This is a genomic window from Pseudomonas sp. TSRC2-2, assembly GCF_049897785.1.
In the GTDB taxonomy this organism is placed as follows: domain Bacteria; phylum Pseudomonadota; class Gammaproteobacteria; order Pseudomonadales; family Pseudomonadaceae; genus Aquipseudomonas.
Window position 1 is genome coordinate 115,344 of the sequence record NZ_JAFCWZ010000010.1, and the last position, 196,872, is coordinate 312,215.

Sequence of the window (196,872 nt, forward strand, 5' to 3'; positions counted from 1 at the left end):
TGCTCGATGATCGCCAGCGCATCGGTGTGACCTTCATAGAGCTTGCATAACCCCAGATCGTGTCCGCCGACCTCCGAAAGACGCTGAAAACGCTCCAGCGTGTGACCGCTGCCAGGCAACGGCAAGCGGTCGAGTCCCGCCTCGACCATGGCGCGCAGGCAACGGCCGAGGGCGTTGGTGTCAGCGTAATCTGGCGGACGGCGGGCCAGATAATGTTGAAAGTCCATATCACTCTTCTTCGTCGCGTTGCAGTTCGAACAGCAGCAGCGAACGTCCGGTCACTGAATACTCATGGCCGAAGTCGAAGCGTTCCTGGCCGCGAATCGACGGCTGATTGGTGTCGATCATGCAGGTCCAGAAGCCACCATCCGGTACTTCCGGCAACGTGAAGTTGACGATGTCGTGGTGCGCGTTGACTACCAGCAGCAGGGTTGCGTCGGCACCTTTGCGGCGGATGCCGGTTTCCTGTGCGCGGCCATCGAGCAGCATGCCCAGACAGCGATTGTGCGCATCGTGCCAATGCTCGGTGGTCATCTCGGTGGCGTCCGGAGCCAGCCAGGTCACGTCTTTAACGCCAATGTCTTCGTTATATTCGCCGACGAGGAAGCGCCCACGGCGCAGGATCGGATAGGTCAGACGCAGCTTGATCAAGCGTTTGACGAATTTCAGCAGCGCCTTGCCGTCCTCGCTCAGATCCCAATTGACCCAACCGATTTCGCTGTCCTGGCAGTAAGCGTTGTTGTTGCCATCCTGGGTGCGTGCGAACTCATCCCCGGCGACGATCATCGGTGTGCCTTGAGCCAGCAGCAGGGTGGCGAAGAAGTTACGCATTTGCCGGTGACGCAGAGCGTTGATTTCCGGATCGTCGGTCGGGCCTTCAACACCGTGGTTCCACGACAGGTTGTTATTGCTGCCGTCCTGATTGTTCTCATCGTTGGCCTCGTTGTGCTTGTCGTTGTACGAGACCAGATCGTTCAGGGTGAAGCCGTCATGGGCGGTGATGAAGTTCACCGACGAATACGGGCGGCGCCCGCGCTGATTGAACATCTCGCCGGAAGCGGTCATGCGGCTGGCGAAATCGGCAAGCTGAGCGTCGTCACCTTTCCAGAACGCACGCACGGTGTCGCGGAACTTGTCGTTCCATTCGACCCAGCCCGGCGGGAAGTTGCCGACCTGATAGCCGCCGGGGCCACAGTCCCAAGGCTCGGCGATCATCTTCACCTGACGCAGCACCGGGTCCTGGCGGCAGGCGACGAGGAAGCTGTGGCGCTCGTCGAAGCCGTCATGGTAACGGCCAAGAATGGTCGCCAGGTCGAAGCGGAAACCGTCGACGTGCATCTCGCTGGCCCAGTAGCGCAGGGAGTCGGTGACCATTTGCAGGACGCACGGATGGCTCAAGTCCAGCGTGTTGCCGGTGCCGGAGTCGTTGATGTAGTAGCGCTTGTCGTCCGGCATCAAGCGGTAATAGGAGGCGTTGTCGATACCACGCATCGACAGGGTCGGGCCTTGCTCGTTGCCTTCGGCGGTGTGGTTGTACACCACGTCGAGAATCACTTCGAGATTTGCATCGTGCAGGTGCGCGACCATTTCCTTGAATTCGGCAATCTTGCCACTGGCCAGATAACGTGGATCCGGGGCGAAGAAGGCGATGCTGTTGTAGCCCCAATAGTTGGTCATGCCTTTCTGCAGCAGGTGCTGATCGTTGACGAAGGCATGGATCGGCAGCAGTTCAACGGAGGACACGCCGAGCTTGCGGATGTGCTCGAGCACGTCGTCAACCATCAGGCCGCCAAAAGTGCCACGCAGGTTTTCCGGTACCGAAGGGTGGCGCATGCTGATGCCGCGCACGTGGGTTTCGTAAATGATGGTCTTGTCCCACGGCACGCTGACGCGATGGTCGTTGCCCCACGTATGCGCCGGATCGATGACCTTGCACTTGGGCACGAACGGCGCGCTGTCGCGCTCGTCGAAGCTGAGATCGGCGTCGGGGTGGCCGATGGTGTAGCCAAACAATGCTTCCGACCATTTCAGCTCGCCCACCAATTGCTTGGCGTACGGGTCGATCAACAATTTGTTGTGGTTGAAGCGGTGACCGTTGGCCGGATCGTAAGGACCGTAAACACGGTAGCCGTAGATCAGCCCCGGATGCGCATCGGGCAGGTAGCCGTGATAGATCTCATCGGTGTATTCCGGCAGCTCGATACGCTCGAGTTCCACTTCGCCGCTGTCATCGAAAATGCACAGCTCGACTTTGGTAGCGTTGGCGGAAAACAGAGCAAAGTTCACCCCCAGACCATCCCAGGTTGCACCGAGCGGGAAGGGCAGGCCTTCACGGATTCTCGACGGCTCAGCGTGCGCAGCGGGTTCGGCTTTCTTTGGACGGGTCATGATTGCTCCTGCAAAAAACGGGACGGTTCAGGCAATGGGCTTACCTTGTGAGAGCGAGCTTGCTCCCATAAGGAATTGTTTTTTCTCCCATGGTGGGAGTGGCTTTCTTCGGGGCGCAAAAACCCCTTGTGGCGAGCAAGCTCGCCACACAGTCGTTCAGTTCAATAATCGTGGACGGTGTCAGATCGCCGGAGGCTTTCGCGGGGCTCGCGGCTTTTTCTGCGCAACCTTTTCGCCCGGCGGGACTACTTTGGGCGTCGCGGCAGGCTTGGCTTTGCCCGCTGGTTTGGCTTTGGCGGCTGTCGGTGTTTTAGCGTCGAGGGTTTTGGCCTCGGCGCTCTTGGCCGCTGTAGTCTTGCCTGCCACCTTGCTGCCAGCCGCTTTCGGTGGCTTCTTCGGCGCCAGCGCCTCGGCTTCAGCCAGTTTGCGCGCCATCTCCCAATGACGTTCTTCCTGACCTTCCGGCTTACCTTCCGACTCCCAGATCTGATAGGCGAATTCGCGAATGCGTTTATCGTCGGTGCTCATCGCAATGCTCCTGAACTGAACTCATGCTTGTGTCAAGTGTTGGATAAAGAGATTGACCGGGACATCCCCCAGCGCTTCGCTGACATTCAGCTCCCTGTTTTGTGTGACTACGCTGCTGTCAAAAAGTCCCTTCAGGTTTGCGTTCGACGCGGCAGACGGTAAAACCACCCGCGTATCGCCCCAGCGCAGCGCATCGACCTGCGGGATGGCACTGTTTTCCAGCAATGTCGCGCAGCGCACCGGCACCACCACAATGGCCCGCACGCCTTCATGTTCACGTGCGAATGCCAGCACGTTATGGGCCTGACTGCCCAGCACTTGCAGCGGCTGATAATCGCCACGGCGCAACAGCTCGCTGTGGTCCTTGCGCAGATTCAGCACAGCGCTGATCAGCGCCTGCTTGATGCGCCCGTCACGCCAGTTCTTCAGCAGTTCTGCTGGCGGCACGGATGCCTGCAGGGATTGCTCGCGGGCGGCGTAGTCCACAGGCCGGCGGTTATCCGGATCAACCAGGCTGAAGTCCCAGTACTCGTTGCCCTGATACAAATCCGGCACGCCAGGCACGGTCATGCGCAGCAAGGTTTGCGCCAGCCCGTTGAGCGCGCCGGCAGCGGCAATGCTGTTGACGGTCTTGCTCAGCGCTGCACGCAGCAATTGGCCTTCTTCGCCGGTGAGCAGTTTTTCCGTAAAGGCCTGTGCTGCGTTTTCGTAGGCTTCGTTCGGCGCGCTCCAGCTACTTTGCAGCTTGGCTTCACGCAGAGCTTTCTGCTGCCATTGCCAGATGCGCTTGGCGTAATCGGCGAAACCAGCCTCGTCATCGTCACGCAAGTCCAGTGGCCAGCTACCGAGCAAGGCCTGATACAGAATCAGTTCGTCACCCGCGGACGGCGCTTCATCTTCGATGCGTACCGGGCGGGCGAGGGCGCGCCACAGTTCGACCTGGTCGGCGTACCAATGGCTGCGCTCGCTGAGGACGGCCAGCCGGGCGCGGGTGTCTTCGCCGCGTTTGTGATCGTGGGTCGCGGTGGCCAGCAGGTTGTCAGGGAACTCTGCCATGCGTCGTTGATTGACCTCGTGGAACTCGCTGACCGGCGCGCTGAATTGCTCGGTGTTGTAACCGACATCGTTGCGCGACAGCAGCACCGCCGAGCGATACAGCGCGGTGTCTTCCACGGCTTTGGCGGCCGCCGGCGAGGTCAACTGCTGGAAGCGCACACAGGCATGCTTGAGGATCTTGCGCGAGCGCCCGCGCGGCTTGCGGCGCCACGGCGTGCCGCCGAGCCAGCCGGCGACCGAATCGAGCACCGGCCAGTCTGCTTCGCTGAGGGCTTGCCGCGCACCGTCCATGGCGTGCTGGAAGATTGCTTCGTCCTGCTCCGAGCGACCCATGGCGCTGATGTAAGTGCGGTAAACCGGGAAATGCACGATCAGGGCGTGCAGCACGCGGCGGATTGCGCCAAGGGTCAGGTCGCGGGTCATCAAGTCATCACGCGCCACCTGGTGCAGCGCCTGCGCGACGCTTTCGAAGTCGCTGGCCAGTGAACCATTGAGGATTTGTTGCCGGGCCAGTTGCGCCTCTTCGATAAACGCGGCCGGGCGCTCGGTGCGGCGCTGCCAGAGTTCGCCGAGCACCTGTTCGCCGTCCGGATCATGTTGCAGCAGCGACAGCTGATTCATGAACTCGTAACCCGTGGTGCCGTCCACGCTCCAGTCGCGGCGCAGGGTTTCGCCTTCGCCGAGAATCTTTTCGACATAGATAGGCAGATGACGTCCCGGTGCCAGATGGTCAAGACGACGGCGCAATTTACGGCAGTAACCACGCGGGTCGGCGAGGCCGTCGATGTGGTCGATACGCAAGCCATCGACCAGACCTTCTTCGATCAGCTGGAAGATTTTGCCGTGGGTTGCTTCGAACACCGCCGGACGCTCGACGCGCAGGCCGCCCAGCTCATTGATATCGAAGAAGCGCCGCCAGTTGATGTCGTCCGCCGCTGTGCGCCAACTGGCCAGGCGATAGCTTTGCCGTTCGAGCAATTCGTGAAGTTTGTGGAAGCCTTCCTCGCGGGTGGAATCGTACTGAGCGAGATTGTTTTCGATGGCTTGGAGAACGTGCGGATCGCTGGCCAGTTGCCGCAGTTCTTCCTTTAGCGGCATCGCCAGCGAATGGGCATCAGTCTGGTAGCTGAGCGTGCTGAAACGATCGGCCAGGGATTTGAGCGCGTCGTCGGATTTAAGTAGCTCCCCATAATTGTTCGGGCAGATCGGGAAGTGATGGTCGTAATGCTCGACGTAGAAACTGCCGGTCTGCGCATTGAACTTGAGCTTGAGCGTGCCTTCCTGCAGCGCCACGCCGTAGTCGCTGCCGAGGAACGGCAACAGCAACTGGCCTTCCATCAACGGGTCCGGCGAGTGCCACTGAATGTCGAAGAACTCGCCGTACGGACTCAGACGGCCCCATTCCAGCAAGTCGAGCCACCACGGATTGTCGTTGCCGCCCACGGCCATGTGGTTGGATACGATGTCGAGGATCAGCCCCATGTTGTGTTCGCGCAGGGTGCTGACCAGTCGACGCAAAGCCGGCTCGCCGCCCAGCTCAGGGTTGACCTGAGTGGGGTCGACCACGTCGTAGCCGTGCATCGACCCGGCGCGCGCGGCCAGCAGCGGGGAAGCATAGATGTGACTGATGCCGAGTCGGGCGAAATACGGCACCAGTGGCACCGCTTGCTCGAGGGTAAAACCTTTATGAAATTGCAGGCGCAACGTGGCGCGCAATGGCTCGATAAGCTGTTGATTCATTGGTCACGCTCAGTGGCTTGAAGGCGCGCGCAGGCCAGCAGTTCCAGGCGGCGGGCGGCATCGGGGCCGTCCAGCAACGCTTCGCTGGGACCGGGCAAACGTCGCGACCAGTTCGGATGTGAGTCAGTGGTGCCGGGCAGATTCGCCTGTTCATCGATACCCAGGGCATCATCCAGCGGTAGCAGCACCAGCGGCGCGCGGGTGTGGCCGAGGAAACGGATGCTGGCATCGACCACTTGGTCGGCTTCATGGGACTCTTCGCGGAAGTTCTGCGGATCCTGCCGCAGCGCATCGCGCAGGCCCTCGCGCTCACGCTCGCGGTGCCGGCGCCAGTCGATTTCACCGTTGGCGTCGACCAGACCGAGGCGCGCATTCCAGTCGATATCGCGTCCATGCCACCAGCCATTGAGCGTCGGCAGGTCATGGGTGCTGGTGGTGGCCAGCGCGTCATCGGGCCAGTCGAGAATCGGTTTGAAGCGAGTGTTGTCCTGTTCGAACAACAGCACGCGCATGCCCAGGATCGAACGCGCGGCAAGTTTTTCGCGCAGGCCTTCCGGCACGGTGCCGAGGTCTTCACCCAGCACGATGGCTTGATGTCGGTGCGATTCGAGGGTCAGCAGGCGCAGCATGTCGTCAAACGGGTAATACAGATAGGCACCGTCGGCCGGATCAGCGCCGTTGGGGATCACCCACAAACGCTGCAGCCCCATGACATGGTCGATGCGCAAGCCGCCTGCGTGGGCGAAGTTGGCCCGCAGCATGTCGATGAAGGCACGGAAGCCATTCCGAATCAGCCCTTCAGGGGAGAACGCGGAGATGCCCCAGCCCTGGCCGCTGCGATTGAGAATGTCCGGCGGCGCGCCCACGGTCAGCGAGGCGAGCAATTCGTCCTGAAAACTCCAGGCCTGACTGCCAGCGCCGTCCGCACCGACGGCGAGGTCGGCGATCAGGCCGATACCCATGCCGGCACTGCGCGCGGCAGTTTGTGCACGCTCCAGGCAGCGATGAATCAGCCATTGGCAGAAGGCGAAATAGCCGATGCGCTCGGCATATTCTTCGGCAAAAGCACTCAGCGCCGCGCCGCGCGGGTCGTGCCAGTGCTCCGGCCATTCGCGCCAGTCGAGGCTTTCGCCACGGGCGGCACGCATTTGCTGAATCGCTTCGAAGCGGCAATGGTTTTCCAGCGCTTCGCCACCGCAGTGACGAAAACTGGCGAAGTCGGCATGCAGCGGGTGTTCGCCAGCGATAAAGCCGTCATACAAGGCTTGCAGCAGTTTCTGCTTGGCTTCGGCGGCAGCCGGCCAGTCGATCAGTTTGAGATTTTCCAGCTGCTCGAATTGAGCGGCCAGGCCACTGGCATCGATCGCGTCACGCAAGGCGCGTTCGCCGAGAATGCTGCCCGGGGCGGCATACAGTGAATTGAGAAACAAGCGGCTCGATGGCGAATAAGGGCTGTAGCGGCTGGTGTCGGCGCTGAACATTGCGTGCATCGGGCTGATCGCCAGGGCATCGGCGCCGCGCTCGCCAGCCACGCGGACCAGTTCTTCCAGCGCCTGCGTATCGCCGAAACCCCCATCGCCTGGCCGGCGCAACGCATACAGTTGTGCGCTCAGGCCCCAGGCGCGAGGGATTGGGCTATCGACGGCATCGCCCACGCTGAAGCAGCGCTCGGGCGCAACGGCCAGCGTGAAATACTGATCGCCGATGTGCACTTGCTGATAACCGACCGGAATCAGGCCGGGCAACATCGCCTCGTTATCCAGTTTGAGGTTCATCTGCGAGCCATCTTCAAGATGAATTTCGCAGGGCGTGTCCGGTGAAAAATAGCGACTCAGGTCGAGCGCAACGCCTACGTCGCAGGTCAGTAGGGGCGGTAAATGGCGGTCTTGCTGAACTTCTTGCAATTCCAGCAGGCTGGCATCGATTTCTTGCGCGGTGCTGGCCGGGTGGCCGAGTCCGATGAGGACATTGCGCAACACAGCAGGAGCGACTTTTTGCTGACGCCCGTTGGCGTCGATCCAGTCGACGGCCAGGCCGGCTCGACTGGCGAGTATTTCCAGTTGCGCATCGCTCATAGGCGCTCTCCATCCAGGGGGTGCATAACGGGTGCGGCCGTGAGGCTGACGAGCGCGGTGTACGCCGGCAGTTGGTTCGGGTCCGACAGTTCGATGGCGGCTGGCTGTTGAAACAGCCACTCGGTCTCGGTCTGTGCAGGGTTGACCACTGGCGTATCACTGAGGTTCAGGTCAATTCGCAGCTCACTGCCGTTGCGCAGTCGCCAGCGTGCACTGACCGCGCCATAGCCGAGCATTTGCGCGCCCAGCGCCTGGGTGCCGGAGAGATTGGGAATGATGTACTGGTGACGCAACTGCAGCAGTTGCCGGTAGAGCTCTTGCGTCTGCTGTTGGAGCGGCGTGCCACTGCCAGCCAGTCGCGGCTGCGAGGCGCGGAAGGTGTCCTCGGCATTCGGATCGGGAATCTGCTCGCGCTTGTGCGGGTCGGTGAAGGCGCTGAACGCGGCGAACTCATTACGCCGACCTTCACGCACCAGTTCTGCCAGCTCACCGTGGTGGCTGGTGAAAAACAGAAACGGTTGCTCGGCAGCGAATTCGTCGCCCATGAAGATCAGCGGAATCATCGGCGACAGCAGCAACAGCACCGTGGCCGCTTGCACTGCACGCGGGTCGGCGAGCTGATGCAGACGCTCGCCAAAGGCACGGTTGCCGATCTGGTCATGATTCTGCAGAAACAGCACGAAGGCGGTGGAGGGCAGATGCTCGCTAGGTTCGCCGCGAGGCTCGCCATGACGCGTGATATGGCCCTGGAACACGAAGCCTTGGCTCAGGCAGCGCACCAATTGTTCGGTGGGTTGCGCGGCATAGTCGGCGTAATACGCATCGGTTTCGCCGGTCAGCAGCACATGCAGAGCATTGTGGCCGTCGTCGTTCCACTGCGCGTCGTAATCGGTTTCCAACAGGCTCGACTGGTTCAGCTCGTTCTCGACGGTCAGCCAGACGTGCCGGGTCGGGTCGATCTGCTGGCGAATGCGCCGCGCCAGATCGCTGAGAAAATCCGGGTCTTCAATCGCGTGCACCGCATCCAGACGCAAGCCGTCGAAACGGTATTCGAGCAGCCACATCAGCGCGTTTTCAATGAAGAACTCGCGAACTTCGGGGCGACGGAAGTCGATCGCCGCGCCCCAAGGCGTGTGTTTGTCTTCGCGGAAAAAGCCTTTGGCGTAACGATGCAGATAATTGCCGTCTGGACCGAAGTGGTTGTAGACGACGTCGAGAATCACCGCCAGGCCATGGCCGTGGGCGCTGTCGATCAGGTGTTTGAGTTGCTCCGGAGTGCCGTAGGAGGCTTGGGGCGCGTAGGGCAATACGCCGTCGTAACCCCAGTTGCGATCACCGGGGAATTGCGCCAGCGGCATCAATTCGATTGCGGTAACACCCAGCGCAACCAGCCGCGCCAGATGCTGTTCGACTTCAGCGAAACCACCGAGCGCACCGACGTGCAACTCGTAGATCACCGCTTCGCTCCACGGCCGACCATTCCACGCCGTGTGTCGCCATTGATAAGCATGCGGGTCGACCACCACGCTGTGGCGGTCGAGATCCCCATCCTGCGCCCTGGAGGCCGGGTCGGGCACCTCCAGTTCGCCATCAATGCAGTAACGGTAGCGGCTGCCCGCCGGGCAGTTGGCCTTGATCACAAACCAACCGTCGCCCTGGGGCAGCATCGGCAACGATCTTTCAGCTTCCAGTTCCACACTGACGTAGAACGCGTCAGGTGCCCACAGCGCAAACTGCGTGTGTTCGGCATCCAGCATGATCGCGCCGTGGGGCCAGGTTTCTTGGGTCCTTGACGGCATTTTCTGCAACTCCCTGGCTATTTATGGCTGGCTTTACCCAACGCCTTGGCGACCAGTTGTTCGTAAAGTTCGGCGTACGGTTCGACTGCTTTGCTCCAGTTGAACGGTGCGGCCATGGCCCGGCATCGCATGGCATTGAGCAGTTCCGGGAAGGCGAAAACCTTGAACGCGCGGCTCAGGGCTTCCTTGTAGCTCTCGACGGTGGATTCATCGAAGAGAAACCCGGTAACGCCGTTTTCGATGGTGTCGGCAAGGCCGCCGGTATTGCGCGCCACCGGCAGCGAGCCGAAACGCTGGGCGTACATCTGGCTCAAGCCGCAAGGTTCGTAGCGTGAAGGCATCAACAGGAAGTCGCTGCCGGCGAACATGCGCCGCGCGTCGGTTTCGTTGAAGCCGATGCGCACACCGATCTGGCCAGGGAAGCGCAGGGCCAGCTCGCGCATGGCTTGTTCTTCTTCCGGCTCGCCACGACCGATGATCGCGATCTGGCCACCGTTCTGCACGATGAACTCGGACACCGCTTCAGTCAGGTCGAGGCCTTTCTGATAGACCAACCGCGAGACCACGGCGAACAGTGGGCCGGTGGAGTCATGCAAGCCAAACAGTTCACGGACGTGAGCGGCGTTGACCGCTTTGCCTTCCCAGTCGCCGATGGCGAACGGGGCAAACAGGTGTGGATCGGTTGCCGAATCCCAGCTCTCATCAATACCGTTCGGGATACCGCTGAGCAGGCCTTGCTGGGTTTTGGCAGCGAGGAACCCGTCGAGGCCGCAGCCGAAGTCCGGAGTAGTGATTTCCTGCGCGTAAGTGGCGCTGACGGTGGTGATGTGGCTCGAATAGGCCATGCCGGCCTTGAGGAACGACATCTTGCCGTAGAACTCCATGCCTTCCTGTTGCAGCGCATGGGCGGGAATCCCCAGCTCCGGGCAGGAACCGAGGCTGGTCACGCCCTGATAGGCCAGGTTGTGAATGGTGAACAGGGTCGGCGTGCGTTGCCCGCGCCAGTGCATGTAAGCGGGCGCGAGGCCAGCCGGCCAGTCATGCGCGTGCACCAGATCCGGGCGCCAGTGGATTTGCGCAAGGTTGGCGGCGATATCGGCAGCAGCGAGGCCGAGACGGGCGAAGCGGATATGGTTGTCCGGCCAGTCGCGACCGTTGTTGGCGCCGTAAGGGCCACCTTCGCGCTCATACAATTCAGGGCAGATCAACACATAGATCACCAGGCCATCGGGCATGTCCATGCGACCGATTTTGCAAGGTGGCAGCGCGGCGTGGCCACCCAGCTCGCCGATAATGTGGATCGGGTTTTCGCTGTGCACCACTTGCGGGTAACCGGGAATCAACACTCGCACATCGTGCAGATGGGCCATGGCCCGGGGCAGGGCGGCGGAAACGTCGCCGAGGCCACCGGTCTTGACCAGATCGGCGATCTCCGACGTCACAAACAACACTTTTTTCTTGTTGGGATTCTGGCTTGCTACCGGAGCAAGCGTCTTGGTGCCGGGTACGTTGATCTGTCGGCTGCCGGGAACACTGATGGTGCTCGATTCTCCAAGCGACTGGTGAGCACGCTCTCCCTGAATATCCAATGCCGCACTGATCATATGTATCTCCCGTGTGTGATCTGATTCTTGTCTCGAACAAGCTGTTTCGTGGCCAAGTCCTGTGGCCGGGCGCAAAGGCGCCACGCATCGGTGAGCAAATGCTGACCCAACACGCGCAAGCAGAATGGGTGGTGAGGCCGTTGCAAGGATTACACCAGTCGCTTTCGCCCAGTTGTTCTGATGACCTGTGGCGTGAAGCAAAAGTTTCGACTTTTTTTCGTCGGTATGACCGAGTGGTTTGGCCACTGAAAAATCAGTCTAGGCCAGATCCTAGAGCGGGTCAGGGCAAAGGGGTAAATTGTTCGACAATCGGTTGTGTCGGTATGTGAACGAGGGTTTGAGAGGGCGAATGCTCCGACGAAGGGCATGTTTTTCGTCCGGAGTGGGCCAAAACGGTGACTGGTTAGTCACGATTTTGTGCTAGGGGATGGGCGGATAGCACCGTTTTGGTGCGAGAACATTCTGGTGTAGTGTCGATGATGGCCTCTCCGCGAACAGGCCCGCTCCCACATCGGCACGCGTACACCCTGTGGAAGCGAGCCTGTTCACGAATCGGCCGGTTGAGCGCTGAACCTCTCAAATGAAAGACTCAATTCAACAATCGCACCGGCTCTCCAGCCGCCCACGCCTGAATATCCTCGATCATCTGCCCGAAGAACTGCTCGTAATTCTGTCGGCTGACATAGCCCACATGCGGCGTAGCGAGGACGTTTTCCAGCGTGCGAAACGGGTGCAGAGCCGGCAAAGGCTCTTGGTCGAATACGTCCAGCGCCGCGCCGGCAATGCGTTGTTTCTGCAGCGCCTTGATCAGCGCGGCTTCATCGACGATTGGCCCGCGCGCGGTGTTGACCAGCAGCGCGGTCGGTTTCATCCAGCCAAGCGCCTGGGCATCGACCAGGCCCCGACTGCGCTCGCTGAGCACCAGATGCACCGACAGCACGTCGGCCTGCTCGAACAATTGCTGCTTGCTGACGTACGTCACGCCGGCATTTTCGGCACGTTCGGCCGTGAGGTTTTCGCTCCAGGCAATCACCCGCATGCCGAACACCTGACCGAACTGCGCGACTCGCTGGCCGATGCTGCCCAAACCGAGAATTCCCAGCGTCTTGCCATGCAGGTCGCCGCCCAGGCCCTGTTGCCACTGGCCGGCGCGCAGGGCATTGGCTTCCTTGACCAGATCACGGGTCGCCGCCATGATCAGCGCCCACGTCAGTTCGGGTGCGGCGTGTTTGTAGCTGTCGGTGCCGCAGACCTGGATGCCGAGCGCGGCTGCCGCTGACATGTCCAGCGCCGCATTGCGCATGCCGCCGGTGACCAGCAACTTCAATTGTGGCAAGCGCCCAAGCAGATCAGCGTCGAAACGCGTGCGCTCGCGCATCACGCAGATCACCTGATACTTGCCCAGGCGCTCGGCCAGCGTGGCGTTGTCGGACGGGTAATCGTGCACAAAGCTTACTTCACCGATGCTCTCGAGCACGGACCAGTCGACCACGTCACGGGCCACGTCCTGCCAGTCGTCAATCACCGCAATCTGCACCGTCATCGGCTTACCTCATCATGGAGCGGAAGGGGTTTTGCCCAGCCAGCCGAGCAGCGCCTGATGAAATTTCTCCGGCTCTTCCATTTGCGGCGCATGGCCCATGCCCGGGAATTCGATCAGCGTCGACTGGGGAATCAGCTTGGCGACCTGTTTGCCGAGCACTTCGTAATGACCGATCTTCGCTTTCACCTCAGGCGGCGCGAGGTCCTTGCCGATGGCGGTGGTGTCGGAGGTGCCGATCAGCAGCAGGGTCGGCATCTTCAGATTCTTGAATTCGTAGTACACCGGCTGGGTGAAGATCATGTCGTAGATCAGCGCCGAGTTCCACGCGACCTGGGTCTTGCCCGGGCCTTTGCTCAGGCCGGCGAGCATGTCGACCCAACGATCAAATTCGGGCTTCCAGCGGCCGCCGTAATAAGTCGTGCGCTCATAGTCGCGAATACCCTTGGCCGTGACCTTCAACTCGCGCTGGTACCACTGATCGACGGTGCGATATGGAACGCCAAGGGCTTTCCAGTCTTCCAGACCGATCGGGTTGACCATCGCCAGTTGATCGACCTGCTCAGGAAAAAGCAGCGCATAACGGGTGGCGAGCATGCCGCCGGTGGAGTGGCCGAGGAGGGTGGCTTTCTGGATACCCAACGCTTTGAGCAATTGCTGAGTATTGGTGGCCAGTTGCTGGAAGCTGTACTGATAGTGCTCAGGTTTGCTGGATGTACAGAAGCCGATCTGGTCTGGGGCGATGACGCGGTAACCGGCATCGCTGAGGGCCTTGATCGAACTGTCCCAGGTCGCTGCGCAGAAATTCTTGCCGTGCATCAGCACCACGGTGCGGCCGTTGGCCTTGCCATTGGCGGCGACATCCATGTAACCCATTTGCAGTTTCTGCCCCTGGGATTCGAAGGCGAAATGTTTAAGCGTGTAGGGATATTGGAAACCTTGCAGCTGCGGGCCATAGGCAGGCCCTTCGGCGGGAGCGGTTTCAGTGGCTGCGTGCGCCATTAGCGGCAGTGCAGCGCTGAGGACGAGGCCGGGCAGCCAGCGGGAAAGCGTGACGGACATAAGCACAAACTCCTTGGAAATTGGCTGACTCTGCAAGGCCGGGATTACGCCGACGTTAAACAATGGCAATCATGCGGGCGGTTGGTTCAACCGAGCCAGCCCAGCGTCAGCAAGGCCAGCACGCCATAACGCGCGCCTTTGGCGAGCGTGACGATCAGCAGAAACCGCCCGAGTGGCTCACGCATGACACCGGCAATCAAGGTCAGCGGATCGCCGATCACCGGCAGCCAACTGAGCAGCAGCGACCAATGCCCATAGCGCTCGTAATGCTTGCGCGCCGTGGTCATATGCCGCGGACTGACCGGGAACCAGCGGCGATCCTGAAAACGCTCGAGACCACGGCCCAGCCACCAGTTGACCAGTGAACCGAGCACGTTGCCCAGCGTCGCCACCGCGAGCAGCCCCCACAGCCAATATCGCTCACTGATGATCAGACCGACCAGCAGCGCCTCGGATTGCAATGGCAGCAATGTTGCCGCGCCAAACGCGGCAAAGAACAGACCGAAGTAGGCTGCACCCATCAACGGGCCGGGTAATCCGCCACCACCACGTCAGCGCCGTCCTTCTTCAGGCCGATCACTTGGTACGCATCGCTCATGCCGTCCATTTCCATCCCCGGCGAACCCATCGGCATGCCTGGCGCGGCAACGCCCAGCAGATCGTCGCGCTTGCTCAGCGCCAGCACTTGATCGGCCGGCACATGACCTTCGACGAATTTGCCATTGATGATCGCGGTATGGCAGGACGCCAGGCGCGGCGGTACGCCGTGCTGCTGTTTAAAGCTGCTCATGTCGCTTTCGACGTGGTCTTCGACTTTGAAACCGTTGGCTTCGAGATGGCTGATCCATTTTTTGCAGCACCCGCAATTGGCATCGCGATGCACTTCGATCGGGATCAGTTCGGCGGCTTGCGCCAGGGAGGAGATGAACAGGGCGCTCAGGGCGAGCAGACGCAGTTGGCTTCGCATGGGGATGGGCTCTCGACTCGGTGACGGGCAAAAAGAACGCATTTTGACCGGTTTTTCCACCCCGGCATCAACTGAGTGTATCCAGTTGCTACAAGGCAGGCTGACAGGATGATTATGGATCAAGGCTGACAGGGGGATGAGGGAGAGGTGGCTGGATGGTCAGAAAGGTGTGACATGTTGATCGCAATGTCGATGCGAATCAGATCCCCGCTCCCACACTGGATTGTCTGCTATCGGGCAATCCAGTGTGGGTGGCTAAGACTCAACTGACCTTGAACCGCCCCATGATCGCGCTGACGCGGCTATTGGCTTCCAGCAACTGGCGGGTGTTCAACTCACTGGCCTGGCCGCTCTGGACCAACTCATCGACCATGTGGCGGATCTGCACCATGCTGCGGTTGATCTCTTCGGTGACCGCGCTTTGCTGTTCAGCGGCAGTGGCGATCTGAGTGCTGAGGCTGTTGATGTGGCTGACCGAACCGGCCATTTCGTCCAGACCCGAGTTGACCCGTGCCGTGGCGTCGGCGGCGGACTGGCAACTGGCCTGGGTGTTTTCCATGGCGCTGACTGAGGAACTCACGCCCTGGGTCAGGCGGTTCAACATTTCGTTGATTTCGGAAGTGCTGGCCTGAGTGCGTGCGGCGAGGGCGCGGACTTCATCCGCCACCACCGCAAAGCCGCGACCCTGTTCCCCGGCACGCGCGGCTTCAATCGCTGCGTTGAGGGCGAGCAGGTTGGTCTGCCCGGCAATCGCGCCGATCACGCCAAGGATTTCGGTGATGCGCTGGGCGTCCTGCTGCATGTTTTCAACTTTGTGTGTAGCGCTGGCGACCTCGTCAATCAGCGCGACCACGCTGTTGGTCGCTTCACCGACCACGACGCGTGAGCGATCGGCGTTCTCGTTGGCGCGCTGGGTGAACGCTGCGGTTTCGGCGGCGTTTTGCGCAACGCTTTCGGCGGTCGAGCTCATTTCGGTAATGGCAGTGACGGTCTGGTCGGTTTCCGAGGCGTGACGCAGCAGGATCTGGCTGGTGTGTGCCGAGGTGCGCTGCAGGTTATCGAGGCTCGAAGCCATGGCGCCGGTGGCCTGAGTGACTTCGCCGATCATGTTTTGCAGGTAGGCGATGAAGGTGTTGACCGAATGGCCGATCGCACCGAGCTCGTCTTCAGCGCGAATGGTGATGCGGCGAGTCAGGTCGGCGTCGCCGCTCGACAGCGAGTCGATGTTGGCTTTGAGGGCTTTCATGCGCTGCACCAGCTTACGAATCGCGTAAACCTGCAACAGCACCAGCAGGATCACCAGCGGAATCTGGATCAGGCTCAGGCTGTTGAGCACATCGTCGCGCTGGGCGGTGAGCATTTTGGTGGGCAGGGCGGTGGCGAGGAACCACGGTGTGCCCTCGATAGGGCGCATAAAGAATGTCGCGGCTTCACCGTTGTTGTCGAACTCCACCCGTTGCGCTTTATCGCGATTCTGCAGGCCGGTCTTGATCTGATTGACGAAGGTCGAGCTGGCCGCCAGTTCGCTGATGTTCTTCAATACGATCGGGCCGCTGATGCGCGAGCTGTTGCTGATGATCTTGCCGTCAGCCTCAACGATGAGCATCTCGGCATTAAGGTCTTTTTCCTTGCGCGCTACCAGGTCGTTGAAGAAGCCCAGGGTCACGTCGATGGTCGAAACGCCCCAGGCACTGCCGTTCTTGTAGATAGCCATGGCGCAGTTGGTGCGCGGCTCGGCACTGGCATCGTCTTTATAGGCAGCGGCCCATGCGCACTGGCCGCGCGGGGTGGCCATGCCGCCCTTGTGCCAGCTCTGGTCGTAGTAGTTGGGTGCCGCATCGCTGTTCCAGAACGTATTGACCTTGAGCTGGCCCGAGGCGTCGCGATGCCAGAAGGTGCTGAACTTGTTGCGCCCGGCTTCACGCTGGCCGGGCAACGGCCAGATGCCGCCGCCGAAGACTTTCGGTTCGCCGTACTGATCCACCAGCCCTGGCAACACTACATCGATGGCAGCGCTGTCGAGCAGCGGGATGGTCTGAGTGATGCTGCGTTGCTGCGCCTGTACCTTGTTCAGTTCGCCCTGAATCTGCACCGCGACCTCGGCGATGCGGTTGAGCACGACCTTCTCTTCGGTATCGCGCAGGGTCGGCGCGACCAATTGGCTGATGCCGGCCACGGTCAGCACTGACAACAGCAGGATAAACAGAACCAGAAACAGCGTGTAGCGAGCCTGAATAGTGCGCAGTGCGGGCATGGAACTGATCCTTGAGCGGCTTTTTGTTGAACGGCGGGAATTGAAACAGGGCGGGTATCACAGCGTATCGTCGTTCTGCGCCGAAGCTTTAGGTGCTTGCGTACCTAAACAAATGCGTAGCGATGACCGGTTGGTTTCGCAATGGAGCCGCCGTGATCTGCGCTAAACAAGAATCTTCGTGATGCGGCCAGACAGGTTCTAACCGAACTGGCGGCGCGGGCGTGGGTTGCGGCAAATCGACCGGGCAGCCTGAAGGTGGCCGATCCTGCAGCCAAAACACCTCAGCGTCTGTAACATGAGCCTCCGTTTGTGTCGCGTTTACTCAGAATCCTCAGAGCAGGTGGCCTGCAAGCGGACACATTTCTACGTTTCAGGAAACCGCAATGACCCAGAAGCAACGCTTGATTTATTCGATTCTGATCGCTTTGTCCGTACTGGCGATCATGCTCGGCCTGTCCTGGCTGCAAAACGCCGGAATGATCACTGAAAAAACCTTCCAGTACGTCGCGATTGGCGTGGCAGTGATTGTGGTGGTGATCAATGGCGTAATGCGCCGCAAGGTCAAGCCCTGACGTTTATTCCACAGGCCTTATTCGTCGCTGAGAACCGCAGCAGCCTGCGGGTGCAGGCTGTAACTCTTGTCGGCGTTGAAGGTGATCACACCTTCGGCGCACAAGCGTTTAAGCACTTCGCGGACGCTGAGAAAAGACAACGGCACGTCCAGATCGAGCAACTGGCTATGCACACCGCGCACGCCCAAGCGGCGATTGCTCTGTGCTGCCACCAGCAGCGCGTCGATGACTTTCAGCCGAATCAGGCTGGTGCGCAGGCCGAAACTCTTCAATAGAACGCGGATACGCTCGTTGCCCGGACGCTCGCCGCGCTGGGTGAAATTGTCGGTGTGCGTACTTATGGAAACGCTCTGTGGCGTCTGGCTACCGTCCGATGGTAGTTGCGAGTTGTACATGCGATTACTCCTTTTCAGAGCCAGATCGGGAAAGGTTTTGTTGCGTTCTCTAAACAAGACGTTTCAGCACGGCAAATCATGAAAGAAAAGATGTAGAAATTTCGTCGCCAATTCGTCCCAGCCTCGTGATGACGGCGCCGCCTCGGTGGTTTTTCGCGCTAAATATTTTTTTCTCAGCTTCGTTTCTTCGTCAGGCTCATTGCGCGTGGACGCAGGGGCAACCGACCTTTCGATCAGGAGCGAGCGTGATTATTTCCAGGCAACTCACCGGGCTGGCCCTTGCCGGCACCTTATTCGGACTGAGCCTGTCGGCTCATGCACTGAGTCCGGCCACGGACACCCGCGCCGACATTCGGCGTACCAGTTTCGGCGTGCCGCACATTCGTGCCGAGAACGAGCGCGGTCTGGGTTTCGGTATCGGTTATGCCTATGCTCAGGACAATTTGTGTCTGCTGGCCAATGAAATCGTCACGGTCAATGGCGAGCGTTCCCGTTACTTTGGTCCCGAACAGTTCACCGTTGAACAACGGGAAAATCGCGTGAGTGACGTGTTCTTCACCTGGCTCAACACACCTGCAGCGGTCGAAGCGTTCTGGCAGGCGCAACCGGCTCAGGTGCGTGATCTGGTACGAGGCTACGCCGCCGGTTACAACCGCTATCTGGCCGAACGCCGTCAACAGGGACTGCCACAGCAATGCCAGGGTGAATGGGTGCGTGAGATCCACGCCGAGGACCTGGTCAAGCTGACGCGGCGCCTGCTGGCAGAAGGCGGGGTGGGCCAGTTCGCCGAAGCCCTGGCCGGTGCGACCCCACCGCAATCCACTGCGCAGGTTCAGCGCAACGCTCAGGCCTTTCAATTGGCCGACGTACGTCAGCAGCGTTTCGCCCTCGATCGAGGCAGTAACGCCGTGGCGGTCGGCAGCGAGCGCTCGTTCAACGGCCGCGGCATGTTGCTGGCCAACCCGCATTTTCCCTGGGTGGGTGGAATGCGCTTCTATCAGATGCACCTGACCATTCCCGGCAAGCTGGATGTCATGGGCGCGGCGTTGCCGGGCTTGCCGATGATCAACATCGGTTTCAACCAGCATCTGGCCTGGACCCATACCGTCGACTCGTCGAAACACTTCACGTTGTATCGTCTGCAACTCGATCCGAAAGATCCGACCCGTTACCTGGTCGACGGCAAGTCGCTCGCGCTGAGCAGGCAGACAGTCACCGTGCAGGTCAAGCAGGCTGATGGCCAGGTCGTACCGGTGACGCGCGACGTCTACAGTTCGCAATTCGGGCCGATCGTGCAGTGGCCGGGCAAGCTCGACTGGGACAAGCAGTACGCCTACAGCTTGCGCGATGCCAATCTGGACAACGATCGTGTGCTCAAGCAGTGGTATGCGATGAACCAGGCCAACAGCATCTCGAATCTGCAGGACGCCGTGCACAGGATTCAGGGCATTCCCTGGGTCAACACTCTGGTGGTGGATGACAAAGGCCAGACGCTGTACATGAACCTCTCGGTGGTGCCGAATGTCAGCGCCGACAAGCTGGCCAAATGCAGCGACCCACGCGCGGGCCTGCACATGATTGTTCTGGACGGTTCCAACAGCGAGTGTGCCTGGGATATCGATCCGCAAGCGGCACAGCAGGGCATATTCGCCTCCAGTCAGTTGCCGCAGTTGCTGCGCAAGGATTTTGTCCAGCACTCAAACGACTCTGCGTGGCTGGCCAATCCGGCGCAACCGCTTACCGGCTATTCCCCGCTGATCAGCCAGGACGGACAACCGCTGGGCCTGCGCTCGCGATTCGCCCTGGATCGCCTGGGCAACCTGAGCAAAAAAGGCCCGCTGGGGATCAGGGATCTGCAAAGCATGGTGATGGATGATCAGGTGTACCTGGCCACGCAGGTCATGCCTGATCTGCTGAAGTTCTGCGCATCGGATCTGGGCAGCGATGCGGCGACACTAAAGCCTGCCTGCGTCAGCCTCAAAGCCTGGGACGGCCGCGCCAATCTGGATTCCGGGCTTGGCCTGGTGCACTTCCGGAACATCATGCAGGCGCTGCTTGAATCGCCGGACATCTGGCGCGTCACCTTCGATCCGGCTGATGCGCAAAACACTCCGCGTGGTCTGGCGGTTGAACAACCCGCTGTCGCCAAAGCGCTACGCGAGGCGATGCTGGCGTCGGTCGAACTGACTGGCAAAATGCGCCTGAAGCCGGACACGCGCTGGGGTGATATTCAAGTGGTCAGCAGCGGCGGGCAGCAAACGCCGATTCACGGCGGGCCGGGGACCCTTGGCATCTACAACGCGATGCAAAGCGTGCCCCGCGAGGACGGCAAACTGGAGGTGGTCAGCGGCACCAGTTATCTGCAAGTGGTGAGCTTCGACGAAAGCGGCCCACATGCCCAAGGGCTGTTGGCGTTCTCGTTATCAAGTGATCCGGCGTCGAAATACTCGCGCGATCAGACGGCGGCGTTTTCCAGAAAACAGTGGAGCGTTCTGCCATTTACCGAGCAGCAAATCCAGGCAGACCCGCAATATCAGGTGCAGACCATACACCAGGCACAAGAACAGGCAGGGAAGGTGGTAGCGCAGTAAAAGTTCATCACCTGAAACAAACGAAGGCCGCCTCCCGCAAGGGACGCGGCCTTCAGCTTTTCGAGGGACGTTGCGGCATCGAGTTGATCACCGGGTTACCTTCCTTGTTGCGGGTCAGGTAGACCGGCAGCACTTTCGGCAGGCTGTTGGCGAGGTTGTTCAACTCTTTGATGTTATAGACGCCGCCCACGCGGATCGCGCCGGTGCTGGTGTCGGCGAGCATCAACGGCTTGTCGAGGTAACGATTGATCAACGGCAGGGCGTCGTGAAGCGCAAGGTTGTCGAGCACCAATCGGCCGCTGCGCCAAGCCAGCGAGGTGTCGTTCGGGTAGGTCTGGCTGATTTGTGGCGTGTAGTCGCCATGTCGGTAGCGTGCCTGCATCGATGGCGTCAGGCGCAGACCGTCGCCCGGTAGATCGCGATTGCTGCTGACCAGCACCGAGCCTTCGATCAGATTCACCCGAACCTGGTCTTCATACATCCAGACATTGAAGCGCGTACCAGTCACACGGATCTTGCCTTCGCCGGCGCGAACCACGAACGGGTGTGCGGCGTCGTGACTGACGCTGAAAAACGCCTCGCCCTTGTTCAGGGTCACGCGGCGTTCATGTTTGTAATTGCTGAAGGTCAGGTCGGTGTTGAGGTTGAGTTCCAGCTGGCTACCGTCACTCAAAGTGATCTGACGGACATTGTCGCTGGCGGCGTAATGCTGATAACTGTTGGGCAACCAGCCCAGACTCCAGCCGGTGTAGGCCGCGAGCGGCAAGGCGAGGGCGCAGGCGCCGGCAATGACCGCGAACCTGGGCCATGAGCGCGAAGGCTTGCGTTGTGCAGCGAGTGCCTCGGGCTCGGTTCGCGGCAGATCTCCGGCGACTTCCCAGATCTCTTGCATGGCCTGGTATTCGAAAGCGTGCAAGGGATGCGCATCGTGCCATGCCTGGAACGCGCGACGCTCTTCGTCCGTGCAGTCAACGGCGTGCAGACGCATGCACCACTGCGCGGCGGCATCGGTGATCGCATCGTATTCGGCTTCCGAAAGAGTGTCTTGGGTCATTGACTCGTCCTGATTTCGCTCATTCTAACCTCGCTGACCCGCTGCCGAGAACATCCGTCATGGCATTTACCCATCAACGTGGAACTTATTTTCCCCTGTGGCGCCCAAAAACACAGGAAGCAAGTGCCTACTATCCATAAATGGAGTGAAAAAATGATCAAACAGACATTCGCAGCCCTGATTGCCACCGCCGGTCTGCTCAGCGCCGGTGCCGCCTTGGCGGACAAGCCAGGCGCTGGCTGGATCACCATCGAAAAAGCCATCGAGGTCGCCAAGACCAAAGCCGGTTATGTCGAAGTCTATGAGATCGGTGCCGACAATGACGGCTACTGGGAAGGCGAAGGGCGCAAGGCCGACGGTATTGTTTACGAGTTCCGAATTGACGGCGCTTCGGGCAACGTGTTGCGTGATCAGAAGGACTGAGTCCTAACTGCTGGCTGTATAAAAGTGCGCGGGTGTCGAACCTGCGCACTTTTTTGTTTACGGCTCTGGTTGCGGGGATTGCGTCTGACTTGCGACAGAGACAGAGACAGGCACTGGGGCCGGTAAGGGTATGGCTGCCGGCAGCGGGTCCAGTTCTCTGCCGATATCACTCATCAGCAACGCGATCGAATCAGCGTTGGCCAGTACCACAGCAATGCGCGCCTCATCCGAGACGGTGCTACGAAAAGCCTTGCGGGCGTCTGCAAGGTTTTTGCTCTTGGTAAGTCGCAGAATCTTTTTGTAATCATCAGCGTGCGACGGCACCTGGTCCACACCGATCCAGGCGTTGCTGGCGTTTTCCACTGCGAACAGGCGTTCAGACGCTGTAGAGCGCGACAAGGACTTGCGCCTGAGTTCGAGATCATCTTTAAGCGTTTGCCCATCTGCAGTGCTCGTGTCAATCAGATCGGGATAGGGACTGATCGCGTCTACCCCCGCAAAATCTTCGCTGTCGCACACCAGATGCGACAGTTCGTGAATCAGCGTCACTGCCCGAGCGTGAGAATCGACGTTGAACCGTTGCGGCAAGTAGGCGGTATAGGCATCCTGCTGCGGGTTGAAGAAGTTCTCGGTGAGGTGAACTATTTTTCGCTTGTCCTGTTTGAAGACGAATGCAACGGTGTTGTCGGAGTAACGGGAATTCAAACCAGCGAAAAACCGTTCGGTATGGAGTAAGTCATCTTTGGGGTCGGCCAGCTCATGGCAGAGGGGGATCAGCACTTTTTTGATGTTTGCAAGCAGAGCAGGTGTGACTTGCGAGACGTCGAAAATCCCCTTCAATACAGTTTCCAGGCGACTGCCGCCCAGGTTGTCGCGATATAAGGCCAGGTTGTGCAGACAGTTCAGTGCGTAGCGTCTTGCCCGGCCTATGGCTTGCTCGATGACAAAGGCCCTGGCGGGGTAGCGGCGATTGATCTGTGCCATCCCTTTGGCCTGAATATCCATTTCTATCCAACGGCTTGTCTCGACTTCGATTTGTACGAGATCGCGCCGCTTCGATCGGCACAAGTGAACGGGGTTGCCGGTCCGCGCAATCACCAGTCTTTGGTTTTTCTCTTCGAGAGCAGGCCCTCTGCCGCCCTGCTTGACCTGCAAATACCAGGTTTTCTCAGACTCGACCACCGGGTAGACCTTGCCAGCAATGGCCGCATATTTCTGGGTTGTCGACGTGTCTCCATACACCAGCTTATTGCTCTCGAGTTTGAGACTTTGCAGCGCTTTGCTGGTTTCAAGTGACTGTAGCTCCACCCGAGCGGTTGAAACGGGTGACACTTTCGCCCATCGAGCGGCTACTTTGGCTGTTGTGTCTGCGTCGGCAGCAGGCTGAGCTTGTGGCGCAAAGTCGTCGGTGGCCGTTTCTGCTTCTGCTTCCCAGGACAAGCGGCCCAGACTGTAAAGGGATATCGCGCCGGCTATAAAGTTTTTCAGAGCGTCCGCCCAATGGTGATTTTGAAGGGCTTCGGCAGATGTCTTGAAGTCTTGGTAGCTTTGCCAAAGGAAAAACACAGACGCGAGCTTCGCCGGCAACAAGTGGGGTACCAGGCGCACGCCTTTACTGAACAGAATTTTCGCCGCTTCCCAATCCGACTGGGCATTGATCTGTGGCTGGCTACCGAGCAGGTGCGGCACGAGACTGAGCGTGTCCTTGTGAAACAGCTCAAGCGCATTATCGTTGACGGCTGTGCTTTGAAGCGTGATCTCGCTGGGTTTGCCAATCGTGGTTTGCAACAGGTTCCTGAATACGGCCTGCTGATTCTCTGGCAGACGCCTGATGATCAGATCCTGGAAAGGCCCGGGGGTGTTCAATGCTTCGATCAACTGCGCTTCGTTTTCAAATTCACGCAATACGAACCTGGAATAGGGCGCATACAAGACCCGTGGCCCCGTTTGTCCCGCGCCCGGCCCGATGACGTACAGGCCGAGGGCGTCAACGGAAGCGGCGCCGGAGGTTTTGATCAACGAGAGTGGGCTGACGATGGCATGTGCTCCGTCGACGGTGGCACGGGCAATGCCGTCCGGCATATCGAGTATTTGGCAGATGTAGTCGTAACCGCTATCGGACAGTTGCTGTTGCAGCTTCAACGTGTGCGCGTGCTGCATCAACTGCCAGGGTAATTGGCGGAGGAATCGTTGTTTGCTGAGGCGCGCAGCCTCAGTGTCGCCCGACAGCGCTTCGGTCACCTTGCGCGTATAAGTTGTGGCGACTTCCAGCGATAGCAGCAGTTGACGCACGGCGGCCTGATCGAAGTTTTTCGGTAACGCCGTGGCTGTTTTTGCGGATACTGAAAAACCTGTGTCCTGCACGATGTTGTAGTGATGCTGGGCAAATTCCAGCAGGTCGCAGGCTGGGCCGGCAAGCGTCAGGTTAGGGGTGATCTGGATGTCTTGAGGACGGAGCCGGTTATTGGGGAATCTGGCATCGAGCAGTGTCTTCAGTGTCTGCTCTACGTGAGTGGCCAGAGTCGGAACGCCTTCAATGAAGTCCTTGCCATCGATAAAGGCTCGCCGCACCTCATCCAGCAGTGCAAGTTGCGTGCGCTGTTCCTTCACCGGGGCCATGCGCAACCAGTCGGGGTAGTCCAGATGCCGGGAAACGGAACGAGCGATATCGATGGCCCGCAGCAAATTGGTATCGATGACGTTGGCTTTCATTTGCTTGAGAAACTTCGCCAGCGTGTCTTGGTCCTTGATGCAAATCCGTAAAAATTCACACTCGGCCATGTAATGGTCAATGGCCGATTGCATGCGATCGCTTGACACGCTGCCGTCAATCAACTCGAAAGTGCCGAGCGTGTACGGCTGATCCAGGCGACGCAGCTTCGCTGGCAGATTTTCCAGCAAGGTTGAACTCAGGTTTGTGTCGTCTAGCCTTCGTTGCAATTGCTGGCGCGCAACGGCGATGTCGGCGAACGACTCGAGGCCGTTAGCCGGCGTCCACAGAATGGCGCGGCCGGAATGCGCGACGTCCAGGCCGCCGCGTTCGGTCAGCAACACACAGTAGGCAAGCGGCAATGCGTCAGTCTGGCCTTCGCATTTCAAGGACATTGTCCAGGCGTCCGGGCGAAAGCCATTGAGCGACTGGCGTTCGGCGCGGGTGGCGTGGGCAGTGTCGAATACGGTTTCGATGATTTTTCGTTCGGCCTGCGGCCATGAACCATTGAGGTTTCTCAGGTGTGCTTCAGCGCAAATTCCCGCCTGGTAAGCCTGCGCCAGTTTCCACAGCATGCTTTCCACGAAGCCGCGCTGTTCACCGCTGCTTGCAGTCGGTTGATTGTTGAATTCATCAGTGAGGGGTTTGAGCCGTCCTTGAAGCTCTTTCGTCAATTGCGCCGCCTTGTCTGCCTGCACCAGTGATGATGGCGGAGCGCTGGAAAACGACGGCCGGGTGCTCCAACGCTGATTGACGTCGAGTTTGAGCAGGCGCTGATGGAGCATCGAGCGGATATCCAGCGCCTTGTCGAACAGTGCATGAATGTCTCTGGTACGTTCACTCTGGCGAAATTGCTGCAAGGCAAACTCGACGTTTTGCCGTTGTTTGGTGACGATGGCCTCGAACAAGGTAGCCATTATTTCGCCTCCGATGTTTTCGCCTGACACCTGGGCATTGGTAAAACCAAGGTAGTGATCGCGCTCCTCCAGACTCATCAGCCCATACAGTTCGTCTTCGTGCCCTGCAGTATCGAGTTTGGCACTGAGCGTCTCTTTGAGATCGGCATAGTTGGTCAGGACTTGCAGGCCTTCGCTGGGGGTGAAGAGATATGCGTTCTCATGATTGATCATCAGCGAGCCGGCCAGCTCGACCTGAGTGGCGGCCTCGCGCAGACACACGGTTTCGAAGGTGGGCCTGCGTACGGCCACGTTCGGCTCACGGATCAGACTGTGGAGCGCATCGAACTCGCTGGCGCTGAGGATTTGTGTCTCGCGCTTGATCATCAGATCGGCGCGTGCCTGGTCCTGCAAAGCCTGGCTGAACAATGTCCGTCTCGGCCCCCCTTCCAATGAGGCGGCATTCCAGTAGCTCTCGAGCTGACGAAACAACAGCATGATCAGTTTGCCCGACGCGGTCTTGATCGCTGTTTCCCATGCTGATTGATCATCCGTGGCTGGGAGGCGGGCAGGATTGGAGAACTCAATGGTCTGACCTTGCGGCCATTGCTGACGGCGAAAGTGCAGCAGCAGCGCTGCACTGAGCGATAGCGATTCGACCCAATGCCTGGTTTCTCCGGAAGAGGGCGCAATATCCACGTAAAAATTGACCCGGGTGTCACTCTGTCGCAAGTCGCCAAAGTGCCCTTCGAGTCGTTCATCGAGAATCTTTTCCAGCAGGGAGGCGAGCGACGGCAGGCGCTTGAGTTCGTCAAGCAAGTCGCGCGAACAGGCTTGCTGAGCGAGAGTGATCGAGTTTTGTTGCTCCTCGAATACATCGCCTTCGATCGTTTCGCGGGTAACGCTGATAACGCTTTTTTCCACCAGTTCCTTGCGCTGCGAAGCGCTGAGGAACGCCAACAGATCGTCCTGTTCATCGGCATTGTCCAGGCGCGTTTGCAACGCCTGCGTCAGCGCTTCGTCATCACTGTATTTCTTCAGCCCGTCGTAGGGGGTGTAGAGAAACATGCCGTCGTCGTCGTCCGGGCCGCTGCCGAGAATGAAGCTACCGGCCAACGGTACGGGCAGTTGCTTGTCGGCGTTAAGCAGAATGCGCTCGGCGAGCATTGGCGGGGTCTGTTCGCTACGCAGGGCGTGGGTGGCCAGTTGCACGTGCGCGAGCCAACTGAAGTCTTTGCTGTTCAGACCATGGGTTTTGGCCAGATCAGCATGCAGGCCGGGGGATTTCAAAATCTCGGGAAACAGCAGAGGTGCGGTCGAACTGGACATCATAGGGCTCTGAACGGGGCGCCATCGGGCAGGGACTCAACCATAGATCCGCGACCGCGAGCACTGGCGGTATTCAGTTACCGCACCTGCCAACGGTAAATGTGTGTTCGACAGCATCAGCATTGTCGTTCAATCCAAGGGTTGACAGCCGACAGCTCTGGCGCGGTTAATCGGTGGTCAAATCGACCGTACGCTGTTGTTCCCTCCAATAATCATTCTGGAGCTTCAGATGTCTGCGCCACACGATCATGGTTCGTCCTCGTTATCCGTCGAAGCACTCACGCAACTGCTGGAAACGATTTTTCTACGCCACGGCACCTCCAGCGAAGTGGCTGGTGTGCTGGCGGCCAATTGCGCCAACGCCGAACGCGATGGTGCCCATAGCCACGGTGTATTCCGCATTCCCGGTTATGTCTCGACCCTGAAGAGTGGCTGGGTCAATGGCCATGCCGTGCCCCGGGTTGAAGACGTCGCGCCCGGGTTTGTCCGCGTCGATGCCGGCAATGGTTTTGCCCAGCCGGCATTGGCGGCGGCCCGATCGCTGCTGGTGGAAAAGGCTCGTCACGCCGGGATCGCGGTGTTGGCGATCCGCAACTCACATCATTTCGCCGCACTCTGGCCGGACGTTGAACCCTTCGCCGACGAAGGTTTGGTGGCGTTGAGCGTGGTCAACAGCATGACCTGCGTAGTGCCCCATGGTGCTGACAGACCGCTGTTCGGCACCAACCCGATTGCCTTCGCGGCGCCGAGAGCCAATGCCGCGCCGATAGTTTTCGACTTGGCCACCAGCGCCATTGCCCACGGCGATGTTCAGATCGCTGCGCGCAACGGCGAAAGGCTGCCGGCCGGCATGGGCGTTGATAGCCTCGGCCAACCGACTCAGGATCCCAAGGCAATTCTCGAAGGCGGGGCGTTGTTGCCGTTTGGCGGGCACAAGGGGTCGGCGCTGTCGATGATGGTCGAGTTGCTGGCGGCGGCGTTGACCGGTGGCAATTTTTCGTTCGAGTTCGATTGGTCCAACCACCCTGGCGCGAAAACCCCATGGACTGGCCAACTATTGATCGTCATCGATCCGAGCAAAGCGGCGGGGCAAAGCTTTGCCCAGCGCAGCGAGGAACTGGTGCGGCAGATGCACGGGGTCGGACTCAAGCGCCTGCCGGGGGATCGGCGGCATTTGCAGCGCGGTCGATCAATGACCCAAGGGATCGACCTGGATGAGCAGACGTTGCGGCAGTTACGCGAGTTGGCGGGAGAATAGTTCGCGCAGGCATAAAAAAAGCGAACCGCAGGGTTCGCTTTTTTTTTAACGCTGGACTCAGCGACGGCCGAGCAGCAGGCCCACCACAAGGCCGAAACCGGCGGAAACCGCCACGGTCTGCCAAGGATGACCACCGATGTAGTTCTCGGTGGCTGCAACGGCGGGTTTGGTGCGGTCGCGCACGCTGGACACCGAATCCAGCGCCAGCTGCAGTTTCTGAGCAATTTGTGCACGCAGCGTTTCCGCCTCTTCGCCTACCAGTGAAGCGCTGCTCTTGAGCAGTTTGTCCGATTCTTCGATCAGAGCCTGAAGCTCGCTGAAAGCTTGATCCTTGATTTGCTCTTCGGCAGCTTGCGAGGCAGTTTTACGGGCCATTGGATGACTCCTTGCAGGTGAATGGACAGTGACCAATGGAGTGTAGCGGCAGGCGAAAAGTTGCATGTCATTCGCGGACAAGGGAAAAACCTGCACTGGAGATTTCCGCCGAGCGTGTAAGATGTCGCCATTTTACGCAGCAGGATAAATCCCCATGAGTTTCAATCTGGCCGACAAATCCCTCGCAGAGCGCGCCGCGCTGGAAGATGAGAAATCCCGTCTGTTCGAACTCTGGCAGAACAATCTGGGTAAAGCCAAAGGCGAAGCCGCGCGCCTGTTTGGCGAACGCTCCAAACGCAAGGGCAAATGGGCCGAGTGGGTTCGCGCCGAACTCGACGGCATGTCGCCACCGGAGTTCGCCAACATGGTGCGCAGCGAAGTCAATCGCCTGATGGCGGCGAACAAGTAAACCGCTTCACACCTGGCTGAACGTGGCGGCAATCGCCTCGCGAACCTTGCCCAGCACCGGATCGATCTGCGTGCTGGTGCGCCAACCCAGTTCCACCGGATAGCGCGGCAACGGCAAAGGGCAGGGCAGCAATGCCAGCCCGCTCAGCGCTGCGATGCTTGCGGCAGCATGGGTTGGAATGGTTGCTACGGCCTGACTGCCCTTGAGCAGAAACGGCAGCGCGGCAAAATGCGTGGTCGACGCGCAGACCCGGCGGCTCAATCCCACTGCCGCCAAACCCTCATCGGTGATGCCGATAAAGCCTCCCGACGACACCAGAATGTGCTCGCGCATAACGAACTCCTGCAACTCGATGTGCTGCTGGCCGGGCGCGAGACTGGCCGGGTCGACGAGGCACGCGTAGCCACCTTCGCCCAACACCTGACGGCTGAGCAGGCGCTCGGCAAACCCGCCAGCGGTAATCGCCAGGTCGATGCTGCGCTCCATCAGCGCGCGGGCGACGATCTGGCTATGGGTCTGGCGAAAGATCAGCCGCAGCTTCGGCGCGCGCCAGGCGATTTCCTCGATCAAGTGGCGACCGTAGGCAATTTCGAAATCATCCGACAGACCAATCGCAATCGAACGCCCGTCGTATTGATTGGCCGCTGGATCGAGCATGGCCAGACTTTGTCGGCATTTGTTCAGGGCATCGTTGATCACTGGTTTCAGCTGATTGGCTTGCAGGGTCGGCGCCAGTCCGCGCCCGGTGCGGACGAACAACTGATCGCCATAGACCTCGCGCAAACGGCGCAACGCCGCGCTGACTGCCGATTGCGTCACGCCCAGGCGCAGTGCGGCGCGGCTGGCGCTGGACTCCTCGTGCAGTGCCTCGAAAACTTTCAGCAGGTTCAGGTCGATGTCGGCGATATTCATTTGGCTCATATCATTCAGCAGCGGGCAGGGCTTTATTCATGATCGCGTGCCGCTGGAGAATCAGCAACACCTGAACCTGATGGAGTTACACCATGCCCAAATCCATTGTTGCCGCGCTGCAGATCGGCGCTTTGCCCGGCGGTAAAAGCGAAACTCTCGAACAGATCCTGAGCTGGGAAGACGCGATCCGTGACGCCGGCGCTGCGCTGGTGGTGATGCCCGAGGCCTTGCTTGGTGGCTATCCGAAAGGCGAGGGCTTCGGCACTCAATTGGGCTACCGACTGCCCGAGGGGCGTGAGGCTTTCGCGCGTTATTTCGCCAATGCCATCGATGTGCCCGGCGCCGAAACCGAAGCGCTGGCCGGATTGTCAGCGCGCACCGGGGCCAACCTGGTGATCGGTGTCATCGAGCGCGCCGGCAGCACGTTGTATTGCACAGTGCTGTATTTCGACCCGCAGGCCGGGCTGATCGGCAAACACCGCAAGCTCATGCCCACCGGCACTGAACGACTGATCTGGGGCAAGGGTGACGGCTCGACGCTGCCGGTGTTCGACACCCAGGTCGGCAAGCTCGGCGCGGTGGTCTGCTGGGAAAACATGATGCCGCTGCTGCGCACGGCGATGTATGCCAAGGGTGTCGAGGTCTGGTGCGCGCCGACCGTGGATGAGCGCGAGATGTGGCAGGTCAGCATGCGGCACATCGCTCATGAAGGCCGCTGCTTCGTGGTCAGCGCTTGTCAGGTGCAAGCCTCGCCGAATGCGTTGGGCGTTGAGATTGCCAACTGGCCGGGCGATCGCCCGTTGATCGCCGGCGGCAGCGTGATCGTCGGGCCGATGGGCGATGTCCTGGCGGGACCGTTGCGTGGCGAAGCGGGGTTGCTCACGGCACAAATCGACACCGATGAATTGATCCGTGCGCGGTATGACTACGATGTGGTCGGCCACTATGCGCGGCCGGATGTGTTTGAGTTGACCGTAGATGAGCGCGCGAAGCCGGGGGTGCGGTTCAACTCCTGACCTTTGAGCTCTCACAGGGGGCAGTGCCCGGATCTGAAACAGTCACCAGCACGTTTTACCACGTCGCCGCACTCGCCTTGGGCAAACTCAACTTGCCGCTGTCGGTAAAGCGCATCGTGCCAAACACTCCGCCAGCCAGCTTGCCGCGCAGCACGTAGGGCAGGTTGTCGAGGCTCTGCGTCTGGCTCAGGCCCAACGTTTGGCGCAGGAACGAGAACGCCGAGACGCTGACCGGCACTGTGACAATCGCTTCAGAGAAACGCGGTATCGTGCCGCTCTGATCGCTCACGCCCGAGGCCAGTGGATGACCATTGACCTCCAGGTCCAGCGCGACGCCGTTGTAGTCGATCGCGGTCTCATTTGGATTCTGCACCCGCAGCTTGATGGCGAAGCGCACTTCCAGTTCCTGGCTCGGCAACGGTTCGAGGCCGACCACGTTGATGTTCACCGGATCGCGATTGGGGAACAGCGCGCAGGCACTGAGCGACAGCAGCAGGAGCGACAGGATGACGGCGTGAACGCGGCGCATAAAAATCTCTCGACAAAAAAGGGCTGAACCGTCGCCGGTGCAGCCCTTTTTTTCGAGGCGCGACGTCAGCGGTTCAATGGTGCGACACCCGCCGCCTGGCCGGGTTCAGCTTTGGCGGTGACGTCGGGGTTTTCCATGACCTGCAGAATCGACGCTTCCGGGTCGAAATCGTCTTCTTCCAGCTCAATGAATTCTTCGGGCAGGAAGATGTTCAGCACGATAGCGCACAACGCACCGACGGTGATCGGCGATTCGAAGATGTTGCGCAGCGCCTGCGGCAGTTCACGCAACACTTGCGGCACCGCCGCGATACCCAGGCCCATGCCCAGCGAGATCGCCACGATCAGCATGTTGCGCCGATGCAGGCCGGCCTCGGCAAGGATCTTGATCCCGGCCACGGCGACGGTGCCGAACATCACCAGCTCGGCGCCGCCAAGCACCGGTTTCGGCATCAATTGCAGCACCGCGCCGATCATCGGGAACAACCCGAGAATCACCAGCAATCCGGCAATGAAGAAGGCAACGTAGCGGCTGGCCACGCCGGTGAGCTGAATCACGCCGTTGTTCTGCGCAAAGGTGACCATCGGCATGCTGTTGAACACCGCTGCCATGGCCGAGTTGAGCCCGTCGGCAAGCAGGCCGGATTTGATTCGGCGGATGTACAACGGGCCTTTGACCGGTTGCCGCGAAATCATCGAGTTGGCGGTCAGGTCGCCGGCCGCTTCCAGTGGCGAAACGAGGAAAATTACCGCCACCGGCACGAACGCCACCCAGTCGAAATTGAAGCCGTACTTGAACGGCACTGGCACGCTGACCAGCGGCACCTCGGGCATCGCAGCGAAATCCACCGTGCCCATCAACCAAGCCACTACGTAGCCGAGGGTAAGACCGATAACAATCGCGCCCAGACGCAGAAACGGCACGTCGACGCGGTTCAACACGACAATGGTGCCAATTACCAGCGCCGCCAGAAACACATGGCTGGCAGCGCCGAGGTCAGGTGCGCCGAAGCCGCCGGCGATGTCGGTCATCGCCACTTTGATCAGTGATAAACCCATCAGGGTGATGATCGTGCCGGTCACCACCGGCGTGATCAGCATGCGCAGCTTGCCGATGAATTGGCTGAGTACTACTTCGATGAATGCAGCGAAGAAACACACGCCGAAGATGGTCGAAAGGATTTCGTCAGTGCCGCCGCCGCGCGCCTTGACCATGAAACCGGCGCTGAGAATCACGCTGATAAAGGAAAAACTGGTGCCTTGCAGGCAGAGCAGGCCGGAGCCCACCGGGCCAAAGCGCTTGGCCTGGACAAACGTGCCGAGGCCGGAGACGAACAGCGCCATGCTGATCAAGTAAGGGATCTCACTTTGCAGGCCCAGCGCGCCGCCCATGATGAGGGTCGGGGTGATGATGCCAACGAAACTCGCCAGCACGTGCTGCAGCGCGGCGAACACCGTGGCGGTCAGGTGCGGACGGTCGTTGAGGCCGTAGATCAGGTCGTTGTTGCGCGGGGTTTTATCGGAGGCGGTCATGGTCAGGTGCGCGCCGCGAGGCGGAGCCGGGTCAGAAAATGGGTGCGCAGAATGCCGCAAGCGGACGGCGAGGGCAACGAGCAATAACTGCCTGAAAGGTCAGGTTTTACTGCCTCTCCCTTGTTCTGATCGTTCCCATGCTCCGCGTGGGAATGCAGCCCGGGACGCTCCGCGTCCCTTCCAGAGCTGGAACGCGGAGCGTCCCTTGAGGCATTCCCATGCAGAGCGCGGGAACGATCAAACGTGCCTCGACCGGCAATGGAAAATCGCCCGTGGCATACTCCCGCGCATGACTTTCGACTCCCCCCTCAGTGCCTGGCAATACGCGGTTGAACACAAGGGTTTCATCCAGGATGAAGCCCAGGAACACGCGGTCTGGGCCTTGCAGAAATGCCACGAAGCCCTGCATGCCGGCGTCCGTTCGGTCAGCGGCGTGTACCTGTGGGGGCCGGTCGGGCGCGGCAAGACCTGGCTGATGGATCAGTTCTACCAAAGCCTGCGGGTGCCGGCGCGGCGACAGCACTTTCATCACTTCATGGGCTGGGTGCATCAGCGTTCGTTTCAGCTGAGCGGCATCGCCGATCCGCTGCGCGCCCTGGCCAGAGAACTCGCCGCCGACGTGCGCGTGCTGTGTTTCGATGAGCTGTTCGTCAATGACATCGGCGACGCCATCATTCTCGGGCGACTTTTTCAGGTGATGTTCGACGAAGGTGTGGTGGTTGTCTGCACATCCAACCTGCCGCCGGACGAGCTGTACGCCGATGGTTTCAATCGCGACCGTTTCACTCCGGCCATTGCGGCGATCAAGGCGCATATGCAGGTGGTCGCGGTGAATGGCGCCGAGGATCATCGCTTGCATCCGGGCACGATCGAACAACGCTATTTTGTCCGCACAGCCGATTCGCCAAGCGCGCTGAGGGCTGTTTTCGAAGCGCTGATTGCGGGTGAAAGCAGCAGTGAAGATCCCGTCGCCGTCGGCCATCGCATGCTCAACGTGGTAAAGGCCAGTGAATCCATTCTGTGGTGCCGTTACCACGATCTGTGCGAGCAGCCTTTTGCCGCCATGGACTTCATCGCTCTGTGCGATCGCTACCGGGCTATTCTGTTGAGCGAAGTGCCAAACCTCAGCGCGCAGAAGCGCGAGGGGCGCATCGCCCGCGGCACCGAGGACGGCGCCGAGCGCGTGGTCGCCGGCGATCGGGAGCTGCCGCAGTTGTCGGTGCATGACGACGGCGTGCGCCGCTTCATCGCGCTGGTCGACGAGTGTTACGACCGCAAAGTGCCGCTGTACGTCGAGGCAAGCGTGCCAATGGACGCGCTGTACACCGAGGGTTACTTGCAATTCCCGTTTCGCCGCACGCTAAGCCGCTTGCAGGAGATGCAGTTGCAGCGTTTCGCCGAAGCTTGAAAGAGGAGGGCGCACAGATGAGCCAACCGCTGTCCCATCATTTGCTGACCATGGCCTATCAGAATGCGTGGGCCAATCATCGCCTGGCCAAGGCCTGGATCCAGCTTGAGGCCACAGAACTCGCGGCGCCACGGGTAAGCTTCTTCCCGAGTATCCGCCTCACGCTCAATCACATCCTCACCTGCGACTGGTTCTATGTCGACGCGTTGGAGCGCGAATTGCGCGGTGACGAGCCGCACCCTGATTGCTACGTGTTCTTTAATGCGGATGAGCCGTTTACCGACGCCGCCGTGCTGCGTGAGGAACAGGCACGCGTTGATCGCCGGCTGATCGCCTATTGCGAGCAACTGCGCGATGCCGATCTGCCAAGAATCGTCACTATCGCTCGCGACGAACCGCAACATGACAGCCGCCTGCGCATGCTCTCGCACTTGTTCGAACACCAGATTCATCATCGCGGCCAAGTGCATGCCATGCTCAGCAGCACGACGGTGAAGCCACCGCAACTGGATGAATTTTTCTGTGTCGGTGAAAGCACATTGCGCGCCGAAGACTTCGCCGAACTGGGCTGGACTGAAGAACTTATCTGGGGCCACTGACCGCGAAAGATCGCAGCCTCGTTGCACTCGTCAACTCCTACACATATCGGACCGTAGGAGCTGACGAGTGCAACGAGGCTGCGATCTTTTGATCTTCAGCTTTTCAAGTTGCCCTCTCAGGCGCACCCAAGCTAATGTCCCCCCTAGGCCTTCCAGCTAGCACCTTGCGCGCCGGGGCTCTTTGTTTATCGGGGATGGAAATGGATTCCGCAGAAATACTTGTACTTCAGGCCAGTTACACCAACCCGGTGCACGCCGAAGCCATCGGCATCGTGCTCAACCACTACGCCGAAGATCCCATGGGCGGCGGTCACCCGATCGCGCCCGAACTGCTGCAACGCCTGCCCGAAGAACTCGCCCGCCGCCCGCATGCCTTCAGCGTACTGGCCTTCGTTGGCGGCGAACCGGCCGGGCTGGTCAACTGTTTCGAAGGCTTCTCGACCTTTGCTTGCAAACCGCTGGTCAACGTTCACGATGTTGCCGTGGTCGGCAAATTCCGCGGCCTGGGGCTCAGCCAGAAAATGCTGCAGAAGGTTGAAGAGATCGCCCGCCAGCGTGGCTGCTGCAAAATTACCCTGGAGGTGTTGGAGGGCAATACTGTGGCGCAGGGTTCATATCGCAAATTCGGCTTTGCGCCGGGGATGTTCAATCCGGATCACGGACGGATGCTGTTCTGGACAAAGGATTTACCGGCCTGAAAGGCCCGCCAATTACCAGCCCGGACATAAAAAAAAGGCGCCCAGGGCAGGGCGCCTAAATATCATCTCCCTGGCCAGAGCGGAGCCACGGGAGGTCCATCGGTTGCTCGGTAAAGCTCAGTCGCGATAAGACTCGGTTACCTGCGCCGTCTGGTCAGCAGGAACGCGAGTTTCTTTCGCGTTGGCATCGGCCTTCTGCTCGCTTTGTGCGTGCTGGACCGGGAAATTGCTGTAGTGATAACGCATGCGCTCGGCACCGCCTTCAGCGAAGGCGCTGGTAGAGCCGACAGCGAGCAGGGCGGTGAGGATGACTGTGGTGGTTTTCATATTGCCTCCTACTGAACAAGTGGGAGTCGGTTCGTCCTTGAAGCAGACCGCGATAGAGAGTCTGGGTCGCGACCATTAACAATGGGTTAACGCTCGCTCAGCGCTATATTGCGGCGTATTACAGAAACACCATGACCGGCGGGCACAAAAAAGGGCCTTGCGGCCCTCTGTCGTTTTACTTCTGCGCTACTTCCGCAGGAACAGGGTGCGGGGGCTTCATCAGACTGAAGTCAATCAACGCCCGCCTCGGTGCCTGATACGGGTCACCAATCAGCAGCTTGCGCGGTACGAAGCTGTCGCTGACCAGGCTTTTGCTGCGATCCAGCTCATCGGAGCTCAACCCGGCCAAGTCCGCCCAGGTGTGAATGAACTGCGAGCTGCTGTACGGGCGGCTGAGGTCGCCGGCGAAGTTCCAGTCGTGGTTTTCCTTCCACTTCGGCGAGGCCCAGGCCATGAACGGAATGGTGTACATCGGCGCAGTCGGTTTGTTTTCGTTGCGACCCAGGGTGCTGTGGCCGGCTGAGTCGAAGACGTCTTCGCCGTGGTCAGAGAGGTAAAGCAGGAAGCCATTCGGGTCGGTTTTGGCGTAGTCCCTGATCAGGCTCGAAACCACGAAATCGTTGTACAGCACAGCATTGTCGTAGCTGTTGTAGGTCGGTACCTGATCGTCACGTACGCCGGCCGGTACGCCCTGGCGATCCTTGAACTTGTCGAACGTCGGTGGGTATCGGTACTGGTAGCTCATGTGCGTGCCGAGCAAATGCACCACGATCAGCTTGCGCGGCGCTGCATCGGCCAGCGCTTTGCTGAACGGCTCGATGACGTCGCCATCGTACTGGGCCGAGTTCTGGTTGCGGTTGTTGTTGAGATACACCTGCTCGTCGGCCTGTTCGGAAAAGGTCGTGAGCATGGTATTGCGCTTGGTCATGGTCTGCTGGTTGGTGATCCAGAAAGTCTTGAAACCGGCCTGTTTCATCACGCTGACCAGCGACGGTGTCGACAGGTACAGGTCGGGATTCTGCTCGTCGGCAAAGGTCAGCACCTGCTGCAACGCTTCGATGGTGTAGGGGCGCGGTGTGATGACGTTGTCGAAGATCGCCAGTTGATCCTTGAGCTTGTCCAGTTCCGGCGTTGTATTGCGCGGGTAACCGTAAAGGCTCATGCGCTGGCGATTGGTCGATTCACCGATGACCAGCACCAGCGTCGCCGGCTGACCGGCCGAAGCGTCCTTGAGGTTTTTCAGCGGTGGGATCTTGCTCGCACTGTCGAGCATGCCTTGCATGTCCCCGAGCGTTTCCAGATAACGGTGATAGGCCACGGCCATCTGCCACGGCACGGCAGGCTCGATGCGGGTTTCGAATTTCTCGAAGCCTTCGGCAAAGTTGCCCATGCGCATCGTCTGTTTGATGAGCGGGTAGCCGGCCACGGCAATCACGATCGCGGTCGCGGCAACCAGCGCGCGACCACGGGGCATGTACACCGGGCGCAGCCGCGTCCACAGGAAGTACGCGACCGCGGTATGGGCGAGGAACGCCGGGATCATCCACCAGGCAAAGTATTGCGTCATGTACTCGCCGGCTTCCGACACGTTCGACTCGAACATGATGAAGATGACGCTCTGCGAGAACTCCTGCTGGTAAATGAAGAAGTAACCCAGACTGGCCATTGAGCAGCCCCACAACACCACACCGATGATCGCCGCAAGCACACGAGTCTGTTTGGGGAATAGAAGCATCGGCGCCAGCCACAGCGCGCTCATCACGAATGCCTGACGAAATCCGGTGAAGCCGGAAGTGCCGGTCAGTTGGATCAGCAGTTGGGTAATGCCCGAGAAGTACCAGAAGAAGATGAACAGCCAGATGAATCCGGCCCAGTCGAAACCGCTCGCAGTCGTTTTGCTGCGTTTGAACAATGCCATTCAGCGCTCCAGCTCAATCATCAGACCCACGCCGGAAACGCTTCCATGACACCGACGAACGAGGCCGTACACGCAGGCACGGCCAGAATGGGGCGGAGTATCCCCAAGGGTATGTGAAAGATTTGTTAAGCGCCGCTTCGGATTTGTATCAGGCGGTCAGAGGGTGCAACGTGTCGGGAACGACGGGGGCCGTTCCCGAAGCAGGCGGGGATCAGGCGTGGGGTGCGCGCTGCACAACCGGACGTGGTTGCGGCTGCGAGCCCTGGGTCAGTGCGCGCAATTGCGCCAATTCGTGCTTCAACTGGTCACGCTCGTCTTTCAACTGGCGCAATTCATCGCGACGGATCGTAACGTAGAGGGTTTGTGGCGGCATTGCTGTGTGTACTGTGCCCATTGCTCACCTCGCAAATGGCGTGCATCAACTGTAAGTCACTCCTCGTTCCGAGGCGCTTGACTTACTATCGGCGCCAATTTTGATTTCTTTTGCCCTTAAAGGGAACTTTTTTATTTTTCATGGTCGGTGTGTCTTCGGCAGGATTCGGGGCGTTATCACTCTGGATCGGGCACAATGCCCGGAAACTTCATCGCAACGCTCTGGACTAACCTCCATCAGTCGCGTTGGGCTATAACCAATGACACACATTTATTTGTAGTAAGGAGCATCAGCACATGCAACTCGGGATTATTGGACTGGGCCGCATGGGCGGCAATATTGCGCGACGTCTGATGCTCAACGGTCACACCACCGTTGTTTACGACCGCAATACCGCTTTCATCGACAACCTGGTCGCCGAGGGCTCCACCGGCGTCGCCGACTTGCCGGCTCTGGTCGCCGGTCTCGACAAGCCGCGCGCTGTCTGGGTCATGCTGCCGGCCGGCGCACCGACCGAAGACACCATCAACACCCTGAGCGAACTGCTCGAACCCGGCGATACCATCATCGACGGCGGCAACACCAACTATAAGGATGACATTCGTCGGGCCAGAACCTTGAATGAAAAGGGCCTGCACTACATCGACGTCGGTACCTCCGGCGGCGTATGGGGCCTGGAACGCGGTTATTGCATGATGATCGGTGGCGACGCCGAAACGGTCCAGCGTCTTGACCCGCTGTTCGCCGCTCTGGCGCCGGGCATGGGCGACATCCCGCGCACCAGGGACCGCAAGTCTGATGACCACCGTGCCGAACACGGCTACATCCACGCCGGTCCTGCCGGTGCCGGGCACTTCGTGAAGATGATTCACAACGGCATCGAGTACGGCATGATGGCCGCGTTCGCCGAGGGCTTCGACATTCTCAAGACCAAATCCAGCGAACGTCTGCCGGAAGATCAGCGTTTCGACCTGAATGTGGCAGACATCGCCGAAGTCTGGCGTCGTGGCAGCGTCGTATCGTCCTGGCTGCTCGACCTGACCGCCGATGCACTGGCCAGCGATCCAAAGCTCGATGGTTTCTCTGGCTCGGTCGCCGACAGCGGCGAAGGCCAATGGACCATCGAGGCGGCGATGGAGCAAGCGGTGCCGGTGCCGGTGCTGTCCAACTCGCTGTTCTCCCGTTACCGCTCGCGCGGGCAGGGCACCTTTGGTGACAAGATCCTGTCGGCACAACGCTTCGGCTTCGGCGGCCACGTGGAGACCGCGAAAAAATGACCCGTACGATCCGCAGAAAATCCAAGGCAGAACCCGCACCACCGACCACGCTGTTTTTGTTCGGTGCCCACGGCGACCTGGTCAAGCGCTTGCTCATGCCAGCGCTGTACAACCTCAGTCGCGACGGCCTGCTCGACGAGAATCTGCGGATCGTCGGCGTTGATCACAACGCAATCACTGATGACGCCTTCGCGCAGAAGCTCGAAGACTTCATCCGTACCGAAGTGGCGGCGAAAGTCGGCAAGGGCGATCAGATGCTTGATCCGGTCTTGTGGGCCAAGCTCGCCCAAGGTATCAGCTACGTCCAGGGTGACTTCCTGGACGACAGCACCTATTCAGCGTTGGCGGCGAAAATCGCCGACAGCGGCACCGGCAATGCGGTGTTCTATCTGGCCACCGCGCCGCGTTTCTTCAGTGAAGTCGTGCGCCGTCTCGGCGCTGCGAAATTGCTCGAAGAGACCCCCGAAGCATTCAGAAGGGTGGTCATCGAGAAGCCGTTCGGCTCCGATCTGCAGACCGCCGAAGCCTTGAACGCTTGCCTGCTCAAGGTCATGAGCGAGAAGCAGATCTACCGGATCGACCATTACCTGGGCAAGGAAACCGTGCAGAACATTCTGGTCAGCCGGTTCTCCAACAGCCTGTTCGAAGCGTTCTGGAACAACCATTACATCGACCACGTGCAGATCACCGCCGCCGAAACTGTCGGCGTCGAAACCCGTGGCAGTTTTTACGAACACACCGGCGCACTGCGCGACATGGTACCCAATCACCTGTTCCAGTTGCTGGCGATGGTCGCCATGGAACCGCCGGCCGCTTTTGGCGCTGACGCGGTGCGCGGTGAGAAGGCCAAGGTGGTCGGGGCGATACGTCCCTGGTCGACGGAAGAAGCTCGGGCCAACTCGGTGCGCGGCCAGTACAGCGCCGGCGAGCGCGAAGGCCAGCCATTGAAGGGTTATCGCGAAGAAGCCAACGTTTCACCCGACAGCACCACCGAAACTTACGTGGCGCTGAAGGTGATGATCGACAATTGGCGCTGGGTCGGCGTGCCGTTCTACCTGCGCACCGGCAAGCGCATGAGCGTGCGCGACACCGAAATCGTCATCTGCTTCAAACCGGCGCCGTATGCGCAGTTCCGCGACACCGAAGTCGACGAGTTGCAGCCGACCTACCTGCGCATCCAGATCCAGCCGAACGAAGGCATGTGGTTCGACCTGCTGGCCAAACGGCCGGGGCCGGCACTGAACATGGCCAACATCGAACTGGGTTTCGCCTACAAGGACTTCTTTGAGATGCAGCCTTCGACCGGCTATGAAACCTTGATCTACGACTGCCTGACCGGCGACCAGACGCTGTTCCAGCGCGCCGACAATATCGAGAACGGCTGGAGAGCCGTGCAGCCGTTCCTGGATGCGTGGCAGCAGGACGCCAGCGTCGAGGCCTACGCGGCAGGTGAAGATGGCCCGCAAGCAGCCGAAGACCTCCTGACTCGCGATGGCCGCGTCTGGCATGGCCTGGGATGAGTGACTTGGCGAAACAACCCATCCGTTTTCTGCTCAGCGACATGGACGGCACCTTGTTGCTGCCTGATCACACACTGAGCCAACGCACCATTGACGCCGTGCGCTCGTTGCGCGAGTCCGGCGTGCTGTTCAGCCTCGCCAGCGGGCGCCCGCCCAAAGCCATGCTGCAACAGATCGAGGCCTTGGGCGTTGATCTGCCGACAGCTGCATTCAATGGTGGCACCATCGTCAAACCGGACGGCACGCTGTTGGCCGCGCATTATTTACCGGCGACCACGGCATTGATCGCACTGGCACTGTTCGCCGATCAGCCGGACGTGGAAATCTGGGTGTTCAGCGGCGGCGACTGGCTGCTCAAGGATCCGCTCGGGCCAATGGTCCCGCGTGAGCAGAACGGCCTCGGCTATCCGCCGGTAGTCGTGGAGAGTTTTGAACCGTATCTGCAACGTATCGACAAGATCGTAGCGACCAGCAACAACACCGAACTGTTGATTGAGCTGGAGGCGCAACTGTTGCCCAAGGTCAACGGCATGGCGCAGGTGTCGCGCTCACAGCCTGTGTATCTTGATGTCACCGCACTGGAGGCCAACAAAGGCACCGCGCTGACGACGATTGCCGAATACCTCGGCGTGCCGTTGGAACAGACCGCGGTCATCGGCGACGGCGGCAACGATCCGGCAATGTTCAAATGCGCCGGATTATCGATTGCCATGGGCCAGGCGGAAGAGGCCGTCAAGCGCCAGGCCGATGTCGTCACCGCACCAAACACTGAAGACGGCGTGGTCCTGGCGATCGAGAAATACATTCTTCCGCAGTGATGCAACACAAACCAATGCGGGTGCGAGCGCAAGATCCCGGCAACACACAAAACCAATGTGGGAGCGGGCTTGCCCGCGAAAGCGGTGTGTCATTCAACGAATCTGTTGGCTGACACTCCCTCTTCGTGAGCAAGCCCACTCCCACAGTGTTTGGCGGCACGCGCGAGATCCCGGCAACACACAAAACCAATGTGGGAGCGGGCTTGCTCGCGAAAGCGGTGTGTCATTCAACGAATCTGTTGGCTGAGACTCCCTCTTCGTGAGCAAGCCCACTCCCTCAGTGTTTGGCGGCACGCGCGAGATCCCGGCAACACACAAAACCAATGTGGGAGCGGGCTTGCCCGCGAAAGCGGTGTGTCAGTTAACGAATCTCTTTACTGACACTCCCTCTTCGTGAGCAAGCCCACTCCCTCAGTGTTTGGCGGCACGCGCGAGATCCCGGCAACACACAAAACCAATGTGGGAGCGGGCTTGCTCGCGAAAGCGGAGTGTCAGTTAACGAATCTCTTTACTGACACTCCCTCTTCGTGAGCAAGCCCACTCCCACAGGTTTATTCAGTGTTGGTCAGAGCCAATAGCTCACTGCATACCAACCCAGAGACCCCATGACCACGGTGTACGGCACCGCCATCCACACCATCCGCCCGTACGACAAGCGCACCAGCGGCGCGATCGCCGAGGTCAGCAGGAACAAAAACGCGGCTTGACCATTGGGTGTCGCCACACTCGGCAGGTTGGTGCCGGTGTTGATCGCAATCGCCAATGTCTCGAAATGCTCGCGACTCATGTGCCCGGCGAGGAACGCCTGTTTCACTTCGGTGATGTAAATGGTCGCGACAAACACGTTATCGCTGATCGCCGAGAGCAGGCCATTGGCGATAAACAACATGCCCGGCTGTTGCTCCACTGGCAGCGCCAGGACCCACTGGATCAGCGGGGCGAACAGTTGCTGATCATGGATGACCGCCACCACCGCGAAAAACACCACCAGCAGCGCCGTGAACGGCATGGCGTCCTTGAACGCACCGCCCAGGCGATGTTCGTCAGTGATCCCGGTAAACGCAGTGATCAACACAATCACCATCAAACCGATCAGGCCGACTTCAGCCAAGTGAAACGCCAGGCATCCGATCAGAATCAGCGCTGCCGCACCTTGCACGAGCAACGCTGCCGTTTGGCGTGGCGTGCGCTCGGCGTTGTCCTCGGCAGCGTAGTTGGCCAGCACCGTACGCACGTTATCCGGCAGCAGGGTGCCGTAACCGAACCAGCGCAGCTTCTCCAGCAGCACGCACGTCACCAGACCCGCCGCGAGCACGGGCAGCGACACCGGGGCAACTTTCTGGAAGAACTCACCGAAATGCCAGCCCATCTCATGACCGATCAACAGATTCTGCGGCTCACCGACCAACGTGCAGACACCACCGAGCGCCGTACCGACCGCGCCATGCATCAACAGGCTGCGCAGAAAAGCGCGGAATTGATTGAGGTCTTCGTGATGCAGCTTCGGCAGCTGGCGGTCATCTGTGAACTCACTGTCCTGGCGCGGATCATTGCCCGAAGCGACCCGGTGATACACCGAGTAAAACCCCACAGCCGCACTGATGATCACCGCCGTCACCGTCAACGCATCCAGAAACGCAGAGAGAAACGCCGACAAGAAGCAGAACATCAGCGCCAGAATGGCTTTCGAACGCACGCCCAACAGCAGCCGCGAAAACAGAAACAGCAGCAAATCCTTCATGAAGTAAATGCCGGCCACCATGAACATCAGCAGCAGGATGACCGGGAAGTTGTGCACCAACTCGTCATAGAGCGCTTGCGGCGTGGTCATTTTCAGCAGCAGCGCTTCAATCAACAACAACCCGCCCGGCATCAATGGATAACACTTGAGCGCCATGGCCAGCGTGAAAATGAACTCGATCACCAGCAGCCAGCCTGCCGCGACCGGGCCTACGGTGAACAGCACCACGGCATTGAGGATGAGAAACCCGACGATAGTCGCCTTGTACCAACGTGGCGACTGCCCCAGGAAGTTGTGCGCTAACGCCTGGGCGATTGAACCGGACATCGGCTGCTCCTTTTATTAAGAAGCGCGAAAGTTGCCGGATGTTTCAGGGAAGATCAAGTCGCCGATCAACTCGCCCCCCGCGTTGGCCGTCGAATACTCACTGATTCAGATAACGCGCGACCATTGCCCGGTAGTTGCCATCCAGCGAATACCCGCCGACAACAATGGCGCCGTCCGTTTGCACGGCCAGGGAGTTGGCCGTATCGAGACTTCGGCCCAGTCGCGTGCGCAGCCAGCCGCTACCTTGGCCAAACGCTGGATCGAGGCTGCCATTGCGTTGATAGCGGGCGACCATGAAGTCCGCCTCGACCCCGCCGATGGTCGCCCCGACAGCGATAATTCGACCGTCGCTCATCAACTGGGCGGCGTTCCACTGGCAGCCACTGGGACCGATATCCAGCACTTGGGGCAGGCCATGGTGACAATGCGAGTCCGGACGGCCGTTGGCGTGCAGCACAAATGTCAGGCAGCGGATCGGATCGCGGCTGCTGCCGAAACAAAGCAGCCTGTCGTCGGAGTCGATGATCTGACTGACCTGTGCGCTATTGCCGTGCGCCTTGAAGGCCAAGAAGCCGTCCACGGCAAAGTGCTCATCCAGGCTTCCATCGGGGCGATACACCGCCAGCAGGCCTTGTTGCGGGAAGTCGATGGAACCTGCGACGACGATGCGCCCATCCTGCTTCAACAGCAGCGTGCTCAACCAGGTATTGAGCAGCAGGTGGCGGACCATGACAAATCCGCGCCCGTTGAACGATTCATCCAGACGGCCATCGGGCTGCAGACGAATCAGCATCCCGGCGTGATCGGCGAGGCTGAAATGATGGTTGGCGATCAGTACAATGCGGCCGTCTTCCTGCACCGCGAAATCACAGGCTTCGACACCCGGCACGCCCGGCGGCAACCAGTTGTCGCGGGTGCCGATGGACAGTTCGCCGGGAAGCCGCACGACCTGGAAGCCGTCATCGCCAAAGGTTCGGTCTGGTTGGCCGTTGGCATCAAACAGGGCGAGGGCGGGCAGGGTGCGATGGGCGTTTTCATAATGCAGGCCCGCCAGCAGCGTCCTCCCGTCAGGTAACACCTGAACCTTGCCGGCCCTGGCCTCGAAATCTCCGACGAAGCTGCCGATCACGCTACCCTGGCTGCCAAAGGACAAATCCGCCGAACCATCGGCCAGCAGCCGCGCCACGCCAAAACGACTGCCTCTTGGCGTGCCAACCTTGGCGGCGACCAGAATCCGTCCCTGTGCATCAAGCGCGACATGCTGGGTCTGGCTGGACAGACTGCCGGCGAAGTACACCTGCGCGATACCGCCAATAGCGAACGACAGGTCGAGCGAGCCGGAGTTGTTCCATGCAGTGGGCAGCGCATAAGTGTTCAGGGTAGTCATGCACGCGTCTCCTTGCGAGTGAACCGATACCCAGTGATTGGGAGGCTGACTGCACGAGCGAAACATTCAATCCCTGAACCGCAAGAAGTACAACTGGGCAAATCAACAGAACGACGGTCGCACTGTGCCAGAACAGTGTCTTGTTGAACCAGTCGCAAGCGAGCCAAGTATTCAAGCAACCTGACCCGGGAACTAACGGTTTGCGACAATAACAAGGGCGGATGACTTTAGGTCATCCGCCCTTGTTCGATCATCAGTGTGGCATCGACCAGGATTGCAACAGGTGGCCGTCTTCGCTTAGTTCGGCGCGGGCCTGCTGCAGCAGTTGCTCAAGTTGCGCCGGATCAGAGTAGGCGCTGCTCGGAATCTGTTTGCGACCGATGTGGGAATTGGTGCGGTCGACGACGGTCAGGCTCAGTTCGCCATTGCCGTCTTGTGGCGCCCAGGCCACGCACTGGAAAGGCTTGAACGCGTGGTTGGCAATCAAAAGGGCTTCGTTGATACGGAGCGGGGCAGTCATGGGTTCTTCTCTCTATTAGCGCCCAATCAAGTGATGTGCCGTCGGTTGGGCTTACCGTGCGGCGGGTTACTTGTACTGATGCACGCAACCGGGGGGTGGGTCACAAATGACACAAAGATTTTTTAACTTGAGTGCGCGCGAATCAGGATCATTAAATAGTCGATAGCTAACTAACAACTGCAGTTCTTATAACTACTTTCACACCTCGCCTATAAGCAATCGGTACAAGCCTGCGTCAATATCTTGCTAGTGTTACAACCGGGTCTGCCAAACGACTGTTTTTACGATCATTTATCAAATTTGGCGCCAAGGAACAGTCATGAGCGAAGCGCCTGCGTCGAGACGTTTACTGGTGGTCGATCCCTGCGACGACTGCCATCGCCTGTTGCCCGGATTGCGCGCCGTGGGCTGGGATGTCGACAGTTGCAATTTGGAAAACGCCGCCGCTCGCGCCTGTGATGTCGGCCTGCTGCGCCTGCAACCTTTTCATCTGGAGCGTCCCGAGGCGGTCAAAGAGCTGATCAGCCGCAGCGGCACCGAGTGGATCGCCGTGCTCAACCAGGAAGTCCTGCGTTTACAGAATGTCGGCGACTTCGTCTGTGAATGGTTTTTCGATTTCCACACCTTGCCCTTCGATGTTTCACGCGTCCAGGTAACCCTCGGCCGCGCGTTCGGCATGGCGCGCTTGCGCGGGCAGGGGACGATCCATGTCGACCAACCCGAACACGAATTGCTCGGCGACAGCAAACCGATCCGCGAACTGCGCAAACTGCTGAGCAAACTGGCGCCCACCGAGTCACCCGTGCTGATTCGCGGTGAAAGCGGCACTGGCAAGGAACTGGTCGCCCGCACGCTGCATCGTCAATCCCAGCGCCATAACAAACCATTCGTAGCGATCAATTGCGGGGCAATTCCCGAGCACCTGATCCAGTCCGAATTGTTTGGCCATGAGAAAGGCGCTTTTACCGGCGCGCATCAGCGCAAGGTCGGGCGCATCGAAGCCGCCAATGGCGGCACGTTGTTCCTCGATGAAATTGGCGATCTACCGCTGGAACTGCAAGCCAGTCTGCTGCGTTTTCTCCAGGAAAAGCACATCGAGCGGGTAGGCGGCAGTCAGCCGATACCGGTGGATGTACGCGTGCTGGCAGCAACTCACGTTGACCTGGAAGCAGCGATCGAGAAGAAGCGTTTTCGCGAAGACCTGTATTACCGGCTCAACGTCCTGCAAGTGGTGACCGCGCCCCTTCGCGAACGCCATGGCGACCTGTCGATGCTGGCCAACCACTTTTCGCATTTCTACAGCCATGAAACCGGGCGCCGGCCTCGTAGCTTCAGCGAGGATGCGTTGATCGCGATGGGCAAGCATGACTGGCCGGGAAATGTGCGCGAGCTGGCTAACCGGGTAAGGCGCGGGTTGGTTTTGGCGGAGGGGCGGCAGATTGAAGCCCGGGATCTGGGATTGATCAGTCAGCATTCCATTGCTACCCCAATGGGCACGCTGGAGGATTACAAAACCCGGGCGGAACGGCAGGCGTTGTGTGATGTGTTGAATAGGCACAGTGACAATTTGAGTGTGGCCGCGAAAGTCCTCGGAGTTTCGCGGCCTACTTTTTATCGGTTGTTGCACAAGCATCAGATTCGTTGATTAGCTGAAGATCAACGGATCGCAACCTTCTGCAGCTCCTGCACGGAACAATGTAAGAGCTGCCGAAGGATGCGATCTTTTGCTTTGCGTTAGAAGTAATACGGGAATTTCAGGCTGAACGAAAAGTCCGGTGCATCATCCGTCATGCCAATCGACAAGTTAGGCACGATCGTCAGGTTGTCCGTGGCTGCAATGGTCATGCCGACGTTGAAGTAACCGGCGTTGGCGTCACTCGACACTACCGACTCCCAATCACCGCCGTCCTGCTTCAGCTTGCTTTTGCGCTGCACCAGGTCGGAGACCGAGAACGACATACTCATCTTCTCATTGAGTGCGAAGGCGATACCGGCGCCGATCTGGAAGCTGTCGCCGATGCGCACTTTGCCTGGGGTTTTCTGATTGATGGTGGAGCTGATGTCGTCGAACGACTCTTCGAGGTTGTGCGTGTAGGAAAGGCTGCCGAACAGCACCGCCGGGTCGAAGGTCTTGACCAGCGAGATGCCTGGGGTGATCGACCAGACGCCGTTGCCGGTGGGCAGGGTATCGGGGACGAACAGGTTGGAGTTGGCATCGGTCTGGCGCAGTTTGATGCCGAACGGGTCTTTGCCGGTTGGCGCCTTGACGCGCAGGGTGACAACGGCGTCCGGGGTATTGACCGACTCGTCGAGGAACTTGTAGGCGATACCGAAGTTGACGTCGCCAATGGTTGGATCCTTGGTCACGGTTTCTTCAGTAGTGACACCGGCCGCGCCCTGGTTGCCGCCACCGGATTGGTAAGTCGACTCGCGGTACACCACCGGCACGTTCAGATCGAACTGCCAGCGGTTGTCGAAGTTATAGCGGCCGGTGAGGTCCAGGGTCCAGGTGTCGGCCTTGATCCGGTCGAGGTTGATGTTGCCGAGGAAGATTGAATCCAGCGCAAGGAAACCGTTGAGGATCAACTGGCGGGTGTCGTAGCGCGAATAGGTCAGGCCGGTTTCGACGCTGAACTTGCCCCCACCGAAGAAGCCGCTGGCTTCGTCATACAGGTTGGAAACACTCTGCGCCGGTTGCGAATCGTCGGCCAGCGATTGACCGTAGGAAGCACCGCTGCCCCCGGCGGCGCCTCCCGATGCAGCGGCCGCACCGGTGCCTGTGGCGGCTGCGGCGGCGACGCGATTGCCTTTCATGTCGGACGGCGATTTGGCCAGCCGTTTTGGCGGTGGGGCGGCGGGTTGTTCTTCTACCTGGCGGACCCGTTGTTCAAGTACCGCCAGGGCTTGTTGTTGTACTTCGTATCGTTGTTTCAGTTCCAGAAGTTCCCGTTTCAGGGCTTCTACGTCGGCGTCGGGTGCTGCTTGCAGCATTGCCGCCGGTAGAAGGGTACTCAAACACACTGCAGCACGCAGTGATACTGATCGATACATGAATAAGCCGTCCCTTTAAGCCCAATGATCGAGACTCAGCGTAGTTCAATATCCGATATTGCGTAGGGCCCCGAGTTGAGTCAGGTTGCAGTCCAGTGCACCGGCGCTTCTGCCGTTATTGTTAAGTACGACGTTGAGTTGCGTGAGGTTGTTGACCACGTTGGCGCTGCCCAGCAAGCGGGTGTTCTGCAGCAGCCCGCCCTGGGCGACCTGTTGCAGCGCGGTGCCTTGGTTGCCGCTGGCCTGAATCGCCATTTGCACGCCACCGCCATTGGCTGAAACCGCAACACTGCCGGCGCCGTTGCTGCCGGTAATGGTCTGACCGGCGACGAGCGCCTGACCTTGCGACGGCGCCAGTGCCGGCGCCTGACTGGCTTCGCTGACATTGATCGCGACATTGTTGTTGGCGGTGTTGCTATCGCCCGCCGCGCGCACGCTTTGGGTCACGCCTTGCGTGCTGTTGAGGCCGGCGCCGCCGATGACAGTGCCGGTGCCCAAGGTGGGCGTGCTGCCGTTGCCCGACTCCTTGATGGTCGAGACATAGAACTCCGGTTTGACGGTTGCAGCCTGGATCTGCATCGAGGTTGCGGCCCCGATCAAGTCGCCGCTGGCGTTGCGCCAAGTGCTGCTCATGACAATGCCGAAGCTGATGATCCGCCCCGGCATGACGTAACGACCGCGCAGCTCGGCGAGCTCCTGGTCTTTGATTTCGATGGGCTTGAATCCGGCATGGGCAAAACCTGACGCACTCGCGGCCAGGCAGGCGGCGGCCAGCCAGTATGAGGTTTTCATCTGCAGCTCCCGGGACGTCCAGTCCCATTCTCTAACTCGGCGATTAAAAGAAGTCGCTCTGAATGAACCCGAAATCCATCAATTCCGCATCTTTGACCGGGTTGAAACCGTCCAGCGAGTTCTTCGCCGTCAGCGGCACCGGAGGGCTGCGCAAGGCGTTGGCCTTGTCGTAACCGGGGCCGACGATGGCAAAGACAATGCCGTTCCAACCTTTGACAAAGTCATCGTGCTTGTAGCGCTTGTGACCCAGAACCGGATCACCGATGTAGACCCAGTCCTTGTCCGAACGCTGCAGGACGACGAAGTGCTTGTAGCCGCGAATGTCCATCAGAACCACCACCGGAATGGTCACCGCTTCGAGTTTCTCGGGCGGGATCCGGTAGCCACGGGCGCGCATGCCGATACTCTCTACGTAGCGCTTCATGTCGAGCATGGAAAAACCCTGGGTTCGCACCAGGTCCTGGTCAGCGTTGACCAGCATGCCTTTGATGATGTGCTCCTCATCGACGTCGAGCCAATAGGCCTGGCGCAGGACCGTCGCCAGTGCAGCCGCGCCGCAGCTGAAATCGGTTTTCTGTTCGACGATGTCGGCAAACTTGCGCTCACGAATACTTTGCACGTCCTTGTAGACCAGCACGCCACCCGGCAGGGCAGCGACGGGCATTTGCGCCGCCTGAGTCAGACCGCACAGACAAAGCAGAGCGAGGAGGGCAGGAGTCCGCATGATCGAATACGCCTGGTGGAACCTGGGAAAAAGCCCCGTTGCCGGGGCTTTCGTTTCGATCGCGATTACATGCAGGCCTTGCAACCTGCAGCGATGGACAGCGAGTTGCTTTGTTGGTTGCCGACACCGGCCGAGACGTTGGCTCCACCGTTACCGGAGAAGTTGTTCATCGAGTTGGTCATGTTGGCGTTGTTGACGACAGGGGTTTTCCAGCCGTCTTTGGTCAGCACTTGTTGGGTGGTGACGCCAGCGAGGCCAAAAGTACCCACGGCTTCGAACTTGGCTTTTTGATCATCGTTACCGCCGTGGCCGCCGCCACGGTTACCCCAACCGCCATGGTTGTCGTCTTCGATGGTCGCGGTGCCTTTGGCTTTGAACGTGCCAGCGGCTGCATAAGTACCGGTAAGGGTGTCGGTTTTGTATGCCTGCACGCCTTTGTTTTCTACAACCAGGCCAGTCGAGGACTGGTTGGCTGAGGCTGCAGCGGTGGCTACACGACCGCCGGACACAGCGATGGCGAGGTTGTTTTTCTGTTGGTTGAAGTTGCCCGAGCTCACGTTGATGCCGATGTTGCCCGAACCGTTGTTGCCGGCATTGTTGAGCGTGGCGTTGTTGAAGGTGGAGGCGTTTTTCACGTAGTTGTTGTTGTTCACCTGAGTCGCGCTCGAGGCTGCAACAGCATTGCCGAAGATGAAGCTTTCGTCAGCGGTGGCCAGCGCCGCAGCGTTGTCCTGTTGGTTGCCGTCGCCGGCTGCAACGTTGGCGCCCATGTTGCCGTTGGAGCCGTTGAGCGAGTCGCTGGCATTGGCGTTGTTCAGGGTGCCCTGGTTTTTTACCACGTTGCCGTCGCTGTTTTGCGCGTCGAGTACAGCGGCGCCAGCGCCTGCGGTGATCTGCAGCAGTTGTTCAAGGTTAGGTCCCTGAGGCTGGCCGTGACCATTGCCGTGACCATTGCCATGCCCGTTACCACGACCGTCGGCCTGTGCTGCCATTGCCATCACTGCTGCGAGTGCGAAAACCAGTGGTTTGAGAGCCATTGTAGGTTTCATGGTTGTTTCTCCGTCGTGCTTATTAGTTGGTTAAGTGTTGGGGCTTTTCTAATTGCACTGCTTGGTGTTTGGGTCAGTCAGCGACCCGGATGCTCAGGGTGTTAGCCATGCGGTTCCCCACCCCGGCACTCTGGTTCACCTGAATTACCCCGCGGCTGCCGGTGAAGGCCTGATCACTGGTCGTGACCTGGCGACTGCCGATTGAGGTACCAGTTGCTCCTGAGCTCGGTAAAAACGCCACGTTCTGTTGCGAAAGGGCGCTGTCGTCAACGCTCTGCGGGCCGGCACTGATGCTGACCCGGGTAACGTTGGCCATTTGATTGTTGGCGCCGGCGCCCTGGTTCACGCCGAGGATGCCGTTGCCATTGCTGAAAGAGCTGCCGCCGATGTTGGCGCTCGCGTCGATGGCGCGGCTGGCGGGCGCGTCGATGTTCTGCCTGACGCGGGTGCTGGCATGGGATTCGGTGCCGATGGCAATCGCCTTGACGTTGGCTTGTTGCATTTGATCGCCGGCGGCCTGGTTGACGTTGAAGTTGCCGCGATACTGCGCACCGGAATCCTGAATATTTGCCTTGTTGACCGAAGCCGGATCGGCCATGGCGCTGGTGCAGCCGAGCAGGGCGAGAAGCAGCAGGGTGCGATTCATGTCATTGGCCTCCGGCCATGCGAGTCAGAGGCGCCAGCCCGGTGCTCATCGCGCGGTTGACAGTGTTGGAAATCGACGCGCCGGAGCCACCGCCACTGCCAGTGCGCATACCGGGCAGGCCGTTCTGGTTGGTCAGGGTGTTCATGCCGGGCAGGTTGGAACTGGGCGTGGTCATGTTGCCGCGAATCGATGAGCCGCTGGCGACGCTGGCGAAATCGCCATCGCTGAGTTCGGTGCTGCTGAGGGTCTGATTGATCCGCGCCGAAGGGTTGGCGTTGACCGTGGTCGGGTAGGGGTCTTTACCGCCATTGCGGCCGATCGGGATCGGCTGAACATCGCGGTTGAGAACGATCACGCCGTTGCCTTCAGCCTGGGCGTCGACGCTGATCAATGCGCTGGCTGCTGATCCGATCAGCAGGAGGCAGGTCAGGCTTTTATTGAATGTCCCCACGGCTGCGATTCCTTCTTCAGTGGGCTGGGTTGTTCAGCGTTGTGAAGGAGAGAGCGAAAGCTGTGCCGGTTTTGAATTGATCTGTGTTTTCAGTTACTTGGCTGATCTGCAGGATGGCCTGTAGCGGGCACTGTTTCAGCGCTGAGACACCTCAGTGGGCGAGGGAATGGCGACTGGCGTTACAAAGCTCTGGAACAAGGGTTTGCGCCGATGTGTTTCATCGACGTAACAGAGGACGTGACGCAGTCATGAACCACGTTTGGACGGGGACTTTGCGCGCTCAGGAGTGTTTCAAAAACGGACAGATGTGCTCGAACTGGCGGCGTGTTGACCTTAATCGGACAGCAAACGCTCGACCGCCGCGAACGCTTGAGTCTGACGTTCGACCCAGTTGCCTTCGATGACTTGCAGCGGCTGGTGGTGCTGAATCAACCAGGCGCGGGTGGCTTCGTAGAAGGCCATGCGATCTTCAAGATTTGGTTGGCAGCGCTGGCCGTCTTCGGCCCAGTCGATCTGTTGCGGCGACAGCAGCAGGTGCAGGTCGTAATGGCGTGTGAGCAATTCGGGTTCCAGCCAGGCGGGGCAGTCGCCGAACAGGGTCTGACTCCAGAGAATGTTGCTCAGCAGGTGAGTGTCGAGGATCAGCAGGGAGGGCTGTTTCGCACGCGCCAGATCTTCCCATTGCAACTGGCCTCGGGCGATGTCGGGGATATCCGCCAAACAGGTGTCGCGGGGATTTTGCTCGATGAACCGACGCACATATTCATCAACGCGCACGCCGCCGAAGCGCTGTTCCAACCCTGCCGCCAGCCAGCTCTTGCCGGTGGATTCCGGGCCCGTGAGCACGACGACTTTCATGTGCGCAACGCCGGATCGGCGCGCCATTCTCGCCAGCCTTGTACGGCGAGCAGGGTAAACAGCGCATAGAGGCCAGCAGTCAGGTACAAGCCTTTATAGATGAACAGGCCGACAAAAATGACATCGAGGACAAACCACAGCGCCCAGCATTGCAGGCGTTTCTGCGCCATCCACAGTTGCGCGACCAGACTGAAACCGGTAAGCGCGGCATCGAGCCACGGCTGCGCGGCGTCGGTCCAGTGCGCCATCGCCGCGCCCAGCAGTACGCTGCCGATCGCACCAGTGGTGAGGCCCAGCAGCAACGAGCGCGTGTCGAGGCGGCTGACTTCGCGACCGTCATGCATCGTCCCGGCGCGGGTCCATTGCCACCAGCCATAGATCTGCAGCGCGGCGTAGATCACTTGCAGCAACATGTCCGAATACAGCTTCACTTCAAAGAAGATCCAGCTGTAGAGCAACACCATGACCAGCCCGATGGGCCAGCACCACGGGTTCTGTTTGACTGTCAGCCACACGGCGATCACACCGAGGGCAGCGGCGAACAGTTCAAGCCCGGACATGAAGATTCCTTTGGGGGAATGAAGAAGGGGGCGGATTGTACTGCATTCACCCAAACACTGAAGAACCCGCTGGGAAGGAACCAGCTCGCGAAATGGCCTGTCCAGCCGACATCTTCTTCGCCTGACCGGCCGCTTTCGTGAGCAAGCCCAGTCCCACAGGGGTTGCGGTTATGCGCGGATTCCCGCCAACCCCACCCATCTCATGTGGGAGCGGGCTTGCTCGCGAAGACATTGAGTCAGACACAGAAAATTCGCCTGACCGGCCGCTTTCGTGAGCAAGCCCACTCCCACAGGGGTTGCGGTTATGCCCGGATTCCCGCCAACCCCACCCATCTCATGTGGGAGCGGGCTTGCTCGGGAAGACATTGAGTCAGACACAGAAAATTCGCCTGACCCGCCGCTTTCGTGAGCAAGCCCACTCCCACAGGGGTTGCGGTTATGCCCGGATTCCCGCCAACCCCACCCATCTCATGTGGGAGCGGGCTTGTTCGCGAAGACATTGAGTCAGACAAAGAAAATTCGCCTGACCCGCCGCTTTCGTGAGCAAGCCCACTCCCACAGGGGCTGCGGTTATGCGCGGATTCCGGCCAACCCCACCCATCTCATGTGGGAGCGGGCTTGCTCGCGAAGACATTGAGTCAGACACAGAAAATTCGCCTGACCGGCCGCTTTCGTGAGCAAGCCCAGTCCCACAGTGTTTGGTGGCGTGCGCGAGATTCCGGCAACACACAAACCTACTGTGGGAGCGGGCTTGCTCGCGAAGACATTGAGTCAGACACAGAAAATTCGCCTGACCGGCCGCTTTCGTGAGCAAGCCCACTCCCACAGGGGTTGCGGTTATGCGCGGATTCCGGCCAACCCCACAGGTTATGGGTCAGACCCGGAACTGGCGCAGCAGCCCGTTGAGCTGTTCGCTCAGTTGCCCAAGCCGCAGACTGGCCGCACTGGATTGCTCCGCCGCCAACGCCGTGCTGTGCGAAAGGCCGGCCGCCTGGGTGACGTTCTGATTGATGTCTTCAACCACATGCGCCTGCTGCAACGTGGCGCTGGCGATCGAAGCATTCAGGCCATTGAGATTACGCAACGCCTGGCCAATTGCATTGAGGCTCGCACCGGCCAGTCCCGCCTGTTCAATGGTCAATTGCGAGGCCTTGCTGCTGTCGCCGATCACCTTCACCGCAGCTTCGGAGTGATTCTGCAGGCGCTCGATCATCGACTGGATTTCCGCTGTCGACTTCTGCGTGCGCTGGGCCAGCAAGCGCACCTCATCGGCCACCACGGCAAATCCGCGTCCTTGCTCACCCGCACGCGCCGCCTCGATCGCGGCATTGAGCGCCAACAGGTTGGTTTGTTCGGCAATCGAGCGAATCACTTCCAGCACGCTGCCAATTTGCGTGCTCTCGGCCGCTAGCGTGCGAATCACTTCCACCGCCTGATCGATCGTGCCGGACAACTTGTCGATCTGTTGCAGGCTGCCGTCAATGTTGATCTGCCCCTGTTGCGCCTGCGCTTCGGCATCGCGCATTTCTGCGGCGGCGTGTTCGGCGTTTTTTGCCACGTCCTGCACGCCGTAAGTGACTTCGTTGATCGCTGTGGCCACCAGTTCCATCTGCTGCGATTGCTGCTGACTGCGCTCTTGCGCCTGCGAGGCGTCGTTGCCCAGGTCACTGGAAGACTGGCCCAAGGCGCTGGCTGAAACCTGCAAATCACCGATGACTCTGCGCAACTTGGCGGTGAAAGCGTTGAAATGATGAGCAAGCTCAGTGACTTCATCCTTGCCATGGGTATCGAGGCTGCGGGTCAGGTCGCTCTCGCCGCTGGCGATGTTGGCCATCGCATTAACGGTCTCCTGCAGCGGACGAACGATGCTGCGGGCGATGAGAATCACCAGCAGCGCCATGATCAGCGCAATCGCCAGACCGATTGCCGAGGCCTTGATCATCTGCCCCTTGAATTCGGCCTGCACATCGTCGACGTACACGCCGGAACCGATCACCCAACCCCACGGCTCGAACAGTTTCACGTACGAGGTCTTCGCTACGGGATCCGTCGCCCCCGGTTTCGGCCAGCGATAATCAACCATGCCGGCACCTTTGGCCTTGGCGATAGCGACCATTTCGTTGAACACCGCAAAGCCGTCCGGGTCGCGGATCGCCGAGAGATTCTGGCCTTCGAGTTTGGGATTGGTCGGGTGCATGACCATCACAGGCGTGAGGTCGTTGATCCAGAAATAATCGCTCTGGTCGTAGCGCAGGCCACGGATTGCGGTCAGCGCCTGCTTTTGCGCCGCGTCCCGGGTCAGGGTGCCGGCGGTTTCCAGGCCATGGTAATAGGTCAGCAGCCCGCTGGCGGTCTGCACCACGTGTTGGGTTTTCTGCGCCTTGGCGTGATAGAGGTCGTCGTGGATCTGCTTGAGCATCAGCACGCCCAAGGTCAGCAACATGACCACCGCCACAATCAAGATGAGCCACAAGCGTCGGCTGATCGACACACTGCGCAAGCTGTTCATAACGCTGTCACTCCGGATTCTTGTTCTTGTAATAAATGATCGCCAGCATCCAGCCGCAGCTGAGTGCTCGGGGCTGCGCCAGCCAAGCCACGTCGCGCAGGGAGCGCTATTAAGGCTTGTCTGTTAGGATTTCGGCCCCGCGCGCGAAAACCTGAACCCGGTTTTGATATTTCACGGAATTTTTACTGATTCGTGTGGATCCTGTGCGCGCGCAATCGCTACAGCTTTTACCGGCTACGCTGGACGCAGTGAACGAAAAAATACTATCGGGGCATGCCTCGCGCATCGCTCTCTGGGGGATTGATGGATCTTTGGACCGCCTTGCAGGCACTGATTCTAGGAGTTGTAGAAGGGCTGACGGAGTTTTTGCCCATTTCGAGTACCGGACACCAGATCATCGTCGCCGACTTGCTGAATTTCGGCGGCGAACGGGCCATGGCGTTCAATATCATCATTCAGCTCGGGGCGATTCTCGCGGTGGTCTGGGAGTTTCGCCGCAAGATCCTCGACGTGGTCATCGGCCTGCCGACCCAGCCCAGCGCTCGGCGTTTTACGGCTAATCTGCTGATCGCGTTTTTGCCCGCCGTGGTGCTCGGAGTGATCTTTGCCGATCTGATCCACGAATACCTGTTCAATCCGATCACCGTAGCGGCGGCGCTGGTCATTGGCGGGATCATCATGTTGTGGGCCGAACAGCGCCAACACGAAGTGCATGCCGAAACCGTCGACGAGATCCGCTGGACCGATGCGCTGAAAATCGGTTTCGCGCAGTGCCTGGCGATGATTCCCGGCACCTCGCGCTCTGGCTCGACGATCATTGGCGGCCTGCTGTTCGGCCTGTCGCGCAAGACCGCCACCGAGTTTTCGTTTTTCCTTGCCATGCCAACCATGGTCGGTGCGGCGGTGTATTCGGGCTACAAATACCGCGATCTGTTTGTGCCGGCCGATTTTCCGGTGTTCGCGATTGGTTTCGTCACCGCATTTGTCTTCGCCATGATTGCCGTGCGCGGCTTGCTCAAGTTCATTGGCAACCACAGCTACGCAGCGTTTGCCTGGTACCGGATTGCCTTCGGCCTGTTCATTCTGGCGACCTGGCAGTTCGGCTGGGTGGACTGGTCGGCAGCGAAGGCATGAGTGATTCCCGCATGCGCCGCCCGCAAGGACAACCTTCGGGTGGGCGCCTTCAGCAGGTGAAGTTGAAGCTTGTGGTGCTGCTGGTCGTCTGTGCGCTACCGCTGTTCGGCTCGCTGTCGATGTGGCTGAGCGGCCTTTCACGGGTGCCGCTGGCGGCGTACGGCACGGTCAGTGTGCTGGCGTTTCTTCTGTACTGGGCCGACAAGCGCAAGGCCCGCGCCGATGCCTGGCGCACCCCGGAAAACATCTTGCACGCGGTAGAGCTGGCGGGCGGTTGGCCGGGTGCGCTGATCGCGCAGCAAGTATTTCGGCACAAGACCCGCAAGGTGTCGTTTCAGATTCTGTTCTGGGTGATTGTGCTGCTGCACCAGGTGTTCTGGATTGACCAGATTTTTCTCGGTTCGAACCTGTTGTCCCTGTTCTGAAACCCGCCGAAATCCCCTGCAGGAGCTGGGCCGCGTTTACAGCAGCAGGCCGATTTGAGTTTTTTTAGGCAACTTGCTCACCACCAATTGATGCGAACGCTGCAACAGCCCCTGCAGTTCCACGGCACCCAGCGGGTAGGGCGGATGCATGATGATCCACTGCGCCCGCGCCAGATACGGCGCCGGTTGAATCCCCGGACGGTCGCAATGGCCGAGAAACAGATCCTTGTCGACCTTGAACGCCAGCGAGTCGCCGCGTAATCCCTGCAAGGCAAACATCTTGTTGCCGGCAATCGAGAACACCCGCACGCCGCCCCATTTGTAGTCTTCCCGCGCGCCGGGCAGGGCCAGACAAAACTCGGCAACTTCGGCTTCGCTCATTTTTCCCGGTTTCATAGCAACCGCTCCCCGCAAGCATTGAACGACTCGACCAGATGATCGATCCACGCACGTACCGCGGGCATTACCCCTCGCCGGTGCGGATACACCGCTTGCAGCCAGCCGCCGGGCAATGACCACTCCGGCAGCACCTGCACCAGCGTGCCGTTACGCAGTTCGGTCTCGCAGAACATCATTGGCAGCACGGTAAAGCCCTGGCCGGCCAGCACGCAGGCCTTGCGCACCACGAAGTCATCGATGCCCAGCCGCGCCTCCATACTCAGATCGACGCTCTTGCCTTGTTGGTCGAGCAAACGTACATGGACCATGCGATCGGCTTCCAGGGCGCCGAGTACTGGCAGGGTTTTCAGGTCCTGCGGATGATTGATGGTCTTGCCCTGCATGAACGCCGGGCTGGCGATCACGACCGCTTGGGCCTGACGCAAGCGCCGCGTGACCAGCAACGGATCTTCATCACCGTGATCGCGCACACGCAACGCCACATCGATACCTTCTGTGACCAGATCGACTCGGCGGTTGAGCAGCACGACCTCCAACTGCACTTGAGGAAACTTGCCGAGAAAATCGCTGATCACCGTCGGCAGCATTTCATGGGCAAGCCCGGTCGGGCACGACACCCGCAAGCGCCCGCGCGGTTCGCTGGACATGCTCGCCACGGCTTCGTCAGCCATTTCGGCTTCCAGCAACATCGCCTGACAGTGGCGCAAATAGCGCTCGCCGACAGCAGTCAGGTTCAGTTGGCGCGTGGTGCGTTGCAACAGACGTGCGCCGAGGCGTTCTTCCAGTTCGGCAATTCTTCTTGAAAGCCGCGACTTTGGAATGCCAAGCAGGCGTCCAGCGGCAGCGAATCCGCCGGCTTCGACCACTTTGGCGAAGTAGTAGAGATCGTTGAGGTCCTGCATGTGTGCTTCCAACCGTTCTATCAGTGGGACGAACTATCGCATTGTCAGCGACTAATCAGCTATTGGTTTGTTGCGTAGGATTGTCTCCATTCCGTCGCCACCGGCGATTCTTTCAGGAGAACCCACATGAAACTGTTGCACATCGATTCGAGCATTCTGGGCGACAACTCGGCTTCCCGTCAGTTAAGCCGTCAAGTCGTCGACGCTTGGCAAGCCGCCGAGCCGAGCGCCGTGGTCACCTACCGCGACCTGGCCGCTGATGCCATCAGCCATTTTTCCGCCAACACACTGGTTGCCGCTGGCACCACGGCTCAATTGCGCGACGCTGCGCAACAGCACGAAGCCGAGCTGAGCGCTTCGACCCTGGCCGAATTCATCGCGGCCGACGCCGTGGTCATTGGCGCGCCGATGTACAACTTCACCGTTCCAACCCAGCTCAAAGCGTGGATCGATCGCGTTGCCGTAGCTGGTCAGACGTTCCGCTACACCGAAGCCGGCCCTGAAGGCCTGTGCGGTGGCAAGAAGGTGGTGATCGTGTCGACCTCCGGCGGCATCCACGCCGGTCAGGCCAGCGGTATCGCTCACGAAGAATATCTGAAGCTGGTGCTGGGCTTCCTCGGCATCACCGATATCGAGATCGTCCGCGCTGAAGGCCTGGCTTATGGCGAAGAAGTGCGCAACAACGCCATGGGCGCTGCGCAAGCGAAGATCAGCGAGCAACTGTTCGCCGCCGCGTAAGGCTTGCGTGAAGAACAGCTACTGTTCAGGCAATCCCCAAAAAACTCTGTATTCTGGTTCTGCAAGGGCCAGATGCGGAGTTTTTTGTTTCCGGCTGTTACATAATCTGGCCCGGGTTATGCAGTTTCGGCACATCAGACGATGTGGTCCAACAGGGTGGGGCGTTCATGAGGCATCTTTGTGCAATGTTGCTGATTTGCCTGCTGGGCAGCCTGAATTCAGTGCAGGCCGCGCCGGGACGCCACCCTGTCTGGAGCGTTGGGTATCACGAAATGACTTTTCTCGACCCGCTTGATCTGCAACCGATGCGCGCCATTGCTTTCTACCCGTCCAGCGACGGCGAGCACATGAGTTTGCTTGAGGGTTACTCGGTCGAGGCCGGCGAAGACACCAAAGTGGCGATGGGGCGTTTCCCGATGTTGATGCTCTCCCACGGCAACACAGGCACGCCGCTGGCCTTGCATGATCTGGCGACATCGCTGGCACGCAAAGGCTTTGTGGTGGTGGCGGTGATTCATCCCGGTGACAACTGGCGGGACCATAGCCGACTCGGCACGTTGAGCAATCTGTACGGGCGGCCGATCCAGATTTCCCGGGCGATCACCGCGACGCTCGCCGATAACATGCTGGCGCCGTTCGTCAATGCTGATCAGGTCGGTGTGATCGGTTATTCGGCGGGGGGCGAGACCGCATTGATACTTTCCGGAGCGCAACCGGATCTGGATCGCCTGCGCCGCTATTGCCAGGAACGCCCGGACGATCACGACGCCTGCAATACGCAGGGCGAGCTGATTGTCGATCGCGACGACTTGCAACCGGTGGCCGATCCACGGGTTCACGCCTTACTGCTGATGGCGCCGCTGAGCCTCAAATTCGGCCGCCATACCCTCGCCGATGTGCACGTGCCGGTGCTGCTCTACAGCGGCGACGGGGATAAACTGGTGGCCTTCGATAAAAACGCTGCCGCCCTGGCGCGCAAACTGCCTACCGCGCCGGACTTCAAACTGTTGGCAGGGGCGGGCCACTTCGTGTTCCTGGCACCCTGTAATGAAGAGCAGATCCGCGCCATGCCGGCGTTGTGCACCGATGCTGATGGCGTCGATCGCGAGGATATTCACCGCAACCTGATTTCCGAAGCGGGACGGTTTTTTGCCCATGCGCTGGGCAAATCGACGCGGGCAGGAATGCAGACTGCGGATCAGTAAGCCCGCCCCCAACACCCAATCGATGCCGAGAGCGGGCTTGCTGTCGCGCTGATCAGGACAGCGGCGGCGTGCGTGGCGGGATCTGGCGCTTGCTGCCGGTGGATTCGAACGCGGCGGCGAAGCGCAACAGATTCGAATCGTCGTAAGCGCGGCCGGCGAAGGTCAGGCCGACCGGCATACCGATGTCGGCCATCACGCCCATCGGTACGGTCACGGTCGGGACGCCGAGGTGGCGGATCGCGAGGTTGCCGTTGGCCACCCAGACGCCGTTGCTCCAGGCGATGTCGGCCGAGGCAGGATTGATATCGGCATCCGCCGGGCCGACATCGGCGACGGTCGGGAACAGCACCGCGTCGAGGCCGAGCTTGTCCATCCAGTCTTCGAGGTCGACGCGCCGGGTCTGCTCCAGGCCGCGCAGGCCATCGGGCACGGTAGGAATTTCATTCCACGGCGTGATGCCACGTTCGGCCATGCGCACATATTCGTCCATGCCGGCGGCCAGATCGCCTTCGCGGTTGGGTAGGGTGCCCGGGTCGTGCGGGAAGATTTTCGGCCCGTCGACGTCGACCAGACGGTTGAGTGTCGGGTCGCCATTGGCCTGCAGGAAATCGTCGAACGCCCAGGCAGTCAGATCCCACAGTTCATGGTGGAGGAATTCTTTCGACACTAGCCCACGGGTGAACACGGTTGGCGCGCCAGGACGGTCGCCTTCGCAGTTGGAGACCAGCGGGAAGTCGGTTTCGATGACTTCGGCGCCAGCGGCCTCAAGGGCCTGACGCGCCTGCTGCCACAAGTCGATCACGGACGCGCGGGTGTTGATGCGCTGGCCGGTCGGGCCACCGATGCCGGGGGCTTCGCTGGTGCCGGCGTCCGGGTCGGCATTGATGTACATGCGCGGGATGGCGAAGCGTTTGCCGGCCAGCGCTTTTGCGTCGGCGGCCAGTTCGCGGTACGCAGCCGGGCGTACTTCGCTGACACGCGGGATCGGCACCCAGGGTTGCAGGCGCCACAGGTCGCCACGGGTGTCCGGGTCTTCGGCAACGACCACTTCGAGTACTTCGAGCAAGTCCGCCATGGTCCGCGCGAACGGCACGACGACGTCCATGGTCGGCGTCAACGGCCAGTTGCCGCGCACCGAGATTACGCCGCGCGAAGGGGTATAGGCGCACAGGCCGTTGTTCGACGCAGGGCCGCGACCGCTCGACCAGGTTTCCTCGGCCAGACCGAACGCAGCGAAACTGGCAGCGGTGGCAGTGCCGGCACCGTTGGACGAGCCAGAGGCGAAGGGCGCAGTGAGGTAAGCGGCGTTGTACGGACTTTCAGCACGACCATAGACGCCGCGCTGCATGCCGCCATTGGCCATCGGCGGCATGTTGGTCTTGCCCAGGCAGATCGCCCCGGCAGCGCGCAGGCGTTCGATGGTGAAGGCGTCGCGATGGGCGACCAGATCAGCGAACGCCGGGCTGCCGGAAGCGGCGGTCAGGCCCTTGACCAGATAGCTGTCCTTGGCGGTGTAGGGAATGCCATCGAGTGGGCCAAGGGTTTGACCTTTGGCGCGGCGGGCGTCGGAGGCGCGGGCTTCGTTCAGCGCTTCAGGATTGCGCACGACGACGGCGTTGAGTGCCGTCGGGGTGTCGGCGCCATCGTAGGCATCAATACGCGCCAGATAGGCTTGCACCAGCTCCACAGCGGTGGTCTGGCCGGATTCGAGGGCAGCGCGCAATTGGGCGATGCAGACTTCGGTGACTTCAATCATGGGGTCACCTGTTGAGCGTGGATGTTCTGGGCAGGGGTATTCATAGCGGTTCTCGTGGCACGGCTTTAAGCGACAAGGTCAAGACTGGCGCCTATTTAACACCATGCAGCGGGCGGAGTAATCGGTGGTGTGATGGTTTTGTTGGTAGGTGGCCTGAGCATTCGTGTTGCCTGACCTTGCGCTTTCCCGAGCAGGCTCGCTCCCACATTGTCTTGTGTAAACCGATAATCCCGCTCTCCACAGGAAGACCGCGCCAACATGTTCTAGGCTCAGCGCATCCGGAATGCTGCGCCCTCAGGAATGTTGCCATGGAAGAGAAGCCGCTGATTGCCTTCAACAGCTCAAAAGCGTTGCTCGACGTGCTGATCCGCGCCGGGTTGATCGCGACCCTGGTGCTGTTCTGCTACGACATTTTTCATCCGTTTCTCAATGTGATGCTGTGGGCGCTGATACTCGCGATCACCTTGTATCCGCTGAACCAGACACTCGGGGCGAAACTCGGCAACCGTTACGGTTGGGCGGCGATTGTGCTGGTGTTGCTGGGGCTGGTAATCCTGATGGTGCCGCTGAGCCTGCTCGGCGCATCCGTGGCCGATTCGGTGGAGGCGGGCATGCAAACCGTGGAAGCGGGGCACTTCGAGATTCCGCCGCCACCCGCCAATGTTGCCGACTGGCCGCTGATCGGTGCGCCGTTGTATGGCATCTGGATGCACGCTTCGCAGGACCTGAGCTGGGTGTTCAAGGAACTCGCGCCGCACCTGACCAGTTGGGGCCGGGTGCTTTTGCATCAGGCCGCCGGCGTCGGCGCAGGCATCGTGGTGTTTGTCGTGGCGCTGATTGTCGCCGGGCTGATCATGACTCACGGCGAACGTGGCCATCGCACAGCGGTGGCGATCACTACGCGGATTTCCGGCCCGGTGCGTGGCCCGCAGATCGCTCAATTGTGCACCTCGACCATTCGCGCGGTGGCGCAGGGCGTGGTCGGTATCGCCTTCATCCAGATGATTTTGATAGGCGTGGCACTGGTGATCATGGGGGTGCCCGCTGCCGGCATTCTGGCTTTGATGGTGTTGCTGCTGGGCATCATGCAACTGCCGGTTCTGCTGATCACCGTGCCGGTGGTGGTGTTCGTCTTTGCCCATGACGGCGTCGGCGCCGGGACGATCATATTTGCCGTGTGGATGGTGATCGCCGGGCTTTCGGACAACGTGCTCAAACCGATGTTGCTCGGACGTGGCGTGGCTGTGCCGATGCCGGTGGTGCTGATCGGCGCGCTGGGCGGCATGGTCACCAGCGGCATCATCGGCCTGTTCACCGGGCCGGTGATTCTGGCGGTCGGTTATGAATTATTCATCGGCTGGGTTTATCAACCGACCGACGTCAGCGAAGTGCTGGACGAAACCTCCCACGACAATCAGCCATAAGGAAAGGCGCATGCGTAACGGGCTGATGGTGCTGGCGATGATGCTGGCTGCAACACTGTGGTCCGGGCTCGGCCAGGCACTTGAAGACACCACGACAGCAAAGGACGAAGCGGTAGAACTGAAGGTGGCCAACCGCAGCATCATGCTGTTTCGCGCGACCATCCTCGGCGAGGCGCCGGCCTCACGGGTCAAGCGGGCGAAGCGGGTGATCAGTGAAGCGCTGGAGGAAGACCCGGGACTGAAGATCAGCACGGATTCGATCCAGAACAGTTACATGGTGCTCATCGGCAATACCCGGGCGTTTATCGTTGCGCCCAAGGATGTCGACAGCCTGGCCTATTCCTCGGTGCAGGAAGCCGCCGAAGGCGCAGCGGAAAAACTGCGTCAGGTGGTCAACGAAACCCGTGAAGCGCGTAACGTGCAGATGATTGTGCGTTCGCTGGCGCTGGCGGCGGTGGCCACGCTGATCTACCTGGCGCTGCTCTGGTGCCTGTCATGGCTGCGCCACAAGCTGTTGGCGAAACTGCCGGCGCTGATGGATCGCCACACCCAGGCGCTGAAGGTCGGGCGGGTGCAACTGATCGATTCGAACTTCCTCTACCCGTTGGTCAGCCGCTGTCTGCTGTTCCTGCGTTGGTTGGTGATTCTGCTGCTGACCTACGAATGGCTCGGCTTTGTGCTGTCACGCTTCCCGTATACGCGGCCATGGGGCGAAAGCCTTAACAATTATCTGGTGGAACTGGCCGGTTATCTGCTGCAGAGCATCGTCGACGCGATACCGGGCCTGGGCGTGGCGCTGGCGATTTTCTTTATTGCCCGCGGCGTGACCGCATTTACCCGACGCATTTTGCGTCGGATGGCCGCGCCGGGGACGTTCAGCTGGCTCAACCATGAAACCCTGCAGCCGACGCAACGCCTCACAGCCCTGGCAGTCTGGCTGTTTGCTCTGGCGATGGCTTATCCCTATTTGCCCGGCGCCGGTACCGATGCGTTCAAAGGCCTGTCGGTGCTGATCGGCCTGATGATTTCCCTTGGCGCCACCAGCGTCGTCGGGCAAGCGGCGGCCGGGTTGATCCTGACCTATACACGAACCTTGCGCCCCGGCGAGTTTGTCAGAATCGGCGAGTACGAAGGCACTGTTACCGAACTGGGCATGTTCACCACGCGGATTCGCACCGGTCTCGGTGAAGTGCTGACGCTGCCAAATTCAATGATCACCGGCACCGTGACCAAGAACTACTCGCGCACCGTGCAAGGTCCGGGCTACGTGGTCGACACGGTGGTGACCATCGGCTATGACACCCCATGGCGGCAGGTCGAAGCGATGCTGCTGGAGGCGGCCAAACGCACTCCGGGCGTAATCGAAGATCCGCCGGCGCAGGTGTTCCAGACAGCGCTGTCGGACTTCTATCCCGAGTATCGACTGGTGGCCCAGGCCATCCCCAGCCAGCCGCGACCGCGTGCGGTGCTGTTGAGCATGCTCCATGCAAATATTCAGGACGTGTTCAATGAATACGGCGTGCAGATCATGTCGCCGCATTACCTGGGCGATCCGCAGCAGGAAAAACGCGTGCCGCCGGAGCAGTGGTATACCGCGCCGGCGCAGGCACCGAAGGAGCAGTGATCCCTAGAACCGCCAGACCATACCGCCGCCCAGCACGTGCAGGGCGGCGCTTTTATATTCGCCGGAGACCGAGCCGCCAGAGCGCGCTTTGGTCTGTTGCACGTCCATGTCGCCGAGGTAGATCAGCGTGTAGCTCATGTGCACATCGACATCGTCCTGCAATGCATAGCTGACCCCGGTCGCCAGCCGCCACGCTTCGTTCATCGGGTTGTCGACGGTGCGATCCTTGTCATCCACCGCCGAGGAGTCGTAACCCAGGCCGACGTTCCAGCGCAGTTTCGGGTTGATCTGATGCTGCGCGCCGATCGAGGCATGCCAGGTGTCCTTGTATTGGCGCTGCGCAGTTCTTGAGGTCGAGCCCAGGCCAGTGTCGACTTCCACGCCGACCTTGCCGAAATCGCTCCAGTCCTGCCAGCCGAGGCTGCCGAGCAGCGTCCATTGCGGATCGAGCTGGTAGGACACGCTGGTGGTGACGGTCTGCGGCACGTTCATGTCAACGTTCAACTGATCGGCGTCGAGGCGGTTGAGCGCCAGGCGCAGCAGAGGATTGGTGATTTTCTTCAGCTCGGGTTTGTCTTCGAATTTGAGCTTGATCTTGCTGGTCCAGGCCAGCCCGAGTTTTGTGCGTTCGTTGAGGTTGTAGAGCACGCCGACGTTGGCACCCGTGCCCCAGTCGGTGTCCTTGTAGCGCAACTGACCATCTTCGGCGTTGCCCAGACCGAGCACGTTATTGTTGACGGCCACTTCGGTGCGGAAGTAGCCAAGCATGAAGCGCGGGCCGAGGCCGACGGACAGGTCGTCGGTGATCTTGTAGGCATAAGTGGGCTGGAATGACACGCCGATAATGGCCGACTCCTGAGCGAAATAGCGCCCGGCCCAGTCATCGTCGTAGTCCAGCGCCAGTCCGAAATTGCCGTACATGCCGAAGCCGATCGAGGAGCGATCATCGAGCTGGTGGCTGATGAAGAAGCTGGAGCCGGGCAGGTACTTCAAGGCGTTGCCGCCTTCGTTGCCGCCGAAGGTATTGGCATTGTCTCGGGAGAAACTGATATCGCCGAGAATCAACTGCGCATTGAAGTTGATCTGGGTGCCGGCCAGTTGGCTGATGCCCGCCGGGTTGGTCATCAGAATGCTCGGATCACTGGCCATGACCGCGGAACCGGCGTTGGCCAGGCCGCTGCCTTCGTGGCCGGCTTCGTAAATCATGATGCCGCCGGCTTCGGCCTGGAGGCTGGCGAAGAGCAATCCGCCAGCGACCGAACTTTTCATCAGCTTGAACATGTGAACTCCTTGAATGGCATGCGATCCGGTTTCAAGGCTAGCTCAAGCTCGGCGCGGCGTCGGACAGATTGCCGACGCCGTACCGTTCAATCGATGCGCGGATGCTGGAGCGCCAGTTCCTTGCGCTTGGCTTCCAGCGCGGCGATCTCGGCATCAATGTCTTCGATTTTCTGCTCGATGTTGTCGTGGTGTTCCTGCAGCAGTTCCTTGGCCTCTTCGAGGTCGGAAGCCGCTGGGGCGGCGCCGCGCAGGGGTTTGTTGGCGGTTTCCTTCATGGTCACACCGGTGACCAGGCCGACTACCGCGATAACCATCAGGTAATACGCAGGCATGTACAGGTCGTTGGTGCTTTCCACCAGCCAGGCCACGGCAGTCGGGGTCAGGCCGGCGATCAACACCGAAACGTTGAAGGCACTGGCCAGCGCGCTGTAGCGGATGTGCGTGGGGAACATCGCCGGCAGGGTCGAGGCCATCACACCAATGAAGAAATTGAGCAGCACCGCGAGGATCAGCAGGCCGGAGAAGATCAGGCCGATGCTGCCACTGTTGATCAGCATGAACGCCGGAATGGCGAACACGAACAGACCAATGCTGCCGACGACGATAAAGGGCTTGCGGCCGATCTTGTCGCTGATGAAGCCGATCAGCGGCTGCACGAAAAGCATGCCGACCATGATCGCGATGATGATCAGCACGCCATGGTTTTCGCTGTAGTGCAGGTTGTGGGTCAGGTAACTCGGCATGTAGGTGAGCAGCATGTAATAGGTGACGTTGGTCGCCGCCACCACGCCGATGCAGGTCATCAGGCTGCGCCAGTGTTTGGTCGCAACTTCCTTGAACGAGACTTTCGGGCCACCGGCAAGGCCTTCACGGTCGCCTTGTTCGAGTTTTTCCACGTGCTGCTGGAACGCCGGGGTCTCTTCCAGCGCGTGGCGCAGATACAGGCCGATCATGCCCAGTGGCAGGGCGAGGAAGAACGGTATCCGCCAGCCCCATTCTTCGAAGCGCTGTTCACCGAGAATGGTCGAAATCAGCACCACGACCCCGGCGCCGAAGACGAACCCGGCGATCGAGCCGAAGTCCAGCCAACTTCCGAGGAAGCCGCGTTTGCGATCCGGGGCGTATTCAGCGACGAAAATCGAAGCGCCGGTGTACTCGCCACCGACCGAGAAGCCCTGAGCCATTTTCGCCAGCAACAGCAGGATCGGCGCCCAGATGCCGATCGAGGCATAGGACGGAATCAGGCCGATGGCAAAGGTGCTCAGGGACATGATGACGATGGTCGCGGCGAGGACTTTCTGCCGACCGTACTTGTCGCCCAGCGCACCAAAAAACAGCCCACCCAGCGGACGAATCAGGAATGGCACGGAGAAGGTCGCGAGCGCGGCGATCATTTGCACGCCGGGATCGGCGCCGGGAAAGAAGACCTTGCCGAGCACATAGGCGACAAAGCCGTAGACGCCAAAGTCGAACCACTCCATGGCATTGCCCAGTGCGGCGGCGGTGATCGCCTTGCGCATCTTGGCGTCGTCAACAATGGTGATGTCTTTCAAACCGATCGGTTTGACGGTGTTCTTGCGTGATTTCATTGCGATGTTCCCGCTCGCTGATCCAGATACCGCTGCGATGCCATCTCCATGATGGCGCCGGCTGTTCTGGCTCAGATACATGCGGACACGAAATAATTCACCGATCGATGGAATTAATTTCGACACATGTGCTGCATGGCCTCGAACCCTTTGGGAGTGGGCTTGTACACCAAGGCGGGGTTGCATTCAGCATTGCAGTGCCTGATCTGGCGCTTTCGCGAGCAAGCCCGCTCCCACAGGGGATTTGTGAGTTGCCGGGATTTTGCGAACGTCGCCAAACAGTGTGGGAGTGGGCTTGCTCACGAAGGCGGGGTTGCATTCAGCGTTGCAGTGCTTGATCTGGCGCTTTCGCGAGCAAGCCCGCTCCCACGGGGGATTTGTGAGTCGCCTGGGTATTGCGTACGCCGCCAAGCAGTGTGGGAGTGGGCTTGTACACCAAGGCGGGGTTGCATTCAGCATTGCAGTGCCTGATCTGGCGCTTTCGCGAGCAAGCCCGCTCCCACGGGGGATTTGTGAGTTGCCGGGATTTTGCGTACGCCGCCAGACAGTGTGGGAGTGGGCTTGCTCACGAAGGCGGGGTTGCATTCAGCATTGCAGTGCCTGATCTGGCGCTTTCGCGAGCAAGCCCGCTCCCACAGGGGATTTGTGAGTTGCCGGGATTTTGCGTACGCCGCCAAACAGTGTGGGAGTGGGCTTGCTCACGAAGGCGGCGGCGCATCCAACATAAGGTTTACAGCGCAGCTTTCACCTGCAAGCCCACCACCAGCGCATTGTCGATGTCCTGCCCGGAAAACGCCCCGGGTTCAATGATGTATTGCAGGTTCGGGCGCAGGGTCAGCCATGGGCTGGCCTGGTAGCCGTAGCCCAATTCAATCAGTTGCTCGGCGCTGTCGAGATTCGGGAACGCAGCACCTTTGGCCATTGCGTCGTCCTGTTGCACATCACGGCTGCGCGGGTTCGGCACGGCGCGGCCATAGCCTAGGGCTACGGTGTCATGCGGGCGGCCTTCGAACGGTTTGTACAAAACCACGCCGGTGCCGTACCACTTGCTGAACGGCGAGGCGGCTTTACTGGCCGCCGAATACTGGCCGAACGCATGCAGACTGCGGCCTTCGGAGGTCGGCGAGCGCCACACCGCCTGATCGATCAACAAATAATGCCCGCCACGACCGGAAACCTCATCGTCGCTGCCAATACGCTTGACGTCTGAGCTGTCGTAGTAATAGCCGACCTTGTACTCGCCCGGCAGATCGCCGGCGTGTTTGTACACCAACTCGATCGGCACAACGGTGCCGGTGGTGTGTTTCGGCCCCAAATGCCAGGCGCGACTCGAATTGCCATTGCTCTCGGGGTCGACGTTGAACGCCGCCACACGCAGTTGCCAGGAAGAGGACAGGTCATATTTGACCCGCACGCCCAAATGCGCGTTCGGGTAGTTTGACCAGCCGCTGCCACCAGACATGTTCAGCGGATGCCCGCAGAAACCGGCGTTCATGAAGTTGCACAGAATGCCGCTGTCGAGGCCGCCGAGGTCGTTGCCCATCGCCATGTAGCCGAGTTTGATGTTGAGCGCCGGGGTGAACAGGCTGCGCTCGTAACTCAGTTCGGTCAGACGCGTGTACAGGCCGCCGTAGTTTTCCTGAATCGGCAAACGGTTGCCGACCAGATCTTCCGAGGCGCTGTTGCCGCGTCGGTCGTTGATGGTCAACTGGACCTTGCCGGCATTGTCGACACCGTAGAGCTTGCTCAGATCGAACTGCACGCCGAGCTTGATGTTCTGCGAATAACGCGCCGAGCGGTGCAGGCCGCCGTCGGCGTTGTAAGCGGTTTCGCCGCTGTAATCGCCGGTGAACTTGACGCCGTCTTCGTCGAGCTGATGGCGCAGGCCGCCCCAGTCACCGGAGAGGGTGCTGCGGGTCAGTAGATCGGAGTCGCTGGCGGCCAGCGCGGGGAGGGCAGTGGTGCAGCTCAGGCCCAGCAACAGGCCAGTGGAGAGTCGGGTACGAGAAAAGCGAACAGCCGATGACATGTGAATCCTTCCTGGTGAAATCTTCAACGCAATAAAACGGCGACGCGGTGCCTTGGGGCACCGCGCGCTTGGAGGAGGTTGGAGTGCTGCAGCGAATTACGGCAGCGCGTAGGCCATCACGTAATCGCCACGATCGGTCGACTGGCGTGCGCCGCCAGCGGTGACGACGATGTACTGCTTGCCGGTTTTCGGCGAAACGTAGGTCATCGGGCCGCCCTGGCTGCCGACCGGCAGACGGGCTTTCCAGACTTCTTCACCGTTGCCGCTGTTGAAGGCGCGCAGGTAGAAGTCCTGAGTGCCGGCAATGAAGATCAGGCCACCCTGGGTCGACAGGGTGCCGCCGAGGGTTGGCAGGCCGATCTTGATCGGCAGGTGCATGCGGATGCCCAGGGGACCGGTGTCTTCAACGGTGCCGACCGGAACCTGCCACGCGACTTTCTGGGTCTTCATGTCGATCGCGGTCAGGGTGCCGAAAGGCGGCGCCTGGCACGGAATGCCGGCCACCGAGAGGAAGCGGTTCTTGTTCACTGCGTACGGCGTGCCTTTGAGCGGAACTGCGCCCATGCCGGTGTTCAGCGCTTCGCCACCGCCAGCGGCCTGGCCTTTGTTCTGCGACGGGATCATCTGGATCCACAGACCCAGGCGCATGTCGTTGACGAAGATGAAACCGTGCACCGGGTCAGTGGAGATGCTGCCCCAGTTCATACCACCCAGCGAACCGGGAAAGCTCAGCGATTTGTCGGTGCCCGGCGCGGTGTACAGACCGTCGTAGCGCATGCTCTTGAAGTCGATGCGGCAGAGCAACTGGTCATACGGCGTGGCGCCCCACATGTCCGATTCAGTCAGGTGCTGCGCGCCGATCTGCGGCATGCCCACGGATTTCGGCTGAGTCGGCGAGTACGGCTCGTTCGGGATGTTCGCGGCTTTCACCGGTACTTCCTTGACCTCGGTCAGCGGCTTGCCGGTGGCGCGGTCGATCACGTAGATCTGCCCGGCCTTGGTGCCGATGACCAGCGCCGGAATACTCTGGCCGTCCTTGTCGAAATCGATCAGGCTCGGCTGCATCGGCAGGTCGAAGTCCCACAGATCGTTGTGCACGGTCTGGAACACCCAGCGTTCTTCACCGGTGCTGGCGTCCAGCGCAAGAATCGAGGCGCCGTACTTGTGGTCCAGTTCGCTGCGCTCGACACCATAGATGTCAGTGGACGAGCTGCCCATCGGCAGGAACACCGTGTTGGTCGCCGCGTCGTAAGACATCGGCGCCCAGCTGTTCGGCGTGCTGCGCACGTAGGTGCTGCCGTCGGCCGGCGCGTTGCGGTCCTGCGGGTTGCCCGGGTCGAACGCCCAGCGCATGGCGCCGGTGATCACGTCAAAACCACGGATCACGCCGCCCGGCATGTCGCTTTGCACGTTATCGGCAACGCGACCGCCGACCACAACCGTAGTGCCAGCCATCAATGGCGCGGACGACAACTGATAGTAGCTGTCCGGGACGTCACCCAGACCGGCTTTCAGATCGACCTGGCCGTTGTTGCCGAAACCCTGGCAGAACTCGCCGGTGTCGGCATCGACCGCGATCAGGCGGGCATCGATGGTGTTGGTCAGCAGACGACGCTGGCAGTTGGCGGCCGGCTCAGGTTTGGATTCGATGATCGGCGAATTCGCTGGCTGCGCGATGGCAGCGGTGCGATCGAAATACGCCATGCCACGACACCGCTGCCAGACTTTCGACTGGGCGTTGATCTGGTTCTTCCAGATTTCCTTGCCGGTGTCAGCGTCCAGTGCGATCAGGTTGTTGTGCGGGGTGCAGATGAACACCTTGTTGCCGACCTGCAGCGGGGTGAGCTGGTCTTCAGCGCCATTGCCATCGCTTTCGGCGACGTCACCGGTGTGGTAAGTCCACGCGACTTTCAATTTGTCGACGTTGTTGCGGTTGATCTGATCGAGCGCGGCGAAGCGGCTGCCACCTTCGGTGTTGCCGTAGTGCGCCCAGTCTTTTTGCGCTTTGGCCGGTTCGACCGGGGTCAGCCCCGGACCGGTACCAGTGGCGGCAACCGTTGGATGGGCGACGAACATGTTGCCGGCCGCAACGGCCACACCGACCGCCAGCACCGCGGCAACGGCGTACGCGCCACGACCCGCCACGCGGCCATTGGCGCGCGCCAGCAACGGATAGACCAGAGCGACGACCATACCGATTGCGCTGAACATGAACAGCCGCGAAAACACCGGCCAGAACACCAGCCCGGCGTCAGCCACGGCCCAGATCGCGGTGGCCACCAGAAACGCGGCGAACAGCCAGGCGCCAGCAGTTTTCTTCAGTGCGATCAGCACACCGGCAACGGTCATCGCCAGACCGCCAACCAGGAAGTACCAGGAGCCGCCCAGACTGACCAGCTTCACTCCGCCGGCCGCGAGCGCCAGACCGAGCAGGGCGATGATCACGCCAAGGCCGACCAGAATGAACGTTGAAACGCCTGAGACGCGTTGACTGTGGTTCACATTGAAAGTCCCGTTTGAATGAAGCGCGGGATTATAGCGGTAACTAACCATTCAGTTAACCGCAGTTTTGCCATGAAACCCGGCACTTCTGTGAATCAAGCGTGGTGCAGGTTGAGGAAAACGCAAGTCGAGAGGGTTCTCTCCAAGGTTCAACAGGAGGAGCGTGTTGGGCGTGAAATTGCAGCGTGCATGCTCAGATACCGCAGTGAATTCAAACCTCACCTCAGCCTTCTCCCCGAGGAAAGCGAGCTGATTTGCGGCCTATGGTCACCTCGGTATTGCAGAGTCGGATTCACCCGACCAAACAAATCGGTCAGTTTGTTCCTCCTGTGGCAGAAGGCTAGGGTGAGGGGCTTTGGGGATCCATCGTGATGGCGACCTTGCCCTTGGCCCGGCCTTGTTCAACGTAGTGCAGCGCATCAACGATCTGATCGAACGGGAAGGTGCGGTCGATCACCGGTTTGATCACCCCCGCCTCGATCAGCGCGGTGATTTTCTGCAACTGGTTGCCATCGGCACGCATAAAGACAAACGAATAACCCACCCCGTGTTTGCCCGCTTTGCGGCGAATCCCGCTGCTGAGCAGACGCATGGCCAGCCCAAGCAGCCAGGACAGACCCTGCTCGTGAGCGAACTGCGCCGTCGGCGGGCCGGACAGGGAAATCAGCTGGCCACCCGGTTTCAGCACCTTCAGCGATTGTTTCAGCACATCGCCGTCGAGGCTGTTGAGCACCACATCGTAGTCGCGTAGGTCGTTGGCAAAATCCTGCTGCTTGTAATCGATCACTTCGTCAGCGCCCAGCGCCTTGACCCACTCGACATTTGCCGTGCTGGTGGTGGTCGCAACGAAAGCGCCAAGGTGTTTGGCCAGTTGAATGGCGGCCGTGCCAACGCCACCGGAGCCGGCGTGAATCAGTACTTTCTGGCCCTTCTTCAACTGGGCGACGCCGACCAGTGCTTGCCACGCCGTCAACGCCACCAGCGGCATGCCCGCTGCCTCGGTCATATCGAGATTGACGGGTTTCCAAGCGACCGCTGTCTCATCGACGGCGATGCGTTCGGCAAACGTGCCGCTCCTGATTTCAGGTGCACGCGCATAAACCTTATCGCCCGGCTTGAAACGCTTGACCGCCGCACCGGTGCTGAGCACCACACCGGCGACATCGTTGCCCAATATCAACGGCATTTGATAGGGCAGGATCATCTTGAATTCACCGCTGCGAATCTTCAGATCCAGCGGGTTGACGCTGCTGGCATGCACTTGGATCAGCACATCATTGGCGCCGACCAGCGGCTCTGGGACGTCGCCAATGCGGCCGTTCTGCTTGCCGTAGCGCTCGATGAAAAATGCCTTCATTGAAGATGCTCTCGTTGTAAGGAACCCGCCGCAATTGCGGCGGGTTCGGTTGAGGTCAGGATTGCGTCAGATAACGCTGCGCCACTGCCGACTGGCGGATCTGCCCCAACAGGCCCTGCCGCGCGGTTTGCAGGGCATCCCAGCGATCGCCTTCGTGCAGCGGCGGAATGGTCACGACTTCGCGACGATCAAAACCGACCAGCGCGGCGTCGACCATGTCGCCGACTTCCATGATGTCGGTGAGGGTGTTGATGTCGATACCGGCACGGTCCCAGATCTCCGTGCGGGTGGCGGCGGGCAACACGGCTTGCACGTACACGCCCTGTGGCGACAATTCCAGGCTCAGGCCCTGGGAGAGGAACAGCACGAACGCTTTGGTCGCGCCATAAACGGACATGCCGAACTCCGGCGCCAGGCCCACCACTGAGCCGATATTGATGATCGCGCCGTCGCCAGCCTTTGCCAGACGCGGGGCGACGGCACTGGCCAGCCGCACCAGCGCCGTGGTGTTGAGCGCGACCAATTGCGCCACGCTGTCGGTGCTCTGTTCGATGAACGTGCCGGATTGCGCGGCGCCGGCATTGTTGACGAGGATGCCGATGCGCGCGTCGTCACGCAGACGCGCTTCGACGGTCTGCAGATCGCCGAGGCGGGTCAGGTCAGCCTGCAGCACCTCAACGTTGACGTTGTGTTCAGCGCGCAAAGCGGCGGCGAGGGTGTCCAGGCGCGTCTGATCCCGGGCGACCAGCACCAGATCGTGCCCACGTTGGGCAAAACGTGCGGCATACACCGCGCCGATGCCAGTGGAGGCGCCGGTGATCAGAACAGTAGGGCGAGTAGTCATGGTGTTGGCTCTTTTCAGGGGAAGACTGTTTTCGGGCTTTTAGGATGATGACCGAAATCTAAGCTGTCAACGGTTTTGATTATGCCCAACATCTATGTATCATCGGCGCATGATTTTTCAGCGCTGGAGGTATCCAACATGCGCGTATCCAAAGCTCAGGCACAGGCCAATCGCGAGCACATTGTCGAAACGGCTTCCATGATGTTCCGCGAACGCGGTTATGACGGGGTTGGCGTGGCTGACCTGATGGCGGCCGCCGGTTTTACTCACGGTGGTTTCTACAAACACTTCGGCTCCAAGGCCGACTTGATGGCCGAAGCATCGGCCAACAGCCTGGCGCAGTCGCTGGCCGGCGCTGAAGCAATGAGCGTGAAGGATTTCATCGACGTGTACGTCTCGCGTGACCATCGCGACGGCCGGTCGACCGGTTGCACCATGGCGGCGTTGTGTGGCGATGCGGCGCGGCAGTCAGGGGATTTGAGGGCGGCGTTCGCCGAGGGCATCGAGCGCATGTTGCAGACGCTTGGCGAGAAATACCCGAGCGCAGCAGATGCACCAGAAGGTGAGGGCAGAACCCGAATGATCGATTTGCTCGCCCGTGCGGTCGGGGCAATCATGCTCTCGCGGGCCTGCCCGGATGACTCGGCACTGGCCGATGAGATTCTGACGGTGTGTCACGCCTCGATGACGGCGTCGTTGCCAGTCATCAAGGCGCCGGAAGATAAGCCGCAACACAGCTGAAGCAAAAGCCGCTCAGCCTGACCCCCTCTCGGAGGAAGAGGGCTGGGCGGGCGGCGTTGCCAAAGCCGTACGCCAGCGCCTTGCGTGAAGACACTCAGGCATGGAACGGGTAATCGACGTACCCGCGCTGATCGCCGCCGAAGAAACTGCTCGGATCCGGCGTGTTCAGCTCAAGCCCATCATGCAAGCGACGCGGCAGGTCCGGGTTGGCCAGGAATGGCCGGCCAAAGGCAATGATGTCGGCGCGATTGGCCTTTAGCGCCTGTTCGGCAGACTCGGCGTCGTAACCGCCAGCGAGGATCAACACGCCGTTCCAGGCCTGCCGCAGCTGGGCGATGATTGCGTCCCAGCGCGGGTCGAAATTCTCGTCCTTGACCGTGCCGACCATGGCCGGCTCGACCAGGTGCAGGTACGCCAGATTCCACTGGTTGAGCGCTTCGACCAGATAACCGAAGGTCGCCTCGGGCGTGTCATCACCCATGCCCATGAAACGGCCCATCGGCGTCAGGCGTACGCCGACGCGTTCGGCGCCGACTTCCTCGGCAACGGCGGCAACCACTTCGAGCAGAAACCGCGCACGGTTCTCCACGCTGCCACCATAAGCATCATCGCGCTGGTTGCTGTTGCTGTTGAGAAACTGGTCGAGCAGATAACCGTTGCCGGCATGGATTTCCACGCCGTCCATGCCCGCGTTCAACGCGTTGCGCGCGGCGCGGCGATAGTCTTCAACGATGTCGGCAATTTCTGCGGTTCCGAGGGCGCGTGGTACCGGCACATCACCCCACACGCCGTTGCCGTGTTCATCGACGATAAAGGTCTTGCCCGGCACTGGCAGCGCGCTCGGGGCTACCGGCAGACCGGCGTCAGGCTGGAAACTGGGGTGCGAAACCCGGCCAACATGCCACAGCTGCATGAACACAAGACCTTTGGCCTCGTGCACCGCCGTGCTCACTTCACGCCAGGCCTGGACTTGCGCATCGGTGTAGATCCCCGGCGTCCACGCATAGCCCTGGCCTTGCCGAGAAATTTGCGTGGCCTCGGTGACGATCAGCGCGGCACTGGCACGTTGGCGGTAGTACTCGGCGTTCATCGCAGTCGGTACGTCGCCCGGTTGGCCGGCGCGTGAGCGGGTCAGGGGCGCCATCGCCACGCGATGGGCAAGGGTGTAAGGGCCGAGGGCGATGGGTTGGAACAGGCGACGGGTCATGGGTAGCTCCGGATGTCGATAAGTGGGGTTCAAGCGCGGCCGCCAGGTGCCGCGCGCCGTGCAGGTAACTTAACCGGGGGTGGCGGGGCTGATAATCCGTGGCCGGCGCTACGCAGTGTTGCGCGGCACGCAACGGCGCCCGCGCTCATCGGGCATGAGCGCGGGCGGGGTTCAGGCAGGTTGGCTGGAACGGGTCAGCGGCAGGTTCAGCCAGCGCCGGCCCGTGGCATTGCTGACCGCGTTGCCGAGCGCGGCAGCCATTGGCCCCTGAACGATTTCAGCGGCACCGAGGAAGGGTTCGCCCGGTTGGTCGAGCAAGTGCACATCGACTTTTTTCGGCAATTGCGTAAACCGCAAAATCGGATAACCGCTCCAGTCGTAGCTGCGAATACCACCAGCGTCGTAGGCAACTTTTTCATAGAGCGTCCAGCTCGTCGACTGGACGATGCCGCCCTCGACCTGATTTCGCAGACCATCGGGGCTGACGATCTGGCCGACGTCGACCGCTGTCACCACATGATCGACACGGATCTCGCCGGTCTGCGGATGCACTCGCAATTTCACCGCGAGGGCGCAGTAACCCATGATGTTTTTGTAGCGGGCGAAGGCAAAACCGATTCCCGCGCCTGGCTCACTGCTCTTGTGTGGCCAGCCGATTTCGTCACGCACGCGCTCGATCACGGCACGAGCACGCGGATCGCTGAGATGAGCCAGCCGCAACGCCACCGGATCGAGCCCGGCCTTGATCGCCAACTCATCAATACCCGCCTCAATGGCGAAGATATTGATATGCGCACCGAGCGAGCGCATGGCCGAGGTGCGAAAGGGCATGGTGGTGACGAAGTTCATGTTGATTCGCGTCGCGCTCACCTCGTACAGCGGCACCGCGTTGCGATCACCATCACCTTCGGGCTGGGCGATCGGCACCGATGGCGCCGAGGCGAAGGGGTCGGCTAACAGGCGCGCGGGCAGCAGGCGTCCGGCGTTGACGATGCGTTCGTTGTGCGGCGTGGTCCACAGCTCGTAATTCCAGTCCTGCAAACGGCCCTGACTGAGGCCGGCATCGACTTCGGTGACCATCGCCGAACTGTACGGCTCCCAGAGATTTTCCTGCTCGCGCATCCATTGCACGCGCACCGGCGTGCCCGGCAGGCGCATGGCGATCAGCGCGGCATCGGCGGCGGCATCATCGGCGCCGTTGTGGCCGTAACAGCCCGACCCCTCGGTATGAATGCAGCGCACACGCTCCGGCGGCAGACGCAGCATTTCGGCGATGCCGGCGCGCAATGGATAGACGCCCTGGGTGTGGGTCCACACCGTGAGCACACCATCGTTGAACCAAGCCACCGCACAGGACGGGCCGATCGAACCGTGCATCAAATATTGCTTGGTCACTCGCGCCTTGAAGCGCGTCTCGGTCGCGCTGCCGGGATTGCCGTTGTTGCTGATTGGATAGCGCTTGGAGGGCAATTGCTTGAGCAAATCATGAATCCCGGCGGCTTCGGGAATCGCCTCGCCGCCACTCCAATCGGCGCTTTCGATGCCGCTGCGCATGGCCTTGATCGCTTGCCACTCATCACCGGCGACCACGGCCAAATAGTTGCCGTCGCGAATCACTTTGACCACACCGTTCAGTGCCTCAATGGCCGCGGCATCGAACGCCTGAAGCGTGCAGCCGGGACGAGGCGGGCGAATCACCCGCGCATGCAGCATGCCCGGCAAGCGCATATCCTGCACGAATGCCGCGCCGCCGCTGACCTTGGCCGGAATGTCGAGGCGCGGCAGGTTGTGCCCGATCAGTTTGAAGTCGGCCGCCGCCATCGCCGGTGATTGCGCCTTCGCGTATTGGTGCACGTCGACATGTTTGACTGCATCGGCGTAAGCCATGCGCTGCCCGCCCGGGCCTTCGATCACGCCATCGCGGGTGCTCAGTTGCGCAGCATCGACTTGCCAATTGCGCGCGGCGGCCTCGACGAGCATTTCGCGTACCTGCGCGGCCGCGTTGTACAGGGCGGTGCCGCTGTCGAAAATGCTGTGGCTGCCGGCGGTGTAGCCTTCGTTGGGCGTCAATGCTGTGTCGGCGGTGAGCAAGTTGATCGCGCTGGCCGGCACCTGTAAACGCTCGGCGGCGATTTGCAGCAACGCGGTTTTCACTCCGGTGCCCAGCTCGACCTTGCCGGTGTACACGGTGATGCCGTCGGAGCCGATGCGAATCCACGCGTCCAGAAAAGCGTTGGTGCGCAGGCTACCGGGCAGATCCGGCGCCAACACCACAGTACCGAGGGTGTCGACTTCGGTGTCGGCCAACACACGCCGCGCTACCGGCATCAGCGTGAAGGCCATGAGCAACGCACCGCCGCGCAGGAAGGCCCGGCGGCTGGGGTTCAAGCCGTTTGCTTCGCTCATGTCAGGCTCCCGTTGTGCCCGGCCACCTGTTTGATCGCTTCGATGATGCGCAAATGCGTACCGCAACGGCACAGATTGCCGGCCATGTGTTCGCGGATGGTTTGTTCGTCCGGGTGCGGATCACGTTCGAGCAACGACTGTGCGCGCATCAGCATGCCGGCGATGCAGTAACCGCATTGCGCGGCCTGCTTGTCGATGAACGCCGCTTGCAGCGGGCCGGGTTTCTCCGCGCTGCCGAGGCTTTCCACGGTGCGAATCTTTTTGCCTTCAAGGCCGGCGCACGGCGTCAGGCAGGCGAACACCGGCTGGTCTTCGACGATTACCGTGCACGCGCCGCACTGGCCCAGGCCGCAGCCGTATTTAGCGCCGTTGAGGTTCAAGTGATTGCGCAGCGCGTACAGCAGTGGCATGTCCGGTTCCAGCTCCAGCGGCTGGGCGGCTCCATTGACGGTGAGAGTGATCTGGCTCATTTCGTCTCCTGACGTAACGCTTCGATAGTGGAAGAGAGGTCGGCCCACGGCTGCTCGGGTCGGGCTTGCTCACGCAGGTACGCCGCAAGTGCGCCGAGCTGCGCGTTGTCGAGGCTGGCGGCAAACGGCGGCATCACCGGGCCGGGCGCGCCGGGAATGGCGGGCACGCCTTCGAGCACGGTCTTGAGAAAATTGCGCGGGCTGGCCGCTTGCAGCACCGAGCTGCTGTGCAGGCCTGGGCGGCCGTCGATTTCCCGCATCGGCGCGGCGGCTGCGTGACATCCGGCGCAGGCGCTACTGAAGAGCAGCGCGCCGGTTGTGTGATCCGCTGGACTGCTCGGCGGCCTTTGCGCGGTGGTTTCGCTCACCGCGTGCGGGTTTTGCAGGCTCAGCAGGTAGTCGGCAATCGCCTCGGCTTCGCTGGCCGGCAAACGCGCCAGGCTCAGGCTGACCGGGCGCATCGGGCCGGCGGGGGTGCCATGGCCATCGGCCACGTCGGCGCGAAGATAGCCGACCAATTGCCCGCGATTCCATGGGTTGGCGCGTTGCCCGAGGCCAACCAGCGCCGGCGCTTGCCAGCCATCGACGCTGCCGCCCTGCAAATATTCCGAGGATTTTTCCGCGCCGATCAGGTTCAGCGGCGAATGGCAGCCAGCGCAGTGGCCCGGGCCGTCAACCAGATAACGTCCGCGATTCCATGCGGCGCTGTGTTCTGCCAGCGGCGTGAGCGGCTCGCCATGTAGAAACAGCAGGTTCCAGAACGACACCAGCGGGCGGATGTTCATCGGGAAATTCATCTGGTTCTGCCTGGCGGGGGCGTGTACGGCGGGGCCGTTCATCAAGTACGCGTAGGCATCGGCGATGTCTTCTGCGCTCATGCGCCGGTAGTGCACGTAAGGAAACGCCGGGTAAAGAAAGTGGCCATCGCGAGCTACGCCCTCGCGCATCGCCCGTTCGAAGGCCGGTAATGACCATTCGCCGATACCGGTCTGCGCATCCGGGGTGATGTTGGTGCTGTATAGCGTGCCGAACGGCGTCACCAGCGGTAGGCCGCCGGCCAGGTATTCGCCGCCGGGACGGGTATGGCAGACCGCGCAATCACCGGCCTCGACCACCCGTGCGCCGCGTTGCAACTGCGCAGTATCGAATGACGTCGGGCGTTTGATCGGCGCGATCGCCGGGCGCCACATCAGCGCGACGGCGATGATCAGGCCGATCACCGCGAGCACGGCGACGCTGATCCACAAAGTTCTGGATTTGAGCAGATGGCTGTTCATGGTCGGCAGAACATCGCGGCGGGCAGTGGCAGGACGAGTGCAGTGCGGGTCATGGAAACGCTCCTTGTAGCAGCCGGGGAAGGGCGCCGATGCGGACGTCTGCGCCAAGAGCCAAAGCGTAGAGAAGACGCTTGCTGCGGAGAATCATCGGCCCGCGCAACAGCGCGTTGCGTCACAAGCAACGTTGCGCTCGGCGCATCAGTGCGTTGCCAGCAGCACGGATTCTCGTCGCCGCTGGCTGACCGTAGCCTTGGCAGCACATTCCCGAACTCAACGAGGTGTCACCATGCTTACGGGCAATCCTGCCGTTGCGGCCCCGGCCGAACAGCCTGCTTCACTCTCTGGCCTGATGGTCGCGTTTTTGGCGTTCTGCTGCGGCGCGGTCGTGGCCAACCTGTATTACGCGCAGCCCATCGTCGAACTGATCGCGCCGCAGATCGGCCTGTCCAGCGCCAATGCGAGCCTGATCGTGTCGCTGACGCAGTTCGGTTACGCGCTGGGCTTGTTGCTGCTCGTGCCGCTGGCCGACCTCATGGAGAACCGTCGTCTGGTGGTCGGTTTCACCGTCGCTGCGAGCGTGACGCTGCTGTGCGCTGGGCTGACTCATTCGCCGTCGCTGTTTCTGCTCTTGTCACTGCTGATCGGCCTGACGTCGGTGGCGGTGCAGATCCTCGTGCCGCTGGCCGCGCATCTGGCGCCGGAAGCCAGCCGGGGCCGCGTTGTCGGCAACATCATGAGCGGCCTGCTCTTGGGGATTCTGCTGTCGCGGCCGCTGTCGAGTCTGTTGGTCGAAGTGTTCGGCTGGCGCGGGGTGTTTTACAGCGCAGCGGCGCTGATGGCGGTGATCGCGTTGATTACCGCTGTGGCATTGCCGTGCCGCGTGCCGACGCACAAGGCCACTTACGTCGCGTTGATCGGTTCGGTGTTTGCCCTGGCCCGACGCTATGCGGTGTTGCGTCAGCGGTCGCTGTACCAAGGCTTGCTGTTCGCCAGTTTCAGCCTGTTCTGGACGCTCGCGCCGATTGAGCTGATGCGTCATCACGGCTTCAGCCAGGCGCAAGTGGCGATCTTTGCGCTGGTCGGTGCGGTGGGTGCGATTGCCGCGCCGATTGCCGGGCGCCTGGCCGATGCCGGGCACGGTCGTCGCGGTACTTTGGTTGCGTTGCTGCTGGCGCCGTTGTCGCTGCTGATCGCCGCGCTGCCGGGCAGTGGTTACGTGTGGCTGGTGGTGTGTGCGGTGCTGCTGGATTTTGCCGTGCAACTGAACATGGTCCTCGGCCAACGTGAGGTCTACGCCCTCGACCCGCATAGCCGGGCCCGCCTGAATGCGGTGTACATGACCAGCATCTTCGTCGGCGGCGCTCTCGGCTCACTGGTCGCCAGCCCGCTCTACGAACACTTCGGCTGGAACCTCTCGGCCGTTGCCGTGGCGGTGTTGCCGGCACTGGCGCTGGCGTTGTTCCTCGGCCGCAAGGCTGATCGGAGCTGAATTTCAGGCCCACCACAAAATCAATGTGGGAGATGGGCTTGCGCCCGAAAGCGGTGGGTCAGCAGCGCATGTTTCGACTGGCAGAACGCCTTCGCGAGCAAGCCCGCTCCCACAAGGATTACGGGCACACCGCCTGATCGCTGGCCCACCACAAAACCACTGTGGGAGGGGGCTTGCTCCCGAAGGCGTTGGGTCAGCTTGCACATGCATTGACTGACCCCACGCTTTCGCGAGCAAGCCCGCTCCCACAAAGTGAGGCACTTCGAGATGGAATTGTTTTCCGCACCCGGCGCCCTCAAGCACGACGATACAAGACGTGTGGCGGACGCTGATGCACAATCAGCGGCGTTCCCTCACCACCGGACCCCGCTTATGGACAAGTTGCTGGCCTTGAAGATGTTTGTTGAAACCGTGCGCTGCGGGGGCTATTCCTCGGCGGCGCGCAAGCTCGGGATTTCGACGTCTTCGGTGACCCGGCAAGTGGCCGGGCTGGAAAACGAGTTGGGCGCCAGCCTGCTCAATCGCACCACGCGCAACACCAGTGTCACCGTCGCCGGCCAAACCTATTTCGAAAAAGCCGTGGCGATTCTCGATGCCATCGACGAAGCCGATGCGGTGGTCGCTGATCGTGGCAGTGATGCCCAGGGTCGCTTGCGCATCAGCGTGCCGGTGGAGTTTGGCCGGCGGCTGATCGCGCCGCACCTGAGCCGCTTGCTCGAGCGCCATCCGGGGCTGGAGATCAGCCTGTCGTTGAGCGATCAGGTCAGCGATTTGCTCAGCGAGCAGATCGACGTTTCAGTGCGGCTCGGCTCGACGGTAGTCAGCGAGGACATCGTCAGCAAACGCGTCGGCCACTTTCAGCGCTGGATCGTCGCCAGCCCGGATTATCTGGCGCGCAGCGGCGTGCTGGAGCATCCACGAGACCTGCTTGAGCACCAATGCCTGCGTTTCGATTACGGCGGCAGCCATCACCACTGGACCTTCCAGGGTGACGAAGAGCCGATTCAGCTCAACGTTCAGGGTCGCCTGCAAAGCAACAACGCCGACATCCTTCGCGAAGCCGCGATCGGTGGCGGCGGGGTGACGCTGCTGGCCGACTGGCTGGTGCGCGACGATGTCGCCGCCGGGCGCCTGACGCGCTTGCTCGAGCACTACGAGGTCAACCCCGGCAGCGCCAGCAGTTGCATCAACGCGCTGTACTTGCCCAATCACCGCGGCTCGAGCCGGATCAACGTGTTCATCGATTTCCTCGTGGAAATTCTCAAACCCGCCGCACCCGCCGTTTAGCGCTGCACACACTGTTGCTGCGGCCGCTTGAGACTGCTTGTATGCTTGCGCCCCGGAACACATGGCCGCCGTGAGTGCCGACGTTCGAATGATGGCTGGAATGGACACCGGACTTCCCTAAGGTACTGACGTGAAGCGTGATACTCGCCTTGTAATGCTCCTGCTGCTGGTGATCGGCTGTTCCCTGACTTCGCTGACAATCTGGAAAGTCTGGTCTTCGCGTGAACGCGCGCTGGCGGAAGTCGACGTGCATGGTTTGAACCTGACCCAGGCGCTCAACACCTACACCGAAGGCATCGTCCGGCAAAGCTCGCTGCTCTTGCTCGGGCTGGTCGAGCGTCTGGAAGCCGAGGGCGATGGCCCGGCGCAGATTCAGCGCATCAAAGCCCTGATCGACAGCCAGCAGTCATTAATGCCGCAGCTCAGCGGTATCACCATTTATGACCGGCACGGGCATTGGCTGATGTCCTCCAACCGACCCATTCCAGCCGGTGCGAACAGCAGCGACCGCACCTATTTCAGGCACCACCGTGAAGACCCGAGCCGCGAGTCGTTCATTGGGCCGCCGATCCAGAGCCGTTCCAATCACGAGTGGGTGGTGACCATCAGCCGGCGTTTCAACGACGCCGATGGCCAGTTCGCCGGGGTGGTGTCAGTGACGCTGGGAGTTGAAAACTTTCTTCGCGTATTCGGCAAGCTTGACGTTGGCCAGGACGGCGCGATCGGTCTGTCGTACACCGACGGCACGCTGCTGGTGCGTTACCCGTTCCGCGAGCAGGACATGGGCCGCAACTTCTCCAAGTCGCCGATCTACGCCAAATACCTGATCGACCGCTCGGTCGGCACCGCCTCGTACACCTCCAGCCTCGACGGCGTCGAGCGCTTGTACGCCTTCCGCAAAAGCGAAACCTTGCCGCTGATCACCACCGTAGCTTTAGGCAAGGACGAAGCGCTCGCGGCGTGGCGTATCGAAGCGGCGTTGTCGGCGGTGGTGGTGGTCGGGCTGCTGGGGCTGACAGGGCTGATCGGCTGGTTCCTGATCCTTGATATCCGCCGCCGCACCGAGGCAGAGGAAGCGTTGCGCGATGCACAGCAGCAATTGCTCGCGTCCAATCGCCAACTGGAATTGCTGGCGATGAAGGACGCGCTGACCGGTCTGGCCAACCGCCGCTGCTTTGATGAAACCCTGGCGGTGGAAGCCCGGCGGGCGCAGCGTGACGGGAGCTCGCTGGCCCTGCTGATGATTGATATCGACCACTTCAAATTGTTCAACGATGCCTTGGGTCACGTCGCCGGCGATGTCTGTCTGCAAGCGGTCAGCAAGATTCTTGAAAGCTGCGTGCGGCGTCCGTCTGATCTGGTCGCACGCTACGGCGGCGAGGAAATGGCAGTGATCATGCCCGCCACCGACAGCGCCGGTGCGACGGTGGTAGCGCAACTGGTGCTCAAGCGGTTGCAACAGGCGAACATTGTCCATCCGGGCGGCCCGTTCGGTCGGGTCACGGTAAGTATTGGTATGGCAGTGGCAATGGGCGCGCAGCTGGATTCTCTGTCGGCGTTGATCGAGGACGCCGATCAGGCGCTGTATCGCGCAAAAGCGGCGGGGCGCAACGCTATGGCCGGACAGGCCTGAGGCGCACTAGAAAGCTTCGCCATTATCCAGTTTCGCCAAGAGCATCTGCCCGCGGTGCCACAGTGCATCCTGTTTGGCCAGCGGCATGCGATCGAGATTTTTGTACATCATGCCCATGCGCTGATTGCCACGCAGGACGTCGCCGTGACGCATGAGGAAATGCCAGTACAGCGCATTGAACGGGCAGGCGTTCTCGGTGCTGGTTTCCTTGACCTGGTACGCGCAATCGCCGCAGTAATCCGACATCCGATTGATGTACTGGCCACTGGCGCAGTAAGGCTTGGAGCCGAGGTAACCGCCGTCGGCGTGCATGACCATGCCCAGGGTGTTGGGCAGTTCGACCCAGTCAAAGGCGTCCATGTAAATCGCCAGATACCACTCGCAGATTTGCTTGGGCGCAATCCCGGCGAGCAAGGCGAAGTTGCCAGTGACCATCAGCCGCTGGATGTGGTGCGCGTAGGCATGTTGCAGGCTTTGGCCGATGGCCTGGCGCATGCAGTTCATCTGCGTGTCACCGGTCCAGTAGAACTCCGGCAACACGCGCGAATTGCCGAACACATTGCCCTCGGCGTAGTCCGGCATCTTCAGCCAGTACACACCGCGTACGTATTCACGCCAGCCGATCAATTGTCGAATGAAGCCTTCGGCAGCGTTGAGGGCGATGCTGCCCGCCCAGTAAGCGGCCTCGACATCGCTGCATAGCTGGCGCAGATCGAGCAGGCCGATGTTCAGCGCCGCGCTGATCCGCGCGTGAAACAGGAACGGTTCATCACTGGCCATGGCGTCCTGGTAATCACCGAAGCCGGCCAGCGCATAGTCGAGAAAGTATTGCCACAGGGCCTGTGCGTCGGCGTGGGTCACCGGGTAGTTGAAGTCATCCAGCGTGCCGTAATGGCTGGCGAAGCGCTCGCCGACCAACGCCAGCACCTCTTGGGTGATTGCATCATTGGCGAAACGCGCCGGGTAGGGCGGTTTGGCGTGTTTGGGCAGGGCCTTGCGATTCTCCGCATCGAAATTCCACGCACCGCCGACCGGCGTGCCGTCGCCATTGAGCAGCAGCCGACTCTTGCGCCGCATCTCGCGGTAGAAAAACTCCATGCGCAGTTGCTGCTTGCCGCTCGCCCACTCGGCGAACTCCTCGCGCGAGCAGAGGAAACGGCGGTCTGAATGCCAGTGCACAGGCAAACCTGAATCCTTGACCGACTGTTCGAGGCGCCAGTCGCCGCATTCGGTGACGTGGATTTCCTCGGCGCCGGTGAGGGTTTGCCAGCGCTGTAATTCCGCCGGGACTGCGCCGCTGTTGTCCGGGTCGTCAAGGGTGACGTATTGGACGCGGTAGCCCTGGCTGCGCAACGCCTCGGCAAAGTGACGCATGGCGCTGAAGATCAGGGCGATTTTTTGCGGATGATGGGCGACGTGGGTCGCTTCCTCCATGACCTCGACCATCAGCAGCAGGTCCTGCTGGGGATCGAGGTGCTGCAGGGAGGCCAGGTCGAATGACAGCTGGTCGCCGAGGATCAGGAGCAAACGGTGGGCAGCGTTCATTGGGGAGATCCGTTAGGGGCCTCCAATGGTTATACAAATATATAGTCATGTACAGGTTTGGGGCAGTAATGGAGTTCACATCCGGGAGGGGCTTGCCCCCAACGGCGTTGGGTCAGCTTGCACCTGCATTGACTGACCCGACGCATTCGCGAGCAAGCCCGCTCCCAAAGAGATTACGGGCACACCACGCGATCGCTGGCCCGGCACAAAACCCGTGTGGGAGGGGGCTTGCCCCCAACGGCGTTGGGTCAGCTTGCACCTGCATTGACTGACCCGACGGATTCGCGAGCAAGCCCGCTCCCAAAGAGATTACGGGCACACCGCGTGATCGCTGGCCCAGCACAAAACCAGTGTGGGAGGGGGCTTGCTCCCGAAGGCGTTGGCTCAGCCTGCACATTTGTTGGCTGATCCACGCTTTCGCGACCAAGCCCGCTCCCACAGGGATTACGGGCACACCACGTGATCGCTGGCCCAGCACAAAACCCGTGTGGGAGGGGGCTTGCTCCCGAAGGCGTTGGCTCAGCCTGCACATTTGTTGGCTGATCCACGCTTTCGCGACCAGCTCCCTCAGGGAGGGTGTGTTGGTTTGTCAGGCTGGGTACGTCGGGTAATCGATATAACCCTCGGCACCGCCGCCATACACCGTCGCCGGGTTCAACTGATTCAACGGCCAGTCATTGGCAATCCGCGCCGGCAGGTCCGGGTTGGCCATGAATGGCCGGCCAAACGCGACGAGATCCGCCAGCCCCGACTCAAGCAATTGCGCCCCGGTTTTGGCGTTGTAGCGCCCGGCCTAAATGATCGCGCCGCTGAAGGTCTCGCGCACGGCCTGGCGAAAGGCATGCGGCATCGCTGGGGCATTGTCCCAGTCGGCTTCGGCGATGGACAGATAGGCGATGCCCACGTCTTCGAGAATCTTGATCGCGGCAATGTAAGTGCTGTGCGGATCTTCCTCGACCAGACCCAGATACGTGCGCGCTTCATCGGTTGTGCTGAACAGCGGCGCAAAACGCACACCGACCTTGTCCTTGCCGATGCATTCGGCAACACCGGCCACCACTTCGCGCAAGAAGCGCAAGCGATTATCCAGTGAGCCGCCGTACTGATCGGTGCGCAGGTTGCTGTGGGCGGAGATGAACTGGTTGACCAGATAACCGTTGGCGCAATGCAGTTCGATGCCGTCGAAACCCGCCTCCATTGCGTTGCGCGCGGCCTGGATATACAGCTGAATCAACTCCTGCACTTGCTCCGTGCTCAGCGCGCGCGGAGCCGACGGCGGTACCAGTTCACCAACACCGGGCGCGGTTTCTATGAACACACTGACGCGATCCGTGGCGACCGCAGAGGCTGACACCGGCGCGTCACCATTGGGCTGCAATGCGGTGTGCGAAACCCGGCCGACATGCCAGAGCTGGGCGAAGATCACACCATCCACGGCGTGCACCGCCTCGGTGACTTTGCGCCAACCGGCGATCTGCTCAGGCGTGTGAATGCCCGGCGTCCACGCGTAACCCTGGCCGCGCGGTTCGATCTGCGTGCCTTCGGTGACCAGCAAACCGGCACCGGCGCGCTGCTGGTAATACCCGGCCATCAATTCGTTGGCGACATTGCCCGGTTGCGTGCTGCGCTGGCGGGTGAGAGGTGGCAGGACGATACGGTTTTTCAGGGTGTGTGTGCCCAATTTGGCAGGCGTGAAGAAAGCGTTGTTCATGAAGTAAGCCTTGAGTCTGATTAGACCAGTCGACTAGTGACTGGGCAAAAAAACAACGCCGGGCTGTACGCACGCGGCGTTGATCGGGGTGGAGCGACGGGTTCAGCCGAGCATCTTCAACAATTTGTCGGCAACGGCGGCGGAACTGGCCGGGTTCTGCCCAGTGACCAGTTGCCCATCTGCCACTACATGCACCTGCCAGTCGGCGACTTTCGAATAGCGCCCGCCCAGACGCTGGAATTCGTCTTCGATGAGGAACGGCACCACGTCAGTCAGGCCGACCGCGGCTTCTTCGGCGTTGGTAAAACCGGTGACGTCACGACCCTTGACGATTGGCTGGCCGTCAGCGCGCACCACATGGCGCAACACGCCCGGTGCGTGGCAGACAAAACCGTGCGGCTTGTTGGCGCGGTCGAAGGCTTCGATCAGTGCGATCGAGGCCTTGTCTTCGGCCAGATCCCACAGCGGGCCGTGGCCACCTGGGTAGAACACTGCGTCGAAATCTTCAGCCTTCACATCTGCCAAACGACCCGTGCTGGCCAATGCTTTTTGAGCCGCCGGATCAGCGCGGAAGCGATCGGTTTCGGCAGTTTGCGCGCCGGGCTCATCGCTTTTCGGATCAAGCGGTGGCTGGCCTCCGGCAGGCGATACCAGCGTGACATCGGCGCCGGCGTCTCTGAACGCGTAGTAGGGCGCGGCGAACTCTTCCAGCCAGAAACCGGTTTTCTTGCCGGTATTGCCGAGTTGATCGTGGGAAGTCAGAACCATCAAGATTTTCATAGAGCACCCTTGGGTTGGTCAGGCATCGGCACAAGGCGAGGAATTCGCTCAGCGTCGGCGCCGGATGAATTTGTGTGTCGGGGCGCAGCATAGTAACCAATTAGACCAGTCGTCTAGTAATTTTTTCAGAAAATGTTTTTGCTCGTCGGTTATGGCAAACTCTCGATCCTGAAAAGTATACGACTGGTCTATTGTCTGGAATTTTGCGCACCATGAAGCCGACCTTTGACGACACCCGCCAACACTTGCTCGACACCGGCCACCGGATGATGGCCGAGAAAGGCTTCACCAGCGTCGGCCTCAACGAGATCCTGCAGACCGCCGGCGTGCCCAAGGGCTCGTTCTATCATTACTTCAAATCCAAGGAGTTGTACGGCCAGGCGCTGCTCGAGGACTACTTCGTCGACTACCTCGCCGACATGGAGCGGCGCCTGACGCTGCCAGGGCTGAGCGCCTTCGAGCGGCTGATGGATTACTGGCAGGGCTGGCAGAACCGCTGCACCCTGGAAGGCCACGGCGACGAATGCCTGGTGGTGAAACTCAGCGCTGAAGTCGCCGATCTGTCCGAATCGATGCGCCTGACCCTGCGCGACGGCGCCGAACGCATCGTCGCGCGCATCACAGAATGCATCGAACAGGGGCAGATCGACAAAAGCCTGCCCCAAGGCGATGCGCGCAAGTTGGCGGAGACGCTGTATCAGCTCTGGCTCGGCGCCAGTTTGCTGAACAAATTGCAGCGCACCGGTCAGTCGCTGGAAACCTCCATGGCCATGACCCGGCAGTTGTTGCGAGTCTGAGCGTGCCCGGGGGGTGGGTACTTAAGCTTGAAGGCGGAGCCACCGGCCTCTTCGCGAGCAAGCCCGCTCCCACAGGTATTCGCGGCGGGTGCAAAACCCCGGCAACACACAAAACCCATGTGGGAGCGGGCTCGCTCGCGAAGGCGGTGGCCCATTCAACACTTTCATCGCCTGACCCAATGCATCGCGAGCAAGCCCGCTCCCACAGGTATTCGCGGCGGGTGCAAACCCCGGCAACACACAAAACCCCATGTGGGAGCGGGCTTGCTCGCGAAGGCGGTGGCCCATTCAACACTTTCATCGCCTGGCCCAATGTATTCGCGAGCAAGCCCGCTCCCAAAGGGGACCTGTGTTGATTTTGGAATTGGGGACCAGCAGTCCATTCAAACTCAGGCAGGCGCGCTGTCTTCGGGCAGTTGGGCATACCACTGCGCATACGGGGTATTGCTCACCTTGCGTCGGTTGTAATCCGGGCTGTCGTCGTCCCACCACACCGGCCCGCGTTCACCCAGCGCGACTTTGACCTCGTCCACTCGAGCTCTCGCTGACTTCAACGCCTGTGCATCGTCCGCACGTTTCGCCTGTTTCACCGCACGCCGGGCCGCCATTAGATCTGCGACCAGCGACTCGCGTTCGGCGGGTGGCAGCGATGGATTGCTGCAACGCCAGAGCTGCTGCTTGACTACGAAATAGCGGCCATCGGGGGTGGTGGGGTACACGATAATTCCCTTACTCGCCGGTTCTACCAGCGTACCTACCTTCGACGTCCCCTCAGTCACGCACGTTCCGTTCAGTCCCCAACGCTGAACAGCAATCCTGACCAACATGACAAATAAGAATAAGTTTCAATTACCAATGCGCCGGTATACCATGCGCCGCGTTTTCATTGGCGGTTTTGCCCTTCGTTCTGGCCTATTCGTAAAGGTTTACACCTCATGCGTCGAACTCTGCTTTCCATCTGTGTGCTGCAGGCGTTGTCTTCTTCCTCGTGGGCTGAGTCAGCCGAACCGACTTCTTCAACGCTTGAGCTGGACGCCACCGACGTGGTTGGCACAGCAGATTACGAACGGGCAGACGACCCGGTGCAGGGCTACCGTGCCACGCGTTCGGCCAGCGCCACGCGCACCGACACTTCGATTCATGAAACACCGCAATCGATCAGCGTGGTGAGCAGGGATGCTGTCGAAGACCTCGGCGCCACGCGTTTGCAGGATGCCCTGGATTACGCCGGCGGCGTCGGGCGGGCGAACAATTTCGGTGGGCAGGGCCTGACCACCTTCACCGTGCGCGGTTTCACCACCGGTGAGTTCTACCGCAACGGTTTCCCGATCAACCGCGGCTACCCGAACATGCCTGACGCCAACACCATCGAGCGTCTGGAAGTGCTGCGTGGTCCGGCGACCATGCTGTATGGCCGTGGCGATCCCGGGGGAACCTTCAACGTGGTATCGAAACAGCCGTTGCCCGAACGCACCGTCACCTTGGGCAGCCAGTTGAATGACCAAGGCATGAAGCGCGGCACCCTCGACGCTTCCGGGCCGCTGGATGAAGAAGGGCGCCTGGCCTATCGCTTGAATGTGGTGGGCGAGGGCGGTGATACCTTCCGCGATCATGTCGAGACCGAACGCTACGGCATCACGCCGGTGCTGACCTGGCAGGCGACCGACGCGACCAAGCTGATTTTCGAAGGCGATTTCATGCGCAACAACGCGCCACTCGATCGTGGCGTGACGCGCTATCCGGCGCAGATCGGCACCGCCTCGCGCGACACGTTCTTTGGCGAGAAGGACGTCGGCAAACTGCACAACGACAACAACATGGCCCAACTGCGCTTCGAGCACATGCTCAATGACGACTGGACTCTGGGCGGTGGTTTCCAGTGGCTCGACGGTTCGCTCAAGGGCAACGCGATCGAGGCCAACGGCATTGCCGCCGACGGCCGCACGTTGGGGCGCAACTTCAACTACCGCAAGCTGGAATGGACCGACAAGGACACCCAGCTCAACCTCACCGGGCACTTCGACACCGGCGGCCTGCAGCACACCTTGCTCACCGGCATCGAATACGAAGATTACGATTACAAGTCGATCATCCAGCGCTCCAGCGGCGCGGTCAGTGCCTACCCGATCGACATCTTCAATCCGGTTTACGGCCAGCCGCGCCCGGCGCTGACCCGTACACCGACCCACGACAAAGAAAACCTCAAGACCTACGCAGCGTTCGTGCAGGATCAGGTCGCGCTGACGGACAAACTCAAAGTGCTGGCCGGCGCGCGTTTCGAGCGCTTCGAGCATGACTACGAAACCTACGTGCCGGGCGGCAAAAGCTGGCAGGCCAGCGACAATGCCGTCACCCCGCGCATCGGCGTGACTTACGATCTGAGCGAAACCCTGGCGGTTTACGCCAACACCGCGCGCTCGTTCAAGCCCAACACCGGCGCCAGTCGCGAAGGCGGCGGCTTCGCGCCGGAGAAGGGCAAGTCTTACGAGATGGGCGTTAAGTGGGAAGCGCTCGATCAGCAGCTGAGTGTTGACGCGGCGATCTACCAGATCGAAAAACGCAATGTGCTGACCACCGACCCGGTGGATTCAACCTTCAGCGTCGCCGCCGGTGAAGTGCGCAGCCGTGGTTTTGACGTCAATGTCACCGGCAATCTCACCCCCGAGTGGCGAGTGGTCGGCGGTTACGCTTACGTCGACGCCGAGGTGACCAAGGACAACACGCTGCGTTCCGGCACGCGCCTGCTGAACATCCCGAAAAACAGCTTCAGCCTGCTCAACATGTACGAATTCCAGGCCGGCACGCTCAAAGGCCTCGGCCTCGGCACGGGCCTGAAATACGTCGACGAGCGCGCCGGGCAGACCGCCAACACCGCGTTTTCCATGGGCAGCTACACCGTGGTCGACCTGCTGAGCTTCTACAAAGTCAACGACAAGGTGCGGCTCAATCTCGACGTGAAAAACATTTTCGATCGCGACTACGAAGAAGGTGCCTTCGGTAACGTTTACGCCTATCCGGGCGCGCCAAGAACCGTGCAGGTCGGGATTTCGTACACGTTGTAAACCGCCGCAGCGGTTGTCGCCGCCCTCATGGTGGCCTGAGAGTGGCATGTCGAAATCAGACATCGACATGCCACACTCAGGCTAGTTGTACGGCGGTCGGGCCACGTAAGGTGAAGCATCATTTCGTCGGCAAAGCCTCTGCGTCGCTGCTTTCGCCTGGTGTCGACACAAGGAAATGATGATCGCCTGACGCTCAGTCAGTGGCCCAAACGTCGATCATGAGAACAATAAGAACCCATGAATAGCCTGAACCCCAAGGATTCCAACGGCCAGTTGGCGCAAGGTTTCAAACCGCGTCACGTCACCATGCTCTCCATTGCCGGCATCATCGGCGCAGGACTTTTCGTTGGCTCAGGCCACGCCATCGCCGCCGCAGGACCTGCGGTGCTGCTCGCTTATCTGTTCTCCGGTCTGCTGGTCGTACTGGTGATGCGCATGCTCGGCGAAATGGCCGTTGCGCATCCAGACACCGGCTCGTTTTCCACTTACGCCGATCAAGCCATCGGCCGCTGGGCCGGGTTCACTATCGGCTGGCTCTACTGGTGGTTCTGGGTGCTGGTGATTCCCATCGAAGCGCTGGCCGCCGGGCACGTCCTCAATCAGTGGTTTCCCCAGGTCGATGCCTGGCTGTTTGCCTTGCTGTCGATTGTGCTCCTGGTGATCACCAACCTGTTCAGCGTGTCGAAATACGGCGAGTTCGAATTCTGGTTCGCCATGGCCAAAGTCATTGCGATCATCGGTTTCATCGGCTTGGGCTTTGCGGTGCTGATGGGCTGGATCCCTGAGCGTGAGGCCAGTGGCTTGAGCACGCTGATGGCCGAGCACGGCGGCTTTGCGCCGAACGGCATGTCGGCGGTGGTCGGCGCGTTCATCACCATCATGTTCAGTTTCATCGGCACCGAAGCGGTGACCATTGCCGCAGCGGAATCAAACAATCCGGCGCAGAACATCGCCAAGGCCACGCGCTCGGTGATCTGGCGCATCGGGATCTTCTATCTACTGTCGATCTTCGTGGTGATTTCCGTGGTGCCGTGGAATGACCCGCAACTCGCCTCGGTCGGTTCCTACCAGCGCGCACTGGAATTGATGAACATCCCCAACGCCAAATTCCTCGTCGACGTGGTCGTGTTGATCGCGGTGGCCAGTTGCATGAACTCTTCGATCTACATTTCCTCGCGCATGCTCTATTCGCTGGGCCGACGCGGCGATGCGCCGCCGGCCTTGAAAGTGACCTCGGCGGCCGGCGTGCCACGGGCTGCGGTGATCGCCAGCACGGTGATTGGCGCGGGCGTGACCTTGCTCAGCTACTTCATGCCGGCCGGTTTGTTTCAGTTCCTGCTCGCCAGCTCCGGTGCGATTGCCTTGCTGGTGTATCTGGTGATCGCCATTTCGCAGTTGCGCATGCGCCGCCGACTGGAACGGGAAAAGGTCGAAATGACTTTGCGCATGTGGCTGTTTCCCTGGCTGACCTGGCTGGTCATCGCCTTTATCTGCGCCGCTTTGGCGGTGATGATGATCACGCCCGAGCATCGCCTGGAAGTTACCTCGACCATTGGCCTGGCATTGCTGATCTCGTTCATTGGCTTGGTCACCAGCCGCCAGCATGGGCCGGCGACCAGCGTGGCGGCGGTGGGCAAAGCCTAAGCAAACAACGCCTTGAGCCCACGGATAAACCAGCCGTTCGGGCTCGAAGGCAGAGGCTCGCGCTGATTGGATGAGCCAGTCAACGCGCAGGTTTCACCGGCGAGCGAGCCCATCAGTTGCGGCAGTAAATAACTGCGCTCGCATTCACTGGCGGACAGTCCGGTTTTCTCTTGCGGCCAAACGACGTTGGTTTCGGCAAGCGGCTTCATGGCACACCTCCTCAAATTCAAACATCCACCATCAGGGTGTCGCTGCCCTGCGCCGGGGCGGCGCAGCAGATCAGCACTTCGTCGTCCGCCAGACGCATGGCCGGCGGGGTAAGGTAATGCACCTGGCCGCTGGTAAGGCGGGTTTTGCAGGTGCCGCACGAACCGCCGCGACAGCTGAACTCGGGGTTCAAGCCACGCGCCTCGGCCAGTTCCAGCAAGGTGCCGCTGCCCGGTTCCCAGCGTGCTTCCTTACCGGACGTGGCGAACAACACCTTGACCGGTTCTTGCGCGACCGGCACTTGCGGCGGCGCTGGGGTGCTGATTTCGACATCGCGGATCAGCGTCGACGGGCCGAAGGTTTCGGCGTGGATGCGATCGTCGGCAATGCGCATTTTGCGCAGGCCGTCGTACAGCGCCTGGGTAAAACTGCCCGGGCCGCACAGGTAGAAATCGTAGTCATCCAGCGGCAGCAGGCTTTTCAGCAAGGCGATGTCGATGCGCCCGGCGTGATCGTAACCCTGCGCTGTTGCCGCCAGCGGCGGTTGGCTGACCACGCGCAGCACTTTGACCTTGTCGCTGGCACTCGCCGCCAAGGCATCGATTTCTTCGCGAAAGGCCAGATCCTCAACGGTGCGACTGCTTTGCACCACCCAGGTCGGGCGCATGCGGCTGATGCGTTTGCCCTGATACACCACTTCGCGCAGCATCGACAGCAATGGAGTCACCCCGACCCCGGCGGCCAACAGCACCAGTGGCCGGCGTTCGGTGGCGTCGACGGTGAAGTCGCCCTGTGGAGCGCGGGCTTCGATCAAGTCCAATGCCTGAACCCGATCATGCAAGTGTGAAGAAACCTTGCCATCACGTTTGACGCTGATGCGCAGGAACTCATCGGACGGTGCGCTGGACACACTGTAAGTGCGGATCGACGCGGCGTCCTGGCCGTCGAGCAAGACCTTGATCGGCAAGTGCTGGCCCGGTTCGAAGCGCGGCAGGCCGAAGCCGTCGTTGGCTTGCAGGTAAAAGGAGCGGATCTGCGAACTGTCATCGACCACCCGCGTGACGTGCAGCGCGCGCCATTGATTGCGCAGCGCCTCGGCCTGCAAACGCTCGCGGGTCTGTTCCCAGCTGCCGGTCATTTGCGAATTGGGCGAATCGCCTTCCGGCTGCTCGGCCCAGCGCACTGGCAGCGCGGCCTGACGGTAAACGATGCGCTGCGGCTTGAAGCGCCACAGACGCTCGGCGCCCTGGAACGCAGCGATCTGCGGATCGTCGAGCAGCACTTCTGCGCTGCCGGTCATCTGCAACAGATCGCCGCTTTCGAAATCGATAAACGTCAGCCCGGCGCGTGGGTTGAGCAGGATGTTGCCCAAGGTGTTGAAGAACAGATTGCCGGAGAAATCCGGGATGGTCAGGGTGCCGTCCTCGTCCATGTGCACGAAGCCGGATTTGCCGCCGCGATGGGACACGTCGACCTGGCGCTCGCCGTCGCGCACCACGTAAGTGGCCACGTAGAACGAGTCGGCGGCGGTGATCATGTCGCGCACCAAGGGTTCGCTGACCGGCAAGTCGAGCGCGGTGTAGGTGGTCTCGTCGACGAAGGCGTAATGGCGCAGATTGATGTAGCGCGGGCAGTTGCCGTAAGCCTGGGTCACGCCGATCTCAAGGATGTTGTCATCGCGGCGGCTGATGTTGCCGTTCATGCGATTGCGCCGACGGGTGTGCAGCTCGATGCCGAGCATGCCGATCGCGTCGCCGGGCTGCAGGCCTTGATTCGCCGGATCGTTAGGCTGGGCGTCGAGTTTGATCTTCAGCACCTGCGGCGACGGCGAATCCATGAAGCCCGGTTGACCGGTGCGCAGCGTCGCCCACGGGTCGCCCTGGCCATCAACGGCGCCGAGCACGACGAAGGGCAGTTGCGCATAGAACTCGCGGTGCTGGTCGGGCATCCAGTCGCGGGCCAGTTGCCGCTGGCCGACACCGACCATCATCTCCACCGCGCCAACGGCACGTTGCAGGGTCAGCTCACCTTCATGCCAGGGCGAGGGCTGCGGTTTCGACGCTGTGTCCATTTCGATTCTCCTCGGGGTGCAAACGGGCCGGTGAGCCGCCAGGGGCTGAAGCTCAAGTTGGGCTCATGTTCGCCCTCGGCCGGTTGCGAGGGAATGGCCAGAAACTGCAATCCACTGTTTCAGTCAGTGAAATGATCCATGCGCTCGCTCAAGCAAAAGCGTGGATTATTTCACTGGCTGAAATGCCCGATTGTATTGAGTGAGGATTCCGCGATTTGCGGCGCGGGAGCAGGATGAGCTCCATCGACACGATCAGCGGGTCGAACTCGAATAACTCAGGAGCACGTCATGTCTCAGTCAGCCGTCAAACTGTACCGCCATCCGTTGTCCGGCCACTCGCATCGCGTCGAGTTGATGCTGTCCCTGCTGGACGTTCCGACCGAACTGGTGTTCGTCGACCTGATGAAGGGCGCGCACAAAACCCCTGAATTCCTGGCCCTCAACCGTTTCGGTCAGGTGCCGGTGATTGACGACAACGGCACGGTGCTCGCTGATTCCAACGGCATTCTTGCGTATCTCGCCGGCAAATATGGCAACGGCCAATGGCTGCCGAGCGACCCGGTCGAGCAAGCCAAGGTGCAGCGCTGGTTATCGGTGGCTGCCGGGCAGATCAGCTCGGGGCCTGCGACGGCGCGTTTGATCACTGTGTTCGGCGCCGGTTACGACGCAGCTGATGCAATCAAACGCTCGCATGCACTGTTGCAAGTGATGGAAGACGAGTTGGCCAACAGCGCGTTTCTTGCTGGTAACAAGGCAACCGTTGCCGATGTGGCCGCGTACACTTACGTCGCCCACGCGCCGGAAGGCAATGTCTCGCTGGAGGATTACCCGAGTGTGCGGGCATGGCTTGGGCGGGTCGAGGCATTGCCGAAATTCGTCGGGATGCAGCGCACAGCGGTGGGCCTGCAAAGCGCTTGATGTCAGCACACGCCAAACCCCTGTGGGAGCGGGCTTGCTCGCGAAAGCGGTGTGTCATTCAGGATCGATGTTGACTGAGCTGACGCCTTCGCGAGCAAGCCCGCTCCCACAGGTACACCGTGCGCCCTACCAAACGCAGTGTGTGACTTGACCCCGTGCAGTGCACGGCGGTAAGGCTGCAAAGCGCTTGATGTCAGCACACGCCAAACCCCTGTGGGAGCGGGCTTGCTCGCGAAAGCGGTGTGTCATTCAGAAACGATGTTGACTGAGTTGAAAGCCGTGAACAGGGTTTACGGCTGACGCTTCAAGGTTCACCTCAGCGATGGATCACTTCGCGGTCGCAGCGGTTTCGATCAGGCTGGCGACGGCTTTCGGGTTGGACACCATCACCACGTGCGACGCGCCTTTGACCACAACGGTTTGCTTGGAGTGCGCGCGCTCGGCCATGAATGCCAGGGCTTGCGCCGGGATGTTCTTGTCCTGGTCGCCGTAGACGAAGTACGACGGCACGGTTTTCCACGCGGGCTCGGTGGCGGCTTCGTTGAGCGCGGCGACGGTCACCGGACGTTGGGTCGCGGCCATCAACTTCGCATCTGCCGGGGAAACGTCGGCAGCGAACTGTTCGTGGAATTTCTCCTGCTGGATGTACAAATCCTTGCCGCCATCGGCCAGTTCAACCGGGGCCGACAGGGTCGGGCCGAGGGTGCTGCCGGGGAAACGCCCGGACAGCTCTGCTGCGGTTTCACCTTTTTCCGGGGCGAACGCGGCGACGTACACCAGCGCTTTGACATTGGCATTGCCATAAGCGGCTTCGCTGATCACCGGGCCACCGTAGGAGTGGCCGACCAGTACCACCGGTGTTTTCACGCTGGCCAGCACATCCGCCACCGATTGCGCGTCACTCTTGACCGAGCGCAGTGGGTTGGCGGCGGCGATTACCGTGTAGCCATCCTTCTCGAGAATCTTGACTACGCCGTTCCAGCTGCTCGAATCGGCGAAAGCGCCGTGTACCAGCACCACGGTAGGTTTGACCGGCGCGGCGAACACGGCAGTGGTACCAAACATGGCTGCGGTGAGGGCGAGGGTAGCGAATACTTTGTTCATGGTGATGTCCTGTCGATTGATTAAGGTCGGAATGAAAACGACAGGGTTATTTAGCGCGCTAAATGTGTCAGTTCTGTGTGCGCATGACCCAACTTCGCATGCGCGTGTATCTGTGTCGGTGAATGCTACACAGTGATACAAAAGCCGCTGACAGCAACGCCGTTCAGAGGCCGGACAGCGGAGCAGTTGCTGCTCCGCAAATGTTCATGCATCAGGCGTTTGCAATATCTCTATCCATAAGGCGCCTTTGCCTGATGCGGCTTCACCGACCCGCTTCAGTACGCCATCGTTGCCCACCGCGTAAGTAGCGACCTTGGCGCTTTTTTCGCCAGTCACCAGCAACCAGCGGCCATCGGGGGAGAAAGCGATGTTGCGTGGTTGCTGTTCTTGCACCGGGTAGCTTTCGAGAAACTTGAGCCCTCCGGTTGCCGGATCCACGGAAAATGCCGAAACGCTGCTGCTGGTCCGCTCGCTCATCAGCAGCAGTTTTCCATCCGGTGACATGCGCAGGTCAGCCGCCCAGATGCGCGGGGTCGGGTCGTCTTTCAGATCGTTGTTGCGCGCATCACGGACTTTGCCGTGAGCCAGTTTCAAGCGCTCGGGAATGCCATTGGCTTCAGCGATTCTCGTCAACGCGCCGCTGGCTCCGTCGATGGAAAACGCAGTTACGGTGCCGCTCATTTCGCCAACGACGTATAGAAATTTGCCGTTGGGCGAGAACGCCAGGTGCCGAGGGCCGGTGTTGTCCGGGACGCTGACCGAGCCGCTGCCGATCGGGCTGAGCTCGCCAGTCTTGGCGTCCAGGCGATATTGCAGCACCTTGTCGGTGCCCAGGTTGCCGGCGTAGGCAAAGCGATTGCTCGGCTCGGTGCGAATCGAATGCGCATGCAGGCCGGTCTTGTAGCGAACGATATCAGCGGAAGGTTGTTGATCTTCGCCGATCGCTTGAACGCTGAGCGTATCGGCGCCATAGGATGCCGCGAGCAGGTAGCGACCTTTTCGGTCGGTCGAGAGGTAAGCCATGCTCTCTGCCAGAGGCGCCTGGGTAAATGGTGTCAGGTGGCCGCTTCTGGAATCGATCCGATAGCCCAGAACCTGGAAGGGTTTGACCCGCAAGGCTGCAAACAGCACTTTGCCGTCCGGGGACAGGGCCATGGGATTGACCTGATCACCGGCCCGGATCTGCTCGATGAGGGTGAGCGCCCCGTTGGCCTGATCGAGGCGGTACTGCGAGATCAGACCGTCACCGGGACTTGAGATATACGCGTAAGTAGCGGCGTGGGCAGACACGCTCAGCGCCGAGGCGAGGGCAGCGATCAAGAGGGGTTTTTTCATCATTTCCAGCCTTATTGTTTTTGTGATCAGTCATCCTATGAGTGATTTACCGGGACATCAATGGCTTTCCGGTAAGCCTGCAACGTCGCCAAGCTTATTTAATGTGCGCGTAATAGATGGCTTTGATCAGAAGAAATGATCGAAGAGCGTAGTCGTCATCGAGGTTTGACACATTTTTACATACTCTCCCATTAGCGTTGTTGTACGACATCCTACCTAATGTGCGCAGTGCAACAACTCTCACAAAAACAATAACGGAGATACCCCTATGACGAGCATGGCTCCACTCGATCATCAGGCCGCTGCGAAACCGCAAAACCTTTTCCTGCGAACGCTGAAACTGCTCGGCCCCGGCATTATCGCCGTGCTGTCGTGGCTCGGTGCGGGCGATCTCATCACGTCTTCAGTGGCCGGTGCGAATTACGGCTACGCCATGATGTGGGTGCTGGCCGTCTCGTTGTTGCTCAGATACCTGATCGTCAACATCATTGCCCGTTTCCAGTTGTGCAATAACCAAGGCATGACCATTCTGCAGGGCTACGCCCAGCTCAACCCGGTGTTTGCCTGGTTCATGCTGGTTTATGCCCTGTTGATGGGGCACTTGATGAACGCCTACATGATCAAGGGAGCAGGGGAGTCGCTGGCGATGCTGTTCAAGATCGACCAGCCATTGCTGTGTTCGGTGGCGGTGGTGCTGGCGGTCTGGATGTTGGTTGGGCGCAACATCTACACGATGATCGAAGGTGTCATGAAACTGCTGCTGGCGATCATGACGCTCGCGTTCATCTCCTTGGCGGTGATGTCTGGTCCGGATGTCAGCGGCATCATCAAAGGCACCATCGGCTTCAGCATCCCGCCTGACGAAGGCGTGCATGGCGCCTTGCTGGTGGCCGTCTCGGTGATTGGCGCAGTTGCCGGTTCGATCGCCAACTTCGTGCACCCCTATGTCATGCGTCAGAAAGGCTGGACCGGGCCGCAGCACAAGCGCATTCAACGTAACGATCTGCTGTTTGCGGTGTTCGTCGGGATCATCATCAACCTGGCCATCTGGATCGTCGGTGCAGAAATCCTGCGGCCCAATGGCATCGAGGTGAAAACCTTAGGCGATCTGGGCAAGGCGCTGGAAATCTTCTTCGGCCCGATCGGCTGGTACGTGTTCTTCATCGGTGTGTTCGCGACGTTGTTCGCCAGCATTTCAGGCAAGACCACGGCGTTTCCGATGCTGATCACCGATGCCTTCCAGCATGTTCGTCCTGAGCGTCGCGAGAAGTACGGCAAAGAGTTCCATCATGACCCGATGCACAAGTGGTTCATGCTGTTCATTCTGGTCACGCCGCTGATCTGGTCGATGCCGGGCATGCCGGATTTCGTCACGCTGACCATCGGTGTCAGCGCATTGAACATCATTGGCTTGCCGGTGATTTCCCTGGGCTTGCTGATCATGTCCAACCAGAAATCACTGCTGGACAAGCAATACCGCAACAACCTGTTTGAAAACATCGCGCTGCTGTTTGCTACCGGTCTGGCACTTTGGGTGGCTTTTCAACTGGGCGTTGATCTGTTTACTTGATAAGGAAAAACCGAGGGGGCAAAAGCCCCCTCGAATTGCCGCTTACAACGGCAGGTCCATTTCGATCCTGCGCCAGGCTGCTTCGGAAAAGCTGTACACCGAGAATGCGATCAGCCCCAACGCCATCAGCATCAACAGCACACCGCCTGCCGGCAGATTCTGCAAAGCGTCGAGCGCTTCCTTCATGCCAGGTGGGTTCGTGGCCTGGTAAACCGAGCCGCTGACCGCCATCAACACTGCAATCTCGATAAACACCACACCTCGGGCGATCAGGCCAAAGCGCGACACCGGGCGCACATAGCGCATCACTTCCTCATCGGCTTCGAAGTACTTCTCGAACGAAGCCTTCCAGCCTTTGATGATGTGCGCGATACCGACGCCAAGCGGAATCAGCGCGATCAGGTAGATCAACAGGTTCGAGTGCTCGAATGACAGCAGATGCGCAAGCAGATCCTTGGTCTTGCCATCGCCGGAACCGCCCGAACTTCTGAGGCCGCTCACCAACAGGCCCAAGGCAAAGAGAGCCAGCGCCGCGTTAACCATGCCGCCAGCAAGCAAACCTGCGCGAATGACCAAGCCTTTGAACTCGGTGCCGTGGTGGTCGACATCGCGGATTGCTTGCAGCGCACGCCAGGCGGCGAAGGCCAGCAGGCCGGCAACCACAATCCCGATCAACATGTAGCCGAACGGCTGACTGAGCAATGCTTCGAGGCTCTTGTGGCTGTCTTTCGGTTTGGTGGAATCGTGGGCGGCGAGCAGCGCGAAGATGCCAATGATCAGATACAGAACGCCGCGCGCGGCGTATCCGCCTCGGGCAAGCAGGACAAGCGTTTGGTGAGTGGACATGGGGGTTATTTCCAGGGAATCGATGTGAAGCAGACCCGTGGACGGGGCAGGGGTTCGATAAATGCGTCGCCCGTTGGCGACGCGCGCCTTATCAGCCTGCCATTCAGCGCTCGCCAAGCTTCAGCGTCATAAAGGCGTGGTCAGAGAAAACGGAATGCGCAGCTCTTCGACTGGCCCTGAATCCCGACCGCACATTTCGTCGTGCACGCATTGTTGCACCAGCACGCAGGGAAACGCCGGAACGGTCTGCAGCAAATCGCGCAAGTGGGTGATCGAACGCAAATGCATCGGCTTGGCAGCGTCATCGAGCAAGGTGAACTGGCCTTGATCCACGCGAATCCTCGCCAGATAAAAACCACCTTCGAGTGACAGCAGCTCCAGTTCGCGAACTTCACTGTTGGCCGCACGTTCGGTGAGGGTTTGCAGGTTCATGCTTCACTCCTTGCCTGCCGGGGCAGGCGCTTTTCATCGTCGAGGTACGTGCGGTTCATGGATTCGCTTCAGCGCTCTGACGACGGAAGAACACCGTCACCTGGCCTACCTCCACACCCAACTTGGACATGCTGGTGCGGTTGATCAATGTGTTCTCGTCGATCAGGTACATCCAGTCGTCCATGCTCATCTCGTAGGTCGAGTCGTCGACTGGCAGGTTCAGGCGATAACGCCAATGGAAGGTATTTCCAGCAATCTGACCCTGTGCAACACCGACCACATCATGCGCGCGGCCGCTCCACTGACCATTACCCCCGGGAGTGAGGGTCCAGACTCTACGCTCACGACTGCCGTCGCTGTACACAAAGCGCTCGTCGAGGATCAGGTTGTCGCCTTCGCGACGACTGACAATGTCGACCTCGAAACGCTTGGCGACTTCGCCATTGCGCTTCTGGAACATGCCCCAGGCTTTGACGGGCTGGCTGAAAAAGTGCTCAAGACTCAGTGCCGGTTGCTGATCTGCGTAACGAGCAACATCGACACTGCCGCAGCTTGCGATGCTGAGCGCCAGGCCTAACAGCAGGAGGAATCGGGTCATCTTGCTACTCCTTGAGCTTGTACAAACAACAGGATGTGTATAGGCCTAGCGCCGCCCGATGAGCTGGAGAAATTCCTGTCGGGTCGTCGAGCTGTCGCGGAAGGCGCCGAGCATCACCGAGGACGTCATGATCGAATTCTGCTTCGCGACACCACGCATCATCATGCACATGTGCCTGGCTTCAATAACCACCGCAACGCCGGCGGCATCGGTGATCTGCTGGATAGCTTGAGCAATCTGTTGAGTGAGGTTTTCCTGGATCTGCAGGCGCCGCGCGAACATATCGACCACCCGCGCGACCTTCGAGAGCCCTAGCACCCGGCCAGTGGGGATGTACCCCACATGCGCCTTGCCGATAAATGGCAGCATGTGGTGCTCGCACAGGGAATAGAGCTCGATGTCGCTGACGATCACCATTTCATCGCTCAGCGATTCGAACAGGGCACCGTTGGTAACGCCTTCCAAACTCATCGCGTAACCGTTGCACAGATACTGCATCGCCTTGGCGGCTCGCATGGGCGTATCCAGCAGACCCTCACGCTCGGGGTTTTCACCCACGCCAACGAGGATTTCACGGTAATGGCTGGCTAATTGTGGGCTCATTCGGGTTACTCGTGGCGGTGCTGAGTGAGGGCAAACGTGGCGGCGAAATATTGTACGTGAGCGTTACATCTGTATAGGTTTTATTGAAGATAGGCTGAAATAGATCAACTGACAACGAGTCGGTGGTTTTTTTGTGCGGGCTTGAATTTTCAGGCGGGACAAACCGAAGGGCAGGTTTAGTAAATGGCTTGCTTGAGGCGGACATAGAGCAAATTGGACAGGGAACGTACACAGCGACTGAGCCAAGCAGTCACTCGTCCGCGATCTCAATGTCCCTTGAACGCTAGGCGGGGGTTTGTCGCGCTGCCGACACACTGGATCGTCGGTCCGCCCGCTCGCCGAGCCGCCACCCCAGCACAGCCCAAAGCAACGCACACAACGCGCCGACCAGCGCAGCCATGCCTGCCCCCTGGCCGAGCGCGTCCAGTGCGCTTTTCGCCCAGGCACTGATGGCGTCGCCGGCGCGGTAGACCACGGTGTCGATGACGTTCTTTGCCTTGTATTTGCTTTGAGCATCGAGCGGGGCGAACAGCATCTCCCGGCCTGGGCGCACGAAGGCGTACTCACCGATGCGCCGCACGATCATCAGCGCGGCGATCAGACCAAAGCTGGGGGCGAAGAGCAGCCCGATAAACCCTGCGCACATGACCAGCGGCACCATGGCCAATAACACGCCGACGCCTAGCCTTTGGGCGAGGCGCCCAGAGATCAGTAGCTGGCAGAGCAGGGCGCCCACTTGCACGACGAAATCGATGATGCCGAACACGCGCACCTGCGCCTCGCGGTCCGGAAAGTGTTCGGCCACGACGCGTGCCTGCTCGAAGTAAAGGAAGGTGGAGACAGTCGCCAGCAGCACCACAAAGGCGCAAATGCCGAGCAGATAGGATGATTTCAAAATGGCCGTCATACCGCTGAAGGGATTGCCCGGCAACGGCCTGCGAGGGCTTTCGCTCGGCGCGGCATCGGGGCGTCCTGCGCCACCGCGTTCACGCCAGCGCATCAACTGGCGCTTGAACCACATCGCAGCGCCGAGCAGAACAGCGGCCAACAGCATCAGGCCGGACTCGCCCACTGGACCGATCAGCAAGGCACTCAGTGCAGGGCCACTCAAGCCGCCAACGCTTGCGCCCGCTGCGATGAAAGCAAACAGGCGTTTGGCCTGGGCACTGTCGAATACATCGGCCATCAGGCTCCAGGCGACCGATACGACAAACAAGTTGTAGACCGATATCCACACATAGAACACGCGCGCCAGCCACGGGCTTTCCTCGCCCAGGAACAAGGCGGCGAATAACAGCAGGTTGGTGCAGAAAAATCCGTACACCCAGTCCACTAAATGCAGGCGCGGCACGCGTGCGCTGAGCCAGGCGAACAGCGGAACGGCCGCCAGCATAACGAAGAAGGTTGCGGTGAACAGCCATTGCAAGTTCTCGATGCCGGCAGTGATGCCCATCGATTCGCGGATCGGACGGAGCATGAAATAGCCGGCGAACAGGCAAACGAACAGCAGAAAACCATAGATCGCAGGGCGCAGCTCGTGAACCTTGGCATTGATGACGGCGCTGGTGCGGTGGGCGAGAAGGGACATATCCATGTTGCGCTCCTGTAGGCGTGCCAGCGGGCTCAGCGGTAGGTGACGCCGGTCAGTCGCTCGGAAAGTTGCCACAGCACGTCGGAGTTCGAGCGATCGGCAGCGGCTGCGGGCATCTTGGCGAAGCCCAGCGGCCCGCGCTTCTCGTTGTCTCCGGTGGGCCCGTAGTAAGCGCCGCCAACAGCCTCCAGCGCCGTCGCTGCATACAGCGTGGGCAGCGCGCCCTGCGCTGCGCAATGATACCTGTCGCGCTCTACAGCCCATTGTTTGCCGAATTCACTGTCCAGGCCAGGCCCACGGGCGATCAGCTCGGTCACGGCGACGCCGGGGTGAGCGGCGATGCTGCGTATCCCCCAACCGGCGGCATCGCTGCGCTGCTGCAGCGCAATACTCCACTTTAGAACCGCCAGTTTCGATTGGCTGTAGCTAGCGAAAGGGTCGTAATTGCGCTCAGCCTGCAGGTCATCGAAGTTCAGGACTGCGCGCCCTGCAGCGATGCTCGACAGGCTGACCACCCGACCATCGTCGCTTTGGCGCAGCAGAGGCATCAGCAGGCCGGTCAAGGCGAAATGCCCCAGGTAATTGGTCGCCAGCTGCATCTCGTAACCGTCGGCCGAAACGCCTCTAACCGGCGGCGACATGATCGCGGCGTTGTTGATGAGCACGTCGAGCCTTGGCAGGCGCTCTTGTCGCAGAGGGCTCAGGCGCCTTCAGCATCGTTTCGTAAGGCCAATCACCCATTGGCCGGTCGTTGCCTGTTTTGTATTTCTCCGCGTGATTTCATTCAAGCGTAGATCAACTCGAGTATGCCCGTAGTTGACGGTGCCCGCGGTAAGGCGGGCACCGCTTCCAGCATTGGAAAAGGCTCACCCGCCTGTTTACCAGTTGTAACTCAGTTTGGCGGTAATCTCGCGGCCCGGGTTGTAGAAGTTGGCTGTGCCGGAACCGACGACGTGCTGCTCATCCAGCAGGTTGCTGACGTTCACCGCCAGGTCGGTGCCTTTGGCGATCTTGTAGTTGAAGGCGGCGTCGAACAGCGTGGTGCCGTCGCTTTTGCCGGAGTTGGCTGCATCGAAGTAATAAGCGCCGACGTAGCGCGCACCCAAGCCAACGCTGACATCAGTCGCGGGCACGTCGTAGTAGCTCCAGAGCGACGCGGAGTGCTTGGGTGCCGTGGCGAACTCGTTACCCTTGAGCGAGCTGCCGTCGTACAACGAACCGCGCAGTACCTCGGACTCCATATAGGAGTAGCCGCCGATCAGGCTGAGGTTCTGCGTCACCTGTGCCTTGGCTTCCAGGTCGAGGCCCCGCGCCCGTGATTCGCCCACCGTCTGCTGCTCAATGATGCCGCTCGGCAGCACCACGGCGATGGTGACGTTTTCCTGGGTCAGGTCATACACGGCGGCGGAGAACAATGCGTCCATCCCCATCGGCGCATACTTCACGCCGACTTCGTACTGCCTGCCTGTCTGCGGTGTCACGCCAACCTGAGGCGGCGAGACGGATTCGACCATGCTCACATAGGTCGACACTTCATCGTTGACGATGTAGGTCAACGCACCTCGGTAGGAGGTCTCGGAGAAGGTGTCTTTCTCAGTCGATTGCAAGCCTTTGCTGGTCAGGTCCATCGAGTCGTTGCGCACACCCCCGGTGACGATGAAACGCTCGTAGAACGACAGGTTCTGCTGGAGGAATACGGCTTTGGTTGTCGCGTCTCGTTTGTTGACGGCATACGGCGTGATCGAGCGTGGCACACCCGTAAACACAGGGTTGGCAATGTCGATCGGGGTCGTCAGCGCGTAGACCGAGCTTTCCTTGGTGGTCGAATCCAGGTATTCCACGCCCACCAGGCTGCTGCTGTCGATGTTCTCGAAGCGGGCATCGTATTGCAGCATCAGATTGCCGTTGAACTGGTCGGCGTCAGTGTCCGTTCCAAACAGGTATCGATCGACGCTGGTACCGACACGTGCAGCGCTGTCGCTGAGGTACACGTAGCCGAAATCATCGGTCAACTTGCTGTAACGCAGATTGCTGCGCAGTACGAAGCCGTTATCGAAGTCATGGGTGACGTTACCGCTGAGGCTGGTGCGCTCGACGTCATGGAAGTTGTAGCTGGGCTCACCGTAAAACTTGCTGCGGTCGTACTCCCTGTCCAACGGATAACCGCCGCTGTTGGGCGAACTTTCGGTTTTCAGGTAGTCCAGAATCACCGTGGCCGATGTGTAATCCGTCGGGGCCCAGGTCAGGCCACCCATAAACAACTGGTTGTCGTCCTGTGAGTGATCGTACTCGCGGTCGCTGTTCTGGCCTTTGGCAGTAAAACGGCCGGCCAGGGTTTTCTCGTCGTTCAGCGCATCGCCGACATCGATGCCTGTCTCGACATGATCGAACGAGCCGTAGGTGACATAGCCCTGGCCAAACTTCTCGAAGCGCGGCTGCTTGGTCACGAAATTCACCGAACCGCCCGGGTCCGCTGGGCCGAACAGCGTCGAGTTGGCACCGCGCAGAATCTCGATGCGCTCATAGGCGAACGGATCTTCGCGTACGCCGCGCATCGAACTCAGGGTCAAGCCGTCACGGTAGGTGGTGGCCTGAAAGCCACGGATCTGAAAATAGTCGTTGCGGTCATCGGTACCATAGAAATCACTGACCACGCCCGGCGTGTATTGCAGCGCCTCTTCCGTGGTGCTGACGCTGCGTTGCTGCATTTCCTTGTTGGTCACCACCGACACCGACGCCGGTGTATTGAGAATGCTGGTTGCTACCTTGCCGCCGACCCAGAGCTCCTTGGCGACCACCGAGTTGGTGTCGTCGTCGGCACTGACCCTGACCTTGGCATTGATGATGAGCGGGGCGAGGCGGTAGTCCTCGACAGCCGTTGCGTCGAGTTCCAGCGGGCCGGCGGTTTTTGCTTGAGGGGTCAGCAGGTAAGCATTCGGGCCTTGCTGTTCGATCTGCAATTCGCTGCCCTGGAGCAACGATGACAGCGCTGCCGATGTATCGAGCGTGCCATTCACGCCAGCCGTGTTGCGGTTCGCCACACTCGACGCGTCGAAGGAAAGACTGATGCCAGCCTCGCGTGCAAAGCGGTCAAGCGCCGGCGCCAGTGGGCCGGGGGCGATATTCCACTGTTTGACTTGATTGCTGTGATCAGCGCCCGAGGTTTGCGCCAGCGATGGCAATGCATAGCTGCTCACGATCAAACCCAAAATCGCACCGTGCATGGCACGACTTAATGGATGGCGCTGCGAAACAGGGGACGAACTCATTTTCTCGCTCCAAGAAAGGACATCGGCAGACTGGCCTGTATTCCGGCCTTCCTTAGAGGTCGAACGAGAATGAGAAACCACCTCATTATTTTTCAAGTAGCAGAAAAATATTCAGGTGGACTCAGGTGGCAGCGCTCACGGTGACCCAATAACGGGTTCGGTAATCAATGTGCAGGCGCAGTGACTGCGCGACCAAAGCCAAGACCCGATCGTTGTCGGCGAGCTGGAAAGTACCCGAAACGCGACGATCGGCGACCTCTTCGGCGCAGCGCAAGACTCCGGGGCGATAACGCGACAACTCCGCGATGAAGTCACCGAGGCGCATATGGTTCGCACTGATCACACCGTCACCCCAGCTCCATAGATCCAGGCCGTTGTCGCTGAACATTCGGGTGCCGCTTGATGTGAACAGCAGCTGGTTTCCTGCCGAGACGCTTCGGCTCGCAGGCGTTTGGCTGGTTCCGGGGAAAACCGTAACCGATCCTTCCTGAGCTGCGATCAGAGTGCCGTCGTCACGCTCGCGGACCAAAAAGCGGGAGCTATGGGCTCGCATGATCCCGTCGCGTGATTGCACCCACAGCGGTCGCGCTTGCGGTGAGTGTTGATCTGCGCCGACGTTCACGATCATTTCACCACGTCGCAGGATGATCAGCCGCCGCTGGGCGTCAAAATCGCTGTCGACGGCGCTATCGCTATTGAGCTGGATGAGGCTGCCATCATCGAGTTCGAAACGTCGTTGCTCGCCGGTGCTGCTGCGCTGTTGTGCAAGCAGGGCGGGCAGGGGGGTGTAGTCGCGGCCGAGCCAGGCTGCCGTGCCGACGGTCGCCAATACGCCCAGCAGCTTCAGGCTTTCCCGCCGGCGCATTCCATGCTTGGCGCCATCAAGGGCCTTTCGAGCCAGTTGAGCTGGCACGCCTTCGAATTCATCTCCAAGCGTTTCCATACGCTGCCATGCCAACGCATGCTCTGGGCGCTGATGCAGCCAGTGCTCAAAAGAGCGCTGTGTCTGTTCATCGGCTTGATTGAAGCGAAGGCGCACCAGCCATTGGATCGCCTGCTCGACAATGGCCGGATCCAGCGCCTCGGGCTCAGGCCTCGACATAACGCAAGCGATAGCAATGTTGCAGGGCCGTGGCCAGGTCGCGTTCCACCGTCGCGCGGGAGACACCGAGTTTTTCGGCGATTTGTGCGCAGGTCAGACCGTCGAGCCGGGCAAATAAAAAGGCCTGGCGAACTCTTGGTTTAAGCGAGTCGAGCAGACGGTCTATGCGCTCGAGCGCATCGAGAATCATCAGCCGGCTCTCTTCCGAGGGAACCTCGTGATGAGGCAGCAAGGTGATGCTTTCCAGGTAAGCACGTTCGAGTTCGCGACGACGATACTGATCAATCATCAGTCCGCGTGCAATGCTGCTCAGATAGGCGCGTGGTTCGCGCAGGGCGCCGGACTGATGACGGTGTTTGAGCACACGGACGAAGGTGTCTTGCGCCAGGTCTGCGGCGTTATCGCGACAGCCGATGCGGCGGATCAGCCAGCCCTGTAACCACGAGAAATGGGTGCGATAGAGCAGCCCTGGATCTGCAGTACCTAGTGTTTCGTCGCTACGCATCGGCATCCCGGGACATACATGATTGATAATGAATCGCATTCTACTCACGCGATGGGCCCGAGAGCAAATACGTCGCGTTCGGCGTCTGTTTTGGGTGAAAAGACGCCTCAGGTTCCTTTCTGACGGGGACAGTCACGTCTTCGACTCCGTCAGTTGCTGGCGGTACTCAGTGGTGGTAATTCCGGCATAGCCCCAGTTATCGGTGTCGACCTCTTCAATGACGATATGAGTGAGGTGCGGGTCCTTATTGAGCACGGTTTGCATGGTTCTGGTTATCTGAGCGATGACTTGAGATTTCTGTTCTTTGGTGACGCCATCGCGAGTGATGCGAACGCTGATGAAAGGCATGGGAAAGTCTCCTGTTGGCGCCCCATCGACATGATGAGGTGGCAGTGGATGGACTTTAGGGCGTTGCTTTCAATGAATAAATGAGGGGCAGAGAACATCACTTACAACGCTGTGTAACCAATGACGGCCTGGCCTGTGGCATTGGTTTTTTGCTTTGTGTCTGGATATCCGATCGGCTGCGTTCTGCCGCTGACACGCGGGAGGATTTCACGGCGCAGTCTTTCCCATGCGCAGCGACGAAGGCTGTGGAGCATGGGAATGACTGGATGCCGCAGAGGAGGGCTGGGCGAGGGCGCGTAGGTGGAGTTTCGCAATGGGCCACTCGTTGCAGCAACTCAGGGGCTGCCGACAAGTTCCGCTCCATCTCTGGTCTGAAACCGCCTACGGTATCAAGCGCATCTCGCGTAGTTTGTCGAACACGTCAAAAAATGCCTGATCGCTTGCCTGGTAGGCAGTGAAACCCATCATGCGACTTTTCGACATGTCCGTGACTACTTCGATGGGGCGGCCGAGGTCTGCATCGGTATGCCATGGGGAAATCAGGCGATCAATGTCGGGTTCTTTCAAGCCGTGCTCCGCGACTATTTGCGTCCATACGGCTTGATCGTCAGCCATCTGCTTCTTAAGGGGTGAAAGCGAAGCGGGATAATCGGCAGCAGGCAAGTTGAAGTATTCGGCGATCCGGCTCCACATCCATTTCCACCGGAATACGTCGCCATTAGTGACATTGAATGCCTGGTTGGCCGCAGCCGGCGTGGTGGCTGCCCACAATTGTTGTTTCGCCAACTGCCGCGCGTCCGTCATGTCGGTGAGGCTGTCCCACTGCACTCTGGATCCTGGAAACACAAAGGGGCGATGGGTGTGTTTGCAAATCGAGGCGTAGACAGCGAGGGTAGTCGCCATGTTCATCGCATTGCCGACAGCCACCCCAGTGACGGTGTGAGGGCGATGAACGCTCCAGGTGAAGCCGTCCTTTTCGGCAGCGGCGAAGAGCTCGTCCTCTTGGGCGTAATAGAAATTCTCGACATCCAGACGGCCCTGCTCCTCGCGAAACGGTGTCTGCGGCAGGCTGCCTTTACCGTACGCTTCGAACGGGCCCAGGTAGTGTTTCAGGCCAGTGACCAGTGCGACGTGCTTGACACTTTTGGCTGGGCGAATGGCGGCGAGGACGTTGCGCACCATGGCGGCATTGACGCGTATGTTCTGCGCTTCCGTGGCTTGGCGCGACCATGTGGTAATGAATACATGAGTGGGCTTCAAACCCGCCAGCGCGCGGTCCAGCGAAGCCGGATCCTGAAGATCTGCCGCGACAGGGATCACGCCTTGCGCTTGCGACGGGTGCCTCGATAGCGCGGCGACTTGCCATTGGTTGTCGATGAGTAACTGCGTGATGGCGCTGCCGACGATGCCGCTGGCGCCCACGACTAAAGCGGTCTGGGTCATAGGTTTCTCCTGGATTCAGATTTCGGAGTACGTCCGGGTAACAGAGGTTCAACCTGAAATCCGTTAGAGTGTCCGCTCCCCCCCGTTGAAGCCTGTGAAAAATGAATCGTCCGCTGTTTGTCTCTCTGGATGGCCCCAAAGGCGTCGGCAAAACCTCGCTGTTGGAGGCCATCACTGAAGTCTTGAGGGCGGACAACCAGAAAGTCATCCGATTGTGCGAGAGAAAAAGCGACCCGTTCAGGGGCGAGACCATGCGTTTGGTGAACAGGTTCGTCCGGCATCCTGACCGGGATCTGGAGCTGGAAGTCTGCCAACGCCTGGCTGATAGCCGCAGCTGGATTTCCCGGCACGTGCTGAGCAAACAACCCCCCGACAGCATTATCCTGATCGATCGCTGGTATCCCTCCGATGCTGCGTTTCGCCTGATAGTCCCGTTCGCCGAAATCCTGCAATTGAACCTGGATCGCAGCGTTCAGGTGCCAGACCTGCATGTCGGGGTGGTCACAGCGGCGCAGATTTCGTGGGCGAGGGCGGGGGCACGACGGCGCGGCTTGAGCAGTACAGTGCTTCGTGGCCTGGAAGAGCATGCCGCTTGTACTCGGGCGTTTGAGCAAGCCGCTATCGATCAGGGTTGGTTTTTATGTCGGAACGAGGGAACGATCGAGGAGGCGACGAGGCGGGTGGTCGCGCAGATAAATCAGGTGATGAGCTCCCGGTGTGTCCCCTTGGTCTGACGGCAGACCATGCCCTGCCGACGAGCGGCGCAAATATGACAAAGTATTTCACTGTTGAGCGAGGTCAAGTAATCAGGTTTATTCAGAGGTATCAAGATGAGATTTGCACGCTTTTGCCAGGCACTTTCCACTTGGGCAGGTAGCCCCAAGACCTTTTTGACTGCGATCGTTTTGATCATCGCCTGGGCTGGAACAGGGCCGTATTTTCATTACAACGACACTTGGCAACTCATCATCAACACCTCGACCACGATCATCACTTTTCTGATGGTGTTCCTCATTCAAAACACCCAGAACCGCGACAACGATATTTTGCATCTGAAAATCGATGAGCTGATACGAGCCACGAATGAAGCTCAGAATGCCACGTTGGGCCTGGAGAAGATGGAGGCGCGCGAACTCAGAAGGCTCCGTGATCGATATCGCGCGTTAGGCGAGTCGAGTCAGGTCGATGTAGCGCCTGCCCATGACGATCCGGGTCGTTAAAATACTGGCTGCGAGTTTTTTCTTCTCCATCGTGACGATTCACAAGCGGCAATGTTTGCGGTCTTCAATCGTTCAGCACGGCTGGAAAATGCGCGCTCTGTTCCGGGTAGTTCACCGGTAGAACACTCGGCGTCAAAACTCAAGGGATCGGGTATTTTCAGGATGTACTCACGCGCCTGCCAACTCAGCGCGCGAGTGCGATTGGGCAACTGTTGCCACTGTGGGCCAGTCCGGATCAAGTTTTGAAAAGCTCCGCGCCCATGAAATCGATGAATGCGCGCAGCTTCGGCGACCGGTGCTTGCTCGATGGCCAAAGCATGCGGAAGGTGCCCTGATGCTGGTTGAAGTCGTCCAGCACCGTCACCAGTTCGCCGGCCGCAATGGCATCACGCACCATGAAGTCCGGCAGGCAGGCGATTCCAAGGCCATCACGGGCGACGTGAAACAGGGCCTCGGTGGTGTTGCATACCATCGAGGCCAAGAGGACGGGTTCTGCCTCGCCCTCCTGCCTGCGCAAGGGCCACGACTCGAGCTTTCCGGTACTCGGGAACTTATGTTGCAGGCAGGCGTGGCCCGTCAGGTCGGCGGGCTCGCGCGGAGTGCCGCGCGCGGTGAAGTACCGGGGCGAGGCAACTAGCAGCAGCTTGAAAGTGCCCAGTGCGCGGGACATCAGCCGGGAATCAGTCGGGTCTCCGGTGCGAATGACGGCATCGAACCCGTCCTCGATTACGTCGACCATCCGATCCGAGAAATCCACGTCCAGTTCGATGGCGGGGTAGCGGTGCATGAAGGCCGTCAGCGCCGGCATGACCAAGCTGCCTACCAACGGCATGCTCAGGCGCAGCTTGCCTTGGGGCGCTTGCCGGGTTTGCGACAGTTCCAATTGCGCCGCCTCGACCTCGCAGAGGATGCGTCTGCAACGCTCCAGGAACAGCGTGCCCTCGGCGGTCAGCGTGATACTGCGCGTGCTGCGGTGCAGCAGGCGTACGCCCAGTCGCTCCTCCAGCCGGGCCACGCTCTTTCCCACGGCGGAAGACGAGACGCCGAGCACGCGCCCAGCTTCCGAAAAGCTACGGGCTTGCGCCGCCTGCACGAAGAACGCGATGCCATTGAGCGAATCCATTCTTCACCGTTCTAGGAAAATTTGTCCGATATGTTCGGAACCTTAGCCCATTTTTCTTAATCGAGCCCGCACTTACCCTCACGGCTGCACAGGTTGGATGCGGCTGTCCTGGCTTTCGAGATATGTGACGCCTGCCTGACCCTCTAATGACTCTCTGCGGATGTTTCCCATGACACAAGCCCTGACCGCCACAAGCGGTACCACCGGACGCGACTGGCTGCAACTGCTTGCCGCCTGCCTTACCGGCATTCTGATCCCGCTGTGCTTCACCGGGCCGGCCGTCGTGCTGCCGTCAATCAGTCAGGAACTGGGCGGGACGGCGGTGCAACTGAACTGGGTGGTCAACGGCTACATCCTGACCTACGGTAGCGCCATGATGGCGGCCGGCAGCCTGACCGACACCTATGGCCGCAAGCGCGTGTGGCTGGTCGGCCTGGCGCTATTCGTGCTGATAACGTTCTCGATCCCGCTGGCGCCGACGGTCGGCTGGATCGACGGGCTGCGCCTGGCGCAAGGGCTGGGCGGCGCAGCCGCCTTCGCGGGCGCCATGTCCTCGCTGGCACAGACCTTCCACGGCCCGATCCGTACACGTGTGTTCAGCCTGCTCGGCACCACGTTTGGCATCGGCCTGGCCTTCGGCCCGCTGGCGGCTGGCTTGCTGGTGGAGGTGGCGGGCTGGCGCTGGGTGTTCCTGGCGACGGCGCTGATCGGCGTGGCCGGTTTCCTGCTGGTGTGGGTCAGCGCCACAGAGTCCCGCGACCCAGACTCTACCGGCCTGGACTGGCCCGGCGCCCTCAGCTTCACCGCCGCGCTGAGCTTGTTCACCTACGGCATCCTGCTAGCGCCGGAAGAAGGCTGGCGCAGCGCTTCGGTGCTCGGCACGTTATTGGCCTCAGTGGTGCTATTCATCGCATTTGTACGCCTCGAACGCCGTGTCGCGCGCCCGATGCTCGACCTTTCGTTATTCGCCAGTGGGCGCTTCGTGGGCGTGCAGGTGTTGGCCGCATCGCCGGCCTTCTTCTTCGTCACACTGATCGTGATGCTGCCGGGCCGCTTCATCGGAATCGACGGACTGAGCGCATTGGAAGCGGGCCAAATGATGATCGCCCTGGCTGCGCCGCTGCTGGTCGTGCCGTTCCTTGCCGCGTGGTTGTCGCGCTGGTTCACCTCCGGCATGCTGTCTGGCGTCGGGCTGCTGCTGGTGGCGGCCGGACTGGTCTGGATGGGGCAGGTGTTGTCCGGCGGGGCCGGCCCTGCGCTGGTTGCGCCGCTGGCCTTGATCGGCGCAGGCATTGGCCTGCCTTGGGGGCTGATGGATGGCATGGCCGTGAGCGTGGTGGAGACAGAACGTGCAGGTATGGCGACCGGCATCTTCAACTGCGTGCGTGTTTCGGCCGATGGGATTGCCATCGCGGTGGCGGGCGCGATGCTGGCGTTCTTGGTTCAGGGCGGATTGCTCGGCACTTTAGTCGCGGCCGATCCAGCCGTTGTGATCGAGGCCGCCAATCGCGCCGCGCTCGGCGATCTAGCGCATGCCAGTGCCCTTGTCAGCGGCGAGCGCGCCTTGCTGCTTGCGACCTACGACCGGGCATTGCGCTGGGTCTCGTACATCCTGGCTGCATCTTCGGCACTGACTGCGCTGCTAGTGTTCGCTTTGCTGGGTCGATCGCGTGCGCATGAAGAAGTGGTACCCGCGGCATGAATCCGATTGGGACAGGCTCTCGGCCCCCCGACCGCACATAGCATCGGCTATGCGCGGGTATCCAGCGGGGAAGGCTCGGCCCATCTTCGGTTTCATCACCCCAATGGAAGGCTACCCGGAGTTCTCCGTGCCCACGTTGGAGACATGTGTTATTGACTCACCAAGCCGTGTTCGCCGGACGCTTACCCACATATGTCACCGGCCCGGGGTCAGACCTGCAGAGACAACTTGCCCCTCTATGAAGCTCATCAAACGATGTTCGGCCACACGCGATTGGTGACGTGTCTGACTTAACCTGCTATGACAGCGTGGCGCCAAGGGCGTTGTTCAGCGCTTTTTCAGAGGCTGGCTTGTTACTCTGGCGAATGACAGTCAATAGAATACCTCTTCGAGTCGTCGATCCGTTTCAAACGTCAAGGAAGCCAATGCGCAGCGCACTCGTGGTAAACGGTCGTCCACATCCACATGAACAGGGAGATCTCCCCGTGCCTTGGTGGAGTTTTACGAAAACCGTTTTGGCGACGACGGCTCTCTCGTTAGTCCGTGACCGCTTTATAGGGTTGGACGACCTCGTTTTTGATCAGCCCTACACATTGCGCCAGCTACTTCGGCATGAGGCAGGTCTGGCCGACTACGGCGAGCTTGGCGAGTACCACCGGGCCGTTGCGAACGGTGAGTCGGCCTGGTCTGTAGATGAAATGTTAAAACGCCTTGATGGTGCTCGACTGCGATACACCCCCGGAGCCGGGTGGCGTTATTCGAATGTGGGTTATCTGCTCATCGGAAGGCTCATTGAACGGCTGACTGATCTCACGCTTGAGGATGCTGTAAATCAACGGGTACTCGCTCCTCTGGGATTGTCCAACGTCCGCTTCGCTAGAACGCCAGCAGACTTGCAAACAAACCACGGGGTGGACACTCTAAACTATGACCCCGCCTGGGTTTACCACGGCCTGTTAATCGGCCCCGTTTCGCAAGCGGCATTGTTTTTGGATCGACTCTTCTGCGCAGACTTGCTTTCAGCGGGCTTGCTCACTGAGATGCGAGGAGCACGCACATTGGGCGGGCCCATTCCCGGACGTCCGTGGATCGCACCGAGTTATGGCCTGGGTTTGATGCAGGGAACGCTTGAGGGTGGATTTGCCCTAAGCGGACATACAGGCTGCGGGCCAGGTAGCGCGATTGCTGTCTACTGGGTTTGTGATGGAGAAGTGTCGGCCAGTGGCGCTGCTTTTCAGGTAGACGCCAGTGAAGGTGCCGTCGAAGCGATCGTTGTTGAACAACTGATGCAAGCTCTGCGACAGACGTTTAAGGAACTCTAATTGCTTATAGCGCTGGGCCCACCATAGGCAGGGGTGATGGCGTTGAGCCTACTGCCGGCGCCTTGGGGCCGATCGCTGCAAGCCGACGATGACAACTGGGTAGGCTTAGAGCTTATTGGGCAGGGAAGCAATTCATGAACAAATACGGTGCTAGGATCGACAACGCTCCCAAGGGTATAGCACTGATTGTCGGCGCTGTTTTTCTGCTTGCCCTGGCCGATGCAGCAGTCAAATACTTCAGCGCCAAGCTGCCCCTATGGCAGCTGTTCTTGATCGTGTCTTGCCTTTCGGTTCCCGCCCTGGGCACTTGGCTTGGCCGACGCATCCGCACAGGCCGCCTCAGAATTACTTCCGTTGCGTGGATAATGGCCAGGAGTCTTCTGCTGTTATTGATGTGGGTGACTTACTACTCGGCACTGCCGTTAATCCCACTATCGGTCGCTGCCGTTGCAATCTACACGACGCCGATTTTTATAGCCCTTTTCTCCACCTGCTATGGCGGTGAGCCTTTGTCTCCAACCGGCTGGGCTGCTGTGGGGTTAGGTTTTGTGGGCGTAGCCTTGGTGCTGCGCCCAGGTTCCGAAATCTTTACGCTGGCGACGTTGCTGCCTGTCGTTGGCGCTGTTTTTTACGCACTCGCGATGGTGGTGACGCGCCGACATTGTCGCAGTGAGCATCCTCTGGTATTGGCGCTAGGATTGAATGTCGCTTTCCTTTTTGCCGCCTGCATGGGAGGTATCGCCTCGCTGAACGTCAGCGAGGCAACGGTTGCTCGCGCTCCGTTTTTACTCTCTCCATGGCAGACGCTCGGTTGGCAGGAGACAGTCTTCATTTCCTGTTATGCCTGCATGTTGATTCTGATAAATACAGCTACCGCTAGAGCCTACCAGATTGCACCTCCCGCACTTGTCGGCACCTTTGACTATGCCTACCTGGCTTTCGCTTGCTTGTGGGGTTACGTGTTGTTTAACGAAGTGCCGGATTCTTTTACATGGGCTGGCATGCTGTTGATCTTGATCGCAGGTTGGACGATTTTTCGCGTGCAGAAAGACGTTGGATAAGCGCCCGTTATCGCGCAACTGACGCAGGTTGTGCGCGAGGAGGGCGGGGAGCTCTAAGATTCTGACTTCACCGGTCGTCTGGGTGAACGCACTAACTACGCAAGGCAATGTCATAATGATGTCACGTGGAGAGCGCCGATGTTTTTACCCACTCACTCAATATGCGTGACACTATGCCTTCGACTGACGATTTTCGGTTCAACGCCCACCACCTCTTGCTTGATCTGGATGCAGCCACAAATCACCTCATGATGCTCGTCGTGGCGCACGAAGTGACAGGGAGCCGCTGGGATGAAGCTGTGTCTCGTCACAGCCAAGCTTACACAGCATGGGCCGCTATCCTCACCGGAATCCAAACCGATCCGCTGCCTGCCCTCGATGGTCGACCGGTAGCAGGGGAGAGCTCTACCGCTAAGTAGCCTCCAACGGTCGAAGATCTGCAGAAGTCTCCACCGTGCCAATTGCCGCTCTTTATTACGGACCGAAACCCGCCCAAAGCTGCCACTCAGCGCGACTCGATAATTCCCACCCAACCATGCATCATCATGCTCACTACGATCGCGCCGTGGAATCGAAGCGATATGTGCAGAACGTGCCCGCCCGTAGAGAAATTATCCTTTTGAAATGGAAGTCATCTCATGCTCGAACGTAACAAACTGGTGCCGGAGTTGATGGTCACCAACCTGGATAGCAGCTTGGCTTTTTGGGTTTCTTGCTTGGGGTTCCAAGTAGCCTATCAACGCCCGGAAGATGGATTTGCATACCTTGATTTGAACGGTGCTCAAGTAATGCTTGAGCAGATTAGTTCGGACGCGGGTCAATGGCTGGCTGCGCCGTTGACCAAACCGTTTGGAAGAGGCATGAATTTACAGATTGATGTTGAAGCCGTCGCACCCATCATCCAAAACATTGATCAGGCGGGATTTCCCCTCTATCGACAATGCAAGGACACTTGGTATCGGGCTGAGAATGTAGAAGTGGGCCAGCGCGAATTCATCGTCCAGGATCCCGATGGTTATCTCGTAAGATTAGTAGAGCGGTTGGGTGAGAGACCGGCTAGCTAAATCTGACGCCGAGCCAAGTTGACCGTCAGCTTCGGGTCGATTGCTGCCTTTCACAAAGGGCTGAAACCGTTCAAAAAACGGACCTTCTGGATTACCCACTTTAAGCACGCTTGCCCTTAAACTCGGTGAATTTCAATCTCAATTCCCTCACTCACATCCGGGGCACGAAAGTAGCTCGTGATCAAATCGAACTCAGCGTCAGTCGCTGCAAATTCATGCTCGGCGCGGCCATATTCAGCACGTCGATGACAAGCGTGCCGACCAGTTTCCGAATCTGACGCGAAAGCCGCACGTAATCGATCACTGATTTGATCTGATCGGGATAGAGTTCTGAGAGCCAATAATCTTCACTGAGCAGAATAGCCGAACGTTCGGATGCCAAGGACTTGGCCAATGTCGATTTGCCGGACGCAATCTTGCCTGACATCAGGTGCAGTATTGGTTCACGCATGAGAGACGTTTCCTTGTCGAGTTTTCATGATGCTCATTGAAAAAGCGTCGAAGCAACTAGAGCTACCGCTGTGGCGCTGCAGATCACGCCTGGATTCCCTGTTCTGGATCACGGTAACCGCAGCGATTTCAGGCGGGGGGATCCAGCAGGGAAATCAGGAGCGGTTCGATGCTGTCGGGTTGTATCTCGAGAATTGCCAGCGTGACCGGCAATTTGAAACGCCGAGGGCCGGCGCTTCCAGGGTTCACGTATAGACGATCACCGCGCCATTCGATGCGCGGTTTGTGCGAATGGCCGGTGATGATGAGCTTTATGTCTGGATCCAGATCGGCGGGGACGTCGGCGATGTCGTGGATAAGGAGAGTGTGCCAGCCGTTGAGAGTGCAGGTCAGACGGTCAGGGAGGTCTTTAGCCCATGGGCTGCTGAGATCATTGTTGCCGCGCACGGCATGGACGGGAGCAATTTCGGACAATTGGGCGAGGATGTCCGGGTTGCCGATGTCGCCGGCGTGGATGATCAGGTCACAGCCTTGGAGCGCGCCGATGGCTTCGGACCGGAGGAGATTATGAGTGTCGGATATCACGGCGGTTTTCATGGGCCAATTCTCCGTGGACGTTTCATGTAGGAGTGACTGTGTTCGACCCAAAGCTGACCTTCAGGTGGGTAAATTTCTTCACCTCGTGAATGGCATCTTCAAGGACTTTAAGTGCCTCAACGAAATCGGCCCTCAAGTCGTTGTTAAGGTGGCTCATAACAAACATCCCTTCGATTATGGTGACCTGCGTTCCGTTCCCGTCTGGTTGATTGTTGCCCAAGACCTGATCTTTGCGCACGCGCTTGGGAAGCTAAGGTCGACCGTCCGCTCTTGGGTCACGCTTTACCTGTTTTCTCGTACGAAGCATCGACGAACGCGATGTGCTCATCCCAAGCAGCTTGAGCTAGATGCCGGATAATTTCAGCGAGCGTCTCAACATCCCCCCTGAGCTTCGATGCAGGCCAAGCGTCCGGACGACCAGTCGATGACGGAACACTGTGGATACTTCCTTAGCAGTGCGGACAGCGCTTCCTGAGGAGGCTCTTTGTGGAAATACATGAAGTCAAAGTACGGGGCACTGGCATTCTGAAGCGGGTACACCAGAGCCCGGGGCATTTGATTGGCCGGGAAAGCAAATTCGGACATTACGATGCCCATTCCGGCCCACTGTGTTGGATGTCGCGAAGTACTTCGATGATCGAATGACAATCGGCTATTCGAATCATGCGATCAGGGGCAAACGTCAGCCAGGCCCAGGCTGGGTCGCCGCGCTCCAGCGGTGGAGTCCAAAGCGGGTAGCCGCAAGCCTCGCCAGTTGAAAGTCTATAAAAACCCGCACTCCGGCGAAGTCGTAGAGACGAAGGGCGGCAATCACAAACGCTCAAGAAGTGGAAGACAAAGCACGGCGCCGCGACCGTTGAGTCATGGCTGACCAAGTGATTTGTTGATTGAGCGAAAAGGCCCCATAGGGCCTTTTTTTGAAACTCTTATTTGGAGATCGCTGTTACCTGATCACTAATAAGCTGGGCCAAAATTCGCACAGGCTCCGTAAAACTCTGTCGAGACCGATGTACGAGCCCGATATCCCGATGAAAAGTGTGTTGTCCCAAATCGATCGCTCGCACACCCGTGGGCCATTCCTGATGGGGTTTTGTCTGTGGCACCAGCGCTATGCCTACACCCTTTTCAACCAGCTTGATGATGGCGTCCAGTTCATCCAGTTCGCAAACTTCCTGCATGGTGAAATGCATCTGCCGCAGGAAACGGTCAACCTGTCTGCCGCCGAAGGATGATCGGTCATAGCGAATGAATGGCTGGCTGGACAGCAGTTCCGACCAGTCTTCTCCCTCCACGTCACGAGGCACGATCAGTCGGTAGGGCTCTAGCGCCAATGTCGTCCAGCGTAGGTCACTTTGGAGGGAGAAGGGAGGGCGAATGATGACGGCCATGTCGATCTCGCCGGCGTCGACGAGGTTCACCATCTCCATTGAAAGGCCTGGGATGACACGTGTGCGGCACTGCGGACACTGTTTGTGAAACTTCGCGAGCGCATCGGGCAAATAGGAGCGCTGCACGGACGCGATCGCACCGATGTTGACCAGCACGCTGGGATGCTCGCCCAACGTTGTAGAGCCCAGATTGTCATAAAGCCTCAGCAGCTCTTGCGCCTGCAGAAGTATCTGGTGGCCCATTCTGTTGAGATGAGCCGAGCGTCCTTTCCTGTCGAAAATTTCGAACCCGAGCTCGGCTTCCAAGCGCTGGATTTGCGCGCTCACAGCGGCTTGAGTCAGGCCAATCTTGTTGCCGGCAGCGGCGAATGTGCCTTCGCGCGCCACAGCGATAAGTGTCTTCAGTTCTTTGATCATTCACAAATATTAGTTGTGTTTCTAAGAAATATATATTGATTTTTATGTTTTGTTTCCCGTCCTACGATGTCTCCCATCCCCGGCAAGGCTTAATCCAGAGAGCCAATGACGTGGAAATGTTCGCCAACCAACAAAAAATATTTGGAGTTCTGATGAGCCTCTCGCCATTCCATCTTGCTATCCCTGTTTACGACCTGGCTGCAGCTCGCACCTTTTACGGTGAGGTCTTTGGTCTTGAAGAAGGGCGCTCCAGCACGCAGTGGGTAGATTTCGATTTTTATGGTCACCAACTGGTGATTCACGAACATCCTAAAACCGCTTCCCAGGAAAGCGTGCATAGCAACCCGGTTGACGGACACGATGTTCCAGTTCCGCACTTCGGCATAATTTTAGGTTGGGAACAGTGGGAGGCACTGGCCGAACGTCTGAAGTCGTTTGGTACTGAATTCGTGATCGAACCGTACATTCGTTTCAAAGGCCAAGTGGGCGAGCAAGCCACCATGTTTTTGTTTGATCCGTGCGGCAACGCTCTTGAGTTCAAGGCTTTCAAGGATATGAGCCAGCTCTTCGCCAAGTAACAACAGCCATGGCACAACGGCGTTGTGCCATTTGATCTCAAATGAGCTGGAAGCTCATGACTCTAGCAACTGCGAATAAACGCAGACCTTTCACTCCAACAAGAAGGCTAGACATGAAACGTATTCCCTTGGTGTGGCAAATCGTTGCCGGGCTGTTGCTTGGCGTGCTTGTCGGTTGGTACTTCAATACGCATCCGGACTATCAGACATGGGTGAGTGCGGAAATCCTCAAACCGCTCGGAGATATCTTCATCAAGATGATGAAGATGGTGGTTGTACCGATTGTGTTCTGTTGCATGATTCTGGGCATCGCAGGCGGTGGCGATAACAAATCGTTTGGCCGCATGGGGATAAAATCGCTGGGCTACTTTTTTGCAATTACGGCCTTGGCCATCGTCATCGGCTTGTGTTTCGCCAATGTTTTCGAGCCGGGGACGAGCACCGACATTTCCGGTATTTCGCACGGTACCGCATCGATCACTCTGGAGCCGTCCAAAGGCGCATTGGTCATCTTGCAGAACATCGTCCCTGACAATGTGCTGGTTGCTATGTCAGAAGCGAAGTTGTTGTCCGTGTTGTTTTTCGCGGTGCTGTTAGGCATGGCACTGAACGCTCTGCCGAAGGACAAAAGCGCACCCTTCATCGCGGTAATTCAGAGCCTTTCCGATGCCATGTTCAAGGTTGTTTCCATCGTCATGGCTTACGCACCGATCGGTGTGTTTGGAATGATCGGCGCGACTGTGGCGACGTTTGGTTTCGCCTCATTGTTGCCGTTGCTCAAGCTAATCGGGGTGGTTTATCTGGCGCTGATAGTTTTCGCGTTGGTGATACTCGGCGGCATTTGCTACTTGATTGGCGAAAACATTTTCAAGTTGATCAGGTACTTTCGCAATGAGCTCATTCTGGCGTTTTCGAGTGCCGCGTCAGCCGCCGTCATGCCGCAGTTGATGACGCGATTGGAGAATTACGGTGTACCGCGTCGGATCGTCAGTTTTGTGGTGCCGGTGGGTTATGCGTTCAACCTGGATGGCGCATCGATTTTTCTCGGTGTAGCAACGATCTTCGTGGCGCAGCTCTATGGCATCGATCTATCTCTGTCGCAGCAGATCCTTCTGGTGGTGACGATGGTGCTGACCTCAAAGGGAGCAGCAGGGGTGCCTGGGTTTGCCATCATCATCCTGTCAGCGACATTGGCGTCCGCCGGATTACCGTTAGAAGGCGTGGCGTTGATCGCAGGCATCTTCAGGATTATCGACAGTGGTACCACCACGCTGAACGTATTGGGCAATGCCATTGCACCGTTGGTTATCGCCAAGTGGGAGAAGGTTGCACTGAAACCTTCTCAGCCGCACACGGCAGCAAGCGTTTAGTCGCGTTCGTCAGATACTGAAAATGGTTACTAGACGACCGGTCTAGTTTTTACTAGGCTGTGCGCACTATGAAAAAACCTAATCAAGACATGCGACAACACATCATCGATGTAGCGAAGTCATTGATGACCCACAAGGGCTACACCGCAGTCGGTCTTATGGAAGTGCTGAAGGCGGCGGGTGTACCCAAAGGGTCGTTTTATCACTACTTCACCTCCAAAGAGGAATTCGGCCAGGCACTATTGGACGAATACTTTCAGGAGTATATCGGGCGGGTAGATGTTGTCATGGCGGCGCAAGGGACGGGCGCCGAGCGGCTCCTTGGCTATTTGCGCTATTGGGCGAAGACGCAGGCGTTCGATCATCCCGAAGAGAAATGCCTGGTGGTGAAACTCGGCGCCGAAGTGTGCGACCTGTCGGAAGACATGCGCGGCGTATTGGAGGAGGGCACCACGCTGATCGTCGAGAGAATCACGCGATGTGTTCAGCAAGGAATGGCTGATGGCTCCATCACTTCGACTCAGGATGCAGAAACATTGGCTGAATCGCTGTATCAATTATGGTTAGGGGCATCACTTTTGGTGAAGGTTCGCAATACGACGGCTGCCTTTGATACGGCACTGATCACAAGTAAGCGCCTGCTGGCATAGGGGCGGTTTTTTTTAAGCTTTTAACTAGACGACCGGTCTATTCATTTGGAGTTTTTATGACTGATATTGCCGCAGACACCGACCTGTTTTCCCCCATGACGATGGGGGCGATGCAACTGGCTAACCGAATTGTCATGGCGCCAGTGACTCGCAGTCGAATGGCTGACGACGGCGTGCCGAACGAAATGCATGCCACTTATTACGCCCAGCGGGCCAGCGCGGGCCTGATCATCGCCGAGGCCACGAACATTTCTGCTCAAGGGCGTGGCTATGCCATGACGCCCGGTATCTGGTCGGAGGAGCAGGTCGCAGGCTGGAAAAAAGTCACTGACGCAGTGCATGCGGCCGGCGGGAAAATCGTTAGTCAGTTATGGCACGTAGGTCGCTTCTCCAGCGTTGAGTTGCAGCCAAACGGCGAAGCGCCGGTCGCGCCCTCAGCGATCAAGGCTGAAGGTACGACCTATACCAACAATGGCATGGTCGAAGTGTCCATGCCTCGGGCGCTTGAGACTTCAGAGATCCCGGGGATCATCGAGCAGTACAGGCATGCGGCAGAAAATGCAAAACGCGCCGGTTTTGATGGCGTTGAAGTCCATTCAGCCAACAGTTATCTCCTCGACCAATTCCTGCGCGATTCCACTAACCAGCGCACTGACCAGTACGGCGGCTCTATCGAAAATCGGACACGACTGACACTTGAAGTCACCGAAGCCGTGGTCGCAATTTGGGGCAGTGACCGGGTCGGCATCCGCCTTTCGCCCGTAACTCCTGATGCAGGTAACACGCCTCCAGACGGCAACGTCATGGCGACCTACGGTCACCTCATTCAGCAGTTGAACAGATTCAACTTGGCCTATCTGCATTTCGTCGAAGGCGCGACAGCCACCTCTCGTACCGTTCCTGAAGGGGTGGATCTGGACGCGCTGAGTGCGCAGTTCGAAGGGCCGTACATTGGCAACAACAACTATGACCTGGAAATGGCGCGGGAGCGCAGGGCGCAAGGGCGGGTTGATGCCGTGGCGTTTGGTCGATTGTTCATTGCCAATCCCGATTTGGTAGATCGCCTGCGTCGGGGTATCGAGCTGACCATCGCTCCGCGCAAGAGTTATTACGGCGGAGGCGCCAAGGGCTACATCGATTGGCCAACGGCCAACTCCAATTAATTGGAGATTCCCTTTTGCGTCAGTTCGGCGCGGGGAGGCTTCGTCGCGAAAAAATTTCGCCGCACAAGAGGTACTCAAATATGAATTATCTGCAAAACAAGGTTGCCATCGTCACTGGCGCGTCTTCCGGCATTGGTGCTGCCACCACCCGCGCGTTGGCCGCGCATGGCGCTCGCGTCGTGGCAGCAGCACTCGATCAGGCTGGGTTGGAAGCGTTTGTTGCCGAGCTGCGTGAGGCCGGGAGCGACGTGGTCGCTTTCACCACAGACGTTACCCATCTGGATCAAACCAAAGCGCTCGCGAAGTTTGCACAAGATACCTATGGCGCAGTGGACATCCTGGTCAACAACGCCGGTCTGATGCTCTTTTCCAACTGGGTCGATCTGGCCGTGCAGGATTGGGAAAAGATGATCGATGTGAACATCAAGGGCTACCTCAACACTACTGCTGCTGTGTTGCCATTCATGCTCGAACAGAAAACCGGGCAGATTCTCAACATGGACTCCGTTGCAGGTCACCAGGTCGGCCCGGCGGCGGGTGTTTACAGCGCTACCAAGTTTTTCGTCCAGGCCATGACCGAATCCATGCGAAAGGAGTTGGGCGTGCAGCATGGCATCCGCGTCAACACCGTCAGCCCGGGCGTGATCAATACCGGCTGGGCGGACAAGGTCAGTGATCCTGAAGGGCGTAAGGCTGCCCAAGAGCTGAACCGGATTGCCATTGCGCCGGACGATATTGCCCGCGCAGTGATATACGCGCTCAACCAACCGGAAAATGTCACCGTCAACGATTTGATCATCTCGCCGACTCGCCAGGATTGGTAATTGTCGTTTGAGTTTTCCGTGCCCGAGTGACCAAAAGGGTCACCGGCAACATGCAACCAGGAGTACATCATGAGCAATCCAACTTACGTCCAGGAATACAACGCGATCGTTGCTGTTCTGAGTCAGTACAACGAAGGTGGTGCCAAGGCTGACAGCACTGTGATGAAGCCCGCGTTCAACGAGCAAGCAACCATGTTTGGCGTCGACGGCGACAAGCTTGTCGGCGGCGCGATCCAGAATCTGTACGACGTCATCGACAACTCTTTCCGCCCATCTCCTGAAGCCAAAGCCGCGATCGTTCGCGTCGACATCGTTGGCACTGCCGCCAGTGCGCGCGTTGATACTGACAACGTTTCGGGGTATCGATTCACCGACTTCTTCAATCTGCTGAAGGTAGAAGACAAGTGGACGATCGTCAGCAAGATTTACCACACCCATCCGACCGCTTGAGCATTTGAGCGCGTCTGGCGACGTGTGTTTTACGTCGCCCAATGAAAGGAGAGAACCATGTCAAAGAACATCAAGGCAGTACCAACCTCCGAGTACAACGCTGTCATCGCTACTGCCAATCAATACGTTGAAGGTCTGCGTCTGGGCAGTGCAGAAGGCGTTGCTCAAGCTTTCCATAAAGACGCCGTGATGTACGGTTTCACCAACGGTGAACTGCTTGGCGGCCCGATCGAGAATCTGTTTGATTTCGTTCAGAAGAACGGCAGCGCCCCAGAAATTACGACTCGCCTCGACATTCTGGCGATCACACTCACGACAGCCGTGGTGCGTGTCGATATGGAAAACGATGCGATCGGTGCCGACTACAACGACTACCTGACCCTGATCAAAATCGACGGCACATGGAAGGTCATCGCCAAGGTTTATCACCAGTTCGAAGGTTGAGCGCTCACCGATCCCGGTTGAATCAATCCCGGGATCGGAGCTCGTTCATCGTCAAATGGAGAAGCGATCATGAGTAAGGTTTTCATCATCGGCGCCGCTGGCAAAGTGGGGCGGCGATTGGTTAAGCAGCTCGTCGGGCGAGGTCACGAGGCGATCGCACTGCATCGGAACCCGGAGCAGGAAAGTCAGCTTGCGGCCCTGGGCGCGACGCCCGTTATAGGCAATTTGCTTGAGCTTGATCCCGGGCAAATGGCGCGACTTATGTCGGGCATTGATGCCGTGGTCTTCACTGCAGGGGCAGGCGGCGCAGGTATGGATCTGACTAATGCGATTGATGGTCGGGGATTGGAGTTGGCAGTGGCCGCGACAATTCAGGCAGGTGTCCGGCGTTTCATTCTGGTCTCGGCCTTCCCTGATGCGCTGCGTGGTAGTCCATCATCCGAAGGGTTCGAAAATTACATTGCCGTGAAAAAACGAGCTGATGTTCACTTGGTTGGGACGGGTTTGGATTGGGTAATTGTGCGTCCAGGAACGCTTCTGGATGACCCAGGCACTGGCAGAATCCGTGCTGACGTTGCTATTCCTTACGGTGAAGTTTCGAGAGATGACGTAGCAGCGACACTTGCCGAGTTGATCGAACAGCCCAGGGTGAGTCGAGTCATTATCGAGCTTACTCAAGGAGACATACCAGTCTCCGACGCTGTTCGCAGGCTTGGTCATGAGCGTTGTTTGCAATGAAATTAGTTTTGATTGGCGCTACGGGGCTGGTTGGAAGCGAGGCTCTGAAACAGGCGCTCGACGATTCACGTATCAGCCTAGTGGTTACGCCGAATCGCCGTGCGCTTACAGCACATATCTGAAGGGAGATACACGATGCCGATGGTTGAGTTTTCCGGTGTCTTGGACAGCAATGTTGGAAATGCCTGGAGCGTGTTGAAAAAATTTGGAGAGATTCATAAATGGCATCCATCGATTGTCGAAAGCAGCATTGAGGACAACCAACCTGATGGATTGGTCGGCTGTATTCGCAGACTCACGCTGGCCGATAGCGCACTTGTCAGGGAGCGTTTGTTATCGGTCGATGATCACCATTCAACGCTATCCTACCGCTTCGAGGAGGCTCCATTACCGCTGGACAACTATGTTGCCACGGTAAAGTTGGCCTCTCTCACTGGACAGCCCAAGACGTTCATCAATTGGTCTGCAAGCTTTGATCTGCAAGATGCGAATACGGCAGACGCTTACCAGGAACTCATTCGAGAGCTGATCATGGATGGCCACAACGGTCTTCAGTTATTTCTAGCTCAAGTCTTAGAAGGGCCCATCTCATAAGCGCTGTGGAGCTGTTCCAAAATCCAGCCCGCGCCTAAAGCCCGCATAAGCGGGCCTTGGGTTTGAATCAAAGTTACGATTGATGTGCGCTCAACGCTGAGTAACTGTTCATCAGATTGCGGTAGTTGGGAATCCGCTGCGATAGCAGGTTACCCAGGCCTTCAATATCGTTGCGCCAGTCACGGTGCAGCTCACAGGCCACCGAAAACCAGTTCATCATTTGCGCACCAGCCTGGGTCATGCGGCTCCACGCGGCTTGCTGCACTGTGGTGTTGAAGGTGCCGGACGCATCGGTGACCACGAACACATCAAAGCCTTCGGCCAGTGCCGACAGCGTCGGGAACGCTACACAGACATCCGTTACGACACCGGCAATGATGATCTGCTTGCGCCCGGTGGCTTTGATCGCTTTGACGAAGTCTTCGTTGTCCCAGGCGTTGATCTGACCTGGGCGAGCGATGTATGGCGCATCCGGGAACATCTCTTTCAGCTCCGGCACCAGCGGGCCGTTCGGGCCTTGTTCGAAGCTGGTGGTGAGGATCGTCGGCAGGTCGAAGAACTTGGCCAGATCCGCCAGCGCCAGCACGTTGTTCTTGAACTCGTTCGGCGAGAAGTCCTGCACCAGCGAGATCAGACCGGTCTGGTGGTCAACCAGCAGCACGATAGCGTCGTCTTTGTTCAGGCGGTTGTAGGTGGCGATGCTCATGATGAATTCCCTTTGAAGTAAGTGAATATTGTCGTTCAACATGGGCACAGAATAAGGATTAGAGCTGTCTCGAAAAAGGCGCTGGAAACGGTCTAACTGTCCACTGCATTAGGACAATAGCAAGGGCAATGTTAGGGGGTATCGATCCTCGACAGAGCGCCGTTCCGCATCAAGCATCAAAAATGCTTTAGCCCATCCTTGCTTGTCGCTCATTCGGGCGAGGCCCGGCTCAAGATGGCTTCTTAAGCCGAACTAAACCTGTTTGATTTGTCCGGCATTCTCACTAATCGGCCACAAAGCGCCGCGAACGTTATCTCCAACTTCAGCGTTTCCTTGGACTTCCACATAAAGCGTTAACTCTATCAGAGCAGCCTCTAGGGCGAGCTGACTCTGGTACATCCTTTTCAGCACGTCTGATAACCAATATTTCGGCTGCCGTATGCTTGAGTCGCCATTTCAAAACGTTTCATTGAAGGGCGCCTAAGCGCCCTTCAAATACTCGGATTACCCTTTAACTGTAAAACTTCGAAACAAGAAAGCTTGTTGAATCATTTATAGTTCTCGAGATGCGTTTCAGGGCCGTCTTTTGCTATAGCTTGGGCTTTACCATAGCTCTCCATCAAGCATTTATATTCTGGGCAGATATGATTAGAGATGATTTCCGCGAATCTCGAACCTTCAGGGCGATTCCAGGTTTGCATAAGTTCCGCAACTATGGCGAAGGTATCCGTGGGAATCGCGCCTGCTTGAGTTACACGGGCGATAGTCGTGTCTGTGGCAAGCTTGCTCCAGTTTCCTGATGCATCAACAACGCAATAAGCTTTGTAACCAGCTTGCACTGCGCTTACTGCTGGGAATGCCATGCACACACTCGTGAGTGTGCCGGCGATGATCAGGGTTTTACGCCCTGTCTTCTCGATTTCCTTTACAAAAAGAGGGTTGTCCCAAGTGTTGATCTGCCCTGTGCGCGGCACGTAAACCGCGTGTGGTGCATGTTCGTGAATCTCAGGAATGAGCGGGCCATTGGGCCCGTCAGGTACGGATGCGGTGGTGATGACGGGAATGTTAAGCAAGGTCGCGGTTTTCGCGATTGCTATAACGTAATTGCGCAGATCCGGAATTGATACATCGCGAACGGTGTTAAAGAGACCGCTTTGGTGGTCAATCAGCAAGATAACCGCATCATTCGGATCTAGCATTCCCTTCGTAGTAGACATGTGTCACCTCGTGTATGGTTAGCTATGCATTACCCTCTCGGAGATGGAGGGTCTCTTGCCAGCCAGACAAAAGTAGACGCTGAACAGGCGAGCCGCAAGTAGTTACATTTTTGTTACTGTAAGTGAAATTGTACTGAGGTGTTTCATGGCAACCGAAAAAAAAGTGAGCTGTCCTGTCGAGACAACATTGAAAGTTATAGGAGGGAAGTGGAAGGTAATGATCATCCATTTCCTTTTAGAAGATGTAAGAAGATTCGGCGAGCTCGCCAAATGCTTAGGCCGCATACCTCCTCGGACTCTCACGCAGCAGTTGCGAGAACTAGAGGAGGATGGTCTTGTATTGCGAACGGATTACGGCGAAGTGCCTCCTAAAGTTGAATATAGAATCTCGCCACTCGGGAAGACATTGTCACCCGTTCTGCATGCGATGGGGGACTGGGGACAGTTTCTGGAAGCAGAGCTTGCACGTACAAAAATGGACAAAGCGGGTGATGCCTGACAACGCTGATGAGGTATTTCGGCATCGCCACACTTTTTGAATGTGTGTACCCGTCGTTCCTCAAAAATCAATTTTGAAACCCAGCATCGCATCATACCCGTGGCTGTCACCATCGAACCCTTGGCGATAGCCCGCCGACGCAGTAAAGGTCGTGCGCCGGTTGGCCTGATGATCTATGCCGACATTAACCTCGCCCCACGTACCCTGAATATCCGATTCAAAAGGTATGTAACCCGATTCGGAGGAAAACTCGGTCTTTGGCTGTCCTTTGAATTCGTGCCAGATGCTGGGCCGAATCCAAGTGTTGGTACGTCGTGGAGTTCTATCCACGCTGTCCGTGTCCCAGTCTTTAGCGATCCGTACGCCTGCTCGCCCGATAAGAGAATCGACATCGCGGAAACGGATGTTGGCGCCGACGTCGTTGCTGCTATCGAGATCTACATGGCTATAGATGGCTTGCAGCTGCGGCTCCATGTACAAGTTTTTGTCTACCTCAATCGGATATCCATTCTCCAGAGAGGCGGTGTAGCCCCATCCGCGCGTCTTGAGTTTGCTCAGGTCATTTGGCCTGGCTTCGATGTCGAAGCGATTGATTTGCGCCACGCCATCAAGATACCAACCGGAGGGGCCGAAATGCGTCCAGTAGGCCCCCACGCCGTATGCACGCAGGGTGTCCGATCCGGCGGGGCGGCGGGTGTAATGGCTTACCCCAGCATCAAGGGTGCCGGCTGAAAGCGATAAGCCGGCCTGTTCATGACTACCATCGGGCCTTTCTTTACGGTAAAGATCAGTGCCGACCTGAAAAGCTGTGAGGTCATAATTATATTCGGGTGTCCGGCCCAAAGAGTTTTTGCTATCTCCGTCCTGTTTTCCACTTCGGTAAATCACTCGGCCCCAGCCCATTGACGGCGCCAGGGTAGCTTGATCGTCTTTGGGTAACGGTTCGCCGGTATTCAGACGCTCTTCACCGACCCGCTCATGCAACGTATCCACCATGGTTCGCCCGTACACCAGCGCCAGTGCCGGAACAGCACCGTAGAGTGAAACTTCGGGGCGATAGTTGGGGACTGGTGAAGGGGCCGGAGTTGGATCGGGAGTAGGTATTGGATCGGGGTCAGGCGTTGGATCTGGAATCGGCGCATCCGAACGCAGGAACCAGGTGTCCTTCGTGCTTCCGTCCTCAGCGCCTTGTTGCAGGCGATATTCATAAGGCCCGGCGACGACACGTCGAGCCAGGCTGAATGCGTTTGGATCGCTCGCGCTCTGTGTTTTATCAAGCAACTCGACCACGGCGATGCCGTTGCCCTGGGTCAATGCACCCTGTCCGTCTACGTTGCGCACCGCAATACGCGTGGCACCTCCAGCGCTGGTTGCGGTGGAGTCAACCACCAACATATCCGAGATGCTGTTTGTACCTCCGGCATTGAGCGTGGAATTGAGCAGCAGTGCTCCGCCGTCCGATACAAATACTCCGCCCCCATTGTTTCCTGCAGTGTTCGCTGCGCTGATAAGGAGCACATTACCGACAGTTCTGCTGCCCGAAGGTAAATCGAGCGTGCCGCTGTTAGTGAAGCTAGTTACACCAAGCAACTGAGCCTGTACAGCGCCACCAAGTGTCGGCGCGTTGGCCGCTTGACCAAGCGGCAAATATGCACCGCTACTACTGAAACTGACGATTCCAGCTTGTGGCTGCGTAGCCAAGCGAATCAGGCCGCTGTTGAAAATATTGTTGTTCCCAGAAGAGCCCAGATTACTAGCTGCCACCCCCCATGTATCGCGAACACCGCTCGCCGTGCTGGCGGCGAAGTTTCGCAAAATCCACGTTCCGCTGTTTCGAATAGTGCTGTCAGAAACGGCGGCATTGACCGATCCGGTCATCTGCCCCGTACTGTTGAGGGAAAACGTATTACCTATGGCTGTTTTATCTGCCCGCACTGCCGAATCGCTGAGCGCACCGATGACACCGGTATTATTCACCGTCTGTGTCGCGCCGCCCAAGGCGATCCCGCTACTTTCTCCCCAGCCGCCTTGAAGGGTTGCAGCGTTGCTGACGTCAACGCTGCCTCCCTCGGTCGACGCATCAATCGCGGACGAGCCGGTTCCGCGCGCGCTTATAGACCCGCTATTGTTCACCGTCATGATTGCCGCGCCGGAGGCTAGGGCAAAGATGCCCTGACTATTACTAGCTCCCAGCGTCTGGATCGGCCCGGTATTCAAGATATTCTGCGCGCCGGTGGTCGAGAAGGTGCGAATCCCCCGTTGCTGATCACCACGTGCAATCAGTTCGCCGCTGTTGCTGACGCTAATTGTGCCGAGGCCGCTTCCGCCGTTGAACGCATTGCCCGCAAGTAACGCCGCGCCTGCACCATTCACGTCGATCAGCGGGCCGGTGAACCTGATCCCAACATCGCCCCCCAAGGTTAAAGCTTGGATACCGAAAGAACCTATGCCGCTGCCGTCGCCCGAACCCGCGTCGGAGTGGGTGATGATCGTGCCACCGGCATCGACATTCACCGTTCCCGCTGATAACTGAGTCGTGGCGTAAATGCCATTAGCATTGCTGTGCAGGGTTTCGATGCGATTGCCACGATAGTTGACCTGGACGTTGCCCCCGGTCGAATCAACGCGAATGCCGCCCGCGCCGAAACCGCTGGCAAAAATATCGCCTGAGTAATCGATCAGTGCATTGTTGTTCTCAGCGCTCACGATGATCCCGTATGCGCGGGTTGTGCTGGTACTTCCGAAGACGTTGATATCGCCGCTGCCCTTGACGCTGACATCACCCGTACCGCGTTTGATGATGTAGATCGCTCGCGAGCCGGCGGTGTTACCGGTGCTTCCAACGTTGAGCTCGGCATTGTTTTCAACGCTGATCGAACCGGTAGCGCCGACATTATCGTTGACGTAGATACCGTGACCGCCGCCACCGGTGGTGGTGATAGCGCCGTCATTGACCACAGCAATGCTGCCAACCGTGGCGAATGATCGAATGCCGAAACCGTTAAGGCCGTTAGTCGAAAGCGTTCCTGTATTTGTAAGGCGGGTGTTGCCGGTGCCGCCTTCAGTGAACAGGCCAAACGCGTTCATTCCGAGACTTTGCACATTGGCTGCGTTGATCAGATTGGTGTTGCCGTTCACTGCGCGAGTATGGACTCCGGCGTGGTTACCGATGCCCGCTGTAGGCAGGGTATCGTCAGTGATTGGCGGGCCGGCGGATAGTGCGTCGTCATTGTTAACGAGGATGCTTACACCCGCGCCGACATTTACGTTGTTATCGCCATTCCCAGTCGCTTTAGTCCAAATGCCGTTACCACCCAGCAGAGTGATTTGACCGTTGCCCTGGTGCAACACGTTTATCGCTCCACCGCCGCTAGCATTGACATCGATGCCGTCGTGTTCATTGCCGACCACGGTGTTGAGTATGTTGAGCGTAGTGCCTGAGGCGACTGAAAACGATGAATTGCCCGTACCCGCATTCGTAATCGCAAGGGCGTCCAGGCCACTCCCGCCCACGTTAACAGTCGTGATGCCGCCTACTACGTTCAATGCCGCAGTACTGCTCGTACCAGCGCCGATTACATTGGCGAACACCGCATTAGCGGCCGTAGGTGGAGCGCTATTCACCGTAGTTGCATCAAGCGTCACTGTGGAATTTGCATTGTTGCCTCGACTCAGGATCGAAGAGCCCGCCGTTGTGGTGACGGCAGTTCCTGGTTGAGTAGATATCAACGCCTCGACACCTGCTGCGGGCGTACATGTTTGACTTACGGCGTAGCTACTAGGCGCAAGAGGGCCGCAAGCAGCTTCTGTTTCTGACACAACTAGCGCGTTAGAAAAAGTAATCAACAAAACGCTTGGTAGGCGAAAAAGAGAAAAACTATTGAGCGACCGACCAGACGCGCTGCGCATAAAACCTCCATGTTATCGCTGCTTCTTGATCATTTATTTGCGTGAAGGCCTTGAAGAGAATGGCTGTCAACGTGGCCTAAGTTATTCACCTTAGCTCATATCCTGAGCGTCGATGCCAAGCAGTCTAGGCCAGACAGCAGTTCTCCTCGGCACATACGAGTGCTGGGTCGATTGCAGGATTTTATTTTCCATGGCGCCTTGCGCAATCGTGAACTGCGGCTAACGTCAATCAGTTGGATGAAATCAATCTCGACCTTTGACCTCATGAGCGACTGTAGTATGGAAAGGAACCCCCTAGGTAAAGTCCTGGCGCTCGCGGTAGGTTTGGTTTGTACGCACGAAGCGCTTGCCGATAATGCTGATACTGCTAACAAGAGTAACAACCCCTTGAACTTGGCCCCGGGGCTCAACCTTCAGGATTACTACACACCTAAGCTGTATGACACCAACGTCCATACCAATGACGCGTTGGTGCGCGGAACGCTGCCTGTCGCTCCAAACGATTTTTCACCTGTTCCACAATTGCTCAGAGCGACGATGCCAATCAGTACCCGCCCAGACCCGCATGGTGGATACAGCACAGGTATTGGTGATTTGAATCTTTTCGATATTTTCTTGCTGAAAACGGAAGGCATTCAACTGGGTATAGGCCCGCAGATAACAGCGCCAACTGCGGCCCGAGACGAGTTGGGAACAGGAAAGTGGCAAGCGGGACTCGCAGCCGTTGCTATTGATGCTTCGCCGAGTGGCTTACTAGGTGCATTGGTTCAGTACCAAAGCTCCTTTGCCGGTGACAGTGACAGAGCCCACGTCGAGTCGGCCACATTCCAGCCCTTTGTCATCCATAACCTCCCCAAGGGCTGGTACCTGCGCTCGACAGGTACTTGGACTTTCAATTTGATGGACGACACGCATTACATTCCGATTGGGCTCGGGGTTGGCAAAGCGTGGAAGGCCGGCACCAATATCCTCAATGCCTATGTTGAGCCTCAATGGACTGTGCAGCATGAAGGCCCAGGAGTGCCTCAGTTCACCGTCTTTGCCGGCCTCAACGTCACTTTTGGTAAATGAATAGCCTCATGGAGAGTCAGGAATGACGTCGTTACGTGGTCTGCTTGTTACTGCCTCGGCAGTGTTGTTGAGCCCGCTCGCCTATGCCGATTTCACCGCATCCTCTAGCGAGGCCGAAGCCATTGCAAAGGAGGCTTATCTCTATGGCTTTCCTGTCGTTGAGATGTACAAAACCTTGTATGCGCAAGCCGTAAAGGCTGACGGCCCGGATTTCAAGGCGCCTTTCAACAAGGTTGGCAATACGGCTCGGGTGTTCACACCCAAAGACACTGCTTTCGTTACCCCGAACTCAGACACCCCTTATTCATTCGTATGGCTGGATTTACGCAGCGAGCCGCAGGTGCTCACGATGCCTGCGATAGAAAAAAACCGGTATTACTCAGCGCAAATGATCGACTTGTACACCCACAATTTCGATTATCTGGGTACCCGCACTACTGGTAATGAAGGGGGGGATTTCCTCGTCGCCGGCCCTGGGTGGAAAGGTTCGACTCCGGCGGGCATCGGTAAGACGCTTAAGAGCGAAGGAGACATTGTCTACGTCCTCATTCGAACTCAGCTGTTCGACGAAAAGGATCTGACTAACGTCAAAAAGATCCAGCAGGGATACGCAGTCCAGCCTCTGAGTTCTTATCTTAAAAAATCGGCTCCCACCGCTGCGCCAGATATCAACTGGCCCCAGCCGCAGGCGAACATGAGCGAAACCCCAGCGCTGTTCCGCTATCTGGATTTCATGCTTGGTTTTGCACAACCAGTCGCAAGCGAGAAGGCGCTATTCGAACGGTTCAGCAAGATTGGCGTCGGGCCGGGAGAGAAATTTGATGAAGGCAAGCTCAGCGCAGATCAGCTAGCCGCACTGCAACGTGGCATCGATGCGGGCAAGGCTGAGTTTGCCGAATTCAAAAAGACCAAGATTGATACGCACCAAGTCGAAAGTGGTGATTTTTTTGGCACGCGCGAACACCTTAAAAACAACTACCTGTACCGGTATGTCGGTGCGAACGTTGGTATCTTCGGCAATTCCTCGTCTGAGGCTAGCTACATCGGCTATTTCACCGATGCTCAAGGTAGCCCGGTCAATGCCGCGCAGAAAACTTACACGCTTCACTTCAACAAAGGTGAGCTACCGCCAGCGCAAGCGTTCTGGTCTCTGACCATGTATGACGGTAAGACCAAGCTTTTGGTGGACAACCCAATCAACCGTTACCTGATCAATTCCCGGATGCTGGATCAACTTCGAATGGATCCTGATGGCGGACTCACTCTTTATGTGCAACACGAGTCACCTGGCAAGGACAAGGAAAGCAATTGGCTACCGGCCCCGAATGGCCCGTTTTATGGCGTCCTGAGGATCTACATGCCGACTGCCAAATTTTCTGAAGGGCAGTGGAAATTGCCAATGCTGATTCCGGCTGCGAAGTAAATCATTCAGTTGCTCAGGAGCTGTTGCATGCAGTCTAAGAAGTATGTTCGCCACTCGGTGGGCATGGCGCTGATAGCAATCCCTCTGTTTGGTCATGCAGACAACGCGCGGGATTGGCAGAACCTGCCCACCGATCTGAATATGGTGTTCGGTTACTACAACCGTATCGACACCAACACGCCGATTGATACGTCACTGCCCATCAAGGGGCTGTCACTGGACGCCAATCTTTACATCGCGAGATACGCCCGCTCTTTTGCAGTGGATGGACGCAACAGCGCCATTCAGATTCTGCAGCCCTATGCTGACATTTCAGCGTCATTCGATAACGCGCGATTTTTCGATGGCACCAAGCACAACGGAGGCATGGCCGATACCCAAGTCGTGCTCGTGCACAACCTCTTTGGTGGCCCTGCGCTGACCAAGGAAGAGTTTGCCAACTGGACGCCTGAAACCTTTCTGAGCGGAGCACTGTGGGTCACGGCGCCAACGGGGGACTACGACAAGGATCGCATCATCAATATCGGGTCGAATCGGTGGGCCTTTAAGCCTGAGCTGGCCTTCGGTACACCTCTGGGCCCGACCTGGCTCGAATTCAATACGTACGTCTCGCTGTACGGAGACAACGATGAATATCAGGGCGACAGCAAGCTCGAGCAGAAGCCTTTGTATGCCGTCGAAGGGCATTACAGCTACACGATCAATCGCGCGCTTTGGGCATCGCTTGACGCTACCTACAACCGAGGCGGCGAAACCAAAATCGATGGGAACTGGCAGGACAATAAACAAGAAAACGCCTTATTGGGTGCCAGCGTAGGATTCATGCTTTCTCCCCAGTTTGGAGGCCTGATTGCCTATTCGGACACCGTTTCAGAGCGTACAGGCTCTCCCGATGTAAACACCTGGACGTTGCGTCTTCAATACGCATGGTAAGGCGAGTAACGCCTCAACCTACGTTACGGCCTTTAACTTGGAAGTTATAAAAATGCAGAACACCTCAGTCCGTGTAGCTTCTATCTTTCTGCTTGTGGGGATTTCTTGGTCAGTGAACGCTGAAGTTGCAGCCGAAGACGCAGCGATCAAACCGGTGACGGTTGATAATTTCGTCCGGGCAGAATCGGATTTGTATATTAATTCTCTGATCAAACAGGGTGGGCTTGGCAAGATGCTGCATCGCAGGGAGTTGGCATCGATAGACCACCAAACGGTTGTCCGATTGAACAGGGACACGATGTACTCTTCCGGTGTATTCGATCTCGATGCGGGGCCGGTAACGATCACCCTGCCGGATCCAGGCAAGCGGTTCATGGCGATGCAAGTGATCAACGAAGATCATTACGTGCCGAATGTTTTTTACGGCGCGGGCAAGCATGTGCTAACCCGCGATTCCGTTGGTACCCGCTATGTAGTGACGGCGATCCGCACCTTGGTTGATCCCAAGAATGTGGAAGACGTAAAAAAGGTGCACGCGCTGCAGGACGGGATCAAGGTAGAACAGGCCAGCGCAGGCAGCCTTAGCTTTCCAAAATGGGATGCTGCCAGCCAGAAGAAGGTTCGTGATGCGCTTTTGGTGCTTTCCTCAACAATTCCTGATTTCAAAAAAGCATTCGGAACGCCCGAGGAGGTTGATCCTATTCGTCATCTTTTAGGCTCGGCCTCTGCATGGGGTGGAAATCCTGATAAAGACGCGACGTATCTCAACGTGACGCCCGAGAAGAACGACGGTAAAACCGTATACCGTCTGACGGTCAAGGATGTCCCTGTTGATGGTTTCTGGTCGGTGAGTGTTTATAACGCTCAAGGTTATTACGAGAAGAACAAGCAGAACGCCTACACACTGAATAACCTCACTGCGAAGCAATCGCCCGACGGTTCTATTGTGGTTCAGTTCGGCGGGTGTGAGGCGAGTACAGAAAACTGCCTGCCCATAGCTGAAGGCTGGAACTACACCGTTAGGCTCTACCGTCCTCGCGCAGAGATCCTGTCTGGTGCTTGGGATTTCCCATCACCACAGCCTATGTAAGGCGATAGGGAGAAGGATCGGGTGCGGGCATTGTGGTCAATCTTCATGCCCCATTCGGCCTCAACCGGATTGGATCCGCTCCCTCGCGCTAGGCCTAACGACTCGCCGGTTAGCTTCAGACTTTTCGGCTGATCATCGTATAGCCTTTATGCCACTTCCTGACGTTGATGCTGCAGACCTGAGAGCAGGGAAGGGCACGCAGCTAATCCTGCATCGCGCTCTAGCTGCCTTGCATCGTAGTCACCCCAAGACGCCCAAGCAGCATCTGGATATCGGTCAGTGAATGCTCCCAGCTCGCGGCCAACCTCCACATAGGTGCTTGCGCCGTCCACGTCTGCTTGTTGAATGGATGTCAGCTTTTTGCAGAAGTCGGTGAGTACGGGATCAATCTGCGGTAGAACGAGCAGATTTGAGAGGCATTGATCTTCGTGGAACCTAGCTCCGTGGGGCCTGTTTTTTTCGGGGCTAAAGTCGATGGAGCCGATCTGCGCAACGCGAATATCGATGAGTGCATATTCACCGGCGCCACGGGAGCGTTCGTGAGCGGCGAAATCCTCTGTCACAACTGGGACGTTGGCCCAAAGGGAGTCATCCATGGCTGCCAAACGATGATCTGAATCGTAACCTCCATATGTCCCGCGCACGCGTCCACATTGAACTCTGGGCGTCGTGGGTATCTACGAGGGAGATTTACTTTTTCCAGCTAGACGGATCATTAAGCAATACGTGTAGAGCACATGCATATGGATATCTCGAGAATTCATGGAGTTTCTTAGATTCGCAACGGTCATAGCTTAAGCAAACACGCAGAGGTGGTGTTCTGAACTCAGCCTGCGCCATCTGCATACATAATTTAACATAATATACATTACACGTAACAATATATTACTGAATCAACGTGGCTACCCAAGATATTCACATCTGGATCGTCATCTCAAAACGGCTTCCTATACAAACCACGTTTTACCCGATCCGTTCTTCTCATCATGTGCCTGCTTTTTAAGGGGCTCTTCGTGCTGCGGAAATTTGCGCCGTCAATTTTGCACCATCGCCGATTTCCATATCAGCGAAATCAAACCCTGGCGAAACTGCTTCGCTGATCAAACCAAAGCCATTTGATCCTGCGAGCAATCGCGAGGCTTTCCAGGTGCCACCCGGTACATGCAATAGCAGTTGCTGGCCTGCGGAAAGATCGCTGCCCATTACCAGCGTTTGCAGTAAGCCGTGAGCGTGGATCAGGTTGTATTCGATTGCATCGCCAAGGTGCAAATGCTGCGTTTGGAGGCAGTCGCGATGATCGGCCCGATGAGTTTTGCGGTAATAGCCGCCTTCGACATGAGAATCAAGATTCAACGCAGCAATCGCATCAATTGCGTTCGGCTGACGCTGAATCATGGCCTTCCCCGTCATATTGCCTGTGTTTTTGTTTAGCTCAACTAAACGGTCATTTAGTGTAGTTAATGTATTATCGACGATGATCGATGCATTTACCCTCCTCCATCAGAAATCTATCGTCGCCGAGAGCAGATAAGTTCTCGGCGTCGACAGGGTCAATCCCGGCTCGCTATCATCCGAGGCACCCGCCGAGCTCCAGTAGCGTTTATCCAGCACATTTTCGACATTCGCCCGCAACGTAACGGTCTTTTCGTCCAATCTGAAAGCATAGCGTGTGCCTACGTCGAACCGCTCCCAAGAGTCGATTTCCTTGTCGTTCGACTGATCCAGATACTGCGAACTCGAGTAAATCCCGCGACTGGTCAGTGTCAGCCCCTGCACGTTTGGCACATCCCACTCCGCGCCAAGGTTGACGTTGTATTTGGGGGTCGCCGGTGCGCGATTGCCGTCGAATGTACCGTTGGTGGTCTGGGTCAGTTCGCTGTCGATGTACATCACACCACCCAGTAATCGCACGCCCTTGAGCGGTTCGCCAAACACGCTCAGTTCCACACCGTTGTTCTCGCGCTTGCCATTCGGGCCGAAGACTCGCGTGGTAGCGTTGGTTTCGTAGGCAGGTTGTTTGATGCGGAACACTGCTGCCGTCAGCGCATAGGCGCCCGCGTCATACTTGGCGCCGACTTCGACTTGGCGACTGATGAATGGCGGAAAGATTTCGTCTTCGTTGATCGAGGTCGATGGCGCGATCTTGCCTTGGCTCAGACCTTCCATGTAATTGGCGTAGAGCGACAGTTTGTCTGTCGCCTTGAACAGAACACCGCCCGATGGCGAGACCTTTTCCTCATCGTAGGCCGTATCGCCCTTGACGCCGTCGCTCCAGTCATCGACTTTGACCCGCTGCCAACGCGCACCCAGGGTCAGCAACAAGCGATCGTCGAAGAAGCCGAGCGTGTCGGACAAGGCCACACCGCTGAAGCGATTTTCCGTGTAAACCTTGGCGTCATTGCGGGTCGGTGTGCCGGGTCTGGCGATTTCCACCGGGTCGTAGAGATTGCTGCGCCCGGACGCGTAACGAGCGCCGCCGTTTTCGAAGTCCATATAAAAGTAGTTGGCCGCCAGGTTGACTTCATGACTGACCGCACCGGTATGGAACCAGTTGCGCACTCCGGCCGTGGCCGTGCGGACGTTTTCGTCGCGGGTGAAATCTCGCGGCTGTACGCTGAAGTCACCGGCGTCGTTGCTCACCGACACCGCGTGGCGCAAAAAATCGTGATTGCTTTTACGTGCGCCGACGCTGCCATACAGCATGACCGAATCGCTGACATCAAACTCGCCGTTGACCGTGCCGAACGTGTCCCTGGTGCGCGCCTGACTCCAGGGTTGCGCATAGTTATCGCGCACATTATTGGCGTTCGGCACCTTGGCATTGGCCGCGACCTGCACGCGTTCCTGCGGTGCGTCGGTGTCGCGTTCGGTGTGGCCGATATCGGTGGAAAGTCGCAAGCGTTCACCACGAAAATCCAGACCAAGGACTGCCATGTCGCGATCGACACTCTGATGATCCCATTCGGTATCACCGGACTGTTTAACGCCGTTGAAACGCAGACCGAATTGATTGTCTTCGCCAAAGCGCCGTCCGACATCCACTGCGCCACCGATTTGGTTGTTGGAGGCGTAATTGGTCGTCAGCGAGGTGATCGGCTTGTCGGTCGCGCGTTTCGGCACGACGTTGATCCCCCCTCCTACACTGCCCCGTGGCGAAATCCCGTTGATCAATTGGCTCGGGCCTTTGAGGATGTCGACGCGATCAGCCATTTCCATGTCGATGGTGTACGTCGGCAACACACCGTAGAGACCGTTATAGGAAACGTCACTGTTGAACAGGCTGAAGCCACGGATGGTGAATTGCTCATAGCGCCCACCGGCCGGGTTTGTCGCGCGTACCGAAGGATCGCTGCCGATCAGCTCGCCGAGCGTGCGCGCCTGCTGATTTTTCACTGTTTGGCTGGTGTAGGTGGTCATGCTGAACGGAGTTTCCATGAAATCCCTGGAGCCCAACAGCCCTTGCGAGCCACGCCGCGCCACCTGGCCTCCGGCAAACACGTCGGCATCCGCCGGGTCGTTCGCGCCAAGAATGGAGGTAGGCGCAAGTTGCAAGGTGCTGCCTTCTGCTGCGGGCACCAGCGTATAAGCCTGATCGGCAACCGGTTGCAGCTGCAAACCGGAGCCCAGCAACAACCGGCTGAACCCCTCCTCTACACCGAATTCACCGGACAACCCGTTGCTGTTGCGGCCGCTGACCAGCGCCGGATCCACCGAAAGATTGACTCCGGCGAGACCGGCGAACCGCGTCAGCGCCGCACTCAGGCTACCGGCCGGCACCTGATAACTGCGCCGGCTGCCATCGTAAGCCCAGCTCGATTGAATCAATAAGGGGCTGGCACTCAGGCTCAGCAAAAGGCTCAACTGCAACAACGGACGCAAACGACCTGGGAATACTGCGGGCATTGGAAGAAGCTCTCGATTTTGTTCACTTGCCTGGAATGACCAGCGAGGCGAAAAAAAGGGACAGGCTTCAGCCAGTTTTTTCTGCACGCGGCACCAGCGACACCCAAAATCGCGTCTGCGTGTGCACATCGACGGGCAAGCTTGCGGCCAGCAGTGACAGCACCTGGTCGGTGTCGTCGAGGCGGAAACTGCCCGTGATGCGCAGCGATTCCAGCGCCGGATCCCAGCGCAGCACGCCCGAGCGATAGCGACTCAGTTCGCGCAGGAACTCACCGAGCGGCTGGTTCTGTGCCATCAACACCCCGTCGCGCCAGCCGGGCATCAACGTGTCGAACGCCGTCACCGCCCCGGCGCCGGACGCTTGCAGGCTGACTTGCTGGCCCTGCTTCAATACCAGCGCCGGGCCGTGCAGCGGCTGCAATTGCACCGAACCGCGCAACACGCAGACCTGGCAACTGCGGGTGCTGAGGCGCACCGAGATGTCGCTGTGACTGACGATCATTCGGCCAAAAGGCGCGTTGACGATAAAGGCTGATTCGCCCGCCACATTGAGCGCCATCTCGCCACGGATCAGCGTTAACTGGCGTGCAGGCAGATCGACGTTCACTGCGCTGTCGGTGTTGAGTTGCAATGAAGAGTCCTGCGCCAACTGCACTGTTCGTCGCTCACCGGTGCTGGTGTGCAAATCGGCGCGCCAGACATCCAGCGGCAACTCACGGCCGATCAACCACGCCGCCGGCACCAGCGCCGCCACGCCCAAGGCACGCTTGAGAGCCGCGCGCCGCGCTGGGTCCGGCCGATCCAGCGTGGCCATGGTCAGCGCCGGCGGCAACCCTGCGAAACGCTGACGCAGCTGCTGGATTTTCTGCCACGCATTTTCGTGGCGACTGTTGCTGCTGCGCCAATGCTGCAACCGGGCGTGATCTTCATCGCTGGCACCGCCGGACTCGAGCAATGCCAGCCATTGCGCCGCCGCCCGCGCCACTTCGCGCGTTTCATCGCTTGGAGTAACGCGCATCACAGCTCCACCAGCAGGCAATGCTCGTAGGCCTGAGCCATGTAACGTTTGACGGTACGTTCAGAAACCTGCAAGCGCTCGGCAATCTCGCGGTAACCGAGGCCTTCGAGTTGGCTCCACAAAAACGCCCGGCGCACCGCGCGCGGCAAGCCATCGAGCAACTCATCCAGTGCCTGCAGGGTTTCCAGCAGCAGCCAGCGCTGTTCCGGCGACGGCGCGCAGTCTTCAGGCATCAGCGCCAAGGCATCAAGGTAGGCTTTTTCCAGATGGCGCCGCGTGTAGAAATTGCTCAGCAGACGTTTGCCAACGGTGAGCAAATACGCGCGCGGCTCGCGCAACTCGGCCAATGGCGGTGCGTTGCACAAGACGCGAAGAAAGGTATCCTGGCTCAGGTCAGCCGCATCCCACGCATTGCCCATGCGCCGACGCAACCACATTTCCAGCCAGCCACGATGCTCGCGGTACAACTGCTGCAGGCTCTGCTCCGCCGGTAACGTGGATTCAATCATCTCAAGAGACCCTGCGCGAAGGTGGATTCAAATGAGACTGATTCTATTTAACTTCACCAAGGACACAAAGCCTTTTTCTGCTCAGCGCCTGAGCGTCTCGCTCGGAAGCTCTTTGAACAGCGCTCGGTAACTGCTGGAAAACCGCCCCAAATGCCAGAACGACCAGCGCATCGCCACCTCGGCAACCGTGGTTTGCGTGGGTCGCCGCCTGAGCAATTCCCGGTGCGCACTGTTCAACCGGCGCAAGCGTAACCAGTGACTCGGGGTCATTCCGGTGTAGGCCTTGAACGCCTGTTGCAACTGGCGCAGCGGTACCCCTGCGACGTGAGAAAGTTCGAGCAGATTGACCGTGTCCTCCGACGAATCAGCCGCCCACTCCCCTACTCGCTGCATGATCTTGCGTTCGTCGTTGCGCCGCAGCAATCCGCCACGGTCGAGCGTGGTTTGAGCGTTGTCAAGGATGAACAGGCAGTCCTCAAGCAGCTGCTGCGTCAGGCAACTTTTATCAAGCGGATCAATTGCTTGCGACAATTTTGTGAGAATCGAGCTTAACCAGCCGCTGAACAAAGCGTTCTGGCCGCAATTCAGCGGCGCCATGAACAAGCCTTCGAGTTTCGCCACATCCAGGCCGTGGTCGCGGACAAAATCCGCTCCGAACACCACCGCGATTTCGCGGTAGTTCTCTGGAGTGATCCAGATGTTGCGGCTCTCTTCATTGAGCAGATACAGCGCGTTGTCGCTGCGATCGAAACAAAATGCCAGCGCACCCGATGGCGCACTGAAATTCTGCTCCACCCGGGTGTTCATCTGCTCTTCGTAGACCTCGACGCCCTGCAGATCGAGATAGCGAATCTGTCCGGCAAAATGCCCCGGCGACATCTGCTGGTAATGCTGAATCCAACCCGGCGTGGCGCGCACTTGTTCGGCCACATCGGCGGTGTTGAACGCTTGAACCTGGAGCGGATTGCACGTTGTCATGGGTGGACCTTGCGCACTCTTTTGGTGCGCTTGGGTGCTGCTGAAAGTGGATAGATGGAATCACAAGCCGCGCCCAAGATAGTCGCCAACGCGCCACAGGGGAAGGGGCGGAAGATGAAACCCGCCCTCCCCGGCGTCTACAAAACCAATAACGAGGTCTTTATGAACGCCCCTTTCGATCAGCTGTTCACCTGGCTGAAAGATCACAAGATTACCGAAGTCGAATGCGTGGTCAGCGACTTGACCGGCATCGCCCGCGGCAAGATTGCACCGACCAACAAGTTCCTGCATGAGCGCGGTATGCGCCTGCCGGAGAGCGTGCTGCTGCAAACGGTAACCGGGGATTTTGTCGACGACGACATCTACTACGACCTGCTCGACCCGGCTGATATCGACATGGTCTGCAAACCGGTTGCCGATGCCGTCTACGTCATACCGTGGGCGATCGAGCCGACCGCCATCGTCATCCACGACACCTTCGACAAGTTCGGCAACCCGATCGAACTGTCGCCGCGCAATGTGCTGAAGAAAGTCCTGCAGCTTTACACCGACAAGGGCTGGAAGCCGATTGTCGCGCCGGAAATGGAGTTCTACCTGACCCAGCGCTGTGAAGATCCGGACCTGCCGCTCAAAGCGCCGCTGGGTCGTTCGGGGCGTGCGGAAAGCGGTCGCCAGTCGTTCTCGATCGATGCCGCCAACGAATTCGATCCACTCTTCGAAGACGTCTACGACTGGTGCGAACTGCAAGGCCTGGACCTCGACACGCTGATCCACGAAGACGGCCCGGCGCAGATGGAAATCAACTTCCGCCATGGCGATGCACTGGACCTGGCTGACCAGATCACCGTGTTCAAACGCACCCTGCGCGAAGCGGCGCTCAAGCACAACGTCACCGCGACGTTCATGGCCAAGCCGATCGGCGACGAGCCCGGCAGTGCCATGCACCTGCACCAGAGCGTGGTCGAGATCGCCACCGGCAAGCCGATCTTTGCTGATGCCGAAGGCAACATGAGCGAGTTGTTCCGGCATCACATCGGTGGGCTGCAGAAATACATCCCGAAAGTCCTGCCGATGTTCGCGCCGAACGTCAATTCGTTCCGCCGCTTCCTGCCGGACACTTCAGCGCCGGTCAATGTCGAGTGGGGCGAAGAGAACCGCACGGTGGGCCTGCGTGTGCCGACTTCCGGGCCGGAGTCGATGCGCGTGGAGAACCGCTTGCCCGGCGCCGACGCCAATCCGTATCTGGCCATCGCCGCAAGCCTGCTGTGCGGCTACATCGGCATGGTCGAACAGATCGAACCGAGCGCGGCGGTCGAAGGCCGCGCCTACGAACGCCGCAACCTGCGTTTGCCAATCACCATCGAAGAAGCCCTGACGCAAATGGAAGAGTGCCCGAAAGTAGCCGAATACCTGGGCAGCAAATTCGTTCGCGGTTACGTCGCGGTGAAACGCGCTGAGCACGAAAACTTCAAACGCGTGATCAGCTCGTGGGAGCGTGAGTTCCTGCTGCTAAGCGTCTGACGGCCTTCTCAGAAGAAAATGGCGAAGGTGTGAGTTATTGATCGTTCCCACGCTCCTGCGTGGGAATGCATCCCGGGACGCTCTGCGTCCCATCCAGAGCCGAACGCGGAGCGTCCGTTGAGGCATCCCGACGCAGAGCGTGGGAACGATCATTACAAGAAGAGGTGTCGATATGCGTCTGTTGAAATCCGTACTCCCGGTCGCGCTGAGCGTGCTGTTCAGCGCCACAGCCCACGCCGAGCCACGGGTCAGTGTCTACAACTGGACCGACTACATTGGCGAAACCACCCTCGCCGACTTCCAGAGCAAAACCGGGATCAAGGTGATCTACGACGTCTTCGACTCCAACGAAACGCTGGAAGGCAAACTCCTCGCCGGTCGTACCGGATATGACGTGGTGGTGCCGTCCAACCACTTTCTCGCCCGTCAGGTGACGGCCGGGGCGTTTATGAAGCTCGATCGTTCGCAGTTGCCAAACTGGCAGAACTTAGACCCCAAACTGCTTGAATTACTTGAGAAAAATGATCCAGGCAATGAGCACTCGGTGCCCTATCTGTGGGGTACCAACGGCATCGGTTACAACGTCGACAAAGTCAGGCAAGTGCTCGGCATCGACCACATCGATTCCTGGGCCGTGCTGTTCGAACCCGAGAATCTGAAGAAGCTCAGCCAGTGCGGCGTGTCGATGATGGATTCGGCCGACGAGGTGTTTCCGGCCATTCTCAATTACATGGGCATGAACCCGCGCAGCGAAAACCCTGAGGACTATAAAAAGGCTGAAGCCAAGCTGCTGAGCATCCGTCCTTACATCACCTATTTCCATTCTTCCAAGTACGTGTCGGACCTGGCCAATGGCGACATTTGCGTCGCGTTCGGTTACTCCGGCGATGTTTTCCAGGCCGCCAACCGCGCCCGGGAAGCCAAAAACGGTGTGAATATCGCTTATGCGATTCCCAAGGAGGGCGCCAACCTGTGGTTCGATCTGCTGGCGATTCCCGCCGACGCCAGCAACGCCAAAGAGGCCCATGCCTTCATCAATTACCTGCTCGACCCGCAAGTGATCGCCAAGGTCAGCGCCACCGTCGGCTACGCCAACCCGAACCCTGCGGCCAAGCCATTTATGGACCAGGCACTGGTCAACAATCCTGAGGTTTATCCGCCGCAATCGGTGCTCGATAAACTCTACATTTCCTCGACTCCGCCCCAGACGATCATGCGCCTGATGACCCGGTCGTGGAGCAAAGTGAAGTCAAACAAATGAATCAGCACAGCGCACAACACGCCCGCTCCTGGTACGCCGCTTCCGCGAGGGCGAGCACGCCCTACCCTGTGCTGGACGACGATCTGATTGTCGATGTCTGTGTGATCGGCGGCGGCTTCACTGGCGTCAACACCGCCATTGAACTGGCGCAGCGCGGTTTGTCGGTGGTCCTGCTTGAGGCGCGGCGTATTGGCTGGGGCGCCAGCGGGCGTAATGGCGGTCAGCTGATTCGCGGCATTGGCCATGACGTCGAGGGTTTCGCCCGCTACGTTGGGCGCGACGGCGTGCGGTATCTGCAGCGCGCCGGCATCGATTCGGTGGACCTGGTGCGCCAGCGCATTACGGACAACGCCATCGACTGTGATCTGCGTTGGGGCTTTTGCGAACTGGCCAACACCGCCGCGCAATTCGCCGCGTTCAAGCAGGAACAGGACAGCCTCGGCGAACTCGGCTACGCCCACGCCACGTCGCTGGTAGGCCCTGAGCACATCCGTCAGCAAGTGGTCGATGCCGGTGGATACGCCGGTGGGTTGATCGACATGGGGTCGGGTCACCTCCATCCGCTGGATCTGGTGCAAGGTGAAGCGCGGCTTGCGGCTTCGCTGGGCGTGCGCGTTTTCGAGCAGAGTCCGGTGCTGGAAATTCTCCATGGCGCTACCGTCGAGGTGCGCTGCGCCACCGGTTCAGTGCGGGCCGGTAGCCTGGTGCTCGGCTGCAACGCGCATCTGGACGAACTCGAACCGAAGCTCAGTGGCAAAGTCCTGCCCGCCGGCAGTTACATCATCGCCACCGAGCCGCTGGACGAACTCCGCGCCGCACAGTTGATTCCACAGAACCTGGCGCTGTGCGATCAAAAGGTCGGGCTCGATTATTACCGGCTCTCGGCTGATCGACGTTTGCTGTTCGGCGGCGCTTGTCATTATTCCGGGCGTGATCCGGCGGACATCGCCGCCTATATGCGGCCGAAGATGCTCAAAGTGTTTCCGCAACTGGCCGACGTGGGCATCGATTATCAGTGGGGCGGCAGGATCGGCATCACCGCGAACCGCTTTCCACAGGTCGGACGGCTCAAACAGCACCCGAACGTGTTCTACGCACAGGGTTACTCCGGCCATGGCCTGAATGTCACCCACTGGTGTGCAAAGTTGCTGGGCGAAGCCATCCAGGCCGGGCACAGCCAAGGCATGGATGTGTTCAGCGGCGTGCCGCACATGACCTTCCCCGGCGGCCCGGCTCTGCGTTCGCCGCTGCTGGCGCTGGGCATGTTCTGGTATCGCTTGCGCGAAATGCTCGGTTAACAGGCGCTTACACATTCCCTAAGTTAAAGCGGCTGTTGATTTGCTCTATCGCCAAGCACTTCTATATTGATGAAGTGCTTTTGCGTTCCTGACGCTCAGTGCCCGATTAATTGAGGAGGACATGGATGAAGTCGTCAGCCAGCGACGAACCGCGAGCACCCGGTCAGGCGCCGATCAAAACCCGCCGTTTCGGCATTTCGCTGGTATGGATCGTGCCGATTGTGGCGGTGCTGGTGGGCATTTCGCTGGTGATACACAACATCCTGCAGGAAGGCCCGACGATCACCGTCACCTTCAAGACCGGCGATGGCCTGACCGCCAACAAGACTGAAGTCAGGTACCGCAACGTGGTCATCGGCCATGTCTCAGAGGTCGAACTGGCCGACGATCATAAAAATGTCAACGCCACGATCAAACTGGCCAAACAGGCCGAAGCCTTCACTCGCGAGGATTCCCAGTTCTGGGTGGTGCGTCCACGCATCGGCGCTGGCGGCGTCTCGGGCATCGATACGCTGCTGTCGGGTGACTACATTGGCGCCGACATCGGTCAGGCCAGCAATCGGGCAAAAAACTTCAAAGGCCTCGAGAACCCCCCGCCGATCACCTACGGCGAACCGGGCAAGCGCTTCACTCTGCACACTGCCGACCTCGGCTCGCTGGACATCGGTTCCCCCGTCTATTACCGCAAGATTCCCGTTGGCCAGGTGGTCTCCTACGCGCTCGACCCGGACGGCAAAGGCGTCAACATCGAAGTCTTCGTGCATTCGCCCAATGATGCCTACGTCACCGAAAATACCCGGTTCTGGAACGCCAGCGGCATCGACATCAATGTCGGCGCCAACGGTTTTGCGGTAAAAACCGAGTCGCTGTCGACCTTGCTGGTGGGCGGCATCGCTTTCCGAGCGCCGGACTACAGCCCCAACGACACGCTGGCCAGCGAAGACAGGAATTTCGAACTGTTCGCCAACCAGACCGCTGCCCTCGCCCCGCCCGACGGCAAGGCGCAGTATCTGGCCCTGCGTTTTGATCAGGCCTTGCGCGGGCTCAAGGTCGATGCGCCGGTCGAGTTCCTCGGCATCGAAATCGGTCGAGTGGTGGCAGTCAACCTCGACTTCGACGAGGTCAAACGCACCTTTCCAGTCAATGTCGGCATCGTTATTTATCCGCAGCGACTCGGCCGCGCCCACGCAAAAATCCTCAAGACCTACCATGGCGACGAAAACGACGAGGCCACCGGCGCGCGCCTGATCGGCACATTCATTGAAAACGGTCTGCGCGCCCAGGCGCGCAATGGCAACCTGCTCACCGGGCAGTTGTATATCTCGCTGGATTTCTACCCCAAAGCGCCGAAGGTCGCGTTCGACCCTACCGCACGACCGGTCACTATTCCGACCGTCCCAGGGAGCCTCGAACAGTTGCAGGAAAAACTCGAAGCCATGGTCAACAAGATCAACGCACTGCCGGTGGAGCGCATCGCCAACAACCTCGACGGCAATCTGGTCGAGTTGCGCAAGGGGCTGAAGCAGTTCAACGCCAGAACCCTGCCGGGTGTACAGAGCACTCTCGCCGACGTCAGCAAGACGTTGCAGTCCGCCAATTCGACTCTCGCCGAGGATTCACCGCAACGCGAGCAACTGACCGAGACCCTCGACGAGCTCGGGCGCATGTCGCGATCGTTGCGTGAGCTGTCGGATTACCTTGGTCGCCATCCTGAGTCGCTGATTCGCGGGCGTCCCGATAACGCCGCACCGCTGGACCTCAAAGGACCGCCACGCAATTGAGCACAGGAGCTGCCTCCATGGCTTTACCGTTGAAGATCACCGTGCTCGCTGCGTTCGTGCTACTGACGTCGTGCCGCAGCGACCCGATCAGCTTTCACACGCTGACCCCGGCGCAACCGGGCGCCAGTCGCAATGGCGCCGACATCGCTATCGAAAGCATCAGCGTGCCGCCGCAGGTCGATCGCGCGCAGATTGTGATTCGCCAAGGCAACAGCGGCGTGGCCATTCTTGATACCGATTGGTGGAGCGCCACGCTTGCCGATGAATTACGCGGCGCGCTGGCCGATCAATTGAGCGGCGGCGTCGGCCAGCATCGAGCCTCCGTGCGCGTCGATGTACAGCGCTTCGATTCGATTCCCGGCCAGTACGCCTTGATCGACGTGAAATGGCGAGTTCGCCCGCTGGGGGCGGCGGACGCGGCGATGCTTACCTGCCGTTCGGTCCTGCAGACGTCTTCAGGGCCGAGCATCGAAGACCTGGTGACTGCGCAACAGAACAACGTCAAACGTCTCGCTGCGCACATCGCGCAGACTGCCACCGGCTCGCGCTGCCCGCCGCAAAGCTGACACCGTCTATAAATCGAAGCGATCCACCGCCCGCCGCCGCTCATTGTCATCGCGCACGTCGTAGTTGGCGGTCGTCTGGATATTGCTGTGATGGGCAAGCTTCTGCGCGATCGACAGGTCGTGCTCTTCGATCACCCGGGTGATGAATGAACGACGGAAATCATGGGGCATGATCTTCACCCCCACCTGAGTACCACGCTGGCGGGCGATGTAGTAAATCGCGTGTTTGGTGATGCGCTCGCGGGTGATGTGGCTGCCCCGGCGAATGCGGTTGAACAGAAACGCATCGTCGCTCTCGCCTTCCTTGAGCTGGGAACGACGCAGCTGCAGCCAGGCGTCGAGTTTGGCAAATGCCCAGGCCGGCGCGTACTTGATCAACTGCTTGTTGCCTTTGCCGGTGACCGTCAGACTGCGTTCGCGAAAGTCGACCTGACTCAGATCCAGATCCACCGATTCCGACTTGCGCATGCCGGTGCCGTACAGCAACGCAATCACTGCTGCGTCACGCAAGCCCTGCGGGCGCGGGTCGGCAGCGCAGACTTCCATCAGTTCGTGAATCAGCGTGCGCTTGAGGTTTCGCCCCTGAGACAAGCGTGTACCGGCAATGCCTTTGACCGAACGCATCTTCAGCAGGTGATCCTGCGTGATGAGGCTCATGCGCCAGGCTTCGTTCATCACGCCGCGCACCGCGTTCACGTACAGCGACGACGTATTCGGCGCGTAACCGTCGGCACGCAAAGCGGCGACCAGCGCCACCACATCTTCCGGTTGCAGGCCGTGCCAGGGGATTTCTTCGATATCGACATCTTCGAAACCGAGGCGGTCGGCGGCGTCTTGCAGCACATAGCGCATGGTCAACTGGCTGGAAGGCGCCAGTCGAGCCAGGTAAACGGTCAGCGGATTGCTGGTGGACGGTGCGGGCTGGGTACTCGACAAATCACTCAAACGAAACGGCCTTGAAATAAAAAACGATTCAACAAAAACAATAAATGTATGAAATGGAACGTAAAAAACGGCCTGACTCAATGACAGGGGTTGCCGCCAAAGGGCGACAACCTGACGTTCGAGGTCGTAAAAGTCAATCGGGCATTCCCCGAACGGTCGGAATGCTGCCTCCTCTGCGGTAGGCGAACTGAAACATCGCGCTCTTATCTTCAATGCAGGGAACTGCAAGCAGGAGTGCGGCATGAAGATCACGGTGTTTGGCAGTGGTTATGTCGGTCTGGTGCAGGCGGCGGTGCTGGCTGAGGTCGGTCACGAGGTCGTGTGCATGGATGTCGATGCGCAGAAGATCGAGCAGTTACGCGAGGGCCACGTCAGTATTTTCGAGCCAGGGCTGGCCAGCCTGGTACGCGAGGGCCTGGATTCGAAACGCCTGTTATTCACCACTGATGAGCGGTTCGCGGTGTTGCATGGGCGCGTGGCGTTTATCGCAGTGGGCACGCCGTCACGCGAGGACGGTTCGGCAGATCTGCGCTTTGTGCTGTCAGTCGGCGACGCTATTGCTCAACATCGTGAGCAGCCATTGATCGTGGTGGAAAAATCCACGGTGCCGGTGGGCACGGGCGATGCCTTGCGCAATTACATCGAAAAGGCCCTGATCAAGGTCGGCCGACTGCTGCAGTTCGATATCGTCTCCAACCCGGAATTCCTCAAGGAAGGCTCTGCCGTTGCCGATTGCCGGCGCCCGGACCGTATTGTCATTGGTTGCGAAGGCGCGGAAGTGCGCGAGGTGATGCGCGATCTGTACGCACCGTTCAACCGCAACCATGAGCGCATCCTGTTCATGGACCTGCGCAGCGCCGAGCTGACCAAATACGCCGCCAACTGCATGCTGGCGACCAAAATCAGCTTCATCAACCAGATCGCCGAACTTGCCGAGCACCTCGGTGCGGACATTGAAGCGGTGCGTCATGGCATCGGCGCCGATTCGCGGATCGGCTATCACTTCATCTATCCGGGTTGCGGCTACGGCGGTTCGTGTTTTCCCAAGGACATGCGCGCGCTGATTCACAGTGCCGAGCAGGCGCATTGTTCCAGTGATCTGCTGCAAGCGGTCGAGGCGATCAATCAGCGGCAGAAGCACAAGCTGTTCGAGCGCATCAAGGCGTTCTACCACGGCGACTTGCGCGGCAAGGCCTTTGCTCTGTGGGGCCTCGCGTTCAAGCCCAACACCGACGACATGCGTGACGCGCCGAGCCGGGTACTGCTCGAAGCTTTATGGGCTGCTGGCGCCAGCGTGCGTGCGTTCGATCCCGAAGCCATGCAGCAAACCCAGAGGCTTTATCCAAACGAGCCAAAACTGATGTTGATGGGGACGCCTGAATCAGTATTGGCCGGTGCCGACGCGCTGATCATCTGCACCGAATGGCAACAGTTCAAGGCGCCGGATTTCGAGCTGATCAAACAGCGTCTGAACAGCCCGGTGATTTTTGATGGCCGCAATCTGTATGACGCTGAACGCCTGGCGCGTAACGGTTTTCAGTATTTCCCGATGGGCCGCGGTGAGTCGTGCAAGTTACCGATTACGTTGCGGCAGAGGCCGGCGGCTTCGGACGTGGCTTGAGCTGGCCCTGTGGTGTCCAGCTGAAGTTGTGTGTGGTGCCATGGAGGTTGACCGGTGGCGCCTGCACAGAGAGGATGGCGTTCGCCCAAGGCTTCCCGAATAAGGACATTCCCCTTCCGTGGCCATCTATTCTCCGTTCATTCGCCGATTGATGATCAGCTCGCTGACCGTGGTCATCAGTCGCGCACTGATCAGTCCGCTGCTGACCTTGTTTCTCAGCAACAAACTGGGGCTCAATCCGCAGGATGTCGGCTTGCTATTGGGCATCGCCGTGTTCAGCGCCACGTTGCTGTCGCTGTACGGCGGCTACATCATCGACAGGCTCGACAAGCGCCAGTTGCTGATCCTGACCATGCTCTCCAGCGGTATAGGCCTGATCCTGCTGACCGTCGCGCAGAATCTGTATCTGGTCACCGTGGTGCTGATCATCAGCGAGACCGCGTCGGCGCTGTTTCTGATCGGCAGCAAGGCGATCCTCAGTGAACACCTGCCGGTGGGCCAGAGGGTCAAGGCGTTTTCGCTCAATTACACGCTGACCAATATCGGCTACGCCGTCGGCCCGATGCTCGGCGTGGTGATTGCCGGGGTGCAGCCATCCGCGCCGTTCATCGTTGCCGGCGCAATTGCCATTGGCAGTATTTTTCTGCTGTTCGGCGGGGCCAGGGATGCCCGCCCATTATCTGTCGGCAGCGCGCCGCAGAGTTTCCTCAACACCTTGGTGATCCTCAAAAATGACCGGACGATGGTGTTGTTCACCCTTGGCTGCCTGCTCAGCACATTGGTGCACGGGCGTTTCACCCTGTACCTGTCGCAATACCTGCTGGTCGCCCACACCCAGCAACAAATGCTCGACACGATGGCCGCCCTGCTGGCCTGCAACGCAATCACGGTCATCGTGCTGCAGTACCAGGTCGGGCGCTGGCTGAGTCGCGAACACCTGCGTCACTGGATTGCCGGCGGCACCGCGCTATTCATTATCGGCCTCATCGGTTTCAGCGTGGCCGACAGCCTGCTCGGCTGGTGCGCGGCCATGTTCATTTTCACTTTGGGCGAGATGATCATCTACCCGGCCGACTTCCTCTTCGTCGACACCCTCGCCCCGGAGGCATTGCGCGGCAGCTACTACGGCGCGCAAAACCTCGCAGCACTCGGCGGCGGGGCGAGCCCGGTCATCTGCGGGTTTCTGCTGATGCATACGCCTGCGCCGAGTATGTTCTTCGCCCTGAGCGCGCTGGCAGCGCTAGGCGGCTATCTTTGTTTTGTCAGCGCGCGCCGCGCTGCTTCAATTCAAAAATAGTGCACTAAAACTGCATTTATATGAATTTGTCAGCATCCACTTTGATCGGCAAACTACGCGCGTTCCTCCCCCAATGTTGGAACGCTTCGAGGGCTTTCCGGATATGCCGGACAAGTCCTTTTTTTTGCCTCGAATTTTGCAAAGGATCAGTTCTACATGCTTGCTCGCTGGTTGCCCGCCGCCATCAATACCCGCCCTACTGAATGGAGCCGTGCCGCGATCGGCATGGGCCTGGGCACGTTGTTCAGCGTGTGGATGTGCGCGCAGGTGTTCGGGCACGACGTTGCGTTTCACCTGATCGGCCCGCTCGGTGCTTCGGCGGTGCTGCTGTTCGCCGTGTCCTCCGGCGCCCTCGCCCAACCGTGGTCGATTCTCGGCGGGTACTTGTGCGCTGGAGTGGTTGCCTTGCTGGTAGCCCATGTGCTCGGTCGAACGCTGGGTAGTGCCTGCCTCGCCGCTGGCATGGCGGTGATCCTGATGTGCTGGCTGCGTTGTCTGCACCCACCGGCCGGCGCCTTGGCGCTGACACTGGTGCTGGCCGATCCGGCCACCATCGCCATGGACTGGAAAGCCATGGAACCGGTGATGCTCGGCGCCCTGTGCATGCTTGCCAGCGCGCTGGCCTACAACAACCTCACCCGCATCCGCTATCCGAAACGCGCTGCTGAACCTGCACCGCCAGTGGTCCCGGTCGACCGCCAGGCGATCACCGCCGAAGACCTGAAACTGGCGCTGGCCGACATGGAGGCTTTCATCGACGTCACCCCCGAAGACCTTGAACGCCTGATCCACGCCAGCGAATTGCACGCCAAACGCCGCAGCATTACTGAAACCTTCCGATGATCGCCTTGTAGGAGCTGACGAGTGCAACGAGGCTGCGATCTTTTGATCTTGTTTCTTGAAATCAAAAGATCGCAGCCTCGTTGCACTCGTCAGCTCCTACGCGCACAGAAAGCAGCCCTGAGAGAAAAACGCAGATTCCCCCTGCACATATCCCCGTTGTACACGGCAAATTTGCACTGTTACGATCCGCTAACGCCCGCGCGCGGGCTTTTCGAATAAAGATAATAAAAGCAGGGAGTTACTGATGACAGCTCAGGCTTCATCCCGGCGGACCCCGTCCATGGATGCGATGCAAAACGACGTGCTGGCCGAGGTGCGCAACCATATCGGCCACCTGACCCTCAACCGCCCTGCGGGCCTCAATGCGATCACCCTCGACATGGTGCGTCTGCTGCAACAGCAGCTTGATGCCTGGGCGTCCGACACCAATGTTCACGCCGTGGTATTGCGCGGTGCGGGTGAAAAGGCATTCTGCGCCGGCGGCGACATTCGCTCGCTGTACGACAGTTTCAAAAGCGGCGACACGCTGCACGAAGATTTCTTCGTCGAGGAATACGCCCTCGACCTGACCATTCATCACTACCGCAAACCGGTGCTGGCGTTGATGGACGGGTTCGTTCTCGGCGGCGGCATGGGTCTGGTGCAAGGCGCCGATCTGCGCGTGGTCACCGAGAAGAGCCGTCTGGCGATGCCGGAAGTGGCCATCGGTTATTTCCCCGATGTTGGCGGCAGTTACTTCCTGCCGCGCATTCCCGGCGAGCTGGGGATTTATCTGGGCGTCAGCGGCGTGCAGATCCGCGCTGCCGATGCACTGTATTGCGGCCTCGCCGACTGGTATCTGGACAGCAGCAAACTGGCCCTGCTCGACGAAAAATTCGACAACATGGAGTGGCAGGACACGCCGCTCAAGTCGCTGCAGAACCTGCTGGCCAAGTATGCCGTACAAACTTTGCCGGATGCGCCGCTCCAGGCTCTACGCCCGGCCATCGATCACTTCTTCGCCCTGCCCGACGTGCCGAGCATGATCGAGCAATTGCGCGCCGTCACCGTCGCCGACAGCCACGAATGGGCGGTCTCCACGGCGGATCTGCTGCAAACCCGCTCGCCGCTGGCCATGGCTGTGACCCTGGAAATGCTCCGTCGCGGCAGGCATTTGAGTCTGGAGCACTGCTTTGCTCTGGAGCTGCATCTGGACCGCCAGTGGTTTGCCCGTGGCGACCTGATCGAAGGCGTGCGCGCCCTGCTGATCGACAAGGACAAGTCACCGCGCTGGAACCCGCCGACCGTCGCTGAGCTGGACGCTGCGCAGGTCGCGAGTTTCTTCCATGGTTTTGATGAGAGCGGGAGCTGAGCCATGCACGATCTAGAACTGACTGAAGAACAAGTGATGATCCGCGACATGGCCCGGGACTTTGCCCGTGGCGAAATCGCGCCCCACGCACAAGCCTGGGAAAAGGCTGGCTGGATCGACGACGCCCTCGTGGCGAAGATGGGTGAGCTGGGTTTGCTCGGTATGGTCGTGCCTGAGGAATGGGGCGGTACTTATGTCGATTACGTCGCCTATGCGCTGGCCGTCGAGGAAATCTCTGCCGGCGATGGGGCCACCGGCGCGTTCATGAGCATCCACAACTCGGTCGGCTGCGGCCCGGTGCTCAACTACGGCAGCGACGAACAGAAACAGACCTGGCTGGCCGATCTGGCCAGTGGGCAAACCATTGGTTGCTTTTGCCTGACCGAACCCCAGGCCGGCTCCGAAGCGCACAACCTGCGCACCCGCGCCGAACTGCGCGACGGCCAGTGGGTGATCAACGGCGCCAAGCAATTTGTCAGCAATGGCAAACGGGCGAAACTGGCGATCGTCTTCGCCGTGACCGACCCGGACCTGGGCAAGAAAGGGCTTTCCGCATTTCTGGTGCCGACCGATACGCCGGGCTTCATCGTCGATCGCACCGAACACAAAATGGGCATCCGTGCTTCCGACACCTGCGCGGTGACGCTGAACAACTGCAGCATCCCCGAGGCCAATCTGCTCGGCGAACGCGGCAAGGGCCTGGCGATTGCCCTGTCCAACCTTGAAGGCGGACGCATCGGCATCGCGGCGCAGGCATTAGGCATCGCGCGAGCGGCGTTTGAAGCGGCGCTGGCCTATGCGAAGGATCGCGTGCAATTCGACAAGCCGATCATCGAGCACCAGAGCATCGCCAATCTGCTGGCTGACATGCACATGCAGATCAACGCCGCGCGGTTGCTGATTCTGCATGCGGCGCGGCTGCGCACCGCTGGCAAACCGTGTTTGTCCGAGGCTTCACAAGCCAAGCTGTTCGCTTCGGAAATGGCCGAGAAGGTCTGTTCGTCGGCAATCCAGATCCATGGCGGCTATGGCTATCTGGAGGATTACCCGGTCGAGAAGTACTACCGCGATGCGCGGATTACCCAGATTTATGAAGGATCGAGCGAGATACAGCGGATGGTGATTGCGCGGGATTTGAAGAACTATCAGCTCTAAAAGCTTCGCGAGCAGGCCCGCTCCCACATTGGGCGGTGGAGATCCCTGTGGGGGCGAGCCTGCTCACGAAGGCGTCAGCTTAGGCACCGCATCTATTTGCCTTGGAATACAGCCTCACGCTTGTCAATAAACGCCGCCATCCCTTCCTTCTGGTCTTGCGTCGCAAACGCGGCGTGAAACACCCGGCGCTCAAAACGCACACCCTCGGTCAGGTTGACCTCGAACGCACGATTCACACTTTCCTTGATCATCATCGCAATCGGCAGTGACTTGCCAGCGATCACCGCTGCGACCTTCAGCGCATCATCAAGCAGCTCGTCACTCGGCACGATCCGCGCGACGATGCCGCAGCGCTCGGCTTCCACCGCGTCGATCATGCGTCCGCTCAGGCACATTTCCATGGCTTTGGCCTTGCCCACGGCGCGGGTCAGACGTTGGGTGCCGCCCATGCCCGGCAACACGCCGAGGTTGATTTCCGGCTGGCCGAATTTGGCATTGTCGCCAGCCAGAATAAAGTCGCACATCAGCGCCAGCTCACAACCGCCCCCGAGGGCGAAACCGTTGACCGCTGCGATGATCGGTTTGCGTCGGTTGGCCACGCGATCGCTGTCGCTGAACAGGTCGTCCATGTAGATCTGCGGATAGGTCAGCTCGGCCATTTCCTTGATGTCGGCGCCGGCGGCGAAGGCTTTTTTTGAACCGGTGAGGACGATGCAACCAATGTGTGCGTCCGCTTCCAGCGTATCCAGCGCGTGGTTCACTTCGCTGACCAGTTGCGCATTGAGGGCGTTCAGCGCCTGGGGCCGGTTGAGCGTGATCAGGCCGACGCGGTCACGGGTTTCCAGGAGGATGGTTTCGTAAGTCATGAATAAAATTCCTTGTCAGAGATTGCGCGAAATCACCATGCGCTGAATGTCGCTGGTGCCTTCGTAGATCTGGCAGACACGCACGTCACGGTAGATGCGCTCCAGCGGGAAATCGTTGAGGTAACCGTAACCGCCGAGGGTTTGCAAGGCCATGGAGCAGACCTTCTCGGCCATTTCCGAGGCAAACAGCTTGGCCATCGACGCCTCGACCAGCGCAGGCTGGCCGCTGTCGCGCAAGGCGGCTGCGTAGTGCACCATCTGCCGGGCGACGGCGATTTGCGTGGCCATGTCCGCCAGGCGAAACGCCACGGCCTGGTGCTCGATGATCGGCTTGCCGAAGGTGTCACGCTCACGGGCGTAGTCACGGGCAGCTTCGAACGCAGCGCGCGCCATGCCCACAGCCTGCGCGGCGATACCGACGCGGCCACCTTCGAGGTTGGCCAAAGCGATCTTGTAGCCCTCACCTTCCTCGCCGAGGCGATTGGCGACCGGCACTTTCACGTCTTCAAAGAGGATCTGGCAGGTGTCGGAGGCGTGCTGGCCGAGTTTGTCTTCGACCCGTGCGACTTTGTAGCCGGGTGAGTCGGTCGGCACGATAAACGCGCTGATCCCGCGCTTGCCTGCGCTCGGGTCAGTCACAGCGAACACGATCACGACGCCGGCGTTCTGCCCGGAGGTGATGAATTGTTTGCAGCCGTTCAATACGTAGTGATCGCCTTCCCGTCGGGCGCGCGTCTTCAGGCTGCTGGCATCGGAACCGGCCTGCGGTTCGGTCAGGGCAAAGGCCCCGAGCATGGTGCCGCTGGCCAGCGGTTTGAGGAAGCGCTCGCGCTGATCGTCATTACCGAATTTGAGAATCGGCACGCAGCCCACTGAGTTGTGCACGCTCATGATCGTCGAGCACGCTCCGTCACCGGCGGCGATTTCTTCCAGCGCCATGGCATAAGCCAGGTAGCCAGTGTCACAACCGCCCCACTGCTCCGGCACGAGCATGCCGAAAAAGCCCAGTTCGGCCATCTCGGCGATGGCGTTCTTGGGGAAACGGTGCTCACGGTCCCACTCAGCGGCGAACGGCTTGAGCCGCTCTTCGGCAAACTGCCGGGCCATGTCGCGGATCTGGGTTTGGTCATCGTTGGGGATCATGATGAGTCCTTGAGTGTAGGAGCTGTCGAGTGCAACGAGGCTGCGATCTTTTGACCTTGATCTTGAAATTGAAAAACAAGATCAAGAGATCGCAGCCTCGTTGCACTCGTCGGCTCCTACAGGGATTTGTGTGGGTCAGTAGAGGCATTCCACCGCCATGGCCGTGGCTTCGCCGCCGCCAATGCAGATAGCAGCAATCCCGCGCTGGAGCTGTTTGTGTCGCAGCGCTGCCAGCAACGTCACCAGAATACGCGCGCCCGACGCACCGATCGGATGGCCCAGCGCACAGGCGCCGCCATGCACATTGAGCTTGTCGTGAGGAATTTCAAGGTGCGCCATCGCCGCCATGCCGACCACCGCAAACGCCTCGTTCACCTCAAACAGATCAACCTGGTCCAGCGCCCAACCGGTCTTCTTCAGCAGTTTCCTAATCGCGCCAATCGGTGCGGTGGGAAACAGGCCCGGGGTGTCGGCGAACGCAGCGTGTCCGTGAATCACCGCCAGCGGTCTGAGGCCCAGTTGCTGCGCATGGGATTGGCGCATCAGCACCAGCGCCGCCGCGCCATCGGAGATTGAGCTCGAGTTGGCGGCAGTGACCGTGCCGCCCTCACGGAACGCCGGTTTCAGCGAGGCGACTTTGTCGAGTTTGGCTTTAGGCGGCTGTTCATCGTGACTGATCAGGACCTGCTCTTTGCCGACGGTGACGGTCAGCGGGACGATTTCGTCCTGGAAGCTGCCATCCTTGATCGCCTGCTGTGCGCGGGTGGTCGAGGCGATGGCGAACGCATCCTGCGCTTCGCGGCTGAAGTCGTTGGCCTCGGCGCAATCTTCAGCGAAGCTGCCCATCAGACGGCCCTTGTCGTAGGCGTCTTCGAGCCCGTCGAGGAACATCGAATCAAGCACGCGGCCATGGCCCATGCGATAGCCGGCGCGGGCGCGATCGAGCAGGTACGGCGAGTTGGACATGCTTTCCATGCCGCCGGCAACCACCACGTCGGCGCTGCCGGCCACCAGCATGTCGTGGGCCATGATCGTGGTCTGCATGCCCGAGCCGCACATCTTGTTGACCGTGGTGCAACGCGTTGATTTATCCAGCCCGGCACCCAGCGCAGCCTGGCGAGCCGGCGCCTGGCCGAGGCCGGCGGGCAGTACGCAACCGAACAGCACTTCATCAACTGCGTCGCTGGCGACACCGGCGCGTTCTACCGCAGCCTTGATCGCCGCCGCGCCGAGTTGCGGTGCGGTGAGACTTTTCAGTTCACCCTGAAAACCGCCCATCGGAGTGCGGACGGCGCTGACGATAACAATCGGATCGTTGGACAGAGTCATGACGGATTCCCCTTTACCTGGCTGCCATGCGCAAGGCGCCGTCGAGACGGATCACCTCGCCATTGAGCATGCTGTTTTCGATGATGTGGCGCACCAGCGCAGCGTATTCGGCGGGCTTGCCCAGGCGTGGCGGGAACGGCACGCCGGCGGCCAGCGAGTCGCGGACTTCCGGGGTCATGCCGGCCATCATCGGCGTTTCGAAGATGCCCGGTGCGATGGTCATCACGCGGATGCCGAAGCGCGCCAGCTCGCGCGCGGCCGGCAGGGTCAGGCTGGCGATCGCGCCTTTCGATGCCGAGTACGCCGCCTGGCCGATCTGGCCGTCAAATGCAGCGACCGATGCGGTGTTGATGATCACCCCACGCTCGCCGTCAGCGTTGGCTTCACTCTCGGCAATGGCCGCAGCGGCCAGGCGCAGCATGTTGAAGCTGCCGATCAGGTTGACGTTGATCACCTGAGCAAAACTGCTCAGGGCGTGCGGACCGTTCTTGCCGAGGATTTTTTCGCCACGGACGATGCCCGCGCAGTTGATCAAGCCATTGAGGCTGCCAAATGCGGCGACGGTCGCCTGCACAGCGGCTTCGGCGGCGGCTTCGTTACTGATGTCGGCAACCATACTTTGCGCGCCGAGGCGCTGAGCCTGCGCGGCGACGGCTTCGGCGTTCATGTCGACCAGCATCACTTTGGCGCCGGCACTGACCAGCAATTCAGCGCTGGCCGCACCGAGGCCGGACGCGCCGCCGGTGACGATAAAAACCTTGTTCTCGATCTGCATGACGGTGTTTCCTTGGATTCAAGCTGAAACGTTAGGCGCCGCGGCCTCTTGAGCCTTGGCGATTTCCTGGTTGCGCAAGATAAAGCGCTGCAATTTGCCACTCGGGGTCTTGGGCAATTCGCTGACAAATTCGATTTCACGCGGGTACGAATGCGCGGCCAGACGCTTGCGCACGTGTTGGCGCAGTTCTTCGGCCAACTCCGGCGCGGCGCGGTACTGCGCGCTCAGTACGACAAAGGCTTTGACCAGTTCGGTACGTTCCGGGTCGGGCTTACCGACGACCGCCGCTTCGACCACGGCCGGGTGTTCGATCAGGGCGCTTTCCACGTCGAACGGGCCGACGCGGTAGCCGGAGGTGGTGATCACATCATCACTGCGGCCAACGAAACTGATGCTGCCGTCCGGGTTCCACTCCACGGTGTCGCCGCTCAGGTAGTAGTTGCCGACGAAGGCTTTCGTGGGCGCGCCTTCGTAGCCGCCGAACCAGCACATCGGCGACTGCGGGCGGTCGATGGCGAGGATGCCCGGCTGACCGACGCCGAGTTCGTTGAACTGCTCATCGAGCACGACGATGCGATGCCCCGGTGAAGCGAAACCAGCGGCGCCGACGTGCACCGGATGCTCGAGGCCGTGGTGGTTGCACAAGACCATGCCCAATTCGGTCTGGCCGTAATGATCGTGGATGACTACGTCAAGCTTGTCGGCGAACCAGCGAATCACTTCCGGGTTCAGCGGCTCACCGGCACTGCTGACAATGCGCAGTCTGCCTTTGATCGATGTGGCGAATGCTTCGCCACCGGCAATCAGCAGTCGGTAGGCAGTGGGCGACCCGGTGAGATTTGTAATGCCGTATTTGTTGATCACCCGGCAGGTGCTTTCGAGGGTAAACGGGCCATCGTAGAAGGTGATCGGGTGCCCCAGCGCCAACGGCCCGGTCACGCCGAAATAAATGCCATAGGCCCAACCCGGATCGGCGACGTTCCAGAAGGCATCTTCGGGGCGCAGGTCTACCGCATCGCGCGTGTAGTTCTGGAAAGCGACAATCGCTTTGAGCGGCACCGACAGCGCTTTTGCCGGGCCGGTGGTACCCGAGGTGAACATCAGCAGGAACGGGTCTTCGCCAGACAGCAACAGCGGTTCGCAAACATTGGAATAGCTGGCCAGCTCGGCCCAGAAACTGTAGTCACCGCGAACGATACCCTGCCCTTTGTCGCCGCCAACGGTGACGATGGTCGGGCATGCGCTGACTTCATTGAGCTTGGGCCGGTTAACCGCGTCGGCCACCACGACTTTCGCCCCGGAGCTGTTCAGTCGATGTTCGAGGGCCTTGGGGCCGAACGCGGTAAACAGCGGCTGATACACCGCGCCGATACGCCAGGTGGCGAGCACGGTGATGAGTAACTCGACGTTGCGCGGCAGCAGCCCGGCAACCTTGTCGCCCTTCTTCACGCCTTGGGCGAGGAGGAAATTGGCGAACCGCGCGGCTTTGTCCTGCAAATCAGTGAAGGTGTAAGTCGCACTCGAGTCGTCGCGACCTTCCCAGAACAACGCAATGCGGCCTGGCAAGGCATGGCGGTCGCAGCACTCGATGCAGGCGTTGAGTGCCGCGAGCGTGCCGCTGAGCGACGTGTCGATGGTGTGCTGATAATCGAACTGTTCGGTGGCGGACAAGTAATCACGCATTGCCAGAATCCCTCGGTGTTTTTATTAGGCTGGGAACCGTAAACAACGCAACGATAGTCGCGCTCTGCGGGGCCTGGGGCAATGGTCAAAGCCATCAAGCCGGTTGACTGGTTTGGCCAAAATCTTCAGCTCAAATCGCGCTGGCTTACAAGTTGTTAACTATGTGCGCTGGCGATTGACGGGGTGTATCGGTAGTTTCGTCGATCTTTCAACCCGCCATTGTTTTTATTCACTCGAGATGTATTTCATGTCGCCTTCTCCAACAATCCTTGAGACAGAGGATTTCATCTTTGAACAATCGTTATTGGCACAGTTCAAGGATCAGCCAACGTTACGCAAAACAGCCAGAGAGCTGCTTGAAAACTATCTGCAATATTGTCTGGCATCGTCATCTTTGTCGCTGGATGTACTTTTCTATGACGATCTGCGATCGCCTCCGGGCTCCGACCCGGTCACGTTGCTTGAGGCATTCCTTCAAGCTTTCGCCGCAGGCCGATGCCTGTTGATAAACGCAGAAACTCTTATTGTTCCGGTCAACGCAGCCGATCGGGACAAGATCAACCTGGTCGATTTCCAATCCGCCATTGAGGATATTTGTCATACGTTGGTTGATACATTGCAAGAGCAACTGCTGAGTTACTGGCAGCAACCGGCTGATAACCAAATGAGTCGTTGGCAATGGTTGTCGGAAGCATTGAAAGACGCCTGTGCGTCCAATATCAATGAAGCACTTCATCAGAAAGATGAAGCCTTTTATTTTTCATTGACGGGTTTGATCGTCCGGCCGGAAAAACAACACAGAGCATTGTTCAATGAGCACTTACGGTCCTCGGCGTGTTTATTGAAATTCGACATGAAGGATGGCGAGGACGTCAGTTCGCTGATTTATCCGGCGCTGATGGTTACCGATACGTCTGGCACTGTGTTGATTCAACCCTCTGGTGCCTGGGAAAGATTCAGCACCGAGTCGGCGTGCCTGCAACACGTAGCTCAGCGCCTGCAACTGCGCTGGGAGGTTGCGTCTCTGAGCGTTCAGCGATACGAGCCGGATGCCAATATCTTTGACGAACTGGCGCGTGTTTTGATCGACCGGCAACTGCTGGACCTTCAAAGCATCCAGTTTCCGCTCGATGAAATGTTCGCCAGCGCCGAGCAACAGTTCGACAGGATCACCGACCCGCTTCGTCTGTTTGCGGGTACGAGGCATACGATCACCCACGCAGCAAGCGTGGAAAAGCATTTGCCGTCGTGGCTTGCACACGCGAATGCCGACGACCGTCGTACCTATCGACGCTTCATTTCGGCGATGGCGGCCACGCATTGGCAGTACGACGGCGCAACGTTTTTTACCCATTTGCAGTCCATCCGCGACTTCACTTATCAGGCACTCATCAAGCAGATGAGTCGCGACGGCCATGAACCGGTCAATCCCGATCACATCGAACTGCACATCAAAGTCTCTGAAGGTGTTCCTGGCGGCTGGGGAATTCAGGAAACGACGCGGCTGGGCGTTATCGATTTCGCTCTGGAGAATCTTGCCGGCCTGCCCTGGGGGCAGATGAGCGTCAAAGGCTTGCAGCAGCAAAGCGTGCCGGACTGGCTGACCCCGCAGTACGCCAAGGCGCTGATCCAGGCAGTGGACATCGGCCGCACCTACCCTGCGTATCTGAAGCAACATCTGCTCGATAACCCGAGCGAAGCGGCGTCGCGACAAAACCTGTTCAAGGTGCAGTTGCGTAACCAACTACCCCTGCAGGCCTTACAGGCAAAACTCAACGGCGAGCACGGTTTTGACGTTCATGGCGCAAACCTGATCATCGCACTGGCTGATGACCGGCAAACGGCAAACCATCTGCGAGTCAGCCCGTTGCACCTGCGCCTGGGTCCGGTGTTGAACATGTTTGTTATTGAGGGCACCGAACGCAATGCGCCGGTCGTGCTCTATCGCCCCTTCTACTCGCCTTCGTTGATTCAGTTTCCCTCGAAGAGCCATCTGCAACGCGCGATCGAATCCGACGCTGCGCTGCAAAAAAGTATTCATGACTGGTACAAAGCCTCGGTTCGTCACACTGGATTGCTGGGCGCCAACGAAATTCGCCTGCGCTGGGAAATGACCGTTTCGCCCGCCATGCATGGCGATATATTTCAGCCGCTGTATGAAGCCAACAGTCAGGCGCTGGTGGAACTGGCGGATCGGCAATCGGTGTCCAACGCTGAAAGCCGCAGGGCCAACTTCAAGACGCTGGGCTGGTTGATATTCGAATCGCTGTTGCCACTGGTCACCGGGCCTGCCGCCACTGCAGGATGGTTGCTGCAATTGGCGGTCAGCCTCAAGGATGACCTTCAAGCGCTATCGACAGCGGACGGCCAGGACAAATCATTTGCCGTTGCTGACCTGCTGCTCAATCTCGCAGCCGTCCTCATGCACGCCGGACGTATCGCCAACGGGGCTCGAAACACCGGAAATGCTCCACACCTTGACCCTGAGGTTTTCGAATTCGCCGTAGACAATTCCGGGCCCGCAGCGCCAGATATTCCGGTCGAAGAAAACCCGATGCTGCCCAGTGAGCAGCACCCGCAGGCAGACCGGGCGAGCACCGAAAACGCATGGGCCACGCCGCGGGCTTACACCGAGGGGCAGCAGGCACTGCTCGATAGCTTCGCACTGGCAAAGCCGACCGATCTGGGAGCACCAGTCGCACAAGGGCGTAACAAGGGCCTGTATCGCTACAACGACAGGTGGCACGCGCTGGTTGGCGAGCAATTCTTCCGCGTATCGATTGAAGAAGGTCCGGTACTGATCATTGATCCCGTCGACAATCTTCGACCGGGCCCATTCCTGACCACCGACGGTCAGGGGCGCTGGACGATCGATAACCGGCTGCATTTGAAGGGCGGTGCGCCTAACAAACGCGCACACGACGGATCCAATACCGAGGCGCCGGGCCCGTCGCGACGGGCGATTGCTGACAGCAGTGGATTCCCGACCGTCATCGAAACCGAAATCGAGACCCTGCCCGAGCGTCTGTATCACTACGTCAACAAGGAAAAACTGGCGACGATCAAAGCGCTGAGCAGCTCCTTCATCAATAACTCGTCCAACGATGCTTACGGCAGGCCGCAGCGCAGTGTCGTCGGATTGTACGTGACCGACCTGGCCCCTGATTCGATGCCACGGCAGCAGCTGTCTGAAACCCTGTTTGGCAAGAACCGCCACAACGCGTCCTCTCGCGCCAACAAAATCCATGCAGTGCTGGAGCTTGATCCCACGCGGTATCCAAAGGGCAGTGTGAAACTCTACAAACTCGAGAGCCCTAAACTGTCGGATCATATCTATGTGTTGCGCGGCGCGAAGGATGAACTGAGCTTGCGCATCAAAACCTCCGCATTTGGCACCGGCACAACGTCGCTGGTCAGCGTAAAGGAGCTTTGATTATTCCTCAGCCGGGCTGGATCCCGTTGGCTGGCTGAGGATCAGGCTACGGTAGTGGCCGGGGTTCGACCCCGACCACTTGCGAAACGCCTTGTAGAACGAGCTGACATCGGCGAAACCGAGGCGCGCGGCGATCTCGATGAAGCTGATCGAAGGCTCGGCGAGCCAGGTAATCGCCAGTTCCTTTCGCACACTGTCTTTCAGCCCCTGATAGGTCTGCCCTTCCTCAGCGAGACGGCGGCGCAGGGTCGAGGCGGACATGCACAATTGCCGGGCCAGCGCTTCGGTTTCCGGCCACTGCTCGGCAGGCAGGTGCCGCAGATCCTGCTTGATTCGGCTGGCCAGACTATCGGGGTCGCGATACTTGACCAGAATGTTCGCCGGCGCCTGGGCAAGGAAACGCTTCAACTCTTCGGCACTGCGCTTGATCGGCAGATCGAGGCAATCGGCGGCGAAAATCATTCGCGTGCGGGGACGTTCGAAACGCAGGTTCTGCGAAAACATCACCTGATAGTCGTCGGTGAAATCCGGTTCGGCGCAGCGCAGTTCAATCGCGAGAATCGGAATCCGCCGCCCGGCCAGCCAGCACGCCACGCCGTGAACAATCATCCAGTAAGTGAAATAAGTGAAGGCGCGGCGCGGTTCGGTGTCGTCTTCGAGCAAGACAATTTCGGCGAGGCTCTGCTGATGCACCAGTTGCGCCGGCAGTTTTTCGAGCATCAGCGAAAGAAAGCTCAGACCGGTATCCAGCGCTGCCGCCAGCGTCGGTTGCGCCATCGCGCTGCGACACAGAAACGCTAGGCTGCCGGATTTGAGCTTGCGTGGGTCCATGCCGAAGAACTCATCATCGCCGCGCCGGGCCAGCAGGCGCCAGAGCTTGGCATATTGCGAAGCCGGCACCCTGCCCGCGTCGGCTGTCAATAACGCCGGATCGATGCCGACCTTGCTCAACGCCTCATCCGTGGTTGCGCCCGGAGCACAACTCTGCAGCAGCGCTTCGCGCACCAGTTGGATGGCAATGGTGTCTTTTTCCGCCATGGACCGGGATGAACCTTGTTGTTTTTCGGTGGAGGGCATCTTACCTCAGCTGCTAGAGCCACGGCAGGACCAAAGTGGCAGTGGGCTTGCTCACGAAAACGGTGGTTCAGCTTGAACATTTATTGACTGACCTGACGCATTCGCGAGCAAGCCCGCTCCCACCTGGAATCGGTGTTGCCCAGAGAGACTTGTGATCAGAGCGAAGAACCTGTGGGAGTGGGCTTGCTCACGAAAACGGTGGTTCAGCTTGAACATTTATTGACTGACATGACGCCTTCGCGAGCAAGCCCGCTCCCACCGGGGATCGGTGTTGCCCAGAGAGACTTGTGATCAAGTGAAGAACCTGTGGGAGTGGGCTTGCTCACGAAAGCGGTGGTTCAGCTTGAACATTTATTGACTGACATGACGCCTTCGCGAGCAAGCCCGCTCCCACCGGCGGGCTGTGCTGCTTTGAAAGGTCTGTGATCAGAGCGCGGCACCTGTGGGAGTGGGCTTGCTCACGAAAGGGTGGTTCAGCTTGAACATTTATTGACTGACCTGACGCCTTCGCGAGCAAGCCCGCTCCCACCGGGGATTTGTTGCCCAGAAGGTTTTGTGATCAGAGCGAAGAACCTGTGGGAGTGGGCTTGCTCACGAAAGCGGTGGTTCAGCTTGAACATTTATTGACTGACATGACGCATTCGCGAGCAAGCCCGCTCCCACCGGGGATCGGTGTTGCCCAGAGAGACGCGCGGCACCTGTGGTAGCGGGCTTGCCAAAAAGAAGGCTTGTTCAGCTCACGTTCAGCTAAATGTCAATGAATGCCATTTGGGAATGAGTGTCATTATGTTACAACTTAGCCTCCTATCTAAATCGCCGTGGCCGTCCAATGCTCGTTCCCTTTTTGATCATGTTGCGTGAAGGCATCGAGGCCGCGCTTATCGTCGGCATCATCGCCAGTTATCTGCAGCAGACCGGCCGCGGCCAATGGATGCCAGCCGTATGGATCGGCGTCTTCCTCGCAGCCGCCCTCGCCCTGCTGGTCGGCGTTGGCCTGGAACTGGTCAGCGCCGAATTCCCGCAAAAGCAGCAGGAGCTCTTCGAAGGCGTCGTCGGTCTGGTCGCGGTGGGCTTTCTCAGTTCGATGGTCTTCTGGATGCGCAAGGTCGCGCGGTCGATCAAGCATTCACTGCAAGCTTCGTTGGATCAGGCGCTGGCAGCGTCCAGGCATCAAGTAATTGCGTTGATCGCCATGGTCTTCTTCGCCGTCGCTCGCGAAGGCCTGGAAACCGTATTTTTCTTGCTCGCGGTGTTCCAGCAGAGCGAAGGCCCGGGCGCGCCGATTGGCGCCCTGCTCGGTCTGATCCTGGCGGTCATCGTCGGTTTCCTGATCTATAGCGGCAGCATGCGCCTCAATCTCTCGGCGTTCTTCAAGTGGACCGGCTTGTTCATCCTCGTGGTCGCCGCCGGCATTCTCGCCAACTCGGTGCAAGCGCTGCATGAAGCCGGGCTGTGGAATCACCTGCAGACCGTGCTGTTCGACTTCAGCGCCACGTTGCCGATGGATGGCCCGTTGGGCTCGGTGCTGGCCGGCATGTTCGGTTATCAGGATGCGCCGACCGTCAGCACCCTCGGCGCGTATCTGATTTATCTGCTGCTGGCGCTGGTGATGTTCTTCATGCCCGCGCCACGCCAGGCAACGCCAACGACTTCCGTTTCCAGCCAATAAGGCCCCCCATGTCTACTACTCAAACCCCACCGGCCTTGCGTTGGGCGCTGGCCGGCTCGGTGCTGCTGATGATCGGCGCCGGCGGACTGTTCTGGTACGCCTCGAACATGGCCGCCGCCAAGCGTCAGCACAACCATGACGAAATCGTCGTCAATATCCATCCGCACAGTTGCGAGCCGAATGCCCTGACAGTGCCGGCCGGCCGTGCCAGTTTCCGCATCGTCAATCGCTCCGAGCGTGCGGTCGAGTGGGAAATTCTCGACGGCGTGCTGGTGGTCGAAGAACGGGAAAACATTGCGCCGGGCCTGAGCCAGGTGATCAACGCCAACCTGCAACCGGGCGACTACACAATCACCTGCGGTTTGCTGAGCAACCCGCGCGGGACCCTGCACGTCACACCGACGGCCGCTTCAGATGCAGCCGCCAAAGCCAAGCCGTCGATGGTGGCTTTCGTTGGGCCGCTGTCGGAATTTCGCGTGTATCTGGCCGTTCAGGGCAGCGCTTTGATCAAAGCGGTGACGGCGCTGAATCAGGCGATCGCCAGGGGCGACCTGAGTCAGGCGCAAGCGCTGTACCTGCCGGCGCGTGCCGCTTATCAGCGTCTGGCGCCGGCCGCGCAGCGCCTGGCCGAGCTGGACAATCAGATCAATGCCCGCGCCGACTATTTTGAAAAGCGTGAGCAGGATCCAGCGTTTGTCGGTTTCCACCGCCTTGAATACACCCTTTTCCAGCAGCGCAATCTCGACGCTACCGCACCGATTGGTCAACGCCTGCTCGCTGACGTCACCACCCTCAAGCAGCAGTTGCTCGCACAGTCGCTGCCGCCGGAGCAACTGGTGAGCATCGTCGTGCGCAACCTCAACAGCCTCGCCGAGGTTCGCGCTGTCAGCGGCGAAGAAGAGCGCTACAGCCATAGCGATCTCAACGGTTTCGCCGCCAACGCGCAAACCGCGCACAAAATCGTCGACCTGTTGCGGCCGATGCTGAGCAAATCCGCCGCCGAGGTGCTGGCCACGGTCGACCAGTCGTTGAGCGACTTTGACAGCCAGCTCGACGCGCTCAAATCCGCCGACGGATACGTCAGTTATGACGCCGTGACCGCCGTGCAACGCCAGCAGATCGCCGCCAAAGCCAAGGCTCTGGCCACGGCGCTGAATGGCATCGACCCCGCCCTCGGCCTCTCCGGCCTGTAAACAGAAGACGACCCGATGAACGATTCAGAACCCCTCAACCTGCAACGGCGCCGCGTGCTGATGGGCATGGGCGCCGCCGGTGTCGCCCTCGCCGGATCAGCCCTGAGCTGCCCGGCCATGGCCGCCGCGCCCGCGCAAGTCACCGAAGCGCCGAGCAGCGACAAGACCCAAGACCGCCACGATTTCCACGGTTTGCACCAGACCGGCATCGTCACCCCCCGCCCGGCTTCCGGGATGCTGGTGGCGTTTGATGTGCTGGCCAGCGATCGCGAAGACCTCAAGCGGCTGTTCCGCACGCTGAATGAACGCATCGCATTTTTGATGAAGGGCGGCCCGGTCGCGCAAATCGATCCGAAACTGCCGCCGCCGGATTCCGGCATCCTCGGCCCGGTGGTCACCCCGGATAACCTGACCATCACTGTGTCTGTCGGCGAGTCGCTGTTTGACGAGCGCTTCGGTCTGGCAGCGGCAAAACCCAAACGCCTGCAACGCATGGTCGGCTTCCCCAACGATGCGCTCGATGCCGATTGCTGCCATGGCGACCTGAGCCTGCAGTTCTGCGCCAACACCGCCGACACCAACATTCACGCGCTGCGCGATATCGTCAAAAACCTCCCCGACCTGCTGCTGGTGCGCTGGAAACAGGAAGGCAGCGTACCGCCCCAAGCCCCGGCCAAACCCGGTGAACCTGCACAGTCGGCGCGAAATTTTCTCGGTTTTCGCGATGGCTCGGCCAACCCGGATTCCAACGACGCCAAGGCCATGGACCGTATCGTCTGGGTGCAACCGGGAAGCGACGAGCCAGCGTGGGCTGCCCATGGCAGTTATCAAGCGGTGCGCATCATCCGTAACTTCGTCGAACGCTGGGATCGCACACCGCTGCAGGAACAGGAAAGCATTTTCGGCCGGGTCAAAAGCAGCGGCGCGCCCATCGGCGGCCACAGCGAAAGTGAAGTGCCCGACTACAGCCAAGACCCGGCCGGCAAGCTGACCAAGCTCGATGCGCATATTCGCCTGGCCAACCCGCGTACCGCCGCGAGCCAAGCCAACTTGATCCTGCGCCGGCCGTTCAACTATTCAAACGGCGTCAACAAGAATGGCCAGCTCGATATGGGCCTGCTGTTCATCTGCTACCAGGCAGACCTGGAAAAAGGCTTTATCACCGTGCAGACCCGCCTCAACGGCGAGCCGCTTGAGGAATACCTCAAACCGGTCGGCGGCGGCTACTTCTTCACCCTGCCCGGCGTGACCGGCGATGACGATTTCATCGGTCGCTCGTTGTTGGCGGCCACCTCTCACAACAAAACCGCATGACACCCCACCGACACTGGAGCCGCCCCATGAAAAAAACGCCACTCGCGTTATTGCTGACCCTTGGTTTGCTCAACACCCCGCTGTCGGCGTTCGCCGCGACCGCGCCGCTGGATCTGGTGGGGCCGGTGTCGGACTACAAGATCTACGTGACCGAAAAGCTCGATGAACTGGCCAGCCACACCCAGCAGTTCACCGACGCGGTGAAAAAAGGCGACTTGGCCACCGCGCAGAAACTCTACGCGCCGACGCGGGTGTATTACGAATCGATCGAGCCGATTGCCGAGCTGTTCAGCGATCTCGACGCGTCCATCGACTCGCGCGTCGACGATCACGAGAAAGGCGTGAAGGCTGAAGATTTCACCGGGTTCCACCGGCTCGAATATTCCTTGTTCGCCGAGAAATCCACCCAGGGTCTGGAGGCATTGGCCGACGGTTTGAACAAGGACGTGCAGGATCTGCAAACGCGTGTTGCCGGCCTGACATTCCCGCCGGAGAAAGTCGTCGGCGGCGCTGCTGCGCTATTGGAAGAAGTCGCGGCGACGAAGATTTCCGGCGAGGAAGACCGCTACAGCCACACTGATCTGTACGACTTCCAGGGCAATATCGACGGCGCGAAGAAGATCGTCGACCTGTTTCGCCCCCAGATCGAGCAGCAGGACAAGGCATTCGTAGCAAAAGTCGACAAGAACTTCGCCACGGTGGACAGGATTCTGGCCAAGTACAAAACAGCGGATGGCGGCTTTGAAACCTACGACAAAGTGAAGGACAACGACCGCAAGGCGCTGGTCGGGCCGGTGAATACGCTGGCGGAGGATTTGTCCATGATGCGGGGGAAGTTGGGGCTGAATTGACAGAACTGATTCGTCAGTAGAAAAGATCGCAGCCTTCGGCAGCTCCTGCATTGGCCGGTGTAAATCCTGTAGGAGCTGCCGAAGGCTGCGATCTTTTGCTTTTAGCGATCAAAGAATTCGATAGAGCAACCGTTCAATCCTCACCCGGCTTACGCGCTTGAGAAACTTCGCCACGCCGGCCGGATAATCCGGCAGTGTCTCCAGGGTCTGGAAACTGTCGATCCGCGTGGTATGACGAAAGATGTTTTCCAGCTCTTTCGCCCGAGGCTCCAGCCACTCGCCTTTCGGGTCTTCGATCAGCAGCGCATTTTCCAGGTCGAGGCGGAACGCCCGCGGATTGAGGTTATTGCCGGTCAGCAAGGTGTAGCGCTGATCGATCCACATGCCCTTGAGGTGATAAGTGTTGTCGCCGTCGCGCCACAGGTGCAGGTTCAACTGGCCGCTGTCGATGCTGTGTTGATGGCGTTTGGCGAATCGGCGCAGGCTGATCTCGTACAGATACGGCAGTGCAGCGATCACCTTGAACGGCTCGCTCGGCGGAATGTAGAAATCATTGGCGGTCTTGTCGCCGACCACGATGTCGATCTTCACGCCACGGGCCAGCGCACGGTTTATTTCACGAATCACACCCAGCGGCAGGTTGAAGTAAGGCGTGCAGATGGTCAGCTGCTTTTGCGCGCTGGCAATGAGTTCGAGAATCGCCCGATTCAGCGGGTTGTTCTTGCCAACCCCGAGCAGCGGCGTGACCGACAGCCCTTCTTTGCTGGTGCTGCCGGCGCCGGTGTCGTAGGTCGCGTATTTGAGACGGCTGCGCAGGTCACCGATGTCATTGCGCAAACTGCGCGTGCTCGGCAGGTTCGGCAGGTCGAGGCGATGCACGGCTTTCGATTCGATCAGGCCATGCTTGACCAAATGATGCATCGAATCCGCCAGCTCGCGACTGCGCAGCACGTGGTAACGATCGAAGCGGTATTTGTCGAGCTTGTGCAGGTAGACGTTGTTCAGGCTGGCGCCGCTGTAGACCACCTTGTCATCGATGACGAAGCCTTTGAGGTGCAGCACGCCAAACAGCTCGCGGGTCTGCACCGGCACACCGTAGATCGGCACTTCGCTCTGATGCGAGCGGGTCATGTCCTGATACCAGGCGGCATTGCCCGGTTGCTTGCCGGCGCCGATCAGACCGCGCTGGGCACGCAACCAGTCGACCACCACGGCGATTTCCAGCTCGGGACGCTTGAGCTTGGCGGCGTGCAGGGCGTCGAGGATTTCCTGGCCGGCTTCGTCCTGCTGCAGATACAGCGCGACGATGTAGATGCGTTGCGTCGCTGCGGCGATTTGCTCGAGCAGGCAGCGTCGGAATTCGGCAGCGCTGGACAGAATGCTCACCGCCTCGGCGGTCAGCGCGAAGCTGCGCAGTTTAGGCAGCAGAGAACGTTTGAAAAGCAACGGCATAAGGCTCGCAAGGTTCGATTCCGAAGAGTTTGAGAGCTTACACCATCGTCTGCGCCGGGTCTCGTCGGTGTCCATAATGGCCCTTTCGCGGCTGTGCCTTCATCAAGCCAGCGGCGAAACCGGCGACCCACAGAATCCGGTGCGGTGGGTGGCCAAAGAACACAAACACAAGCTGCTCGACTACCTGAGCGGGCTGTGTATCGAATATGGTGCCGAGGATCCGCAACGGCTGGCCAGACAGTTGCTGATTCTGATTGAAGGCGCCATAACCGTAGGGCTTGTGATGGGTGATCACAGTGCCGCCGATGATGCGCAATGCATGGCGCAAAATCATTTGGCCTGTAACGCTTAATAAGCCGGACTCGTTGTTCATACATTTAATGAATCAGGAGATTGAACATGTCGACCGCAGCTCAGGTACGTCCGCCATTGCCCCCTTTCAACCATGCGTCAGCCATCGAGAAAGTACGCCTCGCCGAAGATGGCTGGAACACCCGTGATCCGCAAAAGGTCTCGCTGGCCTACACCCTCGATACCCGATGGCGCAATCGCGCCGAGTTCGCCAACAACCGCGAAGAAGCCAAGGCGTTCCTCACGCGCAAATGGGCGAAGGAACTCGACTATCGTTTGATCAAAGAACTGTGGGCCTACTCCGATACGCGTATTGCGGTGCGTTATGCCTATGAATGGCACGACGATTCGGGCAACTGGTTCCGCTCCTACGGCAACGAGAATTGGGAGTTCGATGACAATGGCCTGATGTTCCAGCGCTATGCCTGCATCAACGACATGCCGATCAAGGAAAGCGAACGCAAGTTTCACTGGCCGCTGGGCCGCCGTCCGGATGATCATCCGGGGCTGAGCGAACTCGGCCTCTAAAGGCTACTCACCCCTGTGTAGGAGCTGCCGAAGGCTGCGATCTTTGCTCTTCCCATGCGCAGCAGCCGGAACGCTCTGCGTCCCAGAAGATCGCAGCCTTCGGCAGCTCCTGCACAGGAACGTGTTCCAGACCGTAATTGACGACGGCATGCTCTGGCTCGCCGCAACAGTTGGATACAGGTAACATAACCGCCCTCCCGCAGCTCCCGTTCTGCGCCTTGCCGAATAAACCGACTCCATGCCTTTCGAACTCAGCGTTGACCTCACCACCCTGGCCATTCTGGCCGCCGTTGCCTTCCTTGCCGGTTTCATTGATGCCATTGCTGGCGGTGGTGGGCTGTTGACCACGCCGGCGCTGCTGACAGCGGGCCTGCCGCCGCATCTGGTACTGGGCACCAACAAACTGAGTTCGACCTTCGGCTCGGCGACCGCCAGTTTCACCTTCTACAAGCGCAAACTGTTTCACCCGCGCCAGTGGACCCACGCGATTGTCGGCACTTTGGTCGGCGCGCTGACCGGTGCGGTCGTTGCGCACTACCTGCCTGCCGAGTGGCTGAACAAGATGCTGCCGGTGATCGTCTTCGCTTGTGGTGTGTATCTGCTGTTTGGCGGCACGCCCAAAGCGCCGCTGGACAGCGACGCACCGATCAAGAAGAAATGGCAGTCGACCCAGAGTTTCAGCCTCGGCTTCTACGATGGCGTGGCGGGTCCAGGGACGGGCGCGTTTTGGACAGTAAGCAGTCTGCTGCTGTACCCGATCGATCTGGTCAAGGCCAGCGGCGTGGCGCGCAGCATGAACTTTGTCAGCAACATCGCGGCGCTGTCGGTGTTCATTTTCTCCGGTCAGGTCGACTGGATCATCGGCCTGTGCATGGGCCTGTCGGTGATGGTCGGGGCCTTCTTCGGCGCACGCACGGCAATCAGCGGCGGCGCCAAATTCATTCGTCCGGTGTTCATCACCGTAGTGCTTGGCCTGACCGTGCGCCTAGCCTGGCAGCACTGGTTCAGCGTGGCCTAAGCGCCGGGCCACGTAGACATCGATCAGGTAACGGGCAATCGAACGCGACGCTGGCAACGGCGGCAAGTCATGTACGTTGAACCACTGGGCGTCCTCGATTTCATCTTCCTGACAGACAATTTCGCCACCGGCGTATTCAGCATGGAAGCCGAGCATCATCGAATGCGGGAACGGCCAGCACTGGCTGCCGATGTACTGGATGTTCTTCACTTCGATCTGCACCTCCTCGCGTACTTCACGAATCAGGCACTCCTCGGCCGACTCCCCCGGCTCGGCGAAACCGGCCAGCGTGCTGTAAACCCCGGTAACGAAACGCGGCGAACGCGCCAGAAGGATCTCGTCGCCACGCGTGATCAGCACGATCATGCTCGGTGAGATGCGCGGATAGTTGCGTAGATCGCACGGCTGGCAATACATCGCCCGCTCACGCGGCACTTGCGTCATGGGCTGGCCGCAGTTGCCGCAGAAGCGATGTTCGCGTGCCCAAGTACCAATCTGTGCGGCATAACCGAGCACTTTGTACACCGTGTGATCGCCCTCGAGCATGAATGCTCGCAGGCCTTTCCAACCGCAACCGGGCACCTCGCTGACACTGCGCAACTCCAGCAGGTACACCGGTTCGCCGTCAAGATGACCTATGCCATGCTCGGCGAGGACTGAGAGGTCCTGGCGCTTGAGCCATTCGCGCGGGAACAGCGCGCCGTTGTCATCGAACAGAAAGCCTTCCGGGCTGCGCGCTACGGCCCAGCCGCCGGGTTGATCGGTGTCGAGTACTGCAGTGGTCCAGCGAGAGGTCATGGTTTGGTCAATCCAGAAATTCGGGTTTCTGTTTGCTCATGTGGGCGGCCATGGCCACGCGCAAATCGGTGGATTGCAGCATGGCGGCGTTCCAGGTGGCAACGTATTCGAGACCATCGTCGATGCGGTGGTCACGCATGTAGCTGATCATTTCCTTGGTGCCGGTCACGGCAATCGGCGACTTCGCCGCGATGGCACGGGCGATGTCGAACACGCCTTCGAGCAGCGTGTCCTTGTCGCTGTAGACGCGATTGACCAGCCCCATGCTGCGCGCTTCATCGGCGCCAAAGGTGCGACCGGTGTAAGCCAGTTCACGCAGCATGCCGTCTCCGATGATCCGCGGCAACCGCTGCAACGTGCCGACGTCAGCGGCCATGCCGATATCGATTTCCTTGATCGAGAACTGCGCGTCCTCGGCGGCGTAGCGCATATCACACGCTGCGATCAGATCGATCGCTCCGCCCAGGCAATAACCCTGAATGGCAGCGAGCACCGGTTTGCGGCAATTATCCACGGCATTGAAGGACGCTTGCAGATTGAGGATCTTGCGCCGCAGCAGACGTGCATTGCGGCCTACATCCTTGCCCAGTTCATTGGCAACGCCGGCGAGCATCATCAGATCGATACCGGAAGAGAAATGTTTGCCGTTACCGCTGAGCACCACTACGCGGACTTCATCGGTATCGTCGATCCATTGGAAAATCTCGACGATCTCGCTCCAGAACGCCGTGTTCATCGCGTTGATCTTTTCCGGGCGATTGATCTGCACATGCGCGATGTTGTCGGCCAGTTCGACGCTGAAGGCGGAGTATTGAGTCATGGCAGAAATCCTTTACCGGGGCTGAAAAATAAGGCCCGAACTATAACAAGGCAAGGGGGCGGCGGTTCGGCCAAATACGGGACTGACTGTCATGATTCCGTAGGAGCTGCCGCAGGCTCCGATCTTTCGGAACGTTGCGCTTCACAAGACCACAAGATCGCAGCCTTCGGCAGCTCCTGCACAGGTATGCCTCAGATCGAGGGTTTCAGCCCCAGCCTGTACAACGAGCCATTCTCTTCATCCGTCAGCACATACAGATATCCATCCGGGCCCTGCCGGACATCGCGGATACGCTGATTCAACTCACCCAGCAAACGCTCCTCATGCACGACCTTGTCGCCATCGAACTGCAGGCGAATCAGCTCTTGCGTCACCAGCGCACCGATGAATGCATTGTGCTGCCAGGGTTTGAAGCGATCGGCGTCGTAGAACGCCATGCCGGTAACGCCGGGCGATTTTTCCCAGACATGATGCGGGGTCACGGTGCCTTCAGCAGTTTTACCCTGCGCTTCCGGAATCGGCTGCATCGAGTAATTGATGCCATGGGTCGCTAACGGCCAGCCATAGTTCTTGCCGCGCTCGATGATGTTCACTTCATCGCCGCCACGCGGCCCGTGCTCGTTCTCCCACAACGTGCCGGTCCACGGATTGAGCGCCGCGCCCTGCGGGTTACGCAGGCCGTAGGCCCAGATTTCCGGCCGAACGCCGGATTGGCCAACGAAAGGGTTATCGTCCGGCACCTTGCCATCGGGGAAGAGGCGTACGACCTTGCCTTGCAACTTGTCGAGATCCTGCGCAGTCGGCCGGTCGTTGTTCTCTCCCAGGGTGACAAACAGATACCCGTCGCGATCGAACACCAGACGAGAACCGAAATGGTTGCTTACCGACAGTTTCGGTTCCTGACGGAAGATCACGTTGAAGTCCTTCAGCGTCTTCAGGTCTCCGGAAAGTCGCCCGCGCCCGACCGCTGTGCCTGCCTTTCCGCCTTCTCCGCCGCCCTCGGCATAGGACAGATAAACCATGCGGTCCTGCTTGAAGTCCGGCGACAGCACCACGTCTAGCAAGCCGCCCTGCCCCTTTGCCCAGACTTGTGGCACGCCACTGATCGGCTCCGACAATTTGCCGTCCTTGCTCACCACGCGCAGATGGCCCGGGCGCTCGGTCACCAACATGCCCGCCTGATCAGGCAGAAACGCCAGCGCCCACGGATGTTCCAGGCCTTGGGCAATGGTGGTGACTTCAAGAATGCCCTGCTCGCTTTTCAGCTCTTTGGGCGCGGCGGCGAACGCCGGGGCATTGATCAGCGCGACGGCGCAGCAGGTGGCTAGAAGGGTTTTACGCAACATGCACGATTCCTTTTGTTCGTGTGAAGGGCCGACAGAACCGCAGTCCTGCCGTTCAACGGTTGCTGCCGGTGCTCCGGGAGGGCGGGTTGGGAATGAAGGTCGGCGGATGGCTCGGTACCGAGCGAATGGACTGGCCATTGCCGATGCCGCGATTGTCGACGGTTGGCTGACGAGGCACGGGAACGGTATTGGGCCCGCGCAGGGGCGGATTGCTGGGCTGGGTGCCCTGCATGCTGTTGGGATTGGCCCGGCGGATCGGGCTGTTGTAGGGATTGTTGCTGTTGCCGGTGGGGCTTTGCGCCAGCACGATGTCGGCATGAACGAGACCGCCACTGAGGGCCAGGACGGCGATGCCAATCAGAAACCGGTTCATGAGCGATGCCTCTCAACGTACGTGGACTAGAGCCTTGGAGCCCACGCTACGCCGTGGGTTCGGATTTGTTAACCCTCGTGTCTCAAACAACATGTAACACGGCTTGACCGTACCGCTGAAAGCCCCGCAATGACTGGAAACTTTCTCGCCGCGCCACGGGTCACCTGATCATCACTCGGAGGACAGGTCATGGCTCGGGCAATCTGGAAAGGCGCAATCAGTTTTGGACTGGTACACATCCCCGTGGCGCTGGTTTCAGCGACGTCGTCGCAAGGCGTGGACTTCGATTGGCTCGACAGCCGCAGCATGGATCCGGTGGGCTATAAACGCATCAACAAGGTCACCGGCAAGGAAGTCACCAAAGAAAACATCGTCAAAGGTGTAGCCTACGAAAAAGGCCGGTACGTGGTGCTCAGCGAGGAGGAGATCCGCTCGGCGCACCCCGTTTCGACGCAAACCATCGACATTTTCTCTTTCGTCGACGCTGAGCAGATTCCGCTGCAGAACATCGACACGCCGTACTATCTGGCGCCGGACAAACGCGGCGGCAAGGTCTACGCATTGCTGCGCGAAACCTTGAGCAAAACCAACAAGGTCGCCCTCGCCCGCGTCGTCCTGCACACCCGGCAATATCTGGCGGCGCTGATGCCGCTCGAGTCGGCGCTGGTGCTGGTGAAACTGCGCTGGCCACAGGAGGTGCGCAGCCTTGATGAGTTGGCGCTGGGCAGCGAAGTGACCAAGCCGCAACTGGCCAAGGGCGAACTGGACATGGCCAAACGTCTGGTTGAAGACATGACGTCGGAGTGGACGCCTGAAGACTACAAGGACGAGTTCGAAGACAAGATCATGGCGCTGGTCGAGAAGAAGGCCCACGAAGGCAAGATCGAGGACGTCGAGACCGCCACTGGCGAGGAAGAACGCAAGACTGCCGATGTTATCGACTTGACGGAGCTGCTCAAGCGCAGCCTCGGCGGCAAGGCACCGGCCAAGCCCAAGGCCAAATCGACCAGTAAGGCGGCGCCGGCGAAGAAGCCCCGCAAGGCGTCTGGGGAATAAGGGTGGAGTCAGGTCGAGACGTGTTGAATGTGAACCAGCATTCGCGAGCAAGCCCGCTCCCACAGGGTTAACGGTCAGATGCAGTTTTTGCATTCACCAAAATCAAGCGTGGGAGCGGGCTTGCTCGCGAAGAGGCCAGCAATGACACGGTAAACCTTCAGATCAGAATAAAGATCGCCAGGTGGAGTCAGGTCGAGACGTGTTGAATGTGAACCAGCATTCGCGAGCAAGCCCGCTCCCACAGGGTTAACGGTCAGATGCTGTATTTGCATTCACCCCAATCAAATGTGGGAGCGGGCTTGCTCGCGAAGAGGCCAGCAATGACACGGTAAACCTTCAGATCAGAATAAAGATTGCCAATAACGCGGCAAAAATCGCCCATTTCTCCAGGTAATACCGCGTACGGTTGCGCTTCTTCAGCTCTTTGCCACGCAAACGAACTTTGTAGATTCTGGTAAACAAGCGGTTGATGGCACCGGTCTTGTCTCCTGCATCATTTGGTGCGCCCGCCGCTGACATCACCGTGCGGCTGAACCAGCGGTTGAAGGCGGCGGCCCAGCGATATTTCAGCGGTCGCTCGATATCGCAGAACAGAATGATGCGGTTCTGGTCCGTGGTGTTTTCTGCGTAATGAATAAACGTCTCGTCGAACATTACCGCTTCACCATCGCGCCAGTGATAGTTCTCACCGTCGACATTGATGTAGCAGCCAGGATCGTTTGGCGTATCCAGACCCAAGTGATAGCGATAGGAACCGGCATAGGGATCACGGTGGCGCACCAGTTTCGAGCCCGGTGGCAGTTCGGCAAACATCGCCGCTTTGATCGAGCCGATGCTTTGCACCAGTTCGGTGGTGCGCGGGCACAGTTTCATCGCCGATGGGTGACTGTCGCCGTACCATTTGAGGTAGAAGCGCTTCCAGCCAGTCTTGAAGAAAGAGTTGAAACCGACATCGTCATATTGGTTCGAGCGCTTGATCTCGCCGGCACGCAGCAGGTTCTGGCCTTCCTCGCGGATCTCTTGCCAGTGCGCCTGCAACGGGCTCAGGTCGGGAAAATCAGCCGGATTCAGATACGGCTTGTTGGGCATCTTCGAAAACAGATAGAGGAAGCAGTTGATCGGCGCGAGAAACGTCGAGTGGTCACTCAATTGCCGCCCCAGCTTGTGGCGCACGCGTCCACGTAAATGGACGTAGGCAATTGAGATGACATAAACAGCGGCGATGATGAGTTTCACGGAAAAGGGTCACACGTCAAAAGTGAACAAACTGCGCGCGTGGCAGCCTGGGGCCCAGCGTCTTATGCAGCGGTCTTGGTGCACAGGGCGCGTCCTTGGCCCGCGCCGTTTCGGGCGCTCGGTGAATGGGTGGCATTTTAGCCACACTTTGTAACCGGTAGTGAACTCTCAACTGTGAAAAACTGTCTCGCGCATCTATGGTGCAATACCGGCGCCGGGGTAAAAGCAGGCGCAACGCCCGTTGCTCATTTCGATGGAACCACCCTTCGCAGACGCTCCTCTATCGCTTATCAACAACGGGAGGAACCCCCATGATCGCCCCACAAACCGGTATGAAACCAGGTCAGCGCTATCGCATTGAAAGCGTCGAACGCGCGCCGCAATTCTCTGGCTTTTTCCTCGACGGGAAGTATTACCTGGGCCCTGAATTGCAGACCGCCGTCGGCTGGCTTGAAGGGCAGACTTTTTTTTACGATCAACTTGATCCGACCGGTGAACCGGTTTATCCGGACAGGATTGCCGGAACTATCGAGGGGCTGACGCTGGTGATGCCGGATGGTTTGCGGCTGGAGATTGAAGAAGCGCCCTATCAGGCTGAACCCGCTGAACCCGCTGAACTCGCTGCACCCGTGCGCGCGTCTCTCGCCGGACGCCTCGAGCGTCTCTCGCGCCAGCCCATACGCCCTTCGCCGCTGCTGGTCGCCGGAGCTGCGATGCTGGTGGGGGTTTGTCTGCTGACGATTTCGCGCATCAGAAATCGATAAGGGCCACCGCGCGAGCAGTGGCCCAACCGTCGGTCACTGCTCGCGGGTTACCGTCAGCGCGACCACAGCGATGCGTTCGGCGCGTTCATATTCAGGCTTGAGCAATTCTTCACTGAACACGTCCGGGTCGAGTTCGCGATACGTCCATCCGAAACGCTCGCCCTTGAGCAGCGGCGCCACCGCGTCGCGGAACGGATCCTGGCCGGCCACGATCGCCACGCCGGTATACACCAGCAAAGTGCCGCCGATTTCCAGACGCGGCAAAGCTTCACGCACGATACGCACCGACAAGCCCTCGCCCAGCGCCCCGCCGCCGTGGCGATAAGCGCGTAGTTGCTCGTCGTTCATGTACGGCGGATTGGCGATGATCAGATCGAACTGGCCTTCGACGCTGGCCAGCAGATCGCTGTGATACACCGACACGTTGCTGGCCCCGGCCAACTCTGCGTTGACCGCGCTCAAGCGCAAAGCCTGAGGATTGATGTCCACCGCCAACACCTCGGCGTCCGGGCGCGATCTGGCGATGAGCACCGCCCCGGCGCCACTGCCGCAACCGATATCCACCGCGCGCCGGATCGGCGAAAAACGATGCTGCAGTTGCGCTTCGATGGCTTGGGCGAAACGGTAAGTATCCGGCCCGAAAAACACCGCATCGCTTGCCGTGGTCGGGAACGCCGAGTGGGCGAACAGGCGTTCATTAAGCGTCGACCAACGCACATGACTGCGCCACACCGCTCCATCGCGTTCGACTACGCCGGCCTGCTCCAGACTGGCCAACTCGCCTGCCCTGAACAACTCTGAGGGAAACGGCATCGACCAGCCGAATACGTCGCGCAGATCCTTCGCCAACGGCGTGGCAAAGCGCTGAAGCACGCGCTCATGGGTCAATGGTGTTGGAGTAATGAAGTGATAACCAGTGGCGAGCAGGCGCTTGCCCAGCTCGAACAGCGCTCTGTCCGATGTTTCTTGTGCCGACATGAAGCCTCCTTGTTTCAACGCAAGCGAGCGCGTAATTGCATGAAGCGACGCGTCGCGAAAAGTCCGGCCGGACGCCAGTGCCGCTGCGGTTGCAACCACGGCAGCAAAATCTCCATTTGCTCGGCGGCAGGCTTGTCAGCGAGTGCGGCTTCGAGGTTCAGAAGATCGGCGTCATCGTCGAAGGCCTCTTCGACGGGGGCATCTCGGCGCACGTAGGGCCGAGGTCGGGATGCAGGGCAATCCTGGGTGATCCAGTCGCGTAACAGCTGCTTTTCATAGCCATTGAACACGCCGAACATTGCCGCATCGCTGCCGTCGATCAAACGCCAGAAACGACTTTCTTCTACAGCCTCGCCCCGCTTGATCCAGCTTTTGCGCTCCAGCGCCGAGAGAAATTCACCCATTTGCCCCGGCGTGGCCAGCCATTGGTTGATCGTGCGGTTTTCGATGCGGCAGTAATCGGAATGCATGTGCCGGCCAAAGACCGCTTTGCGCTCAAGCATGGCGATGACTTCCTGCTGCAGGTCGAATTCCTTGATCACGGCGGTGGTGCCTTTGCCCACATCATTGAGGCGGTAACCGACGGCCATGCGCCGATAGAACTCGTCGCGCCCGGCGCCCAGCGGCATCAGTCCAAGCATCGATTGCACAGCCTTGCGCGCATGGCCGGTGCTGGCGTTGTCGATGGTCACATGCAGGCGGAAATAGTGAGGGTCGATGCCCAGCTCCGCCAGCTCATAGGCACTGATCAACAAGTGCAGCGGCAGTTGCTCGTAGCCGAGGTTGAAGCCAATGACTTCTGGCAGAAACTGGCTGCCGAAGCGCCCCAGCGCCAGTTGCACCGCTCCCTGCAGGAAATACTCGTCGGCGAGTCCGCTCAAATCGGAGCAATCATGCTCGGCCAGCAATTTGCGATAGATCACCACATGGTTCTGCCGTGGCACGCCCTCGCCGAGTTCTTCCAGGTAAGTGTCGAGCAGATCGTCGAGACGCGGATCCTGCCACTGCGGCAGCAGCCCGGCCAGCCAGGCGCCATCAACCTCTTTGGTCGGCGCCACATGCAAGATGAAGTACAACGCGTGGGATTTGTTGCGGAAATAGCGGCGCGGCGCGCCCTGCTGGCGTTGCTCAAGATAATCGGCGAATGCGCCCGCCACCTTGGCGCTGCGGGTTTCCGACCACTGCAGCAGCGCTTCGGCACTGCCCGGCAAGTCGTCAGGCAGCGCAGCCGCTTTGCTCAATTGCCGGCGCAGAAAATCCAGCGCGACGCGGTCAACTGTGGAGTCTTCCGCCAACAATCGGTCATAGAGCCGGCGCTCGGTATCCGCCGGCGTGGATGTTTTACCCGAAGACTTCCTGGTCGGGATTTCGATCAGCGACATGACTCATTCCCCTGCGTTATTGGCATTGCCTATAAACGAAAGAGTGATTGCTGCTGATAAAAATTCCTTTTTTGTGTGAGGCGATCGCTCAGTGGCGTGCGTAATTTTCTAACCCAATGCAGTGTCAAGAAACATCATCACACCGAAACCGAGCATCAGCCCGAGCGTCGCAGGCGTCTCATGGCCGTTACGGTGAGTTTCCGGAATCACTTCATGGGACACCACGAAGATCATCGCGCCCGCAGCCAGGCCCATCGCCACCGGAAAGCCCAACGCGAAACTGTTGGTGATACCCAGGCCAATAATCGCGCCCAACGGCTCCATCAATCCCGAAGCGGCGGCAATCAACGCTGCACGCCCGGCCGAAATGCCGGTGACCCGCAGCGCCAACGCCACAGCCAGGCCTTCGGGGATGTCCTGAATAGCGATGGCAGTGGTCAGCGGCAGACCGATTCTCATGTCGCCGGTGGCGAAGCTGACGCCGATCGCCATGCCTTCCGGCAGGTTGTGCAGGGTAATGGCAAGCACAAACAGCCAGACTCGATTGAAGCGCTTTGCCTGCGGCCCGCGCCGCCCGCTTTTTTCATGTTCGTGGGGGACGAAACGGTCAAGGCCGACCATCAGCGCCACGCCCAGGGCCATGCCGGCAACAACGACAGCAGCGGCAAGCATGGGGCTGCTCAGCGCCTCTTTCGCCGCCGCGATGCCCGGCAGGATCAGGGAAAAGGAACTGGCCGCCAACATCATCCCCGCCGCAAACCCGAGCATGCTGTCCTGGGTTCGCGAAGTGATCGCGCGCAAAGCCAGTGCCAATAAGGCACCGACTGCCGTAGCGGCGAAACCTGACAGCCCGCCGAGCGTCGCGAGGCGCAAGGTGTCGCGCCCCGTACTCACCAGGCCGGTGTAGCCGCTGATCAGCAGCAACACGGTCACACCGACCAGGGTCAGCCAGAAAATGCGCCCTCCCCAGCCCGTACGCGACAGGCTGACGAACCATGCGCGTACGGGGGCTGCGAACGAAGATGACGGTAGCGCCATGAAAACTCCTCAGGTTCAAGTGGCCGGTGCGAACGGCGTGGTTTCATCCAGCTGTGCCAGCGGCACATCGCTGCCACCCGGCGTCAGAATCACCTTGCGGCATTCTTCCTGTTTTTTATTGAAGATCTTGTAGCCCTCGGCCGCCTGTTCCAGCGACAGCCTGTGAGTGATGATCGCTTCGGGCTGCAACTTGCCGGTCTCGATGTAACCGAGCAACTCCGGCAGAAAGCGCTGCACATGAGTCTGGCCCATTTTGAAGGTGAGCCCCTTGTCAAAGGCATCACCGAACATGAAGCCATGGATGAAGCCGGCATAAACGCCCGGAACGCTGACCACACCGCCGCGCCGTACGGCCGCGATGCACTGGCGCAAGGCTTTACCGCTGCTGCCTTCGAGCTTGAGTGTAGCCATCACCGTTTCGGTGGTGCTGCCCTTGGCTTCAAGGCCCACGGCATCGACCACCGCATCGACGCCACGATGGCCCGCGGTCTGGCTGACGATGGTGTCGGCCGGGTCATCGTCCTCATCGAAGTTGATTGGAATCACCCCGTAAGTGCGCTGGGCATAATCGAGACGGTACTGGTGATGATCGACCATGAAGATCTGCTCGGCGCCGAGCATTCGGGCGCAGGCAGCGGTCAGCAAACCGACCGGCCCGGCGCCATAGATCGCCAGACTCGAACCCTGGACGACGCCAGCGTTTATCACGGCTTGCCAGGCGGTGGGCAGGATGTCGGAGAGAAACAACACTTTTTCGTCCGAGAGCGTGCCCGGCACCTTGAACGGGCCGGTGTTGGCTTTCGGCACGCGTACCAGTTCCGCCTGGCCGCCGGGAATCCCGCCGTAGAGACGGCTATAGCCGAACAGCGCTGCCGGTGGCGGAATCATTTTCTTGTTCAGCGCCGCGCCGGGGCCTTCGTTGGTCGTCTCGCAAGCGGCGTAAAGCTCTTGCTGACAGAAGAAGCAATCGCCACAGGCGATCACGAAGGGAATCACCACACGGTCGCCGCGCTGCACGGCGGTGACGGCGGGTCCGGTTTCTTCGACGATGCCCATGAACTCATGGCCGAAAATATCGCCGTGTTCGACGGTGGGTATTTTGCCCCGATACAGGTGCAAGTCCGACCCGCAAATGGCGGTGGCGGTGACCCGCAGGATGATATCGTCGGCGGCTTCAAGTTTCGGGTCCGGTACGGTTTCAACACGCACATCATGGACGCCGTGGTAGGTCATTGCTCGCATGGCTTGATCCTCACTCGATTGAATGAAATGGCTGCTGCTCCACTTTCCGAAGTGAAAAGGGCCGAGTGAGTTCATTCGGGTTTTCGAGATTTTGATCAGCGGATACTCCGCGTCCGTCTGAGCAGCCGAGGCAGCTGCCTGTTTGCCTGCCATATAACTGCCGTCTGAGTTATGCGACAATGCGCGCCAATGTCCAACAAGAACCTCGTACTCGTCGCTCAGCAGCTTGCCTTCAACGGCCCCAGTTGCGGTCGGCTTATGCGCGTTGGCTCAACTCAAGCACAGACTGGGGGGAGCTGGAAAAGCTCCGGATTGGTACTCAAATCTGTACCAGGCACCAAAGACCAGCTCTAACCCATTGATAGGTAAGGTAATTGATCTCCACAGCTAACATCACGATGCAGTTTGGCGCCAAGCCGCTGTTCGAAAACGTTTCGGTCAAATTCGGCGCAGGCAATCGCTACGGCCTGATCGGTGCCAACGGTTGCGGCAAGTCGACCTTCATGAAAATCCTCGGCGGCGATCTTGATCCGTCCGGCGGTCAGGTCATGCTCGAGCCGAACGTGCGTCTGGGTAAGCTGCGCCAGGATCAGTTCGCCTACGAAGAATTCACCGTGATCGACACCGTGATCATGGGTCACGAAGAGCTGTGGAAGGTCAAGGCCGAGCGCGATCGCATCTACTCGCTGGCAGAAATGTCCGAAGAAGACGGCATGGCTGTTGCGGAGCTGGAAACCGAATTCGCCGAGATGGACGGTTACACCGCCGAATCCCGCGCCGGCGAGCTGTTGCTGGGTCTGGGCATTCCGCTGGAGCAGCATTTCGGCCCGATGAGCGAAGTCTCGCCAGGGTGGAAACTGCGCGTGCTGCTGGCGCAGGCACTGTTCTCCGATCCGGAAGTGTTGTTGCTCGACGAACCGACCAACCACCTGGACATCAACACCATTCGCTGGCTGGAAAACATCCTGACTCAGCGTAACAGCCTGATGATCATCATCTCCCACGACCGTCACTTCCTGAACAGCGTGTGCACGCACATGGCTGACCTGGATTACGGCGAGCTGCGTCTGTTCCCGGGCAACTACGACGAATACATGACCGTGGCGACCCAGTCCCGCGAGCAACTGCTGTCGGACAACGCCAAGAAGAAAGCGCAGATTTCCGAGCTGCAATCGTTCGTCAGCCGCTTCTCGGCCAACGCCTCGAAAGCCAAGCAGGCCACCTCCCGCGCCAAGGCGATCGACAAGATCCAGCTGGCCGAGGTCAAGCCTTCGAGCCGCGTCAGCCCGTTCATTCGTTTCGAGCAGAACAAAAAGCTGCACCGTCAGGCGGTCATGGTCGAGAAAATGGCCAAGGGTTTCGACGGCAAGCCACTGTTCAAGGATTTCAGCTTCCAGGTTGAAGCGGGCGAGCGCGTCGCGATCATCGGCCCGAACGGTATCGGCAAAACCACCCTGCTGCGCACTCTGGTGAACGAACTGACCCCGGACGCCGGTAGCGTGAAATGGACCGATGCCGCTGAGCTGGGCTACTACGCTCAGGACCACGCCCACGACTTCGAAGACGACGTCACCCTGTTCGACTGGATGGGTCAGTGGACTCAGGGCGAGCAGATGATTCGTGGCACCCTGGGCCGCATGCTGTTCTCCAACGACGAGATCCTCAAGTCGGTCAAGGTCATCTCCGGTGGTGAGCAAGGTCGCATGCTGTTCGGCAAGCTGATTCTGCAAAAGCCGAACGTGCTGATCATGGACGAGCCGACCAACCACCTGGACATGGAATCGATCGAAGCGCTGAACCTGGCGCTGGAAAACTACCCGGGCACGTTGATCTTCGTCAGCCACGACCGTGAGTTCGTATCGTCCCTGGCCACCCGCATCATCGAGCTGAGCCCGAACGGCGTGACCGACTTCAGCGGCACTTATGACGACTACCTGCGTAGCCAGGGCGTCGTTTTCTAAGAGCAGCCGCGAGTTTCAAGCGGCAAGCTGCAAGTTGAAAGCCCTGTCCATGTGACGGGGCTTTTTGCATTCGGCGTTTGGGAATTGTGGGCGCGCAGATATCCGCGAGCAGACACGCTCCCACATTGATCGTTCCCACGCTCCGCGTGGGAATGCAGCCATGGACGCTCCGCGTCCCAACCACAGACGCGGAGCGTCCATGGCGGCGTTACCACGCAGAGCGTGGGAACGATCATTAAGGTGAAGTAGTTAGCCTGCTTTCATTTATCTCAGCCCCGCGCCATGATGTCGGCAACTCTCCCACCGCCGACCGCGAACGAGTGCTCATGTCTGCGCAGCCACTGCCACCACAAAGCTCCCTGGCGATCACCCTGCAGATCGTCTCCATCGTTTTCTACACTTTCATCGCCTTCCTCTGCATCGGTTTGCCGATCGCCGTGTTGCCCGGTTATGTCCACGAGCAACTGGGTTTCAGCGCTATCATTGCCGGCCTGGTCATCGGTTCGCAGTATCTGGCCACCCTGCTCAGCCGGCCAATGGCCGGGCGCATGTCGGACACGCTTGGGACCAAACGGGCGATCATTTATGGCTTGTGGGGGATTGTGCTCAGTGGCGCGCTGACGTTGTTGTCGACCTTGCTGCAAAGCTTTGCGCTGACCAGCCTGTTGATCCTGATCGCCGGGCGCCTGCTGCTCGGTATAGCCCAAGGCTTGATCGGCGTCGGCACCATCAGTTGGTGCATGGGCCAGGTCGGTGTCGAGCACACGGCCAAATCCATCGGCTGGAACGGTATCGCCTCCTACGGCGCGATTGCCATTGGCGCGCCGCTGGGCGTGGTGATGGTCGCTGAATACGGTTTTGTCAGTCTTGGCATCGTGCTGTCGGCGTTGGCGGCAGGTGCGTTGTGGTTAATCCGCAACAAGCCCTCGGTGCCCGTGATCCGTGGCGAGCGCCTGTCGTTCTGGGCGGTGTTCGGCAAGATTGCGCCGTACGGCACCAGCCTGACACTCGCCTCGATCGGCTACGGCACGCTGACCACGTTCATCACGCTGTATTACCTCAACCGAGGCTGGACTGGCGCGGCGTATTGCCTGACGGTATTTGGCGTGTGCTTCATTCTGTCGCGGCTGCTGTTTATTTCGGCGATTGCCCGCTTTGGCGGGTTTGCCTCGGCCATCGTCTGCATGACGGTGGAAACCGTCGGCCTTGTTATGTTGTGGCTGGCGCCTTCCACCGCGTATGCGTTGATTGGTGCAGGGCTGGCGGGTTTCGGGTTGTCGTTGGTTTACCCGGCGCTGGGGGTTGAAGCAATCAAGCAAGTGCCGAGTTCGAGTCGCGGGTCAGGCTTGGGGGCATATGCCGTGTTCTTCGATCTGGCCCTGGCGATTGCCGGGCCGTTGATGGGCGCGGTGGCATTGAATCTGGGCTATTCGTGGATTTTTTTCAGCGCAGCACTGTTATCCGTGACCGGACTGGGCCTGACCTTGCTGCTCAAGCGCCGGGCGATGCCCTGACTCTGGACACCGCTAACTGAGCACATCGACCCAATCCTTTTTGTTCGCAGCAACCGATCATCAGCGCCATCCCAATTGCCGCCGGCTCTGACCATGATCAACTGCGCCCCCTCGCGCCTCACCCTGCTTGCACTGTTGTGCAGCCTCAGCGCTAGCGCCTGCGCCGATGGTTTTTTCGACGATGCGAAAAGCGATGTGCTGCTGCGCAACTTTTACCTGAACAACGATTACCGCTCGCCAACGCCTGCCGGGAAAAATTACAAACAGGAGTGGGCCCAGGGTTTTATCGGCAATTTCTCATCCGGTTTCACAAAAGGCACGGTCGGCTTTGGCATCGACGCCCACGCCTTCGTCGGTTTGAAACTCGACGGCGGCAAGGGCCACTCAGGTACCGGCCTGCTACCTGTCGACAGCGATGGCCGCAGCGAAGATGACTATTCCAGCGCAGGCGGCGCCTTCAAGCTGAAAGTCTCGCGCACTACCCTGACCTTCGGCGAAATGACCGTGGAGACCCCGGTCTTCGACACGTCCGACAAACGCCTTCAACCGGAATACGCTACAGGCTTTCTGCTCAACAGCGCCGAGTTCGAAAACGTCAATCTGGTTGGCGGGCACTTTACTGCGTTCAAGAATCAGGACAGTTCCTCCGGTAAAGACGATTTCTACGGTTACGGCGCCAACACCGAACCGGGCGGGATCAGCTTCGTCGGCGCCGACCTGTTCAGCAGCAACCCGGTCGGCGGCGCGCTCTACGCCTCCGAGTTGAGCGACACCTGGCACCAGTACTACGGCAACCTGCACTTCAAACAGTCCGGCGTGCTGCTCGACGCTAACCTCTACCACACCCGCGACACCGGCCGCGCATTGGCTGGCGAGATCGATAACACTGCCTTCAGCCTCTCCGGTAAATACAGCTTCGGCGCCCACGCGGTGATGCTTGGGTGGCAACGCATCAATGGCGACACGCCGTTCGATTTCGTCGGTGGCGACTCGATCTACCTGGCCAACTCAATCAAATACGCCGACTTCAACGGCGCCAACGAACGCTCATGGCAGGCCCGCTACGACCTCGACCTCGGCGCCTTCGGCCTTCCCGGCCTGAACTTCATGACCCGCTACGTCCGTGGCAGCCACATCGACGGCAGCCATGCGCCCAGGGGCGGTGCGTACAACCCGTTCGACGCCGACAGCGGCCGCTATCAACCGCAACAGGATGATGGCGGCAAGCATTGGGAACGCGACATCGACTTGAAATACATCGTCCAGTCCGGCGCCGCAAAAGACTTGTCGGTGCAACTCTCCCACGTCACCCACCGCGCCAACGAAGCCCAGGCCGGCGATGACATTGACCGGATTTACGTGGTCATCCAGTACCCGCTGGGTTTCTGAATGACCCGCTCAGCTGTTGCTGAAAAACCCACATCTGAGTTGCTGACCCGACGCTTTCGCGAGCAAGCCCGCTCCCACATTTGATCTGGGCCGGACACAAATTCTGCGACCTCTGCATGATACCTGTGGGAGCGGGCTTGCTCGCGAAGGCTGTGCGTCAGCCCACATCTGAGTCGCTGACCCGACGCTTTCGCGAGCAAGCTCGCTCCCACATTTGATCTGGGTCGGACACACATTCTGCGACCTCTGCAAGATACCTGTGGGAGCGGGCTTGCTCGCGAAGGCTGTGCGTCAGCCTACATCTGAGTTGCTGACCCGACGCTTTCGCGAGCAAGGCCGCTCCCACATTTGATCTGGGTCGGACACACATTCTGCGACCTCTGCAAGATACCTGTGGGAGCGGGGGGGGGGGGGGGGGGGGGGGGGGGGGCCCCCCAGGTGGAGGGTTGCCCGCCCGGTGGGGGGCCGACCCGCGC

The 196,872-nt window shown here is 59.4% G+C and carries 163 protein-coding genes and 8 pseudogenes (1 of these 171 cut by a window edge); 73 read left to right on the forward strand and 98 right to left on the reverse strand.

Annotation, left to right across the window (positions count from 1 at the left end; genetic code table 11):
• From ACP7D9_RS20440 to ACP7D9_RS20500, 13 genes and pseudogenes are all read right to left on the reverse strand, one after another.
• Positions 1-227, reverse strand: the 5' portion of a protein-coding gene (locus tag ACP7D9_RS20440) for an acyl-CoA dehydrogenase family protein (protein ID WP_101159534.1). 772 nt of this gene lie to the left of the window's left edge; 227 of the gene's 999 nt are visible here — the first part of the coding sequence; its start codon is at positions 225-227; its stop codon lies beyond the left edge, outside the window.
• A gap of 1 nt (position 228) precedes the next feature.
• Positions 229-2,388, reverse strand: a complete 2,160-nt coding sequence (gene glgX / locus ACP7D9_RS20445; RefSeq protein ID WP_101159535.1) for a glycogen debranching protein GlgX — start codon at positions 2,386-2,388, stop codon at positions 229-231.
• Positions 2,389-2,568: 180 nt separating this feature from the next.
• Positions 2,569-2,916, reverse strand: a complete 348-nt coding sequence (locus ACP7D9_RS20450; protein WP_101159536.1) for a DUF2934 domain-containing protein — start codon at positions 2,914-2,916, stop codon at positions 2,569-2,571.
• Positions 2,917-2,937: 21 nt separating this feature from the next.
• Complete coding sequence (locus tag ACP7D9_RS20455; protein ID WP_426159397.1) at positions 2,938-5,712, reverse strand: malto-oligosyltrehalose synthase; 2,775 nt, start codon at positions 5,710-5,712, stop codon at positions 2,938-2,940.
• The gene (malQ, locus tag ACP7D9_RS20460) at positions 5,709-7,787 is read right to left on the reverse strand and encodes a 4-alpha-glucanotransferase (RefSeq protein ID WP_426159398.1); all 2,079 of its coding nucleotides are present in this window, start codon (positions 7,785-7,787) and stop codon (positions 5,709-5,711) included. The genes ACP7D9_RS20455 and malQ overlap by 4 nt, the downstream gene beginning before the upstream one ends.
• Positions 7,784-9,586 (reverse strand): malto-oligosyltrehalose trehalohydrolase, encoded by a 1,803-nt coding sequence (gene treZ, locus ACP7D9_RS20465; protein ID WP_426159400.1) that lies wholly within the window; start codon positions 9,584-9,586, stop codon positions 7,784-7,786. The genes malQ and treZ overlap by 4 nt, the downstream gene beginning before the upstream one ends.
• A 17-nt stretch (positions 9,587-9,603) precedes the next feature.
• The gene (gene glgA / locus ACP7D9_RS20470; RefSeq protein WP_039760491.1) at positions 9,604-11,190 is read right to left on the reverse strand and encodes a glycogen synthase GlgA; all 1,587 of its coding nucleotides are present in this window, start codon (positions 11,188-11,190) and stop codon (positions 9,604-9,606) included.
• 589 nt (positions 11,191-11,779) lie between these two features.
• Positions 11,780-12,733, reverse strand: coding sequence for a D-2-hydroxyacid dehydrogenase family protein (locus tag ACP7D9_RS20475; protein WP_426159401.1), 954 nt, complete (start codon positions 12,731-12,733; stop codon positions 11,780-11,782).
• Positions 12,734-12,745: 12 nt separating this feature from the next.
• Positions 12,746-13,792 (reverse strand): alpha/beta fold hydrolase, encoded by a 1,047-nt coding sequence (locus ACP7D9_RS20480; protein ID WP_426159402.1) that lies wholly within the window; start codon positions 13,790-13,792, stop codon positions 12,746-12,748.
• A gap of 86 nt (positions 13,793-13,878) precedes the next feature.
• Complete coding sequence (locus ACP7D9_RS20485) at positions 13,879-14,313, reverse strand: YqaA family protein (RefSeq protein WP_101159542.1); 435 nt, start codon at positions 14,311-14,313, stop codon at positions 13,879-13,881.
• Entirely contained in the window at positions 14,313-14,759 is a 447-nt protein-coding gene (locus ACP7D9_RS20490) for a DUF411 domain-containing protein (protein ID WP_041480975.1), read from the reverse strand. Before ACP7D9_RS20490 ends, ACP7D9_RS20485 begins: the two co-directional genes overlap by 1 nt.
• Before the next feature lie 262 nt (positions 14,760-15,021).
• A pseudogene (locus ACP7D9_RS20495) lies at positions 15,022-15,549 on the reverse strand (methyl-accepting chemotaxis protein); the annotation flags it as partial.
• Positions 15,550-15,882: 333 nt separating this feature from the next.
• A pseudogene (locus ACP7D9_RS20500) lies at positions 15,883-17,013 on the reverse strand (HAMP domain-containing protein); the annotation flags it as partial.
• Between ACP7D9_RS20500 and ACP7D9_RS20505 the strand changes: the two are divergent.
• Together ACP7D9_RS20505 and ACP7D9_RS20510 are read left to right on the forward strand one after the other, a co-directional pair.
• Positions 17,012-17,179 (forward strand): hypothetical protein, encoded by a 168-nt coding sequence (locus ACP7D9_RS20505; protein ID WP_426159403.1) that lies wholly within the window; start codon positions 17,012-17,014, stop codon positions 17,177-17,179. The pseudogene ACP7D9_RS20500 and the gene ACP7D9_RS20505 overlap by 2 nt on opposite strands.
• Before the next feature lie 217 nt (positions 17,180-17,396).
• Positions 17,397-17,585, forward strand: a complete 189-nt coding sequence (locus ACP7D9_RS20510) for a hypothetical protein (RefSeq protein WP_101159544.1) — start codon at positions 17,397-17,399, stop codon at positions 17,583-17,585.
• 17 nt (positions 17,586-17,602) lie between these two features.
• Here ACP7D9_RS20510 and ACP7D9_RS20515 read toward each other — a convergent pair whose 3' ends face one another.
• Positions 17,603-17,980: a fe2+ zn2+ uptake regulation protein gene (locus ACP7D9_RS20515; RefSeq protein WP_426159404.1), complete on the reverse strand. Its 378-nt coding sequence runs from the start codon at positions 17,978-17,980 to the stop codon at positions 17,603-17,605.
• A gap of 245 nt (positions 17,981-18,225) precedes the next feature.
• On the opposite strand from ACP7D9_RS20515, the gene ACP7D9_RS20520 reads away from it, so the two are divergent.
• On the forward strand, positions 18,226-20,571 hold the full coding sequence (locus ACP7D9_RS20520; protein ID WP_426159405.1) for an acylase: 2,346 nt from the start codon (positions 18,226-18,228) through the stop codon (positions 20,569-20,571).
• Between the two features lie 52 nt (positions 20,572-20,623).
• Here ACP7D9_RS20520 and ACP7D9_RS20525 read toward each other — a convergent pair whose 3' ends face one another.
• On the reverse strand, positions 20,624-21,625 hold the full coding sequence (locus ACP7D9_RS20525) for a FecR family protein (RefSeq protein WP_426159406.1): 1,002 nt from the start codon (positions 21,623-21,625) through the stop codon (positions 20,624-20,626).
• A gap of 153 nt (positions 21,626-21,778) precedes the next feature.
• On the opposite strand from ACP7D9_RS20525, the gene ACP7D9_RS20530 reads away from it, so the two are divergent.
• The gene (locus ACP7D9_RS20530; protein ID WP_426159407.1) at positions 21,779-22,048 is read left to right on the forward strand and encodes a PepSY domain-containing protein; all 270 of its coding nucleotides are present in this window, start codon (positions 21,779-21,781) and stop codon (positions 22,046-22,048) included.
• Between the two features lie 57 nt (positions 22,049-22,105).
• Here ACP7D9_RS20530 and ACP7D9_RS20535 read toward each other — a convergent pair whose 3' ends face one another.
• Positions 22,106-26,983 (reverse strand): dermonecrotic toxin domain-containing protein, encoded by a 4,878-nt coding sequence (locus ACP7D9_RS20535; protein ID WP_426159408.1) that lies wholly within the window; start codon positions 26,981-26,983, stop codon positions 22,106-22,108.
• A 229-nt stretch (positions 26,984-27,212) separates the two neighbouring features.
• On the opposite strand from ACP7D9_RS20535, the gene ACP7D9_RS20540 reads away from it, so the two are divergent.
• Positions 27,213-28,241, forward strand: a complete 1,029-nt coding sequence (locus ACP7D9_RS20540; RefSeq protein WP_426159409.1) for an Ldh family oxidoreductase — start codon at positions 27,213-27,215, stop codon at positions 28,239-28,241.
• Positions 28,242-28,298: 57 nt separating this feature from the next.
• Here ACP7D9_RS20540 and ACP7D9_RS20545 read toward each other — a convergent pair whose 3' ends face one another.
• Positions 28,299-28,616, reverse strand: a complete 318-nt coding sequence (locus ACP7D9_RS20545) for a DUF883 family protein (protein ID WP_426159410.1) — start codon at positions 28,614-28,616, stop codon at positions 28,299-28,301.
• 154 nt (positions 28,617-28,770) lie between these two features.
• Between ACP7D9_RS20545 and ACP7D9_RS20550 the strand changes: the two genes are divergently transcribed.
• Positions 28,771-29,025: a hypothetical protein gene (locus ACP7D9_RS20550; protein WP_003224595.1), complete on the forward strand. Its 255-nt coding sequence runs from the start codon at positions 28,771-28,773 to the stop codon at positions 29,023-29,025.
• Between the two features lie 6 nt (positions 29,026-29,031).
• On the opposite strand, the gene ACP7D9_RS20555 is transcribed toward ACP7D9_RS20550, so the two are convergent.
• On the reverse strand, positions 29,032-29,946 hold the full coding sequence (locus ACP7D9_RS20555) for a LysR family transcriptional regulator (RefSeq protein WP_426159411.1): 915 nt from the start codon (positions 29,944-29,946) through the stop codon (positions 29,032-29,034).
• 83 nt (positions 29,947-30,029) lie between these two features.
• Between ACP7D9_RS20555 and ACP7D9_RS20560 the strand changes: the two genes are divergently transcribed.
• Complete coding sequence (locus ACP7D9_RS20560) at positions 30,030-30,953, forward strand: carbon-nitrogen hydrolase family protein (protein ID WP_101159553.1); 924 nt, start codon at positions 30,030-30,032, stop codon at positions 30,951-30,953.
• Positions 30,954-31,008: 55 nt separating this feature from the next.
• Here ACP7D9_RS20560 and ACP7D9_RS20565 read toward each other — a convergent pair whose 3' ends face one another.
• On the reverse strand, positions 31,009-31,482 hold the full coding sequence (locus tag ACP7D9_RS20565; protein ID WP_426159412.1) for an LEA type 2 family protein: 474 nt from the start codon (positions 31,480-31,482) through the stop codon (positions 31,009-31,011).
• Between the two features lie 65 nt (positions 31,483-31,547).
• A complete protein-coding gene (locus ACP7D9_RS20570) occupies positions 31,548-33,014 on the reverse strand; it encodes a nucleobase:cation symporter-2 family protein (RefSeq protein WP_101159555.1) in 1,467 nt (488 codons plus the stop codon).
• Between the two features lie 289 nt (positions 33,015-33,303).
• On the opposite strand from ACP7D9_RS20570, the gene zapE reads away from it, so the two are divergent.
• The 3 genes from zapE (at position 33,304) to ACP7D9_RS20585 (ending at position 35,719) form a co-directional block, all read left to right on the forward strand.
• A complete protein-coding gene (zapE, locus tag ACP7D9_RS20575) occupies positions 33,304-34,422 on the forward strand; it encodes a cell division protein ZapE (protein ID WP_426159413.1) in 1,119 nt (372 codons plus the stop codon).
• Positions 34,423-34,439: 17 nt separating this feature from the next.
• On the forward strand, positions 34,440-35,021 hold the full coding sequence (locus tag ACP7D9_RS20580; RefSeq protein WP_426159414.1) for a DinB family protein: 582 nt from the start codon (positions 34,440-34,442) through the stop codon (positions 35,019-35,021).
• A 200-nt stretch (positions 35,022-35,221) separates the two neighbouring features.
• The gene (locus tag ACP7D9_RS20585; RefSeq protein WP_312999407.1) at positions 35,222-35,719 is read left to right on the forward strand and encodes a GNAT family N-acetyltransferase; all 498 of its coding nucleotides are present in this window, start codon (positions 35,222-35,224) and stop codon (positions 35,717-35,719) included.
• A 117-nt stretch (positions 35,720-35,836) separates the two neighbouring features.
• On the opposite strand, the gene ACP7D9_RS20590 is transcribed toward ACP7D9_RS20585, so the two are convergent.
• From ACP7D9_RS20590 to ACP7D9_RS20600, 3 genes are all read right to left on the reverse strand, one after another.
• The gene (locus ACP7D9_RS20590) at positions 35,837-36,046 is read right to left on the reverse strand and encodes a hypothetical protein (RefSeq protein ID WP_101159559.1); all 210 of its coding nucleotides are present in this window, start codon (positions 36,044-36,046) and stop codon (positions 35,837-35,839) included.
• Positions 36,047-36,221: 175 nt separating this feature from the next.
• Complete coding sequence (locus ACP7D9_RS20595) at positions 36,222-37,964, reverse strand: phosphoethanolamine transferase CptA (protein ID WP_426159415.1); 1,743 nt, start codon at positions 37,962-37,964, stop codon at positions 36,222-36,224.
• 211 nt (positions 37,965-38,175) lie between these two features.
• Positions 38,176-38,358: a DUF6026 family protein gene (locus tag ACP7D9_RS20600; RefSeq protein WP_016774671.1), complete on the reverse strand. Its 183-nt coding sequence runs from the start codon at positions 38,356-38,358 to the stop codon at positions 38,176-38,178.
• A 275-nt stretch (positions 38,359-38,633) separates the two neighbouring features.
• Between ACP7D9_RS20600 and gnd the strand changes: the two genes are divergently transcribed.
• From gnd to ACP7D9_RS20615, 3 genes are read left to right on the forward strand one after another with little or no spacing between them, the layout of a single operon-like run.
• Positions 38,634-39,614: a phosphogluconate dehydrogenase (NAD(+)-dependent, decarboxylating) gene (gnd, locus tag ACP7D9_RS20605; RefSeq protein ID WP_312999414.1), complete on the forward strand. Its 981-nt coding sequence runs from the start codon at positions 38,634-38,636 to the stop codon at positions 39,612-39,614.
• Complete coding sequence (zwf, locus tag ACP7D9_RS20610; protein WP_312999418.1) at positions 39,611-41,134, forward strand: glucose-6-phosphate dehydrogenase; 1,524 nt, start codon at positions 39,611-39,613, stop codon at positions 41,132-41,134. Before gnd ends, zwf begins: the two co-directional genes overlap by 4 nt.
• Positions 41,131-41,952: an HAD family hydrolase gene (locus tag ACP7D9_RS20615; RefSeq protein ID WP_101159563.1), complete on the forward strand. Its 822-nt coding sequence runs from the start codon at positions 41,131-41,133 to the stop codon at positions 41,950-41,952. Before zwf ends, ACP7D9_RS20615 begins: the two co-directional genes overlap by 4 nt.
• Positions 41,953-42,517: 565 nt before the next feature.
• On the opposite strand, the gene nhaB is transcribed toward ACP7D9_RS20615, so the two are convergent.
• The 3 genes from nhaB to ACP7D9_RS20630 all read right to left on the reverse strand — a co-directional run bounded on the left by nhaB (position 42,518) and on the right by ACP7D9_RS20630 (position 45,927).
• On the reverse strand, positions 42,518-44,020 hold the full coding sequence (nhaB, locus tag ACP7D9_RS20620; protein ID WP_312999421.1) for a sodium/proton antiporter NhaB: 1,503 nt from the start codon (positions 44,018-44,020) through the stop codon (positions 42,518-42,520).
• A 97-nt stretch (positions 44,021-44,117) separates the two neighbouring features.
• Positions 44,118-45,407, reverse strand: a complete 1,290-nt coding sequence (locus ACP7D9_RS20625) for a hypothetical protein (protein WP_101159566.1) — start codon at positions 45,405-45,407, stop codon at positions 44,118-44,120.
• 253 nt (positions 45,408-45,660) lie between these two features.
• Entirely contained in the window at positions 45,661-45,927 is a 267-nt protein-coding gene (locus tag ACP7D9_RS20630; protein WP_101159567.1) for a hypothetical protein, read from the reverse strand.
• Positions 45,928-46,246: 319 nt separating this feature from the next.
• On the opposite strand from ACP7D9_RS20630, the gene ACP7D9_RS20635 reads away from it, so the two are divergent.
• On the forward strand, positions 46,247-47,572 hold the full coding sequence (locus ACP7D9_RS20635; RefSeq protein WP_101159568.1) for a sigma-54 dependent transcriptional regulator: 1,326 nt from the start codon (positions 46,247-46,249) through the stop codon (positions 47,570-47,572).
• Positions 47,573-47,661: 89 nt separating this feature from the next.
• On the opposite strand, the gene ACP7D9_RS20640 is transcribed toward ACP7D9_RS20635, so the two are convergent.
• The 9 genes from ACP7D9_RS20640 to ACP7D9_RS20680 form a co-directional block, all read right to left on the reverse strand.
• The gene (locus ACP7D9_RS20640; RefSeq protein WP_426159416.1) at positions 47,662-48,978 is read right to left on the reverse strand and encodes a hypothetical protein; all 1,317 of its coding nucleotides are present in this window, start codon (positions 48,976-48,978) and stop codon (positions 47,662-47,664) included.
• A gap of 45 nt (positions 48,979-49,023) precedes the next feature.
• Positions 49,024-49,770, reverse strand: a complete 747-nt coding sequence (locus tag ACP7D9_RS20645) for a hypothetical protein (protein WP_101159570.1) — start codon at positions 49,768-49,770, stop codon at positions 49,024-49,026.
• A 43-nt stretch (positions 49,771-49,813) separates the two neighbouring features.
• Entirely contained in the window at positions 49,814-50,494 is a 681-nt protein-coding gene (locus ACP7D9_RS20650; protein ID WP_039760558.1) for a C39 family peptidase, read from the reverse strand.
• Between the two features lie 65 nt (positions 50,495-50,559).
• Positions 50,560-51,543 carry a heme utilization protein gene (locus ACP7D9_RS20655; protein ID WP_312999439.1) on the reverse strand — a complete coding sequence of 328 codons (984 nt, stop codon included), beginning with the start codon at positions 51,541-51,543 and terminating at the stop codon, positions 50,560-50,562.
• Between the two features lie 73 nt (positions 51,544-51,616).
• Positions 51,617-52,189 (reverse strand): adhesin, encoded by a 573-nt coding sequence (locus ACP7D9_RS20660; RefSeq protein ID WP_101159573.1) that lies wholly within the window; start codon positions 52,187-52,189, stop codon positions 51,617-51,619.
• A 1-nt stretch (position 52,190) separates the two neighbouring features.
• Positions 52,191-52,640, reverse strand: coding sequence for a hypothetical protein (locus tag ACP7D9_RS20665; protein WP_426159418.1), 450 nt, complete (start codon positions 52,638-52,640; stop codon positions 52,191-52,193).
• Between the two features lie 333 nt (positions 52,641-52,973).
• Entirely contained in the window at positions 52,974-53,498 is a 525-nt protein-coding gene (locus tag ACP7D9_RS20670) for an AAA family ATPase (protein WP_426159534.1), read from the reverse strand.
• Positions 53,495-54,058: a nicotinamide riboside transporter PnuC gene (pnuC, locus tag ACP7D9_RS20675; protein WP_101159575.1), complete on the reverse strand. Its 564-nt coding sequence runs from the start codon at positions 54,056-54,058 to the stop codon at positions 53,495-53,497. The genes ACP7D9_RS20670 and pnuC overlap by 4 nt, the downstream gene beginning before the upstream one ends.
• Before the next feature lie 874 nt (positions 54,059-54,932).
• Entirely contained in the window at positions 54,933-56,567 is a 1,635-nt protein-coding gene (locus tag ACP7D9_RS20680) for a methyl-accepting chemotaxis protein (protein ID WP_397478157.1), read from the reverse strand.
• A gap of 303 nt (positions 56,568-56,870) precedes the next feature.
• On the opposite strand from ACP7D9_RS20680, the gene ACP7D9_RS20685 reads away from it, so the two are divergent.
• Positions 56,871-57,701, forward strand: coding sequence for an undecaprenyl-diphosphate phosphatase (locus ACP7D9_RS20685; RefSeq protein ID WP_101159577.1), 831 nt, complete (start codon positions 56,871-56,873; stop codon positions 57,699-57,701).
• On the forward strand, positions 57,698-58,126 hold the full coding sequence (locus tag ACP7D9_RS20690; protein ID WP_426159420.1) for a DUF1294 domain-containing protein: 429 nt from the start codon (positions 57,698-57,700) through the stop codon (positions 58,124-58,126). The genes ACP7D9_RS20685 and ACP7D9_RS20690 overlap by 4 nt, the downstream gene beginning before the upstream one ends.
• Positions 58,127-58,162: 36 nt before the next feature.
• Here ACP7D9_RS20690 and ACP7D9_RS20695 read toward each other — a convergent pair whose 3' ends face one another.
• Both ACP7D9_RS20695 and ACP7D9_RS20700 read right to left on the reverse strand, forming a co-directional pair.
• Positions 58,163-58,522, reverse strand: a complete 360-nt coding sequence (locus ACP7D9_RS20695; RefSeq protein WP_426159421.1) for an MmcQ/YjbR family DNA-binding protein — start codon at positions 58,520-58,522, stop codon at positions 58,163-58,165.
• Positions 58,519-59,427, reverse strand: a complete 909-nt coding sequence (locus tag ACP7D9_RS20700) for a LysR substrate-binding domain-containing protein (protein ID WP_039760577.1) — start codon at positions 59,425-59,427, stop codon at positions 58,519-58,521. Before ACP7D9_RS20700 ends, ACP7D9_RS20695 begins: the two co-directional genes overlap by 4 nt.
• A gap of 126 nt (positions 59,428-59,553) precedes the next feature.
• Between ACP7D9_RS20700 and ACP7D9_RS20705 the strand changes: the two genes are divergently transcribed.
• Entirely contained in the window at positions 59,554-60,165 is a 612-nt protein-coding gene (locus ACP7D9_RS20705; RefSeq protein WP_101159580.1) for an FMN-dependent NADH-azoreductase, read from the forward strand.
• A gap of 167 nt (positions 60,166-60,332) precedes the next feature.
• Entirely contained in the window at positions 60,333-61,370 is a 1,038-nt protein-coding gene (locus ACP7D9_RS20710) for an alpha/beta hydrolase family protein (protein ID WP_426159423.1), read from the forward strand.
• Positions 61,371-61,422: 52 nt separating this feature from the next.
• Here ACP7D9_RS20710 and ACP7D9_RS20715 read toward each other — a convergent pair whose 3' ends face one another.
• Positions 61,423-63,126, reverse strand: a complete 1,704-nt coding sequence (locus ACP7D9_RS20715; RefSeq protein WP_426159425.1) for an amidase — start codon at positions 63,124-63,126, stop codon at positions 61,423-61,425.
• Between the two features lie 308 nt (positions 63,127-63,434).
• On the opposite strand from ACP7D9_RS20715, the gene ACP7D9_RS20720 reads away from it, so the two are divergent.
• A complete protein-coding gene (locus tag ACP7D9_RS20720; protein ID WP_426159426.1) occupies positions 63,435-64,550 on the forward strand; it encodes an AI-2E family transporter in 1,116 nt (371 codons plus the stop codon).
• Positions 64,551-64,560: 10 nt separating this feature from the next.
• Positions 64,561-66,174 carry a mechanosensitive ion channel family protein gene (locus tag ACP7D9_RS20725; RefSeq protein ID WP_426159428.1) on the forward strand — a complete coding sequence of 538 codons (1,614 nt, stop codon included), beginning with the start codon at positions 64,561-64,563 and terminating at the stop codon, positions 66,172-66,174.
• A gap of 3 nt (positions 66,175-66,177) precedes the next feature.
• On the opposite strand, the gene ACP7D9_RS20730 is transcribed toward ACP7D9_RS20725, so the two are convergent.
• The 6 genes from ACP7D9_RS20730 to ACP7D9_RS20755 all read right to left on the reverse strand — a co-directional run bounded on the left by ACP7D9_RS20730 (position 66,178) and on the right by ACP7D9_RS20755 (position 75,776).
• Positions 66,178-67,455: an OmpP1/FadL family transporter gene (locus tag ACP7D9_RS20730; RefSeq protein ID WP_426159429.1), complete on the reverse strand. Its 1,278-nt coding sequence runs from the start codon at positions 67,453-67,455 to the stop codon at positions 66,178-66,180.
• 86 nt (positions 67,456-67,541) lie between these two features.
• Positions 67,542-69,044: a glycine betaine/L-proline transporter ProP gene (gene proP / locus ACP7D9_RS20735; protein ID WP_426159430.1), complete on the reverse strand. Its 1,503-nt coding sequence runs from the start codon at positions 69,042-69,044 to the stop codon at positions 67,542-67,544.
• A 730-nt stretch (positions 69,045-69,774) separates the two neighbouring features.
• Positions 69,775-71,073 (reverse strand): carbohydrate porin, encoded by a 1,299-nt coding sequence (locus tag ACP7D9_RS20740; protein WP_426159431.1) that lies wholly within the window; start codon positions 71,071-71,073, stop codon positions 69,775-69,777.
• 96 nt (positions 71,074-71,169) lie between these two features.
• Positions 71,170-73,575: a glucose/quinate/shikimate family membrane-bound PQQ-dependent dehydrogenase gene (locus ACP7D9_RS20745; protein ID WP_426159432.1), complete on the reverse strand. Its 2,406-nt coding sequence runs from the start codon at positions 73,573-73,575 to the stop codon at positions 71,170-71,172.
• Positions 73,576-73,915: 340 nt separating this feature from the next.
• Positions 73,916-74,932, reverse strand: a complete 1,017-nt coding sequence (locus tag ACP7D9_RS20750; protein WP_426159433.1) for an NADP-dependent oxidoreductase — start codon at positions 74,930-74,932, stop codon at positions 73,916-73,918.
• A gap of 55 nt (positions 74,933-74,987) precedes the next feature.
• Positions 74,988-75,776, reverse strand: a complete 789-nt coding sequence (locus ACP7D9_RS20755) for an SDR family NAD(P)-dependent oxidoreductase (RefSeq protein ID WP_426159434.1) — start codon at positions 75,774-75,776, stop codon at positions 74,988-74,990.
• 138 nt (positions 75,777-75,914) lie between these two features.
• On the opposite strand from ACP7D9_RS20755, the gene ACP7D9_RS20760 reads away from it, so the two are divergent.
• Complete coding sequence (locus ACP7D9_RS20760; protein WP_426159435.1) at positions 75,915-76,517, forward strand: TetR/AcrR family transcriptional regulator; 603 nt, start codon at positions 75,915-75,917, stop codon at positions 76,515-76,517.
• Positions 76,518-76,611: 94 nt separating this feature from the next.
• Here ACP7D9_RS20760 and ACP7D9_RS20765 read toward each other — a convergent pair whose 3' ends face one another.
• The 4 genes from ACP7D9_RS20765 to ACP7D9_RS20780 all read right to left on the reverse strand — a co-directional run bounded on the left by ACP7D9_RS20765 (position 76,612) and on the right by ACP7D9_RS20780 (position 81,985).
• Positions 76,612-77,724, reverse strand: coding sequence for an alkene reductase (locus tag ACP7D9_RS20765; protein ID WP_101159591.1), 1,113 nt, complete (start codon positions 77,722-77,724; stop codon positions 76,612-76,614).
• A gap of 171 nt (positions 77,725-77,895) precedes the next feature.
• A complete protein-coding gene (locus ACP7D9_RS20770; RefSeq protein ID WP_426159436.1) occupies positions 77,896-80,130 on the reverse strand; it encodes a molybdopterin cofactor-binding domain-containing protein in 2,235 nt (744 codons plus the stop codon).
• The gene (locus ACP7D9_RS20775; protein WP_426159437.1) at positions 80,127-80,600 is read right to left on the reverse strand and encodes a (2Fe-2S)-binding protein; all 474 of its coding nucleotides are present in this window, start codon (positions 80,598-80,600) and stop codon (positions 80,127-80,129) included. The genes ACP7D9_RS20770 and ACP7D9_RS20775 overlap by 4 nt, the downstream gene beginning before the upstream one ends.
• Positions 80,597-81,985, reverse strand: coding sequence for a c-type cytochrome (locus ACP7D9_RS20780; protein ID WP_426159439.1), 1,389 nt, complete (start codon positions 81,983-81,985; stop codon positions 80,597-80,599). Before ACP7D9_RS20780 ends, ACP7D9_RS20775 begins: the two co-directional genes overlap by 4 nt.
• A gap of 178 nt (positions 81,986-82,163) precedes the next feature.
• Here ACP7D9_RS20780 and ACP7D9_RS20785 point away from each other — a divergent pair, with 178 nt between their 5' ends.
• The 3 genes from ACP7D9_RS20785 (at position 82,164) to ACP7D9_RS20795 (ending at position 86,286) form a co-directional block, all read left to right on the forward strand.
• A complete protein-coding gene (locus ACP7D9_RS20785; protein WP_426159441.1) occupies positions 82,164-83,366 on the forward strand; it encodes an MFS transporter in 1,203 nt (400 codons plus the stop codon).
• Between the two features lie 372 nt (positions 83,367-83,738).
• On the forward strand, positions 83,739-84,653 hold the full coding sequence (locus tag ACP7D9_RS20790) for a LysR family transcriptional regulator (RefSeq protein WP_426159442.1): 915 nt from the start codon (positions 83,739-83,741) through the stop codon (positions 84,651-84,653).
• 130 nt (positions 84,654-84,783) lie between these two features.
• Positions 84,784-86,286, forward strand: a complete 1,503-nt coding sequence (locus ACP7D9_RS20795; protein ID WP_426159443.1) for a sensor domain-containing diguanylate cyclase — start codon at positions 84,784-84,786, stop codon at positions 86,284-86,286.
• A gap of 6 nt (positions 86,287-86,292) precedes the next feature.
• Here the strand turns inward: ACP7D9_RS20795 and ACP7D9_RS20800 are convergent, their stop codons facing one another.
• The 3 genes and pseudogenes from ACP7D9_RS20800 to ACP7D9_RS20810 form a co-directional block, all read right to left on the reverse strand.
• Positions 86,293-87,831 carry a cryptochrome/photolyase family protein gene (locus ACP7D9_RS20800; protein WP_426159444.1) on the reverse strand — a complete coding sequence of 513 codons (1,539 nt, stop codon included), beginning with the start codon at positions 87,829-87,831 and terminating at the stop codon, positions 86,293-86,295.
• A gap of 589 nt (positions 87,832-88,420) precedes the next feature.
• Positions 88,421-89,542, reverse strand: a pseudogene (locus tag ACP7D9_RS20805) (alkene reductase).
• Positions 89,543-89,644: 102 nt separating this feature from the next.
• Entirely contained in the window at positions 89,645-90,322 is a 678-nt protein-coding gene (locus ACP7D9_RS20810) for a type 1 glutamine amidotransferase domain-containing protein (protein ID WP_426159445.1), read from the reverse strand.
• Positions 90,323-90,534: 212 nt separating this feature from the next.
• Here ACP7D9_RS20810 and ACP7D9_RS20815 point away from each other — a divergent pair, with 212 nt between their 5' ends.
• Complete coding sequence (locus tag ACP7D9_RS20815) at positions 90,535-91,119, forward strand: TetR/AcrR family transcriptional regulator (protein ID WP_101159603.1); 585 nt, start codon at positions 90,535-90,537, stop codon at positions 91,117-91,119.
• A gap of 389 nt (positions 91,120-91,508) precedes the next feature.
• On the opposite strand, the gene ACP7D9_RS20820 is transcribed toward ACP7D9_RS20815, so the two are convergent.
• A complete protein-coding gene (locus tag ACP7D9_RS20820) occupies positions 91,509-91,838 on the reverse strand; it encodes a hypothetical protein (protein ID WP_426159446.1) in 330 nt (109 codons plus the stop codon).
• A gap of 216 nt (positions 91,839-92,054) precedes the next feature.
• Between ACP7D9_RS20820 and ACP7D9_RS20825 the strand changes: the two genes are divergently transcribed.
• Together ACP7D9_RS20825 and gabP are read left to right on the forward strand one after the other, a co-directional pair.
• Positions 92,055-94,181 carry a TonB-dependent siderophore receptor gene (locus tag ACP7D9_RS20825; protein ID WP_426159447.1) on the forward strand — a complete coding sequence of 709 codons (2,127 nt, stop codon included), beginning with the start codon at positions 92,055-92,057 and terminating at the stop codon, positions 94,179-94,181.
• Between the two features lie 237 nt (positions 94,182-94,418).
• Positions 94,419-95,825 (forward strand): GABA permease, encoded by a 1,407-nt coding sequence (gene gabP / locus ACP7D9_RS20830; RefSeq protein ID WP_101160149.1) that lies wholly within the window; start codon positions 94,419-94,421, stop codon positions 95,823-95,825.
• On the opposite strand, the gene ACP7D9_RS20835 is transcribed toward gabP, so the two are convergent.
• Both ACP7D9_RS20835 and ACP7D9_RS20840 read right to left on the reverse strand, forming a co-directional pair.
• Positions 95,822-96,034 (reverse strand): hypothetical protein, encoded by a 213-nt coding sequence (locus ACP7D9_RS20835; RefSeq protein ID WP_426159449.1) that lies wholly within the window; start codon positions 96,032-96,034, stop codon positions 95,822-95,824. The two genes, gabP and ACP7D9_RS20835, sit on opposite strands and share 4 nt — an antisense overlap.
• Before the next feature lie 17 nt (positions 96,035-96,051).
• Positions 96,052-98,103, reverse strand: a complete 2,052-nt coding sequence (locus ACP7D9_RS20840) for a pyridoxamine 5'-phosphate oxidase family protein (RefSeq protein WP_426159450.1) — start codon at positions 98,101-98,103, stop codon at positions 96,052-96,054.
• Between the two features lie 288 nt (positions 98,104-98,391).
• Between ACP7D9_RS20840 and ACP7D9_RS20845 the strand changes: the two genes are divergently transcribed.
• Positions 98,392-99,021, forward strand: coding sequence for a glutathione S-transferase family protein (locus ACP7D9_RS20845; protein WP_426159451.1), 630 nt, complete (start codon positions 98,392-98,394; stop codon positions 99,019-99,021).
• A gap of 327 nt (positions 99,022-99,348) precedes the next feature.
• Here the strand turns inward: ACP7D9_RS20845 and ACP7D9_RS20850 are convergent, their stop codons facing one another.
• Both ACP7D9_RS20850 and ACP7D9_RS20855 read right to left on the reverse strand, forming a co-directional pair.
• Positions 99,349-100,125, reverse strand: a complete 777-nt coding sequence (locus tag ACP7D9_RS20850; RefSeq protein ID WP_426159452.1) for an alpha/beta fold hydrolase — start codon at positions 100,123-100,125, stop codon at positions 99,349-99,351.
• Between the two features lie 204 nt (positions 100,126-100,329).
• On the reverse strand, positions 100,330-101,463 hold the full coding sequence (locus tag ACP7D9_RS20855; RefSeq protein ID WP_426159454.1) for a lactonase family protein: 1,134 nt from the start codon (positions 101,461-101,463) through the stop codon (positions 100,330-100,332).
• A gap of 274 nt (positions 101,464-101,737) precedes the next feature.
• On the opposite strand from ACP7D9_RS20855, the gene ACP7D9_RS20860 reads away from it, so the two are divergent.
• Positions 101,738-103,030 (forward strand): Nramp family divalent metal transporter, encoded by a 1,293-nt coding sequence (locus ACP7D9_RS20860; protein ID WP_426159535.1) that lies wholly within the window; start codon positions 101,738-101,740, stop codon positions 103,028-103,030.
• A 42-nt stretch (positions 103,031-103,072) separates the two neighbouring features.
• Here ACP7D9_RS20860 and ACP7D9_RS20865 read toward each other — a convergent pair whose 3' ends face one another.
• The 11 genes and pseudogenes from ACP7D9_RS20865 to ACP7D9_RS20915 all read right to left on the reverse strand — a co-directional run bounded on the left by ACP7D9_RS20865 (position 103,073) and on the right by ACP7D9_RS20915 (position 113,767).
• A complete protein-coding gene (locus ACP7D9_RS20865; protein WP_101160161.1) occupies positions 103,073-103,876 on the reverse strand; it encodes a DUF1206 domain-containing protein in 804 nt (267 codons plus the stop codon).
• A 126-nt stretch (positions 103,877-104,002) separates the two neighbouring features.
• Entirely contained in the window at positions 104,003-104,308 is a 306-nt protein-coding gene (locus tag ACP7D9_RS20870) for a DUF6482 family protein (protein ID WP_016774774.1), read from the reverse strand.
• A 55-nt stretch (positions 104,309-104,363) separates the two neighbouring features.
• Entirely contained in the window at positions 104,364-104,906 is a 543-nt protein-coding gene (locus ACP7D9_RS20875) for a DUF3833 domain-containing protein (RefSeq protein WP_313005841.1), read from the reverse strand.
• A 45-nt stretch (positions 104,907-104,951) separates the two neighbouring features.
• Positions 104,952-105,509: a GTP cyclohydrolase I FolE gene (gene folE, locus ACP7D9_RS20880; protein WP_426159455.1), complete on the reverse strand. Its 558-nt coding sequence runs from the start codon at positions 105,507-105,509 to the stop codon at positions 104,952-104,954.
• Between the two features lie 283 nt (positions 105,510-105,792).
• Positions 105,793-107,103 (reverse strand): NTP/NDP exchange transporter, encoded by a 1,311-nt coding sequence (locus tag ACP7D9_RS20885; RefSeq protein WP_426159456.1) that lies wholly within the window; start codon positions 107,101-107,103, stop codon positions 105,793-105,795.
• Positions 107,104-107,132: 29 nt separating this feature from the next.
• A pseudogene (locus ACP7D9_RS20890) lies at positions 107,133-107,789 on the reverse strand (SDR family NAD(P)-dependent oxidoreductase); the annotation flags it as partial.
• A gap of 189 nt (positions 107,790-107,978) precedes the next feature.
• Positions 107,979-110,369, reverse strand: a complete 2,391-nt coding sequence (locus ACP7D9_RS20895; protein ID WP_426159458.1) for a TonB-dependent siderophore receptor — start codon at positions 110,367-110,369, stop codon at positions 107,979-107,981.
• Positions 110,370-110,490: 121 nt separating this feature from the next.
• Positions 110,491-111,471 carry a FecR domain-containing protein gene (locus ACP7D9_RS20900; protein ID WP_426159459.1) on the reverse strand — a complete coding sequence of 327 codons (981 nt, stop codon included), beginning with the start codon at positions 111,469-111,471 and terminating at the stop codon, positions 110,491-110,493.
• Positions 111,458-111,976, reverse strand: coding sequence for a sigma-70 family RNA polymerase sigma factor (locus ACP7D9_RS20905; RefSeq protein WP_101160493.1), 519 nt, complete (start codon positions 111,974-111,976; stop codon positions 111,458-111,460). The genes ACP7D9_RS20900 and ACP7D9_RS20905 overlap by 14 nt, the downstream gene beginning before the upstream one ends.
• A 132-nt stretch (positions 111,977-112,108) precedes the next feature.
• Positions 112,109-112,324 carry a tautomerase family protein gene (locus ACP7D9_RS20910; protein WP_426159461.1) on the reverse strand — a complete coding sequence of 72 codons (216 nt, stop codon included), beginning with the start codon at positions 112,322-112,324 and terminating at the stop codon, positions 112,109-112,111.
• Positions 112,325-112,705: 381 nt separating this feature from the next.
• A complete protein-coding gene (locus ACP7D9_RS20915; RefSeq protein WP_426159463.1) occupies positions 112,706-113,767 on the reverse strand; it encodes an SDR family oxidoreductase in 1,062 nt (353 codons plus the stop codon).
• A 101-nt stretch (positions 113,768-113,868) separates the two neighbouring features.
• On the opposite strand from ACP7D9_RS20915, the gene ACP7D9_RS20920 reads away from it, so the two are divergent.
• Positions 113,869-114,501 (forward strand): dTMP kinase, encoded by a 633-nt coding sequence (locus tag ACP7D9_RS20920; RefSeq protein WP_426159465.1) that lies wholly within the window; start codon positions 113,869-113,871, stop codon positions 114,499-114,501.
• A 96-nt stretch (positions 114,502-114,597) separates the two neighbouring features.
• On the forward strand, positions 114,598-114,987 hold the full coding sequence (locus ACP7D9_RS20925) for a low affinity iron permease family protein (protein WP_101160186.1): 390 nt from the start codon (positions 114,598-114,600) through the stop codon (positions 114,985-114,987).
• A gap of 235 nt (positions 114,988-115,222) precedes the next feature.
• Here ACP7D9_RS20925 and ACP7D9_RS20930 read toward each other — a convergent pair whose 3' ends face one another.
• Positions 115,223-116,110: a LysR family transcriptional regulator gene (locus ACP7D9_RS20930; protein WP_101160189.1), complete on the reverse strand. Its 888-nt coding sequence runs from the start codon at positions 116,108-116,110 to the stop codon at positions 115,223-115,225.
• A gap of 169 nt (positions 116,111-116,279) precedes the next feature.
• Here ACP7D9_RS20930 and ACP7D9_RS20935 point away from each other — a divergent pair, with 169 nt between their 5' ends.
• The 4 genes from ACP7D9_RS20935 (at position 116,280) to ACP7D9_RS20950 (ending at position 121,259) form a co-directional block, all read left to right on the forward strand.
• On the forward strand, positions 116,280-117,812 hold the full coding sequence (locus tag ACP7D9_RS20935) for an MFS transporter (RefSeq protein ID WP_313005822.1): 1,533 nt from the start codon (positions 116,280-116,282) through the stop codon (positions 117,810-117,812).
• Between the two features lie 425 nt (positions 117,813-118,237).
• Positions 118,238-119,134: a serine hydrolase domain-containing protein gene (locus ACP7D9_RS20940; protein WP_426159467.1), complete on the forward strand. Its 897-nt coding sequence runs from the start codon at positions 118,238-118,240 to the stop codon at positions 119,132-119,134.
• Between the two features lie 134 nt (positions 119,135-119,268).
• A complete protein-coding gene (locus ACP7D9_RS20945) occupies positions 119,269-120,195 on the forward strand; it encodes a DMT family transporter (RefSeq protein WP_426159468.1) in 927 nt (308 codons plus the stop codon).
• Positions 120,196-120,833: 638 nt separating this feature from the next.
• Positions 120,834-121,259, forward strand: coding sequence for a bleomycin resistance protein (locus ACP7D9_RS20950; protein WP_426159469.1), 426 nt, complete (start codon positions 120,834-120,836; stop codon positions 121,257-121,259).
• Between the two features lie 116 nt (positions 121,260-121,375).
• On the opposite strand, the pseudogene ACP7D9_RS20955 reads toward ACP7D9_RS20950, so the two are convergent.
• From ACP7D9_RS20955 to ACP7D9_RS20965, 3 genes and pseudogenes are all read right to left on the reverse strand, one after another.
• Positions 121,376-121,710 (reverse strand): annotated as a pseudogene (locus tag ACP7D9_RS20955) (AAA family ATPase).
• Positions 121,711-121,838: 128 nt separating this feature from the next.
• The gene (locus ACP7D9_RS20960; protein ID WP_426159471.1) at positions 121,839-122,306 is read right to left on the reverse strand and encodes a metallophosphoesterase family protein; all 468 of its coding nucleotides are present in this window, start codon (positions 122,304-122,306) and stop codon (positions 121,839-121,841) included.
• 22 nt (positions 122,307-122,328) lie between these two features.
• Positions 122,329-122,526, reverse strand: coding sequence for a hypothetical protein (locus tag ACP7D9_RS20965; protein ID WP_426159472.1), 198 nt, complete (start codon positions 122,524-122,526; stop codon positions 122,329-122,331).
• Positions 122,527-122,997: 471 nt separating this feature from the next.
• Between ACP7D9_RS20965 and ACP7D9_RS20970 the strand changes: the two are divergent.
• A pseudogene (locus ACP7D9_RS20970) lies at positions 122,998-123,185 on the forward strand (histone-like nucleoid-structuring protein, MvaT/MvaU family); the annotation flags it as partial.
• 47 nt (positions 123,186-123,232) lie between these two features.
• On the opposite strand, the gene ACP7D9_RS20975 reads toward ACP7D9_RS20970, so the two are convergent.
• Positions 123,233-124,111: a LysR substrate-binding domain-containing protein gene (locus ACP7D9_RS20975; RefSeq protein ID WP_426159473.1), complete on the reverse strand. Its 879-nt coding sequence runs from the start codon at positions 124,109-124,111 to the stop codon at positions 123,233-123,235.
• A gap of 152 nt (positions 124,112-124,263) precedes the next feature.
• Between ACP7D9_RS20975 and ACP7D9_RS20980 the strand changes: the two genes are divergently transcribed.
• The 9 genes from ACP7D9_RS20980 to ACP7D9_RS21020 all read left to right on the forward strand — a co-directional run bounded on the left by ACP7D9_RS20980 (position 124,264) and on the right by ACP7D9_RS21020 (position 130,922).
• A complete protein-coding gene (locus ACP7D9_RS20980; RefSeq protein WP_039762906.1) occupies positions 124,264-124,689 on the forward strand; it encodes a VOC family protein in 426 nt (141 codons plus the stop codon).
• A gap of 113 nt (positions 124,690-124,802) precedes the next feature.
• Positions 124,803-126,059 carry a cation:dicarboxylate symporter family transporter gene (locus ACP7D9_RS20985; protein ID WP_426159475.1) on the forward strand — a complete coding sequence of 419 codons (1,257 nt, stop codon included), beginning with the start codon at positions 124,803-124,805 and terminating at the stop codon, positions 126,057-126,059.
• 68 nt (positions 126,060-126,127) lie between these two features.
• Positions 126,128-126,709 (forward strand): TetR/AcrR family transcriptional regulator, encoded by a 582-nt coding sequence (locus ACP7D9_RS20990; RefSeq protein WP_426159477.1) that lies wholly within the window; start codon positions 126,128-126,130, stop codon positions 126,707-126,709.
• A gap of 56 nt (positions 126,710-126,765) precedes the next feature.
• Positions 126,766-127,872 carry an alkene reductase gene (locus ACP7D9_RS20995; protein ID WP_426159478.1) on the forward strand — a complete coding sequence of 369 codons (1,107 nt, stop codon included), beginning with the start codon at positions 126,766-126,768 and terminating at the stop codon, positions 127,870-127,872.
• Positions 127,873-127,952: 80 nt separating this feature from the next.
• A complete protein-coding gene (locus ACP7D9_RS21000) occupies positions 127,953-128,696 on the forward strand; it encodes an SDR family oxidoreductase (protein ID WP_353187174.1) in 744 nt (247 codons plus the stop codon).
• A 69-nt stretch (positions 128,697-128,765) separates the two neighbouring features.
• A complete protein-coding gene (locus tag ACP7D9_RS21005) occupies positions 128,766-129,146 on the forward strand; it encodes a nuclear transport factor 2 family protein (protein ID WP_353187041.1) in 381 nt (126 codons plus the stop codon).
• A 57-nt stretch (positions 129,147-129,203) separates the two neighbouring features.
• The gene (locus tag ACP7D9_RS21010) at positions 129,204-129,590 is read left to right on the forward strand and encodes a nuclear transport factor 2 family protein (protein WP_426159480.1); all 387 of its coding nucleotides are present in this window, start codon (positions 129,204-129,206) and stop codon (positions 129,588-129,590) included.
• A 69-nt stretch (positions 129,591-129,659) separates the two neighbouring features.
• Positions 129,660-130,328: an NAD(P)-binding oxidoreductase gene (locus ACP7D9_RS21015; protein ID WP_426159482.1), complete on the forward strand. Its 669-nt coding sequence runs from the start codon at positions 129,660-129,662 to the stop codon at positions 130,326-130,328.
• A gap of 135 nt (positions 130,329-130,463) precedes the next feature.
• Entirely contained in the window at positions 130,464-130,922 is a 459-nt protein-coding gene (locus ACP7D9_RS21020) for an SRPBCC family protein (protein WP_426159483.1), read from the forward strand.
• A gap of 73 nt (positions 130,923-130,995) precedes the next feature.
• On the opposite strand, the gene ycaC is transcribed toward ACP7D9_RS21020, so the two are convergent.
• Complete coding sequence (gene ycaC / locus ACP7D9_RS21025; RefSeq protein ID WP_426159484.1) at positions 130,996-131,628, reverse strand: isochorismate family cysteine hydrolase YcaC; 633 nt, start codon at positions 131,626-131,628, stop codon at positions 130,996-130,998.
• A 548-nt stretch (positions 131,629-132,176) separates the two neighbouring features.
• A complete protein-coding gene (locus ACP7D9_RS21030; RefSeq protein ID WP_174377094.1) occupies positions 132,177-132,845 on the reverse strand; it encodes an isochorismatase family protein in 669 nt (222 codons plus the stop codon).
• Between the two features lie 145 nt (positions 132,846-132,990).
• On the opposite strand from ACP7D9_RS21030, the gene ACP7D9_RS21035 reads away from it, so the two are divergent.
• A complete protein-coding gene (locus tag ACP7D9_RS21035) occupies positions 132,991-133,344 on the forward strand; it encodes a winged helix-turn-helix transcriptional regulator (protein ID WP_426159486.1) in 354 nt (117 codons plus the stop codon).
• 60 nt (positions 133,345-133,404) lie between these two features.
• Here ACP7D9_RS21035 and ACP7D9_RS21040 read toward each other — a convergent pair whose 3' ends face one another.
• Positions 133,405-137,253 (reverse strand): autotransporter outer membrane beta-barrel domain-containing protein, encoded by a 3,849-nt coding sequence (locus ACP7D9_RS21040; protein ID WP_426159487.1) that lies wholly within the window; start codon positions 137,251-137,253, stop codon positions 133,405-133,407.
• 279 nt (positions 137,254-137,532) lie between these two features.
• Between ACP7D9_RS21040 and ACP7D9_RS21045 the strand changes: the two genes are divergently transcribed.
• Genes ACP7D9_RS21045 through ACP7D9_RS21060 form a run of 4 tightly spaced genes read left to right on the forward strand, consistent with a single transcriptional unit; the run spans position 137,533 to position 141,770 of the window.
• Positions 137,533-138,324, forward strand: a complete 792-nt coding sequence (locus ACP7D9_RS21045; protein ID WP_426159536.1) for a hypothetical protein — start codon at positions 137,533-137,535, stop codon at positions 138,322-138,324.
• Between the two features lie 22 nt (positions 138,325-138,346).
• Positions 138,347-139,747: a DUF1254 domain-containing protein gene (locus ACP7D9_RS21050; RefSeq protein WP_426159488.1), complete on the forward strand. Its 1,401-nt coding sequence runs from the start codon at positions 138,347-138,349 to the stop codon at positions 139,745-139,747.
• Positions 139,748-139,774: 27 nt separating this feature from the next.
• Complete coding sequence (locus ACP7D9_RS21055) at positions 139,775-140,680, forward strand: transporter (RefSeq protein WP_426159490.1); 906 nt, start codon at positions 139,775-139,777, stop codon at positions 140,678-140,680.
• 52 nt (positions 140,681-140,732) lie between these two features.
• Positions 140,733-141,770, forward strand: coding sequence for a DUF1254 domain-containing protein (locus tag ACP7D9_RS21060; RefSeq protein WP_426159491.1), 1,038 nt, complete (start codon positions 140,733-140,735; stop codon positions 141,768-141,770).
• 146 nt (positions 141,771-141,916) lie between these two features.
• On the opposite strand, the gene ACP7D9_RS21065 is transcribed toward ACP7D9_RS21060, so the two are convergent.
• The 6 genes and pseudogenes from ACP7D9_RS21065 to ACP7D9_RS21090 all read right to left on the reverse strand — a co-directional run bounded on the left by ACP7D9_RS21065 (position 141,917) and on the right by ACP7D9_RS21090 (position 148,178).
• The gene (locus ACP7D9_RS21065; protein WP_426159493.1) at positions 141,917-142,366 is read right to left on the reverse strand and encodes a hypothetical protein; all 450 of its coding nucleotides are present in this window, start codon (positions 142,364-142,366) and stop codon (positions 141,917-141,919) included.
• Between the two features lie 351 nt (positions 142,367-142,717).
• Positions 142,718-143,165 (reverse strand): annotated as a pseudogene (locus ACP7D9_RS21070) (cupin domain-containing protein).
• Between the two features lie 105 nt (positions 143,166-143,270).
• Positions 143,271-145,673, reverse strand: a complete 2,403-nt coding sequence (locus ACP7D9_RS21075) for a TonB-dependent siderophore receptor (RefSeq protein ID WP_426159495.1) — start codon at positions 145,671-145,673, stop codon at positions 143,271-143,273.
• A 67-nt stretch (positions 145,674-145,740) separates the two neighbouring features.
• The gene (locus tag ACP7D9_RS21080; RefSeq protein ID WP_426159496.1) at positions 145,741-146,691 is read right to left on the reverse strand and encodes a FecR domain-containing protein; all 951 of its coding nucleotides are present in this window, start codon (positions 146,689-146,691) and stop codon (positions 145,741-145,743) included.
• Positions 146,691-147,200, reverse strand: coding sequence for a sigma-70 family RNA polymerase sigma factor (locus ACP7D9_RS21085; RefSeq protein ID WP_426159498.1), 510 nt, complete (start codon positions 147,198-147,200; stop codon positions 146,691-146,693). Before ACP7D9_RS21085 ends, ACP7D9_RS21080 begins: the two co-directional genes overlap by 1 nt.
• Positions 147,201-147,281: 81 nt before the next feature.
• A complete protein-coding gene (locus tag ACP7D9_RS21090; RefSeq protein ID WP_101160218.1) occupies positions 147,282-148,178 on the reverse strand; it encodes a helix-turn-helix domain-containing protein in 897 nt (298 codons plus the stop codon).
• A gap of 162 nt (positions 148,179-148,340) precedes the next feature.
• Between ACP7D9_RS21090 and ACP7D9_RS21095 the strand changes: the two genes are divergently transcribed.
• From ACP7D9_RS21095 to ACP7D9_RS21115, 5 genes are all read left to right on the forward strand, one after another.
• The gene (locus ACP7D9_RS21095) at positions 148,341-149,699 is read left to right on the forward strand and encodes a glutamine synthetase family protein (protein ID WP_426159499.1); all 1,359 of its coding nucleotides are present in this window, start codon (positions 148,341-148,343) and stop codon (positions 149,697-149,699) included.
• 172 nt (positions 149,700-149,871) lie between these two features.
• Positions 149,872-150,960, forward strand: a complete 1,089-nt coding sequence (locus tag ACP7D9_RS21100; RefSeq protein WP_426159501.1) for a polyamine ABC transporter substrate-binding protein — start codon at positions 149,872-149,874, stop codon at positions 150,958-150,960.
• Positions 150,957-152,258 (forward strand): NAD(P)/FAD-dependent oxidoreductase, encoded by a 1,302-nt coding sequence (locus ACP7D9_RS21105; protein ID WP_397478127.1) that lies wholly within the window; start codon positions 150,957-150,959, stop codon positions 152,256-152,258. Before ACP7D9_RS21100 ends, ACP7D9_RS21105 begins: the two co-directional genes overlap by 4 nt.
• Positions 152,259-152,383: 125 nt before the next feature.
• Positions 152,384-154,039: an intermembrane transport protein PqiB gene (locus ACP7D9_RS21110; RefSeq protein WP_397478126.1), complete on the forward strand. Its 1,656-nt coding sequence runs from the start codon at positions 152,384-152,386 to the stop codon at positions 154,037-154,039.
• Between the two features lie 17 nt (positions 154,040-154,056).
• Positions 154,057-154,605: a PqiC family protein gene (locus ACP7D9_RS21115; RefSeq protein ID WP_101160233.1), complete on the forward strand. Its 549-nt coding sequence runs from the start codon at positions 154,057-154,059 to the stop codon at positions 154,603-154,605.
• A gap of 6 nt (positions 154,606-154,611) precedes the next feature.
• Here ACP7D9_RS21115 and ACP7D9_RS21120 read toward each other — a convergent pair whose 3' ends face one another.
• The gene (locus ACP7D9_RS21120; RefSeq protein ID WP_313001209.1) at positions 154,612-155,550 is read right to left on the reverse strand and encodes a site-specific integrase; all 939 of its coding nucleotides are present in this window, start codon (positions 155,548-155,550) and stop codon (positions 154,612-154,614) included.
• A gap of 241 nt (positions 155,551-155,791) precedes the next feature.
• Between ACP7D9_RS21120 and ACP7D9_RS21125 the strand changes: the two genes are divergently transcribed.
• The 5 genes from ACP7D9_RS21125 to ACP7D9_RS21145 all read left to right on the forward strand — a co-directional run bounded on the left by ACP7D9_RS21125 (position 155,792) and on the right by ACP7D9_RS21145 (position 161,817).
• Positions 155,792-157,171 (forward strand): UDP-glucose dehydrogenase family protein, encoded by a 1,380-nt coding sequence (locus ACP7D9_RS21125; RefSeq protein WP_101160237.1) that lies wholly within the window; start codon positions 155,792-155,794, stop codon positions 157,169-157,171.
• 118 nt (positions 157,172-157,289) lie between these two features.
• Complete coding sequence (locus ACP7D9_RS21130) at positions 157,290-158,468, forward strand: MFS transporter (protein WP_426159503.1); 1,179 nt, start codon at positions 157,290-157,292, stop codon at positions 158,466-158,468.
• A 156-nt stretch (positions 158,469-158,624) separates the two neighbouring features.
• Positions 158,625-159,311: an HPP family protein gene (locus ACP7D9_RS21135; protein WP_101160243.1), complete on the forward strand. Its 687-nt coding sequence runs from the start codon at positions 158,625-158,627 to the stop codon at positions 159,309-159,311.
• 244 nt (positions 159,312-159,555) lie between these two features.
• The gene (locus ACP7D9_RS21140) at positions 159,556-160,662 is read left to right on the forward strand and encodes an enoyl-CoA hydratase/isomerase family protein (RefSeq protein WP_426159505.1); all 1,107 of its coding nucleotides are present in this window, start codon (positions 159,556-159,558) and stop codon (positions 160,660-160,662) included.
• A gap of 3 nt (positions 160,663-160,665) precedes the next feature.
• Positions 160,666-161,817, forward strand: coding sequence for an acyl-CoA dehydrogenase family protein (locus tag ACP7D9_RS21145; protein WP_426159507.1), 1,152 nt, complete (start codon positions 160,666-160,668; stop codon positions 161,815-161,817).
• 92 nt (positions 161,818-161,909) lie between these two features.
• On the opposite strand, the gene ACP7D9_RS21150 is transcribed toward ACP7D9_RS21145, so the two are convergent.
• The 5 genes from ACP7D9_RS21150 to ACP7D9_RS21170 form a co-directional block, all read right to left on the reverse strand.
• Positions 161,910-162,683, reverse strand: a complete 774-nt coding sequence (locus ACP7D9_RS21150; RefSeq protein WP_426159508.1) for an enoyl-CoA hydratase — start codon at positions 162,681-162,683, stop codon at positions 161,910-161,912.
• A gap of 15 nt (positions 162,684-162,698) precedes the next feature.
• Positions 162,699-163,826, reverse strand: coding sequence for an acyl-CoA dehydrogenase (locus ACP7D9_RS21155; RefSeq protein ID WP_426159509.1), 1,128 nt, complete (start codon positions 163,824-163,826; stop codon positions 162,699-162,701).
• Positions 163,827-163,961: 135 nt separating this feature from the next.
• Positions 163,962-165,155 (reverse strand): acetyl-CoA C-acyltransferase, encoded by a 1,194-nt coding sequence (locus tag ACP7D9_RS21160; protein WP_426159510.1) that lies wholly within the window; start codon positions 165,153-165,155, stop codon positions 163,962-163,964.
• Between the two features lie 13 nt (positions 165,156-165,168).
• A complete protein-coding gene (locus tag ACP7D9_RS21165) occupies positions 165,169-165,930 on the reverse strand; it encodes an SDR family NAD(P)-dependent oxidoreductase (protein ID WP_426159511.1) in 762 nt (253 codons plus the stop codon).
• A gap of 18 nt (positions 165,931-165,948) precedes the next feature.
• Complete coding sequence (locus ACP7D9_RS21170) at positions 165,949-167,613, reverse strand: AMP-binding protein (protein WP_426159512.1); 1,665 nt, start codon at positions 167,611-167,613, stop codon at positions 165,949-165,951.
• Positions 167,614-167,725: 112 nt separating this feature from the next.
• Between ACP7D9_RS21170 and ACP7D9_RS21175 the strand changes: the two genes are divergently transcribed.
• Positions 167,726-171,046 carry a dermonecrotic toxin domain-containing protein gene (locus tag ACP7D9_RS21175; protein ID WP_426159513.1) on the forward strand — a complete coding sequence of 1,107 codons (3,321 nt, stop codon included), beginning with the start codon at positions 167,726-167,728 and terminating at the stop codon, positions 171,044-171,046.
• Here the strand turns inward: ACP7D9_RS21175 and ACP7D9_RS21180 are convergent, their stop codons facing one another.
• The gene (locus ACP7D9_RS21180; RefSeq protein WP_101160267.1) at positions 171,047-172,084 is read right to left on the reverse strand and encodes an AraC family transcriptional regulator; all 1,038 of its coding nucleotides are present in this window, start codon (positions 172,082-172,084) and stop codon (positions 171,047-171,049) included.
• An 868-nt stretch (positions 172,085-172,952) separates the two neighbouring features.
• On the opposite strand from ACP7D9_RS21180, the gene efeU reads away from it, so the two are divergent.
• Genes efeU through efeO (ACP7D9_RS21200) form a run of 4 tightly spaced genes read left to right on the forward strand, consistent with a single transcriptional unit; the run spans position 172,953 to position 177,150 of the window.
• The gene (efeU, locus tag ACP7D9_RS21185) at positions 172,953-173,792 is read left to right on the forward strand and encodes an iron uptake transporter permease EfeU (RefSeq protein WP_426159514.1); all 840 of its coding nucleotides are present in this window, start codon (positions 172,953-172,955) and stop codon (positions 173,790-173,792) included.
• 8 nt (positions 173,793-173,800) lie between these two features.
• Positions 173,801-174,985 carry an iron uptake system protein EfeO gene (efeO, locus tag ACP7D9_RS21190; protein WP_426159515.1) on the forward strand — a complete coding sequence of 395 codons (1,185 nt, stop codon included), beginning with the start codon at positions 173,801-173,803 and terminating at the stop codon, positions 174,983-174,985.
• A gap of 15 nt (positions 174,986-175,000) precedes the next feature.
• A complete protein-coding gene (gene efeB, locus ACP7D9_RS21195; protein ID WP_313001248.1) occupies positions 175,001-176,299 on the forward strand; it encodes an iron uptake transporter deferrochelatase/peroxidase subunit in 1,299 nt (432 codons plus the stop codon).
• Between the two features lie 26 nt (positions 176,300-176,325).
• Positions 176,326-177,150 carry an iron uptake system protein EfeO gene (gene efeO, locus ACP7D9_RS21200; protein ID WP_426159516.1) on the forward strand — a complete coding sequence of 275 codons (825 nt, stop codon included), beginning with the start codon at positions 176,326-176,328 and terminating at the stop codon, positions 177,148-177,150.
• A gap of 108 nt (positions 177,151-177,258) precedes the next feature.
• Here the strand turns inward: efeO (ACP7D9_RS21200) and pssA are convergent, their stop codons facing one another.
• Entirely contained in the window at positions 177,259-178,602 is a 1,344-nt protein-coding gene (gene pssA, locus ACP7D9_RS21205; protein ID WP_313001256.1) for a CDP-diacylglycerol--serine O-phosphatidyltransferase, read from the reverse strand.
• An 83-nt stretch (positions 178,603-178,685) separates the two neighbouring features.
• Between pssA and ACP7D9_RS21210 the strand changes: the two are divergent.
• The 3 genes and pseudogenes from ACP7D9_RS21210 to ACP7D9_RS21220 all read left to right on the forward strand — a co-directional run.
• Positions 178,686-178,954, forward strand: a pseudogene (locus ACP7D9_RS21210) (TetR family transcriptional regulator); the annotation flags it as partial.
• A 47-nt stretch (positions 178,955-179,001) separates the two neighbouring features.
• Positions 179,002-179,481: a DUF1348 family protein gene (locus tag ACP7D9_RS21215; protein ID WP_426159517.1), complete on the forward strand. Its 480-nt coding sequence runs from the start codon at positions 179,002-179,004 to the stop codon at positions 179,479-179,481.
• A gap of 238 nt (positions 179,482-179,719) precedes the next feature.
• Entirely contained in the window at positions 179,720-180,499 is a 780-nt protein-coding gene (locus ACP7D9_RS21220; protein ID WP_426159518.1) for a TSUP family transporter, read from the forward strand.
• Here the strand turns inward: ACP7D9_RS21220 and nudC are convergent.
• From nudC to ACP7D9_RS21240, 4 genes are all read right to left on the reverse strand, one after another.
• A complete protein-coding gene (gene nudC / locus ACP7D9_RS21225; RefSeq protein ID WP_313001265.1) occupies positions 180,467-181,297 on the reverse strand; it encodes an NAD(+) diphosphatase in 831 nt (276 codons plus the stop codon). The two genes, ACP7D9_RS21220 and nudC, sit on opposite strands and share 33 nt — an antisense overlap.
• 7 nt (positions 181,298-181,304) lie before the next feature.
• The gene (locus ACP7D9_RS21230) at positions 181,305-182,117 is read right to left on the reverse strand and encodes a crotonase/enoyl-CoA hydratase family protein (RefSeq protein WP_426159519.1); all 813 of its coding nucleotides are present in this window, start codon (positions 182,115-182,117) and stop codon (positions 181,305-181,307) included.
• Positions 182,118-182,308: 191 nt separating this feature from the next.
• Positions 182,309-183,463, reverse strand: a complete 1,155-nt coding sequence (locus ACP7D9_RS21235) for a PQQ-dependent sugar dehydrogenase (protein ID WP_426159520.1) — start codon at positions 183,461-183,463, stop codon at positions 182,309-182,311.
• A gap of 52 nt (positions 183,464-183,515) precedes the next feature.
• A complete protein-coding gene (locus ACP7D9_RS21240) occupies positions 183,516-183,836 on the reverse strand; it encodes a hypothetical protein (protein WP_426159521.1) in 321 nt (106 codons plus the stop codon).
• Positions 183,837-184,025: 189 nt separating this feature from the next.
• On the opposite strand from ACP7D9_RS21240, the gene ACP7D9_RS21245 reads away from it, so the two are divergent.
• Positions 184,026-184,892: a Ku protein gene (locus ACP7D9_RS21245; protein WP_101160313.1), complete on the forward strand. Its 867-nt coding sequence runs from the start codon at positions 184,026-184,028 to the stop codon at positions 184,890-184,892.
• A gap of 336 nt (positions 184,893-185,228) precedes the next feature.
• Here the strand turns inward: ACP7D9_RS21245 and lpxO are convergent, their stop codons facing one another.
• The gene (lpxO, locus tag ACP7D9_RS21250) at positions 185,229-186,128 is read right to left on the reverse strand and encodes a lipid A hydroxylase LpxO (protein ID WP_101160316.1); all 900 of its coding nucleotides are present in this window, start codon (positions 186,126-186,128) and stop codon (positions 185,229-185,231) included.
• 311 nt (positions 186,129-186,439) lie between these two features.
• Here lpxO and ACP7D9_RS21255 point away from each other — a divergent pair, with 311 nt between their 5' ends.
• Complete coding sequence (locus tag ACP7D9_RS21255; RefSeq protein ID WP_426159522.1) at positions 186,440-186,892, forward strand: short chain dehydrogenase; 453 nt, start codon at positions 186,440-186,442, stop codon at positions 186,890-186,892.
• Positions 186,893-186,925: 33 nt separating this feature from the next.
• On the opposite strand, the gene ACP7D9_RS21260 is transcribed toward ACP7D9_RS21255, so the two are convergent.
• From ACP7D9_RS21260 to ACP7D9_RS21275, 4 genes are all read right to left on the reverse strand, one after another.
• Entirely contained in the window at positions 186,926-187,870 is a 945-nt protein-coding gene (locus ACP7D9_RS21260; RefSeq protein ID WP_426159523.1) for a methyltransferase, read from the reverse strand.
• 14 nt (positions 187,871-187,884) lie between these two features.
• On the reverse strand, positions 187,885-189,252 hold the full coding sequence (locus ACP7D9_RS21265; RefSeq protein ID WP_426159524.1) for an iron-containing redox enzyme family protein: 1,368 nt from the start codon (positions 189,250-189,252) through the stop codon (positions 187,885-187,887).
• Positions 189,253-189,360: 108 nt separating this feature from the next.
• Positions 189,361-190,290 carry a ZIP family metal transporter gene (locus tag ACP7D9_RS21270; protein ID WP_426159525.1) on the reverse strand — a complete coding sequence of 310 codons (930 nt, stop codon included), beginning with the start codon at positions 190,288-190,290 and terminating at the stop codon, positions 189,361-189,363.
• Positions 190,291-190,305: 15 nt separating this feature from the next.
• Complete coding sequence (locus ACP7D9_RS21275) at positions 190,306-191,532, reverse strand: zinc-dependent alcohol dehydrogenase (protein WP_101160499.1); 1,227 nt, start codon at positions 191,530-191,532, stop codon at positions 190,306-190,308.
• 374 nt (positions 191,533-191,906) lie between these two features.
• On the opposite strand from ACP7D9_RS21275, the gene ACP7D9_RS21280 reads away from it, so the two are divergent.
• The 3 genes from ACP7D9_RS21280 to ACP7D9_RS21290 all read left to right on the forward strand — a co-directional run bounded on the left by ACP7D9_RS21280 (position 191,907) and on the right by ACP7D9_RS21290 (position 196,396).
• A complete protein-coding gene (locus tag ACP7D9_RS21280) occupies positions 191,907-193,493 on the forward strand; it encodes an ABC-F family ATPase (protein ID WP_016774693.1) in 1,587 nt (528 codons plus the stop codon).
• Between the two features lie 326 nt (positions 193,494-193,819).
• Positions 193,820-195,007: an MFS transporter gene (locus ACP7D9_RS21285; RefSeq protein ID WP_426159526.1), complete on the forward strand. Its 1,188-nt coding sequence runs from the start codon at positions 193,820-193,822 to the stop codon at positions 195,005-195,007.
• 93 nt (positions 195,008-195,100) lie between these two features.
• Entirely contained in the window at positions 195,101-196,396 is a 1,296-nt protein-coding gene (locus tag ACP7D9_RS21290) for an OprD family porin (RefSeq protein ID WP_426159527.1), read from the forward strand.
• Positions 196,397-196,872 lie beyond the last annotated feature (476 nt).

Bases quoted from the DNA above. Each gene is read 5' to 3' on its own strand.
- glgX (WP_101159535.1), bottom strand. From the start codon at position 2,388: ATGACCCGTCCAAAGAAAGCCGAACCCGCTGCGCACGCTGAGCCGTCG.
- ACP7D9_RS20450 (WP_101159536.1), bottom strand. From the start codon at position 2,916: ATGAGCACCGACGATAAACGCATTCGCGAATTCGCCTATCAGATCTGG.
- ACP7D9_RS20455 (WP_426159397.1), bottom strand. From the start codon at position 5,712: ATGAATCAACAGCTTATCGAGCCATTGCGCGCCACGTTGCGCCTGCAA.
- malQ (WP_426159398.1), bottom strand. From the start codon at position 7,787: ATGAGCGATGCGCAACTGGAAATACTCGCCAGTCGAGCCGGCCTGGCC.
- treZ (WP_426159400.1), bottom strand. From the start codon at position 9,586: ATGCCGTCAAGGACCCAAGAAACCTGGCCCCACGGCGCGATCATGCTG.
- glgA (WP_039760491.1), bottom strand. From the start codon at position 11,190: ATGATCAGTGCGGCATTGGATATTCAGGGAGAGCGTGCTCACCAGTCG.
- ACP7D9_RS20475 (WP_426159401.1), bottom strand. From the start codon at position 12,733: ATGACGGTGCAGATTGCGGTGATTGACGACTGGCAGGACGTGGCCCGT.
- ACP7D9_RS20480 (WP_426159402.1), bottom strand. From the start codon at position 13,792: ATGTCCGTCACGCTTTCCCGCTGGCTGCCCGGCCTCGTCCTCAGCGCT.
- ACP7D9_RS20485 (WP_101159542.1), bottom strand. From the start codon at position 14,313: ATGGGTGCAGCCTACTTCGGTCTGTTCTTTGCCGCGTTTGGCGCGGCA.
- ACP7D9_RS20490 (WP_041480975.1), bottom strand. From the start codon at position 14,759: ATGCGAAGCCAACTGCGTCTGCTCGCCCTGAGCGCCCTGTTCATCTCC.
- ACP7D9_RS20505 (WP_426159403.1), top strand. From the start codon at position 17,012: ATGGAACTGATCCTTGAGCGGCTTTTTGTTGAACGGCGGGAATTGAAA.
- ACP7D9_RS20510 (WP_101159544.1), top strand. From the start codon at position 17,397: ATGACCCAGAAGCAACGCTTGATTTATTCGATTCTGATCGCTTTGTCC.
- ACP7D9_RS20515 (WP_426159404.1), bottom strand. From the start codon at position 17,980: ATGTACAACTCGCAACTACCATCGGACGGTAGCCAGACGCCACAGAGC.
- ACP7D9_RS20525 (WP_426159406.1), bottom strand. From the start codon at position 21,625: ATGACCCAAGACACTCTTTCGGAAGCCGAATACGATGCGATCACCGAT.
- ACP7D9_RS20530 (WP_426159407.1), top strand. From the start codon at position 21,779: ATGATCAAACAGACATTCGCAGCCCTGATTGCCACCGCCGGTCTGCTC.
- ACP7D9_RS20535 (WP_426159408.1), bottom strand. From the start codon at position 26,983: ATGTCCAGTTCGACCGCACCTCTGCTGTTTCCCGAGATTTTGAAATCC.
- ACP7D9_RS20540 (WP_426159409.1), top strand. From the start codon at position 27,213: ATGTCTGCGCCACACGATCATGGTTCGTCCTCGTTATCCGTCGAAGCA.
- ACP7D9_RS20545 (WP_426159410.1), bottom strand. From the start codon at position 28,616: ATGGCCCGTAAAACTGCCTCGCAAGCTGCCGAAGAGCAAATCAAGGAT.
- ACP7D9_RS20550 (WP_003224595.1), top strand. From the start codon at position 28,771: ATGAGTTTCAATCTGGCCGACAAATCCCTCGCAGAGCGCGCCGCGCTG.
- ACP7D9_RS20555 (WP_426159411.1), bottom strand. From the start codon at position 29,946: ATGAGCCAAATGAATATCGCCGACATCGACCTGAACCTGCTGAAAGTT.
- ACP7D9_RS20560 (WP_101159553.1), top strand. From the start codon at position 30,030: ATGCCCAAATCCATTGTTGCCGCGCTGCAGATCGGCGCTTTGCCCGGC.
- ACP7D9_RS20565 (WP_426159412.1), bottom strand. From the start codon at position 31,482: ATGCGCCGCGTTCACGCCGTCATCCTGTCGCTCCTGCTGCTGTCGCTC.
- ACP7D9_RS20570 (WP_101159555.1), bottom strand. From the start codon at position 33,014: ATGACCGCCTCCGATAAAACCCCGCGCAACAACGACCTGATCTACGGC.
- zapE (WP_426159413.1), top strand. From the start codon at position 33,304: ATGACTTTCGACTCCCCCCTCAGTGCCTGGCAATACGCGGTTGAACAC.
- ACP7D9_RS20580 (WP_426159414.1), top strand. From the start codon at position 34,440: ATGAGCCAACCGCTGTCCCATCATTTGCTGACCATGGCCTATCAGAAT.
- ACP7D9_RS20585 (WP_312999407.1), top strand. From the start codon at position 35,222: ATGGATTCCGCAGAAATACTTGTACTTCAGGCCAGTTACACCAACCCG.
- ACP7D9_RS20590 (WP_101159559.1), bottom strand. From the start codon at position 36,046: ATGAAAACCACCACAGTCATCCTCACCGCCCTGCTCGCTGTCGGCTCT.
- ACP7D9_RS20595 (WP_426159415.1), bottom strand. From the start codon at position 37,964: ATGGCATTGTTCAAACGCAGCAAAACGACTGCGAGCGGTTTCGACTGG.
- ACP7D9_RS20600 (WP_016774671.1), bottom strand. From the start codon at position 38,358: ATGGGCACAGTACACACAGCAATGCCGCCACAAACCCTCTACGTTACG.
- gnd (WP_312999414.1), top strand. From the start codon at position 38,634: ATGCAACTCGGGATTATTGGACTGGGCCGCATGGGCGGCAATATTGCG.
- zwf (WP_312999418.1), top strand. From the start codon at position 39,611: ATGACCCGTACGATCCGCAGAAAATCCAAGGCAGAACCCGCACCACCG.
- ACP7D9_RS20615 (WP_101159563.1), top strand. From the start codon at position 41,131: ATGAGTGACTTGGCGAAACAACCCATCCGTTTTCTGCTCAGCGACATG.
- nhaB (WP_312999421.1), bottom strand. From the start codon at position 44,020: ATGTCCGGTTCAATCGCCCAGGCGTTAGCGCACAACTTCCTGGGGCAG.
- ACP7D9_RS20625 (WP_101159566.1), bottom strand. From the start codon at position 45,407: ATGACTACCCTGAACACTTATGCGCTGCCCACTGCATGGAACAACTCC.
- ACP7D9_RS20630 (WP_101159567.1), bottom strand. From the start codon at position 45,927: ATGACTGCCCCGCTCCGTATCAACGAAGCCCTTTTGATTGCCAACCAC.
- ACP7D9_RS20635 (WP_101159568.1), top strand. From the start codon at position 46,247: ATGAGCGAAGCGCCTGCGTCGAGACGTTTACTGGTGGTCGATCCCTGC.
- ACP7D9_RS20640 (WP_426159416.1), bottom strand. From the start codon at position 48,978: ATGTATCGATCAGTATCACTGCGTGCTGCAGTGTGTTTGAGTACCCTT.
- ACP7D9_RS20645 (WP_101159570.1), bottom strand. From the start codon at position 49,770: ATGAAAACCTCATACTGGCTGGCCGCCGCCTGCCTGGCCGCGAGTGCG.
- ACP7D9_RS20650 (WP_039760558.1), bottom strand. From the start codon at position 50,494: ATGCGGACTCCTGCCCTCCTCGCTCTGCTTTGTCTGTGCGGTCTGACT.
- ACP7D9_RS20655 (WP_312999439.1), bottom strand. From the start codon at position 51,543: ATGAAACCTACAATGGCTCTCAAACCACTGGTTTTCGCACTCGCAGCA.
- ACP7D9_RS20660 (WP_101159573.1), bottom strand. From the start codon at position 52,189: ATGAATCGCACCCTGCTGCTTCTCGCCCTGCTCGGCTGCACCAGCGCC.
- ACP7D9_RS20670 (WP_426159534.1), bottom strand. From the start codon at position 53,498: ATGAAAGTCGTCGTGCTCACGGGCCCGGAATCCACCGGCAAGAGCTGG.
- pnuC (WP_101159575.1), bottom strand. From the start codon at position 54,058: ATGTCCGGGCTTGAACTGTTCGCCGCTGCCCTCGGTGTGATCGCCGTG.
- ACP7D9_RS20680 (WP_397478157.1), bottom strand. From the start codon at position 56,567: ATGAACAGCTTGCGCAGTGTGTCGATCAGCCGACGCTTGTGGCTCATC.
- ACP7D9_RS20685 (WP_101159577.1), top strand. From the start codon at position 56,871: ATGGATCTTTGGACCGCCTTGCAGGCACTGATTCTAGGAGTTGTAGAA.
- ACP7D9_RS20690 (WP_426159420.1), top strand. From the start codon at position 57,698: ATGAGTGATTCCCGCATGCGCCGCCCGCAAGGACAACCTTCGGGTGGG.
- ACP7D9_RS20695 (WP_426159421.1), bottom strand. From the start codon at position 58,522: ATGAAACCGGGAAAAATGAGCGAAGCCGAAGTTGCCGAGTTTTGTCTG.
- ACP7D9_RS20700 (WP_039760577.1), bottom strand. From the start codon at position 59,427: ATGCAGGACCTCAACGATCTCTACTACTTCGCCAAAGTGGTCGAAGCC.
- ACP7D9_RS20705 (WP_101159580.1), top strand. From the start codon at position 59,554: ATGAAACTGTTGCACATCGATTCGAGCATTCTGGGCGACAACTCGGCT.
- ACP7D9_RS20710 (WP_426159423.1), top strand. From the start codon at position 60,333: ATGAGGCATCTTTGTGCAATGTTGCTGATTTGCCTGCTGGGCAGCCTG.
- ACP7D9_RS20715 (WP_426159425.1), bottom strand. From the start codon at position 63,126: ATGATTGAAGTCACCGAAGTCTGCATCGCCCAATTGCGCGCTGCCCTC.
- ACP7D9_RS20720 (WP_426159426.1), top strand. From the start codon at position 63,435: ATGGAAGAGAAGCCGCTGATTGCCTTCAACAGCTCAAAAGCGTTGCTC.
- ACP7D9_RS20725 (WP_426159428.1), top strand. From the start codon at position 64,561: ATGCGTAACGGGCTGATGGTGCTGGCGATGATGCTGGCTGCAACACTG.
- ACP7D9_RS20730 (WP_426159429.1), bottom strand. From the start codon at position 67,455: ATGTTCAAGCTGATGAAAAGTTCGGTCGCTGGCGGATTGCTCTTCGCC.
- proP (WP_426159430.1), bottom strand. From the start codon at position 69,044: ATGAAATCACGCAAGAACACCGTCAAACCGATCGGTTTGAAAGACATC.
- ACP7D9_RS20740 (WP_426159431.1), bottom strand. From the start codon at position 71,073: ATGTCATCGGCTGTTCGCTTTTCTCGTACCCGACTCTCCACTGGCCTG.
- ACP7D9_RS20750 (WP_426159433.1), bottom strand. From the start codon at position 74,932: ATGAAGGCATTTTTCATCGAGCGCTACGGCAAGCAGAACGGCCGCATT.
- ACP7D9_RS20755 (WP_426159434.1), bottom strand. From the start codon at position 75,776: ATGACTACTCGCCCTACTGTTCTGATCACCGGCGCCTCCACTGGCATC.
- ACP7D9_RS20760 (WP_426159435.1), top strand. From the start codon at position 75,915: ATGCGCGTATCCAAAGCTCAGGCACAGGCCAATCGCGAGCACATTGTC.
- ACP7D9_RS20765 (WP_101159591.1), bottom strand. From the start codon at position 77,724: ATGACCCGTCGCCTGTTCCAACCCATCGCCCTCGGCCCTTACACCCTT.
- ACP7D9_RS20770 (WP_426159436.1), bottom strand. From the start codon at position 80,130: ATGAGCGAAGCAAACGGCTTGAACCCCAGCCGCCGGGCCTTCCTGCGC.
- ACP7D9_RS20775 (WP_426159437.1), bottom strand. From the start codon at position 80,600: ATGAGCCAGATCACTCTCACCGTCAATGGAGCCGCCCAGCCGCTGGAG.
- ACP7D9_RS20785 (WP_426159441.1), top strand. From the start codon at position 82,164: ATGCTTACGGGCAATCCTGCCGTTGCGGCCCCGGCCGAACAGCCTGCT.
- ACP7D9_RS20790 (WP_426159442.1), top strand. From the start codon at position 83,739: ATGGACAAGTTGCTGGCCTTGAAGATGTTTGTTGAAACCGTGCGCTGC.
- ACP7D9_RS20800 (WP_426159444.1), bottom strand. From the start codon at position 87,831: ATGAACGCTGCCCACCGTTTGCTCCTGATCCTCGGCGACCAGCTGTCA.
- ACP7D9_RS20810 (WP_426159445.1), bottom strand. From the start codon at position 90,322: ATGAAAATCTTGATGGTTCTGACTTCCCACGATCAACTCGGCAATACC.
- ACP7D9_RS20815 (WP_101159603.1), top strand. From the start codon at position 90,535: ATGAAGCCGACCTTTGACGACACCCGCCAACACTTGCTCGACACCGGC.
- ACP7D9_RS20825 (WP_426159447.1), top strand. From the start codon at position 92,055: ATGCGTCGAACTCTGCTTTCCATCTGTGTGCTGCAGGCGTTGTCTTCT.
- gabP (WP_101160149.1), top strand. From the start codon at position 94,419: ATGAATAGCCTGAACCCCAAGGATTCCAACGGCCAGTTGGCGCAAGGT.
- ACP7D9_RS20835 (WP_426159449.1), bottom strand. From the start codon at position 96,034: ATGAAGCCGCTTGCCGAAACCAACGTCGTTTGGCCGCAAGAGAAAACC.
- ACP7D9_RS20840 (WP_426159450.1), bottom strand. From the start codon at position 98,103: ATGGACACAGCGTCGAAACCGCAGCCCTCGCCCTGGCATGAAGGTGAG.
- ACP7D9_RS20845 (WP_426159451.1), top strand. From the start codon at position 98,392: ATGTCTCAGTCAGCCGTCAAACTGTACCGCCATCCGTTGTCCGGCCAC.
- ACP7D9_RS20850 (WP_426159452.1), bottom strand. From the start codon at position 100,125: ATGAACAAAGTATTCGCTACCCTCGCCCTCACCGCAGCCATGTTTGGT.
- ACP7D9_RS20855 (WP_426159454.1), bottom strand. From the start codon at position 101,463: ATGATGAAAAAACCCCTCTTGATCGCTGCCCTCGCCTCGGCGCTGAGC.
- ACP7D9_RS20860 (WP_426159535.1), top strand. From the start codon at position 101,738: ATGGCTCCACTCGATCATCAGGCCGCTGCGAAACCGCAAAACCTTTTC.
- ACP7D9_RS20865 (WP_101160161.1), bottom strand. From the start codon at position 103,876: ATGTCCACTCACCAAACGCTTGTCCTGCTTGCCCGAGGCGGATACGCC.
- ACP7D9_RS20870 (WP_016774774.1), bottom strand. From the start codon at position 104,308: ATGAACCTGCAAACCCTCACCGAACGTGCGGCCAACAGTGAAGTTCGC.
- ACP7D9_RS20875 (WP_313005841.1), bottom strand. From the start codon at position 104,906: ATGACCCGATTCCTCCTGCTGTTAGGCCTGGCGCTCAGCATCGCAAGC.
- folE (WP_426159455.1), bottom strand. From the start codon at position 105,509: ATGAGCCCACAATTAGCCAGCCATTACCGTGAAATCCTCGTTGGCGTG.
- ACP7D9_RS20885 (WP_426159456.1), bottom strand. From the start codon at position 107,103: ATGGATATGTCCCTTCTCGCCCACCGCACCAGCGCCGTCATCAATGCC.
- ACP7D9_RS20895 (WP_426159458.1), bottom strand. From the start codon at position 110,369: ATGAGTTCGTCCCCTGTTTCGCAGCGCCATCCATTAAGTCGTGCCATG.
- ACP7D9_RS20900 (WP_426159459.1), bottom strand. From the start codon at position 111,471: ATGTCGAGGCCTGAGCCCGAGGCGCTGGATCCGGCCATTGTCGAGCAG.
- ACP7D9_RS20905 (WP_101160493.1), bottom strand. From the start codon at position 111,976: ATGCGTAGCGACGAAACACTAGGTACTGCAGATCCAGGGCTGCTCTAT.
- ACP7D9_RS20910 (WP_426159461.1), bottom strand. From the start codon at position 112,324: ATGCCTTTCATCAGCGTTCGCATCACTCGCGATGGCGTCACCAAAGAA.
- ACP7D9_RS20915 (WP_426159463.1), bottom strand. From the start codon at position 113,767: ATGACCCAGACCGCTTTAGTCGTGGGCGCCAGCGGCATCGTCGGCAGC.
- ACP7D9_RS20920 (WP_426159465.1), top strand. From the start codon at position 113,869: ATGAATCGTCCGCTGTTTGTCTCTCTGGATGGCCCCAAAGGCGTCGGC.
- ACP7D9_RS20925 (WP_101160186.1), top strand. From the start codon at position 114,598: ATGAGATTTGCACGCTTTTGCCAGGCACTTTCCACTTGGGCAGGTAGC.
- ACP7D9_RS20930 (WP_101160189.1), bottom strand. From the start codon at position 116,110: ATGGATTCGCTCAATGGCATCGCGTTCTTCGTGCAGGCGGCGCAAGCC.
- ACP7D9_RS20935 (WP_313005822.1), top strand. From the start codon at position 116,280: ATGACACAAGCCCTGACCGCCACAAGCGGTACCACCGGACGCGACTGG.
- ACP7D9_RS20940 (WP_426159467.1), top strand. From the start codon at position 118,238: ATGCGCAGCGCACTCGTGGTAAACGGTCGTCCACATCCACATGAACAG.
- ACP7D9_RS20945 (WP_426159468.1), top strand. From the start codon at position 119,269: ATGAACAAATACGGTGCTAGGATCGACAACGCTCCCAAGGGTATAGCA.
- ACP7D9_RS20950 (WP_426159469.1), top strand. From the start codon at position 120,834: ATGCTCGAACGTAACAAACTGGTGCCGGAGTTGATGGTCACCAACCTG.
- ACP7D9_RS20960 (WP_426159471.1), bottom strand. From the start codon at position 122,306: ATGAAAACCGCCGTGATATCCGACACTCATAATCTCCTCCGGTCCGAA.
- ACP7D9_RS20975 (WP_426159473.1), bottom strand. From the start codon at position 124,111: ATGATCAAAGAACTGAAGACACTTATCGCTGTGGCGCGCGAAGGCACA.
- ACP7D9_RS20980 (WP_039762906.1), top strand. From the start codon at position 124,264: ATGAGCCTCTCGCCATTCCATCTTGCTATCCCTGTTTACGACCTGGCT.
- ACP7D9_RS20985 (WP_426159475.1), top strand. From the start codon at position 124,803: ATGAAACGTATTCCCTTGGTGTGGCAAATCGTTGCCGGGCTGTTGCTT.
- ACP7D9_RS20990 (WP_426159477.1), top strand. From the start codon at position 126,128: ATGAAAAAACCTAATCAAGACATGCGACAACACATCATCGATGTAGCG.
- ACP7D9_RS20995 (WP_426159478.1), top strand. From the start codon at position 126,766: ATGACTGATATTGCCGCAGACACCGACCTGTTTTCCCCCATGACGATG.
- ACP7D9_RS21000 (WP_353187174.1), top strand. From the start codon at position 127,953: ATGAATTATCTGCAAAACAAGGTTGCCATCGTCACTGGCGCGTCTTCC.
- ACP7D9_RS21005 (WP_353187041.1), top strand. From the start codon at position 128,766: ATGAGCAATCCAACTTACGTCCAGGAATACAACGCGATCGTTGCTGTT.
- ACP7D9_RS21010 (WP_426159480.1), top strand. From the start codon at position 129,204: ATGTCAAAGAACATCAAGGCAGTACCAACCTCCGAGTACAACGCTGTC.
- ACP7D9_RS21015 (WP_426159482.1), top strand. From the start codon at position 129,660: ATGAGTAAGGTTTTCATCATCGGCGCCGCTGGCAAAGTGGGGCGGCGA.
- ACP7D9_RS21020 (WP_426159483.1), top strand. From the start codon at position 130,464: ATGCCGATGGTTGAGTTTTCCGGTGTCTTGGACAGCAATGTTGGAAAT.
- ycaC (WP_426159484.1), bottom strand. From the start codon at position 131,628: ATGAGCATCGCCACCTACAACCGCCTGAACAAAGACGACGCTATCGTG.
- ACP7D9_RS21030 (WP_174377094.1), bottom strand. From the start codon at position 132,845: ATGTCTACTACGAAGGGAATGCTAGATCCGAATGATGCGGTTATCTTG.
- ACP7D9_RS21035 (WP_426159486.1), top strand. From the start codon at position 132,991: ATGGCAACCGAAAAAAAAGTGAGCTGTCCTGTCGAGACAACATTGAAA.
- ACP7D9_RS21040 (WP_426159487.1), bottom strand. From the start codon at position 137,253: ATGCGCAGCGCGTCTGGTCGGTCGCTCAATAGTTTTTCTCTTTTTCGC.
- ACP7D9_RS21045 (WP_426159536.1), top strand. From the start codon at position 137,533: ATGGAAAGGAACCCCCTAGGTAAAGTCCTGGCGCTCGCGGTAGGTTTG.
- ACP7D9_RS21050 (WP_426159488.1), top strand. From the start codon at position 138,347: ATGACGTCGTTACGTGGTCTGCTTGTTACTGCCTCGGCAGTGTTGTTG.
- ACP7D9_RS21055 (WP_426159490.1), top strand. From the start codon at position 139,775: ATGCAGTCTAAGAAGTATGTTCGCCACTCGGTGGGCATGGCGCTGATA.
- ACP7D9_RS21060 (WP_426159491.1), top strand. From the start codon at position 140,733: ATGCAGAACACCTCAGTCCGTGTAGCTTCTATCTTTCTGCTTGTGGGG.
- ACP7D9_RS21065 (WP_426159493.1), bottom strand. From the start codon at position 142,366: ATGGATGACTCCCTTTGGGCCAACGTCCCAGTTGTGACAGAGGATTTC.
- ACP7D9_RS21075 (WP_426159495.1), bottom strand. From the start codon at position 145,673: ATGCCCGCAGTATTCCCAGGTCGTTTGCGTCCGTTGTTGCAGTTGAGC.
- ACP7D9_RS21080 (WP_426159496.1), bottom strand. From the start codon at position 146,691: ATGCGCGTTACTCCAAGCGATGAAACGCGCGAAGTGGCGCGGGCGGCG.
- ACP7D9_RS21085 (WP_426159498.1), bottom strand. From the start codon at position 147,200: ATGATTGAATCCACGTTACCGGCGGAGCAGAGCCTGCAGCAGTTGTAC.
- ACP7D9_RS21090 (WP_101160218.1), bottom strand. From the start codon at position 148,178: ATGACAACGTGCAATCCGCTCCAGGTTCAAGCGTTCAACACCGCCGAT.
- ACP7D9_RS21095 (WP_426159499.1), top strand. From the start codon at position 148,341: ATGAACGCCCCTTTCGATCAGCTGTTCACCTGGCTGAAAGATCACAAG.
- ACP7D9_RS21100 (WP_426159501.1), top strand. From the start codon at position 149,872: ATGCGTCTGTTGAAATCCGTACTCCCGGTCGCGCTGAGCGTGCTGTTC.
- ACP7D9_RS21105 (WP_397478127.1), top strand. From the start codon at position 150,957: ATGAATCAGCACAGCGCACAACACGCCCGCTCCTGGTACGCCGCTTCC.
- ACP7D9_RS21110 (WP_397478126.1), top strand. From the start codon at position 152,384: ATGAAGTCGTCAGCCAGCGACGAACCGCGAGCACCCGGTCAGGCGCCG.
- ACP7D9_RS21115 (WP_101160233.1), top strand. From the start codon at position 154,057: ATGGCTTTACCGTTGAAGATCACCGTGCTCGCTGCGTTCGTGCTACTG.
- ACP7D9_RS21125 (WP_101160237.1), top strand. From the start codon at position 155,792: ATGAAGATCACGGTGTTTGGCAGTGGTTATGTCGGTCTGGTGCAGGCG.
- ACP7D9_RS21135 (WP_101160243.1), top strand. From the start codon at position 158,625: ATGCTTGCTCGCTGGTTGCCCGCCGCCATCAATACCCGCCCTACTGAA.
- ACP7D9_RS21140 (WP_426159505.1), top strand. From the start codon at position 159,556: ATGACAGCTCAGGCTTCATCCCGGCGGACCCCGTCCATGGATGCGATG.
- ACP7D9_RS21145 (WP_426159507.1), top strand. From the start codon at position 160,666: ATGCACGATCTAGAACTGACTGAAGAACAAGTGATGATCCGCGACATG.
- ACP7D9_RS21150 (WP_426159508.1), bottom strand. From the start codon at position 162,683: ATGACTTACGAAACCATCCTCCTGGAAACCCGTGACCGCGTCGGCCTG.
- ACP7D9_RS21155 (WP_426159509.1), bottom strand. From the start codon at position 163,826: ATGATCCCCAACGATGACCAAACCCAGATCCGCGACATGGCCCGGCAG.
- ACP7D9_RS21160 (WP_426159510.1), bottom strand. From the start codon at position 165,155: ATGACTCTGTCCAACGATCCGATTGTTATCGTCAGCGCCGTCCGCACT.
- ACP7D9_RS21165 (WP_426159511.1), bottom strand. From the start codon at position 165,930: ATGCAGATCGAGAACAAGGTTTTTATCGTCACCGGCGGCGCGTCCGGC.
- ACP7D9_RS21170 (WP_426159512.1), bottom strand. From the start codon at position 167,613: ATGCGTGATTACTTGTCCGCCACCGAACAGTTCGATTATCAGCACACC.
- ACP7D9_RS21180 (WP_101160267.1), bottom strand. From the start codon at position 172,084: ATGGCGGAAAAAGACACCATTGCCATCCAACTGGTGCGCGAAGCGCTG.
- efeU (WP_426159514.1), top strand. From the start codon at position 172,953: ATGCTCGTTCCCTTTTTGATCATGTTGCGTGAAGGCATCGAGGCCGCG.
- efeO (WP_426159515.1), top strand. From the start codon at position 173,801: ATGTCTACTACTCAAACCCCACCGGCCTTGCGTTGGGCGCTGGCCGGC.
- efeB (WP_313001248.1), top strand. From the start codon at position 175,001: ATGAACGATTCAGAACCCCTCAACCTGCAACGGCGCCGCGTGCTGATG.
- efeO (WP_426159516.1), top strand. From the start codon at position 176,326: ATGAAAAAAACGCCACTCGCGTTATTGCTGACCCTTGGTTTGCTCAAC.
- pssA (WP_313001256.1), bottom strand. From the start codon at position 178,602: ATGCCGTTGCTTTTCAAACGTTCTCTGCTGCCTAAACTGCGCAGCTTC.
- ACP7D9_RS21215 (WP_426159517.1), top strand. From the start codon at position 179,002: ATGTCGACCGCAGCTCAGGTACGTCCGCCATTGCCCCCTTTCAACCAT.
- ACP7D9_RS21220 (WP_426159518.1), top strand. From the start codon at position 179,720: ATGCCTTTCGAACTCAGCGTTGACCTCACCACCCTGGCCATTCTGGCC.
- nudC (WP_313001265.1), bottom strand. From the start codon at position 181,297: ATGACCTCTCGCTGGACCACTGCAGTACTCGACACCGATCAACCCGGC.
- ACP7D9_RS21230 (WP_426159519.1), bottom strand. From the start codon at position 182,117: ATGACTCAATACTCCGCCTTCAGCGTCGAACTGGCCGACAACATCGCG.
- ACP7D9_RS21235 (WP_426159520.1), bottom strand. From the start codon at position 183,463: ATGTTGCGTAAAACCCTTCTAGCCACCTGCTGCGCCGTCGCGCTGATC.
- ACP7D9_RS21240 (WP_426159521.1), bottom strand. From the start codon at position 183,836: ATGAACCGGTTTCTGATTGGCATCGCCGTCCTGGCCCTCAGTGGCGGT.
- ACP7D9_RS21245 (WP_101160313.1), top strand. From the start codon at position 184,026: ATGGCTCGGGCAATCTGGAAAGGCGCAATCAGTTTTGGACTGGTACAC.
- ACP7D9_RS21255 (WP_426159522.1), top strand. From the start codon at position 186,440: ATGATCGCCCCACAAACCGGTATGAAACCAGGTCAGCGCTATCGCATT.
- ACP7D9_RS21260 (WP_426159523.1), bottom strand. From the start codon at position 187,870: ATGTCGGCACAAGAAACATCGGACAGAGCGCTGTTCGAGCTGGGCAAG.
- ACP7D9_RS21265 (WP_426159524.1), bottom strand. From the start codon at position 189,252: ATGTCGCTGATCGAAATCCCGACCAGGAAGTCTTCGGGTAAAACATCC.
- ACP7D9_RS21270 (WP_426159525.1), bottom strand. From the start codon at position 190,290: ATGGCGCTACCGTCATCTTCGTTCGCAGCCCCCGTACGCGCATGGTTC.
- ACP7D9_RS21275 (WP_101160499.1), bottom strand. From the start codon at position 191,532: ATGCGAGCAATGACCTACCACGGCGTCCATGATGTGCGTGTTGAAACC.
- ACP7D9_RS21285 (WP_426159526.1), top strand. From the start codon at position 193,820: ATGTCTGCGCAGCCACTGCCACCACAAAGCTCCCTGGCGATCACCCTG.
- ACP7D9_RS21290 (WP_426159527.1), top strand. From the start codon at position 195,101: ATGATCAACTGCGCCCCCTCGCGCCTCACCCTGCTTGCACTGTTGTGC.